Annotated in this window: 217 protein-coding genes, 1 tRNA gene and 2 pseudogenes (1 of these 220 cut by a window edge); 112 read left to right on the top strand and 108 right to left on the bottom strand. The window is 66.7% G+C overall.

Going from position 1 to position 218211, the window contains the following annotated elements:
• Both AC13D8_RS16140 and AC13D8_RS16135 read right to left on the bottom strand, forming a co-directional pair.
• Nucleotides 1–327 (bottom strand): GTP-binding protein (locus AC13D8_RS16140; RefSeq protein WP_482967763.1); only part of this gene is annotated, 327 nt, incomplete at its 3' end.
• Between the two features lie 137 nt (nucleotides 328–464).
• Entirely contained in the window at nucleotides 465–1136 is a 672-nt protein-coding gene (locus AC13D8_RS16135) for a hypothetical protein (protein WP_482969680.1), read from the bottom strand.
• Between the two features lie 131 nt (nucleotides 1137–1267).
• On the opposite strand from AC13D8_RS16135, the gene AC13D8_RS16130 reads away from it, so the two are divergent.
• Nucleotides 1268–2641, top strand: coding sequence for a cytochrome P450 (locus tag AC13D8_RS16130; RefSeq protein WP_482969679.1), 1374 nt, complete (start codon nucleotides 1268–1270; stop codon nucleotides 2639–2641).
• A 76-nt stretch (nucleotides 2642–2717) separates the two neighbouring features.
• Here the strand turns inward: AC13D8_RS16130 and AC13D8_RS16125 are convergent, their stop codons facing one another.
• On the bottom strand, nucleotides 2718–3593 hold the full coding sequence (locus AC13D8_RS16125; protein ID WP_482969678.1) for a 3-hydroxybutyryl-CoA dehydrogenase: 876 nt from the start codon (nucleotides 3591–3593) through the stop codon (nucleotides 2718–2720).
• A 161-nt stretch (nucleotides 3594–3754) separates the two neighbouring features.
• Here AC13D8_RS16125 and AC13D8_RS16120 point away from each other — a divergent pair, with 161 nt between their 5' ends.
• Nucleotides 3755–4588, top strand: a complete 834-nt coding sequence (locus AC13D8_RS16120) for a DUF6473 family protein (RefSeq protein ID WP_482969677.1) — start codon at nucleotides 3755–3757, stop codon at nucleotides 4586–4588.
• Nucleotides 4589–5114: 526 nt separating this feature from the next.
• Here the strand turns inward: AC13D8_RS16120 and AC13D8_RS16115 are convergent.
• The 5 genes from AC13D8_RS16115 to AC13D8_RS16095 all read right to left on the bottom strand — a co-directional run bounded on the left by AC13D8_RS16115 (nucleotide 5115) and on the right by AC13D8_RS16095 (nucleotide 8682).
• Nucleotides 5115–6041, bottom strand: a complete 927-nt coding sequence (locus tag AC13D8_RS16115; RefSeq protein WP_482969676.1) for an electron transfer flavoprotein subunit alpha/FixB family protein — start codon at nucleotides 6039–6041, stop codon at nucleotides 5115–5117.
• Nucleotides 6041–6799 (bottom strand): electron transfer flavoprotein subunit beta/FixA family protein, encoded by a 759-nt coding sequence (locus tag AC13D8_RS16110; protein ID WP_482969675.1) that lies wholly within the window; start codon nucleotides 6797–6799, stop codon nucleotides 6041–6043. Before AC13D8_RS16110 ends, AC13D8_RS16115 begins: the two co-directional genes overlap by 1 nt.
• Nucleotides 6800–6969: 170 nt before the next feature.
• Nucleotides 6970–7542 carry a cob(I)yrinic acid a,c-diamide adenosyltransferase gene (locus AC13D8_RS16105; protein ID WP_482969674.1) on the bottom strand — a complete coding sequence of 191 codons (573 nt, stop codon included), beginning with the start codon at nucleotides 7540–7542 and terminating at the stop codon, nucleotides 6970–6972.
• A gap of 12 nt (nucleotides 7543–7554) precedes the next feature.
• Complete coding sequence (locus tag AC13D8_RS16100; protein WP_482969673.1) at nucleotides 7555–7752, bottom strand: twin transmembrane helix small protein; 198 nt, start codon at nucleotides 7750–7752, stop codon at nucleotides 7555–7557.
• 102 nt (nucleotides 7753–7854) lie between these two features.
• Complete coding sequence (locus AC13D8_RS16095) at nucleotides 7855–8682, bottom strand: SDR family NAD(P)-dependent oxidoreductase (RefSeq protein ID WP_482969672.1); 828 nt, start codon at nucleotides 8680–8682, stop codon at nucleotides 7855–7857.
• Between the two features lie 93 nt (nucleotides 8683–8775).
• On the opposite strand from AC13D8_RS16095, the gene AC13D8_RS16090 reads away from it, so the two are divergent.
• Nucleotides 8776–11082 carry a DNA topoisomerase IV subunit A gene (locus tag AC13D8_RS16090; RefSeq protein WP_482969671.1) on the top strand — a complete coding sequence of 769 codons (2307 nt, stop codon included), beginning with the start codon at nucleotides 8776–8778 and terminating at the stop codon, nucleotides 11080–11082.
• Nucleotides 11083–11346: 264 nt separating this feature from the next.
• On the opposite strand, the gene AC13D8_RS16085 is transcribed toward AC13D8_RS16090, so the two are convergent.
• From AC13D8_RS16085 to AC13D8_RS16055, 7 genes are read right to left on the bottom strand one after another with little or no spacing between them, the layout of a single operon-like run.
• Nucleotides 11347–12279: a lysophospholipid acyltransferase family protein gene (locus AC13D8_RS16085; protein ID WP_482969670.1), complete on the bottom strand. Its 933-nt coding sequence runs from the start codon at nucleotides 12277–12279 to the stop codon at nucleotides 11347–11349.
• A 7-nt stretch (nucleotides 12280–12286) separates the two neighbouring features.
• Entirely contained in the window at nucleotides 12287–12565 is a 279-nt protein-coding gene (locus AC13D8_RS16080) for an HPr family phosphocarrier protein (RefSeq protein WP_482969669.1), read from the bottom strand.
• Nucleotides 12566–12576: 11 nt separating this feature from the next.
• Nucleotides 12577–12969: a PTS sugar transporter subunit IIA gene (locus tag AC13D8_RS16075; protein ID WP_482969668.1), complete on the bottom strand. Its 393-nt coding sequence runs from the start codon at nucleotides 12967–12969 to the stop codon at nucleotides 12577–12579.
• Nucleotides 12966–13868: an RNase adapter RapZ gene (rapZ, locus tag AC13D8_RS16070; RefSeq protein ID WP_482969667.1), complete on the bottom strand. Its 903-nt coding sequence runs from the start codon at nucleotides 13866–13868 to the stop codon at nucleotides 12966–12968. Before rapZ ends, AC13D8_RS16075 begins: the two co-directional genes overlap by 4 nt.
• A gap of 18 nt (nucleotides 13869–13886) precedes the next feature.
• The gene (locus AC13D8_RS16065; RefSeq protein WP_482969666.1) at nucleotides 13887–14348 is read right to left on the bottom strand and encodes an HPr kinase/phosphorylase; all 462 of its coding nucleotides are present in this window, start codon (nucleotides 14346–14348) and stop codon (nucleotides 13887–13889) included.
• A 6-nt stretch (nucleotides 14349–14354) separates the two neighbouring features.
• Nucleotides 14355–16067 carry an ATP-binding protein gene (locus tag AC13D8_RS16060; protein ID WP_482969665.1) on the bottom strand — a complete coding sequence of 571 codons (1713 nt, stop codon included), beginning with the start codon at nucleotides 16065–16067 and terminating at the stop codon, nucleotides 14355–14357.
• Complete coding sequence (locus AC13D8_RS16055; RefSeq protein WP_104019903.1) at nucleotides 16067–16768, bottom strand: response regulator transcription factor; 702 nt, start codon at nucleotides 16766–16768, stop codon at nucleotides 16067–16069. Before AC13D8_RS16055 ends, AC13D8_RS16060 begins: the two co-directional genes overlap by 1 nt.
• Nucleotides 16769–17137: 369 nt before the next feature.
• Here AC13D8_RS16055 and AC13D8_RS16050 point away from each other — a divergent pair, with 369 nt between their 5' ends.
• Complete coding sequence (locus AC13D8_RS16050; protein ID WP_482969664.1) at nucleotides 17138–18736, top strand: phosphoenolpyruvate carboxykinase; 1599 nt, start codon at nucleotides 17138–17140, stop codon at nucleotides 18734–18736.
• Between the two features lie 917 nt (nucleotides 18737–19653).
• Here the strand turns inward: AC13D8_RS16050 and AC13D8_RS16045 are convergent.
• A pseudogene (locus tag AC13D8_RS16045) lies at nucleotides 19654–19740 on the bottom strand (IS5/IS1182 family transposase); the annotation flags it as partial.
• A gap of 505 nt (nucleotides 19741–20245) precedes the next feature.
• On the bottom strand, nucleotides 20246–21019 hold the full coding sequence (locus AC13D8_RS16040) for a TSUP family transporter (RefSeq protein ID WP_482969663.1): 774 nt from the start codon (nucleotides 21017–21019) through the stop codon (nucleotides 20246–20248).
• A 144-nt stretch (nucleotides 21020–21163) separates the two neighbouring features.
• Between AC13D8_RS16040 and AC13D8_RS16035 the strand changes: the two genes are divergently transcribed.
• The 3 genes from AC13D8_RS16035 to pdeM all read left to right on the top strand — a co-directional run bounded on the left by AC13D8_RS16035 (nucleotide 21164) and on the right by pdeM (nucleotide 24979).
• On the top strand, nucleotides 21164–22852 hold the full coding sequence (locus AC13D8_RS16035) for an acyl-CoA dehydrogenase family protein (RefSeq protein WP_482969662.1): 1689 nt from the start codon (nucleotides 21164–21166) through the stop codon (nucleotides 22850–22852).
• A gap of 176 nt (nucleotides 22853–23028) precedes the next feature.
• Complete coding sequence (locus AC13D8_RS16030) at nucleotides 23029–24207, top strand: MFS transporter (RefSeq protein ID WP_482969661.1); 1179 nt, start codon at nucleotides 23029–23031, stop codon at nucleotides 24205–24207.
• Between the two features lie 67 nt (nucleotides 24208–24274).
• Entirely contained in the window at nucleotides 24275–24979 is a 705-nt protein-coding gene (pdeM, locus tag AC13D8_RS16025) for a ligase-associated DNA damage response endonuclease PdeM (protein ID WP_482969660.1), read from the top strand.
• On the opposite strand, the gene AC13D8_RS16020 is transcribed toward pdeM, so the two are convergent.
• Nucleotides 24924–25835, bottom strand: coding sequence for a LysR substrate-binding domain-containing protein (locus AC13D8_RS16020; RefSeq protein WP_482969659.1), 912 nt, complete (start codon nucleotides 25833–25835; stop codon nucleotides 24924–24926). The genes pdeM and AC13D8_RS16020 overlap by 56 nt on opposite strands.
• 188 nt (nucleotides 25836–26023) lie before the next feature.
• On the opposite strand from AC13D8_RS16020, the gene ugpB reads away from it, so the two are divergent.
• From ugpB to AC13D8_RS16000, 4 genes are read left to right on the top strand one after another with little or no spacing between them, the layout of a single operon-like run.
• A complete protein-coding gene (ugpB, locus tag AC13D8_RS16015) occupies nucleotides 26024–27337 on the top strand; it encodes a sn-glycerol-3-phosphate ABC transporter substrate-binding protein UgpB (protein WP_482969658.1) in 1314 nt (437 codons plus the stop codon).
• Nucleotides 27338–27379: 42 nt separating this feature from the next.
• Complete coding sequence (ugpA, locus tag AC13D8_RS16010; protein WP_129432968.1) at nucleotides 27380–28261, top strand: sn-glycerol-3-phosphate ABC transporter permease UgpA; 882 nt, start codon at nucleotides 27380–27382, stop codon at nucleotides 28259–28261.
• A 20-nt stretch (nucleotides 28262–28281) separates the two neighbouring features.
• The gene (gene ugpE / locus AC13D8_RS16005) at nucleotides 28282–29118 is read left to right on the top strand and encodes a sn-glycerol-3-phosphate ABC transporter permease UgpE (protein ID WP_482969687.1); all 837 of its coding nucleotides are present in this window, start codon (nucleotides 28282–28284) and stop codon (nucleotides 29116–29118) included.
• Between the two features lie 5 nt (nucleotides 29119–29123).
• Nucleotides 29124–30173 (top strand): ABC transporter ATP-binding protein, encoded by a 1050-nt coding sequence (locus AC13D8_RS16000; protein WP_482969657.1) that lies wholly within the window; start codon nucleotides 29124–29126, stop codon nucleotides 30171–30173.
• A 59-nt stretch (nucleotides 30174–30232) separates the two neighbouring features.
• Here the strand turns inward: AC13D8_RS16000 and AC13D8_RS15995 are convergent, their stop codons facing one another.
• The 7 genes from AC13D8_RS15995 to AC13D8_RS15965 all read right to left on the bottom strand — a co-directional run bounded on the left by AC13D8_RS15995 (nucleotide 30233) and on the right by AC13D8_RS15965 (nucleotide 36785).
• Nucleotides 30233–30628, bottom strand: a complete 396-nt coding sequence (locus tag AC13D8_RS15995; RefSeq protein WP_482969656.1) for a Na+/H+ antiporter subunit G — start codon at nucleotides 30626–30628, stop codon at nucleotides 30233–30235.
• Between the two features lie 10 nt (nucleotides 30629–30638).
• A complete protein-coding gene (locus AC13D8_RS15990; protein WP_482969655.1) occupies nucleotides 30639–30908 on the bottom strand; it encodes a K+/H+ antiporter subunit F in 270 nt (89 codons plus the stop codon).
• Entirely contained in the window at nucleotides 30905–31396 is a 492-nt protein-coding gene (locus AC13D8_RS15985) for a Na+/H+ antiporter subunit E (RefSeq protein ID WP_129432972.1), read from the bottom strand. Before AC13D8_RS15985 ends, AC13D8_RS15990 begins: the two co-directional genes overlap by 4 nt.
• Nucleotides 31397–31409: 13 nt before the next feature.
• On the bottom strand, nucleotides 31410–32918 hold the full coding sequence (locus tag AC13D8_RS15980; protein ID WP_482969654.1) for a monovalent cation/H+ antiporter subunit D: 1509 nt from the start codon (nucleotides 32916–32918) through the stop codon (nucleotides 31410–31412).
• Nucleotides 32915–33265, bottom strand: a complete 351-nt coding sequence (locus AC13D8_RS15975) for a Na+/H+ antiporter subunit C (RefSeq protein WP_482969653.1) — start codon at nucleotides 33263–33265, stop codon at nucleotides 32915–32917. Before AC13D8_RS15975 ends, AC13D8_RS15980 begins: the two co-directional genes overlap by 4 nt.
• A 1-nt stretch (nucleotide 33266) precedes the next feature.
• Complete coding sequence (locus AC13D8_RS15970) at nucleotides 33267–36149, bottom strand: monovalent cation/H+ antiporter subunit A (protein ID WP_482969652.1); 2883 nt, start codon at nucleotides 36147–36149, stop codon at nucleotides 33267–33269.
• Between the two features lie 153 nt (nucleotides 36150–36302).
• Nucleotides 36303–36785, bottom strand: a complete 483-nt coding sequence (locus AC13D8_RS15965) for an RNA pyrophosphohydrolase (RefSeq protein WP_482969651.1) — start codon at nucleotides 36783–36785, stop codon at nucleotides 36303–36305.
• A 135-nt stretch (nucleotides 36786–36920) separates the two neighbouring features.
• Between AC13D8_RS15965 and AC13D8_RS15960 the strand changes: the two genes are divergently transcribed.
• Nucleotides 36921–37769 carry a DMT family transporter gene (locus tag AC13D8_RS15960; RefSeq protein ID WP_482969650.1) on the top strand — a complete coding sequence of 283 codons (849 nt, stop codon included), beginning with the start codon at nucleotides 36921–36923 and terminating at the stop codon, nucleotides 37767–37769.
• Here the strand turns inward: AC13D8_RS15960 and AC13D8_RS15955 are convergent.
• Nucleotides 37759–38202, bottom strand: a complete 444-nt coding sequence (locus AC13D8_RS15955; RefSeq protein WP_482969649.1) for an NUDIX domain-containing protein — start codon at nucleotides 38200–38202, stop codon at nucleotides 37759–37761. The genes AC13D8_RS15960 and AC13D8_RS15955 overlap by 11 nt on opposite strands.
• 136 nt (nucleotides 38203–38338) lie before the next feature.
• Here AC13D8_RS15955 and AC13D8_RS15950 point away from each other — a divergent pair, with 136 nt between their 5' ends.
• Nucleotides 38339–38917 carry a nitroreductase family protein gene (locus AC13D8_RS15950; protein ID WP_482969648.1) on the top strand — a complete coding sequence of 193 codons (579 nt, stop codon included), beginning with the start codon at nucleotides 38339–38341 and terminating at the stop codon, nucleotides 38915–38917.
• Nucleotides 38914–39618: an EI24 domain-containing protein gene (locus tag AC13D8_RS15945; protein WP_482969647.1), complete on the top strand. Its 705-nt coding sequence runs from the start codon at nucleotides 38914–38916 to the stop codon at nucleotides 39616–39618. Before AC13D8_RS15950 ends, AC13D8_RS15945 begins: the two co-directional genes overlap by 4 nt.
• Here the strand turns inward: AC13D8_RS15945 and AC13D8_RS15940 are convergent.
• The gene (locus AC13D8_RS15940; protein ID WP_104019883.1) at nucleotides 39587–39868 is read right to left on the bottom strand and encodes a DUF1467 family protein; all 282 of its coding nucleotides are present in this window, start codon (nucleotides 39866–39868) and stop codon (nucleotides 39587–39589) included. The two genes, AC13D8_RS15945 and AC13D8_RS15940, sit on opposite strands and share 32 nt — an antisense overlap.
• On the bottom strand, nucleotides 39868–40272 hold the full coding sequence (mce, locus tag AC13D8_RS15935; RefSeq protein ID WP_129432987.1) for a methylmalonyl-CoA epimerase: 405 nt from the start codon (nucleotides 40270–40272) through the stop codon (nucleotides 39868–39870). Before mce ends, AC13D8_RS15940 begins: the two co-directional genes overlap by 1 nt.
• A 154-nt stretch (nucleotides 40273–40426) precedes the next feature.
• Here mce and AC13D8_RS15930 point away from each other — a divergent pair, with 154 nt between their 5' ends.
• A complete protein-coding gene (locus tag AC13D8_RS15930) occupies nucleotides 40427–41128 on the top strand; it encodes a response regulator (protein ID WP_482969646.1) in 702 nt (233 codons plus the stop codon).
• Nucleotides 41129–41288: 160 nt separating this feature from the next.
• Here AC13D8_RS15930 and AC13D8_RS15925 read toward each other — a convergent pair whose 3' ends face one another.
• Nucleotides 41289–42380, bottom strand: coding sequence for a Hint domain-containing protein (locus AC13D8_RS15925; protein WP_482969645.1), 1092 nt, complete (start codon nucleotides 42378–42380; stop codon nucleotides 41289–41291).
• Between the two features lies 1 nt (nucleotide 42381).
• Nucleotides 42382–43962 carry a Hint domain-containing protein gene (locus AC13D8_RS15920; protein WP_482969644.1) on the bottom strand — a complete coding sequence of 527 codons (1581 nt, stop codon included), beginning with the start codon at nucleotides 43960–43962 and terminating at the stop codon, nucleotides 42382–42384.
• Between the two features lie 287 nt (nucleotides 43963–44249).
• On the opposite strand from AC13D8_RS15920, the gene dapE reads away from it, so the two are divergent.
• Both dapE and AC13D8_RS15910 read left to right on the top strand, forming a co-directional pair.
• A complete protein-coding gene (gene dapE, locus AC13D8_RS15915; protein WP_482969643.1) occupies nucleotides 44250–45401 on the top strand; it encodes a succinyl-diaminopimelate desuccinylase in 1152 nt (383 codons plus the stop codon).
• Nucleotides 45398–46033: a TIGR04282 family arsenosugar biosynthesis glycosyltransferase gene (locus tag AC13D8_RS15910; protein ID WP_482969642.1), complete on the top strand. Its 636-nt coding sequence runs from the start codon at nucleotides 45398–45400 to the stop codon at nucleotides 46031–46033. The genes dapE and AC13D8_RS15910 overlap by 4 nt, the downstream gene beginning before the upstream one ends.
• Here the strand turns inward: AC13D8_RS15910 and AC13D8_RS15905 are convergent.
• Complete coding sequence (locus AC13D8_RS15905) at nucleotides 45966–46427, bottom strand: GAF domain-containing protein (RefSeq protein ID WP_482969641.1); 462 nt, start codon at nucleotides 46425–46427, stop codon at nucleotides 45966–45968. The two genes, AC13D8_RS15910 and AC13D8_RS15905, sit on opposite strands and share 68 nt — an antisense overlap.
• Nucleotides 46428–46543: 116 nt before the next feature.
• Here AC13D8_RS15905 and AC13D8_RS15900 point away from each other — a divergent pair, with 116 nt between their 5' ends.
• A complete protein-coding gene (locus AC13D8_RS15900; protein ID WP_482969640.1) occupies nucleotides 46544–47005 on the top strand; it encodes a GNAT family N-acetyltransferase in 462 nt (153 codons plus the stop codon).
• Here AC13D8_RS15900 and AC13D8_RS15895 read toward each other — a convergent pair.
• Nucleotides 47002–48174 carry a thiolase family protein gene (locus AC13D8_RS15895; RefSeq protein WP_482969639.1) on the bottom strand — a complete coding sequence of 391 codons (1173 nt, stop codon included), beginning with the start codon at nucleotides 48172–48174 and terminating at the stop codon, nucleotides 47002–47004. The genes AC13D8_RS15900 and AC13D8_RS15895 overlap by 4 nt on opposite strands.
• 97 nt (nucleotides 48175–48271) lie before the next feature.
• Here AC13D8_RS15895 and AC13D8_RS15890 point away from each other — a divergent pair, with 97 nt between their 5' ends.
• The 3 genes from AC13D8_RS15890 (at nucleotide 48272) to AC13D8_RS15880 (ending at nucleotide 50942) form a co-directional block, all read left to right on the top strand.
• Complete coding sequence (locus tag AC13D8_RS15890) at nucleotides 48272–48610, top strand: STAS domain-containing protein (RefSeq protein ID WP_482969638.1); 339 nt, start codon at nucleotides 48272–48274, stop codon at nucleotides 48608–48610.
• Between the two features lie 66 nt (nucleotides 48611–48676).
• Entirely contained in the window at nucleotides 48677–49123 is a 447-nt protein-coding gene (locus tag AC13D8_RS15885; protein ID WP_482969637.1) for an ATP-binding protein, read from the top strand.
• A 241-nt stretch (nucleotides 49124–49364) separates the two neighbouring features.
• Nucleotides 49365–50942 (top strand): gamma-glutamyltransferase family protein, encoded by a 1578-nt coding sequence (locus tag AC13D8_RS15880; protein WP_482969636.1) that lies wholly within the window; start codon nucleotides 49365–49367, stop codon nucleotides 50940–50942.
• 28 nt (nucleotides 50943–50970) lie between these two features.
• On the opposite strand, the gene hspQ is transcribed toward AC13D8_RS15880, so the two are convergent.
• Nucleotides 50971–51297, bottom strand: coding sequence for a heat shock protein HspQ (gene hspQ / locus AC13D8_RS15875; RefSeq protein WP_104019936.1), 327 nt, complete (start codon nucleotides 51295–51297; stop codon nucleotides 50971–50973).
• Nucleotides 51298–51482: 185 nt separating this feature from the next.
• Here hspQ and AC13D8_RS15870 point away from each other — a divergent pair, with 185 nt between their 5' ends.
• Nucleotides 51483–52079, top strand: a complete 597-nt coding sequence (locus AC13D8_RS15870) for a transglycosylase SLT domain-containing protein (RefSeq protein WP_482969635.1) — start codon at nucleotides 51483–51485, stop codon at nucleotides 52077–52079.
• 19 nt (nucleotides 52080–52098) lie between these two features.
• Here AC13D8_RS15870 and AC13D8_RS15865 read toward each other — a convergent pair whose 3' ends face one another.
• The 3 genes from AC13D8_RS15865 to AC13D8_RS15855 all read right to left on the bottom strand — a co-directional run bounded on the left by AC13D8_RS15865 (nucleotide 52099) and on the right by AC13D8_RS15855 (nucleotide 56857).
• On the bottom strand, nucleotides 52099–52704 hold the full coding sequence (locus AC13D8_RS15865) for a LolA family protein (protein ID WP_129433013.1): 606 nt from the start codon (nucleotides 52702–52704) through the stop codon (nucleotides 52099–52101).
• Nucleotides 52705–52781: 77 nt separating this feature from the next.
• Nucleotides 52782–55661: a DNA translocase FtsK gene (locus AC13D8_RS15860; protein ID WP_482969634.1), complete on the bottom strand. Its 2880-nt coding sequence runs from the start codon at nucleotides 55659–55661 to the stop codon at nucleotides 52782–52784.
• Between the two features lie 17 nt (nucleotides 55662–55678).
• Nucleotides 55679–56857 (bottom strand): aminotransferase class I/II-fold pyridoxal phosphate-dependent enzyme, encoded by a 1179-nt coding sequence (locus tag AC13D8_RS15855; protein ID WP_482969633.1) that lies wholly within the window; start codon nucleotides 56855–56857, stop codon nucleotides 55679–55681.
• 219 nt (nucleotides 56858–57076) lie between these two features.
• Here AC13D8_RS15855 and AC13D8_RS15850 point away from each other — a divergent pair, with 219 nt between their 5' ends.
• Nucleotides 57077–59131, top strand: coding sequence for a hypothetical protein (locus AC13D8_RS15850; RefSeq protein ID WP_482969632.1), 2055 nt, complete (start codon nucleotides 57077–57079; stop codon nucleotides 59129–59131).
• A 133-nt stretch (nucleotides 59132–59264) separates the two neighbouring features.
• On the opposite strand, the gene AC13D8_RS15845 is transcribed toward AC13D8_RS15850, so the two are convergent.
• From AC13D8_RS15845 to AC13D8_RS15815, 7 genes are all read right to left on the bottom strand, one after another.
• Nucleotides 59265–60578 (bottom strand): M16 family metallopeptidase, encoded by a 1314-nt coding sequence (locus AC13D8_RS15845; protein WP_482969631.1) that lies wholly within the window; start codon nucleotides 60576–60578, stop codon nucleotides 59265–59267.
• Nucleotides 60575–61900: a M16 family metallopeptidase gene (locus tag AC13D8_RS15840; protein ID WP_482969630.1), complete on the bottom strand. Its 1326-nt coding sequence runs from the start codon at nucleotides 61898–61900 to the stop codon at nucleotides 60575–60577. The genes AC13D8_RS15845 and AC13D8_RS15840 overlap by 4 nt, the downstream gene beginning before the upstream one ends.
• 69 nt (nucleotides 61901–61969) lie before the next feature.
• On the bottom strand, nucleotides 61970–62503 hold the full coding sequence (locus AC13D8_RS15835) for a DUF3035 domain-containing protein (RefSeq protein WP_241691137.1): 534 nt from the start codon (nucleotides 62501–62503) through the stop codon (nucleotides 61970–61972).
• A 56-nt stretch (nucleotides 62504–62559) separates the two neighbouring features.
• Entirely contained in the window at nucleotides 62560–63030 is a 471-nt protein-coding gene (lspA, locus tag AC13D8_RS15830; protein WP_482969629.1) for a signal peptidase II, read from the bottom strand.
• A gap of 9 nt (nucleotides 63031–63039) precedes the next feature.
• Nucleotides 63040–64629 (bottom strand): bifunctional phosphoribosylaminoimidazolecarboxamide formyltransferase/IMP cyclohydrolase, encoded by a 1590-nt coding sequence (gene purH / locus AC13D8_RS15825; protein ID WP_482969628.1) that lies wholly within the window; start codon nucleotides 64627–64629, stop codon nucleotides 63040–63042.
• 47 nt (nucleotides 64630–64676) lie between these two features.
• On the bottom strand, nucleotides 64677–66419 hold the full coding sequence (locus AC13D8_RS15820) for a heparinase II/III family protein (protein WP_482969627.1): 1743 nt from the start codon (nucleotides 66417–66419) through the stop codon (nucleotides 64677–64679).
• A gap of 174 nt (nucleotides 66420–66593) precedes the next feature.
• Nucleotides 66594–67862, bottom strand: a complete 1269-nt coding sequence (locus AC13D8_RS15815; RefSeq protein WP_482969626.1) for an RsmB/NOP family class I SAM-dependent RNA methyltransferase — start codon at nucleotides 67860–67862, stop codon at nucleotides 66594–66596.
• A gap of 68 nt (nucleotides 67863–67930) precedes the next feature.
• On the opposite strand from AC13D8_RS15815, the gene AC13D8_RS15810 reads away from it, so the two are divergent.
• Nucleotides 67931–68119 (top strand): DUF1674 domain-containing protein, encoded by a 189-nt coding sequence (locus AC13D8_RS15810; protein ID WP_482969625.1) that lies wholly within the window; start codon nucleotides 67931–67933, stop codon nucleotides 68117–68119.
• Nucleotides 68120–68131: 12 nt separating this feature from the next.
• On the opposite strand, the gene AC13D8_RS15805 is transcribed toward AC13D8_RS15810, so the two are convergent.
• Nucleotides 68132–68572 carry a GNAT family N-acetyltransferase gene (locus tag AC13D8_RS15805; RefSeq protein WP_482969624.1) on the bottom strand — a complete coding sequence of 147 codons (441 nt, stop codon included), beginning with the start codon at nucleotides 68570–68572 and terminating at the stop codon, nucleotides 68132–68134.
• Nucleotides 68573–68754: 182 nt separating this feature from the next.
• Here AC13D8_RS15805 and AC13D8_RS15800 point away from each other — a divergent pair, with 182 nt between their 5' ends.
• Nucleotides 68755–69132: a DUF4168 domain-containing protein gene (locus tag AC13D8_RS15800; RefSeq protein ID WP_482969623.1), complete on the top strand. Its 378-nt coding sequence runs from the start codon at nucleotides 68755–68757 to the stop codon at nucleotides 69130–69132.
• Nucleotides 69133–69159: 27 nt separating this feature from the next.
• On the opposite strand, the gene AC13D8_RS15795 is transcribed toward AC13D8_RS15800, so the two are convergent.
• Nucleotides 69160–71127: a methylmalonyl-CoA mutase family protein gene (locus AC13D8_RS15795; protein ID WP_482969622.1), complete on the bottom strand. Its 1968-nt coding sequence runs from the start codon at nucleotides 71125–71127 to the stop codon at nucleotides 69160–69162.
• A gap of 304 nt (nucleotides 71128–71431) precedes the next feature.
• Between AC13D8_RS15795 and AC13D8_RS15790 the strand changes: the two genes are divergently transcribed.
• Both AC13D8_RS15790 and ccrA read left to right on the top strand, forming a co-directional pair.
• Nucleotides 71432–72811: a 1-acyl-sn-glycerol-3-phosphate acyltransferase gene (locus AC13D8_RS15790; RefSeq protein ID WP_482969621.1), complete on the top strand. Its 1380-nt coding sequence runs from the start codon at nucleotides 71432–71434 to the stop codon at nucleotides 72809–72811.
• Nucleotides 72812–72950: 139 nt separating this feature from the next.
• On the top strand, nucleotides 72951–74240 hold the full coding sequence (gene ccrA, locus AC13D8_RS15785; RefSeq protein WP_482969620.1) for a crotonyl-CoA carboxylase/reductase: 1290 nt from the start codon (nucleotides 72951–72953) through the stop codon (nucleotides 74238–74240).
• 104 nt (nucleotides 74241–74344) lie between these two features.
• Here the strand turns inward: ccrA and AC13D8_RS15780 are convergent, their stop codons facing one another.
• Nucleotides 74345–75265: a manganese-dependent inorganic pyrophosphatase gene (locus AC13D8_RS15780; protein ID WP_482969619.1), complete on the bottom strand. Its 921-nt coding sequence runs from the start codon at nucleotides 75263–75265 to the stop codon at nucleotides 74345–74347.
• A 335-nt stretch (nucleotides 75266–75600) separates the two neighbouring features.
• Between AC13D8_RS15780 and AC13D8_RS15775 the strand changes: the two genes are divergently transcribed.
• Entirely contained in the window at nucleotides 75601–76341 is a 741-nt protein-coding gene (locus AC13D8_RS15775) for a DUF3800 domain-containing protein (protein WP_482969618.1), read from the top strand.
• 130 nt (nucleotides 76342–76471) lie between these two features.
• Here AC13D8_RS15775 and AC13D8_RS15770 read toward each other — a convergent pair whose 3' ends face one another.
• Nucleotides 76472–77077 carry an exopolysaccharide biosynthesis protein gene (locus AC13D8_RS15770; protein ID WP_482969617.1) on the bottom strand — a complete coding sequence of 202 codons (606 nt, stop codon included), beginning with the start codon at nucleotides 77075–77077 and terminating at the stop codon, nucleotides 76472–76474.
• Between the two features lie 219 nt (nucleotides 77078–77296).
• On the opposite strand from AC13D8_RS15770, the gene groES reads away from it, so the two are divergent.
• Together groES and groL are read left to right on the top strand one after the other, a co-directional pair.
• Entirely contained in the window at nucleotides 77297–77608 is a 312-nt protein-coding gene (gene groES / locus AC13D8_RS15765) for a co-chaperone GroES (RefSeq protein WP_129433043.1), read from the top strand.
• Between the two features lie 52 nt (nucleotides 77609–77660).
• Nucleotides 77661–79307 (top strand): chaperonin GroEL, encoded by a 1647-nt coding sequence (gene groL / locus AC13D8_RS15760; protein ID WP_482969616.1) that lies wholly within the window; start codon nucleotides 77661–77663, stop codon nucleotides 79305–79307.
• Nucleotides 79308–79416: 109 nt separating this feature from the next.
• Here groL and AC13D8_RS15755 read toward each other — a convergent pair whose 3' ends face one another.
• Nucleotides 79417–80271, bottom strand: coding sequence for an SDR family oxidoreductase (locus tag AC13D8_RS15755; protein WP_482969615.1), 855 nt, complete (start codon nucleotides 80269–80271; stop codon nucleotides 79417–79419).
• A 182-nt stretch (nucleotides 80272–80453) separates the two neighbouring features.
• On the opposite strand from AC13D8_RS15755, the gene AC13D8_RS15750 reads away from it, so the two are divergent.
• The 8 genes from AC13D8_RS15750 to AC13D8_RS15715 all read left to right on the top strand — a co-directional run bounded on the left by AC13D8_RS15750 (nucleotide 80454) and on the right by AC13D8_RS15715 (nucleotide 88458).
• On the top strand, nucleotides 80454–81803 hold the full coding sequence (locus AC13D8_RS15750) for an aminotransferase class III-fold pyridoxal phosphate-dependent enzyme (RefSeq protein WP_482969614.1): 1350 nt from the start codon (nucleotides 80454–80456) through the stop codon (nucleotides 81801–81803).
• Nucleotides 81804–81807: 4 nt separating this feature from the next.
• The gene (locus AC13D8_RS15745; protein WP_482969613.1) at nucleotides 81808–83172 is read left to right on the top strand and encodes a hypothetical protein; all 1365 of its coding nucleotides are present in this window, start codon (nucleotides 81808–81810) and stop codon (nucleotides 83170–83172) included.
• Nucleotides 83173–83267: 95 nt separating this feature from the next.
• Nucleotides 83268–84554, top strand: a complete 1287-nt coding sequence (locus AC13D8_RS15740) for an ABC transporter substrate-binding protein (RefSeq protein WP_482969612.1) — start codon at nucleotides 83268–83270, stop codon at nucleotides 84552–84554.
• A 34-nt stretch (nucleotides 84555–84588) separates the two neighbouring features.
• Nucleotides 84589–85185, top strand: coding sequence for a hypothetical protein (locus tag AC13D8_RS15735; RefSeq protein ID WP_482969686.1), 597 nt, complete (start codon nucleotides 84589–84591; stop codon nucleotides 85183–85185).
• A gap of 16 nt (nucleotides 85186–85201) precedes the next feature.
• On the top strand, nucleotides 85202–86128 hold the full coding sequence (locus AC13D8_RS15730) for a branched-chain amino acid ABC transporter permease (RefSeq protein ID WP_482969611.1): 927 nt from the start codon (nucleotides 85202–85204) through the stop codon (nucleotides 86126–86128).
• Entirely contained in the window at nucleotides 86125–87057 is a 933-nt protein-coding gene (locus tag AC13D8_RS15725; RefSeq protein ID WP_482969610.1) for a branched-chain amino acid ABC transporter permease, read from the top strand. Before AC13D8_RS15730 ends, AC13D8_RS15725 begins: the two co-directional genes overlap by 4 nt.
• Nucleotides 87054–87779, top strand: coding sequence for an ABC transporter ATP-binding protein (locus AC13D8_RS15720; RefSeq protein WP_482969609.1), 726 nt, complete (start codon nucleotides 87054–87056; stop codon nucleotides 87777–87779). The genes AC13D8_RS15725 and AC13D8_RS15720 overlap by 4 nt, the downstream gene beginning before the upstream one ends.
• Complete coding sequence (locus AC13D8_RS15715; RefSeq protein ID WP_482969608.1) at nucleotides 87763–88458, top strand: ABC transporter ATP-binding protein; 696 nt, start codon at nucleotides 87763–87765, stop codon at nucleotides 88456–88458. Before AC13D8_RS15720 ends, AC13D8_RS15715 begins: the two co-directional genes overlap by 17 nt.
• A 6-nt stretch (nucleotides 88459–88464) precedes the next feature.
• Here the strand turns inward: AC13D8_RS15715 and AC13D8_RS15710 are convergent, their stop codons facing one another.
• Together AC13D8_RS15710 and dapB are read right to left on the bottom strand one after the other, a co-directional pair.
• Entirely contained in the window at nucleotides 88465–88815 is a 351-nt protein-coding gene (locus tag AC13D8_RS15710) for a dihydrodipicolinate reductase (protein ID WP_482969607.1), read from the bottom strand.
• A 60-nt stretch (nucleotides 88816–88875) separates the two neighbouring features.
• Nucleotides 88876–89694: a 4-hydroxy-tetrahydrodipicolinate reductase gene (gene dapB, locus AC13D8_RS15705; protein WP_482969606.1), complete on the bottom strand. Its 819-nt coding sequence runs from the start codon at nucleotides 89692–89694 to the stop codon at nucleotides 88876–88878.
• A gap of 132 nt (nucleotides 89695–89826) precedes the next feature.
• Here dapB and AC13D8_RS15700 point away from each other — a divergent pair, with 132 nt between their 5' ends.
• The 4 genes from AC13D8_RS15700 (at nucleotide 89827) to AC13D8_RS15685 (ending at nucleotide 93642) form a co-directional block, all read left to right on the top strand.
• On the top strand, nucleotides 89827–90246 hold the full coding sequence (locus tag AC13D8_RS15700; RefSeq protein ID WP_104019840.1) for a protein tyrosine phosphatase family protein: 420 nt from the start codon (nucleotides 89827–89829) through the stop codon (nucleotides 90244–90246).
• Nucleotides 90243–90974 (top strand): 2-dehydro-3-deoxygalactonokinase, encoded by a 732-nt coding sequence (locus AC13D8_RS15695; RefSeq protein WP_482969605.1) that lies wholly within the window; start codon nucleotides 90243–90245, stop codon nucleotides 90972–90974. Before AC13D8_RS15700 ends, AC13D8_RS15695 begins: the two co-directional genes overlap by 4 nt.
• 90 nt (nucleotides 90975–91064) lie before the next feature.
• Complete coding sequence (locus AC13D8_RS15690; RefSeq protein ID WP_482969604.1) at nucleotides 91065–92039, top strand: calcium/sodium antiporter; 975 nt, start codon at nucleotides 91065–91067, stop codon at nucleotides 92037–92039.
• Nucleotides 92040–92127: 88 nt separating this feature from the next.
• The gene (locus AC13D8_RS15685; RefSeq protein WP_104019837.1) at nucleotides 92128–93642 is read left to right on the top strand and encodes a YifB family Mg chelatase-like AAA ATPase; all 1515 of its coding nucleotides are present in this window, start codon (nucleotides 92128–92130) and stop codon (nucleotides 93640–93642) included.
• Here the strand turns inward: AC13D8_RS15685 and AC13D8_RS15680 are convergent.
• From AC13D8_RS15680 to rsmI, 4 genes are read right to left on the bottom strand one after another with little or no spacing between them, the layout of a single operon-like run.
• Nucleotides 93629–94507, bottom strand: a complete 879-nt coding sequence (locus AC13D8_RS15680) for an alpha/beta hydrolase (protein ID WP_482969603.1) — start codon at nucleotides 94505–94507, stop codon at nucleotides 93629–93631. The two genes, AC13D8_RS15685 and AC13D8_RS15680, sit on opposite strands and share 14 nt — an antisense overlap.
• Nucleotides 94504–95439 (bottom strand): glutathione synthase, encoded by a 936-nt coding sequence (gene gshB / locus AC13D8_RS15675; RefSeq protein WP_482969602.1) that lies wholly within the window; start codon nucleotides 95437–95439, stop codon nucleotides 94504–94506. The genes AC13D8_RS15680 and gshB overlap by 4 nt, the downstream gene beginning before the upstream one ends.
• Nucleotides 95440–95499: 60 nt before the next feature.
• Complete coding sequence (locus tag AC13D8_RS15670; RefSeq protein ID WP_482969601.1) at nucleotides 95500–95934, bottom strand: YraN family protein; 435 nt, start codon at nucleotides 95932–95934, stop codon at nucleotides 95500–95502.
• 57 nt (nucleotides 95935–95991) lie between these two features.
• The gene (rsmI, locus tag AC13D8_RS15665) at nucleotides 95992–96870 is read right to left on the bottom strand and encodes a 16S rRNA (cytidine(1402)-2'-O)-methyltransferase (RefSeq protein WP_482969600.1); all 879 of its coding nucleotides are present in this window, start codon (nucleotides 96868–96870) and stop codon (nucleotides 95992–95994) included.
• 83 nt (nucleotides 96871–96953) lie between these two features.
• Between rsmI and AC13D8_RS15660 the strand changes: the two genes are divergently transcribed.
• From AC13D8_RS15660 to AC13D8_RS15645, 4 genes are all read left to right on the top strand, one after another.
• Entirely contained in the window at nucleotides 96954–98123 is a 1170-nt protein-coding gene (locus tag AC13D8_RS15660; RefSeq protein WP_482969685.1) for a penicillin-binding protein activator, read from the top strand.
• A 16-nt stretch (nucleotides 98124–98139) separates the two neighbouring features.
• Nucleotides 98140–100908 (top strand): [protein-PII] uridylyltransferase, encoded by a 2769-nt coding sequence (locus tag AC13D8_RS15655; RefSeq protein WP_482969599.1) that lies wholly within the window; start codon nucleotides 98140–98142, stop codon nucleotides 100906–100908.
• Between the two features lie 236 nt (nucleotides 100909–101144).
• Nucleotides 101145–102119, top strand: coding sequence for a DNA-processing protein DprA (locus AC13D8_RS15650; protein WP_482969598.1), 975 nt, complete (start codon nucleotides 101145–101147; stop codon nucleotides 102117–102119).
• An 8-nt stretch (nucleotides 102120–102127) separates the two neighbouring features.
• Complete coding sequence (locus AC13D8_RS15645) at nucleotides 102128–103381, top strand: HAD family hydrolase (RefSeq protein ID WP_482969597.1); 1254 nt, start codon at nucleotides 102128–102130, stop codon at nucleotides 103379–103381.
• A 175-nt stretch (nucleotides 103382–103556) separates the two neighbouring features.
• Here the strand turns inward: AC13D8_RS15645 and AC13D8_RS15640 are convergent, their stop codons facing one another.
• From AC13D8_RS15640 to AC13D8_RS15615, 6 genes and pseudogenes are all read right to left on the bottom strand, one after another.
• Nucleotides 103557–103874, bottom strand: coding sequence for a hypothetical protein (locus tag AC13D8_RS15640; RefSeq protein ID WP_104019830.1), 318 nt, complete (start codon nucleotides 103872–103874; stop codon nucleotides 103557–103559).
• Between the two features lie 215 nt (nucleotides 103875–104089).
• Nucleotides 104090–105433, bottom strand: a complete 1344-nt coding sequence (locus tag AC13D8_RS15635; protein ID WP_482969596.1) for a S41 family peptidase — start codon at nucleotides 105431–105433, stop codon at nucleotides 104090–104092.
• 3 nt (nucleotides 105434–105436) lie between these two features.
• Nucleotides 105437–106588, bottom strand: coding sequence for a murein hydrolase activator EnvC family protein (locus AC13D8_RS15630; RefSeq protein ID WP_482969595.1), 1152 nt, complete (start codon nucleotides 106586–106588; stop codon nucleotides 105437–105439).
• Entirely contained in the window at nucleotides 106585–108099 is a 1515-nt protein-coding gene (gpmI, locus tag AC13D8_RS15625; RefSeq protein WP_482969594.1) for a 2,3-bisphosphoglycerate-independent phosphoglycerate mutase, read from the bottom strand. The genes AC13D8_RS15630 and gpmI overlap by 4 nt, the downstream gene beginning before the upstream one ends.
• Nucleotides 108100–108267: 168 nt before the next feature.
• The gene (gene idi, locus AC13D8_RS15620; protein WP_482969593.1) at nucleotides 108268–108813 is read right to left on the bottom strand and encodes an isopentenyl-diphosphate Delta-isomerase; all 546 of its coding nucleotides are present in this window, start codon (nucleotides 108811–108813) and stop codon (nucleotides 108268–108270) included.
• A pseudogene (locus tag AC13D8_RS15615) lies at nucleotides 108810–109097 on the bottom strand (geranylgeranyl diphosphate reductase); the annotation flags it as partial. The pseudogene AC13D8_RS15615 and the gene idi, both read right to left, overlap by 4 nt.
• Nucleotides 109098–109271: 174 nt before the next feature.
• On the opposite strand from AC13D8_RS15615, the gene AC13D8_RS15610 reads away from it, so the two are divergent.
• Genes AC13D8_RS15610 through AC13D8_RS15590 form a run of 5 tightly spaced genes read left to right on the top strand, consistent with a single transcriptional unit; the run spans nucleotide 109272 to nucleotide 112326 of the window.
• Complete coding sequence (locus AC13D8_RS15610) at nucleotides 109272–110063, top strand: inositol monophosphatase family protein (protein WP_482969592.1); 792 nt, start codon at nucleotides 109272–109274, stop codon at nucleotides 110061–110063.
• Between the two features lie 48 nt (nucleotides 110064–110111).
• Nucleotides 110112–110717 (top strand): VOC family protein, encoded by a 606-nt coding sequence (locus tag AC13D8_RS15605; protein WP_482969591.1) that lies wholly within the window; start codon nucleotides 110112–110114, stop codon nucleotides 110715–110717.
• Entirely contained in the window at nucleotides 110714–111193 is a 480-nt protein-coding gene (locus AC13D8_RS15600; protein WP_482969590.1) for a GNAT family N-acetyltransferase, read from the top strand. Before AC13D8_RS15605 ends, AC13D8_RS15600 begins: the two co-directional genes overlap by 4 nt.
• A gap of 43 nt (nucleotides 111194–111236) precedes the next feature.
• Nucleotides 111237–111923 (top strand): TerB family tellurite resistance protein, encoded by a 687-nt coding sequence (locus AC13D8_RS15595; protein WP_482969589.1) that lies wholly within the window; start codon nucleotides 111237–111239, stop codon nucleotides 111921–111923.
• 31 nt (nucleotides 111924–111954) lie between these two features.
• Nucleotides 111955–112326 (top strand): hypothetical protein, encoded by a 372-nt coding sequence (locus AC13D8_RS15590; protein WP_482969588.1) that lies wholly within the window; start codon nucleotides 111955–111957, stop codon nucleotides 112324–112326.
• Here AC13D8_RS15590 and AC13D8_RS15585 read toward each other — a convergent pair.
• From AC13D8_RS15585 to AC13D8_RS15575, 3 genes are all read right to left on the bottom strand, one after another.
• Entirely contained in the window at nucleotides 112323–113735 is a 1413-nt protein-coding gene (locus AC13D8_RS15585) for an FAD-binding oxidoreductase (protein ID WP_482969587.1), read from the bottom strand. The genes AC13D8_RS15590 and AC13D8_RS15585 overlap by 4 nt on opposite strands.
• 78 nt (nucleotides 113736–113813) lie before the next feature.
• Complete coding sequence (locus AC13D8_RS15580) at nucleotides 113814–114287, bottom strand: CoA-binding protein (protein ID WP_482969586.1); 474 nt, start codon at nucleotides 114285–114287, stop codon at nucleotides 113814–113816.
• Between the two features lie 190 nt (nucleotides 114288–114477).
• Entirely contained in the window at nucleotides 114478–114777 is a 300-nt protein-coding gene (locus tag AC13D8_RS15575) for a hypothetical protein (protein WP_482969585.1), read from the bottom strand.
• A 118-nt stretch (nucleotides 114778–114895) separates the two neighbouring features.
• On the opposite strand from AC13D8_RS15575, the gene AC13D8_RS15570 reads away from it, so the two are divergent.
• Nucleotides 114896–115735, top strand: a complete 840-nt coding sequence (locus tag AC13D8_RS15570) for a hypothetical protein (RefSeq protein ID WP_482969584.1) — start codon at nucleotides 114896–114898, stop codon at nucleotides 115733–115735.
• On the opposite strand, the gene rlmB is transcribed toward AC13D8_RS15570, so the two are convergent.
• Nucleotides 115717–116493 carry a 23S rRNA (guanosine(2251)-2'-O)-methyltransferase RlmB gene (rlmB, locus tag AC13D8_RS15565; protein ID WP_482969583.1) on the bottom strand — a complete coding sequence of 259 codons (777 nt, stop codon included), beginning with the start codon at nucleotides 116491–116493 and terminating at the stop codon, nucleotides 115717–115719. The genes AC13D8_RS15570 and rlmB overlap by 19 nt on opposite strands.
• 113 nt (nucleotides 116494–116606) lie before the next feature.
• Between rlmB and AC13D8_RS15560 the strand changes: the two genes are divergently transcribed.
• Together AC13D8_RS15560 and AC13D8_RS15555 are read left to right on the top strand one after the other, a co-directional pair.
• Nucleotides 116607–116690, top strand: a tRNA-Tyr gene (locus AC13D8_RS15560).
• 65 nt (nucleotides 116691–116755) lie between these two features.
• Complete coding sequence (locus tag AC13D8_RS15555; protein ID WP_482969582.1) at nucleotides 116756–117760, top strand: hypothetical protein; 1005 nt, start codon at nucleotides 116756–116758, stop codon at nucleotides 117758–117760.
• Between the two features lie 116 nt (nucleotides 117761–117876).
• Here AC13D8_RS15555 and AC13D8_RS15550 read toward each other — a convergent pair whose 3' ends face one another.
• Entirely contained in the window at nucleotides 117877–118290 is a 414-nt protein-coding gene (locus tag AC13D8_RS15550) for a VOC family protein (RefSeq protein WP_482969581.1), read from the bottom strand.
• Nucleotides 118291–118374: 84 nt separating this feature from the next.
• Here AC13D8_RS15550 and AC13D8_RS15545 point away from each other — a divergent pair, with 84 nt between their 5' ends.
• The 3 genes from AC13D8_RS15545 to AC13D8_RS15535 all read left to right on the top strand — a co-directional run bounded on the left by AC13D8_RS15545 (nucleotide 118375) and on the right by AC13D8_RS15535 (nucleotide 123980).
• A complete protein-coding gene (locus AC13D8_RS15545; RefSeq protein WP_482969580.1) occupies nucleotides 118375–119655 on the top strand; it encodes an O-acetylhomoserine aminocarboxypropyltransferase/cysteine synthase family protein in 1281 nt (426 codons plus the stop codon).
• Between the two features lie 128 nt (nucleotides 119656–119783).
• Nucleotides 119784–122033, top strand: coding sequence for a hypothetical protein (locus tag AC13D8_RS15540; RefSeq protein ID WP_482969579.1), 2250 nt, complete (start codon nucleotides 119784–119786; stop codon nucleotides 122031–122033).
• 36 nt (nucleotides 122034–122069) lie between these two features.
• Nucleotides 122070–123980 carry a cation:proton antiporter domain-containing protein gene (locus tag AC13D8_RS15535; protein WP_482969578.1) on the top strand — a complete coding sequence of 637 codons (1911 nt, stop codon included), beginning with the start codon at nucleotides 122070–122072 and terminating at the stop codon, nucleotides 123978–123980.
• Nucleotides 123981–123998: 18 nt separating this feature from the next.
• On the opposite strand, the gene bfr is transcribed toward AC13D8_RS15535, so the two are convergent.
• Genes bfr through hemP form a run of 4 tightly spaced genes read right to left on the bottom strand, consistent with a single transcriptional unit; the run spans nucleotide 123999 to nucleotide 125379 of the window.
• Entirely contained in the window at nucleotides 123999–124484 is a 486-nt protein-coding gene (gene bfr / locus AC13D8_RS15530; protein WP_482969577.1) for a bacterioferritin, read from the bottom strand.
• Complete coding sequence (locus tag AC13D8_RS15525) at nucleotides 124432–124725, bottom strand: (2Fe-2S)-binding protein (protein WP_129432711.1); 294 nt, start codon at nucleotides 124723–124725, stop codon at nucleotides 124432–124434. Before AC13D8_RS15525 ends, bfr begins: the two co-directional genes overlap by 53 nt.
• A gap of 19 nt (nucleotides 124726–124744) precedes the next feature.
• Nucleotides 124745–125218: a hypothetical protein gene (locus AC13D8_RS15520; protein WP_482969576.1), complete on the bottom strand. Its 474-nt coding sequence runs from the start codon at nucleotides 125216–125218 to the stop codon at nucleotides 124745–124747.
• Nucleotides 125215–125379, bottom strand: a complete 165-nt coding sequence (hemP, locus tag AC13D8_RS15515) for a hemin uptake protein HemP (RefSeq protein ID WP_482969575.1) — start codon at nucleotides 125377–125379, stop codon at nucleotides 125215–125217. Before hemP ends, AC13D8_RS15520 begins: the two co-directional genes overlap by 4 nt.
• Before the next feature lie 216 nt (nucleotides 125380–125595).
• Between hemP and AC13D8_RS15510 the strand changes: the two genes are divergently transcribed.
• From AC13D8_RS15510 to AC13D8_RS15490, 5 genes are all read left to right on the top strand, one after another.
• Entirely contained in the window at nucleotides 125596–126012 is a 417-nt protein-coding gene (locus AC13D8_RS15510) for a DUF1178 family protein (protein WP_129432708.1), read from the top strand.
• Between the two features lie 8 nt (nucleotides 126013–126020).
• On the top strand, nucleotides 126021–126668 hold the full coding sequence (locus AC13D8_RS15505) for an SDR family NAD(P)-dependent oxidoreductase (RefSeq protein ID WP_482969574.1): 648 nt from the start codon (nucleotides 126021–126023) through the stop codon (nucleotides 126666–126668).
• Between the two features lie 116 nt (nucleotides 126669–126784).
• Nucleotides 126785–128023 carry an aspartate kinase gene (locus tag AC13D8_RS15500; RefSeq protein WP_482969573.1) on the top strand — a complete coding sequence of 413 codons (1239 nt, stop codon included), beginning with the start codon at nucleotides 126785–126787 and terminating at the stop codon, nucleotides 128021–128023.
• A 67-nt stretch (nucleotides 128024–128090) separates the two neighbouring features.
• Nucleotides 128091–130334, top strand: a complete 2244-nt coding sequence (gene ptsP / locus AC13D8_RS15495) for a phosphoenolpyruvate--protein phosphotransferase (protein WP_482969572.1) — start codon at nucleotides 128091–128093, stop codon at nucleotides 130332–130334.
• A gap of 99 nt (nucleotides 130335–130433) precedes the next feature.
• Nucleotides 130434–131408 (top strand): glutathione S-transferase family protein, encoded by a 975-nt coding sequence (locus AC13D8_RS15490; RefSeq protein WP_482969571.1) that lies wholly within the window; start codon nucleotides 130434–130436, stop codon nucleotides 131406–131408.
• Here the strand turns inward: AC13D8_RS15490 and AC13D8_RS15485 are convergent.
• Nucleotides 131365–132201 (bottom strand): alpha/beta fold hydrolase, encoded by an 837-nt coding sequence (locus tag AC13D8_RS15485; RefSeq protein WP_482969570.1) that lies wholly within the window; start codon nucleotides 132199–132201, stop codon nucleotides 131365–131367. The genes AC13D8_RS15490 and AC13D8_RS15485 overlap by 44 nt on opposite strands.
• Nucleotides 132202–132204: 3 nt before the next feature.
• Entirely contained in the window at nucleotides 132205–132804 is a 600-nt protein-coding gene (locus AC13D8_RS15480) for a DsbA family protein (protein ID WP_482969569.1), read from the bottom strand.
• Nucleotides 132805–132908: 104 nt separating this feature from the next.
• On the opposite strand from AC13D8_RS15480, the gene AC13D8_RS15475 reads away from it, so the two are divergent.
• The 6 genes from AC13D8_RS15475 to AC13D8_RS15450 all read left to right on the top strand — a co-directional run bounded on the left by AC13D8_RS15475 (nucleotide 132909) and on the right by AC13D8_RS15450 (nucleotide 139130).
• Nucleotides 132909–133937, top strand: a complete 1029-nt coding sequence (locus tag AC13D8_RS15475) for a ribose-phosphate pyrophosphokinase (protein ID WP_104019800.1) — start codon at nucleotides 132909–132911, stop codon at nucleotides 133935–133937.
• A 274-nt stretch (nucleotides 133938–134211) separates the two neighbouring features.
• On the top strand, nucleotides 134212–134778 hold the full coding sequence (locus AC13D8_RS15470) for a F0F1 ATP synthase subunit delta (protein WP_482969684.1): 567 nt from the start codon (nucleotides 134212–134214) through the stop codon (nucleotides 134776–134778).
• Nucleotides 134779–136317 carry a F0F1 ATP synthase subunit alpha gene (gene atpA, locus AC13D8_RS15465; RefSeq protein WP_482969568.1) on the top strand — a complete coding sequence of 513 codons (1539 nt, stop codon included), beginning with the start codon at nucleotides 134779–134781 and terminating at the stop codon, nucleotides 136315–136317. It abuts the gene before it with no gap.
• 15 nt (nucleotides 136318–136332) lie between these two features.
• Nucleotides 136333–137208, top strand: a complete 876-nt coding sequence (locus AC13D8_RS15460; protein WP_129432699.1) for a F0F1 ATP synthase subunit gamma — start codon at nucleotides 136333–136335, stop codon at nucleotides 137206–137208.
• Nucleotides 137209–137228: 20 nt separating this feature from the next.
• Nucleotides 137229–138653 (top strand): F0F1 ATP synthase subunit beta, encoded by a 1425-nt coding sequence (gene atpD / locus AC13D8_RS15455; RefSeq protein ID WP_129432698.1) that lies wholly within the window; start codon nucleotides 137229–137231, stop codon nucleotides 138651–138653.
• A gap of 51 nt (nucleotides 138654–138704) precedes the next feature.
• Complete coding sequence (locus AC13D8_RS15450; protein ID WP_482969567.1) at nucleotides 138705–139130, top strand: F0F1 ATP synthase subunit epsilon; 426 nt, start codon at nucleotides 138705–138707, stop codon at nucleotides 139128–139130.
• A gap of 69 nt (nucleotides 139131–139199) precedes the next feature.
• Here AC13D8_RS15450 and AC13D8_RS15445 read toward each other — a convergent pair whose 3' ends face one another.
• The 3 genes from AC13D8_RS15445 to ubiA are packed head-to-tail and all read right to left on the bottom strand — an operon-like array spanning nucleotide 139200 to nucleotide 142470.
• Nucleotides 139200–139535 (bottom strand): hypothetical protein, encoded by a 336-nt coding sequence (locus AC13D8_RS15445; protein WP_129432696.1) that lies wholly within the window; start codon nucleotides 139533–139535, stop codon nucleotides 139200–139202.
• Nucleotides 139522–141447, bottom strand: a complete 1926-nt coding sequence (locus AC13D8_RS15440) for an OmpA family protein (protein ID WP_482969566.1) — start codon at nucleotides 141445–141447, stop codon at nucleotides 139522–139524. Before AC13D8_RS15440 ends, AC13D8_RS15445 begins: the two co-directional genes overlap by 14 nt.
• A gap of 57 nt (nucleotides 141448–141504) precedes the next feature.
• Complete coding sequence (ubiA, locus tag AC13D8_RS15435) at nucleotides 141505–142470, bottom strand: 4-hydroxybenzoate octaprenyltransferase (protein WP_482969565.1); 966 nt, start codon at nucleotides 142468–142470, stop codon at nucleotides 141505–141507.
• A gap of 11 nt (nucleotides 142471–142481) precedes the next feature.
• Between ubiA and AC13D8_RS15430 the strand changes: the two genes are divergently transcribed.
• From AC13D8_RS15430 to AC13D8_RS15405, 6 genes are all read left to right on the top strand, one after another.
• On the top strand, nucleotides 142482–143210 hold the full coding sequence (locus tag AC13D8_RS15430; protein WP_482969564.1) for a 16S rRNA (uracil(1498)-N(3))-methyltransferase: 729 nt from the start codon (nucleotides 142482–142484) through the stop codon (nucleotides 143208–143210).
• Nucleotides 143207–143731, top strand: coding sequence for a hypothetical protein (locus tag AC13D8_RS15425; protein WP_482969563.1), 525 nt, complete (start codon nucleotides 143207–143209; stop codon nucleotides 143729–143731). The genes AC13D8_RS15430 and AC13D8_RS15425 overlap by 4 nt, the downstream gene beginning before the upstream one ends.
• A gap of 65 nt (nucleotides 143732–143796) precedes the next feature.
• A complete protein-coding gene (locus tag AC13D8_RS15420; RefSeq protein WP_482969562.1) occupies nucleotides 143797–145167 on the top strand; it encodes a glutamate--cysteine ligase in 1371 nt (456 codons plus the stop codon).
• Between the two features lie 200 nt (nucleotides 145168–145367).
• A complete protein-coding gene (locus tag AC13D8_RS15415; protein ID WP_482969561.1) occupies nucleotides 145368–145802 on the top strand; it encodes a universal stress protein in 435 nt (144 codons plus the stop codon).
• Between the two features lie 26 nt (nucleotides 145803–145828).
• The gene (locus AC13D8_RS15410; RefSeq protein ID WP_482969560.1) at nucleotides 145829–147385 is read left to right on the top strand and encodes an alanine/glycine:cation symporter family protein; all 1557 of its coding nucleotides are present in this window, start codon (nucleotides 145829–145831) and stop codon (nucleotides 147383–147385) included.
• 118 nt (nucleotides 147386–147503) lie between these two features.
• On the top strand, nucleotides 147504–147788 hold the full coding sequence (locus AC13D8_RS15405; RefSeq protein ID WP_482969559.1) for a sll1863 family stress response protein: 285 nt from the start codon (nucleotides 147504–147506) through the stop codon (nucleotides 147786–147788).
• A 175-nt stretch (nucleotides 147789–147963) separates the two neighbouring features.
• Here the strand turns inward: AC13D8_RS15405 and AC13D8_RS15400 are convergent, their stop codons facing one another.
• On the bottom strand, nucleotides 147964–149976 hold the full coding sequence (locus AC13D8_RS15400; RefSeq protein ID WP_482969558.1) for a hypothetical protein: 2013 nt from the start codon (nucleotides 149974–149976) through the stop codon (nucleotides 147964–147966).
• A 148-nt stretch (nucleotides 149977–150124) separates the two neighbouring features.
• On the opposite strand from AC13D8_RS15400, the gene AC13D8_RS15395 reads away from it, so the two are divergent.
• The 3 genes from AC13D8_RS15395 (at nucleotide 150125) to AC13D8_RS15385 (ending at nucleotide 153533) form a co-directional block, all read left to right on the top strand.
• Nucleotides 150125–150799: a thiamine diphosphokinase gene (locus AC13D8_RS15395; RefSeq protein WP_482969557.1), complete on the top strand. Its 675-nt coding sequence runs from the start codon at nucleotides 150125–150127 to the stop codon at nucleotides 150797–150799.
• Nucleotides 150796–152427: an MFS transporter gene (locus tag AC13D8_RS15390; protein ID WP_482969556.1), complete on the top strand. Its 1632-nt coding sequence runs from the start codon at nucleotides 150796–150798 to the stop codon at nucleotides 152425–152427. Before AC13D8_RS15395 ends, AC13D8_RS15390 begins: the two co-directional genes overlap by 4 nt.
• Nucleotides 152428–152618: 191 nt before the next feature.
• A complete protein-coding gene (locus tag AC13D8_RS15385) occupies nucleotides 152619–153533 on the top strand; it encodes a DMT family transporter (RefSeq protein WP_482969555.1) in 915 nt (304 codons plus the stop codon).
• Here the strand turns inward: AC13D8_RS15385 and AC13D8_RS15380 are convergent.
• The 3 genes from AC13D8_RS15380 to AC13D8_RS15370 form a co-directional block, all read right to left on the bottom strand.
• On the bottom strand, nucleotides 153517–154266 hold the full coding sequence (locus tag AC13D8_RS15380) for a C40 family peptidase (RefSeq protein WP_482969554.1): 750 nt from the start codon (nucleotides 154264–154266) through the stop codon (nucleotides 153517–153519). The genes AC13D8_RS15385 and AC13D8_RS15380 overlap by 17 nt on opposite strands.
• The gene (locus tag AC13D8_RS15375) at nucleotides 154263–155642 is read right to left on the bottom strand and encodes a leucyl aminopeptidase family protein (RefSeq protein ID WP_482969553.1); all 1380 of its coding nucleotides are present in this window, start codon (nucleotides 155640–155642) and stop codon (nucleotides 154263–154265) included. Before AC13D8_RS15375 ends, AC13D8_RS15380 begins: the two co-directional genes overlap by 4 nt.
• A gap of 87 nt (nucleotides 155643–155729) precedes the next feature.
• Nucleotides 155730–156110 (bottom strand): hypothetical protein, encoded by a 381-nt coding sequence (locus tag AC13D8_RS15370; RefSeq protein WP_482969552.1) that lies wholly within the window; start codon nucleotides 156108–156110, stop codon nucleotides 155730–155732.
• A 154-nt stretch (nucleotides 156111–156264) separates the two neighbouring features.
• Between AC13D8_RS15370 and AC13D8_RS15365 the strand changes: the two genes are divergently transcribed.
• Both AC13D8_RS15365 and AC13D8_RS15360 read left to right on the top strand, forming a co-directional pair.
• Nucleotides 156265–156915: a carbonic anhydrase gene (locus tag AC13D8_RS15365; protein WP_482969551.1), complete on the top strand. Its 651-nt coding sequence runs from the start codon at nucleotides 156265–156267 to the stop codon at nucleotides 156913–156915.
• 137 nt (nucleotides 156916–157052) lie between these two features.
• Nucleotides 157053–157709 (top strand): Hint domain-containing protein, encoded by a 657-nt coding sequence (locus AC13D8_RS15360; protein ID WP_482969550.1) that lies wholly within the window; start codon nucleotides 157053–157055, stop codon nucleotides 157707–157709.
• 42 nt (nucleotides 157710–157751) lie between these two features.
• Here AC13D8_RS15360 and AC13D8_RS15355 read toward each other — a convergent pair whose 3' ends face one another.
• The 10 genes from AC13D8_RS15355 to AC13D8_RS15310 form a co-directional block, all read right to left on the bottom strand.
• A complete protein-coding gene (locus AC13D8_RS15355) occupies nucleotides 157752–159947 on the bottom strand; it encodes a 3-hydroxyacyl-CoA dehydrogenase NAD-binding domain-containing protein (protein ID WP_482969549.1) in 2196 nt (731 codons plus the stop codon).
• Nucleotides 159944–160201 carry a hypothetical protein gene (locus AC13D8_RS15350; protein ID WP_482969548.1) on the bottom strand — a complete coding sequence of 86 codons (258 nt, stop codon included), beginning with the start codon at nucleotides 160199–160201 and terminating at the stop codon, nucleotides 159944–159946. The genes AC13D8_RS15355 and AC13D8_RS15350 overlap by 4 nt, the downstream gene beginning before the upstream one ends.
• Before the next feature lie 2 nt (nucleotides 160202–160203).
• Nucleotides 160204–161415, bottom strand: coding sequence for an acetyl-CoA C-acetyltransferase (locus AC13D8_RS15345; protein WP_482969547.1), 1212 nt, complete (start codon nucleotides 161413–161415; stop codon nucleotides 160204–160206).
• Between the two features lie 14 nt (nucleotides 161416–161429).
• The gene (locus AC13D8_RS15340; RefSeq protein WP_482969546.1) at nucleotides 161430–162065 is read right to left on the bottom strand and encodes a glutathione S-transferase family protein; all 636 of its coding nucleotides are present in this window, start codon (nucleotides 162063–162065) and stop codon (nucleotides 161430–161432) included.
• A gap of 268 nt (nucleotides 162066–162333) precedes the next feature.
• Complete coding sequence (locus AC13D8_RS15335; protein ID WP_482969545.1) at nucleotides 162334–163467, bottom strand: acyl-CoA dehydrogenase family protein; 1134 nt, start codon at nucleotides 163465–163467, stop codon at nucleotides 162334–162336.
• 24 nt (nucleotides 163468–163491) lie between these two features.
• Nucleotides 163492–163704, bottom strand: coding sequence for a hypothetical protein (locus tag AC13D8_RS15330; RefSeq protein ID WP_104019774.1), 213 nt, complete (start codon nucleotides 163702–163704; stop codon nucleotides 163492–163494).
• 43 nt (nucleotides 163705–163747) lie between these two features.
• Nucleotides 163748–165526 carry an acyl-CoA dehydrogenase C-terminal domain-containing protein gene (locus tag AC13D8_RS15325; protein WP_482969544.1) on the bottom strand — a complete coding sequence of 593 codons (1779 nt, stop codon included), beginning with the start codon at nucleotides 165524–165526 and terminating at the stop codon, nucleotides 163748–163750.
• A 38-nt stretch (nucleotides 165527–165564) separates the two neighbouring features.
• A complete protein-coding gene (locus tag AC13D8_RS15320) occupies nucleotides 165565–165966 on the bottom strand; it encodes a MerR family transcriptional regulator (protein WP_482969543.1) in 402 nt (133 codons plus the stop codon).
• Nucleotides 165967–166126: 160 nt separating this feature from the next.
• A complete protein-coding gene (locus tag AC13D8_RS15315) occupies nucleotides 166127–166495 on the bottom strand; it encodes a MerR family transcriptional regulator (protein ID WP_129432674.1) in 369 nt (122 codons plus the stop codon).
• Between the two features lie 63 nt (nucleotides 166496–166558).
• Nucleotides 166559–167710 (bottom strand): putative manganese transporter, encoded by a 1152-nt coding sequence (locus AC13D8_RS15310; protein WP_482969542.1) that lies wholly within the window; start codon nucleotides 167708–167710, stop codon nucleotides 166559–166561.
• Between the two features lie 122 nt (nucleotides 167711–167832).
• On the opposite strand from AC13D8_RS15310, the gene AC13D8_RS15305 reads away from it, so the two are divergent.
• The 3 genes from AC13D8_RS15305 to AC13D8_RS15295 are packed head-to-tail and all read left to right on the top strand — an operon-like array spanning nucleotide 167833 to nucleotide 170067.
• Nucleotides 167833–168249, top strand: coding sequence for a PaaI family thioesterase (locus tag AC13D8_RS15305; protein WP_482969541.1), 417 nt, complete (start codon nucleotides 167833–167835; stop codon nucleotides 168247–168249).
• Nucleotides 168249–168758, top strand: a complete 510-nt coding sequence (locus tag AC13D8_RS15300; protein ID WP_129432671.1) for a PaaI family thioesterase — start codon at nucleotides 168249–168251, stop codon at nucleotides 168756–168758. The genes AC13D8_RS15305 and AC13D8_RS15300 overlap by 1 nt, the downstream gene beginning before the upstream one ends.
• A complete protein-coding gene (locus AC13D8_RS15295) occupies nucleotides 168751–170067 on the top strand; it encodes an MATE family efflux transporter (protein WP_482969540.1) in 1317 nt (438 codons plus the stop codon). Before AC13D8_RS15300 ends, AC13D8_RS15295 begins: the two co-directional genes overlap by 8 nt.
• Before the next feature lie 117 nt (nucleotides 170068–170184).
• Here AC13D8_RS15295 and xseA read toward each other — a convergent pair whose 3' ends face one another.
• Nucleotides 170185–171672: an exodeoxyribonuclease VII large subunit gene (xseA, locus tag AC13D8_RS15290; RefSeq protein WP_482969683.1), complete on the bottom strand. Its 1488-nt coding sequence runs from the start codon at nucleotides 171670–171672 to the stop codon at nucleotides 170185–170187.
• A gap of 86 nt (nucleotides 171673–171758) precedes the next feature.
• Here xseA and purD point away from each other — a divergent pair, with 86 nt between their 5' ends.
• Together purD and AC13D8_RS15280 are read left to right on the top strand one after the other, a co-directional pair.
• Nucleotides 171759–173021, top strand: coding sequence for a phosphoribosylamine--glycine ligase (purD, locus tag AC13D8_RS15285; protein ID WP_482969539.1), 1263 nt, complete (start codon nucleotides 171759–171761; stop codon nucleotides 173019–173021).
• Between the two features lie 152 nt (nucleotides 173022–173173).
• The gene (locus AC13D8_RS15280; RefSeq protein ID WP_104019765.1) at nucleotides 173174–173353 is read left to right on the top strand and encodes a hypothetical protein; all 180 of its coding nucleotides are present in this window, start codon (nucleotides 173174–173176) and stop codon (nucleotides 173351–173353) included.
• A gap of 72 nt (nucleotides 173354–173425) precedes the next feature.
• On the opposite strand, the gene gabT is transcribed toward AC13D8_RS15280, so the two are convergent.
• Nucleotides 173426–174850, bottom strand: a complete 1425-nt coding sequence (gene gabT, locus AC13D8_RS15275; RefSeq protein ID WP_482969538.1) for a 4-aminobutyrate--2-oxoglutarate transaminase — start codon at nucleotides 174848–174850, stop codon at nucleotides 173426–173428.
• A 227-nt stretch (nucleotides 174851–175077) separates the two neighbouring features.
• Between gabT and AC13D8_RS15270 the strand changes: the two genes are divergently transcribed.
• Genes AC13D8_RS15270 through AC13D8_RS15250 form a run of 5 tightly spaced genes read left to right on the top strand, consistent with a single transcriptional unit; the run spans nucleotide 175078 to nucleotide 181906 of the window.
• Nucleotides 175078–175647: a cupin domain-containing protein gene (locus AC13D8_RS15270; RefSeq protein WP_129432734.1), complete on the top strand. Its 570-nt coding sequence runs from the start codon at nucleotides 175078–175080 to the stop codon at nucleotides 175645–175647.
• A 45-nt stretch (nucleotides 175648–175692) separates the two neighbouring features.
• A complete protein-coding gene (locus AC13D8_RS15265; protein WP_129432666.1) occupies nucleotides 175693–176661 on the top strand; it encodes a carbon-nitrogen hydrolase family protein in 969 nt (322 codons plus the stop codon).
• Nucleotides 176662–176709: 48 nt separating this feature from the next.
• Nucleotides 176710–179451, top strand: coding sequence for an aminotransferase class I/II-fold pyridoxal phosphate-dependent enzyme (locus AC13D8_RS15260; protein ID WP_482969537.1), 2742 nt, complete (start codon nucleotides 176710–176712; stop codon nucleotides 179449–179451).
• A gap of 23 nt (nucleotides 179452–179474) precedes the next feature.
• Nucleotides 179475–180923, top strand: a complete 1449-nt coding sequence (locus AC13D8_RS15255; protein ID WP_129432664.1) for a biotin carboxylase — start codon at nucleotides 179475–179477, stop codon at nucleotides 180921–180923.
• Between the two features lie 8 nt (nucleotides 180924–180931).
• Nucleotides 180932–181906, top strand: coding sequence for a C45 family autoproteolytic acyltransferase/hydrolase (locus AC13D8_RS15250; protein ID WP_129432663.1), 975 nt, complete (start codon nucleotides 180932–180934; stop codon nucleotides 181904–181906).
• A gap of 13 nt (nucleotides 181907–181919) precedes the next feature.
• Here the strand turns inward: AC13D8_RS15250 and AC13D8_RS15245 are convergent, their stop codons facing one another.
• Entirely contained in the window at nucleotides 181920–182696 is a 777-nt protein-coding gene (locus AC13D8_RS15245) for an enoyl-CoA hydratase (RefSeq protein WP_482969536.1), read from the bottom strand.
• Between the two features lie 81 nt (nucleotides 182697–182777).
• Nucleotides 182778–183629 carry a bifunctional DNA-formamidopyrimidine glycosylase/DNA-(apurinic or apyrimidinic site) lyase gene (gene mutM / locus AC13D8_RS15240; protein WP_482969535.1) on the bottom strand — a complete coding sequence of 284 codons (852 nt, stop codon included), beginning with the start codon at nucleotides 183627–183629 and terminating at the stop codon, nucleotides 182778–182780.
• A 96-nt stretch (nucleotides 183630–183725) separates the two neighbouring features.
• Here mutM and ubiE point away from each other — a divergent pair, with 96 nt between their 5' ends.
• Both ubiE and ubiB read left to right on the top strand, forming a co-directional pair.
• Nucleotides 183726–184469, top strand: a complete 744-nt coding sequence (gene ubiE / locus AC13D8_RS15235; protein WP_482969534.1) for a bifunctional demethylmenaquinone methyltransferase/2-methoxy-6-polyprenyl-1,4-benzoquinol methylase UbiE — start codon at nucleotides 183726–183728, stop codon at nucleotides 184467–184469.
• Nucleotides 184466–185998, top strand: coding sequence for a 2-polyprenylphenol 6-hydroxylase (gene ubiB / locus AC13D8_RS15230; protein ID WP_129432659.1), 1533 nt, complete (start codon nucleotides 184466–184468; stop codon nucleotides 185996–185998). Before ubiE ends, ubiB begins: the two co-directional genes overlap by 4 nt.
• Before the next feature lie 30 nt (nucleotides 185999–186028).
• Here the strand turns inward: ubiB and AC13D8_RS15225 are convergent, their stop codons facing one another.
• Both AC13D8_RS15225 and fliK read right to left on the bottom strand, forming a co-directional pair.
• Nucleotides 186029–186712 (bottom strand): flagellar hook capping FlgD N-terminal domain-containing protein, encoded by a 684-nt coding sequence (locus AC13D8_RS15225; protein WP_482969533.1) that lies wholly within the window; start codon nucleotides 186710–186712, stop codon nucleotides 186029–186031.
• Between the two features lie 12 nt (nucleotides 186713–186724).
• The gene (fliK, locus tag AC13D8_RS15220; protein WP_482969532.1) at nucleotides 186725–187288 is read right to left on the bottom strand and encodes a flagellar hook-length control protein FliK; all 564 of its coding nucleotides are present in this window, start codon (nucleotides 187286–187288) and stop codon (nucleotides 186725–186727) included.
• Between the two features lie 1547 nt (nucleotides 187289–188835).
• Here fliK and AC13D8_RS15215 point away from each other — a divergent pair.
• The 6 genes from AC13D8_RS15215 (at nucleotide 188836) to AC13D8_RS15190 (ending at nucleotide 192638) form a co-directional block, all read left to right on the top strand.
• The gene (locus AC13D8_RS15215) at nucleotides 188836–189093 is read left to right on the top strand and encodes a rod-binding protein (protein WP_482969531.1); all 258 of its coding nucleotides are present in this window, start codon (nucleotides 188836–188838) and stop codon (nucleotides 189091–189093) included.
• Nucleotides 189080–189439 (top strand): flagellar protein FlgN, encoded by a 360-nt coding sequence (locus AC13D8_RS15210; RefSeq protein ID WP_482969530.1) that lies wholly within the window; start codon nucleotides 189080–189082, stop codon nucleotides 189437–189439. Before AC13D8_RS15215 ends, AC13D8_RS15210 begins: the two co-directional genes overlap by 14 nt.
• 209 nt (nucleotides 189440–189648) lie before the next feature.
• Nucleotides 189649–190980 (top strand): flagellin N-terminal helical domain-containing protein, encoded by a 1332-nt coding sequence (locus tag AC13D8_RS15205; protein WP_482969529.1) that lies wholly within the window; start codon nucleotides 189649–189651, stop codon nucleotides 190978–190980.
• A gap of 79 nt (nucleotides 190981–191059) precedes the next feature.
• The gene (gene flaF, locus AC13D8_RS15200; protein WP_482969528.1) at nucleotides 191060–191434 is read left to right on the top strand and encodes a flagellar biosynthesis regulator FlaF; all 375 of its coding nucleotides are present in this window, start codon (nucleotides 191060–191062) and stop codon (nucleotides 191432–191434) included.
• Complete coding sequence (gene flbT / locus AC13D8_RS15195; protein ID WP_446248033.1) at nucleotides 191431–191838, top strand: flagellar biosynthesis repressor FlbT; 408 nt, start codon at nucleotides 191431–191433, stop codon at nucleotides 191836–191838. The genes flaF and flbT overlap by 4 nt, the downstream gene beginning before the upstream one ends.
• Complete coding sequence (locus AC13D8_RS15190; RefSeq protein ID WP_482969527.1) at nucleotides 191838–192638, top strand: DUF1217 domain-containing protein; 801 nt, start codon at nucleotides 191838–191840, stop codon at nucleotides 192636–192638. The genes flbT and AC13D8_RS15190 overlap by 1 nt, the downstream gene beginning before the upstream one ends.
• Before the next feature lie 312 nt (nucleotides 192639–192950).
• Here the strand turns inward: AC13D8_RS15190 and AC13D8_RS15185 are convergent, their stop codons facing one another.
• Nucleotides 192951–194333 carry a FliI/YscN family ATPase gene (locus AC13D8_RS15185; protein WP_482969526.1) on the bottom strand — a complete coding sequence of 461 codons (1383 nt, stop codon included), beginning with the start codon at nucleotides 194331–194333 and terminating at the stop codon, nucleotides 192951–192953.
• Between the two features lie 85 nt (nucleotides 194334–194418).
• On the opposite strand from AC13D8_RS15185, the gene AC13D8_RS15180 reads away from it, so the two are divergent.
• Genes AC13D8_RS15180 through AC13D8_RS15140 form a run of 9 tightly spaced genes read left to right on the top strand, consistent with a single transcriptional unit; the run spans nucleotide 194419 to nucleotide 199040 of the window.
• On the top strand, nucleotides 194419–194805 hold the full coding sequence (locus tag AC13D8_RS15180) for a FlgB family protein (RefSeq protein ID WP_482969525.1): 387 nt from the start codon (nucleotides 194419–194421) through the stop codon (nucleotides 194803–194805).
• Between the two features lie 11 nt (nucleotides 194806–194816).
• Nucleotides 194817–195218 carry a flagellar basal body rod protein FlgC gene (gene flgC / locus AC13D8_RS15175; RefSeq protein ID WP_482969524.1) on the top strand — a complete coding sequence of 134 codons (402 nt, stop codon included), beginning with the start codon at nucleotides 194817–194819 and terminating at the stop codon, nucleotides 195216–195218.
• A 36-nt stretch (nucleotides 195219–195254) separates the two neighbouring features.
• Nucleotides 195255–195554, top strand: a complete 300-nt coding sequence (fliE, locus tag AC13D8_RS15170) for a flagellar hook-basal body complex protein FliE (RefSeq protein WP_482969523.1) — start codon at nucleotides 195255–195257, stop codon at nucleotides 195552–195554.
• Between the two features lie 4 nt (nucleotides 195555–195558).
• Nucleotides 195559–195828 (top strand): flagellar biosynthetic protein FliQ, encoded by a 270-nt coding sequence (locus AC13D8_RS15165; RefSeq protein WP_104019745.1) that lies wholly within the window; start codon nucleotides 195559–195561, stop codon nucleotides 195826–195828.
• A gap of 3 nt (nucleotides 195829–195831) precedes the next feature.
• Nucleotides 195832–196545, top strand: coding sequence for a flagellar hook-basal body complex protein (locus tag AC13D8_RS15160; protein ID WP_482969522.1), 714 nt, complete (start codon nucleotides 195832–195834; stop codon nucleotides 196543–196545).
• 17 nt (nucleotides 196546–196562) lie between these two features.
• Entirely contained in the window at nucleotides 196563–197348 is a 786-nt protein-coding gene (gene flgG, locus AC13D8_RS15155; RefSeq protein ID WP_482969521.1) for a flagellar basal-body rod protein FlgG, read from the top strand.
• The gene (flgA, locus tag AC13D8_RS15150; protein WP_482969520.1) at nucleotides 197348–197764 is read left to right on the top strand and encodes a flagellar basal body P-ring formation chaperone FlgA; all 417 of its coding nucleotides are present in this window, start codon (nucleotides 197348–197350) and stop codon (nucleotides 197762–197764) included. The genes flgG and flgA overlap by 1 nt, the downstream gene beginning before the upstream one ends.
• Nucleotides 197765–197772: 8 nt before the next feature.
• Complete coding sequence (gene flgH / locus AC13D8_RS15145) at nucleotides 197773–198507, top strand: flagellar basal body L-ring protein FlgH (protein WP_482969519.1); 735 nt, start codon at nucleotides 197773–197775, stop codon at nucleotides 198505–198507.
• Between the two features lie 23 nt (nucleotides 198508–198530).
• Nucleotides 198531–199040, top strand: coding sequence for a flagellar basal body-associated protein FliL (locus tag AC13D8_RS15140; RefSeq protein WP_482969518.1), 510 nt, complete (start codon nucleotides 198531–198533; stop codon nucleotides 199038–199040).
• Here the strand turns inward: AC13D8_RS15140 and AC13D8_RS15135 are convergent.
• From AC13D8_RS15135 to AC13D8_RS15095, 9 genes are all read right to left on the bottom strand, one after another.
• Entirely contained in the window at nucleotides 199028–199483 is a 456-nt protein-coding gene (locus tag AC13D8_RS15135) for a hypothetical protein (RefSeq protein ID WP_482969517.1), read from the bottom strand. The genes AC13D8_RS15140 and AC13D8_RS15135 overlap by 13 nt on opposite strands.
• A complete protein-coding gene (locus tag AC13D8_RS15130) occupies nucleotides 199480–200568 on the bottom strand; it encodes an EscU/YscU/HrcU family type III secretion system export apparatus switch protein (RefSeq protein ID WP_482969516.1) in 1089 nt (362 codons plus the stop codon). Before AC13D8_RS15130 ends, AC13D8_RS15135 begins: the two co-directional genes overlap by 4 nt.
• Nucleotides 200568–201341 (bottom strand): flagellar biosynthetic protein FliR, encoded by a 774-nt coding sequence (locus AC13D8_RS15125; RefSeq protein WP_482969515.1) that lies wholly within the window; start codon nucleotides 201339–201341, stop codon nucleotides 200568–200570. The genes AC13D8_RS15130 and AC13D8_RS15125 overlap by 1 nt, the downstream gene beginning before the upstream one ends.
• A complete protein-coding gene (flhA, locus tag AC13D8_RS15120; RefSeq protein WP_482969514.1) occupies nucleotides 201338–203422 on the bottom strand; it encodes a flagellar biosynthesis protein FlhA in 2085 nt (694 codons plus the stop codon). Before flhA ends, AC13D8_RS15125 begins: the two co-directional genes overlap by 4 nt.
• A 177-nt stretch (nucleotides 203423–203599) precedes the next feature.
• Nucleotides 203600–205903, bottom strand: a complete 2304-nt coding sequence (locus tag AC13D8_RS15115; RefSeq protein ID WP_482969513.1) for a hypothetical protein — start codon at nucleotides 205901–205903, stop codon at nucleotides 203600–203602.
• Nucleotides 205900–206769 carry a flagellar motor stator protein MotA gene (gene motA / locus AC13D8_RS15110; RefSeq protein ID WP_482969512.1) on the bottom strand — a complete coding sequence of 290 codons (870 nt, stop codon included), beginning with the start codon at nucleotides 206767–206769 and terminating at the stop codon, nucleotides 205900–205902. The genes AC13D8_RS15115 and motA overlap by 4 nt, the downstream gene beginning before the upstream one ends.
• 72 nt (nucleotides 206770–206841) lie before the next feature.
• Entirely contained in the window at nucleotides 206842–207426 is a 585-nt protein-coding gene (locus tag AC13D8_RS15105) for a MotE family protein (protein WP_482969511.1), read from the bottom strand.
• The gene (locus tag AC13D8_RS15100) at nucleotides 207423–207809 is read right to left on the bottom strand and encodes a hypothetical protein (protein WP_482969510.1); all 387 of its coding nucleotides are present in this window, start codon (nucleotides 207807–207809) and stop codon (nucleotides 207423–207425) included. Before AC13D8_RS15100 ends, AC13D8_RS15105 begins: the two co-directional genes overlap by 4 nt.
• Before the next feature lie 12 nt (nucleotides 207810–207821).
• Nucleotides 207822–208346, bottom strand: a complete 525-nt coding sequence (locus tag AC13D8_RS15095) for a flagellar basal body-associated FliL family protein (protein WP_482969509.1) — start codon at nucleotides 208344–208346, stop codon at nucleotides 207822–207824.
• 125 nt (nucleotides 208347–208471) lie between these two features.
• On the opposite strand from AC13D8_RS15095, the gene fliF reads away from it, so the two are divergent.
• From fliF to fliP, 4 genes are read left to right on the top strand one after another with little or no spacing between them, the layout of a single operon-like run.
• Nucleotides 208472–210124 carry a flagellar basal-body MS-ring/collar protein FliF gene (gene fliF, locus AC13D8_RS15090; RefSeq protein WP_482969508.1) on the top strand — a complete coding sequence of 551 codons (1653 nt, stop codon included), beginning with the start codon at nucleotides 208472–208474 and terminating at the stop codon, nucleotides 210122–210124.
• The gene (locus AC13D8_RS15085) at nucleotides 210124–210717 is read left to right on the top strand and encodes a FliH/SctL family protein (RefSeq protein WP_482969507.1); all 594 of its coding nucleotides are present in this window, start codon (nucleotides 210124–210126) and stop codon (nucleotides 210715–210717) included. Before fliF ends, AC13D8_RS15085 begins: the two co-directional genes overlap by 1 nt.
• On the top strand, nucleotides 210714–211016 hold the full coding sequence (locus AC13D8_RS15080; RefSeq protein ID WP_482969506.1) for a FliM/FliN family flagellar motor switch protein: 303 nt from the start codon (nucleotides 210714–210716) through the stop codon (nucleotides 211014–211016). Before AC13D8_RS15085 ends, AC13D8_RS15080 begins: the two co-directional genes overlap by 4 nt.
• A complete protein-coding gene (gene fliP / locus AC13D8_RS15075) occupies nucleotides 211013–211771 on the top strand; it encodes a flagellar type III secretion system pore protein FliP (protein ID WP_482969505.1) in 759 nt (252 codons plus the stop codon). The genes AC13D8_RS15080 and fliP overlap by 4 nt, the downstream gene beginning before the upstream one ends.
• Nucleotides 211772–212115: 344 nt before the next feature.
• Here the strand turns inward: fliP and AC13D8_RS15070 are convergent, their stop codons facing one another.
• Both AC13D8_RS15070 and nth read right to left on the bottom strand, forming a co-directional pair.
• The gene (locus AC13D8_RS15070) at nucleotides 212116–213102 is read right to left on the bottom strand and encodes an adenosine kinase (RefSeq protein ID WP_482969504.1); all 987 of its coding nucleotides are present in this window, start codon (nucleotides 213100–213102) and stop codon (nucleotides 212116–212118) included.
• A complete protein-coding gene (gene nth / locus AC13D8_RS15065) occupies nucleotides 213099–213743 on the bottom strand; it encodes an endonuclease III (RefSeq protein ID WP_482969503.1) in 645 nt (214 codons plus the stop codon). Before nth ends, AC13D8_RS15070 begins: the two co-directional genes overlap by 4 nt.
• Before the next feature lie 97 nt (nucleotides 213744–213840).
• Between nth and AC13D8_RS15060 the strand changes: the two genes are divergently transcribed.
• Complete coding sequence (locus AC13D8_RS15060) at nucleotides 213841–214674, top strand: methylated-DNA--[protein]-cysteine S-methyltransferase (RefSeq protein ID WP_482969502.1); 834 nt, start codon at nucleotides 213841–213843, stop codon at nucleotides 214672–214674.
• 25 nt (nucleotides 214675–214699) lie between these two features.
• On the opposite strand, the gene AC13D8_RS15055 is transcribed toward AC13D8_RS15060, so the two are convergent.
• Nucleotides 214700–215488: a DUF6782 family putative metallopeptidase gene (locus tag AC13D8_RS15055; RefSeq protein WP_482969501.1), complete on the bottom strand. Its 789-nt coding sequence runs from the start codon at nucleotides 215486–215488 to the stop codon at nucleotides 214700–214702.
• Between the two features lie 195 nt (nucleotides 215489–215683).
• On the opposite strand from AC13D8_RS15055, the gene AC13D8_RS15050 reads away from it, so the two are divergent.
• Nucleotides 215684–216343 (top strand): YiaD family glycine zipper/OmpA-like lipoprotein, encoded by a 660-nt coding sequence (locus AC13D8_RS15050; protein WP_482969500.1) that lies wholly within the window; start codon nucleotides 215684–215686, stop codon nucleotides 216341–216343.
• 81 nt (nucleotides 216344–216424) lie between these two features.
• Here the strand turns inward: AC13D8_RS15050 and fdhF are convergent, their stop codons facing one another.
• Nucleotides 216425–218211, bottom strand: the 3' portion of a protein-coding gene (gene fdhF, locus AC13D8_RS15045) for a formate dehydrogenase subunit alpha (protein ID WP_482969499.1). Its footprint extends 988 nt past the window's final position; 1787 of the gene's 2775 nt are visible here — the last part of the coding sequence; the start codon falls outside the window, past its right edge — the gene reads right to left on this strand; the stop codon is at nucleotides 216425–216427.

Below are 218211 nucleotides of genomic sequence, written 5' to 3'. Positions count from 1 at the left end.
CGGCATCGGGCCGTCGGCCGCGTTCACAACCAGGATCGCGCCGTCCATCTGCGCCGCACCGGTGATCATGTTCTTGACGTAGTCGGCGTGGCCGGGGCAGTCGACGTGGGCGTAGTGGCGCGCGTCGGTCTCGTATTCCACATGCGCCGTCGAGATCGTGATCCCGCGCGCCTTCTCCTCCGGTGCGCCGTCGATCTGGTCATAGGCCCGGAAATCGCCAAAATACTTCGTGATCGCCGCCGTCAGCGTCGTCTTGCCGTGGTCAACGTGACCAATCGTGCCGATGTTCACGTGCGGTTTCGAACGGTCAAACTTTTCCTTCGCCATTTCTCTGGGCACCTTGTCAATTGGGGGGCCGCCGGGCCCGGTTCTTGCTCCGCGCGCCGTTTAGGGGGTTACGGGGGGAAAATCAAGCGGCCCGTGGCCGTTTTGGCACGACTGGGCAGGTCGGTGCGGCCCGGGGATCACTCGACCGCCCCCGTGGCCTCTTCGCGCACCTGCTCCGCCGTCTCTTCGCCCGTCTCTCCGGCGTCCGCGGGCTCCACGGCCGGGGCAGGGTCTGCCTCGGGGCGCCCGGACATCAGCCCGATCTTTTCCTTGGCGGGCCGCCCGTCATCCTCGAACCAGCCGAGATTGTCGTTCTGCCGGTTGAGCCAGTTCTCGATCAGCTTGGCGGCATTGCGGCTGAGGTGCTCCATCTGCACCTCCTTGCTCTGGGTGAGGCCCGATCCGATCACCGTCTTGGCCGAGACCGTCTCGACCACGGTGATCAGTTCGGGCTTTTCATTGAGCTTCTTGCCCGCCGCGTCGTCCCACACGGTGACGTTGAGGATCAGCGCCGATTTCGGCGAGGCCACCACCGGCACGCCCGGAATGGCCAGCACGTAGCCCTCCACGCTCACCCCGAGATGATAGAGCTTCGAGCCCTCATGGCGCGTGAACCGCTCGTTGATCGCCCGCGTCATCGCGTCGATCCACTCCTCCTGGCTCGCCGCGCGGGATGCCGGCCCCTTGGTCAGGTTCGGTGCCACCACGACGTTGTGGCCAAGCCGGAAATTACCCAGATAGGCGGGCTCGCTGTCGAGATCGTTGGCATTGGTGCAGGCGGCGACGGCCAGAAGGCCGAGAAGGGCCATGAAACGGCGCATATGCGGCCTCCCATTATGATAAACTCGAAGAGGCTTAACGCAGCCCGCGTCACGGCGCAACGATTTGCCGCCCGCGCCCGCCGACCCTATATCAGGTATAGCAGTCTAGGGGCCCCGCGATGACCGATGCCACCACCGATACCGCCCCGCCCCCCGCGCCCGTGCGCGTGCCGCTCGTGACCGAGCCGCTCGGGGTGCTGGGGTCGCTGCGCGCGGCGCGGGAAAACGTGCTGTCGATCATCCCGGAGATTGCCACCCGTCAACCGATGGTGTCGGGCCGCACGGGCAAGCGCTGGCACATGGTGACGGACCCGGGCGCGATTCGGCGAATGCTGTTGGAAAACCTCGACAACTATCCCAAGTCGCTGGTCACCAAGAACCTGCTGCGCCCCGCCATCGGCGACTCGCTGTTCATCGCCGAGGGGGCGCATTGGCGCTGGCAGCGGCGCACCGCCGCGCCGGTGTTCTCGCACCGCAACGTGATGAACCTCGCGCCGGTCATGTCCGCCGCCGCCGCGCGCAGCGCCGATCGCATCGCGGACGCGGGCCCGCGCGCCGTGGACGTGGCCGCCGACATGGTGCGCACCACCTTCGACGTGATCGCCGATGTCACCTTTTCCGGCGACGGCACGTTCGACGCCGACGCCGTGCATCGCGGCATCGACGCCTATATCGCCGAGGCGGGGCGCATCTCGCTGTTCGATATCCTGGGCTTTCCCGACTGGGTGCCGCGCCCCGGGCGGCTGATGGCCGGGGGCGCGGTGAAGGAGATGAAGCGCGTCGCCGACGCGGCGGTCGAGGCGCGTCGCGCGCGCGGCCCCGACGGCGTGCCAGACCTGCTCGACCTGCTGCTCGAAGGCGAGGATCCCGAGACGAAGCGCCGCATGAACACGCCGGAATTGCGCGACAACCTGCTCACCTTCATCGTCGCGGGCCACGAGACCACCGCGCTCACGCTCGGCTGGTCGCTCTACCTTTGCGCCTTCGACCAACAGGTGCAGCACCGCGCCCGCGCCGAGGCGCGCGCGGTGCTCTCGGGCGATGCGGCCACCGGCGAGGACGTGGCGCGCCTGCCCTTCATCCGCCAGATCATCGACGAGGCGCTGCGCCTCTACCCGCCCGCGGGGATGGTGTCGCGCACGGCGATGGCCCCCGATACGCTCTGCGGGCGCGAGATCAGGCCCGGCGACACGGTCATCATCCCGATCTACGCGCTGCACCGCCACCACATGCTGTGGGAGGCACCCGACACCTTCCGCCCCGACCGCTTTGCCGACCGCAAGGCGGTGCCGCGCTACGCCTACCTGCCCTTCGGCGACGGGCCGCGCATTTGCATCGGCGCGAGCTTCGCGCTGCAGGAGGCGGTAATCATCCTCGCCACGCTGCTCGCACGGTTCCGCTTCACCCCGGTGCCGGGGCGCGACCCGGACCCGGTGATGATCATCACGCTGCGCCCGCAGGGCGGCGTGTGGCTGATGGCCGAGGAGGTGTGACAGGGGGAATAGGCCGGAGCAGACCATCCGAGATTCTCCCGCGCAGAGTAAAGACGCGTGTACGCGCCCGCCGCCCTCACCGCGTCGGCACCGGCTCCTCGCCCCGGTAATCGTAGAACCCGCGCCCGGACTTGCGCCCGAGCCAGCCCGCCTCGACATACTTGGTCAGCAGCGGACAGGGCCGGTACTTGGTGTCTGCCAGCCCGTCATGCAGCACGTTCATGATCGCCAGACACGTATCCAGCCCGATGAAATCCGCCAGTTCCAGCGGCCCCATCGGGTGATTGGCCCCGAGCTTCATCGACCGGTCGATGGAGCGCACGTTGCCCACCCCCTCGTAGAGCGTATAGACCGCCTCGTTGATCATCGGCATCAGGATACGGTTGACGATGAAGGCCGGGAAATCCTCGGCGCTCGCCGCCGTCTTGCCGAGGCGGTCCACCACCGCGAGACAGGCGTCAAAGGTATCCTTGTCAGTGGCAATACCGCGGATCAGTTCCACCAATTGCATCACCGGCACCGGGTTCATGAAGTGAAACCCCATGAATTTCTCGGGCCTGTCGGTGCGGCTTGCAAGCCGCGTGATCGAGATGGACGAGGTGTTGGAGGTCAGGATCGTGTGCTCCGCCAGGTGCGGCAGCAGCGCGTCAAAGATCTTCTGCTTGATCTCCTCGCGCTCGGTCGCGGATTCGATGATGAGATCGCACGCCCCGAGCGTCTCGAGCGCCGCCTCCGGCACGATGCGGGCCAGCGCGGCCTCCATCTCGGCCTCGCTGATCTTCTCGCGGCTGACCTGCCGCTCCATGTTCTTGCGGATGGTGGCCAGCGCCTTGTCCAGCGCCTCGGCGCTGACATCGTTGAGCCGCACCTCGTAGCCCGCAAGCGCCATCACGTGGGCAATGCCGTTGCCCATCTGGCCCGCGCCCACAACGCCCACTGTCCGGATGTCCATGCACCGCCCTTTCCTCGCTTCACGCGCACAACATAGGCCCCGGCGGGGACGCGCCGCAAGGGCCGGATTCCGCTAAAATGCGCCACGAATTCGAGGTTTAGGGAAATGGAAAGGCGAATCATCGAGCCTCGCTTCCGGGTGACTGAAAACGGGTGGGACCGATGGCTTACGAACGCATGGGGCGCCAGCCCCTCGATTATCTACCGGTGCGCTACCCGGGCTCGCGGCTGGTCTTTCGCGGGCCACGGCGCGGCCTGTCAGGGGCTTACGTGGCCTGCATCGGCAGCACCGGAACCCTTGGCAGCTTCGTGGCACGGCCCTGGCCCGCCCTGCTCGAGGACGATCTGGGCACGCCTTGCGTCAATCTCGGCCTGCCCAATGCCGGGCCGGACGTGTTTGCCAATGACGCGGCGATGCAGAAAATCGCACGGGGCGCACGCGCGGTGGTGCTGCAACTGCCCTGCGCGATGAACCTCTCCAACCCGTTCTACCGGGTGCATCCGCGCCGCAACGATCGCTTCGTCGCGGCGACGGACGCGCTGCGCGTTCTCTACGCCGAGGTGGATTTCACCGAGTTCCATTTCACCCGCCACCTGATGCGCCGGCTCGCCGCGATCTCGCCCGCACGCTTCGCGCGGCTGCGCACGGCGGTGCAAGAGGCGTGGCTCGCCCGCATGTCGGGGGTGTTGCGCGGGCTCGCGCCGCCGGTGGTGCTGTTGTGGCAGGCCAACCACGCACCGGGCGACGGCGCGGGTAGCGCGGCCATCGACGCCGATCCCGCCTTCGTCAGCCGCGCCATGCTCGACGCCCTCGCCCCCCACGCCGCCGCGACGGTGCTGGCGGTGGCGTCCGGTGCGGCGCGCACGCAAGGCACGCGCGGCATGCGCTTTCCGCCGATGCAGGAGGATGTCGCCGCCGCCCTGCCCGGCCCGCTCGCGCATCGCGAGGTGGCCTTGGCCCTGCACCCCGTGCTGACCCGGCTGCTCAAGGATTAGCGGTCGCCACCCGACGCGCGAGACCCGATGGAGGCGGGGGGCCGAACACCGGGTCAATCCGCGTGAGCAAGACAGTCGGGGAACGGTTCTGAGCCGGAATGCGCACGACATCGGGCCGGGGCCATCGACCGGAATGGCCTTGAGCGGACGTTGCAGTGAGCCGCGCCATCGCATGTCCGCGGGCAGGCGATCTAACGGTTCTTCAGGGCACTTTATTTCTGCTTTCCCGAAGAACATTTAATCGGTGCGCTAGCTTAGCCAAATCGCCTGTCCGGGGGGCGGACATGCGATGGCGCGGCGGCCTTCGGCCTTGAATCCGCGCCGGGACCGGATGGTCCAACGACCGCTCAAGGCCCATCGCACCCGTCATGACGCACCCGGCCACGGTCCGCTCCGGTCCGCTCACTTGCCCCTCGGACCTCCGTCCGAGCAACCGAGGCAAGGACCACGACCCTTATGCCGGACAAAAATAAGCGGGGCCCGCGCCATCGCGCGAGCCCCGTTGTCTCGACATGCCGCCCGCGCGTCAGAGCTTCTCGACCAGCTCCGGCACGGCGGTGAAGAGATCGGCCACCAGGCCATAATCGGCGACCTGGAAAATCGGCGCTTCCTCGTCCTTGTTGATCGCGACGATGACCTTCGAATCCTTCATCCCCGCAAGGTGCTGGATCGCGCCGGAAATGCCCACCGCGACGTACAGGTCGGGGGCGACGACCTTGCCGGTCTGACCCACCTGCCAGTCGTTCGGCGCATAGCCCGAATCGACCGCCGCGCGGCTCGCACCAACGGCGGCGCCCAGCTTGTCCGCGAGGCTTTCGATCAGCGCGAAATCGTCCTTGCTGCCGACGCCACGGCCGCCCGAGACGACGACACCGGCCGAGGTCAGCTCCGGCCGGTCACTCTCGGCCACCTTGTCCTCGACCCATTCGGAAAGGCCCGGATTGTCGGTGGCCCCGATGGTCTCGACGGCGCAGGCCGCCTGCTCGCCCGCCGCGTCGAAGGTCGAGGTGCGGATCGAGACGACCTTCTTGGCGTCCTTCGACTTCACCGTCTGCACGGCGTTGCCCGCATAGATCGGGCGTTCGAACGTATCGCCATCAATGACACCAGAGACGTCCGAGATCACCATCGCGTCGAGCAATGCAGCCACCCGCGGCAGCACGTTCTTGGCATCCGTGGTGGCTGGGGCCACGACGTGATCGTAATCGCCGGCAAGCGACACGATCAGCGCCGCCGTCGGCTCGGCCAGGCGGTGCCCGAGAGAGGCATCCTCGGCGACCAGGACCTTGGCGACACCGGCGATCTTCGCCGCCGCCTCGCCCGCCGCCGCCGCGTGTGCACCGGCGCAGAGCGCGGTCACATCGCCGAGCGCTGCCACCGCCGCCACCGCCTTGGCGGTCGCGTCCAGGTTCAGCTCGCCATCGGTCACTTCTGCAAGAAGAAGAACAGCCATCACACGACCCCCGCTTCCTTGAGTTTCGCCACCAGCTCGTCCACCGAGCCCACGATCTCGCCCGCCTTGCGCGCCGGCGGCTCCTCGGTCTTGAGCACCTCCAGACGGGGGCTCGCATCGACGCCGTAATCCCCGGCAGTCTTCTCGTCGAGCGGCTTCTTCTTGGCCTTCATGATGTTGGGAAGGCTCGCATAGCGCGGCTCGTTGAGGCGCAGGTCGACGGTCACGATGGCCGGCATCGTCACCTTGATGGTCTGAAGCCCGCCATCCACCTCGCGGGTGACCAGCGCGTGATCGCCCTCGATCTCCAGCTTCGAGGCAAACGTCGCCTGCGACCAGCCCAACAGCGCCGACAGCATCTGCCCGGTGGCGTTCATGTCGTTGTCGATGGCCTGCTTGCCGCACAGGACGAGGCCGGGCTGCTCTTCCTCGACGATCTTGGCAAGGATCTTGGCCACGGCGAGCGGCTCGACATCCTGATGCACGTCATCGGCGGCAACCACGAGGATCGCGCGATCCGCGCCCATCGCAAGCGCCGTGCGCAGCGTCTCCTGCGCCTGTTTGACGCCGATGGAGACGGCGATCACCTCCTCGGCCTTGCCCGCCTCACGCAGGCGGATGGCTTCCTCGACGGCGATCTCGTCGAACGGGTTCATCGACATCTTGACATTGGCGAGATCGACACCGCTTCCATCCGCCTTGACACGGACTTTGACGTTGTAATCGATCACGCGCTTGACAGGCACGAGCACCTTCATTGGCACGGTCTCCCTTACAGTGATGAGCGGCCCCTCGCGGCCCCTCGGCTTGGCTCTCCCGCGCGGTGATACCGGCTCATGCGCGCGGGAAACAGGGTAAAATCGTCACGTTTCGGTTCGCGGACGCCACGTATTGACGGTTTGTGGCCCGCGATCCTTTCCAGAATATGTCACCGGTTCGCGCCCGGAACCCACAGCACGTCCTCCTTGCCGCCGTCATTGGCCATGCGCGCGGCCACGAAGAACCAGTCGCTCGCCCGGTTGAGATAGCGCACCGCCGCCTCGTTGACCGTTTCCAGCGCCGCCAGTTCCACCACCAGCCGCTCGGCACGCCGCGCCACGGTGCGGCACAGGTGCAGATGCGCGGCCAGCGGCGAGCCGCCCGGCAGGATAAAGCTGCGCAGCGGTTCGAGATGGCCGTTCATCGCGTCGATTTCGGCCTCGAGCCGGTCGACCTGCGCGGGCACCATCCGCAGCGGGATATACTCGGCCTCACCGTCCTTCTCCATGTCCGGGCGGCACAGGTCCGCACCCAGATCGAAGAGGTCGTTCTGAATCCGCGCCAACGCCGCGTCGGTCTCGCCCTCGGCATGGAGCCGCGCCAGCCCCAGCGTGGCGTTGAGCTCGTCCACCGTGCCATAGGCGGTGACGCGCGCCGAATGCTTGGCCACCCGAACACCGTTGCCCAGCGCGGTCTCGCCCGCGTCGCCGGTGCGTGTGTATATCTTGTTGAGCACGACCATGAATCAGCCTCCCTACCTGCGGAAATAGACGAACACGAGGATCAGCAGCACCGCCACGAATTGCGCGATCAGCCGCCAGCGCATGTACTTGTTGGCGCGCTTGGCGTTCTCCACCCCCTCCTTGCCGAAGGTCGCGATGCCGCGGATCAGGATCGCCGCCGTCACCAGGCAGCCCGCAGCCACGAGCCAGAAAAGCGGGTCGCTCAGCATGATCCCCTCCTTGCATTCGAATCGCGTCTGCCGCGCATCTAGGACGGCGCGCGGGGAAAGCGAAAGGGAAAATCCCCCGCGCCCTGTCCCGCCACGGGCCGTTCACCCCCTGCTCAGCACCCAATCAAGCGCCCGCACCGGCAATACACGGCGCAGCGCGCCCATCACGTAAGTGGGTGTCGTGACATAGTACCGCGCCTTCGGGCGCGGCGATTCGAGCGCGCGGATGAGCCGTTTCGTCACCGCGGCGGCGGGCCATTGCGGCCCCTTGCTGCTCCCCTTGTAAAGCTGGTCGAGCAGGCTCTCGCGATACTCCTCGACGCGCATCGAGTTCTCCCAGTCGATCCATTTCTCGAACTGCTTGATCGCATTCTGCCGAAACGGCGTGTCGATCGGCCCCGGGTCGATGATCACAACCTCGATCCCGGTGCCCGCAAGCTCCAGCCGCATCGCATCGCTCAGCCCCTCCAGCGCGAATTTCGTCGCCACGTAGGCCCCGCGCCATTTCATCGCGACGAGGCCCAGCACCGAAGAGCATTGCACGATACGACCATGCCCCTGCCCGCGCATCACCGGGATCACCCGCCGCGTCAGGTCGTGCCAGCCGATCAGGTTGGCCTGGAATATGGTGCGCAGCGCCTCGGTGGGGACGTCCTCGACCGGCCCGGGTATCGCATAGGCCCCGTTATTGAACAGCGCATCGAGCCGCCCGCCCGTCGCGCCCAGCACCTCCGCCAGCCCGGCCTCGATGCTCGCCTCGTCCTCGTAGTCGATCCGCGGCGCCGCGAATCCCTCCTCGCGCAGCCGCGCGCAATCGGCCTCCTTGCGGCACGCGGCAAAGACGCGCCAGCCACGCCCGCGCAAGGATCGCGCCGCGTCCAGCCCGATACCCGACGAACAGCCGGTGATGAGGATGCTCCGTTCGTTCATGCACGCCTTGTGGCCCGGCGCAGTGCACGATGCAAGCACGCGCGGCCCTGTCCCCGCTTTACGCCCGCGCACGCCGTCTGTATCACCATATCCATGACAGACCTGCTCGACGACCCCAACATGCGCCCCGAGGCCACACCCGAGCCACTGCGCCGCGCCATCGGCGAGCGGTATCTGACCTATGCGCTCTCGACCATCATGCACCGCGCGCTCCCGGATGCCCGCGACGGGCTCAAACCGGTGCATCGCCGCATCCTCTACGCCATGCGCGAACTCAGGCTCTCCAGCACCGGCGGATTCCGCAAGTCCGCCAAGATTTCCGGCGACGTGATGGGCAATTACCACCCCCACGGCGATGCCGCGATCTACGACGCGATGGCGCGGCTGGCGCAGGATTTCGCGGTGCGCTACCCGCTCGTGGACGGGCAGGGCAATTTCGGCAATATCGACGGCGACAACCCCGCCGCCTCGCGCTACACCGAGGCGCGGATGACCCCCTTTGCCGAGGCGCTGCTGGAGGGGCTGACCGAGGACGCGGTCGATTTCCGGGACAATTACGACGGCACGCTGCGCGAACCTGTGGTGCTGCCGGCGGCCTTCCCGAACCTGCTGGCCAACGGCGCCTCGGGCATCGCCGTGGGCATGGCCACCAACATCCCGCCGCACAACATCGCCGAGCTGATCGACGCCTGCCTGCACCTGATCAAGTCGCCGGATGCGCGCGACGAGACATTGCTCAACCATATCCCCGGCCCCGATTTTCCCACCGGCGGCGTGATCGTCGAGCCAGCCGAGAACATCGCGCAGGCCTATCGCACCGGGCGCGGCTCCTTCCGGCTGCGCGCCCGCTGGGAGGTCGAGGAGCTGGGCCGCGGCGGCTGGCAGATCGTCGTCACCGAAATCCCGTACCAGGTGCAGAAATCCAAGCTGATCGAGCGCATCGCCGACCTGATCCAGACCCGCAAGGTGCCGATCCTCGCCGATGTCCGCGACGAGAGCACCGATGACGTCCGCCTCATCCTCGAGCCGCGCACGCGCAATGTCGATCCGGCGGCACTGATGGGGCTGATGTTCCGCAACACCGATCTGGAACTGCGCTTCTCGCTCAACATGAACGTGCTCGTCGACGGGGTGACGCCCCGGGTCTGCTCGCTGCGCGAGGTGCTGCGCGCCTTTCTCGATTTCCGGCAGGAGGTGCTGCTGCGCCGCTCGCGCCACCGGATGGAAAAGATTGACCACCGGCTCGAGGTGCTCGAAGGGCTGATCGTCGCCTTTCTCAACCTCGACCGCGTGATCGAGATCATCCGCTACGACGACGCGCCCAAACCGGCCCTGATGCGCGAGGACTGGGGCCGGACCTTCACCCGCGCCGCCTCCGAAGCCGATTACGTGCCCCCCGCCCCGTCAAAAGAGGACGGGCTGTCGGATATCCAGGCCGAGGCGATCCTCAACATGCGCCTGCGCTCCTTGCGCCGGCTCGAGGAGATGGAGCTGCGCACCGAGCGCGACGCGCTGATGGAGGAACGTGCCGGGCTCGAGGATCTGCTCGACGACACGCGCCTGCAATGGGCCGCCATCGCCAACCAGCTCAAGGAGGTGAAAAAGACGTTCGGCAAGACCCACCCGATCGGCGCGCGCCGCACCACCTTCTCCGAGGCGGGACCGGTGGAGGAGGTGCCGATCGAGGCGATGACCCCGCGCGAGCCGATCACCGTGGTCTGTTCGCGCCGCGGCTGGATCCGCGCCATGACCGGGCATATCGACCTGAATCGCGACCTGAAATTCAAGGACGGCGACGGGCCGCGCTTCATCTTTCACGCCGAGACCACCGACCGGCTGCTCGTCTTCGGCACCAACGGGCGGTTCTACACCCTCGCAGCGGCGAGCCTGCCGGGCGGGCGCGGCATGGGAGAGCCGCTGCGCCTCATGGTCGATCTGCCCAACGAGGCCGAGATCGTCGATCTGCTGATCCACAAGCCGGGGCGCAAGCTCCTGGTCGCGTCCTCGGCGGGCGACGGATTCGTGGTGTCCGAGGACGAGGTTCTGGCCCAGACCCGGACCGGCAGGCAGGTGCTCAACCTGCGCGCCCCCGCCCGCGCGGTGGTCTGCCGGCCGGTGGCGGGCGATCACGTGGCCTGCGTGGGCGAGAACCGCAAGGTGCTGGTCTTCGCCCTCGACGAATTGCCGGAACTGGGCCGCGGCAAGGGCGTGCGGCTCCAGAAATTCAAGGACGGCGGGCTGTCGGACGCCACCACCTTCACCCTCGCCGACGGGCTGAGCTGGCGCGACCCGGCGGGCCGTACCCGCACCGAGAGCGACCTCACGGAATGGCTGGGCAAACGCGCGGGCGCGGGCCGCATGGCCCCGCGCGGCTTCCCGCGCGACAACCGGTTCACGTGAGGGGAATTCTGGCCTGTCCCTGCCATTCACATCCTGCCTCCGCGCGGAATAAAGGCGCGTTTACGCGCCTCCGCGCGATCGCCAGCCCACCCCTCGGGCTGGCGATTGGGTAACGCTGGTGCAAAGCTCTCATCTCTCTCGGATTTTGTGAGATAAAGCGCGGCAGACCAACCGCTGGATCGCCAACCCGTGGGCTGGCGCCCGCGCGGCTCATCGCCCGGATGCCGCAACGTCCCCTCCAGGCCAAACCCGGTCGCCCGACCGCTACCCCCGCCGCTCTCCCAGCGACAGCGTGTGCGCGCGCAGCCATTCCATGAAGCCGCGCGGGTCGCCTTGCAGCATCTTCATCCGTTCCGCGTCCACCGGCTTGCCCACGACCGGTTTCTGCGGCTTTCCGCAACTGCGCACCACCTCGTGCAACAAGAGCCCCTGCCGCATGGTGGGCGAGATGCAATTGGCCATCTGGTACCAGCGCGAATTGGACCCGGGAAAGTAGACCGGCACCACCTGCGCGCCCGAGCGGCGGATCATCTGCGCGGTGAACACGTTCCACTCGCGCTCGATCACCGGACCAAAGAGCGTGTCGGATGACGCCACCACGCCAGAGGGAAACACGCTGATGAGCCCCCCCTCCTTGAGATGCGACATCGCGCTCGCCCGCATCTCGACCGATTTGCGCTGCGCCTCGGGGTCGTGCGGGAACGGCACCGGGATCATGTAGGACGCCGCCACCTCGTCGATCCCCGTCAGCAGCGCGCGCGTCAGGATCTTGTAATCCGTGCGTCGCCGCCCGATCAGGTCGGCGAGGATCATGCCGTCCACCAGCCCGTGCGGATGGTTGGCCACCACCACCACCGGGCCCTCGGTGGGGATGTTGGCGATCTCCTCGTCGGGCGTAAGCAGCGGAACACCCATCGTATCGAGCGCCGCCCGCCAGAACGCCTGCCCCGAGGGCGCGCCGCTCTTCTCGAAGGCGCGGATCATGCGGATGATGCTGATCTTGCCGGTCAGCCACTCCATCCCGCGGATGATCGTGGCGGTGGCGGGGCTGTCAAAGCTGTTGGCATAGGTCAGACTGCGGCGATCGTACTTGGTTAACAGAACCTGCCCGCCGGTCTCCCCGCCGGTCTCCCCGCCGGTCTCTGGCTGCGCCTTCCTGCTCACGTCGTCCGTCCCGCTTCGCTGTGCCGGTGCCATGCGCGGCCTAGGTATCCTCGCCGAAGCGATCGGCGACCAGCGCGGCCAGCGCATCGCCCAGCGGCCCGGCATCGGCCCCCATGATCTCGACGTCAATAGTGCTTCCTTTGGCCGCTGCCAACATCAAAAGCCCCATGATGCTGTCGCCCGAGGCCGACTCGGGGCCGTGGCTCACCTCGACCTGCGCATCGAACCCCTCGACCACCTCGACGAACTTGGCGGCGGCGCGGGCGTGCAGCCCCTTTTCGTTGACGATCTCGAGTTGCCGCCGCATGCGCTCGCTCATTGCGCTTTTCCTCATTCCGTTGAAACGTTGTGGCTGTCGATGTACTTGCGCCCGGCCTCGAGCGCCGCGCGCACAGCCACCGAGACCGGGCTGTGGCGGCTCTTGGCCAGCTTGATGAGCATCGGCAGGTTGGCCCCGTAGAGAATGCGGCGGTTGTCGGGGCGGCAGGCACGCAGCGACAGGTTCGAGGGCGAGCCGCCAAAGATGTCGGTCACCACCACCACCCCGTCGCCGCTGTCCACCGCGTCCGCGGCGGCGCAAATCTCGTCCTGCTTTTCCGCGCGGTCGTGATCGCCCTCGACAGCGACGGCCACGATCCCGCTCTGCGCGCCGACCACGTGTTCGACCGCCCTGAGATACTCGCGAGCGAGCCCGCCATGTGCCACGATCACGATCCCGATCATGACCGCCCTTCCCCCGGCTCTCGCCGCTCCAGTTCCCGGTGCCTTAATGACACCGGCCAGCCTTGCTCCGCAAGCCTCGCCCGCAGCATTTCCGCCACCGCGACAGAGCGGTGCTGCCCGCCGGTACAGCCGGTGCCGATGGCGAGGTAGGCCTTGCCCTCTTCCTCGTGCGCCGGCAGCAGCAGCTCCATCAGCGCCGTCAGCCGGTCGAGAAACGGTGCCAGCCGCGGATCGTCCCTCAGATACGCCTGCACCGCCGGGTCCCGCCCGTCCGCGTCGCGCAGGCTCTGCTCCCAATGCGGGTTTTTCAGGAACCGGCAATCAAACACCATGTCGAGCCCGCGCGGCAGCCCCCGCTTGTATGAAAACGACTGCACCGAGATCGACAGCCGCTTGGCACCGCCGGGCGCGAACCAGCGTTCAAGCTCGGCGCGCAGATCGTGGGGCGACATGTCGGAGGTATCGACCACGATATCCGAACGGTCCCGCACCGGGCCGAGCAGATCGAGTTCGCGCGCGATGCCATCCTCGACGCTGCCGCCGGGCGCGAGCGGGTGGCGCCGCCGCGTCTCCGAGAAACGCCGCACGAGGATATCGGGGCGGCAATCGAGATACAGCACCTCCATCTTGCCCGGTGCCGGCACCCCGCCGCCGTCGATCACCTCGAGCAGGGCGCGGACCGAGAAGTCGCGGTTGCGCACGTCGATACCCAGCGCCAGCGGCTTGTCGAGCCGCGGCCCGGCAAAGAGCCGCGGCAGCAGCGAAAGGGGCAGGTTGTCGATAGCCTCGAAACCGATATCCTCGAGCACGTGGATCGCCGTGCTGCGGCCCGCACCCGACGGGCCGGTGACAAGGACCAGCCTGTGAGGCATGTCAGCATCGGCGACGTGAGAGGACATGATCCGAGACCTTCGTTGCTATTCCAGCACTCCATACCGGAGATAGAGCGCGATCGCCGCCGGAAAATGCGCGTGCCCCGATCCGTGAACAAGCGGCAGCGCGGTGCCGGCGATCCGCGTTTCGCGCAGCGGCGGCAGGCGTTCGGTCTCGGACCCGTCCAGGTCGACGACCAGCGCCAGCGGCCGCGGCCCCGCGGCGGGCAGCCGCAGCAGCCCTATCCCCCGCGCCTCGATCCGCCCGCGGATCGTGTCGGGCGCGTCGGCCATCACCTGATCGCCCGCGCGCCACACCCGGGTGCGGTCGTCGGCCACGAGCTCGGCCCCCAGCGCAATGAGCCGCAGCGCCAGCCCCGATTTGCCACTGCCCGCCGCCCCGCGAATGAGCACGGCCCGCCCCGCCTGCGCAACACAGCTCGCATGGACGGTCAGACCCCCGGCATCGTTTCCGGCATCGTTTCCGGCCTCTGCCGCGCGGGCCATGCCCGCTCAGACCGGCAGGCCGACGACGAACCGCGCGCCCAGCGGCTCGGATGTCGCATCGGCATGGGTGGGGCGGATGTTCTCGGCCCAGATCACGCCGTCATGCGCCTCCACGATCTGCTTCGAAATCGCCAGCCCCAGCCCCGAATTGTTGCCGAACTCGCCCTCGGGCCGCTGCGAATAGAAGCGCTGGAAAATCTTGTCCAGCGACTCCTCGGGGATGCCCGGGCCGGTATCCTCGACCACGATCAGGACGCGGTTGGCGCGGCGGCGTGCCCAGACGCGGATCGCGTCGCCCTCCTCGCAAAAGCTGATGGCGTTGGTGATGAGGTTGACAAACACCTGTGCCAGCCGCGCCTCCAGCCCGGTGACGACGACCGGCCTGCCCGGGAAATCGGTGATGAACTCGACCCCCTTCTTGCCTGCCTCCTCGCTGAGGTACTGCGCGAGGTTCTGCAAGAGCGCCACCAGGTCGAACCCTTCCTGCGTCTCCTTGACCAGCTCGGAATCGAGACGCGAGGCGTTGGAGATATCGCTCACCAGGCGGTCGAGCCGGCGCACGTCATGCTCGATCACTTCGAGCAGGCGCTCGCGCTGATCCTCGCGGCGCGCGATGCGCATGGTGCCCACCGCCGAGCGCAGGCTCGCCAGCGGGTTCTTGATCTCGTGGGCCACGTCGGCGGCGAATTGTTCGTTGCTCTCGATCCGGCTGTAGAGTGCACCGACCATGCCGCGCAGCGCGCCCGACAGCCGCCCGATCTCGTCGGGCCGCGCCGTCAGGTCGGGGATGCGGATGCGCCCGCCGCCGCTGCGCCCGCGATTGCGCTCGCTCCCGATTTCGGCCGCGGCGGCGAGATCGGCGAGCGGGTTGGAGATGGTCGAGGCCAGAACAAGGCTCAGGCCGATGGAAATGAGCGTGGCGATCAGGAACATCTGCAACACGCGTTCGCGTTCGGCCGCCGAAATGCGGGCGACGTCGCCGGAGCTGTCGACCAGCACCACCGCGCCCACCGGTGTGGAACCGCGCATCACCGGCGCGGCGGCGCGCAATATCGTATCACCGCCGACATCGATGGCGCGCACCTGCGCGCCCTCCGAGACCGCGGCATCGACCAGGTCACGCAACGCCGCGATCGCGTCCTGCGCCTCTTCCCCCGTGCCCTGCGTCGAAAAAGGCGCCGAGATGACGCCCCATATCCGTTCCAGGAAATCGGTCAGCGGCGTGGGCGGCATGTCCCCCGTGATTCCCGAGCGCGTGGGCGTTCCCGCCTGCTGCCCGAGCAAGAGCCCGGTCCTGTCAAAGAGATAGGCCTCGGTGCCCGGGCGCAGCGCGAGCCGCTCCAGCGTATCCTCGACATCTATGCCGTCGCCGGTGGCGAGGTTGACCGGTGCGGTCTGCGGCAACCGGGCGGCGACCACATCGGCGGTGAGCGCGGCGCGGTCGCGCAGGCTCTCGACGTGCTGGCGCACCAGCGTGTCCTGCGTGCTGTTGAGGTAGAGGATGCCGATGACCAGAACGTTGAGCGCGATCAGGTTGAAGGTGACGATCTTGCGCGTGAGCGCCGAGCGCCGCAGCGACAGCCAGCCGCGCCGCGCCCGCCGCTCGGTCAGCTCTGCTTCCTCCACGCGGTCGGGGGCGACGAAATCGTCCCCCAGGACGAGATCGCCATCCTTGCGCGCTCGCGGATCGCCCACGTCTATCCCCTCGGCCAGGGCCATCATTCCTCGTTGTAACGATACCCGATCCCGTAGAGCGTTTCGATGGCCGAGAATTCGGGATCGACCATCCGCAGTTTCTTGCGCAGGCGCTTGATGTGGCTGTCGATGGTGCGATCGTCCACATAGACCTGGTCGTCATAGGCCACATCCATCAGCTGATCGCGGCTCTTGACGAAGCCGGGACGCTGCGCGAGCGCCTGCAACAGCAGGAACTCGGTCACCGTGAGCGACACGTCCTGCCCCTTCCACGTCACCGCGTGGCGCAGCGGATCCATGCGCAGGTCGCCGCGCTCGATCACCTTGTTTTCCTCGCCCTCGACCAGCGCGCCGCCGGCCACCACCTCCTGCCGCCGCAAGAGCGCGCGGATGCGCTCGACCAGCAGACGCTGGGAAAACGGTTTCTTCACGTAATCATCCGCGCCCATGCGCAGGCCGAGAACCTCGTCGATCTCGTCATCCTTGGAGGTCAGGAAAATGACCGGCATCCGCGACTTCTGACGCAGCCGCTGCAACAGGTCCATCCCGTCCATGCGCGGCATCTTGATGTCGAGCACGGCCATGTCGGGCAGTTTCTTGCTGAAGGCGTCGAAGGCCTGTTGGCCATCGTTGTAGGTTTCGACCTCGAAGCCCTCGGCCTCGAGCGTCATGGCCACCGATGTCAGGATATTCCTGTCATCGTCCACAAGGGCGATCCTGGACATTGCTATTATTCCTCATACTGCTCTGAGTTTCTGAATTTTTTTCTCATTATGCGCCTTTTGCGCTCTGCGGATCAATCCAAAACTGCGAATCAGTCGCCTCGACCGCGCTCATTGGGCCGGAATTTCCTTGAGAATGGCTAAATGGACTCACCTTGCCCGCCCGCATCGCATGGTGTTTCCGCTAACGGGCGGGTGATTGCGCTAACTTGGCGCTGGTTGCGCTAACTGCCGCAAACCCGCCTGTTATTTCACGAAAGCGTCGTGTTAAGACGCGCGCAGCCGGGCACGCCGCCCGACCGACGCCGCATCTCGGCGCCCCACTTGATCTGCCGCGGGCAGACGCATTTGGTGAACAGGAGCGAAGCAGACATGACACTCGGACGGGTGAACCCGAATTTCCGGCTGGAGGATCAGGGCATCACGGGGCTGGGCACGGTCCACTACAACCTCATCGAGCCCGCACTGATCGAAGCGGCACTGAAAAACGGCGAAGGCACGCTCGGCCGCGGCGGCGCGTTCCTCGTCTCGACCGGCAAGTTCACCGGCCGCTCGCCCAAGGACAAGTTCGTCGTCCGCTCCGCCACCACCGAAGACACGATCTGGTGGGACAACAACGGCGCGATGGAGCCGGCAAAATTCGACGCGCTCTACGACGACATGCTCGCCTGGCTCGCCGGGCGCGACGTCTATGTCGAGGATCTCGTCGGCGGCGCCGACCCCGCGCTCGCCATCAACGTACGCATGGTGACCGAGCTTGCCTGGCACAGCCTGTTCAACCGCACCATGCTGCGCCGCCCCGAGCGCGACGCACTCGACAGCTTCGTCGCCGATTTCACGCTCATCAACTGCCCCGGCTTCAAGGCCGATCCGGCCCGTCACGGCTGCCGCACCGACACCGTGATCGCGATGAATTTCGACCGCAAGCTGATCCTCGTGGGCGGCACCGAATACGCCGGCGAGAACAAGAAATCCATCTTCACCCTGCTCAACTACCTGCTGCCGGAAAAGGGCGTCATGCCGATGCACTGCTCGGCCAACCACGCGCCCGACAACCCCGTCGATGCCGCCGTGTTCTTCGGCCTGTCAGGCACCGGCAAGACCACGCTCTCGGCCGATCCCGCGCGCACCCTCATCGGCGATGACGAGCATGGCTGGTCAGAGCGCGGCACCTTCAACTTCGAGGGCGGCTGCTATGCCAAGACCATCAACCTCGACCCCGATGCAGAGCCCGAGATCTACGCCACCACCTCGAAATTCGGCACCGTGGTCGAAAACATGGTGTTCGATCCCGAAACGCTGGAACTTGATTTCGCCGATGACAGCCTCACCGCCAACATGCGCTGCGCCTACCCGCTGCACTACATCTCCAACGCGTCCGAGACGGCGCTTGGCGGGCACCCCAAGAACGTCATCATGCTCACCTGCGATGCCTTCGGCGTGCTGCCGCCCATCGCGCGGCTGACGCCCGCGCAGGCGATGTATCACTTCCTGTCCGGCTTCACCGCCAAGGTCGCAGGGACCGAGCGCGGCGTGACAGAGCCGCAGCCGACCTTCTCCACCTGCTTCGGCGCGCCCTTCATGCCGCGCCGCCCCGAGGTCTACGGCAACCTGCTGCGCGAAAAGATCGGCAAGCACGGCGCCACCTGCTGGCTGGTCAACACCGGCTGGACCGGGGGCGCCTACGGCACCGGCTCGCGCATGCCGATCAAGGCCACCCGCGCGCTGCTCACCGCCGCCCTCGACGGCTCGCTGGGCGAGGTGGAGTTCCGCAAGGACGAGAGCTTCGGCTTCGAGGTTCCGGTCGAGGTGCCCGGCGTCGCCGAGGTCCTGCTCGACCCGCGCCGCACCTGGGACGATTCCGACGCCTACGACCGCCAGGCGGCCAAGCTGGTGCAGATGTTCGCCGACAACTTCGCCCAGTATGTGCCCTTCATCGACGACGACGTGAAGGCGGCGGCGATCGGGTGAGGGTGGGGGCGGGAGACCGCCCCCTCTGAACCTGCGTCCCACGTTACTCAAACGCGGGCGGCAGGTCTTCTGTAGCAAGAGGTAGGGTAGGCAGTCTTGCCCACCATGGCGGGGCAGGTCGGATTGGTGGGCAGGACTGCCCACCCTACGCTTGCTGCGGCCATCCTCAAGCGCGTCGGAGATGAAGTCGAGCGACCATCGCTGGTTCGGCTCCTGCGGGATCGAGGCGCGAGCGGACCTTGATGATGCGCACATCCATGACCTGCTCCACATTTAGGCCTCGAACCCGGTTTCGTCCGGCATGCCCATTCGGGTGGTGGACCCTTTTGCTGGGGCACAGTCGGATACAGGCCACCATGCGCTCCGCACATCTAGCCGATAATCCTGTATGGCGGGGGCCGAGGAAAACGCGGATCGCCTGAGCGGGTTTGTTGATGGTGGTGCGGCCGCCCCCAAGCTTAAGCTTATACGGCAGGCCCATTATTGATTAGGCTGACCGGAGAGACATGAGCCCAGTTCAAATACAATTTGTAGCCTTAGTTCCGCCCCGAAGAGCCACCGCCGCCACCAGCCGTTGTCTGTGTCCGATTGTAGTTGTCGTCGCCCGGCAAGCAATTGCCTGCCGCTCCCGCAGTGCTACCTTCAGGGCAACCACCGCCGCCAACTTCATTGCCGTATTTGTCGAGGACCGGTTCCGGTGTGATATACGTTGGCTCAGGCTCAGGTTGACTGCATGCCGCCACGAGCAGCCCTACGGCTGTAATACAGAAGATCCTTGAAAAGTTCATCGCAAACCCCCAGCACTTGATCGGTGTGTTCCTTACTTGGTACCATACACTCCCATAGTGCCGCTCTTTTCCTCCCCGATCAAGCTTTTCGGCTCATCTGGGCCATTGCTCGGGAGTTAGGGTCAGGACTCATAACCAATAGATGACGGCTGCTGCGAGCGCGATTGCAGAGAGGAAGACCTTCGGGCACCTGTCGTATCGGGTTGCGACGCGCCGCGAATAGGCCCTGAGCCTAGGACCAACAAGTACATGAAGAACTCTTACATCGAAGGGCATTTTTGAGTTCGCCGCCGTCATTCGCTGCGTTTGGCCTAAAAGTCTGCTTTCGAGAAACTGCCCCAACTTTGCAAACTCCGCTTCCTGCGCGTTGCTTACGTTCGTTGGAGGCGCAGCAAAAGTCCGCAATGCGTCTAACCCAACCGCAACGCCGAGCGTGTCAAGCATCCCGACGACCAACCGCAAAGAGGCCCCCCCTTCGCACCCGCAGCATCCTCACCAAAAATGACCGGCACGTCCGGCCGCCCCCCCCTCCTCCGACCGGTGCGTTCAGTCAAAGTTTACCCATGACCCATACCGCCCATCCCCCGGGCCTCTCCTGTCAAACGGACGGCACGGGGACAGGGTGCCCCGAAGGCCCCGCACCCCGCCCCAACGGGCACCGTCACGGTGCCCCTCCCGAACCGTGCGGTTCGTGCGCTGAACCGTGCGGTTCGCGCCCGCGTCAGAGCATCATCACCCCCCGCCGGATCAGGTTCAGCCCCGCCAGTAGCAGCACCCAGAGCGTCACCTTGCGAAAGGTTTCCTGGTCAAACCGGTCCTGCAAGCAGAAGCCCAGCCCGATCCCCAAGAGCGCCGGCGGCACCAGTGCCAGCGACAGCGGAACCGTCTCCGCCCGCAGCACGCCCGAGCCCACATGAGAGGCCAGCAGCAGCACCGCGCCGAGGCCATAGATCACCCCCTGCACGCGCATCTGCTCGGTCTTCTCGGTGCCGCGCGCGGTCAGCATCGCCACGGTGGGCGGCCCCCAAATACCTGATAATCCACCGAAAAGACCGGCAAGCGCGCCCATCCCCGCCTCGCCCCGCGCGCCGCCCTCGGGGACCATGCGCAGCCCCCGGCCCAGCAGCGTCGACAGAGCGTAGGCGGTGATCAGCGGCCCGATGAACAGGAACATCGCGGCGGGCGGCAAGAGCGGCACGAGTTGCGCCGCCACCACCATCACCGCGCCCCCCGCCAGCAAAAACACCCGGAACCGCGCCACCGACGCCAGCGCCGCCCCCACCCCCTGCCGCAACGCCTGCCACAAATTCGTCGCCAACGTCGGCAAGATCAACCCCGCCAACGCCAGGTCCGGCGCCATCATCGTGCTCAGCCCCGCGATCAGAACCGTCGGCATGGCGAATCCCACCACCCCCTTGACCAGCCCCGCGCAGACCGCCACGCCAAGGGCGAGGCTCCAGCCCCAGAGTGGGCCGATATCGAAAAACGCTTCCATACCCGAGTGTTAGCACAGGATTTGCGCCACGACACAAGAAATCAACACGCAACTTTAGAACAAAAACCTGCGACAATTGGCATAATAGTTGCGCTGCACCTGCATCATGGATAAAAGGCCCCGGAACAGGAAAGGATACGTTTCATGGCACATGACGGACAGGATATTGCAATGTCGGAGCCGATCCTCCTGAGCGACCTCACAGCGCTCACCCAAGCCGCACTCGCGCCCGCCGAAACCCTTCTGTCGCAAGCGCGCGAGGCTGTTCGCGCGCGGGTCACCGTGGATGGCCGCATCTCGGGCGCGGCGATGGACGCAGCACAAGGTGCGACCCACGGGCTCGCGTGGCTGGCCACCTATGTCGAATCGCTGCGCCAGATGCAGGGCTGGGCCACGCGGCTCGACGAGCAGGGACAGTTCGGAGAGGTCGAGCAACTGATCCTTCAGATCGCGTTCGGCGAGTATCTCGCCCAGATCGCCGGCGGCATCGCGATGAACCAGGGCGAGATCGCGCGCCCCGCCGAGATGGGGCTCGATGAGGCTGCGCTCGACGCATTTCGCACGCCGGAGGTGCAGACGCTGATCGCGCGCGGCAACACGCAGTCCGCGCGGCTGGCGCTCGTCGCCCTTATGCAGGAGCGCGCCGCCGAGGCCACCGTGGGCCGCACCGGGCTCGATGACGAGCTCGAGATGATCCGCGAACAGTTCCGCCGTTTCGCGGTGGAAAAGGTCGAGCCCTATGCCCATGAGTGGCACCTCAAGGACGAGCTCATCCCGATGGAGATCATCGAGGAACTGGCCGAGATGGGCGTCTTCGGCCTGACCATCCCCGAGGAATACGGCGGGCTCGGCCTCAGCAAGGCGTCAATGGTCGTGGTCTCGGAAGAGCTGAGCCGCGGTTATATCGGTGTGGGCAGCCTCGGTACCCGCTCCGAGATCGCCGCCGAGCTTATCCTGTGCGGCGGCACCGAGGAGCAGAAGAAAAAGTGGTTGCCCAAGCTCGCCAGCGGCGAGACCCTGCCGACGGCGGTATTCACCGAGCCCAATACCGGCTCGGACCTGGGCAGCCTGCGTACCCGCGCCGTGCGTGACGGGAACGGCGACTGGAAGGTCACCGGCAACAAGACCTGGATCACCCACGCCGCGCGCACCCACCTGATGACGCTACTGGCGCGCACGGTGCCCGACACCACCGATCACCGGGGCCTGTCGATGTTCCTCGCCGAAAAGGAGCCGGGCACCGACGCGTCCCCCTTCCCCACCCCCGGCATGACCGGCGGCGAGATCGCGGTGCTGGGCTATCGCGGCATGAAGGAATACGAGCTTGCGTTCGACAATTTCCATGTCAAGGGCGAGAACCTGCTGGGCGGCGAGGAAGGCAAGGGTTTCAAGCAGCTCATGGAGACCTTCGAGGCCGCCCGCATCCAGACCGCGGCGCGCGCCATCGGCGTGGCGCAATCGGCGCTCGACGTGTCGATGCGCTACGCGCAGGACCGCAAACAGTTCGGTAGGTCCCTGATCGAATTCCCCCGCGTCGCCAGCAAGCTCGCGATGATGGCGGTCGAGATCATGGTGGCGCGGCAACTGACCTATTTCTCGGCCTGGGAAAAGGACAATGGCCGCCGCTGCGACCTCGAGGCCGGGATGGCCAAGCTCCTGGGCGCCCGCGTGGCCTGGGCCGCGGCCGATAACGGGCTGCAGATCCACGGCGGCAACGGCTTTGCGCTGGAATACACGATCAGCCGCATCCTGTGCGACGCGCGCATCCTCAACATCTTCGAGGGTGCCGCGGAAATCCAGGCGCAGGTGGTGGCCCGCCGGTTGCTCGGCTGAATACCCGCCACGTCGCATCCGCCCGGCGGAGCGGTACCGCCGCCGGGCATATATGATCCTGTCGCAACGGGGTTTTGCGCGGCGCGGGACAGGCGGGCGTGTGTCAACACGTTGAAAAACCTCTGGTTAACGACGACCTTTGGCCAAAGGCCGCATTACCCCGGCAAAGGCGTGCAATGGCACCGTTCTGGAAACTCTCCGTCGCAGGCTTCGCCGCGACCGCGATCACCTATGGCCCCGCACGGATGGGGTTCGGGCTGTTCCTGTCCGAATTCCGTGCCGATTTCGCACTCTCCACGGGGATGGCGGGGCTGATTTCCAGCCTCGGATTCCTCGGCATGCTGCTGGGCCTGCTCGCGTCTTACGCGACTCTCGCGCGTGTCGGGCCGCGCGCGCCGGTGCTGCTGGGCCTCGGCCTCGCCACCGCCGGCACCGGGCTGGTGGCAGGGGCCCCGAGCCTGCCGGTCCTGATCCTCGGCATCGTTCTGGCGATGACGAGCGCGGGCTTCGCATGGTCCCCGTTCAACAGCATCGTCAACCGCCGCCTGCCCGATGACGCGCGGCCCTCGGCCCTCGCGGTCATCAGCACGGGCACCAGTCTCGGCATCGCCGCCGCAGGGGCCACCGCACTCGCCACGAACCTGACCGGCCTGCCGTGGCAGGCCGCCTGGGCCACCTTTGCCATCGCCGGTGCGATCGCGGGGCTGGGCAATATCGCGGCCCTGCGCGCGCCCGCCGACCCGCTCGGGGCAAGCAGGCCACGCCAGCCCTGGGGCACGCTGCTGCACCGAAAAGCCATGCCGCTCTACGCCATCGCCTTCTCCTTCGGCACGACCACGGCGATCTATTTCTCCTTCGCAGCCGACCGGATCGAGCAATCCGGCGGCCTGCCGCTGCTTCCGTCCGGCACATCGCCCGCGATCCTGTTCCTGTGCTTCGGGTCGGTCGGCCTGATCGGGCTGGCGACCGGGCGGATCAAGGGAGCCATCGGCCTGTCGGCCCTGCTGCGGAGCCTTCTGATGGCCTCGGCGCTGTCGTTCGGCCTCATGGCCCTGGTGCCGACGTCCTGGGCGGGCGTCGTGCTGTCCGCGGGCTTGCAGGGCGCATACGTGATGATGATGAGCGGCGTCCTGGCCTTCTGGTCGGAGCGGCTGTTTCCGCAGATGCCGGCCCGTAGCTTCACCGCCGCGCTGATCGCCGTCGCCGGGGGGAGCGTGCTCGGACCGGCAACGGCGGGGGCGATGGCCGACAGCGTCGGCACGTCCGCGATGTTCCTGGCCGCCGCCATGCTGTCGGTCACCACTATGCCGGTGATCCATCCGCATTTCGTTCAGGAGCGCCCCTCCCCCGCGTGACGGCCCGCATCGGCGGGCCGCAGCCGGCGCTCTTGCCAATCGCTGCGCTAGCGGCCAACAAAGGGGCATGGACGGCCATGCCTTCACCCTCGCGGGCGCAACCCTGATCGCGCTGCCCTCGGGCGCGCTCTACTGGGAGGCGCGCAATCTGCTTTGCGTCTCCGACCTGCACCTGGGCAAGACGCTGCGCCGGGCGCGGGCAGGCGAGCCGCCGCTGCCGCCCTACGAGACGCGCGATACCCTGACCCGGCTCGAATCCGACCTGCGTCGCACCGGGGCGGGCACGGTCATCTGCCTTGGCGACAGCTTCGACGACACCCAGGCCGCGGATGCCCTGCCCGAGGCGGAAAAGCTGTGGGTCACACGCCTGCAGGCCGGCCGCCGCTGGGTCTGGATCGAGGGCAATCACGATCCCGGCCCGGTCGATCTCGGCGGCGCGCATTTGGCCGAATTACCCAATCCCCCCCTCACCTTTCGCCACATCGCCCGACGCGGCCAAGCGGGCGAGGTATCGGGCCATTACCACCCCAAGATGCGGCTGAGCTTGCGCGGTCAATCGATCAGCCGCCCGGCTTTTCTCATCGACGGTGACCGGGTGATCCTGCCCGCCTACGGCACCTGTAACGGTGGGCTGTCCTGCGACGACCCGGCGCTCACCGGGCTGATGCGCACCGAGGCGCTCGCGGTGCTCACCGGCCCCGTGACCCACGTGCTGCCTATGCGTCGGGACGCGCCTCGAACGGGCGAAGGCTCTCGCGAAAGGCGTCCATGAATTCCAGCGTCAGGAGCGACGGCGCCCCGTGCACCGGCCGGACCAGCGCGAGCCGGTGCGGCACCTCCGGCACGAAAGGGCGGTGGACGAGGCCGCGCGCGGCATAGCCCTCGGCGTCGAGCGCGCTTACCACCGAAACACCCGCACCGCGCAGCACCAGCTCGCAGGCGGCAGTGAACTGGCGTATTTCCAGGATCGGCGTCATCGTCACCCCCGCCCCGAGAAACGCCTCCTCCAGCGCGCGAAAGAACGCGCTGTCGCGCCGGGTGTGGATCATCCGCTCCCCTGAGAGGTCGGCGGGGCCGATCTCTTCGCGTTCGGCCAGTGGGTGACCGGGCGGCAGGATGCAGACGGTGCGCACCGGCACGATCTCGGCCTCGACCGCCGGGTGCCCTTCGAATCCGTCGGTGATGCCGCAATGGAACTGTTCGCCGACGATCCATTCGAGAATGCGCTCGGGGCGGTCAGGCTCCACCGTCAGCGTGACGCCGGGCCGGTCGGCGATGAACCGCGCCAGCACATCGGGCAGGTGCGAGGTCGAAAACCCCGGCAGGCAGGCAAGTCGAAGGTGTCCGGCCTTGCGGTCGTTAAGGCTGCGGCTCAGTTCGCCGATCCGGTCGAGCGTTTCCAGCACGCGGTGGATATCGGGCAGCAGGAACCGCGCCTCCTGTGTCGGCACCAGCCGCCCGTCGCGCCGCTCCACGAGCGCCAACCCCGTCTCCGCCGCGAGATCGGCCAGCAGCCGGCTCACGGCGGGCTGCGATATGCCGAGTACCTCGGCCGCGCGGGTCATCGAGCCGGTGACGGCGACACGTTCGAGCGCTTCGAGTTGACGCAGGCGCAGGCGGGCGGACATGGGCAGCTCCGGCGGTGAAATGGCGTGAGGGTAGGATCGCAGCGGGCTTGTAACAATAATATGATATTATATTAAAGCGTATAATTGCACGGTTGTATTATGTCAATTTCCGTGTAGCGTAGAGCTTGCGTGATCGCCGCGGTCGACAGGGGATGTTTGGCCGCGCTCGTCTTATGGGAGAGGATACCATGCAGAAAACGGCATTTGGCGCGCTTCTGGCCGCCACCACCGCGCTGTCGCCGCTTGCCGCGACGGCCCAGACCGAAATCCAGTTCTGGCACGCCTTTACCGGGCGGCTGGGTGAGCTTGTGGCCGAACAGGTCGAGACCTTCAACGAGAGCCAGGGCGAATACAGCGTCAACGCCACGCACAAGGGCAATTACTCCGAGACGCTCAATGCCGGGATCGCCGCCTTCCGCGCGGGCGAGCAGCCGCATATCTTGATGGTGTTCGAGGTGGGAACAGCCACGATGATGGGGGCCGAGGGCGCGATCAAGCCGGTCTACGAGGTGATGGACGAGGCAGGCGCGGACTTCGACCCCGACGCCTACATCGGCTCGGTCAAGGGCTATTACACCACCACCGACGGGCAGATGCTGTCGCTGCCGTTCAACTCGTCCACCCCGGTCCTGTGGGTCAACCGCGATGCGCTGCAGGGTGCGGGCATCGACCCCGATACCGACCTGAGCACTTGGCAGAATGTAGACGCGGTTCTGGATCAACTGGCCGAGGCGGGGCATTCCTGCCCCCTCACCACCGCATGGCAGAGCTGGATTCACCTGGAGAACCTCTCGGCCTACCACGATGTGCCATTCGCAACGAAGGATAACGGCTTTGCCGGGCTCGACACCGAGCTTGCCTTCAACAGCCCGGTGCAGGTGCAGCATATCGCGCAGATGGGCGAATGGGCCGATGAGGGCAAGTTCATCTATGCCGGTCGCCGCAACGAGGGCGGGGCCAATTTCCGCGCCGGCGAATGCGCGCTCTTCACCGAAAGCTCGGCAGGTTATGCGGGCATCAAATCCGAGGCACAGTTCGACTTCGACGTGCGCCCGCTGCCCTATTGGGACGGCGTCGAAAGCGCGCCGCAGAACACCATCATCGGCGGGGCCTCGCTCTGGGTGATGGAAGGGCATGAGCCCGCCGAGTACAAGGCCGCCGCGGCATTTCTCAACTTCCTGTCGTCGCCCGAAATCCAGGCCAAATGGCACCAAGACACGGGCTATCTGCCGATCACCACGGCGGCGGGCGAGCTGACCCGCGAACAGGGCTTCTACCAGGAGAACCCCGGCACCGACGTGGCAGTGAAGCAAATGACCGCAAAGGCCCCCACGGCCAATTCCAAGGGCCTGCGACTCGGCTCCTTTGACCAAATCCGCGGCATTATCGACGAAGAACTCGAGGCCGTCTGGTCAGGCGACAAGGACGCGCGGGCGGCGCTGGACTCCGCGGTCGAGCGCGGCAACCAGCTCCTGCGCCGTTTCGAGCGCGCCAGCAACTAAAGATCGCGGGGGCCGGGCAACCGGCCCCCCGGGCCGCCAAGCATGGAAAAACGTGTCACCTTCAAGGGCTGGCTTCTGCCGCTCTGCCTGATCGCGCCGCAAGTGTTCATCTCTGCGGTGTTCTTCTTCTATCCCGCCGGACAGGCGGTGTGGCAATCGCTGTTCATCCCCGACCCGTTCGGCCTCTCGTCGCAATTCGTCGGCCTGGAGAATTTTGAATACCTGCTGGGCGACCCCTATTACCGCGCCTCCTTTGTCACGACCGCGATCTTCTCGACGCTGGTGACGCTCGCGGCGATGATCCCGGCGCTGTTTCTGGCGGTCATGGCCGACCGGCTGGTGAAATCGGCGAGCGTCTACCGCACACTGCTGATCTGGCCCTATGCCGTGGCCCCGGCGGTCGCAGGGGTGCTTTGGCTCTTCATGTTCAACACGCGCGTGGGTGTCATAGCATGGTATCTGGGGCAGCTGGGCTATGACTGGAATCATGTGCTCAATGAGGGCGAGGCAATGGGGCTCGTCGTCGTCGCCTCGGCCTGGGGGCGCATCAGCTACAATTTCCTGTTCTTCTTCGCAGCCCTGCAAGCGGTGCCCCGTTCGATCATCGAGGCCGCCGCCATCGACGGCGCGCGGTTCTGGCGGCGGTTCTTCACTATCGTGTTGCCACTGCTGTCGCCCACCACCTTCTTCCTGCTGGTAGTGAATATCGTCTATGCCTTCTTCGAGACTTTCGGAGTCATACACACGATCACCTCGGGTGGCCCGCAACAGGCCACGACGATCCTTGTCTACAAGGTTTTTTCCGACGGGTTCGTGGGGCAGGACCTGGGATCAAGCGCCGCACAATCGGTGATCCTGCTTATTGTGGTGGGGCTGCTCACGGTGCTGCAATTCAAATACATCGAAAAGCGGGTGCATTACTGATGGCGACCGAGATCACGGGCATGGTGGAAAAGCGCGGCATGGGCCTCTGGCTCACGCATGTGGCCATGATCGCCGGCGTCCTCGTGATCTTCTTCCCGATCTGGCTGGCCTTCGTCGCCTCCACCGTCAGCCAACCCGAGATCGTGCAGCCACCGATGCCTGTCTGGCCCGGCGACAAGTTCCTTGAGAACTACACGGCCGCGCTCTTTTCCGGTGTAAATGTGCCGGTTGCGGTGATGCTGGGCAATTCGCTGATCATGGCGGTGGGGATCGCCGTGGGCAAGATCATCATCTCGCTTCTGTCGGCATTTGCCATCGTCTATTTCCGTTTTCCGGGGCGCAACTTCTTCTTCTGGCTCATCTTCATCACGCTGATGCTGCCCGTCGAGGTGCGGATCGTACCCACCTACGAGGTGATCGCGGGGTTCGGCATGCTCAACAGTTATTCGGGCCTGATCTTTCCCCTCATCGCCTCGGCCACCGCGACGTTCCTTTTCCGGCAGTTCTTTCTCACCGTGCCGGACGAATTGGCCGAGGCCGCCCGCGTGGACGGCGCGCGCCCGATGCGGTTCTTCTGGGATATCCTCCTGCCGATGAGCCGCACCAATATCGCAGCACTCTTCGTGATCCTCTTCATCTATGGCTGGAACCAGTATCTCTGGCCGCTGCTAATCACCACCGATCCGTCGATGAACACCATCGTCATGGGCATCAAGCAGATGTTCCCGTCAGGTGACGACGTGGCCGACTGGCCGGTGATCATGGCCACCTCGATCCTCGCGATGGTCCCGCCGGTGGTGGTGGTTATCTCGATGCAGAAACTCTTTATCCGCGGCCTCGTGGACAGCGAGAAATAGGCGACATGGCAACCGTAGAACTGGACGATATCAAGAAACGCTTTGGCGCCACGGAGGTGATCAAGGGTGTGAGTGTCGATGTGGCCGATGGCGAATTCATCGTCATCGTCGGCCCCTCGGGCTGTGGCAAATCCACATTGTTGCGCATGGTCGCGGGGCTGGAAACGATCAGCGACGGAGAATTGCGCATCAATGGCACCCGCGCCAACGAGCGTGAGCCGATGGACCGTGACATCGCGATGGTGTTTCAGAACTACGCGCTCTATCCGCATATGAGCGTGGCTCAGAACATGGGCTACGGCCTTCGCATCAAGGGACTTCCCAAGGCGGAGATCGCCGCCAAGGTGCGAGACGCGGCTGAGTTGCTACAACTGACGGATCTCTTGGACCGCAAGCCCCGGCAGCTCTCGGGCGGGCAGCGGCAGCGCGTCGCCATGGGCCGCGCCATCGTGCGCGAACCCAAGGTGTTTCTGTTCGACGAGCCGCTGTCGAATCTGGACGCCAAGCTGCGGGTGCAGATGCGGCTGGAGATTCGCGAGTTGCAGGCCAAGCTGGGGATCACCGCGCTTTACGTCACCCACGATCAGGTCGAGGCGATGACCATGGCCGACCGGATGATCGTGATGAACGAGGGCCGCGCCGAGCAGATAGGCACGCCGCTCGACGTCTACGAGCGACCCGAGAGCCTCTTTGCCGCGCAGTTCATCGGCAGCCCGTCGATGAATGTCGTCGAGGCCGAGGGGCGCGAGGAAGGGTTGCACCTGGGCGACATGGTCCTACCCAACCCGACCGGTGCGCATGGCCCCGTGATGCTCGGGCTGCGCCCCGAGCACCTCTCGCCCGACCCTGGCGGCCCGATCACCATGGAGGTGTTGCTCGCCGAGCCGCTCGGGGCCAACACGCTTCTGCATGGCAAGCTCGCAAATGGCCAGAGCTTTACAGCAAGCCTCCCGGGGGTGCACCGCGCAGGCCACGGGGGCGAGACACTGCGATTGTCGATCCCGCCTGAAAACATGCATGTCTTTGACAGGGAGACGGAGCGGCGGCTGGGATGATTTTGGCCTTGAGCTACCGTTCGGTCTCTGGCCCCGGCGCGGAGAAAAGCCCGCCTCGGCTATCCCGCCGTTTCGCCCTCTGCCGCCGCCTCGATCCGTGCGCGCTCGGCGTCACTCTCGTAGCTGGCCCAGGGCCGGTCAGTAGCAGTGGGCGGCAGGTCACCGGGCTTGCGGGTAAGGTGCAGATGCGTCTTGGCCACGAAATGCCCGGTGATCGGCGCGGTCAGGAACAGGAACAGCGTGATCATCAGCTCATGAAACGAGAACTGTCCGACCACGAAATAGAAATACAGCATGGACGCGATCAGCGCTCCTCCCACCCCCAGCGTCGTGGCCTTGGTGGGTGCGTGCAACCGCATCATCGGGTCGGGCAGCTTGATGAGTCCGAAGGAACCCACCAGTCCGAAGATGCCGCTGATGACCAGACAGACCGATATCAATATCTCGACGAGCATCGCACCCTCCCTATTCGATGATGTCCCCGCGCAGCAGGAAGCGCGTGTAGGACACTGTGGAAATGAAGCCGGTCATGGCGATGATCATCGACGCCTCGAAATACATCGTCGTGCCCTCGAGGATGCCAAAGAGCGCCAGCAGCGCGATGGCGTTGATCACCATCGTGTCGAGCGCGAGGATGCGGTCACCCTTGGTGGGCGCGCGCACGACCCGATAGATATTGAGCAGCAGGGCGAGGCCGAAACAGGTGAAAGCGAAGGTCAGCGCGTATCCGATCATTCGAATATCTCCTTCAGCCGGGTCTCGTAGCGCGCCTTGATACCGTCGCGCACGGAATCGGGATCGGGCGCGTCGAGGCAATGCACCAACAGGCTGCGCCCGTCCGCCGCCACGTCGCTCGACACGGTGCCAGGCGTCATGGTGATGGTGCCCGCCAGCACTGTAATCGCCTCAGGCGAGCGCAGCTCGAGCGGAATGGAAATCCAGGCGGGATGCGTGTTGGCGTTGGACTTGAACAGGATCACATAGGCCACCTGCACATTGGCCACGCAGATATCCCAGAGCGCGATGAAGATGTACTCCACGATCCGCGGCAGGCTGCGAAGCTTGGGCCGGTTGGGCCAGTAGGGCGCGGTTACGAGCGGGATGATCAGCCCGAGGATCGCACCGAGTACGAGGTTCCCCAACGTTACCTTGTTGACCAGCATCTGCCAGACCACGATCAGCAGCAACGTCAGGAACGGATGGGGCAGGATCTTGCGCAGCATCATCTCTCCTCCCTCAGCCCTGTCCCAGAACGGCTTCGATATAGACGGCGGGCGCGTGCAACTGCGCCGCCGTCGCCTCCAGATAGCCCATCACCGGCCCCGCGAATACCGAAAGCGCCACGATCCCGGCCAGTAGTCCGAAGGCCGCGACCAGCGGCAGCGCCGGTTGCGGCGCGGGATACGCTTCCGGTTCGCTCCCGTTCACCTTCCAGAACACGACGCTGCCCGCTTGCGCAAAACCCAGCACGGCCACCAGCGAGGTAGCCAGTACCGCGCCCCAGATCAGCCAGACATCTGCCATGTGGCGGGTAGCATCCAGGATCTGCAACTTGCCGACGAAGCCCGAAAACGGCGGCAGCCCCGCCACGGCGATCGCTGCGCCGAACCACAGCGCGGCCAGCATCCCGTGCTGCGCCATCCGCGGCCCCGGCATCAGCGCCCCCGCCAGCACGCCGCGCCGCTCGCGCACCAGATCAACAACGACAAACAGGAGCGCCCCGCCCAGTGTCGAATGGATCGCGTAGTAAAGCGCCGCTGCCGTCGATTGCGGTGTGAATACCGCCACCGCGATCAACAGTGTTCCCATCGACCCGATCGAGGCAAAGGCCGCCAGCCGCCCCAGTCGCCTAGCCCCGAGAATGCCGATCATCCCCGCCGCCAGGGTGAGAAGTGCGCCATAAAGCAACACGTCGTCAATCAGGTTGGCGGTGACGTCGAGATCAGGGCCAAAAATCAGCGTGTAGAAGCGCAGGATCGCGTAGGCGCCGATCTTGGTCATGATGGCAAAGAGCGCGGCCACCGGCGCGGGCGCCTCAGCATAGGTGTTGGGGAGCCAGAAATGCAGCGGCAACAGCGCCGCCTTGATCGCGAAGACGAGGAACAGCAACATCGCACCGACCCGCAACAGCGCGCTGTCCTCGACAGGGATTTCAACCGCGCGCACCGCGAGATCGGCCATGTTGAGCGTACCAGTCACGGCATAGAGCGTGCCAAGCGCGAACAAAAACAGCGTCGAGCCCAGCAGGTTGTAGATGACGTATTGCACCCCTGCCTTGAGCCTGCGCGCGCCGCCCGCGTGGATCATCAGCCCGTAAGAGGCGATGAGCAGCACCTCGAAGAATACGAAGAGGTTGAACGCGTCGCCGGTAAGGAACGCGCCACAGATTCCCATGAGCTGAAACTGCCACAGTGCGTGGAAATTGCGCCCCCGCTGATCCCAGCCCGTCCCGATGGCGTAGAGCAGCACGACGAGAGCCAGCACCGCCGTCAGCAGCACCATCATCGCCGACAGCCGGTCGAGCACCAGCACGATCCCGAAGGGCGCTGGCCAGTCGCCCAATTCGTAGACACTGATGCCGCCCCTTGCGGCCGTCACGGCCAGCGCCAGCGCGATGGCCAGGAGCGCTACGCAACTCGCTACCGAGAACACCCGTTGCAGCGTCGGATGATGCCGCATCGCCAGTGTCAATATCGCCGCCATGATCGCCGGCAGAACCACGGGCGCGATGATCCAGTGGCTCATGCCTCGCCCTCCCGGCTCTCATCCTCGGGGGGCAGGCTCACATCGTCCGAGCGCGACGACAGGTAGGCCCCCAGCGCCAGTATCACCACCACGGCCGTCATTCCGAAGGAGATCACAATGGCGGTTAGCACCAATGCCTGCGGCAGCGGATCGGTATAGGTCTCGACACCCTTGCGCAGGATAGGCGGTGCATCGACGATAAGCCGCCCGGTCGCGAACAGGAAGAGATTGACAGCGTAGGTCAGGAGCGACAGTCCGATGATCACCGGAAAGGTCCTGAGCCGGAGCACGAGATACAGCCCCGCCGCCGTCAGGACCCCGATGGTCGTTGCCATGAGCAATTCCATATCAGCCCCCCCCGCCGCTCTCGCCGGTCTCTTCGCGTGCCGGGTCGACGTCCATCGGCAAGACGTTGACAGTCTCGCCGGTGCGCCGCGCCATGCTCGACAGGCTCTGAAGCGCGAGCATCACGGCCCCCACCACCGTGAGGAACACGCCCAGGTCGAAGGCCATCGCCGTAGCCCATTCGAATTCCTCTATGGGCGGGTAATGCAAATAGCCGTAATCCGAGGTCAGGAATGGCCGCCCGGCGAGCCACGCACCGACACCGGTCAGCGCTGCGATCAGCACACCAAGGCCGATGGTGGCGTGATACGTCACGCGCTGCCGCGCCTCCGCCCAGCCATAGCCCGAGGCCATGTATTGCATGAGAAACGCGATGGCCACGATCAGCCCGGCGATGAAGCCGCCGCCCGGCTCGTTATGCCCGCGCAGGAAGATGTAAGCCCCCACCATCAGCGCGATGGGCATCATTACGCGGGTTGCCACCACCATCATCAGCGGGTGGCGGTCGCCCGCCTGCCCCTCGGGGTTGGTGTCCGGGCCCCAGTTCGCCAGCCAGCGCCCGCCCTCGCCGCGCAGCACCGTGTCGGTCAGCGCGAAGATGATCAGCGCCGCGATGCCCAACACGATGATCTCGCCGAACGTGTCGTAGCCGCGGAAATCCACGAGGATAACGTTGACGACGTTGGTGCCACCGCCGCCCTTGTAGGAATTAGCGAGGTGAAAGGCCGAGATGCTCTCGAAGGCGAAATCACGCACAAGGATCGCATAGGTGAGCCCGGTCACGGCCACACCGCCCATCACCGCGACCGCCCCATCGCGCAGCCGCCGTGCAGGGTGGCTCTCGGCGGGGGTCTCGCGCGGTAGGAAGTTGAGCGCCAGCAACAGCAGGATAATGGTTACCACCTCTACCGAAATCTGCGTAAGCGCGAGGTCAGGGGCCGAGAAATAGACGAAACTCAGCGACACCATCAGCCCCACGATCCCCAGGAGCACCAGTGCCGTAAAGCGGGCGCGATGATAGACCACCAGCAGCGCGGTCGCCACCAGCAGGAGCACCCAGCCCACTGCCGGCACCAGCGCCACCGGCAACGGCTCGCGCGTGGGCGGTGCCATTCCGCCGGCCTGCCAGGCGAACCAGCCCAGCACCGGCACCACTATCGAGAACACGACGGCGTTGCGCATCAGGCTACCGTCGTGCACCCCGTCGGTAAGTGCCGTGCTCGCCCGCGTCACCGTACGGGTCACGGCGTCGAACATGGTCTTGGCTTCGGGGCGTGGGGTGGCGTTCCACATCCGCATAAGAGGTGCGTGCAGCGCCAGCAGCACCGCACCGCCAGCGACCGCGATCACTGACATCCAGAAGGCGGGCACCAACCCGTGCCAGTGATATATCTTGACGTGTGGGTCCGCCTGCGTAACCGCCTGAGCGCTGATCTTTACCAGATCGCCTGCGAATGTCATCGGCATGAAACCGATGAGGATCACCAGCACTGTCAGAAACGCGGGCGCGGCCCACATGCCGAAGCCGGGATCATGGGGAGGCGCCGGATAATCGTGCCGCCTGCGCCCAAGGAACACGTGCGCTATGTAGCGAAACGAGTAGGCCACCGAGAACAACGCGCCGAGCGTGGCCACCGCCCCCATCATCCACGCCGGACCAATCCAGTACGTATGGGCCACCTCCTCGAGCATCATTTCCTTGGAGAGGAACCCGTTGAGTGGTGGGATGCCCGCCATAGACAGCGCCGCCACCGTGGCGATGGTGAAGGTGATCGGCATCAGGTGCCGCAGCCCACCCAGCCGCTTGATGTCGCGGGTATGCGCCTCGTGATCGACGATCCCCGCGGTCATGAAGAGCGCGGCCTTGAAGGTCGCGTGGTTGATGATGTGGAACATCGCCACCACCGCCGCCGCCTTGGTCCCCAACCCCAAAAGCATGGTGATGAGGCCGAGATGACTGACCGTGGAGAAGGCCAGAAGCGCCTTGAGATCGTCCTTGAAGAGCGCGATCTTGGCACCGATCACCATCGTGATCAGACCTGTCGAGGCCACGATCCAGAACCATTCCGGCGTCCCCGCCAGCACCGGCCACATCCTCGCCATCAAGAACAGCCCCGCCTTCACCATCGTGGCTGAGTGCAGATAGGCCGAGACCGGCGTCGGCGCGGCCATGGCGTGCGGCAGCCAGAAGTGGAACGGGAACTGCGCCGACTTGGTGAAGCAGCCCAGCAGGATCAGGATCAGCGCGGGCAGGTACATCGGGCTCGCCTGAATGGCGTCCTTCTGCGTCAGGATTACGCTCAGGTCATAGCTTCCGACGATATTGCCGAGGATCAGCATCCCCGCGATCATCGCCAGCCCGCCAAGCCCCGTCACCACGAGCGCCATACGCGCGCCCTGCCGCCCCTCGGGCAGGTGCTTCCAGTAGCCGATGAGCAGGAAGGACGAGAGCGACGTCAGCTCCCAGAACACCAGCAAAAGCAGGATGTTGTCGCTGAGAACGATTCCCACCATCGCGCCCTGGAATAGCAGCAGGTAAGTAAAGAACTGCCCCATCGGATCCTCGCGCGACAGGTAGAACCGCGCGTAGAGGATGATGAGAAGCCCGATCCCGAGGATCATCCCGGCAAACAGGAGCCCCAGCCCGTCGAGCATGAAATTCACGTTGAGGCCGAGCGACGGCAGCCAGTCGATGCCAAAGGTCAGCACCTCGCCGCGCATCACCGATGGCACACAGAGCATGAGTAGCGTGAGCGCGAGAATGGTCGGCGCGGCGGTGAAGGCGGTGCAGGTGTTGCGCCCCGCCTGTATCATCAACCCCGGAAGCAGCGCGCCCAGAAACGGCAGCGCCGCGATGATCGGCAAGAACCCTGCGGCGCTTTCCATGGCGGCCTGCCCCCTGTCCCGTGGCCCGCTCCTCAAGCCGCACCTGATAACCGGCGCAGGTCGGACCCTCTCGCGTTAGGAAGCAAGTATAGGCATGGACCGGCACGCAACAAGCCGATTCCGACATTGCAGATTGCAGAATCGGCGCACGGTTCAGAGCCTGTCAGAGAATTCGTCGAGTACGGCGGCATAGACCGCGTGCTTGAACGGCACGATATGCGTCAGCAGGTCCTCGGGCGGCAGCCAGCGCCACTCGGAAAATTCCGGGTGTTCGGTGGCGATGTTCACATCCGCGTCCTCCCCCAGAAACCGCATGAGCAGCCATTTCTGTTCCTGCCCGCGAAAGCGCCCCTTCCAGATCCGCGGAACCAGATCGTGGGGCAGGTCATAGCGCAGCCAGTCCGCGGTCTCGGCCTCTATACACACCTTATCGGGCGTCACGCCGGCTTCCTCCCACAGCTCGCGCAGCGCCGCGTCGCGCGTCGTCTCGCCCGCGTCGATACCTCCCTGCGGCATCTGCCAAGCGGGGGAATCGTTGTCGATGCGCTGCCCGACAAAGACTTCACCCGCGCGGTTGGCGAGCATGACACCGACACAGCGGCGATACGGCAGGCGGGCAATTTCCTCGGGGGTCATGACAATCCTGTAAGGTGGCTTTGGAGCGCACAGTGCGGGGCGGCCCCGCAGAGGTCAAGACAGCCCGGCGCGCCCCCGTTGCCCGGACACCCATCCGTGACTATACGTCCGCCGCGCGGCGCGCTATGGGGAGCCATGCGCCTTTTCCTTCTGACCTCGCTCACCATGATCGCCTTCGCCGCCAATTCGGTCCTGAACCGCATGGCGCTTGCCGGCGGCAGCATTGACGCGGCAAGCTTCGGCACAATCCGGCTCATCGCAGGGGCAGTGATGCTAGGGGGGTTGGGCATCGCCCTGCGCGGCGGGCTGAGGCTTGGCGGGGCGGGGCGGGCGATCGGCGTGCTGGCGCTCCTCGTCTATATCTACGGGTTCTCCGCTGCCTATACCGCGCTCGATGCAGGGCTCGGCGCACTCATCCTGTTCGGCGTGGTGCAGATCACCATGTTCGCGGGCGGCCTCGTCGCGGGCGAGGCCACGCCGACACGCCGCTGGATCGGGGCGGCGCTGGCCTTTGCAGGCCTTATCTGGCTGCTCTGGCCCGGAGCGGGACCGCAGGTCAGCGTGCTGCACGGCCTGTCGATGGCCGCCGCGGGCGTCGGCTGGGGCCTCTACTCGCTGGCCGGACGGCGCGAACCCGATGCGCTTCAGGCCACGGCGGCCAATTTCATCCTCGCCGCGCCGCTGGGGCTTGTCGTGGGTTTCGCCCTGCCCGCGGGCGGGTCCGGCACGCATGCAGGCACCGAGGGCATAGCGCTCGCCATCCTGTCGGGGGCGGTCACGTCCGGCCTCGGCTACGCGCTGTGGTATCGCGTGTTGCCGGGGCTCGACTCGGCGGTCGCCGCGGTGGCGCAACTGACGGTGCCGGTGATCGCTGTGGCGGGTGGCATGATTTTCCTCGGAGAGAGTATGGGACTGCAAACCCTGCTCGCCAGCGCACTGGTGCTGGGCGGCGTGGCGGTTTCGGTGCTGCGGCTCAGGGGTTGACGAGGCGTTCCAAAGGATCGTAGCCCATCCCCCGTGCAAAGGCGACCCGCGCAAGGCTGTCGGGCTTGACCCGAAGCGCCGCCATCTCCTCGCGCGTGACCCAGGACCGACGGCTCACCACGCCCTCGGGGTCGCACCAGTCGTCACGGAGCGCCCCGCTGACGAGACGGCAGCGAAAGAACACCTCCACCTGGTGAAAGCCGCTCTCGGGCGCGTGGAACTCGTTGACGAGGCAAGGCGCACCCACCGCGATCACCAATCCCGTTTCCTCGTGAACCTCGCGGATCAGGTTCTCGGGCAGCGAGGCATGGGGCTCGACCCCGCCGCCGGGTGCGCACCACAGGGCGCTCGTGGCATCTCTGAAGGCGTTGACCAACAATAGCCGCCCGTCCTCGACGATCACGGCGCGCACGGCGAGGCGGGGTTCGGGCATGATACAGATACTCCGGTTGCGGGGGCCGCCGGAGACTAGCAGGCGGCGTGCGGCGCGCAAGCAAGGGGTTGACCACGCGCGCCCGGTTGTCGACATCTTGCCGGTAACCGCTGCACCCCGACCGGAGAGATAACCGATGCCCGCCCCCGATACCGCCGCTCTGGACTTCCTGCGCACCCGCCGCTCGCATCCGGCCAAGACGCTCGGCCTGCCGGCACCGGATCGCACAACCCTGCGACCGCTGCTCGAAATGGCGCTGCGCTGCCCCGACCATGGCAAGCTCGAGCCGTGGCGGCTCATCGTGCTAGAACGCGCGGCGCTTGAGCGCCTTGCCAGGCTCGTGGAGGGCTGCGGCAAGCGGCTCGGGAGGAGTACGGCCGAGATCGACAAACAGCGCGCTCAATTCGCCGACGCGCATCTCGCCGTAGCAGTGATCTTCTCGCCCAAGCCCTCCGACAAGGTGCCCGCCGTCGAACAGGGCCATTCCGCCGCCTGCGTGGCCTACGGGCTGCTGAACGCGGCGCTCGCGGCGGGCTGGGGGGCCAACTGGCTCACCGGCTGGGCCATCCACGATACTACCTTTGCCCGCGAAGCACTCGGGCTTGAGCTTGAGGAACGGATCGTCGGCTTCATCCACATCGGCACTGAAACCGCTGCCCCGCCCGAACGCCCGCGCCCCGACGCCAACGCCCTCACCACCTGGATGGACGCATGATCTTCACCGCCTTTCTCAAGACACTTGGCCAGATCGGCGACCGACGCTTCCGCCGGGTGCTGCTTCTGGGGATAGGGCTCACCCTCGCGGTGCTGATCGCCGCCTATGCCGCCGTCATATGGCTCATTCAGGGGATGGTGGGCGATACTGCCGTGCTGCCCGTGATCGGCGAGGTGACATGGCTGGGCGACCTGCTGAGCGGGGCGTCGTTGTTCCTTATGATGGTGCTGTCTGTGTTCCTGATGGTGCCGGTGGCCTCGGCGATCACCTCGATGTTTCTCGACGAGGTGGCCGCGGCGGTGGAGGACCGCCACTATCCCGGCCTGCCACCGGTGGCGGGCGCCTCTTTCAGCGAGGGGCTCAAGGACACCGTCAATTTCCTCGGGGTCATCATCCTCGCCAACACGCTGGCGCTGATCCTCTACGCGATCTTCACGCCCTTCGCGGTGTTCATCTTCTGGGGGCTCAACGGCTACTTGCTGGGGATGGAGTATTTCACCCTTGCCGCCATGCGCCGCGAAGGGCGCGTCGCCGCGATCCGCCTTCGCAAGAAAAACCGGCTGACGATCTGGGCGGCGGGGGTGCTGATGGCGATGCCGCTCTCGGTGCCGGTGGTGAATCTGCTGATCCCGATCCTCGGGGCCGCCACCTTTACCCATATCTACCACGCTATCCGGCGGAAGGCGGGCCCATCCGGTTGAACAAGTCGATATCGCGCACCGATATCATCCCCGACAGGATCACGTATGCACAAATCGCCCACAGGATCGCGGCAATGCCGGTGGTGATCCACGCCTTTTTCTTCAGGTGATGATGCTCGGGCGATCCGGCCTGCGTGCCGGGCACGATGCGGCCCAGATCGCCCTGCGTCTGGATGCGGACCGGGAGCACGACAAAGAAGGTCAGAAACCAGATCACCACGTAGAGCACGATGGCCGAGGTAATACCCATCAGACCTGCTCCAACTCGGTCAGCGTGCCGTTCATGTCCTTGGGATGCAGGAACAGCACCGGCTTGCCGTGGGCACCGATCTTCGGTTCACCATCGCCCAGCACTCGCAAACCGCTGGCCTTGAGCTGGTCGCGCGCGGCGAGGATGTCCTCGACCTCGTAGCAGACATGGTGGATGCCGCCCGCGGGATTCTTGTCGAGGAAGCCCTGGATCGGGCTGTCCTCGCCCAGCGGATAAAGAAGCTCGATCTTGGTGTTAGGCAATTCGATGAACACAACCGTCACGCCGTGATCGGGCTCGTCCTGCGGCGCGCCGACATTGGCACCCAGCGCATCGCGGTACTGCGCGCTCGCGGCCTCGAGGTCGGGCACGGCGATGGCGACATGGTTGAGACGTCCGATCATTTCCTGGCTCTCCTGTGGTCCCGGGGCTGGGGCACGTTATGGGGATGATAGGCGCGGCTGGCAAGCGGACGAGCCGCCGCAGCCGCCCATTAACCGCACGTTCACCAATGCCGGGCCATGCTTCCGGCAAACGGAGCAAGAAGGGATCACAAGCATGCGCGATCGCGACAGTCTCGCCCGCCGCCCCGCACAGGGCACCGCGCGCCCGCTTCTGGGCATGACCGTCCTCGTGGTGGAGGACAGCCGCTTCGCATCCGAGGCGCTGCGGATCATGTGCCTGCGCAGCGGCGCGCGCATCCGCCGCGCCGACAGCCTCGGTGCGGCGTGGCGCCACCTGCAGGTCTACCGCCCCTCGGTCATCCTCGTCGATGCCGGGTTGCCTGACGGGTCGGGGTTGGGTCTCGTGGCTTCGCTTGCACAGGCTAGGCCGCGGATCGGCACGATTCTGGCGATGAGCGGCACACCCGGCATGGCCGAGGCCGCGCGGGAGTCGGGGGCGGACGGGTTCCTCGCCAAGCCGCTCGACCGCCTTGATCTGTTTCAGGCCGAAATCCTGCCGCATCTACCGCCAGATCACGGCACGCCGGGGCTGCGCGCACTCGCACCTGATCGCATCGCTCCAGACCCGCTCGCCTATCGCGACGACCTCGACCAGATTCGCGACCTGCTCGGCGGCAAGCCCGACGATGCGGCGCTGGCCTATGCCGCGCAGTTCCTCTCAGGCGTCGCGCGCGACGCGGGTGACTGCACGCTCGCCCGCGCGGCCAGCGGCCTCACTGGCCCCGGCACGACCTCCTGCCTCGCCCATGTCATGCGTCTGCTTGACAGGCGACTCGCCGGACGGGCCGCGCTCTGATCAGATCATGCGCGGCTCGAGGGGGAAAAGTCGACACCAGATCAGTTGTGGTCTAACGCGAACATTCAGGTCTCGGTGCCAATGCGCGGCTAACGAGAAGGTCCGCGCCAGGCCAAATCCACACCCGTAGGAGTTCGCCTCCGACGACGTCTAACCCCCGTCACGCCGCGCGCGTCATCGCCAGCGCAGTCGCCTCGTATGACTTCAAAACCGGCCAGAGCGGGCGCGAATGCTCGGGCAGGCGCGCGCGGTTGAGCCCAGACAGAAGGCTCATCGACACGATCTCCGGCTTGCGCCGTATCCGCTCCAGGTACAGGCTTTCGGTGCGCGCGCCCGCGGCCTGGATCTCCTCGTGTTCCGGCAGCACCAGCCCGTGATAGCAGGTGAGCGGCCCCGCCTCTGCATGAACGGCAGCCGATCCGTTGACGAGGTGACAGGCCGCGACCAGCACCGCCTCCGAGCCGAAGAGATATTCCACGTCCGAGCCGCCGATCACCAGCCTCTGGTGCGGCGCAACCACGATATCGGCACGCAGACCGAAATAGGGCGCACGCAGCCGCACGGGGCGAAAACTGCCCGCTGACGGCACGCTGCGCGACAGCCGGTGCAGCACCGGCACCACCGCCCCGCCGGTGCCGCGCACGCAATCGCCACGCCGCAGCCGTCCCGCTTCGACATATCCCCCCGGGGTGCGCACAGGCACCTCGCCCACAAGCCCCGGCATCGGCCCGACCGGCTCGACCTCATCGGAGAGCGCGGCAAAGATAACTTCCGGGTCAAGATGCCGCTGCCGTGGGTCGGTGAACGCCATGCGCAGGTCGGCTAGCGGCATGGGATGCGGTGGCGGCACGGTGATGCTGCGCACCCCGATGATCCCGGGCCGTTCCAGCGACAGCCGCCCCCAACGCCCCGGGGCATCCCAGCTATAGCTGATGCGCAGGCTGTCGCTGCGGTCATCGGGCCGGAACGGCAGGATGGCGTGGCGGACGTCGCGCTCCTGCGTCTCGACAAGCGCCACGCCGCCCGATGGCAAGAGTTGCAGCGAGAAGCCACCGTTCCACGGATGCGTGCGCCCGAAGGACAAGAGCGTCTGCGGCCGCCGACCGATCGCGGGGCGTGTCTCCAGAAGCAGCGTGCCTCGCGGCAGCAGCGCGGTCGGATCGGCGGTTTGCGGCCCCTGACGCCCCGTGCCGCCGATCCCGCGGGGGGCAAATTGCCCGCCATCGCGACCGGTCAGCGCGATCCAGCCCATCTCAGGCCGCCTGCCCCGGATGCAACAGAAGTCGCGCCTCGAAGGGCCGCAGCGTGCGCCGCGCTGCCGGGCTGTAGCCCGCCCCGGTCGCCGGGTCGATCTCGGGAAAGAGCGCGCATATCTCGGCGACGATGCCGGCCTCGAAACACTGCGCCGTCTGCGGCCCCGGCAGGAAACTCTCGGTAGCGAGTCCGCCCGACCAGATCACCTGATGCCGGTCGAACATAAGGTGAACATAGGTGACCTCGCCCCCCGCGACGCGACGCACCGTTCGGTCGTTGACCAGGTCGCGCGCCGCAACCAGCACCTCGCTCTCACCAAACAAAAGCTCGGCCAGCGCATCGCGCACCAGCACCCTGTGCAGCGGCGAAAGCCACGTCTCGTCATGCCGTCCGAACGTGTCTGCGGCGATGCGGATCGGCGCGAACGCGCCCGTCGCCGCCACTGTCCGGCTGCCGGTCCAACGCAGTGGCTGCGCCCCTTGGTCGCGGGTGAGCACCAGATCGCCGGGCTGCAATTCCTCAACCGGCACATCGCCCTCTGGCGTGCGGATGCGCGTTCCGGCGACGAAGCAAGGCACCGAATCGACCGTGACAAACCCGGTATCGGACGGTCCGGTGCTGCTCTCCACCCCGTAGGTAAAGGTAAACTGCTCGGTGTCGCCATCGCCGATCGCCGTTACCGTGCCGTCGGCGTTGAGCTGGATTTGCTGCCCCGAGGACAGCGTCACCACGTCACCTGCCGCCACCGCCTGCCCATTGAGATGGGTGATCGTCAGCGTGCCGCCCGTGTCGTTGACATCATTGCCCAGCACGTCGATGACGCGGCTACCGTCGGGAAAGAGCGTGGCGCTGTCATCCTGCGCCACCAGCGCGGTCTGCACGCTGTTGGCGGCGATCAGCACGGTGGAGTCGTAGCTGCTGTCAGCAACATCGGCGATGCCGATGCGGATATCGTTCTCCACGCCCGCATTGACGGGGATGGTTAGCGAGAGGGTGAGCGTGACCCCGTCCATCTCGGTGTTGAACTGGTCGGAGACGTTGTCCTGGAAAAGGTTCCCGTTGGTACCTCCGTTAATGTTGCCCGGGTCGATATCGCCATTCCCCAGAGACAGCGGCACCAGATCGCCATTGACCCAGACCCCAAAGAAATCCTGGAACGCGCTCGATGCGAATTCGGGGTATTCCTCCGAGGCAAAGACAAACTGCATCGTCATCACGTTACCGGTGGGCACGAAGGTCACGTCGAGATAGGACGCGTCATAGGTGAACGTGCCTGCGGCGGCGTTGAAATCGCTCACGCCGTTGGGGCCGCTGGAGCTGGTCGTGGTGCTGCTCGACTCGTTGGACTGGAACGGGTTGTTGTTGGTGAAACCGCGCAAGTCGCCGGTCGAGAACATCACGCCCGTATCACCCGGCACCACGCCCGGAGAGATCGCGTTGCCATCGGTGTAGATGCCCGAAGAATCACGGTCCCCGGTGTAATTCGCGCTGAGGATCGTGACCCCGTCGCCGAAGATGGTCTCGGCCATCTCCATGTCGGAGGCCTTGCGATCAATCGGGAGTTCTACACCTGCAACCATGTCCTACCCACCTCGCTCAGGGGAGGCAGGATACGCGGCCTTGACATGTCCAGAATGCCGCAACGCATCGCCGGGATGACGCGCCGCCAGTCTGTCCGATTGGGGCCATCCTGTCCGTTTACCGGATCTCGGACCCTGTCACTGCTCGTTCTCGACCTGCCTCGGTCTTTGTTTTGTCAAGTGATAGCAAATCTTTCCCGTATTGTTAAGGTTTATCCGTTCGTCTTGCCATTTGCACCAACGCGCGATCCGCGCTAGGCGAGCGCATCGCAAACAAAGGTCCGGCCATGCCTTCGTCCCCTCTCGATCCCGCGCGCCTCACCGCCGAACTCATTCGCTGCCCCTCGGTTACGCCCGAAGAGGGCGGCGCACTGCAGATACTGGATGATATCCTGACCGGCGCGGGCTTTGCCTGCACCCGCGTGAACCGCGGCGGGGTCGCCAATCTGTTCGCCCGCTGGGGGCCACAGGGCGCGGACCGGTCGTTCGGGTTCAATGGGCACACCGACGTGGTCCCCGTGGGCGACGAGGCCGCGTGGTCGGTGCCGCCGTTCGGCGCGGTGGAAAAGGACGGGATGCTCTGGGGGCGCGGGGCGACAGACATGAAGTCCGGCGTCGCTGCCTTCGTCGCCGCGGCTGTGGATTTCGTGGCCGACACACCGCCCGACGGCGCGGTGATCCTCGCCATCACCGGCGACGAGGAGGGAGATGCCGTGGACGGCACGCGCGCCCTGCTCGACTGGATGGACGAGAATGACGAGCGCATGACCGCCTGCATCGTGGGCGAGCCTACCTGCCCCGATCGCATGGGCGAGATGATCAAGATCGGGCGGCGTGGCTCGCTTGTCGCGCGGATCACGCTCACCGGGGTGCAGGGCCATTCCGCCTATCCGCACCGGGCAAAGAACCCCCTGCCCGCCATGGCCCGGCTGATGGACCGGCTGGCCTCGCACACACTCGACGAGGGCACCGAGCATTTCGACCCCTCGACGCTGGCCGTCGTCACCATAGACACCGGCAACCCGGCCACCAACGTGATCCCGGCGCAATGCCGCGCGACCGTCAATATCCGCTTCAACGACGCCCATGACAGCGCAAGTCTCATCGCCTGGATTCAGGCGGAGATCGACCGCGTGGCGGCCGAGTTCGGCGTCACTGGCGAGAAGCAGGTAAAGGTTTCAGGCGAGTCGTTCCTCACCCCGCCCGGCCCGCTCTCGGAAATGGTGGTGCGCGCGGTCGAGGCGGAAACCGGCGTCATGCCAGTGCTGTCGACCACGGGCGGCACCTCGGATGCGCGGTTTGTAAAGGATCACTGCCCGGTGGTGGAATTCGGCCTCGTCGGTCAGACCATGCACCAGGTGGACGAGCGGGTGGAGATTGACCAGATACACCAACTCAAGGCAATCTATACACAGATTTTACGCGATTACTTTACATGACGCGACAATCCCTCGTCGTGATGGTCAAGGAGCCGCACCCGGGCCGCGTCAAGACACGGCTGGGGCGTGAGCTGGGGATGATCGCCGCCGCCTGGTGGTTCCGCCATCAGGTCGCCCGCCTGCTGCGCCGGGTGGAAGACCCGCGCTGGCGACTGGTGCTGGCGGTCAGCCCCGATGCCGAGGGGCTGGCGAGCCGCGTCTGGCCCGCTCACCTGCCCCGCGTGCCTCAGGGCAAGGGCGATCTCGGGGACCGGATGGGGCGCATCTTCCGCAGCCTGCCGCCGGGGCCGGTCTGCATCGTCGGCGCGGATATTCCCGGAATCGACCGGCCACACATCGCCCGCGCTTTTGCCGCACTCGGGGGGCATGACGCGGTGATCGGCCCTGCGCCCGATGGTGGCTACTGGCTGATCGGGCTCAAGCGGACGACGGCGGTGCCCGCCCGGCTATTCGAGGGGGTTCGATGGTCGAGCGTGCATGCCCGCGCCGATACGGTCGCAAGCTTGGGGCGTTGCCGCGTGGCGCTCGTCGATACGCTGAGCGACGTGGATGAGGCCCGCGACCTCAGCCCCGCAACCGCTCAAAGACCAGCCGCAGGATTTCCGCCAGCCCCTGCGCGTCCGCCCCGGTAAAGGCTGCGGGCCGATCGCTGTCGATATCCAGCACGGCGATGATATCCCCCGACCCGTTTCGCACCGGCAGCACGATCTCCGAACGGGTCGACGAGGCGCAGGCGATATGGCCGGGAAAGGCGTCCACGTCATCGACAAGCTGCACCTCACCGGTCCGCGCCGCCGCGCCGCAGACCCCGCGCGAGAACGGGATTTGAAGGCAGCCATGGCCGCCCTGGTAGGGCCCGATCTTGAGCGTTTCCGGCCCGGTGACGCGGTAAAAGCCCGTCCAGTCGAACCGGTCATCGGCATGGTGCAGTTCGCAGACCACGGTAGCCATGAGGGCGACGGTGTCGGTCTCGCCCTCGGTCAGGGCCGCGATGCTCTTGATGATGCTGTCGTAATCTATGGTCATTGCAGCGGTATGCCATGTCGCGCGCGGGGGCGCCAGTGACGCGGTTGCATCCCGGCCCTCTCCCGTGGCAGGCCCGCGCCCCGAGAACCGAACCGATGCCCATCCAAGGAGTGACCATGCCTCGCCTGACCCTCCAGCGCAACGTGACCCGCGATCTTGCCCCGCTAGCCCGCCTTCTGGCCGACCCCGACGACCTGACCCTCGTCAATCCGCATGCCGCTCATCCCTTCGATCCGGGCGAATGGGCGATGAAATGGGTAGGCGAGCGCGACGATGAGACCTTCTACCTGCTCGACGAGGACGGGCGCGAGGTGGGTTTCTTCGCGCTGCGCGTGGGCATCGGCCCGGAGGTGCGACACCTGACCTACGTCTTCGTCGAGGAACGGATGAGGGGCGGCACGGGCGAGGAACTGGCCCGACTCGCCGAGGAGGCGGCGCAGGCCCTTGGCGCGCTGTCGATCACGCTCAAGGTCGAGTTGGAGAACGAAGTGGCGCTCAACCTCTACCGCAAGGCAGGATACGAGGAACTGTCGCGCCGCGGCGGCATGGCCACGATGCGGCGCGATCTGGACGGTTAGGCGCGCTCGATGGCGATGGCCGTGCCCTCGCCCCCACCGATGCAGATGGCGGCGACGCCGCGCTTCAGCCCCCGCTTTTCCAGCGCATTCAGCAGCGTCACCATGATCCGCGCACCCGAAGCGCCGATCGGATGACCCAGCGCACAGGCCCCGCCGTTGACGTTTACCCGCTCGCGCGGCAGCCCCATCTCGTGCATGAACGCCATCGGCACCACGGCAAAGGCCTCGTTGACCTCCCACAGATCCACGTCCTCGACGCCCCAGCCTAACCGCTTGAGCAGCTTCTGCGCCGCCGGCACCGGCGCGGTGGTGAACCAGCCCGGCGCCTGCGCGTGGCTCGCGTGACCGAGTATGCGCGCGCGAACGTTCAAACCCCGCGACTCCGCCGACTCCGCCGAGGCAAGCACCAACGCCGCCGCTCCGTCGCTGATCGAGGAGGAATTGGCGGCCGTCACCGTGCCGCCCTCGCGGAACGCCGGCTTGAGCTGCGGGATCTTGTCGGGCCGCGCCTTGGCGGGCTGTTCGTCGGCGGAGATCACCACCTCGCCCTTTCGGGTCTTGAGCGTTACCGGAGTGATCTCGCCTTCGAAGGCGCCGGATTTCTGCGCGTCGAGCGCTCCTTGCAGCGAGCCTATGGCGTACTCGTCCTGTGCCTCGCGGGTAAACTGGAACTTTTCGGCGCAGTCCTCGGCAAAGGTCCCCATCAGGCGGCCCTTGTCATAGGCGTCCTCGAGCCCATCGAGAAACATGTGATCTACCACCTGCGCGTGCCCGATCCGCGCGCCACCGCGCATCTTGGGCAGCAGGTAAGGTGCGCAAGACATAGATTCCATGCCACCCGCGATCATGGTTTCGGCGTGACCGAGGGCGATCTGGTCAAAGGCCATCATCGCCGCCTTCATCCCCGAACCGCACATCTTGTTGAGCGTTGTGGCAGGCACCTCCTGGCCCAAGCCCCCGGCAAAGCCCGCCTGCCGCGCCGGAGCCTGCCCCTGCCCTGCCGGCAGCACGCAGCCCATGAGCACCTCGTCCACGGTCTCTATTCCGGCCCCAGCCAGAGCGGCCCGGATCGCGGTGCCTCCCAGTTCGGCGGCGGGCACCCCGTCGAAATCGCCCTGAAATCCGCCCATCGGCGTGCGCGCCGCACCGGCGATCACAACTTCACGCATTGTCACTCCTCCTTGGGAACCCCGACCCGTGCTTACCGGATGGAAAGGAATCGGGTCTAGCCTCCCGTGTAATACTACGTAGCGTACCGGAGGAACGATGGAACTGCACGAAACCTGCCATGACGGGGTCAAGACCGTCTCCGTCACGGAGGCGCGGATCGACGCCGCCGCCGCCATCCGCTTCAAGGACGCCATGCGCGCAGTTACCGCCGACGGCCCAGACCACGTCGTGCTCGATCTGTCAAACGTGGATTTCGTCGATTCCAGCGGACTCGGTGCCATCGTCGCCGCGATGAAGCAAATGGGACAGGGGCGGCGGCTCGATCTCGCAGGGATGACACCGGACGTGGCCAAGGTCTTTAGGCTGACACGGATGGACACCGTCTTTGTCATCCACGACCGCGTCGATGGCGCGACGCAGCGTGACGCGGGCTGAGCGGTGCGGTGCGGCGGGGGCGGCAGCACAATGCGCGCCCGCGCGGCACCGGGACCGAACCGGCGCATGAGCGCGGGGTTCCACATGAACGCGGTGGCCGACGAGATGTCGGTGCGCGCCCTGCTGGTCGACATGCGCGCGCGGCTCCGTGAGCACGGACTAACGGAGGCCGCGTGCAGCACGGTGGAAATCGTGCTCGCCGAAGCCCTCAACAACATCGTGGAACATGCCTATACTGGCGCGGGTGCAGGCGAGATCGGCCTGCACGCCGTGCTCGTCCCCGACAGCCTCACTTGCACGCTAAGCGATCAGGGCGCGGCGCTGCCAGCGCCGCACCTGCCCGCAGGCCGCCTGCCGGATATGGGCGCTGGCGCGGATGCGCTTCCCGAGGGTGGATTTGGCTGGTTTCTGATCCGCAGTCTGACGCGCAGCGTGCGCTACGCGCGCGAGGTCGACACCAACCGACTTACGCTGTGTTTCGATCTGCCGGAACCTGACGGCGGGTATCGCTGACGCCCCAACCCTGCGCAACTGTCGCGTGTGTCCGTCTCAATATCACCTTATTCAGACCCAACTGCCGCCGCACGCGGATCGGACAAGAACAGGGTAGCTTCATATGGCTTCCCTCGGCGTCGCGTGTCATTGCCCCCACCCAGTGCGCGGCGCCGAGGTCTTCACTCTCCCGACACGGCATTGGCATTCTTCGCGACCCATCCTAGGGTGCGTCCGAATCGCAAAATCGGGGAGGCAGACCATGCGCGACTTCCATCTTCCGGGGCGCTCGGGCACCTATGCGGCCAACGGCATGTGCGCGACCTCGCACCCGCTCGCGGCGCGCACCGCCATAGACATTCTCGAACGCGGCGGCAACGCGATGGATGCCGCCATTGCCAGCGCCGTGCTGCTGGGCATCTGCGAGCCGCAGATGACCGGGATCGGCGGCGACTGCTTTGTACTCTTCACCAACCCCGGCGAACCGCGCGTCCGCGGGCTCAACGGCTCGGGGCGCGCGCCCGCCGCCGCCTCGGCCGCCGCGCTGCGCGCCCAAGGCAACACCAGCGTGCCGCTCCATAGCCCTCATGCCGTCACCGTTCCCTGTGCCATCGACGCATTCTGCCGACTGAGCGCGGATCACGGTCGTCTCGGGCTCGACACGCTGCTCGCCCCAGCGATCCACTATGCCGAGGAGGGCGTGCCGGTCGCGCCGCGCGTGGCTTTCGACTGGCCAGTGGCGGGCAAGGCGCTTCAGGGGCACGCGATGACGCATTACATGAAAGCCGGGCAACCGCTGGCGACCGGCGATATCTTTCATGCCCCGGGTCAGGCCGAGGTGCTGCGCCGCATCGCCCGTGACGGGCGCGCCGCCTTCTACGAGGGCGAGGTGGCCGACGACATGCTCGCCGCGCTCCACGCGCTGGACGGGGTCCACACGCAAGAAGATTTCGCGGCCGCCGCCAGCGATTATTCCGACCCCGTGAGCGGTGATTACAAGGGCACGACGCTGGTCGAGCACCCGCCCAACGGGCAGGGCGCGACGGCGATCCTGTTGCTCAACATCCTGCGCCATTTCGACATCGCGGCGATGGATCCGGGTAGTGCCGAGCGCATCCATATCGAGGCCGAGGCCACCAAGCTCGCCTATGACGCGCGCAACCGGTTCATCGCCGATCCCGATCGTACCGCGCGGCTCGACCACATGCTCGCCCCCGAAACCGCCGCGCGCCTCGCCGCGCTGATCGACCCGCGCCGCGCCATGTCGGCCGCTGCACCTTTGACGGAGGCCGTGCACCGCGACACCGTCTACATCACCGTGGTTGATCGCGACCGCATGGCAGTGTCATTCATCTACTCGATCTTCCACGGCTTCGGGTCCGGCATCGCGTCGGAGAAATTCGGCATCCTGCTGCAGAATCGCGGTGCGGGCTTCTCGCTTGAGGCTGGCCACCCCAACGAGATGGCGGGCGGCAAGCGCCCGATGCACACGATCATCCCCGCCATGCTGGCCGAGAACGGGCGCGTGACCATGCCCTTCGGCGTAATGGGTGGCGGCTATCAGCCCGCGGGCCACGCGCGGCTGGTGTCCAACATGGTGGATTTCGGCATGGACGTGCAGGCCGCCATCGACGCGCCGCGCGCCTTTGCCGATCCCACCGGCCTCAAGCTCGAGCGCGGGCACGCGCCGGGCGTGGCGCAGGCGCTCGCTGATCTCGGGCACGAGGTAATCGTCCCGCGCGAGCCGTTGGGCGGAGCGCAGGCGATCCGCATCCATGACAGCGGCGTGCTCGAGGGCGGCAGCGACGCGCGAAAGGACGGCTGCGCGCTGGGATACTGAGCGATAGGGCGGATATACCGCCCGCGCCTCAATTCAGCTGGAAATGCAACGGGTAGTATCCGTCCTCGAACGGCCCGAACAGGTCGGGGATGTCGGGATGGTCCACCGGCTCGCCGGAATAGTCGGCGACGAGGTTCTGCTCGCTCACATAGGCCACGTAATAGCTCTGATCGTTCTCGGCGAGCAGGTGGTAGAAGGGTTGCTCGCGCGACGGGCGGCTATCCTCGGGGATAGCGGCATACCATTCCTCGGTATTCGAGAATTCCGGATCCACGTCAAAGATCACCCCCCGAAAGGGATGCTTCTTGTGCCGAACCACCTGTCCGAGCGCGTATTTCGCCTGAGTCTTGATCATCGCCATTGCCCTAACACAGATATTTACCGCTGCAAGCGGGCTTTGTCCAACCGTGCGCCGAAACGAGCCGGAAACAGTCTGTGGACGACCGTGCGACAGGCCTTGGGCACGGGGAATTCGGGATTCCCCCGGATGCGCAAATCGACTACATTGGCAAAAAGCTTCAAATCGAAAGCGAGAGGCAGATGAGCAGGATTTTCGGTGCGCTTCTGGCGCTCTTGGTGCTGGCGTCCTGTGGCGGCGGCTACGGCGAGGCACCGCGCAATCTCGACAATGCCTGCGCCATCCTGGGCGAGCGGCCCGAGTACGCCCGCGCCTTTCAGGCGTCCGCGCGCCGTTGGGGAATCCCCGCGCATGTGCAGATGGCAACGATCTACCAGGAGAGCAAGTTCATCAGCGACGCGCGCACGCCCTATCGCTGGACGCTCGGCGTGATTCCTCGGGGGCGGATAAGTTCCGCCTATGGATACAGCCAGGCGCTCGACGGGACGTGGGAGGAATACAAGCGCGACGCCGGGCGCTGGGGCGCACGGCGCACGGATATCTTCGATTCGGCGGATTTCATCGGCTGGTACATGGCCCAGTCCTCCGAGAAGTTAGGGATTTCGCGCGCCGACGCGCGCAGCCAGTATCTCGCCTATCACGAGGGACGCACCGGGTTTTCCCGCGGCAACCACAATTCCAAGCCGTGGCTCTTACGCGTCGCCGCCGAGGTCGACGCGAGGGCCCAGCGTTACCGCGCGCAGATGTCGGCATGCCGTGCCGGGCGCGGCCTCGTTTGAGGGCGCGGGCGGCGCGCGTTCAGGGCTGGATGCGCGGCGTATCGCTGGTGCCGGGGATGACAAATTGCTCGTCGGCCAGGCGCACGTCGCGCTTCAGGTCACCCAGGATCACTGTGGTGCTGCCGCCATTGGCATCGTTGATGACCCACTGGCGCAACTCCACCGGATCGGCGGTAAAGACGAGATCGATGCTGCCGTATTCCGGATGAGCGGGATCCTGCGCGCGCACGGTGGTGGTCACCCCGTCGCTTGCATGACCCACAACCATGCGCTCGCGCGTGAGATCGACATTGCGCGCGAGGATGATCTTGAGCGGCGTACGGTGGAGCGGGTAGCCCTGCTTCTCGTTTGAGCGTGGATCGACGATGCCCACCGTGTCGCCATCGGCTACTACCAGTGCCTCCTCTGGCGGGTCATACTCGAAGCGCACGCGCCCGGGGCGCTTGAGCAGGATGCGCCCGGTGCTGATCGAGCCATCCTCGTTCACCTGCGTGAATTGCCCTTCTGCGGTCCGCAGACCGTTGAGATAGGATGAAATCTCACCCAGCGAGAGCTTCTCCGCCGCCGCCGGCAGCGCCATCGCCGCCCAGAGGACGGGAACCATCAGGATACGCAACTGTCTCATGCCCTCCAGATAAGCGGCCCCGCGCCGGATTACACCTGCGCGGGGCGGAAATTCTGCGCGCGCTGGCGGCAGCCTGCCTATTGCGGCTCGGGCACCAACACCTCGCGCTTGCCCACGTGGTTGGCGGCGCTGACCACGCCCTCGTCTTCCATCTGCTCCACCAGCCGCGCAGCCTTGTTATAGCCAATAGCCAGCTTGCGCTGGATATACGAGGTCGAGCATTTGCGGTCGCGCGCCACGATCGCCACCGCCTGATCATAGAGCGCGTCTTCGCCGTCGGTATTGCCGCCAGTGGCAAGCCCCAGCTTGGCGTCGATGGAATCGGCCGTATCGTCATCGGGGCCCTGCAACACGCTGCCCACGTATTCCGGCGGGCCATAGGCCTTGAGGTGGCTCACGACCTCCTCCACCTCCTCGTCGCTGACAAAAGGCGCGTGACAACGGGTGATCCGCCCGCCCCCGGCCATGTAGAGCATATCGCCCATGCCCAGAAGTTGCTCGGCCCCCTGCTCGCCCAGGATGGTGCGGCTGTCGATCTTCGACGTCACCTGAAAGCTGATTCTTGTGGGAAAATTGGCCTTGATCGTGCCGGTGATCACATCGACCGAGGGGCGCTGCGTGGCCATGATGAGGTGGATTCCGCTTGCCCGCGCCATCTGCGCCAGGCGCTGGATGCAGGCCTCGATCTCCTTGCCCGCCACCATCATCAGGTCGGCCATCTCGTCGACGATCACCACGATATAGGGTATCCGCTCGGGCGCGAACTCTTCCGTCTCGAAAACCGGCTCGCCGGTCTCGTCGTCAAAGCCCGTCTGCACCGTGCGGCTGAACATCTCGCCCTTCTTCAGCGCCTCGTCCACGCGGGCGTTGTAGCCGTCGATGTTGCGCACCCCCATCTTGGACATCTTGCGATAGCGGTCCTCCATCTCGGCCACCACCCATTTGAGCGCCACCACGGCCTTCTTGGGGTCGGTGACGACGGGGCTCAGGAGGTGCGGGATACCGTCATAGACGCTCAGCTCCAGCATCTTGGGGTCGATCATGATAAGCCGGCATTCATCGGGAGTGAGCTTGTAAAGCAGGCTCAGGATCATCGTATTGATCGCCACGGACTTGCCCGAGCCGGTGGTGCCAGCAATCAGGAGGTGCGGCATCTTGGAGAGGTTGGCGACCATCGGATCGCCGCCGATATCCTTGCCAAGTGCCAGCGGCAGCTTCTGATGACCGTCGCCATAGGCGCGGCTCGACAGTATCTCGCGGAAATTGACCATCTCGCGGTTGTCATTGGGCAGTTCGATCCCGATCACCGACCGCCCCGGCACCGTCGAGACCCGCGCCGACAGCGCCGCCATCGACCGCGCGATGTCATCGGCAAGCCCGATTACCCGGCTCGCCTTGAGGCCCGGCGCGGGCTCCAATTCGTACATGGTGACCACGGGACCGGGGCGCACGCTAACGATCTCGCCCTTGACGCCGTAATCGTCGAGCACGTTCTCCAGCATCCGCGCGTTTTCCTCCAGCGCGTCGTCGCTCAGGTGATGGCGCTGCACGGTCGCCGGATCGGTCAGAAGCGACAGCGGCGGCAGTTCGCAATCCGGGGCCTCGGCGGCAAAGGGCAGCGCGGGCTGCGCCTCGGCCATAGCGCGCGCCGAGGGCTGCGGAGCCTTGCGCGGCGGGTGCTGCACCACTTTGCGCGGCTCGGGCACGGGGATGCGCGGACGCTCCGTCGAACCCGGCGTAGCGTCCATCTCGGACATACCCATCTCCGGCATGTCCGGCTCGACGAGCGTGGTTTCCTCTTCGGGCGCGGGCGGCATAGTCAGACCGGTGGCCTCGCGCGCCGTGAGCGGCGGCTCGGGCGGCAGCGGTACATGAGGTGCGCCGTTCAGGATCAGCGGGTCGGGCCCGCGACCGCGGCCCTTGGTCAGCGGCGCGACCGATTCCACCTGCACCGCCGGGTTCTTCCGCACGCGTGTACGGATCACGTCTGCGATGCGCGCGCGAATGCGGTCTTCGGGCGGGGCATCGGCCGCCTCGGCCCCGGCTTCGCGCTCTACAAGCTCTGGTTCGGGCATCGCCTCGGGCCTGCGTAACAAGCCGGGCATCCGCGCCAGTAGCCCACCGGATTTTTCCGTTGCGGCGGCGGTGGCGGTACCGTCAAGGGTTGGCTCGGCGCGGCGCACGCGGGCCGCAGCCTGAGCCTGCCCGGCTTGCGGGGCGGCCTCCACCCGATTCTCCTGCGCCTGCGCCGCGGCCTCCGCGCGGCGGGCCCGCACCGCCTGACCGGCGCCAACGAGGCCGCCGATGCCACGCGCGGCCACCGCCCGAACCCCCGCGTAGGTCAGCACCAACCCAAGCACTAGGAACCGCCCGATCCGCCGCAGCTCGCCCCCGTCAAAGCCCAGCACGAAGGCACCTGCGGCTAGTACCAGCGCGCCCAGCCCCAGCGTCGAGAGCCGCAGACCCAGCCCCGGCCCGACCGGAAGGAGGCCCAGCAGCGTACCCAGGACCGTGTCACCGAACAACCCGCCAAGGCCAAAGCTGTGATGCGCGGCCCAGGTTTCGGACGGGGCCAGCGTCGCGCAGTAGAGCGACAGAATCGCCACCCAGACCGGCGCGAAGATAAGCCGACCGGGCGCGCGCTCGCCACCCAGATGCATCACGAGCCGCGCCCCCCAGACAAGTGGCAGGATCACCAGCCCCCAGGCCCCAAGGCCGATGATCATGTAGAGCGGGGCCGCCACCGACGCCCCGGGCGCGCCTAGCAGGTTGTCCACCGGCCCGTCGGTCGCCGCCATCCAGCTCGGATCTGTGGGAGTGTAAGAATACACGGTCGCCCCGGCGACCACCGCGAAGCCCAGCAGCATGAGACCGATCAGTTCCCTACCGCGCTTGCCCAGAGCCTGCGCCACAGTGCTGTCGATAAGCGGCTCGCGCCCACGTGTCTGGTATGCCATCTCGTCCTCGTCTCCGCTCATCCGTAGAGACAGCCGCGCAGGCGGCTCAGCCCGTGCGCCATCTCGTCCTCGGGGGCCACCATCGCCACCCGCACGAATCCCTTTCCGGGGTTCACCCCGCCCGCCTCCTGCGCGAGGTAGGCCCCGGGCAGCACCCGCACCCCCGTCTCGCGCCACAGCCGCAGTGCTGCCGCCTCGCCATCCGCCACCGGCAGCCACAGGAAGAACCCGGCCTCCGGCGGGCGATAGCCGGGCACGCCCGCCATGATCTCGTCAGCGCGTGCGTATTTTCGCGCGTAAAGGCGGCGATTCTCCACCACATGCGCTTCATCCGCCCAGAGCCTGGCCGCCGCGTGCTGCAACGGCATAGGCAAGGGCGCACCGGCGTAGTTACGCAACTGCCGCATGCGACGGATGCTCTCGGGTCCCGCTGCCACGAAGCCCGAGCGCAGCCCCGGCACGTTCGACCGCTTCGACAGGCTGTGAAACGCGACGATCCGCTCGGGATCGGCCCCCATCTCTTCTGCCACCTCCAACACGCCCGGTGGCGGGCCGTCGCGGTAGATCTCGGAATAGCATTCATCGGCGAAGATGCGAAAATCGTGCTTCTCGGCCAGCCCGATCACTTGCGCCCAATACTCCCGAGAGGCCACCGCGCCATGCGGATTGGACGGCGAGCAAAGGTAGGCCACCGTCACCCGGTCGAGCACCTCCGGCGGCACCGAGGCGAAATCCGGCAGGTAGCCCGTCTCGGCGGTGGCGTTGAGAAACACCGGCTCCGCCGCCACGCTCAGCGCCGCGACCATGTAGACCTGGTAGAATGGGTTGGGCACCAGAACCGCGGGTTGCCTGCCCCGCTTCGTTTCAGGGCAGAGCGCCATCATGGCATTATACAGCCCCTCCCGCGTGCCATTGAGCGCCAGCAGCCGCGTCTCGGGATCGGCCTGCACGCCATAGCGCCGCTCCAGCCAGTCGGCGGCAGCCTCCAGCAGCGCGGGCATTCCCTCGTTCACGGGATACTGCCCGAAGCCCGCCGCATTGGCCGCGATCTCCTCTGTGATCCACTCCGGAAAGGCGTGTTTCGGCTCGCCGATGGTCATGTGCACGACCTCGCCGCCCGGCGCATGCGCGTCGAGCAGCGCCCGCAGGCGCGGGAACGCATAGGCCGGTAGGTTCGAAAACCGCTCGGGATACATCGGATGTCTGCTCTGCTGCCTCGAATGCGGGGCATTTTATCCCCATTTTCAATGAATCTACTCCAGTCAGCGGGTTCAGGTCCAGAAAAACCAATGGCTTGACAGGCGAATTGTGGCATTTGCGCACAGCCACCGCCGCACGCAGCGATGGCCAAGGCTCCTGCCGCGCCCTATAGTGCGGCGAGGCGCATGGGCACATGGCAAGGAGAGCGATCCGCCATGCACACAGGACTTCGGCTCGTCCCGGCAATTCTTGCGATGATGGTCGGGCTGTTCGTCGCGGTCGCTATGGCCCGGTCCGCGGATGCCCCCCTGCCCGGAACCGGGCTTACCGCTCCCAGCCTCGCCATGGGGCTGAACGGGATCGTCGACCGGACCACCCAGCACCCGTTCATCAACGTGATGAAGACCGCCAGCCCGTGGATCGGGCACAGCGCACAGGAACGCGGCGCCTTTTCCACGGCTGCGTTACACGCGGGCGGCTATCTCGATGAAAGGGGCTGGCCGACGGCCCTGCCCGAGGGGGCGAGGGCTCTCGAAAGCTACGTGCTGACCGATCAGCCGGAGGGCGCCACACACCTGCGAGGCCGCTACCTTCTGCGTTACGCGGGCAACGGCGTGCTGCGCGTCACCGGGCGCGCCGATAACGTTCGCTACAATTACGACACGCGCGAAATCCGCTTCGATTACACCCCCGGCGACGGCTCCGTGGTGCTGCGGCTGCGGGAAACCGATGCCAAAGACCCGCTGCGCGACATCACCATCGTCCACGAGGATCATCTCGCGCCCCACGCTGCGGGGGCGATCTTCAACCCGCTCTGGATCGACCGCATCGCTGACCTTCGCCTCCTGAGATTTACCGACTGGCAACTCACCAACGGCTCGGACCAGGTGACATGGGCGGACCGCCCGACGCCGCTAGACGCCACCTATGGCTGGCGCGGGGTGCCGGTCGAGGTGATGGTGGCGCTCGCCAACAGGATCGGGGCCGATCCGTGGGTCAACATGCCTCACGCCGCCGATGACGCCTATATGCGCGCATTCGCCACCTATATGCGCGACCATCTCAACCCGGGCCTGAAGGTGCACGTGGAATATTCCAACGAGCTGTGGAACGTGGCCTTTCCTCAGGCGATCTGGGCCCAAGAGGCGGCCACCTCGCTTTGGGGCGAGGGCGCACCCGAAGACGCCTGGATGCAATTCGCGGGGATGCGCGCGGCCCAGATGGCGGATATCTGGCGCACGGTCTTTGCCGACGCGCCGGGGCGTCTGTCGCTGGTCGCCGGCGTGCATACTGCCTGGCCGGGGTTGGAGGTGCCGATGCTCACAGCACCGCTCGCCGTGGCGGCCGGGCAGATCGACGCGCCCCCCTCGGCCAGCTTCGACGCCTACGCCGTCTCGGGCTTTTTCGGTCACGAGCTGGGGGCCGAGAACATGGCCACCACGGTCGAGAGCTGGATCACCGCCAGCCGCGCCGTGGCCCGCGCCCGCGCTGTCGAGACCGAGGCCAACCCGGAGGCGGCGGTCGCCGCGCATGGCTACGAGCTTGCCTTCGACCTCGCGGCACAGGCGCTGCGGCAGGGCTCGCTCGGCGCGCTCCTGGGCGAAATCCTCCCCTACCACGCCGACGTGGCGGCGCGTCATGATCTGCAACTGGTCATGTATGGCGGTGGCTCCCATGTGGTGGGAAACGGTGCCGTGACAGGCAACGCCCCACTCACCGACTTCTTCACCGCGTTCAACTACGCGCCGCAGATGGGCGCGCTCTACGAGGAGCTGCTCGCCGGCTGGCGCGCGGCAGGCGGGACGTTCTTCAACGCCTTCGTGGACGTGGCCGCAGCCTCGAAATGGGGAAGCTGGGGCGCGCTGCGCCATCTCAACGACGACACGCCCCGCTGGAATGTCCTCATGCGCGCCAATGCCACGCAGCCCCACTGGGACGACCCGCGCCCGCCCGGCACGTTCCTGCACGGGGCGCTGCGGCGCGCGGGCGACAAGGCGGCGCGGCTCGCGGGAACCGCCAAGGCGGATATCCTGATTGGCGGCCCAGGCGACGACATACTTATCGGACAGGACGGCGACGACCGGCTTCACGGCGGGACGGGCAAGGATCGCGCGATCCTGCCGGGGCTGCGCACGGATTACGAGATCGTGCAAGAAGGAGCGCAGGTGATCCTGCGGGGACGCGGTAACATCGTTACGATGGTTGCAATTGAAGCAGTTGAGTTCAGTGGCGCGCAAGGTCAGGTTCATGCCCTCGCTGACCTGATCTAGGGCTATGCCCCGAAGCAGTGGCGTTGGGCACAGGCTGGCCGGAAGCGATGCCTCCCGGCTGCGTTCTCGCTCGCGGATCGTCAAACGTCCTTCGACTTTCGCCTGAAAATAACGAACCGTCCCTCGCCCGGACTCAGTTCACCGTGCTTTCCACCCCTTCGGGTTGCCCGACCACGACGAAGGTCAGCCGATCGGGGTCGAGCCACTCGCGTGCCACGCGGTTAATCTCTTCAAGCGTGATCTCCTCGATCATCTCGTTGCGGTTGGCGATGTATTTGACAGGCAGCCCGTCCACCTGCATCCCCACGGCGATCGAGGCGATCTGTGCGTTGCCCTCGAAACGCAGCGGGTAGGCACCGGTGAGGTAGGTCTTGGCGTCCTCGAGTTCCTCCGCCGTCACCCCCTCGTCGCGCAGCCGCGCCCATTGGTCGCGAATCACCGCGATGGCCTCGGCCACGCGCCCGTTGGCCGAGGCGACCGAGCCCATCCAGAGATCGGCCGCGTCCTTGTTGGCGAGGTAAGAATAGACACCATAGGTCAACCCCCGCTTCTCGCGCACCTCGGTCATCAGGCGGCTCTCGAACCCGCCCCCGCCGAGGATGTGATTGAGCACATAGGCGGTGAGGAAATCAGGATGGTCACGGTCGGGGCCGCGCTGCGCGAATAGCGCAATGGATTGTGGCGTCTCGAATTCGACTACCTTGATGCCACCAGGTAGGGTCGGATCGGCCTCGCCGGGCAGCGACGCACCGGTGGCAGGCAAATCGCCCAGCAAGCGGTCGAGCAACGCGCCCAACTCTTCGGCGGATATGTCACCCACAGCGCTGATATGAACACGGTCGCGCGCGAGTGCGGCGCGGTGCGCGGTGACGATATCCTCACGGGCGAGGCTGCTCACGCTCTCGATGGTACCCTCGCCCGGGCGCCCATAGGGGTGATCGCCGTAGATCAACCGCGATGCCGCGCGCCCGGCGAGGCTGCGCGGGTTGGTCTGATCCGAGCGCAGCCCCGAAAGCACCTGCGCGCGCACCCGCTCGATGGCCTCGGGGTCGAAACGCGGGGCGATCAGGCTGTCGCGCAGCAAATCGACCGCCTCCGCGCGCCGCTCGGTCAGGAACTGTGCCGAGACGCTCACCGTGTCGTCGCCCGCGCCATAGCCGAACCGCGCCGCAAGCTCCTCGGCGGCGCGCGCGAATTCCTGCGCATCGCGCGCCCCCGCTCCTTCCTCCAGCAGCCCGGTCATCAGGTTGACCGCCCCCGCCTTGCCCTCGAGGTCCAGCGAGGTGCCGCCGCGAAACCGTATTTCCAGCGCGACAAAGGGGATCGAGTGATCCTCGACGAGCCACGCGTCGATGCCGCCTGGGCTCGTGACTTGCTCGACATCCACCGCGGCGCGCGCGGGAAGCGCCGCCAACACCATGATTGCAACAAGGGCGAACCGGATCATTGCGTCACCTCCGGGGCCATCAGGTAGCCCGTTACCGATCTCTCGCGGTCGAGCACGTTGCGCGCCGCGTCCATGATCTCCTCGTCCGTGGTCTCCTGCAGGATGTCAGGCCATGCCTGCACATCCGCCACGGTCAGCCCCTGTGTCAGCGCGCGCCCATAGCGTTGCGCCAGCGCCGTGACGTCGTCGCGCTCGTAGATTTCCTGCGCGCGCAACTGGCTCTTGATCCTCTCCAGATGCTCGGGGTCGGGGCCCGTTTCGAGGAACCCGGTCAGCACCTCGCCGAGCGCAGCCTCGGCTTCGGCCAACGTTACGCCAGGGGCGGGAACCACCACGAAATCGAGGCTCGCGTCATCGAGCGACATGCCCGAATACCACGCACCCACCTGCACGGCGATGCTCTGCTCGAATTGCAGCGCCTCGTTGAGCACCGATGTCTGTCCGTTGCCCAGAAGCGCCGCCAGAAGCGTGAGCGCCGCCGCCTCGCGCTGCGCGCCGCTGTCGCGCTCGGGCGCGAGGTAGGAGCGCGCGACGTAGGGCTGCGACACCCGCGGATCGCGCAGGATCAGCCTCCGCTCGGCAAGTTGCGGCGGCTCCTGCGGCCGGATGCGCTCGGGCAGGTCCGGGTTGGCCGGGATCGGGCCGTAATGTTTCTCTGCCAGCGCGCGCACTTCCTCGGGGTCGGCATCGCCGGCGACGATCAGGATGGCGTTGTTGGGCGCATAATATGTGCTGTAGAAATCCACCGCCGCCGCGCGGTCGAGCGCCTCCATCTCATGCCGCCAGCCAATGATCGGCGCGCCGTAGGGGTGGTTGAGATATTGCGTCGCTCCCATCCGCTCGCGAAAGAGCGCTGCGGGGCTGTTCTCGACCCGCTGGTTGCGCTCTTCGAGAATCACGTCGCGCTCGGTGGCGATGTCGTCGTCGGAGAGGCGCAGATTGGCCATGCGATCGGCCTCCATCTCCATCACGAGGCCAAGCCGGTCAGCTGCAATGCGCTGGAAATAGGCAGTGTAATCATAGCTGGTAAAGGCGTTGTCGGTGCCGCCATGGCGCGCCACTGTAGCCGAGAACTCGCCTGGCTCCAGCGTCTCGGTGCCCTTGAATAGCAAGTGTTCGAGGAAATGCGCCACCCCCGACATGCCGGGCGGCTCGTCCGCCGATCCGGCCCGATACCACACCATCTGGGTCACCGCCGGGGCACGGTGATCCTCGATCACCACCACCTCCATACCGTTATCGAGGGTAAAGTTGGTCACCGGCCCCGCCCACGCGGGGCCGAAGGGGATCACCAGAAGCAGCGCGACGATCAGACGGCGCATGACGGGCCTCCGCGTTCGAGAAACGATTGATCTCTAGATACGCCCCGCGCGCCGTGTTTCAAGCGGCGATCACTGATCCTTGGGCGCCGGCGGTGCCGCCGGGGTGCGCACGCCTCTGCGGCGCAGACGCTGCTCCTCGGCATAGGGGTCGAGCCACTGGTCTTTGTAGGCCTGGGTGTAATCGTCGGAGGGCAGTATGCGCAGGATGTTCACGTTTCCGTAGTCACGGCGTAGCTCGCGATCTTCGGCGGCGAGCGTCTGGCGGATCGCCGGATTCCGGTCGTACCGCGCGGCATGGTTCAACAGTCCGGCATTGGCCGCGGAGGGCGCCCCGGTACGCCGCGCGCCCGCGTTCCCGCCCAGCGCCGCGATCCCGTCGGCAACCGGGTCCTGATCGGTGCGGTTGCCCCCCCCCGGTACTGGCTCGGGTAGCGCGGCCACGTCCTCGGGCATTTCCAGCGGCTTGCCGGGTATGATCGAGAACTCGTCCGGCCCGTTGCCCTTGTGCCTGATCTTCCTGAGCGACACCTCGTCGTCGCGCGCGCCTCCACAGCCCGCCACGATTACGACAGCCAACAGCGTCAGAACGGTTTTCCGCGGCATCCACATAGCCACACTCCTTGCGCTTTGGGGTGGTTTACCGCATGCGTCCGCCGAGGTCACGAGGGCTTTTTCGTGCCGGGCAGCAACACAATGCCGAAGGCACCCGCGAAGATCGCCAGATCGGCCACGTTGAACGCGAACGGGTTGTCGATGCCACAGCACGACATATTGAGAAAATCCGCCACCGCGCCATATATCAACCGGTCAACGACATTGCCCAGCGCGCCACCCACCAGCACCCCCGCCGCGAACCGCTGCAGCCGCCCGGGGTGCTCGGTATGAACCCACCAAAGCACCGCCACCACGATCATCAGCGCCACGGCGATAAGCGCCCAGCGCATGACCGCACCGTGATCAGAGAGAATCCCGAAATTGATTCCCGTGTTCCACGCCATGCGCAGGTTTAGAAACGGTGGCCAAACCTCGATCCATCCCAGACTGCGCAGATCGAGCATGTGAACCACGAGGTATTTCGTGGCCTGGTCGAGCAGAAAGACCCAGAAGGCCACCCAGAAAACAGTGCGCATCGGCCCGCCTCAGTGCCGGAAATGGCGCTGACCGGTCAGCACCATCGCCAGCCCCGCTTTGTCCGCCGCCGCGATTACCTCGTCGTCGCGCATCGACCCGCCGGGATGGATGACCGCGGTGGCCCCCGCATCAGCGGCCGTCATCAGCCCGTCGGCGAAGGGAAAGAACGCGTCCGACGCCACTACGCTGCCCTCGGTCAGCGGCACGGGCAATCCCAGCGTCTCGGCCATGTCACGCGCCTTGCGCGCGGCGATCCGGCAACTGTCCACACGGCTCATCTGGCCCGCGCCGACTCCGACCGTGGCGCCATCCTTCACATAAACGATGGCGTTGGATTTCACATGCTTGGCCACCGTCCAGGCAAATAGCATGTCCGACATTTCTCGATCCGTCGGCGCGCGCTTCGTCACCACCCGCAGATCATCGGCGCTCAGGCGTCCCGCATCCTTCTCCTGCACCAGGTAGCCGCCCGAAACCTGCCTGATCATCCGCCCCGGCGCCGCCGGGTCGGCCAGCCCGCCGGTCAGCAAGAGCCGCAGGTTCTTCTTCTTGGCAAAAATACTCATTGCCGCCTCATCGGCCCCGGGTGCAATCACCACTTCGGTGAAAATCCCGGCGATCTCTTCCGCCGTTGCCGCATCAAGCGAATGATTCAGCGCGATGATACCGCCGAAGGCGGAGGTGCGGTCGCAGTCGAAGGCGCTCTTGTAGGCGTCGAGTAGCGTCGCGCCACGCGCCACGCCACAGGGATTGGCGTGTTTGATGATGGCGCAGGCGGGGCCGTCTTCAGGCGCGAACTCGCTGACCAACTCGAAGGCGGCGTCGGTGTCGTTGATGTTGTTGTAGCTCAGCTCCTTGCCCTGCACCTGCCGCGCAGTGGCCACGCCGGGGCGATCGGAGCCGTCGGTGTAGAACGCGGCACTCTGATGCGGATTCTCGCCATAGCGCAGCACCTGCGCGAGCGTCCCGGCAAAGGCGCGACGGCGCGGGGCGGGTTCGTCGATGGCCTCTGCCATCCAGGTGCTCACCGCCGCGTCATAGGCCGCTGTGCGCGCGTAGGCGCGCTGCGCCAGCTTGCGGCGGAATTCAGGGCAGGTCGCGCCGCCATGCTGATCCATGTCGCCCAGCACCTTATCGTAATCCTCGACATCCACCACCACGGTCACATGCGCATGGTTCTTGGCCGCCGCACGAATCATCGCCGGGCCGCCGATGTCTATATTCTCCACGCAGGTATCGTAGTCGGCACCCTTGGCCACGGTCTCTTCGAACGGGTAGAGATTGACTATCAGGAGGTCGATTGGCGCGATCCCGTGCGCCTCCATCGCCGCCACGTGACCCGGGTTGTCACGCAGCGCCAGCAACCCGCCATGCACCATCGGGTGGAGCGTCTTGACGCGCCCATCCATCATCTCGGGAAAGCCGGTCACCTCTGCCACGTCGCGCACCGCGAGCCCAGCTTCGCGCAGGGCGCGCGCGGTGCCACCGGTCGAGACGAGTTCCACGCCACGCTCCGCCAACGCGCGGCCAAGATCGGCAAGACCAGTCTTGTCGGAAACGGAGAGAAGGGCGCGGGTCACTGGCGCGAGATCGGTCATTGGTTGTGGGTCCTGTCAAAATGGATGCCGAACGGGAGTCCGGCGGATCACTCCTCAGCCACTGGGTCGAGCGCCTCCTCCGTGACATCGCGGATGCCGACGGGGGTTTCCTGCGCCTTGGCCAGTGACCAGCGGATACGGGTCGCATAGCCCGTCGCGCGACCCGAGAGAATGATCTGCCGTGTCGCACGCGGCTTGAGCCGCGTTTTTTCAAGATAGACGCTCGGGTTCAAGGCCAAAGCGGCCACACCATCACTCCGAAACACCCAGATTTCGCCACTGCGCAGCACCAGCGAGACTGCAGCACCGCCCATGTCGAGCGATGCCTCCACGTCCGGGTGCAGGTGAAAACGGATGTCATACGGCACGCCATGCAGGCGCGTGGCATCGAGCGCGCGGTCGAATCGCGCCTTGTGATCGTCCTCCAGTGCCAGCAGCATGTCCTCGCCCACGAGCGCCCTACCATCGCCAGACAGGTCGAGTCTGCGGACGTGCATCAGTCCGTGGCTGCGTAGATACCCGTCATGCCCGCCCTCGAAGCGCACCCCGTCGGGCGCGCGCGACATCTGCACCGGCACGTCGCGCGGCGCTTCTTCCAGCCGTCCGGGATGGCGGCGGTCGCGGCCCAGCCGGGCGCTCGACCCGCCCGCCACCACCAGCGCCGAATGTGACGGTGTCGCGCGCCCCGCGCGCCGCCACTCGGGGCCGAAACTCGCCCCAGAGCCGCAATTCACGATCAGAGGCCGCCGCCCCGAGGTGAGCTCGAATGCCAGCGTCGAGGCATGCGCCTCGTCGGCGGCGGCCCCCATCGCGGGCGGCGCAGCATCTATAATGACGCTCGTGCGCGCGCGCGCCAGCCGCGCATAACCCATCGCGCGCCCGCTCCGCGCCTGTCCCTTGACCCCGCTTGCCGCCAGCGCCGCGTCGAGCCGCCCGTCGAGGCCCTTTCCGCCGCCGTGGAACCGCGCCAGCCCGCCATCGGCATGGCGCAGCGCACGCAGGCACGGCGCGATCCGCTCCACCGCGCGCCAATGCGCGTCCGCCGCAGTGCGCCCGTTCTCGCTCAGCACCAGCGCCGCCCAGGTGAGCAGCGTGAACACCTCCAGCAACGCCTCGGGATTGCGCCCCGGAATGCCGCCCTCGTCATCGACGCAAGCCGTGCATTCGCGCGCCAGCGCCGCCCGTGCCTCGTCGGCAAGTGGCGCCATCCCCTCGAGCGACACCCCGGCAAAGACCAGCCCGGTGAGCGCCTCGAGACGCTTGAGCCCCGGCGTCGCCGCCTGCCAACGCCACGACAGGAACCGCGCCTGTCGCGCCAGCGCGCGCAGGAACGCCTCGGACTCCTCTGCCGACTGCCCGCGCATGAGGAACAGCGCGTGGCTGATCCAGCGGATGAGCCGCCGACCCGCAAGGTCCGGCGTCCACCCCGGACCGCGCCCGCGCCCGTAGCGCGCGATCCATTCCATGAGCCACGCCTGCGCCTTGGCACGCGCCGCAGCATCCCCCGCCGCCGCGAGATCGTCGAGCCAGCCGAATCCGTGCATCTCGGCGGCGAAATCAGCGTCCGGCGAGACGATATCCCAGATCATCGTGTCAGGGGCCTCCACGAGATGGCCCGCAAAGACGAAATTCCCTGCGCAAAGCTGCCGACCCCGCGCGAGGTAGCCGATGCTGCGCGGCTCGGGCTGCGACACGAAGGCGGTCACCGGCTGGCCGCGCCCCGCCCACCGCGCGGCCAGCCAGTTTCTCAGGCGCGCCCAGCGCGCGGACAGGGATTCGGAATGCGACATGTGCCTCTGCACGCTTCTTGCGGCGCTCGTGGCAGCACTATAATGGGGCTGCGTGCCCAAGTCACCGCCCGATTGTGGGTGCCCGCAGCCGCCTCTCGGTGTCCCTCGACCTTGATCCGGGGGCCTCTTGGACCAAAGATATCCAATAAGGCCGGAGGGTGATGCGGGACATGCCTACCCGCGCCGCAGGCAGGCGATGTAGAAGCCGTCCATGCCGCCGCGCTCTGGCCAGTAGTCCGGGCGCAGGCGCAGCCCACCCTCCTCGGTGATCCATCCCGGCTCGATCCCCGGCAGGTCGAGCGATGCGCGATCGACGGTCAGGTCGGTGTGTCGCGCCAGCGCCTCGTCCACTTGGCATTCCCCCTCGTCGGGCAGCAGCGAGCAGGTGCAGAAAACCAGCCGCCCGCCGGGTTTCAGGAGCGAAAGCGCGTGATCGAGCATGGCTGCCTGCATCCCGATCAACTCGCCGATCCCGGCACCGTCGCGCGCGTGGGGAAGATCAGGGTGCCGCCTTATCGTGCCGGTGGCCGAACAGGGCGCGTCCAGCAGCACCGCGTCATAGCACCCCTCATGCGTCAGCGCGTCGGCAACGACGCCCGTCGCACTCAGCCCGGTGCGCGCGAGGTTATCCGCCACCCGCTCCATTCGCCGCGCCGATATATCTAGCGCCGTCACTGCCGCGCCGCTTGTTGCCAGTTGCAGGGTCTTGCCGCCAGGCGCGGCGCACATGTCGAGTACCGTCTCGCCGGGCTGCGGGGCCAGCACCTTTGCCGCCATCGCCGCCGCGGCATCCTGCACCCACCACGCGCCCGCGTCATAGCCCGGCAACGCCGTCACCTGCCCCGCCTCCCGCAGCCGCACCGACCCCGTCGGCAGCACGTCACCGCCCAGCCGCGCGGCCCAGTCCTCCGCATCGCCATTCACCGTCAGGTCGAGCGGTGCGCCCGCCAGATGCGCGCGCTCCATCGCCGCGACCGCGCCCTTGCCCCAGGCCGCCACCAACGGCACGCGCAGCCAGCCGGGAAGGCGCGGCACGCGCAGGTCACTCCACACGCGCGGTGCTTCGTCCGCCAGCTTGCGCAGCACCGCGTTGACCATGCCTGAAAGCCGCTTGTGCCGGGCGCTCGCCCCCACGATGGCGACCGCCTCGCTCACCACCCCGTGCGCCTCGCCGCCCTGCGCCAGTTCGCTCACCGCCAGCCGCAATACATTGCGCACAGGCAAGGGCGGGGGTTTTCGGGTGTGTCGCGCGATCAGCCGGTCGGCGCGTTCCAGCCCCCGAAACGTCTCCATTGCCAGCCGCTGCGCGCGCGCCCGGTCAGCGGGTGGCAGCGCGTCGAGCGTGCCCTGCGACAGTGCCTCGGACAACAGCTGCCCCTCGACCAGCACCTGGTCGAGCAGGCGCGCGGCCGCGGCGCGGGCAGAGCAGGGGGAGGCAGGCATGGTCAAATCCTTGGCCTTTGGCAGGTGGCGCGATATATCAAGCCCGACCAGGATGGGAAAGGCCAAGCATGAGCACTGACGACAACCCCCGCGACCTGCCCCCCGCCGCCCAGCGCGCACTTGCCGAAGCCGAGGAACGCCGCCGCAAGGCCGCCGGCGATCCCAACCTGCCACCCGAACTTGGCGGGCGGCGCGAGGGGCTCGAGCCTGTGCGCTACGGCGATTGGGAGAAGATGGGCCTCGCCATCGACTTCTGAGCCCTAGTCGGTCTAACGGCTGTACTTGATGAAAGGCGTGAGCCTGCCGATCCGGTCATAAAGCTGCCGCGCCCTCGTGTTGAAATCCTGCGTCAGCCAATAGACCGAGGGGCAGTCATCCGCGTCGGCACGCGCGTAGACCGCCTCGATCAGCGCCCGTCCCACGCCGCGTCCACGCGCCTCGGGGGCGGCGAAGAGGTCCTGCAGGTAGCACACCTTCTCAATCCGCCAGTTGTGCGGATGATAAATGAAATGCACCAGCCCCACAGCGCGCCCGTCCTCCAGCGCGATCAGACCATTCTGGTCTGGATGGTCGGTCGAGGTGAGCCGCGCGAACGTCACATCATAGACAGCATCAGGCAACGTGGTCTCGTAAAAATCGAGATAGGCCCGCCAGAGCGGCACCCAGGCGGGCTTGTCGCCGGTCTCCAGGGGACGGATCGTCAGGGACATGGGGCAGCTCCTCGCGCGAGAGCGCCCATCCTGCACCGTCCGCCCGCGTCGCGGCAACGGGAAATGCCGCGACTCTCGGCATTTTTTTGCTCAATGGGTTGCCGTGCGCGACCCGAGCGTGCACGTCACGGGCAGTGTTGCCCGCGAAGGGTGACGGCAGCGATAACAGACAGGAGACGATCTTGACGTTCAGAACCCGACTTGCCAGCATTCTGGGTGCCACCGCGATTGCACTTGCCACGCCGCTTGCTGCGCAACAGACGCCACCGCCGCAGATTGCCGCAGAGGACGTGACCGAAGCGCAGGTCGTGGCCTTTGTCGATGCCATTCTCGCAGTGGAAGAGGTGCGCAAGGATTACGGCCCGCGGATCGACGCGGTCGAGGACGAGGCGCAGCAGCAGGCGCTCGCCGAGGAAGCCAACACCGCCGCCGCGGCCGCCGTGGACGGGGTCGAGAACATGGATCTCGACAGCTACGTGGCCATCGCCAATGCCGCCGGCGAGAGCGACGCGCTCAACCAGCGGATCATCGCGCGCATCACCGAGGTTCGCGAGCAGTGACCCCGACTGACCAGGCAGGGCGGCGGATTATTCCGCCGCCACCGCCCTTGGATCGGCAAGTGTGACGATGTCCATCATGATGGTGTTAAGTTCGAAATCCTTGGGCGTGTAGACCCGCGCCACCCCCATTTCGCGCAGGCGCGCGGCGTCCTCTTCGGGGATGATACCGCCGACGATCACCGGCACGTGGCCCTGGCCAGCGGCGCGCATGCGCTCCATCAGCTCTTCCATCAGCGGCATGTGGCTGCCCGATAGAATCGACAGGCCCACCACATGCGCCTCGTCCTCGATTGCTGAGGCGACGATCTGTTCGGGCGTGAGGCGAATGCCCTCGTAGCGGATGTCCATACCGCAATCGCGGGCGCGGCAGGCGATCTGCTCGGCCCCGTTCGAATGCCCGTCGAGCCCCGGCTTTCCCATGAGAAACTTCAGCCGCTTGCCCAGCCGCCCCGACACCGCGTCTACCGCCTCGCGCAGATCGTCGAGCCCCTCGGTGCGGTTCGATGGGCTGGGTGATACTCCGGTCGGCCCGCGATACTCGCCATGCACGGCACGCATCTCGGCGGCCCATTCGCCGGTGGTGACGCCCGCCTGCGCGCAGGCGATGGAGGCGGGCATGATGTTACGCCCCTCCCGCGCCACCGCGCGCAAATCGGCCAGCGCCCGCTCCGCCGCGTCCGTGTCACGCGCCGCGCGCCACGCGTCAAGCCGGGCGATCTGATCGGCCTCGACGCCCGGGTCGACGACCATGATCCCGCCATCCTCGGATTGCAGCGGCGAAGGCTCGCCTTCCTGCCACTTGTTCACGCCCACGACCACGGTCTCGCCCGCCTCGATGCGGCCCAGCCGGTCTGCGTTGCTCTCCACCAGTCGCGATTTCATGTACTCGATGGCCGACACTGCCCCGCCCATGCCGTCGATATTCGCCAGTTCGTGCCGCGCGCCGTTCTTGAGCGCCTCGACCTTGGCATCAACGGCAGGGTTGCCGTCGAACAGGTCGTCGAATTCCAGAAGGTCGGTCTCGTAAGCGAGGATCTGCTGCATCCGCATCGACCACTGCTGGTCCCACGGGCGCGGCAGGCCCAATGCCTCGTTCCAGGCGGGCAGTTGCACGGCGCGCGCGCGGGCTTTTTTCGACAGCGTCACCGCCAGCATCTCGATGAGGATGCGGTAGACGTTGTTCTCCGGCTGCTGCTCGGTCAAGCCAAGCGAATTCACCTGCACGCCATAGCGGAAGCGGCGGAACTTCGGGTCCTCGACGCCATAGCGTTCCTGCAAAATTTCGTCCCACAGATCGACGAATGCGCGCATCTTGCACATCTCGGTGACGAAGCGGATACCGGCGTTGACAAAGAAGCTGATCCGCCCGGCAAGCACCGGGAAGTCCTCTGCCGGGACGCGCGGTTTCAGCTCGTCGAGCACTGCTGTGGCCGTGGCGAGCGCGAAGGCCAGCTCCTGCTCGGGCGTCGCGCCTGCCTCTTGCAGGTGATAGGAACACACGTTCATCGGGTTCCACTTGGGGATGTGCTTGTAGCAGTACTCGGCCACGTCGCCGATCATTCGCAGCGAGGGCGCGGGCGGGCAGATATAGGTGCCACGGCTGAGATATTCCTTGATGAGGTCGTTCTGCACCGTGCCTTGCAGCTTGGTCGTGTCCACTCCTTGCCGCTCGGCCACGGCGATATAGAGCGACAAGAGCCACGGCGCGGTGGCGTTGATCGTCATCGAGGTATTCATCTGATCCAGCGGGATCCGGTCGAACAGCGTCTCCATGTCGCCAAGGTGACAGACTGGCACACCCACCTTGCCCACCTCGCCGCGCGCCAGCACATGATCGCTGTCATAGCCCGTCTGGGTAGGCAAGTCGAACGCCACCGAAAGCCCGGTCTGCCCTCGTGCGAGGTTGGACCGGTAGAGCGCGTTCGAAGCCTGCGCCGTCGAATGGCCCGCATAGGTGCGGATGAGCCACGGACGATCGGCCTGGCGATCGGACATGCCGGTCTTCTGGTCCCCTTTGGGAGCTTGCTGCGTCTGCGACATGGGCGGACCTCGGGAATTGGTTGCGCAATTTTCTTACGTTCGGGACGGGGATAAGGCAACAAACGGACGCTGTCAATTCGCTGCAACGCGGCAAGAGCGCGCAAGAGCCGCCTGCTCCGTCTCCCTCGGACTCGACGCGCGAACCTCATGGGCAAGACATCGTCCGGTCAAGCCAGATGACGACAATGGGCGCGAACGACACACACGGGGCATTTCACGGGCCATTTACCGAGGCTACGTTCCCTGCTTATCTGACCGCATGGCGCAAACGGTTGAAATGCCCCTTTGGGCGCTGATCCTGCTGGTGGCCTTTGCCGCCGTCACCTTCGCAAGCCATTTCCTGTTCCCGTCTGTCCGCTGGTTCTTTCGTCGCCGGATGGAGCGCGCGGTTGCGCGGCTCAACGCGCGGCTGGAACGGCCCATCGAGCCGTTCAAGCTCGCCCGCCGCCATGACATGATTCAGCGGCTCATCTACGACCCGGCGGTGCTGCGCGCAGTGACCGCAGAGGCGCAAGCGGAGGGCATTCCCGAAGATGTCGCTTTCGAGCGCGCCCGCCGTTACGCCCGCGAGATCGTCCCGAGTTTCAGTGCAAGCCTCTATTTCGGCTTTGCCATCCGCGCGGCGCGGGTGCTGAGCCGGACGCTCTACCGGGTGCGGCTAGGGAATTTCGACGAGAAGCTCGGCGGCATCGACCGCGAGGCGACTGTGGTCTTCGTGATGAACCACCGCTCCAACATGGACTACGTGCTGGTCACGTGGCTGGCTGCCGACCGCTCGGCCCTCAGTTATGCCGTGGGCGAATGGGCACGGGTCTGGCCGCTGTCACGGATGATCCGGGCGATGGGGGCCTATTTTATCCGGCGCCGGTCTCGCGGGGCTCTCTACCGCCGGGTGCTGGCGCGCTATGTCGGGCTGGCGACCGACGGCGGCGTGACCCAGGCGGTGTTCCCTGAGGGCGGGCTGAGCCTCACCGGCATGTTACAGCCGCCGAAGATGGGCCTGCTCAAATACCTCGTGGAAGAGCGCAGCCCAGATGCGCGCGACGTGGTTTTCGTGCCGGTGGCGCTCAATTACGACCGTGTGTTCGAGGACCGGTTGCTGGTCGCAGCCGCAGAGAAAGGCGCGCGGCGATTTCCCGCGCGCATCTCGGTGGTGGCGCGATTCGTGCTCTGGCAAGTCTGGCTCCGGCTGCGGGGCCGTTATCACCGGCACGGCTATGCCGCCGTCAGCTTCGGCGCGCCGCTGTCGCTTGCGGCTTTCGAGCGTGACGACCCCGGCGGAGGGGTCGAAAAACTGGCCGAAACTCTGATGGCACGGATCGGCGCCGAGGTGCCAGTACTGCCGGTGCCGCTCGTCGCGCGGGCGCTCATCTGCGCGGGTGGCACGCTCGACCGCGCGGCGCTCGATACGGCGGTGGCCGAAATGCTTGCGCAGGTGCCCCGGGCGATGCCTCGTCCGGAAGAGGATGACGAGGACGGCGCGGCGGCGGTGGCGCGGTTTGGCCTGCGTGCGCTGACCGACCGCGGCATCGTTTCGCAGGAGGACGACCAGGTCCAAATCGTTCCCCGAGAGCGCGCGATGGTGCGGTATTATGCGGCCTCTATCGCCCACCTCTTTCGCGAGTGCAGCGAGGATTGATACAGGTATTCTGCACTCGCAAGGTCATAAAATTACAAAAACGTAGCCTGATGCTATTGCAATATTACCTCTTCGACAGTATCCCGTGGTCAGACCGCCGCGATTCTGCATTGCGGCATCCGCGCACAGGAGACAGGTGATGGCCTTGGACACGCATACCGGTATCGCGCCCTACGAGGCGCCCGAGAAGGACCTCTACAAGATCGGCGAAATGCCCCCGCTGGGGCATGTCCCGAAGCAGATGTACGCCTGGGCCATCCGCCGCGAGCGTCACGGCGAACCGGAAACCTCATTTCAACAGGAGGTGGTCGATACCTGGGAGATCGACAGCCACGAGGTGCTGGTTCTGGTGATGGCGGCGGGCGTCAACTACAACGGTGTCTGGGCCGGGCTAGGTCAGCCAATCAGCCCGTTTGACGGCCACGGTGCCGAGTATCACATCGCGGGATCGGATGCGGCTGGCATCGTCTGGAAGGTGGGCGACAAGGTCAAGCGCTGGAAGGTCGGCGACGAGGTGGTGATCCACTGCAACCAGGACGACGGCGACGATGAGGAGTGCAACGGTGGCGATCCGATGTTCTCGCCCACGCAGCGCATCTGGGGCTACGAGACGCCGGACGGCTCATTCGCTCAGTTCGCGCGGGTGCAGGCGCAACAGCTCATGCCGCGCCCCCGTCACCTGACATGGGAGGAGAGCGCGTGCTACACGCTCACCCTTGCCACTGCGTACCGGATGCTGTTCGGCCACGCGCCGCATGATCTGAAACCCGGGCAGAACGTGCTGGTGTGGGGGGCGTCGGGGGGGCTCGGCTCCTACGCGATCCAGTTGGCCAACACGGCGGGCGCCAACGCGATCGGCGTGATCTCTGACGAGAGCAAGCGGCAGTTCGTCCTGGACCAGGGGGCCAAGGGCGTGATCAACCGCAAAGAGTTCGACTGCTGGGGTCAACTGCCCAAGGTGAACACGCCGGAATACAACGCGTGGCTCAAGGAAGCGCGGAAATTTGGTAAGGCTATCTGGGACATAACGGGCAAAGGGGTCAGTGTGGATATGGTGTTCGAGCATCCTGGCGAGGCGACCTTTCCGGTGTCGAGCTTGGTGTGCAAGAAGGGCGGCATGGTTGTGATCTGCGCAGGGACGAGCGGGTTCAACTGCACCTTCGACGTGCGCTACATGTGGATGCACCAGAAGCGCCTGCAGGGCAGCCATTTCGCCCATCTCAAGCAGGCGTCGGCGGCCAACAAGCTGATGGTTGAGCGGCGGCTAGACCCTTGTATGTCCGAGGTTTTTCCCTGGGCCGATATCCCGCGGGCGCATACCAAGATGCTGCGCAACGAGCACAAGCCGGGCAACATGGCGGTGCTGGTTCAGGCCCCGCGCACCGGGCTTCGGACGGTCGAGGACGTGATCGAGGCCGGGCGCGGCTGAGCCGCCGAACCGGACATGACAAGGCCCGCGGGAGGTGTCCACCGCGGGCCTTTTTTCATGTCGGTATCACGTCGGTATTCTGTCGGTACTCCGGCGGTGAAAATTCAGAGCGCCAGGTTGGGGATGATCTGCTTCTTGCGGCTCATCACGCCGGGCAGGACCACCACGTCGCCCGAGACGGTGGCGCCAAAGCTCTTCTCGGCGACGGTCTTGACCAGATCGTTCGGGACCAGGAGCGTCGCCTCTTCGTTGAGGATGTCCACCACGAACAGGAGCACCTGGTCGACGCCATCCTCGGCGGCGACGGTCGTCATGCTGTCCATCAGGCTCGTCTTGCGGTCGAGCACGGTGGCCGGCGCGGTCGTCTCCAGAACGCTCACGCGGAACTTCTTGCCGCCCGCCTCGTATTCCTTGGAATCCATCCGCAGCAGCTCGGCATCGGAAAAGGCCGAGACGTCGGACTTGGCCGCGAACATCTCGGCGGCGTACTCGGGGATCGAGACGCCCAGATCGGCGGCGAGGCGTTCGGCCACCGCCTTGTCGTGGTCGGTCGTGGTGGGCGAGCGGAATTCGAGCGTGTCCGAGAGGATGCAGGTCAGCGCCGCGCCCTTCATCGCCTCGGGCATCTTGGCGGCGTCATCGCCCATGAGATCGACCATGATCGTCGCGGTGCAGGCCAGCGGGCGCACCGTGATGTCGATGGGCCCTTTCGTCTCCAACCCGCCGACGAGCTTGTGGTGGTCGATGATCGCGCGCACGTCGGCGTCGTTGATCGCCTCGGGCAATTCGGCGGGGTTGTTGGTGTCCACCACGACGCAGGGCTGACCGGCCTCGACGCCGTCGATGATGCGCGGCTTGGGCAGGTTCCAGCGGTCGAGCATGAAGGCGGCCTCGGTATTGGGCTCGCCGAGGAGGACGGGCTCGGCATCGCCGCCCTGCACCTCGTTGAGATACCACGCCCACAGGATGGGCGAGCCGGTGGAATCGGTGTCGGGCGATTTGTGGCCGAAGACGAGTGTGGTCATGGGTCTGTCCTGAATGCTGCGGGTGTTTCGCGCGCCTTATAGGGATGTGGGCGAGGATTGTCACCCGGGAATGCTGCACTGCGGCGAAGATGGTGCGTTCGTTACCCTCGGGCTTAACCCGAGGGGCTCTGGAGGTGGGGGATGCTCAGGTCTGGCACGCTTGGGGGAAGGGGCAGATGGCGGGTGGGAGTCCTGAGTGAAGGTTGCGCGGCGGCTTTGATGAAGTTGACAATCGAAGCCTGATCGACTACCTACTTCTACGAGGCGCAAACTTGTGTTGCCCTCATTCCGAGGCCCGCGCGCAAGCGCGGGTTTTCGTGTTTCTGGGGTGTGCTTTGACTTACATTGCCTATTTGGATGAGTTTGGCCACATCGGCCCCTACATTAGCCGTGATGATCCCCAACACAACGATAGCCCAGTCTTCGGTCTTGCCGGGCTTGTGATTCCCGTTGAGGAAGTCCGCAACTTTGGAACTTGGTTCTATCAGCGGAAATGTGAACTACTGAAGTTCGAGATCAACCGCTCGGATATGCATCCATCCGTTTGGGAAAAGAAGGGCTCGGCACTCTACACGGTCCGGAACGTCAAGACCTATCGAGAGCTGCGCAACTTTACCAACCGGCTTTTCAATAAGATAAAAACGCTCGGCGGCTTTGCCTTCTATGTCGGCCAAGGCAAGCACGACGCCCCCGACGTCCACGATGCAAACGCCCTCTACAGGCATATTCTGCGTGAGGCGATCAAGCGCATTGACCAGCACTGTGCAGAGGATTGCACACCCTGCGATCAGTTCCTCCTCGCCCTCGACGAACACGACCAGCGGTCGGCCCTCGTTACACAAGCGGCGATCGCCATGTATGGAACCGATCAGCGACGCTGCCTCGTCGAGCCACCATTTCAATTAGAAAGCCACCGCTACCAGACCATGCAGGCCGCCGATTGGATTGCCGGCCTGACAGGTCGCCTCGGTGCCTATTGGAAGGCCCCTGACGAGTATGCTGAAAACGAGATATTCGCGACCTACTTCGCCGCGCGATTGCACCGATGCGCGGTTAGAAGCGGCATCAGAGATTGAACTTTGGTATATGCCCACCGGATTTCGCGTGATGGAGACAGCTATGTTCAGCGGAAGCAAACCTTCAAGCTAGCCGCAGCGACAGCACACTCCGTCCCGCACACCTGCCTCCCGGACCATCCCCCTTCCCTCAGCCCGCCACCGCCTGCACCGCCCCTGTCGCCAGCACCGCGCCGCCCGAGACGAGGCCGTAGCCCACAAGCACCAACAGCCCGTCGCGGACGAACATGCCGGTGGCGAAGAGAGCGATGGCCGCGGCGAGGATCGAGGTGAGGAAGGGCACGAACTCGATCAGCGGCATGAAGAACGAGACGGTGGCGCAGATCGCCAGCGCGGGGATGTTGCCGGGCTTGTCGGCGAGCCATGTCAGGCGCTCGTTTATCAGCGGGTCGATCCACGCGACCGGGCCACGCAGCGCGCGCAGGACGCGGGCGAAGCGCACGGCGTCGAGCGCGCGATCCAAGAGCACGCGCGGCAGCCAGATCCGATCGTGCCCCAGCAGCATCTGCAACGCCACCAGCCCCACCAGCGCCGACAGGATGCTCGGCACGCCGGGGATCGCCGAGGCGGGCGAGACAAGAACGAGGCTTGGCACAAGCAGCATCGGCGTGAAGGCGCGGGGCCCAAGGATTGCCAGCACGTCGCGCACCGACACCGCGCCGTCGCCAGTCTCTGCCTCGATCCGGTCGAGGAGGCGGGTCAGGTTGTCGTTCGGAGGGGCGGGGCGGATGGTCATCGGGCCTCTTTCACGGCGGATGGCGGTCGGCCGGGAAATAGCCGCTTGCGGCCGGGTTATCCAGCGTCGTGGCTTCGCGTTCTTTTTCTCGAACGAAGGAGTTGACAGGCTTCCTCGCACTCCCTACTTCTGCGCCGTTAGCACTCGAATAGAGTGAGTGCTAATGATCCCCGCCGGGGATCATTCAATAGGGAAACTTTGAGCCAAGGAGCCTCGAAGATGGCATTCAAACCGCTGCATGACCGCGTGCTCGTCCGCCGCGTGGAGAGCGAAGAAAAAACCGCCGGGGGTCTTATCATCCCCGAAACCGCCAAGGAAAAGCCGCAGCAAGGCCAGGTCGTCGCCGTTGGCGACGGTGCGCGCAAGGACAATGGCGAACTGATCGAGATGGCCGTCAAGGCCGGCGATACGGTCCTGTTCGGCAAGTGGTCCGGCACCGAGGTCACGATCGACGGCGAAGAGCTGATGATCATGAAGGAAAGCGACATCCTCGGGATCATCGACGACGACAAGGCCGCCAAGGCCGCCTGAAGGCCGCGCATCGTCTGACCCGGAAACAACGAATAAGCAGGAGTATCCGAACATGGCTGCTAAAGACGTACGATTCGATACCGACGCCCGCAACCGCATGATGCGGGGCGTCAACACCCTGGCCGACGCGGTCAAGGTGACGCTCGGCCCCAAGGGCCGCAACGTGGTGCTGGACAAGAGCTTTGGCTCGCCGCGCATCACCAAGGACGGCGTGTCTGTCGCCAAGGAAATCGAGCTTGAGGACAAGTTCGAGAACATGGGCGCGCAGATGGTCAAGGAAGTGGCCAACCGCACCAATGACGAGGCCGGCGACGGCACCACCACCGCCACCGTGCTGGCACAGGCGATCGTCCGCGAAGGCATCAAGTCCGTGTCCGCGGGCATGAACCCGATGGACCTCAAGCGCGGCATCGATCTCGCGACCAAGAAGGTCGTCGAGCACATCAAGGCGGCGGCGCGCAAGGTCGAGAATTCCGAGGAAGTCGCGCAGGTCGGCACCGTGTCTGCCAACGGCGAGAGCGAGATCGGCCAGATGATCGCAGACGCGATGCAGAAGGTCGGTAACGAGGGCGTCATCACCGTCGAGGAAGCCAAGGGCCTCGAGACCGAGACCGAAGTGGTCGAGGGGATGCAGTTCGACCGTGGCTATCTCAGCCCCTATTTCGTCACCAACTCCGACAAGATGATCGCCGAGCTTGATGACTGCCTCATCCTGCTGCACGAGAAGAAGCTGTCGAGCCTCCAGCCGATGGTGCCGCTGCTCGAGCAGGTGATCCAGTCGCAGAAACCGCTGCTCATCATCGCCGAGGACGTCGAGGGCGAGGCGCTCGCCACGCTCGTGGTCAACAAGCTGCGCGGCGGCCTCAAGATCGCGGCCGTCAAGGCGCCGGGCTTTGGAGATCGCCGCAAGGCCATGCTCCAGGACATCGCGATCCTCACGGGCGGCCAGGTGATCTCCGAGGATCTGGGCATGAAGCTCGAATCGGTGACGATGGACATGCTCGGCTCGGCCAAGACGGTGAACATCACCAAGGACGAGACCACCATCGTCGACGGTCACGGCAGCAAGGACGAGATCGAGGCGCGCGTCGCCCAGATCCGCACCCAGATCGAGGACACCACCTCGGATTATGACCGCGAGAAGCTCCAGGAGCGCGTGGCCAAGCTTGCCGGTGGTGTGGCCGTGATCCGCGTCGGCGGCATGACCGAGACCGAGGTGAAGGAGCGCAAGGACCGCGTCGATGACGCGCTCAACGCGACCCGCGCCGCGGTGCAGGAAGGTATCGTCGTCGGCGGCGGCGTGTCCCTCGTGCAGGGCGCCAAGGCGCTCGAGGGGCTGACCGGGGCCAACACCGATCAGAACGCCGGGATCATGATCGTGCGCAAGGCGCTCGAATCGCCGCTGCGCCAGATCGCCGAGAACGCGGGCGTGGACGGATCGGTTGTCGCGGGCAAGATCCGCGAGAGCGACGATCTCAAGTTCGGCTACAACGCGCAGACCGACGAATATGGCGACATGTTCAAGTTCGGCGTGATCGACCCGGCCAAGGTGGTTCGCACCGCGCTCGAGGATGCAGCCTCGATCGCTGGCCTGCTGATCACCACCGAGGCGATGGTGGCCGACAAGCCGCAGAAAGAAGGCGCCGGTGGCGGCGGCGGCGGCATGCCCGACATGGGCGGCATGGGCGGCATGATGTAAGTCAGCCCCCGGCCTTTGAAGCCAAGGGAAAGGGTCGCGCAGTGCGCGGCCCTTTTTTTGTTCGGGCCGTGGCGTGTTTGAGTATTTGAGGAAAGATGAAGGGGCGGGATCAGCCCTCTTCGGCCAGCAGCGCGCGCAGCCCGCTGCGGTAATCGGGGTGGAGGAGGCGCACGCCGAGTTCCTCCTTGATGCGCCGGTTCGAGACGCGTTTCGATTCGGCATAGAACGAACGCGCCATCGGCGTCATCTCGGCCTCGTCAAACGGGATTGCCCCGGGCACCGGCAGGCCCAGCAAGTCGGCGGCGTGGGCGATCACGTCCTCGGGCGGAGCCGGGTCGTCATCGCAAAGATTGTAGACGGCGCCAGGGCGGGGGCGGTCGATGGAGGCTTCGAGCACCTGAGCGATATCGTCGACGTGGATGCGGCTGAACACCTGCCCCGGCTTGACGATCCGCCGGGCGGTGCCTTGCCGCACCTTTTCGAACGGGCCGCGCCCGGGGCCGTAGATGCCCGCGAGGCGGAAGATGTGCAGCGGCAGGCCGGGAATGGATTGCCATTCGGCCTCTGCCGCGACGCGCCGCTGCCCGCGGGTCGTGGAAGGGGTGAGCGGGGTGGTCTCGTCCACCCAGCCGCCCTGATGGTCGCCGTAGACGCCGGTGGTCGAGAGGTAGCCCGCCCATTCCAGACCGGGCGCGGCTGCGGCGATGGCGTCGCGGTGGCGTGCCAGCACCGGATCGCCCGCCTCGGTCGGGCCTGCGGAACTGAGCAGGTGGGTGGCCTCGTCCAGCGCGCCGGCCACATCGTCGCGGTCCCACAGGAGCGGCGTGACCCCCTCGGCGCGCAGGGTCTCGGCCCTGGCCGGGTCGCGGGTGGTGCCCAAGACGCGCCAGCCCCGCGGCAAGAGCCGCCGTGCCAGCGCCCGCGCCGAATAGCCGTGACCAAAGGAGAGAAGCACCTTGCCCATGCCCGGTTCATCGCGCGGCGCGGCGGGATTGGCAAGAGGCGGCGCCCGCTTGCGCCGCGGCTGCAGCGCGCCGGGCGCGCCCCCTCGCCCGTTCGTCGGTTCCGGCGACGCGGCCTCTGGACAGCCCCCGGTGGCAGTGGCACGGTTTGATCAAACGTGTAACCCTTGCCGGAGGCAGCCCCATGAAGGACGACAATTTCCTGCGCGAGATGAATGGCCGCCACATGTGGCAGCCGATGGGCCACCCGGGCGACGCGCGAGCCAACCCGCCACGCATCATCAAGAGCGCCGAGGGCGTGCGGCTTTGGGATATCGACGGGCATTCGGTGGTCGATGCCGTGGGCGGGCTGTGGTGCGTGAACCTGGGCTATTCCAACGACGCGGTGAAGCAGGCGATCGCCGATCAGCTCTGGCAGTTGCCCTATTACTCGGGCTTTGGCGGCACCACCAACCCGGCCTCGATCGAGGCCGCCTATGCTGTGCGCGAATTCTTTGCCGATGACGGGATGGAGCGGGTGTTCTTCACCTCGGGCGGGTCGGACAGCGTCGACACGGCGCTGCGGCTGGCGCGGCAATACCACCGCCTGCGCGGAGAGCCCACGCGCACCAAGTTCCTCAGCCTCAAGAAGGGCTATCACGGCACCCATTGGGGCGGGGCGAGCGTCAACGGCAACAACCGCTTTCGTATCAATTACGAGCCGTTGCTGCCCGGCTGTTTCCACATCCCCGCGCCCTACCCCTATCGCAATCCGTTTGACGAAAGCGATCCGGCGCGGCTGACCGAGAAGATCGCCGCCGCGATGGTGGACGAGATCGAGTTCCAGGATCCATCCACCATCGCCGCCTTCATCATGGAGCCGATCCTCGGCGCGGGCGGGGTGATCGTGCCGGACGCGTCGTTCATGGGCCGCATGCGCGACATCTGCGACCGCTACGGTATCGTGATGATTTCCGACGAGGTGATCTGCGGCTTCGGGCGCACCGGCGACTGGACCGGCGCGCGGCACTGGGGTGTGCAGCCCGACATGGTGACGATGGCCAAGGGCGTGACGTCGGGCTATTTCCCGGTGGGCGGCGTGCTCGTCTCGGGCGAGGTGGCCGAGGTGTTCGAAGCAGCGGATGCGCGCGGCACGCTGTGGACCGGCTACACCTATTCCGCCCATCCGGTCGGGTCGGCGGCGGTGGTGGCGTGCCTGTCCGAGACGCTGCGTCTGGATACCAGGACCAACGCAGGCCAGCGCGGCACGCAGCTTTACGAGGGCGTGCGGCGACTGGCCGAAAAGCACGACATCATCGGCGATGTGCGCGGCGGGCACGGGCTGTTGACCGGGATCGAGATCGTGTCGGACCGCGCCGCCAAGACACCGATGGACGCCGAGACGATGCAACGCATCCACACCGCCACCTATGAGGCGGGCGCGATGGTGCGGCTGGGCGCGCACAACATCCTGATGTCGCCACCACTGGTGATCAGCGAGGCCGACATCGACGTGATCCTATCGGCGCTCGATGCCGGGTTCTCGGCGGCCTGACGCGGTGAGACATCTTCTGGCAGTGGCCGTGCTCTGGGCCGCCACGGCGCGGGCGGCGCAGGCCCATGCGACCGAGCAGGGCTTTGTGCTGCTGTTGCCCACCGATATCTACATCGCCGCCGGTGGCGCGGTGATGGTGCTGACCGTGGTGCTGCTGGCGGCGCTGCCGGGGCACGTGGCGGCGGCGGCGTTCCGGCCTGTGACGATGTGGCGCGCGCGGGGCACGGGGCTGGCCGGCCAGGCGGGTCGCGTGCTGGCGGTGCCGCTGCTCGTCTGGCTCGTCTGGCAGGGCTGGGCCGGATCGCGCGACCCGCTGGGCAATCCGCTGACGCTGGCGGTGTGGGTGGTGTTCTGGATGGCACTGGTAAGCGCGCAAGGTGTGGTCGGCAACATCTGGGCGCGGATCAACCCGTGGGCGGGCGCGGCGATGCTGCTGGCGCGGGTCCGCAGACGGGCACCGCTGCGCTATCCGCGCGCGATGGGCCACTGGCCGGGAGTGATCGGCTTTCTCGGCTTTGCCGGGTTCCTGCTGGCCGATCCCGCCCCCGCCGATCCGGCGCGGCTGGCGCTGGTGGCGGGGGGCTACGCGCTGGCGATGCTGGCCGGCGTGGTGCTGTTCGGGCGGCGCTGGCTGGTGCGCGGCGAGGCGCTGACGCTGTTGATGCGGGCCTATGCGCGGGTGGCCCCCGTGGGGCGACGGGACGGGCGGCGCGCGCTGGGCGTGCCCGGCTGGCGGATCGCGCGGGGGCCGCAGCCGGCACCGGGTCACGCCGTGCTGCTGTTGCTGTTGCTGGGCAGCGGCAGTTTCGACGGGCTCAACGAGACCTTCCTGTGGCTCGACCTGCTGGCGATCAACCCGCTGGAATTTCCCGGGCGGTCGGCGGTGATCGGTCCCAACCTCGCCGGGCTCGCGCTGGCCAATGCCGCGCTGCTCGCGGTGTTCGGCGGCGCGCTGTGGCTGGGCGCGCGGCTGGCGGGCATGCGCGAGGGGGTGGCCGCGCTGTTTTGCCGGTTTGCGCCCACGCTGCTGCCGATCGCGCTGGCCTATCACATCGCGCATTACCTGCCGTCGCTGCTGCTCGACGGGCAGTACGTGTGGGCCGGGATCGTCGAGGCGCTGCACCTCGGCCATCCCCACGTCACTGCCGGGTTCATGAGCAGCCCCGGCCCGGTGCGCGCGATCTGGCTGGTGCAGGCGGGAGCCGTGGTGGCGGGCCACGTGACGGCGCTGATGCTGGCGCATGTGATTGCGCTGCGCGCCGGGCAATCGGCGTGGCGGGCCACCCTGGGGCAGGCACCGCTGGCGCTGTTCATGGTGGGCTACACGGTGTTCGGCCTGTGGCTGTTGGCCACGCCGCGCGGTGCCTGAGGCGAAAGAGGCTGGACAGGGGGGGCGGGCTTGCGCATGTTGCGCGCGCGGTGATCCTTGCCGCAAGTGCGAAAGACCGAAGCGGAGACCCGCCCATGACCGTCAAGACCAAAGCCACCACCACGCGGCGCGGCGCAATGCGCGCGCTGACAGGCGGCATCGCCGCTGCGAGCCTGCCGATGTGGGCGCGCTATACCCATGCCCAGAGCGCGGCGCCCATCCGCATCGGGTTCCAGCAGCACCGCACCGGCATCGGCGCGGCCTATGGGCGCTGGTACGGTCGGGCGACCGAGGCGGCGGTCCAGCTCATCAACGAGGGCGGCGGCATCAACGGACGACCGGTGGAGATCGTCGCCGAGGATGACGGCACCGATCCCAAGCGCGGCGCCGAGGTGGTCGAGAAATTCGCCAATCAGCACAAGGTGGACGTGGGCTTTGGCACGCTGTTTTCCCATGTCGTCATCGGCTCTGCCCCGCGCGCGGGCGAGTTGAAGCTGCCGTATTTCGTGGTCTCGGAGGGTACGCATGTCGCCTCGGGGATGCTCAACCGATACACGCTCCAGCCCGGCATCACGGATGTGAAGAGCCAGGTGATCTCGATGGCGCCCTTCATCACCGATACGCTCGGCAAGAAGGTCACGATGATCTTTCCCGATTACGGGTTCGGCTATGATCACCGCGACGCGCTCGGCCCCGCCATCGAGGCGCAGGGTGGCGAGATACTGGAGCGGATCGCGATTCCGCCGACCGAGACCTCGTTCACCCGCTATTTCCCGCGCATCCCGCGCGACACCGAGGTGCTGTATCATGTCATGGTCGGCCCCGGCGTGCTAACCTTCGTCAAGGAGCTGGGCGAGTTCTTTGGTGGGCAGGGACCGGAGTTGTTCGGTTTCATCGACAGCCTCGAAGCGGTGGCGATCGACAGTCCCGGCCTCGAATTCCTGGAGGGCAGTCACTTCTGGGAAGGCATGTGCCGCCACGCGCAGCCCGACGACAGCGAGCACGCGGCGGCCTATCGCGCGGCGGTGGGCGTGGACGACCGCGGCGCGGCGCTGAGCGATGCGCGCGACGTGTCCACCTATGGCCACATGTTCGGCTGCTGGGAGACGCTGCACGTCATCAAGGCGGGGATGGAGGCAGCGGGATACGCTGGCCCGCAGGATCGCGCCGCGCTGATCGAGGCGGTGGAGGCGATGGAAGACATGCCCGAGAGCCTCGCCCATCCGCAGGGTGCCAAGCGTTTCAACGGGCGCACGCACCAGGTATTTGGCCACCAGAACATCAGCCGGGTCGAGGGCGGGCGGCTCATTCGCGTGCATCGCACCTCGATCGAGGATACACTCTATCCCGACATGGTGGATTACACGGCACAGCCATTCTGAGGGAGGGCCGAGCGTGACGGCGGGCATCCTGCGCATGATCGGGGCGCTGGCGCTGGTGGCCTTGGCCGCCTGCGGCGGGCCGCCACCCGCCGCCACGCCGGACGAGGTGTCGCGGCTCGCCGCCGCTATCGCCGCGCTCGGGCCGGAAGTGGACCGCGACGAGGCGCGACGTGCGGCCGAGATATCCTACGCGCACAGCCACCGCCTTGCCCTCGAATACGAGATCACCGACCCGCCGATCATCCACAATACCAAGGTCAACCTCGGCATCAAGCCGCGCGGCCTGTGCTGGCACTGGGCGCATGACATGGAAAAGCGGCTCGCGCAGGAGCGGTTTGCCACGCTCGACCTGCACCGCGCGGTGGCCAATGCCGACAACGCCTTTCGGCTGGAACACTCCACCGCCATCGTGAGCGCGAAGGGCGCAGATTATGACGACGGGATCATCCTCGATCCGTGGCGCAAGGGCGGACGGCTGACATGGATGCCGGTACGCGAGGACGACGCCTATAACTGGGAGCCGCGCAACGAGGTGGTCGCGCGCGCGCTGGAGCGCAAGCACGGGCAGATCGTGACGCTGACCGACGATCAGCGCATCCTGATGGACGGCGCGGAGTTCGTCCCGGAATGACCGTGGCGCGCCGCTGATGGAATTCGGGCCTCACCTCGTACTCGCGCTTATCGAAGGCGCGGTGACGGCGGCGGTGCTCGCGCTCACCGCATCGGGGCTGAGCCTCGTCTTCGGGGTGATGCGGGTGGTCAACATCGCGCATGGCGAGTTCTTCATGCTGGGCGCGGTGATTGCGTGGTGGATCACGCAAGGCATCGGCGGGCATCCCGGATGGGGCTTCGCCGCCGCAATGGTGGCGGCGCCGCTGATGGTGGGGGCGCTGGCGGTGGCGGCGGACCTCACGGTGCTGCGGCGACTGTCCTACGACCCCGAGCGCACCATCGTGGCCACCATCGGGCTGCTCTACATCATCCAGCAACTCACACTGATGACCTACGGCCCCGAGGCGCGACCGGTGGTCGCCCCGTTCGACGCGCGCATCGCGCTGCCCTGGCTGGAGCGGGGCGCGGAGGGTTGGCAGATCGGCTGGCCCTGGGGGCTCAGTACCACCACCTGGAAGCTGGCGGTGATCGGTGCGGCGGCGGCAATGGTGGGGGCGCTGTGGCTGTTCATGTCGCGCACGCGGGCGGGGCTCGTGCTGCGCGCCACGCAGGCCGACCGCGAGATGGCCACCGCCTTCGGCATCCCCGTCGAGCGGGTCTACGCGCTCACCTTCGGGCTGGGCGCGGGGCTGGCGGCGCTGGCCGCGGTGCTGATCGTGCCGATCCGGCAGGCACATTACCTGATGGGGGGCGATCCGCTGCTCCTGTCTTTCGTGGTGGTCATCATCGGCGGGCTTGGCAGCCTGCCCGGCACGCTGCTTGCGGCGGTGCTGATCGGGTTGTCGGACGGGATCATCTCGGTGTTCTTCTCGCCGACGCTGGCCAAGATCGTCGCCACGCTGATGGTGGCGCTGGTGCTGGTGTTCCGACCACAAGGCCTGTTCGGGACACGCGCGCCATGAGGGTGCTGGCGCTGCACCTGGGCCTGCTGGCGGTGCTGGGCGCGCTGCATTTCACCCTGCCCGCCTATCACCACGGCAATCTCGCGCGGGTGATGGTGCTGGCAAGCTATGGCATCGGCTACAACCTGCTGTTCGGCTATGCCGGACTACTGAGCCTCGGACATGCACTGTTCTTTGCCTCGGGCATGTATGGCGCGGGGCTGCTGGTACAGCATGGGGGCGCGGGCGCGGGGGCCGCGATGCTGGCCGGGACGGTGGCGGCGGCGGTGGTCGCGGTGGCGCTGGCGCTGGTGGCGTTGCGCACGCGCGGGGTGGCGTTCATGATCGTGACGCTGATGTTCGCGCAGGCGGGATACCTGACGATCCTGTATTTCGGAGACTGGACCGGCGGCGACGAGGGCTTCGTGCTGCCGCAGGCGGGGCGGATGCTACTGGGCCTCGACCTTGGCACAGCCGATGCGCGCTACCTCGCGGCGCTGGCGCTGTTCTCGGGCTGCTTGGTGGGGAGCCTCGCGCTGGCGCGCGCGCCGTTCGGGCGGGTGCTGGTGGCGATCCGCGAAAACGAGGAGCGCGCGCGGATGCTGGGCTATGACACGCAGGCGCACAAGCGCGGCGCGATGATCCTGTCGGGGGCGATCTCGGGGGCGGCGGGGGCGGCCTATGCGATCCTGTTCGGCTATGTCGGCGCAAGCTTTGCCGAGGTGCAATATTCGATCCTGCCGCTTCTGTGGGTGCTGCTGGGCGGGGCGGGCACGGTGCTGGGGCCGTTCGTCGGCGCGCTGTTCATGTTCTACCTGATCGACCTCGCCTCGGGGGTGACCACAGCCTACATGCTGATCGCCGGGGTGGCGCTGGTTCTGCTCACGCTCTACGCACCGCAGGGCCTGATGGGCGAGGTGCGGCGCAGGCTGTGGCGGGGGCTGCCATGAGCCTGCTGCGCGTGCGGGGGCTGACCCGCGATTTCGACGGGCTGAGGGCGGTGGATGGCGTCGATCTCGACATCGTCGAGGGCGAGGTGCGCGCGCTCATCGGCCCCAACGGCGCGGGCAAGACCACGCTGGTGGGCATGATCGCGGGGCGCATCGCACCAAGCGCGGGGCGGGTGACGTTCGACGGGCGCGACATCACGCATATGCCCGCGCACCGGCGGATGCGCCTCGGCATGGCCTACACGTTTCAGATCACGTCGGTCTTTGCCGGGCTGTCCGTGGTCGAGAACGTGGCGCTCGCCGCCCGGCGGCGGGCGCGGGGTGCGGCGGTCGGGTCCGCGGTGGCAGCGGCGCTCGACCGGGTCGGCCTCGGGGATCGCGGCGCCGAGATGGCGGGCGATCTGGCCTACGGGCATCAGCGACTTCTGGAGATCGCCATGGGCATCGCGCAGCGGCCGCGCCTGCTCATCCTCGACGAGCCGACGCAGGGTCTGGCCGAGGGCGAGATCGCGGGCTTCGGGCGGCTGGTGCGCGATCTGGCAGGCGAGACGACGATCCTGCTGATCGAGCACAACATGGACGTGATCATGGCGCTGGCCGGGCGGATCACCGTGATGGATGCGGGCCGGGTGCTGGCCGAGGGCACGCCGGGGGAAATCCATGCCAACCGCGCGGTGCAGGCGGCCTATCTGGGGGGCGGGGGCGATGCTGCGACTGGATGAGATCGTGGCGGGCTATGGCCGGGCGCGGGTGCTGCACGGGGTGTCGCTGTCGCTGGAGCGGGGCGAAATCCTGTGCCTCATGGGGCGCAACGGCGCGGGCAAGACCACGCTTTTACGCGCGATCATGGGGCTGGTGCCTCTGTCGGGCGGGGCGATCACGCTGGGAGATGAGCGGCTCGACCGGTTGCCCGCGCACCGGGTGCCGCGTGCGGGGCTGGGCTATGTGCCGCAGGGGCGGCGGCTCTTCGCCGGGCTGAGCGTGGCCGAGAACCTGAAGATCGGGCTGATGGCGCGCGGCGGTGACAGCGGCTTGCGCGACGAGGTGCTGGGCCTGTTCCCGCGCCTTGCCGCGCGGTTGGGTCAGCGGGCCGAGACGCTGTCGGGGGGCGAGCAGCAGATGCTCGCACTGGCGCGAGCGCTGTGCCTGCGCCCCGATGTGCTGCTCCTCGACGAGCCGACCGAGGGCCTGCAGCCTTCGATGATCGCCGCCATCCGCGAGGTGGTCGCGGCCAGGCGCGACGCGGGTGTGGCGGTGCTGCTGGTCGAACAGCGGCTCGACGCGGTGCTGCCGGTCGCCGACCGGGTCGCGTTCCTTGAAAACGGGCGCATGGGCCCGGTGGTGAGCGCGGGCGCACTGCGCGCCGACCGCTCGGTGGCCGATCGCTATCTGGGCGTGTGACCCTCGTCAGCGCAGGTAGAGATCGGCGTACCGCCCGGTTCCCTGGTCCGAGATGAAGCGCAGGGTATCGCCGCGCTGCCGCACCGCCTGGCAATTTGCCCCAAGTTCCATGCTGCCCCAGTAGAGATCGCGGCAGAAATACCCCTGCGCCCAGCGCCAAGCGCCCGACACGTCACGGCCAAAGGCGCTGCCCCGGATGCGGCCATCGGGCGTCACCTCCAGCCGGATGCCAAAGCGCGTCAGGTCGCGCCCCTCGATCAGCGACACGAATCGGTCACGCTCGGTCACCTGAGCGAATTCGGCCTGCGCCGCCATCGGTGCGACCAGCAAACCCAGCAAGACAAGAACCAAACGCATCGCTCACGACCCTCGACATTCCTGTGTCCGGTCATGATACGCGGGCGCGTGCCGCCCGGATCACTCGCGCGAAAGGCCGAGCACGTCGATCATGTCATATTCGCCGGGCTTCTTCCCCTGCCCCCAGAGCGCGGCGCGCAGCGCGCCGCGCGCGAAAATCGCGCGGTCGGTGGCGACATGGCGCAGGATGACCCGCTCGCCCGCCCCGGCAAAGATCACGTCATGCTCGCCCACGACGTCGCCGCCACGGATCGCGGCAAAGCCGATATGACCCTGCTCGCGCCGCCCGGTGATGCCGTCGCGACCGCGATCCGCCACCCGGTCCAGCATTACGCCGCGCCCCTCGGCCGCCGCCTCGCCCAGCATCAGCGCGGTACCCGAGGGCGCATCGACCTTCTGGTTGTGATGGGCCTCGACGATCTCGATATCGAACGCCTCGTCGAGGGCGGCGGCCACTTTTTTCGTCATCTGCACCAATAGATTGACCCCGAGGCTCATGTTACCCGCGCGCACGATCACCGCGTGCCGCGCCGCGGCCGTCAGGCGCTTGAGGTCGGCGTCGTCGAACCCGGTCGTGCCGATCACGTGCACAACCCGCGCCTGCGCGGTCAGCGTCGCCATCTCGACGCTCGCCGCGGGCGCGGTGAAATCAATGACCGCGTGCGCCCGTGCCACCAGCTCCAGCGGATCGTCGCTCACCGTGACGCCCATCTCGGCCTCGCCCATCGCGTGGCCGAGATCCTGCCCGATCCAGTCGTGGCCCGGCCGCTCCAGCGCGCCGATGAGCCGCGCCTTGGTGCTCTCGTCCACCACGCGGGCCAGCATCCGCCCCATCCGTCCCGATGCGCCGTTGATGACAATGCCTGGAAGTTCGCCCATGCCGCCCGCTCCTGTCCTGCGTTGGCCCCTTGCATAGCCCGCGCCCCCGCAACCGGCAAGCGGATGGCATTGATCTCGCCCTGCCCTTGCGCGCATAGTCCGCGCCACACGCCCAAGCCAGAAGGACCACCAATGGAGCCGCGCCAGATCACCGAAGACTTCTCCGTCGCGCCGCAGATCACGCCCGAGGATATCCCCGCTATCGCCGCCGCGGGGTTCCGCTCGATCATGTGCAACCGCCCCGATGACGAAGAACCGGGCCAGCCCCATGAATCCGCAGTTACCGAGGCGGCCCGCGCCGCCGGGCTCGAGACGTGCTGCGTACCGTTTTCCTCGGCCACCATGACCGAGGCCGATGTCGCGGCCTTTCGCGCGGCGCTCGACGACATGCCCAAGCCCATGCTCGCCTATTGCCGCACCGGCACGCGGTGCACGATGATGTGGAGCCTTGTCAATTACGACACGCTCGGCGCCGAGACCATCCTGCGTGCCACCTCGGCTGCGGGTTATGACATGTCGGGCCTCGTCGCGCAGCTTCAGGCCCGGCGATGAGCCCATGGCGCCTGTGCGGCCATGACGGCACCGGGGGCCGCGCGCTGGTGCTCGACGGCGCGCACATCCTCGGCGAGGCGCACGGCGCGACGGCAGAGGCGGCCCTTGCCGCGCTCGGGTCCACCTCCGGCCCCGTGTTTCGCATCGGCGACGGCGTGGCCGTGCCGCTGCCCGCCGCGCTGCTGCCCGCCACCGTGGGCAGCGGCCTGCCCGGCCTGACGCAGGAGACCCCGCCCGACTGCCTCGACGGCTGGACGCGGCTGATGCTGATCGGGCTCGCGGGCGTGCCGCCGTATCGCGACGGCATCGCCTGCGTGGCGACCCCCACGCTCGCGCATTGGGTCCACCTGAGCGCGGGCGAGGCGGTGAGTTGCCAAAGCTTCCTCACCCCCCGCCTCGCCGCCGCCCTCGGTGCCGCCGAAGAGGCCGACGCGGAGGCGCTCGCCGATACGCTGAGCCGCCCCGAGCGCCTTGCCGCACATCTGCGCGTGGCCGAGGTGCGGGGTGCGCCCGCCGCCCTCACCGGCCACCTTCTGGGGGCCGAACTGGCTGCCGCGCGGCCCTACTGGCTGGGGCAGGAAGTCAACCTTATTGGCCTCAAGGCGGCAACCGGCGCGCGGGCCGCGGCGCTCGAAGCGCAGGGCGTGCCGGTCACGCGGCACGACCCCGACGACCTGCTGGCCCCGGCTGTCGCCGCGCTTGCCGCCCGGCGCGGCGGAACCGCCTGAGCACGCCGGAAATATTCCGTCGCCGTCCATTGAACGCGCCTCGGCGCGGGGCCAGATACCGGCGGCCCCGCTCATCGAAAGGACGGCAGGATGATCGACATTTGGCTTCCCCTCGCGGGCGGACTCGCGCTGCTCATCGTCGGCGGAGACCTGCTGGTGCGGGGCGCGGTGCGCGTGGCCGAACAGCTCGGCATCTCGCCGCTGGTGATCGGCCTCACGCTGGTGGGCTTTGGCACCTCCACGCCCGAGCTGGTGACCTCGGTGCAGGCCGCGCTTTCGGGCGCGCCGGGTATCGCGTGGGGAAACATCGTCGGCTCCAACATCGCCAATATCCTGCTCATCGCCGGGGCCTCGGCGCTGCTTTTTCCCATCGCCGTCACCGAGCCCGCGCTGCGCCGCGACGCGATGGTGATGCTGGCGGTGGCCGCGATCTTTGCCGGGTTGGCGGCGTTCTCCCCGATGGGGCGCGGGATCGGCGCGGCGTTTGTGCTGGCGCTCGCCGTCTACGTGATCCTGACCATCCGGAACGACCGCGCCGCCACCGCCGGCGCGCTGCACGACAAACAGGCCGCGCTCGCCGCGCTCGACCCTGCGCTCGCGCCCCTGCCCGCGCGGCCCGGTGGCCTGCTGGTCCCGCTCCTGATCGCGCTGGGCGGGCTTGCGCTGGTGATCGGCGGCGGCGCGGCGCTGGTGCGCGGGGCGGTGGCGCTGGCGCAGACGCTTGCCATCCCCGAGACGGTGATCGGCCTGACCATCGTCGCCGTCGGCACCTCGATGCCCGAGCTCGTGACCTCGGTGATGGCCGCGATCCGGCGGCAGGGCGACGTGGCCTTTGGCAATATCGTCGGCTCCAACATCGTCAACATCCTCGGGATCGGCGGGGTGACGGCGCTCATCGCGCCGGTGCCCGTGCCCGCCGCCATCGCCGGGTTCGACGCGCCGGTGATGCTGGCGGTGACGGTTATGATGGTGATGCTCGCGGCCACCGGGCTGCGCGTCTCGCGGCGGGAAGGGGCGCTGCTTCTGACGGGCTACGTCGCCTATCTCGTGGTGCTCTGGCCCTGACCCGCGGTCCGGCGAAGCCCGGCGTTAACCATTCCTAAACGCCTGTTGCGCTAGGCGTTAACCCTGTCGTCACATTCGCGGGGAGCACATGGTCGCACGCGCCTACACCGTGGCCTTCGAAGGGGTCGAGGCGCGCCATGTCGAGGTGCAATGCGCGGTCCTGCCGGGCCTGCCGGGCTTCTCGCTCGTGGGCCTGCCCGACAAGGCGGTGTCGGAGGCGCGCGAGCGGGTGCGCGCGGCGCTCTCGGCGCTCGCCATCGCGCTGCCCTCGCGGCGCATCTCGGTCAACCTCTCGCCCGCGGACCTGCCCAAGGAGGGCAGCCATTTCGACCTGCCCATCGCGCTCGCCCTGCTTGCCGCGCTCGAGATCATCCCCTCTGACGCCGCCGAGAGCACCACCGCGCTTGGGGAATTATCGCTCGACGGTTCGCTCATCCCCGTGGTCGGCGCACTGCCCGCGGCGATGGCCGCCGCCGCCGAGGACCGGATGCTGCTCTGCCCCCGCGCCTCGGGGCCCGAAGCGGCGTGGGTGGACGCGGCGCAGGTGATCGGCGCCGCCTCGCTGGCGGAGGTGGTGCGCCACTTTACCGGCGAGCGCCCCCTCGCCCCGGCCACGCCCGGCGAGGTGACGGCCCCGCCGCCCGGGCGCGACCTGCGCGACGTCAAGGGGCAGGAACGCGCCAAGCGCGCGCTGGAAATCGCCGCCGCCGGGCGCCATCACCTGCTGATGTCCGGTCCGCCCGGTTCGGGCAAATCCATGCTCGCGGCCCGCCTGCCGGGCATCCTGCCGCCGCTCAGCGCCGCCGAGGCGCTCGAGACCTCGATGATCCACTCGGTGGCGGGCCTCATCTCGGAGGGCGGGATCAGTCGCACACGGCCCTTTCGCGAGCCGCACCACACCGCCTCGATGGCCGCCATCACCGGCGGCGGGCGCAGCGCCAAGCCGGGTGAGATCAGCCTTGCCCATAACGGCGTGCTGTTCATGGACGAGTTTCCCGAGTTTCCCCGCCCCGTGCTCGAAACCCTGCGACAGCCGCTCGAGACCGGCGAGGTGATGATCGCCCGCGCCAATGCCCATGTCAGCTACCCTTGCCGCTTCCTGCTGGTGGCCGCGGCCAACCCGTGCAAATGCGGCCACCTCACCGATCCGGCCCGTGCCTGCGCGCGCGCGCCCAATTGCGGCGAGGATTACATGGGCCGAGTCTCGGGGCCGCTGATGGACCGGTTCGACCTGCGCATCGAGGTGCCGCCGGTGGCGTTTTCCGATCTCGACCTGCCCGCCTCGGGTGCCACCTCTGCGCAGGCGGCCGAGCGGGTGGCGGCGGCGCGGGCGGTGCAACGGGCGCGCTTTGAGGGCCGGCCCGACATGCGCCTCAATGCCGATGCCGAAGGCGAGGCCCTGGAAGAGATCGCCACGCCCGACGCCGAGGGCCGCGCGCTGCTCACCCGCGTGGCCGACCGCTTCGGGCTCACCGCGCGCGGCTATCACCGGGTGCTGCGCGTGGCGCGCACCATCGCCGATCTCGACGGCGACGAGACCGTCCGCCACCCCCATGTGGCCGAGGCGGTAAGCTTTCGCATCAGCACCCTCAAAGAGCCCTGATCCAGTCCGCAAGATCGTTCAGGGTGGCCTTTGCCTCGGGTAGGACATTGTGAAACAACGGCCAGACATGCGGATGATCGGGCGCGACATGCAGCACGCTGGTCACCCCCTGCGCACGCAGCCGGGCCTGCATCCGCACCGCGTCATCGCGCAGGAATTCGGTATCGCCCACCACCATCCATACCGGTGGCGCGCCGTCGTATTGCCCCCGGAGCGGCGAAGCGCGCGGATCATCCGGGTCATGCCCCGCGAGAAACATCTCGCACATTTCCCCGATCCGGCCGGGCGCGAGCACCACGTCGCGTTCGGCATTCTCCGTGATCGACGCGCCCGAAAACGTCATGTCGGTAAGCGGCGACAGGGCAAAGACACCCTTGGGCGGCGCGATGTCCTTCGCCAGTATCTCGTGCAGGAGCGCGAAGGACAGCGCGCCCCCCGCGCTGTCGCCCCCGATGATGACCTCGTGCCCGGTCCTGAGCGCGCGGTAGACAGCCAGCGCATCCTCGATCTGCGCGGGAAAGGGGTGCTCGGGGGCAAGGCGGTAATCCGGCAGGCAGGCGCGCAGGCCTGTCAGCGCCGAGAGCCGCGCCAGCATTGCCCGATGCGTGTCCGACGAGCCGAACACATAGGCCCCGCCATGCAGGTACAGGATGACCGGTTCCTCGCGGGCATCGCGCGCCTGTGCCCATTGCACGGGCACGCCTGCGAGCGTGTCGCGACGATAGACGCGCCCCCACGGGCCGTGAAAATAGATTTTCGACTTCAGTTCGAAGGAGCGCCGCAATCGCGCGACCGGGTGCCGGGCCAGCGCTGGTTTCTCGAACCAGCGCAGGTGCCGGTTGAGCAGCGCCAGTTGCCAGCTCACCGCCGCCGCGCCTCGATCGCCTCCCAGATGAGGCCCGCCCCGTTGGTGCCATCGAAGCGTTCCAGCTCCTGCAGGCCCGTGGGCGAGGTCACGTTGATCTCGGTCAGGTAATCGCCGATCACGTCGATTCCCACGAAAACCTGCCCCTTCTCGCGCAGAAGCGGGCCGATCCGGTCACAGATCTCGCGGTCGCGCGCCGTCATCTCGACCTTCTCGGCGCGCCCGCCCACATGCATGTTCGAGCGCGTCTCGCCCACTGCCGGCACCCGGTTGATCGCGCCGATGGGCGTGCCATCCACCAGGATCACCCGCTTGTCGCCGCGGCTGACATCGGACAGGTATTTCTGCACGATCAGCGGTTCTCGCGAGAAGCCGGTGAACATCTCGTGCAGGCTCGCGAGGTTGCGGTCGGATTCTGGCAGGTGAAAGACACCCGCCCCGCCATTGCCGTAGAGCGGCTTGAGGATCACGTCGCCGTGGCGTGCACGGAAATCGCGGATTGTCCCGATATCCCGCGCGATGGCGGTGGGCGGCATCAGGTCGGGGAAATCGAGAATCAGGAGCTTCTCGGGGTAATTGCGCACCCAGAACGGATCATTGACCACCAGCGTGCCCGGCGCCAGCCGCTGCAAGAGGTGCGTGGTGGTTATGTAGAACATGTCGAACGGCGGGTCCTGCCGCAGCCAGACCACGTCGAAATCGCCCAGGTCGACGGTCTTCTCTTCGCCAAGACTGAAATGATCGCCGGCAACCCGCTGCACATGGAGCGGCCAGCCGCGCGCCGTCACCCGCCCGTCCTCGTAGGCCAGCCGCTCCGGCGTGTAGTAGAACAACTCGTGGCCGCGCTCCTGCGCCTCCAGCGCGAGCCTGAACGTGCTGTCCGCTTCGATATCGACCGGCCCAATCGGGTCCATCTGAAAGGCGACCTTCATCCCGTTCCCCGTGGTTGTGCGTCCTTTCCTTTCATGGGCCAACCCGTTCCGGGGCGCAATTCAGAAATGACCGAAGGCCGCCTCGAGCAGGTGCACGGCCCCGGTCGCGTCCACCGCCGCCACGTCGAACCGCACCGGGGCAAGCTGCCCCTCGGGCGTGAGACCGATATATTCCGACGCCGCGTGATAAATGCGCTCCATCTGCCCGTGGCGCAGCCGGTTCAGCGCCACGTCGAAACTCGCCGCGCGCTTGACCTCGCAAAAGACATAGGTGTCGGGCGCGCGCAGCACGAGGTCGATCTCGCCGCTCTCGCCCCGCCAGCGCCGGGCAAGGATTCGCACACCGCGCGCCTCGTAATGGCGCGCCACGCTCTCCTCGGCGGCCTGCCCGCTCAGCCAGGCACGCAGGCCCCGCTCTTGCCGGCGCGACAGCCCAGGCGCCGACACCGATGGTCGTGCCCCCTCGAAATCGAATGCCAGTTGCCGCGTTTCCATCCTGCGCACCCTTTCCATCCTCGTCACCTCTCGATCCCGCTCCCCGCGACCGCGCGCTCAGTCACGATCCGACCGGTCACCGGGTGCCGCCAGAACCAAGGCGCGCTGATAGACCGTGCGCCTTGGCAGCCCGAGGCGTGCCGCCACCAGATCGGCGGCATCGCGCACCGATCCCTCTTTTAATGCCTCTTCCAGCGCACTGTCTAAATCCGTTTCCTTAACATTTGACTGATCCCCGCGATCGATCACCACCACGATCTCGCCCTTGAGGGTCGTCCCGGCGCATTGGGTCGCGAGACCGGACAGCGTGTCGCGGCGTATCTCCTCGAATTTCTTGGTGATTTCCCGGCACAGCGCCGCCTGTCGCCCGCCGCCCAACACCTTGGCCGCATCCTCCAGCATCGCCGCGACGCGCCTTGGCGATTCGTAGAAAATGAGCGTCGCGGGCACGGCGGCAAGCTCCTCCAGCACCTTTCGCCGCCGCCCGGCGGTCGCGGGCAGGAAGCCGGCAAAGAGAAACCGGTCGGTGGGCAGCCCCGACAGCGTCAGCGCCGTGACCGCCGCCGAAGGCCCCGGCGCCGAGACCAGCGGATAGCCCTCGGCCACCGCCGCCCGCGCCAGGTCGAAGCCGGGATCGGCCACCATCGGCGTGCCCGCTTCGGCGGCATAGACCACCGACTGCCCGGCAGCCAGCGCCGCCAGGATGCGCGGACGCATCCGCGCGCCGTTATGGTCGTGATAGGCCCAGAGCGGACGGTCGCCCAAGCCGATGCCGTGGATCTCCATCAGCCGTCGCAGGCTGCGGGTGTCCTCGGCCACAAGCACGTCCGCCGACGCCAGCAGGTCAAGCGCACGCAAGGTGATATCGCGCGCCGTCCCGATCGGCGTGGCGATCAGGTGGAGACCCGCCGCCGGTTTGCGCGTTTCGGCAATCATCTCTGGACCCTTTTCACATGACGGCTATGATCGAGGCGACAGGTATCCTGTCGCCGGTGCCCACAACACGGAGAGAGATTGCCATGTTCGCCGTTCCTGCCGCCCTTCGCAAGCCGATCGCCCGCCTCGCGGCACTGGTGGTGCTCGTGGCTGCCGCCGCCTGCGAGCCGGTGCCGCTGACCAATACCGGCGGAGGGGTGAGCCGCGGCGGGGCGGTGGCGGTGGCGCTTCTGGTGCCGCATGGCACGGCGGACGCGCAGGTGGCCAGCCTCGCGCGCGATCTGGAAGCCGCCGCGCGGCTCGCGGTGAGCGATCTCGGGGGCGTCGAGATCGACCTGCGCGTCTACGGCACCGCCGGACAGCCCGCGCAGGCGCAGCAGGCCGCGCTCAACGCCGTCGCCGACGGCGCGCGCATCATCATCGGGCCGCTGCACGCCTCCTCGGCCAATGCCGTCGCCGTCGCCACAGCCGATCGCAACATCAACGTGCTGGCGTTCTCCAACAACCCGACCATCGCGGGCGGCAACCTGTTCGTGCTCGGCCAGACCTTCCGCACCACCGCCGACCGGCTCGCAAGCTACGCGGTCAGGCAGGGCAAGAGCCGGATCATGACGGTCCATTCCGACAACCTCGCTGGCCGCCTCGGTCGCGACGCGATCGCAAACGCGGTGCAGGCCGAGGGGGCCACGCTCGCGGGCAGTGTTTCCTACGAATTCTCGCAGGATGGCGTGGTAAACGCCGTGCCCGAGATCCGCACCGTCGCCGAAACCAACGCCGCCGACGCGATCTTTCTCACCGCCAATACCGCGGGCGCGCTGCCGCTGTTTTCGCAGATGCTGCCCGAAGCGGGGCTCGGCCCCGACCGGGTGCAGTATATCGGCCTGACGCGCTGGGACACGCCGCCGCAAACGCTGGAATTGCCGGGGGTGCAGGGCGGCTGGTTCGCGCTTCCCGACCCGGCCCGCTCGGCGCAGTTTGCCCGCCGGTTCGAGGCCGCGCAGGGCAACCCACCGCACCCGATCGCCGGACTGGCCTATGACGGCATCGCCGCGGTCGGCGCGCTGGCCAAGGCCGGGCGCGGGCTGACACGCGGCGATCTCACGCAACCGGCGGGCTTTCAGGGCGTGAACGGCGTGTTCCGGCTGTTGCCCGATGGCAGCAACGCGCGCGGCCTCGCGGTGGCGACGATAACCGACGGTACCGTCAACATCCTGTCGCCCGCTCCACAGAGCTTTGGCGGCGCTGGCTTCTGAGCCGCCCCGCCCTGGCATGACACTCCTGGATACACCCGCGCGACCCGACGACCTGATCCTGCCGCAAGAGCAGATACTCGACGCGGAGGCGCTCGCCCACGATCTCGCCGCCGCCGCCGCACACGCGGAGAACGCCGCTGACCTGCGGCGCGCCGCCGTGCCGATCCTCACCGAGGCGATGCAGGGCGGTCGCCGGGCCATCGCCGCGGCCTTTGCCACCCGCCCGTTCGACGCGCGCCCGGCCACGCGCGCATGGTGCTGGCTCACCGACAGCGTGGTGCTTGCCGCACTCGACCTGGCCACCAAGACGATGCACCCGCTCTCCAACCCCACCGAATCAGAGCGGGTCGCGGTCTGTGCCGTGGGCGGCTACGGACGCGGCGAGATGGCCCCCTTCTCGGACGTGGACCTGCTGTTTCTCACCCCCTACAAGATCACGCCCTGGGCCGAGAGCGTGATCGAATCGATGCTCTACATCCTGTGGGACCTGCGCCTCAAGGTGGGCCACGCAAGCCGCACCGTGCGCGATTGCCTGCGGCTCGGTGCGCAGGATTTCACCATCCGCACCGCGCTGCTGGAAAACCGCTTTCTCGGCGGCGACGCGGAGCTTGCCGCCCGGCTCGACAGCCGCCTGCGCGACGAGCTGTTCACCGGCACCGAGCGGGAATTCACCGAGGCCAAGCTCGCCGAACGCGACACCCGCCACGAAAAGCAGGGCGAGCGCTACATGGTCGAGCCCAACGTCAAGGAGGGCAAGGGGGGCCTTCGCGACCTGCAATCACTGTTCTGGATCGCCAAGTATATCCACCACGTGCGCGAGGTGGGCGAGCTTGTGGCGCTCGGCACCTTCACCGGCGACGAGCTTGGCACCTTCATCCGCGCCGAGAATTTCCTCTGGGCGGTGCGCTGTCACCTGCACCTGATCGCCAATCGCGCCAACGATCAACTCACCTTCGACATGCAGGTCGAGGTGGCCGAGCGCATGGGCTATACCGACCGCGGCGGGCGACGCGGCGTGGAAATCTTCATGCAGGACTATTTCCGCCACGCCACCGCCGTGGGCGACCTCACGCGTATCTTCCTCACCAAGCTCGAGGCCGCGCAGCAAAAGGCCGAGCCGCTGCTGCAACGCCTGCTCAAGCGCCGCAAGAAGCTGCGCCGTGGCTATGCGCAGGTGAACGGTCGCCTCGCCATCGCCGACGAGGTCAACTTCCTCTCCGACCCGCTGAACCTGTTGCGGCTGTTCGAGGAGGGGCTGCGCACCGGGCTGCTCATCCACCCCGAGGCGATGCTGCTGGTGACCAACCATCTCGGGTTGATCGACGAGGACTTTCGCAACGACGCGCGGGCGCAAAAGCTGTTTCTCGACCTGCTGCTGAAACACGGCAACCCCGAGCGTGCGCTGCGGCGGATGAACGAGCTTGGCGTGTTGTCGGCATTCATCCCCGAATTCGAGCCGGTCCGGGCGATGATGCAATTCAACATGTATCATCACTACACGGTGGACGAACACATCATCCAGTGTATCTCGCACCTTGCCCGGATCGAGCGGCGCGAGCTGATCGAGGAGTTACCGGTGTCGTCCTCGATCCTCAAGGAAGGGATCAATCGCCGCGTGCTCTACGTGGCGCTGCTGTTGCACGACATCGGCAAGGGACGGCCCGAGGACCACTCGATCCTCGGCGCGCGCATCACGCGCAAGGTGGCGCCACGCCTCGGGCTCAAGCCGCGCGAGGTCGATACCGCCGAATGGCTGGTGCGCCATCACCTGCTGATGTCCGACACCGCCCAGAAACGCGACATCGCCGACCCGCGCACCGTGCGCGACTTTGCCAAGGCGGTGCAGAGCCGCGAGCGGCTCGACCTGCTGTTGCTGCTCACCGTCTGCGATATTCGCGGCGTCGGCCCGGGCACGTGGAACAACTGGAAGGCATCACTGCTGCGCGCGCTCTATCGCCAGACGCGGCGCGTGCTCGAAGACGGGATGGAGGCGCTCACCCGCGAACAGCGCGGCGCGGACGCCAAGCGCAACCTTCGCGAGGCGCTGTCGGATTGGGACGCGCGCGACCTCAAGGCCGAGACCGCACGCCACTATGCCCCGTACTGGCAGGGGCTGCACGTCACCGCCCACGTGGTCTTTGCCCGGCTCCTGCGCGACCTGCATGCCGACGAGATCGCCATTGATCTCGCCATCGATGCGGACCGCGACGCCACCCGCGCCTGTTTCGCGCTGGCCGATCACCCCGGCATCTTTTCGCGGCTGGCGGGCGCGCTGGCGCTGGTGGGGGCCAACGTGGTCGATGCGCGCACGTATACATCCAAGGACGGCTTTGCCACCGCCGTGTTCTGGATACAGGATGCCGACGGCCACCCGTTCGAGGAAAGCCGCCTGCCCCGCCTGCGCCAGATGATCCAGAAGACGCTCAAGGGCGAGGTTGTCCCGCGCGACGCGATCAAGTCCCGCGACAAGCTGAGGAAACGCGAACGCGCCTTCCGCGTGCCCACGCATATCACCTTCGACAATGAAGGCTCGGAGATTTACACGATCATCGAGGTCGATACCCGCGACCGCCCCGGCCTGCTCTACGATCTCACCCGAACGCTTGCCTCCGCCAATGTCTATATCGCCTCCGCCGTGATCGCGACCTATGGCGAACAGGTGGTGGATACCTTCTACGTCAAGGACATGTTCGGCCTGAAATTCCACACCGAGAGCAAGCGCGTGGCGCTGGAGAAAAAACTCCGCACCGCCATCGACGAGGGGGTGGAGCGGGCGCGGGAGTGACGGGGGGTGGTGTCGGCTTTGCGCAGGGAGCGGGGGTGCAAAGTCAGTGCCGACGTGCGTGATGTAGCGTCGGGCCAGGTCCAAAGCGGTCACTCGCAAGGTTTTGGCCATGCTGCAGTGCGGCCCGCCGGAGCGGGCATCGATGAAGCGCGAAGCATGCAAGTGCCAAACTGTTTGATCCTAGCCTACCATTCGGATTACCTGTAAGTCGACAACGCAAGTTTTGGACGGTTTCTTTGGAAGTTTCGGTAGACCATTTTGATGCGGAGCGCGTTGCGTTTCTTGCCCTCAGCGCCATCAAGGGCGTTGGTTTCGAAACTCTGAGACGAATTTCTGCATCGGAGAAGTCCTTTCAAAGTGTGATTGAACTTGAGGATGCTGACGAAGTGCGCAACCTGCTGGGACGGTCAGAACTGCAGGAAAACGGCGATGGCGCTCAGGCTTGGCGGGAAACTCGCGCACGGGCACTGGATAATGCGAAGCGCAGGTCTCAGGAATTAGCTCTGTCTAACGTTTCGATTGTCTTTCAGGGCGACAAAGATTTTCCACCGCAACTAAACGATCTGAGTAACACCCCACGGTGGCTTTTCGTTCAGGGGCAAACCAGCGTTCTGTCGCGACGTTCAATTTCAGTAGTTGGGTCACGGAAGGCGTCTGAGGACGGTGTGTGGCTTACCCGATATGTCGGGCATTGGTTAGCAGAGTTCGGTGTTCCAACAGTAAGTGGCTTAGCCGATGGGATTGACCAAGTAATTCATTCCGCGAGCATCGACGCTGGCGTTCCAACGGTTGCGTTTTTGGGAACCGGAATTTTTACCGAGTATCCAAAAGATTCAGATAGGCTGAGGCGCACAATTTTAGACAGTGGCGGAGCAATCGCGACCGAGTACTTGATCAAGGAAGGATACAGCGCCGCAAACTTCGTGCGCCGAAACAGACTGCAAGCAGCATTGAGTAAGCTACTTATTCCTACAGATTGGGCTGTAAAAAGTGGAACAGCGCACACGGTGCGATATGCGCATGAACTCTCACGCCCGATTGCTTTCCTGAGAACACCGGCGCAACCCGACCTCGACTGGGTGCCGCGCGAATACCTACCAAATAATGGCTTTTTTACCATTCCCTCAGATCAAGACAGCTTTGTCGATTTTGTGCTTAGGCATTTGAACTCTGATCCAAGACCAATGACCGCTCAGCTCAAGCTATTGTAAGGACGGGTATGCACACTTTACGTGGCGCGATTTTTTCCCTTAGTAACGTTTTAGCCAGAGAAGGCAAAGCGGATCAAGCTAAGGCGTTGGAAACAGTTAAGCTTATAAAATATCTGATCTCCGTTGGTGTGCAGCCCGTTTTGGTTAGCAACTCAACGTGGACAATGGTGGGTAGCAAAGAGCCATTCAATGATTACTTTTCCCGGCTGGTAGGCCAACAACTTCCCTACTATCAAGGTGGCAAAGACATGGCGTACAAACAGTATGCTGCCGCTATGCAGCATGTGTTGGGAGATCAAGGTTGGGCATCTCAGGAAGTCGTCTACATCGGTAACACTCAGGATGACATTCAAGCGGCATCGAATGGTGGCTTACTATTCTTGAACGCAAAATGGCATGAGGAGAACAGCCCGTTCGGCTTCGAGTTCAACTCGCCAAAAGATATTGCGAAATTCGTCGATTGCTGCTGTTTGACACCCCAGGGTTGGTTTTGGAGCATCGAGCAAGATAACTTGCGAGTCTACACTATTGCTCCGCTGGGGGAATACTCCAAAGCTTACCCGCAAGCTGCAACTTACTCTACAGACGCAAAGAGCGCCGTAAAATTTGGTGTGGGAGATTTACGGTTTTGGGGCCTTCTGATGGCTGCGAGAATGCACCTTTCCGGCATTGGGGCAGAAGCATCGTATGTCGCCCCATACCCCGGCCACAAAACTACATCTGAAAAGGCTGAACTCTTGCAAGCAGTACGCATTGCCTCAGGTTCATTGCGGGCCCGGTATTTGGAAGACTACATTGTAAGGCACCAAGACGCACCGAAGTCGCAGACTCTTCGGAACAACGGCGAGCAACCCTCAGCCCACAATCAACTTGCTACGATCCACCTCAGAACCGACCCACTCAAAACTGGCGAGGTCGGTGGGCGTTACAAGAACCGTCCAAACGTCAAAGGCAAGACCTTGCTGGTGGTGGACGACATTTGCACGAAGGGTCATTCACTCGAAACGGCCAGAGCGTTTGCCGAGGCGGCGGGTGCCAATGTCATCTGTCTGTGCTGGCTCAAAACACCGGGTCCAAACGACTATCACGAGATCGTCAAACTCACCCCAAGCATCAAACGACCCTATTCCACATACGCGCCAGCAAGCCTAGAAGTGGCCGTTCATTCAAATTCCGGCAACGTCATCAATCACAATGCAGCGACGGAGGTTGCTGACGCCTTCACGCGCTTCAATGGATGGGACTGGCCTAAAGGTTTGTGAAGGTTCGCGGGGCGAAAATCTGCTATGCTTGTGGGTTCTTTCAGCCGAGGTGAGAGCAGCGAAGGTCCGCATCCCGCCCATGCTCGCTGAGGACAGTAGGCGGTGCCGCTCTCGCTGTCACGTCCGCTCCAGGACTGAAACCCGCCCCTCGCCCCACACATTCTCACCCCCCACCTCACCTTCCCAACACACCCCGCTCGAACGCCGCCCGCCGCTCCGCCTCGGCCTGACGGGCCACGGCGGCGCGGCGGCGGGCGTGGGTGTCGAGGTTCTGCATCGCGCGCCATTCGGTGTAGAGCGCGCTCTCGTGGTCCAGCGTCCAGAGCGCGCGGGCCTCGGTCACCGTGACCAGCCCCGCCACCGGCCGCCCGCGCCGCGTCACCAGCCGCTGCGCGCCGCTCAGGCGCACCGCCTCGACCGTGGCCCCGACCGACCGGCGCAATTCCTCGATGGTGATCTCGGGCACCGGGGGAAAGAGCGGCGTCTCTGACATGGCGGGCCTTTGGTGTCGGGGTTACGGGGCGCGCGCAGCCTCGCCCGGCCGGATGACCAAACCCTTACCCCCGCGCGCGGCGCCGGGCACGACAAGGGGCGCGAACCGTGCGGTTCACGCCCCGAACCGGTCGGTTGCGCCGCGGGCGCGGGGCGCGCGCAAACCCATGCGCGGCGCGTCCTCCCCCACCCGCCGCAGCGGCCGGGGTGGCCGGATCACTCCGACTGGTTCCCCCCCATGACCGACAATCCCCTCAGGATATCAACGGCATAGGCCAACTGGTAATCCTCCTCGCGCAGGCGGGCGACCTCATCGGCGCGCTGGCGCTCTTCCTCGATCTGCTTGAGCTCGTCCTCGGACAGGCTGTCATTGTTGAGCCGCCCCCGCAGATCAGCCTCCGACCGGCTGGGGCGTTTGCTCTGCGCCTCGTCGTCCTCGGCCTCGGCGCGGCGCGCGGGCTGCGCGACCACGATGTCGGGGCTGACACCCAGCGCCTGGATCGAGCGGCCCGAGGGCGTGTAGTAGCGCGAGGTGGTCAGCCGCATCGCCCCACCGCCCCTGAGCGGCATCACCGTCTGCACGGATCCCTTGCCGAAGCTCTTGGTGCCGACGACGATCGCGCGGCGATGGTCCTGTAGCGCGCCGGCCACGATTTCCGACGCCGAGGCCGATCCGCCATTGATCAGCACGACGATCGGCTTTCCCTGTGCCAGATCGCCGGGCGTGGCGTTGAATCGCTCGCCGTCCTGAACGTTGCGCCCGCGGGTCGAGACGATCTCTCCCTTGGCAAGGAAGGCGTCGGAGACCTTGATCGCCTGCGTCAGCAACCCGCCGGGATTGTTGCGCAGGTCGAGCACGATGCCGCTCACTTGCTCCATGCCGCCCAGCGCCTCGACCTGCTCTTTCAGACCGCTTTCGAGATTGGGATAGGTGTTGTCGTTGAAGGTGGTGACCCGCACCACCACCGCGTCCCGTTCGGTCCGCACGCGCACCGCCGTGAGCTCGATCGTGTCACGGATGATCGACACGTCGAACGGCTCTGGCTCTCCCTCGCGCACCACGGTGATAACGATTTCGCTGCCCACCGGGCCGCGCATCAGGTCGACCGCCTCGTTGAGCGTCAGGCCCAGAACGCTCTCGCCATCGACATGGGTGATGAAATCACCCGCCTCGATCCCGGCCTGGTAGGCGGGGGTGCCATCCATCGGCGAGACCACCTTGACGAACCCGTCCTCCTGCGTGACCTCGATCCCCAGCCCGCCGAACTCGCCGCGCGTCTGCACCTGCATGTTCTCGGCGTCATCGGGCGAGAGATAGCTGGAATGCGGGTCGAGCGAGGTGAGCATCCCGTTGATCGCCGCCTCGATCAGCTCGCTGGTATCGACATCCTCGACGTATTGCGCGCGCACCCGTTCGAAAATGTCACCGAAGAGATCGAGCTGCTCATAGACGCTGCTCCTCCCGTCGTTCTCCTGCGCGAGAAGGGGAGCCGCTACCTGCGTCGTCATCAAGGCACCGGAGAGGAGCCCCACGGTCGTGGCCATCAGGATTTTCTTCATGTCTCAACCTTCCTTGTCGGTCGCGAACCACGTCAGCGGGTCCACCGGTGAATTGTCTTGCCGCACCTCGATATAGAGCGTCTGGCCGCGTCCAGCACCCCCCTTGCCCCCGTCGGAACCTTCGGCCGCGGCAAGCAGGTCGCTGCCATCGCCGGTGCCGCCCATCAGGCCCACGGGGCTGCCGCCGGGCAGCACCTCGCCGATGCGACCGTATACGGTGTCGAGCCCGGCGAATACCAGCAGCACCCCGGCCTGCGGTTCCAGAATGATCACATTTCCGTAGTCGAGCAAGGGGCCGCGGTAGCGCAGCGTCGCCGGGACCGGCGTGGTGACCAGCGCGCGTGGCCGCGTGGCGACAACGACGCCCGGGCGCACGACCCCGGCGGCGTCGGCCTCGCCCGAACGGTGCAGGATCACCCCCTCCACCGGCAGCGGCAGGGTGCCCTTGCGCGATCCGATCTCCGGCAGGCTGCCCGCCACCTCGTCCACGGCGATGTCGCTCAACCCGCTGGCAAAGCCCTCCAGCGTCTCGGTCGATGCGAGGAGCAGCGCCGTCTTGACCGGGTCCTCGGTGAACCGGCGAGGCAGGTCGGTGCGCGCGGCGATGGCCTTGCTGAGGTGCACGCGCGCCTCCTGCACACCACGCAGCCCGTCCTCGAGCGTGGTCGTAGCGCTTTGCTGAAGCGCGCGCAGCACGGCGATATCCTGCACCTTGCCGCGCAGATCAAGCGCCTTGGCATCGAGCGCCGGGGCCACCTCCGACAGGATCATCCCCGCCCGCGCGGTGCCCACCGGCCCCGATGGATGCAGCATCAGTACCGGCACCGGCGCGTGGCCCATCGTCTGCAACACGCCCAGAAGCCGTGCGACCTCGTCCTCGCGGGTGCGCAGTTCGGCGATCAGCGCCGCCTCGCGCTGCGCGGCACGGCGCGCGCCAGCGCGCATCGCCGCGAGCCCCTCCTCGTAGGCACGGATCACCCCGGTGAGCGCCTTGACCCGGTTGCGCGCGCCCTCGGCGGCGGCGAGCGCCTCGGCCGCCTCATCGAGCGCCGCTGCCGCGGCGCGTGCGTCGGCGGAAAGGTCCGCGCCCTCCTGCGCCCCGAGCGGCCGCGCCAGCAGCATCAGAAGCAGTAGGCAGGCCGCGCGTATCCTCATGCCAGAAGGTTCTCGCCAGTCATCTCGCCGGGTTGCGGCAGCCCCATGAGCGCCAGCACCGTGGGCGCGAGATCGGCGAGCCGGCCGCCATCGCGCAACCGCGCGCCCGCCGGCCCGCCGACGAGGATCACCGGCACCGGGTTGAGCGTGTGCGCGGTGTGAGGCCCGCCGGTCGCGGGATCGACCATCACCTCGCAATTGCCGTGATCGGCGGTGACGATCATCGCGCCGCCCGCCGCCTCCAGCGCCTCGAGCACGCGGCCAAGCCCGTGATCCACCGCCTCACAGGCCGCCATCGCCGCCTTCAGGTCGCCGGTATGGCCGACCATGTCGGGGTTGGCATAATTGACCACGATAAGGTCATAGCCCTCGCCGATCGCCCCTACCAGATGGTCGGTCACCTCGGCAGCCGACATCTCGGGTTGTTGGTCATACGTGGCCACCTTGGGCGAGGGCGCCATGTAGCGATCCTCGCCACGCTCGGGATCCTCGCGACCACCGTTGAGGAAAAAGGTGACATGGGGGTATTTCTCGGTCTCGGCGATGTGAAACTGCCGCAGCCCCGCCCGACTCACCCATTCGGCCAGCGTGTTGACGATCACCCGCGGCGGAAACACCGTGTCAAACCACGCGTTATGCGCCTCGGAATACTCTACCATGCCCAGACGCGCCGCCCAGTCGGGCACAACCTCGCGGTCGAAGGCGCTGAAACCGGGATCGGCCAGCGCCTGCAATATCTCGCGCGCCCGGTCGGCCCGGAAATTCAGACAAAACAGGCCGTCGCCCGCCGCGACCCCGGCATAATCGCCGATCACCGTGGCGGTGATGAATTCATCGGTTTCCGAGCGCGCATAGGCATTGGTAACCGCCATGCGCGCGTCCGACGCGCGCAGCCCCTTGGCGGCGGTGATCGCCTCATACGCCTCCTGCACCCGGTCCCAGCGGTTGTCGCGGTCCATCGCGAAATAGCGCCCGGTGACGGTGGCAATGCGCACGCCCTCGGGCAGCATGTCGGACAGGTTGGCCAGATGGGTGCGCGCCGATTTCGGAGACACGTCGCGCCCATCGGTCATCGCGTGCAGCACCACCGGCACGCCCGCCTCGGCGATCGCCCGCGCGGCAGCGGCGATATGGGCAATATGCCCATGTACGCCCCCGTCCGACACGAGGCCCAGCAGGTGCGCCGTGCCGCCAGTGTCCTTAAGCCGGTCGATGAACCGGCCCAGGGCCTCGTTGGCGGCAAAGCTGCCATCCTCTATGGCGAGGTCGATCTGCCCGAGATCCATCGCCACCACCCGGCCCGCGCCGATATTGGTGTGACCGACCTCGGAGTTGCCCATCTGCCCACGGGGCAGCCCCACATCGGGGCCATGCGTGATCAGCGTCGCGTTGGGGCATTCGGCCATCAGCCGGTCGATGTTGGGGGTGTCTGCCAGGTGCGGCGCGTTGGCCTCGGGCCGGTCGCTCAGGCCCCAGCCATCGAGAATGCACAGGACGACAGGTTTGGGCATGGTCTCTCCGGGTGTGGTCCTGCCCGCCTTCTAGGCCGATGCCCCCGGACCCGCAACCCTCGCTGCGCGGGCTCAGCCGTGGACCAGGGTGTCGGAGACGCAGGCTCGCACCCCCTCCGCGCAGCTGGCGGCGTGCGTCAATAGGTTGCGGAAATCGACATCATCAAGTCAGGCCGGAAATCCCCGCAGTTTCTCTGGCCCAGCGAAGATCTGCGCCGCGTGCTCTTCCAGGTAGATGCGCAGCCACGGCGTGAAATCGGCGGGTGCGTTGCGGATGCGCGTGGCGAGCGCGGCGCGCGTTATCCAGTCCACCGCCATCACCTCTTCGGGGTTGGGCACCGGTTCCACCCGGCGCGCGACCCGTGCGAGAAAAACATCGACAAGCTCATGCTCGATCAGCCCGCCGCCCACATCCGCGCGGTATTCCACCTGACCGCGCGGCGTGAGCGGCAGGCCGCGCAGGCCCAGTTCCTCGTCGAGTCGGCGATGCGCGCAGGCCAGCGGCGCCTCGCCCCAGCGCGGGTGCGTGCAGCAGGTATTCGCCCACAGACCCGGCGTGTGATACTTGCCCAGCGCCCGGCGCTGGATGAGCACCGCGTCGCCGCACAGCACGAAGACCGACACCGCCTTGTGCCGCAGCCCGCGCCTGTGCGCCTCCAGCTTCTCGACGGCCACCAGATCGCCATCGACCCATGTCGGGATCATCTCGGTCATTTGCGCGCGGGCGAAGCGAGCCCGGTCTTCACATGCGCCAGCGGGCGGGCGCGCACGAGTTTCTTGTTCATGTCGGCCTCGAAGGTCAGCCTCTGCTCGTCGATATCGTGGCGCAGCGAAACAAACCGCTCCCGCCGATCATCCGACCGATAATAGGCATTCTGCATCGAGGCAAGGCAGGCACTCGCCGTCATGGCGGCCACGCGACCGCCGACCGTCGCATAATGGATGCCCTCGCCGGAACTCGGGGTCACCACGCGCGCGAATTTGCCATGCGGAAGCACCCGGCGGTAGAAATCGCGCGGGGCGATCCTCGCCGAACCGGGGCAACCATACACGGGCGACGGGGTCCGGGGCTGATCGGTCCCTTCGTGGCAGAGAGGTGACCGGGCAGAGGCCCCTTGCCCGCGCCCGCCACCCGGCGTATAGCCCCGGCCTGATCCCGAAGGAGCCCGATCATGCAAGGCAGCGCCAATCTCAACGTCATGCTCAAGGCCGCGCGCAAGGCCGGGCGCGGGCTGATCAAGGATTTCGGCGAGGTCGAGAACCTGCAGGTCTCGATGAAGGGCGCGGGCGATTTCGTGAGTCGCGCCGATCTCGCCGCCGAGAAGACCATCAAGGCCGAGCTGATGGGCGCGCGGCCCAACTATGGCTGGCTCGCCGAGGAGGGCGGCGGTGAGGATGGCAAGGATCCGACCCGCCGCTGGATCGTCGATCCGCTGGACGGCACCACCAATTTCCTCCACGGGCTGCCGCATTTCGCCGTCTCCATCGCGCTCGAGCACAAGGGCGAGGTAGTGTCCGGGGTGATCTATGACCCGGTCAAGGACGAGGCGTTCTTTGCCGAAAAGGGCACCGGCGCATGGATGAACGACAAGCGGCTGCGCGTGTCGGGGCGCACCAAGATGATCGAGGCGATCTTTGCCACCGGGCTGCCCTTCGGCGGACGCGCCGACTTGCCCGAGACGCTGCACGATCTCGCCCGGCTCCTGCCCGCCTGCGCGGGTGTGCGGCGCTGGGGCGCTGCCGCGCTCGACATGGCCTATGTCGCCGCCGGGCGCTATGACGGATTCTGGGAGCGGGGGCTCAACCCGTGGGATCTCGCCGCCGGGGTCATCATCCTGCGCGAGGCAGGCGGGCTGGTGGAGCCGCTGACCAAGGGCGGCGACATCCTTGGCGATGGCGAAATCATTGCCGCCAACGAGGCAATTTTTGACAAGTTCGCCAAGGTGATCCGCGACCGCGCGTGACAACCCGCGCGTGTCATGCCACAAAACGGCAACAACGCGGAGAGGGGCATGGAACTCGATCACCTTGCGGTGGCGGGCGAGACGCTGGAAGAGGCCGCCGCCCATGTCGAGGCGGCGCTCGGACTGCCGATTCAGCCCGGCGGCACGCACCCGAGATTCGGCACGCATAACCGGCTTTTGGGACTGGGGCCCGGAGTCTATCTCGAAGCGATCGCAATCGACCCGGACGCCCCCGCGCCAGAGCGCCCGCGCTGGTTCGATCTCGACCGGCTAAACGGGCCGCCGCACCTGCGCAACTGGATCGCCCGCGTGGACGATCTCGATGCGGCGCTCGCGCGGCATCCGGGCGCCGGCACGCCCCTCGATCTCGCACGCGGAGACCTGCGCTGGCGCATGGCCGTGCCCGACGATGGCGTGCTGCCCTACGACAACCGCTTCCCGGCGCTCATTAAGTGGCAGGCGGGCGGACATCCCGCCGACCGGCTGCCGGATGCGGGCGCACGGCTCAAGCGTCTCGTCGTGACGCATCCCGAGGCGGTGGCGCTGCGCGCCGCGCTCGCCAACCTCGCCGATCCGCATATCGTGTTCGAGCCCGGGCCGCCCGCCCTGCGTGCCGAGATCGACACCCCGTCTGGCACGCGCGTGCTGACATGATCCTGCGGCGCGCCACCGAAGCGGATATTCCCGCGATCCTCGCGATTTGGAACCCGCTCATCCGAGATACCTCCGTCACCTTCACCACCGAAGAAAAGACGCAAGAGGGCCTCGCCGCCGAGATCGCCGCGCGCGGCGACGCCTTTGTCGTGGCCGAGGACGCAGGCCGGGTGCTGGGCTTTGCCGGGTTCGGCGCGTTCCGCGCCGGTCCCGGCTATCGCCACACCGCCGAGCATACCGTCATCCTTGCCACCGACGCGCGCGGGCGCGGCACGGGCAGGGCGCTGATGGCTCGGCTCGAGGAGGTGGCGCGTGCGCGCGGCATCCACACGCTCATCGGTGCGGTGAGCGGCGAGAACGCGGGCGCCATCGCGTTTCACGAGGCCATCGGATTCACGCGCGCGGGCGTCCTGCCAGAGGCCGGGCACAAGTTCGGCCGCTGGATGGACCTCGTGCTATTCCACAAGCATCCGTGACGCTGTGCCTGACAGGCGCGCCGTTCCGGGATAGGATTGACCCATGTCGATATGGACCCGCATATCCGAGGCGCTTCAGGCGCTGGCCAAGGGCGAAAGTCTTGCGACCGTGTTCGATCGGCTGCGCAGCCCGCCCGAGCGCAGCGTCGCCTTTACCATCGCGGTGATCGCGCTCTCGGCCAAGATGGCCAAGGCCGACGGGCTGGTCACACGTGACGAGGTGACGGCGTTTCGCGATGTCTTTCACATCCCCCCGGAGGAGGAGAAGAACGCCGCGCGCATCTTCAACCTCGCCCGCCAGGACGTGGCGGGATACGAGGAATACGCGGCACGCATCGGGCGCATGTTCGCGGATGCGCCCGATACGCTCTGCGACTTGATGGAGGGGCTTCTCCATATCGCTATGGCCGATGGGGTCTATCACCCGAAGGAGGACGCCTTTCTCGGTCGCGTGGCCGAGATATTCGGGATCGAGGAGCGCCGCTTTCGCGCGCTGCGCGCGCGCTTCGTCCCGGACGAGCGGCCCGATCCATGGTCCGTTCTGGGGGTGAGCGCCGACATGCCGCTATCGGATATTCGCGCCGCGTGGCGCAAGCAGGTGCTCGACTGCCACCCCGACCGGCTCAAGGCACGCGGCGTGCCCGAAGAGGCGGTGCGCCTCGCCGAAAGGCGGCTCAGGGACATCAACAATGCCTGGGAAGAAATCAGCTCCATGCGGGCGCCCTCTTAAAACCGTCACGGCCCTCACCTATGTTACAGCCATGAGACACACCGCCCTGATCCTCGCCCTGCCCGTCGCGCTGCTCATCGGCGTGAGCCCGGCCCTTGCGCAGGAGGAGGAAGAGGATGGCCTCTCACTCATGGAGGAAGGCGCGCAGCTTTTCTGGGACGGGCTGCGGCGCGAGATGGGGCCCGCGCTGGAAAGCTTGCGCGACCGCGCCGACGAGATGGAGCCCGCCCTGCGCGATTTCGCCGAGCGGATGGGTCCCGCATTGGCAGACCTGCTGGAAAAGATCGACGACCTGAGCGCCTATCACCCGCCCGAGATGCTGCCCAACGGCGACATCATCCTGCGCCGCAAGACGCCGCAGGAAATGCGCGACGCCCCGGTTGACGGCGAGATCGAGATCTAGCCACGCAGAACCGCGCCCGGGTTCATGATTCCCGCGGGATCGAGCGCCGCCTTGATGGCGCGCATCGCATCCAGCTTCACCGGATCGCCATAGCGTTCGAGGTCATCGACCTTGAGCCGCCCGATCCCGTGCTCGGCGCTGACAGAGCCGTCCATCTCGTGCACGAGGTCATGAACCGCGCGCTTGATCGCGTCGCGCTCGGGCAGATGATCGGCGCAGCTGCGCCCGGGCATAGGAAACACGTTGTAATGCAGATTGCCATCGCCAAGGTGGCCGAAGCAGTTGACGCGGAAATCACCGATCCGGGCAATCTCTCCGGCGCCTTTCGCGATGAAATCCGGGATCGCCGACAGCGGCAGCGAAATGTCGTGCGAGCTGACCGAACCGATGCGGCGGTTGGCCTCGGGGATCTGCTCGCGCACCTCCCAGAATTCGTGCCGCTGCGCCTGCGATTGCGCGATCATGCCGTCGCTCACCAGCCCCGCCTCGAAGCCTTCGGCGAACAGCGCCTCCAGCGCCGCCGCGGGATCGAGGCCGCGCGCCAGCCCCACATCGACGAGCACGCACCATTCCGGCGGTACGGCGAAGGGCTGCCGGATATCCGGCAGCGCCTCGGCGAGGAAATCAAGGCCCTGCCGGTGCATGATCTCGAAGGCGCTGATTCCCTCGCCCATGTGATCGCGCGCCAGCGCCAGCAGATCGAGCGCCGCGCGCGGCCCCGCCACCGCCATGAGCGCGGTGCCCTCTCCCGCCGGGCGCGGCGCGAGCTTCAGCGCGGCGGCGGTGATGACCCCCAGCGTACCCTCCGAACCGATGAGCAGATTGCGCAAGTCATAGCCGGTGTTGTCCTTGCGCAAGCGTTTCAGCCCGTGCCAGACGCGCCCGTCGGGCAGCACCGCCTCCAACCCCAGGCACAGGTCGCGCGCATTGCCGTATCTCAGCACGTTGACCCCGCCCGCGTTGGTCCCCAACAGCCCACCGATACGCGCCGAGCCCTTGGCCGCGATGGAAAGCGGAAAGAGCCGGTTCGCCGCCTCTGCCGCCGCGTGGATGTCCTGCAGGATCGCCCCCGCCTCGACGATCATCACGTTCTCGTCCGGCCAGAGCCCGCGCACCGCGCGCATCCGCTCGAGACTGAGGATCACCGGCACCGGGCCGTCCACTGCTACCTGCCCGCCAACAAGGCCCGTGCCGCCGCCATAGGGCACCACCGGCACCCCCGCCTCGGCACAGGCGCGCACCACATGCGCCACGCCCTCCACATCGCCCGGGGCCACGACCACGCCCCGCCCCTGCCAGCGCCCGCGCGGTTCCTCGAAATAGCGCGGCTCGGCCTCGCGAAAGGCCACGTCAGGCAGCACCGTGCGCAGGCCGTCTATGAAACCAGGTGTGGCGGAACTGAGCGTCATGCCCCCTAGCTATCACAGCCGTCAGACAAGGCCAGCCGCTCCCCGTTTCATCTTGCTATAAATATCCAAGTATCCTGCTCACAACCGTGAGGAAATCACGCCAGTGTTGAAGCCACCCATTCGCAGCTCGCCGAAGAGACGCTGATATTCGATCTTGGGGCAATGGTTCATCACCACGTCCACGCCGCGCGCACGGGCCATCTCTGCCGCCTGCGGGTGCTCCACCCCGATCTGCATCCAGATCGTCCGAAGGTCTGGAAAGGTCTCCAGCGCCTCTTCCACGATGGGCGGCACATGTTCGGAGCGGCGAAAGATATCGACCATGTCCACCCTGCCCTCGATGTCGGACAGCGACGCCACCACCGTCTGGCCAAAGAGCATCCGCCCCGCGTGGCCGGGATTGACCGGGATCACCTCGAATTTCTTGAGACTCAGGTAGCGGGCCACATAATAGGACGGGCGCACCGGGTTCATCGACACGCCTACCATTGCCACACGGCGGGTGCGGGTCAGAATCTCGCGCAGGTGGGAATCAGTGTAGGTTTCGCTCATGGCGGTCATAAATCACGAAGCGGGCCGAGAAAAAAGCGCCCAAGATAAAGCTTGGGCGCCAGTCGCGGAACGAGGGACAGTGATATGAGACGGCGGTGTTCCGTCTCGCCGCCTCTGGAATATAGATAGGTCCGGTTTCCATGATATAAAGGGTTTGTAATACGCCCGTGACCAAACGTGACAGGGGACATCAATCGAACACGTCCTCGACCACGTCCCATATCTCCTCGAAGATGCGCCGCCCGATACCCTTGCGGCGATTGCGTTTGCGCGGCGGGTGCGCCGCCCGCAGCCTGTCGTCGTAGTCTTGCCGTGGCAGTGTCATGGGCCGACCCTTGGGGCGCGGGCGATCTGACTTCGACGTTGGCATCGCCTTCATGTCATGGAGCGGCGCGCCACAGCTTGAACAGGCCAGCTCGTGGCGCGCCCGGTCGAGCACGAGGGCCGCACGCGTGCCGCAGTAATTGCATGTGGCGATCTTGTGGCCCATGACGCTCCATATCGGTCAAATCCGCGCATTTTCCAAGCCCTCCCCGGCGCGAAATCGTCGCTTGCGGCGCGGGTGCGTGGTATCGTCGCGGCGTGCAGACCCTAAGGAACGACACCGGATGACCGATCAGCCCGCCCCCGCCGAGCCCGCGCCCCGCGACCTGCCCTTCACGGTGGACCTCAGCCGCATCCACCTTGCCGTGGGCTGGATCGCCTTTGGCCTGCCGCTCTCGCTCATCGCGGTTTCGCAGCTGCCGACGGTCTGCTTTCACGACTCGATCAGCCATTTCTATTTCAGCCCGGTGGGTGGCGATATCCTCGTCGGCGCGCTGAGCTTCATCGGATTGCTGCTCGTGGGCCTCTACTCCTTCGACGCGGTCGGGTGCGCGGGCGCACGTCGCTGGACGTGGAAGGACATCCTCGCAATCCGCGTGGCCGGTATCGCGGCGCTCTTGGTCGCCTTCGTGCCCACGGCGGGTACGGGCTGCGCCCGCGCGGAGGCCGAAGGCGCGCGCGCCTTCCTCACCGGCACGAACGGGCCCTCCTTCGATTTCTGGGCCGTGCTTCTGGGGCGGGAGGAAGCCACCGGCCTTCCGCTCGATACGGTGCATTACAGCGCGGCGGGGGTGATGTTTCTCATCCTCGCCTACGTGGTGCTGCGCGTCTTTACCCGCGTGAATTCCGAGGCCGCCGAACGGGACGGCAACCGCAAGGGCCTGCGCAACGCCTGTTACCGGGTGCTGGGCCGGGTGATCCTCGGGGTGGTCGCCGTGCTCGGGATCAAGATGGCGGTCGGGGCCGTGGCACCGGATTTCCTCGGCTTCTGGAACCGGCTCAACCTCACCTTCGTGCTGGAGGCGGCGGGGCTTTTCGCATTCGGGCTGGCGTGGATGATCAAGGGGCGGGTGCTTCCGGTGTTCGAGGATGCCGCGGCACGGGCTCAGCCGCGCGCGGCGTAAAGCGCGACGGCGGCGGCGTTCGAGACGTTGAGCGAGCCGAAACCGCCCGCCGCGTCGATACGCACGAGCGCGTCCACCGTCTCGCGCGTGCGCGGGCGCAGACCCGGCCCCTCGGCCCCCAGGACAAGCGCCACGGGCCGGTCACGCCGTCCTTCGAGGGCCGTCTCGACGGTCTCGTCCGCCTCGCCCGCGAGGCCAAGCACGAGATAGCCCATGCCCTGCAGCTCAGTGATCGCGTCGGCAAGGTTGCGCACACGCAGGTAGGGCTGACGCTCCAGCGCACCGCTGGCAGATTTCGCGAGCGCGCCGGTCTCGGGGGCCGAATGGTGGCGCGGGGCGATCACCGCGCGTGCACCGAACACCTCTGCCGAGCGCAGGATCGCGCCGACGTTGTGCGGATCGGTCACCCGGTCGAGCAGCACCAGCCGCGGCGCACCAGGGCCGTCGCGCAACGCGAGATCGGCCAGCTTTCCCCAGTCGAGCGGCTTCACCTCCAGCGCCGCGCCCTGGTGCACCGATCCGGGATCGAGCGGCGCGGTGAACTTGCGCGGATCGGCCATCTCGGGCTCTATCCCGCTCATGGCGATGGCCTCGGACAGCTTGTCGGCGGCATTGCGCGTGACCACGAGGCGCAGCTTCTCGCGGCGGGGATTTTCCAGCGCGTCGCGCACGGCGTGCAGCCCGAAGAGCCACACCGTCCCGGCGGCCTCGGCCCGCCGCGCCTGCTCTTTCTCGATCACCCAGCGGGGTTTCTTCATCGACCGCGCGCCCCCTCTCGTCCAAGGTTCCGTCCTTGCACCGCCGCGACAGGGCGCGCAAGCGATTTTCCGGTTGACGGGCCGCGGCGCCAATTCTAAGACGCCCGGCACGTGGGCGACAGGCCGCAAGGTGTGGCAGGGGACTGTAACTCCCTCGCGGAGACGCACGCTAGGTTCGATTCCTAGGTCGCCCACCACTTTCCCCCTTTCTGAGCCCGCCCCCCGGCGACTATAGTTCCGTAAGAAACGCAGGGGCATGGGCATGGCGCAACCGACCGAGGCGGGGACCGGTTTCAACATCGTGGTCGTCGGGCAGGGCGGGCGGCTGCAATACGAGGCGCTGATCTTCGCCGCCTCGCTGCGCGCGATGTCGCCGGGCTTCACCGGGCGGCTCTTGGTGGCCGAGCCGCAGCCCGGCGCGCTTTGGCGCAACGATCCGCGTATCGCCGGGGAGGAAACCCACGCCCGGCTGGCAGAACTGGACGCCGAGATCGTGCCCTTCGCATCGCACCATTTCGGACAACCCTACCCCTATGGCAACAAGATCGAGGCGCTGTTCGCGCTGCCCGAGGGCGAGCCCTTCGTGTTCTTCGACACCGACACGCTGGTAACGGGTGAATTGACGGATGTGCCGTTCGATTTCGACCGCCCCTCCGCCTCGCTGCGCCGCACCGGCACATGGCCCGAGCCGGACCTCTACGGCCCCGGCTACACCGCGATCTGGAAATCGCTCTACGACAAGTTCGGGCTGGATTTCGAAGGCTCGCTCGATCTGAGCCAGCCCGACGAGTACTGGAAGCGATATCTATATTTCAACGCGGGCTTCTTCTACTACCGCTGTCCGCGTGTCTTTGGTGAGCGGTTCCTCGAATATGCGCTTGCCATCCGCGACGACCCGCCGCCGGAACTCGTGTGCCAGTCGCTCGATCCCTGGCTCGACCAGGTCGCGCTGCCGCTGGTTATCCACGCCCTTGGTGGCGGGCGCGACACGCTGCCAGTGGGTCTGCTCGATGGCGTGGTGACCTGCCATTACCGCACCCTGCCCCTGCTCTACGCGCGTGAGAGCGACCGGGTGATCGCCGTGCTCGAAGAGGTGACCTCCCCGAACAAGATCAAGAAGGTGCTCAAGGAATACGACGCCATAAAACGCATGATCTACCAGGGGCGTGGGCAGAAGGTGCGCGCGCTCTTTGACCAGGACAACCTGCCGCGCCGCGAACAGGCGATCCGCAACGCGATCAAGCGCAACGGATTCTGGATGCGCTGATCCCGCAGCGATGCGCGAACCGGAAGCGCGGGAACGGGGTATTTTTACCAAGAAGAAACCACGGCCGGCTTCTTCTTGGCCCAAATACCCAACCACATCGGAGGCCGCACCCCGGTTCAGGTGTCGAACACCGCCCCCATATCGGCGAAGCCCTTGACCTCGATCGGGTTGCCAGACGGGTCGCGGAAGAACATCGTCCATTGCTCGCCTGGCTCACCCTTGAACCGCACCGAGGGCGGGATCACGAAATCGACCTCTGCCGCCTCCAGTCGCCCGGCCAGCGCGCGCCAGTCGTCGAGCGGCAGCACCACGCCGAAATGCGGCATAGGCACCATGTGATCGCCCACCTTGCCGGTAGGGGCGGTGGCCAGCGGTTCACCGACGTGTAGCGACAACTGGTGCCCAAAGAAGTCGAAATCCACCCATGTTTCTGTCGAGCGCCCCTCGACGCCACCCAACACGCCGCCGTAGAATTCGCGCGCTGCGTCAAGATCGGTGACATTGATTGCCAGATGAAACGGGTGTGCCATATTGGGCCTCCTCATGCCTGTTGCGGGGCACCTTTCAATGCCGTAACCCGGTTTTCAAGTATTTCCGAAGGGAGGAGCCCCGAGATGACCTATGGTTTCGACACGTTGCAGATTCATGCGGGCGCACGCCCCGACCCGGCGACCGGCGCCCGTCAGGTGCCAATCTACCAGACGACCGCCTACGTGTTCCGCGATGCCGAGCACGCGGCGGCGCTCTTCAACCTGCAGGAAGTGGGATACATCTACTCGCGCCTGACCAACCCCACCGTGGCCGCCCTGCAGGAACGTGTCGCCACGCTCGAGGGCGGCGCGGGCGCGGTGTGCTGCTCGTCGGGGCACGCGGCGCAGATCATGGCGCTTTTCCCGCTGATGGGGCCGGGGTTCAACGTGGTGGTCTCAACCCGGCTCTATGGCGGGTCGATCACGCAGTTCAGCCAGACGATCAGGCGCTTCGGCTGGGAGGCGAAATTCGTCGACATCGACGACGCCGACGCCATCCGCGCAGCCATCGACGACAACACGCGCGCGATATTCTGCGAGTCGATCGCCAACCCGGGCGGGCACATCGCCGATCTCGATGCCGTGGCGGGACTCGCGGACGAGGCGGGGCTGCCGCTCATCGTCGATAACACGTCCGCCACCCCCTACCTGTGCCGCCCCATCGAGCACGGCGCGACGCTGGTGGTGCATTCGATGACCAAGTTCCTCACCGGCAACGGCACGGTGACCGGCGGGTGCGTGGTGGATTCGGGCAATTTCGACTGGTCGGCCTCGGGCAAGTTCCCCTCGCTGAGCGAGCCCGAACCCGCCTATCACGGGCTCAAGTTCCACGAGACCTTCGGGCCGCTTGCGTTCACCTTTCACGGCATCGCCGTGGGGCTGCGCGACCTCGGCATGACCCTCAACCCGCAGGCGGCACATTACACGCTTCTCGGGATCGAAACGCTCAGCCTGCGGATGCAGCGCCATTGCGAGAACGCCGAGAAGGTCGCGGGCTGGCTCGAGAGTCACCCGGCGGTCGAAAGTGTGACCTATGCCGGGCTGCCCTCGTCGCCCTGGCACGACCGTGTGGCGCGGATCTGCCCCAAGGGGGCGGGCGGGCTGTTCACCGTGGCGCTCAAGGGCGGCTACGACGCCTGCGTGCGGCTGGTGGACAGCCTCGATCTGTTCAGCCATGTCGCCAATCTTGGCGACACGCGCAGTCTCGTGATCCATTCCGCCTCGACCACGCACCGGCAGTTGACCGAGGAACAGCAGGTCGCGGCGGGGGCCGCGCCGAACGTGGTGCGGATTTCCATCGGGATCGAGGATGCCGACGACCTGGTCGCCGATCTCGATCAGGCGCTTGCGCGCGCCTCCGGCTGACGGGGGCGACGCGGCCGCGCGGGGGTATGCGCGCGGTTCCGCCGGTTGACCACCGCGCGCCACCGCGTCAGGCTCGAAGACGCTCTTGAGACTCCCGGTGGTGGCGTGCGCGTGGTAAGACGAACCCGATGAAACCAAATTTCGCCCTCGACCTGACGTTCGACGGAATTGCGCTCCTGCATCGCGCGGGAGAGGCGGGGTGGCACGTCGTCGGCGAGGTGGCGCTCGACTCGCCATCGCTGAGCGACGATCTCGCGGCGCTGCGCAAGAAGGCGAACACGCTCGATCCCGCGGGAATGCGCACCAAGCTCGTCATTCCAGACGAGCAAATCCGCTATCTCGACATTCCCGAGGCCTCTGCACCCCACGGCGATCACGATGCGGCGGCGGCCGACGCGCTGGACGGGGCCACACCCTACGCACTGGACGATCTCGCCTACGACTGGACCGTGAGCGGCAAGCGGCTCTACATCGCCGCCGTCGCACGAGAGACGCTGGAAGAAGCGGAAAGTTTCGCCATCGAGCACGGTTTGAACCCGATCTGCTTCGTGGCCGACCCCGACCAGAATATCTACGAGGGCGAGCCATTCTTCGGCATGACCGAGAAAGCCGAGGCCTCTGGCCCTGTCGAGCGTGATACCGGCCCGCTGAAACGTCTCGGCGCGCTTCCGGTGGTCGAGACGGATGAGGCCGTTGCCGACGAACCGGTGCCGGAGACCTTTTCCTTTTCAAGCGTGCGCGCCGAACGCGGCATGCCCCCCAAGACCGCGCCGCGGCTTGAGGGGGTGGCGCGCATTACGCCAATCCCCCTGCCCGACGCGGACGCGCGTGCCATCAGCGGGGCTGCGCATGCCAGTCTAGTGCCGCGCGACGACGCCCCCACGCTCGGCCCCGCGACCGACAGGACCACGACCCCGAAGCCGCGGCACAAGGCACCGAAGGCCGATACCGGCCCGACCGATACCACCGGAGCGCCAGGCCCTGACCCGGCCGCGACAAAGGCCGGCGCAGCGTCACTGACACAAGCCGACGAGGCCGAACGGCTGACCATATTCGGCGCACGTAGCACGGCAGATGCGCGCCGAAAAAAGCCGGGTTTCCTGGGACTCATGCTCACGGCAGCCTTGCTGATCGCCCTGATCGGCGTGGCGACATGGGCCGCGATCTTTCCCGAGTCGGGGTTGGGCAAGCTGCTGCGCGGGGGCGAGCCGCAGGTCGCGGTGACGCCCGACATCCCCGAACTGGAGAGCACCGGCTCGCAGCCATCGGCAGACACAGCGGAAACGGAACCTGCAGATACCGGTCCCGACGCGCCTGAGCCGGCACCGGTGCCCCGTGAGCCCGACGTCGCCACCCTGTCCGCCCCCGAAGACCCCGCCACAGACAAGGACGACGAGACCGGACCCGCCGAGATTCCCGGCGCGGAGGGTGCGGCAGGCGGCTGGACGGCACCGCGCACCCCCGAGGAGGCCCGGGCCCGCTATGCCGCCACGGGCATCTGGCCCTCGGCACCAGAGGCACCGGACGAGCCGAGAACCGGGAGCCTTGACACCTTTTACCAGACCTCGATCGACAAACAGGTGAACCTCGGTGACGCCGTCGCGCTACCACAAGCGCGCGCGCTCGCAGCCGATCTCGTGCCGCCGCGACCCGCTCTGCCGCCGCCGCCGGGCAGGACATTCGAACTCGACGCGCGCGGCCTCGTGCGCGCAACGCCGGAGGGGGCGCTCACGCCCGAGGGCGTTCGCGTCGTTGCCGGCCCGCCCCCTGTTCTCCCTCCGGAAACGCCGCCGCGCGCCGTGCCCCTTCCCGGGCTCACCCCGACGGACGAGGCGGCAGAGGCGCGCGAGAACCTGTCGGGTATCCGCCCGCGGCTGCGGCCCGAAACGCTGGTCGAAGAGCACGAGCGCGGTGCCCTTGGCGGGCGCTCGCGGACCGAGCTGGCGACGCTGCGCCCACGAACCCGCCCGGCAGAGACAATCGCGCGTGCCGACGCGGAAGCGGTGGCGGCGGCGGTGGCCGAGGCAACCGACGAGACCGTGACCGAATCGCTCAAGCCACGGCTGCGGCCCAAGACGATTGCGCGCGAAGCGACGCCACGCCGTACCGCCGCGGCGGGACCGACCATCCCGACCTCCGCCTCGATCGCTCAGCGCGCGACCGTGCGCAATGCAATCAATCTGCGACAGGTAAACCTCATCGGCGTCTACGGTACGCCATCGAACCGGCGCGCCCTTGTCCGCCTGTCGAACGGGCGATACCGCAAGGTGCAGGTCGGTGACCGGATCGACGGCGGTCGGGTCCTGGCCATCGGCGATACGGAGCTGCGCTACAGCAAGAGCGGCCGCAGCGTGGTGCTGCGGATGCCCCGGGGCTAAGGGGCCAAAGGGCGCACACAAAACGAGGGCCGGGCGATGGAAGGGGTTCTGTTTCAGGCAACGATACTCCTGGTGGCGATGGTCGTCGCCGTGCCGCTGGCGGCGCAGCTCGGCTTCGGCTCGGTGCTGGGATACCTCGCTGCCGGGATCGCGATCGGTCCGGTCCTCGGGCTGGTCGGCGGGTATGAGACCGCCGAGTTGCAGCACATGGCCGAATTCGGCGTGGTCCTGATGCTGTTCCTTATCGGGCTCGAGCTGGAGCCGCGCGCGCTATGGGATATGCGCCACCGGCTTCTGGGGCTTGGGGGGCTTCAGATCGGGCTGACCACCGCCGCGATCATGCTCGGCGGCCTCTGGCTAGGGCAGGTGTGGACGGTGGCGCTGGCCGTCGGCTTGGCGCTGGCGCTGTCCTCGACAGCAATCGTGTTGCAGACCCTCAACGAGAAGGGATTGATGCAGACCGGCGGCGGGCGCTCGGCCTTTTCGGTGCTGCTGACGCAGGACATAGCGGTGATCCCGATACTGGCCCTGCTGCCGCTGCTGGCACTGCCGCGCACGATGGACATGGTCTTTGCCGCCGCGCGTGAGCGCGCGGAAAATGCACACACGGTCACCGAGGCGGCCCCACACGAGGCGGCGCAGAACTTCATCGCCAGCCTGCCGGGCTGGGCGGCGACGCTGGTGACGGTGGCAGCGGTGGCGGCGATCATCCTGGCCGGTGTCTACCTCACGCGACCAGTCTTTCGCTTCATCCACACCGCGCGGCTACGCGAGATGTACACGGCGCTCGCGCTGCTGATCGTGGTGGGAATCTCGTTCCTGATGATGCTCGTGGGCCTGTCGCCCGCGCTTGGCGCATTCCTCGCGGGCGTCGTGCTGGCCAACAGCGAGTTTCGCCACGAACTGGAAAGCGACCTTGCGCCGTTCAAGGGGCTGCTGCTGGGCCTGTTCTTCATAACCGTCGGAGCGGGGATGGATTTCAGCGTGCTGCAGGGCGCGCCCTTCCTCGTGCTGGGGCTCGCGGGCGGGCTGATCCTGACCAAGGGGGCGATCCTCTACGTGCTTGGCCGGGCCTTCGCGCTGCGCGGACGCGATCTGTGGCTGTTCACCCTGTCGCTGGCGCAGGCCGGCGAATTCGGCTTCGTGCTGGTCGCGTTCTCGAATCAACAAAACGTGCTGCCGCGCGGCATGGGGGAGATCCTGCTGCTGGTGATCGCCCTGACCATGCTCATCACGCCGCTGCTGTTCCTGCTCTTCGACAGGATGTCATGGCACATGGCGACCGCTGCCGCGACACCCGAGGCCGACGAGATCGACCGCACCGGGCAGGTCATCATCGCCGGGATCGGGCGGTTCGGACAGGTCGTCAACCGGCTGGTGCGGTCGAGCGGTTTCGACACGGTGGTGCTCGACAACGACCTGATGGCGATCCAGAGGATGCGCCGCTTTGGCGTCAAGGGCTTCTTCGGCGATCCGACGCGGCCCGACCTGCTACACGCGGCGGGCATCGGCGAGGCACGCGTTCTCGTCGCCGCGCTCGATGACCCAGATGCCTGCGTGCGGCTCGTTTCATTCGCCCGGCGCGAGCGGCCCGACCTGCACATCGTGGCGCGGGCGCGCGACCGCACCCATGTTTTCCGCCTCTATAAGGCGGGGGCCAACGACATCGTGCGCGAGGTCTTTGACGGATCGCTGCGGGCCGGTCGATACGTGCTGGAGAATGTCGGGCTGACGGAATTCGAGGCGGCAGAAGCAGAGAAGCTGTTTTACCAGCACGACCGGCAGTCAGTGCGCGAACTGGCCGCGCTGTGGGATCCGGACGTGCCGACGTTCGAGAATGCTGCCTACATCGCGCGGGCAAGAGAACTCGAGGCGGATTTGCAGACGATGCTGCTCACCCAGCTCGAGGAAAGCTCCGCCGCACCACATGAGCGCGGCGAAGACTGAGGCGCGGCTCTGGGCCGATCACTCGGCGCTGTCGGCGGGACTGGCGTTGAGCAGGCCGTAGCGCTCGGCTCCGAGGCTGTCGAACAGGTCGATCTGCGTTTCGAGAAAGTCGATATGGCCCTCCTCATCCGCGATCAACTCTTCGAACAGGTTCTTGGAGACATAGTCGCCCACGCTCTCGCAATGATTGCGGGCCTCGATATAGAGCGTGCGGGCCTCGTTCTCCGCCGCGAGATCGGCGTCGAGCGTCTCTCGCAGGGTCTGGCCGATGCGCAGCGGGTCGAGCTTTTGCAGGTTGGGGTGACCGCCGAGAAAGATGATCCGCTCGATCAGCTTGTCGGCGTGGTGCATCTCCTCGATGCTCTCCTCGCGGGATTTTGCCGCGATCTTTCCGTATCCCCAATCCTCTTGCAAGCGATAGTGCAGCCAGTACTGGCTGACGGCGGTCAGTTCACTCCTGAGCGCCTTGTTGAGATAGTCGATTACCTTCTGGTCGCCTTTCATGGAGGTCTCCCTGTGTGGGTGCGCGCCGCAGGGCGCGCAGGTGCATGGGGACAGCGAGCGTAGACTGCTCGCTCATGGTGTCAATGAAAAGCGGCAGACATCCACCGCAATCGGCGCGCTTGCCCAGCGCGCGATAGACCTTGCCCGGAGTGATGACCGTCTCGGGATCGGAGGCGCGCATCCAGTCGACGGCGCGCCGGATATCGGTATCGGTGATGGCCATGCAGTGGCAGACGATCATCGTGCGGCAGTCCTTTTTCTCAGTGTAGAGTGGTCCCTGCGGGGCGGGCGGCTGCGAACGCCGCAGCATCTCGCAGCGTGGCGCGGTAGAGATGCAGACCGAAGCGCTGCGCCGCGTCTGTCAAGCCGGTGATGGCCGGTCCATCGACCATCAGGCTCGCGAGCAGGAGCGCCTCCTCGCGCTCGCCCAGCGCCGCCTCGCGAACAAAGCGGGCGAATGTCGCCTCGTCCGCGCCCACACAGGGGCATTCCGGCGCATGGCAGGCAAGCGGACGCCGCCGCGCGGCACCGAGGATGCCGGCAAGATCGCACATTGCCGCCATGGCGGCTGCCGCCTGCCCCTCGGTCATTTGCGCGCGCAGGGTGACGAGCGCCGCCCCCGCGCCGCCGCGGTTCCAGCCACGCAGGGCCCCGATGACAAGTGCTGCAAGCGGCTCCATACCCTGCATGGCCGCCACGGGCAGTTCGCCGGAGAGGTCGCGAGCATGTTTCATTTCGTCAGGATCAGTTTGCCCGCGCGGGTGATGCGCAGGGTGTAGGTTTGTCCGTCGAGGACGATATAGGCGGTATTGCCGCCCTCGGTAAGGTCGCGGGCGTCGTGGCAGGCGGCCTCTGCCAAGAGGCTGTGGCCGGCTCCGATCTGGGCACGGATCATGTCAAGGTCTCCATTCGCTCGGGCGGCGGGGCGCGCGTTGCGCGGTCCCGCTCTCGGGTGCAAGATGCCGGGCTGACCGTGGTGGATTGGCTTGGCACTCACAAGCTGAGTGAAATAGTCAGAAATGTCAATTCCGATTCTTTTTATCATATTTCTGGCGCTTGATCTTCTCGCCCACCGGGATAACTATAGCGCAGAAAAACGGGCGTGCGGGGCATGATAAAATTCACTCTGAAATGTGAGCAGGGGCACCGCTTCGACAGTTGGTTCCAGTCCGCGTCGGCCTTTGACCGGCTGTGCGAGACCGGCATGGTGGCGTGCGCGGTCTGCGGATCCGCACGGGTCGAGAAGGCGCTGATGACACCGCAGGTTCAGGGAGGGCGCGACGATCGGTCGCTCGCGGCTCAGCCGGGCAGCGCCGAACAGGCGATCGCCGCCCTGCGCCGCAAGGTCGAGGCCAATGCGGATTATGTGGGGCCGCAATTCGCACAAGAGGCGCGCGACATGCATGACGGGCACCTGCCCGAGCGCGCCATCTATGGCGAGGCACGGCCCGAGGAGGCAAGGCGCCTGATCGAGGATGGTATCCCGGTCGCCCCCCTGCCGTTTTCCCCGCGCCGCAAAACGAACTGAGGGTGCCCATGCATGTCGTCATCACGGGCGCGTCACGCGGCATCGGCGCGGAACTCGCGAAACGCTACCGGGCGGACGGGCACACGGTCACCGGCACGTCGCGCCGGGGTGGCGGCGGCCTCGTCGCGCTCGACGTGACCCGGGCGGAGGACTTTGAAGACCTCGCCGCGCATCTCGGCGGGCGTGCGGTCGATCTGGTGGTGTGCAACGCGGGCATCTATCCCGACAAGGGGCAAGCACTCGACACGGGCTATCCTGCCTCGATGTGGGCGGAAACCTTTGCCACCAACGTCACCGGTGTGTTCCTGACCGTGCAGGCGCTGCTGACCAACCTGCGCGCGGCGCAAGGCGCGCGCATCGCCATCATCTCCAGCCAGATGGCAAGCCACACGCGTGCGCCGGGCGGCAGCTATATCTACCGCGCTTCCAAGGCGGCGGCGCTCAATCTCGGGCGCAACCTCGCCACCGACCTCGCTCCGGAGGGTATCGCCGTAGGCATCTATCACCCGGGCTGGGTACGCACCGACATGGGCGGCGACGTGGCGGATATCTCGGTGGACGAGGCCGCCGAGGGGCTGATCGCGCGGTTCGATGCGCTCGACAAGGCCTCTACCGGCTGTTTCCAGACGTGGGACGGGCGCGATTACCCTTATTGACCGGGTGGGGCCGGAATCCTACCCAGGCACGCCCCTCGCCCGCGACACCTGCCCCCTTGCGCCCACATCTGCCCGCGCGTAAACCGCGCGCGAGTTTTCGCTTCAGGTCTCGCGCCATGCCCGTTCTCGTGATGAAATTCGGCGGCACGTCCGTCGCCAATATCGACCGCATCCGCCGGGCCGCCAAGCGCGTGGGCGTCGAGGTGGCCAAGGGCTATGACGTGATCGTCATCGTCTCGGCCATGTCGGGCAAGACCAACGAGCTTGTGGGCTGGGTTGGCGAGATCTCGCCGCTCTACGACGCGCGCGAATATGATGCCGTGGTTAGTTCGGGCGAGAACGTGACCGCCGGGCTGATGGCACTCACCTTGCAGGAGATGGATATCCCGGCGAGAAGCTGGCAGGGCTGGCAGGTGCCGCTGAAGACGAACGCCGCGCACTCCGCCGCGCGGATCGAGGACATTCCGCCCGACAACATCACCGCAAAGTTCGCCGAGGGCATGCGTGTCGCCGTGGTCGCGGGCTTCCAGGGGATCAGCCCCGAGGGCCGCATCACCACGCTGGGTCGCGGCGGCTCGGACACCACGGCCGTTGCCTTCGCCGCGGCCTTCGGTGCAGAGCGCTGCGATATCTACACCGACGTGGACGGGGTCTACACTACCGATCCGCGCATCAGCGCCAAGGCGCGCAAGCTCGACCGGATCGCGTTTGAGGAGATGCTGGAATTGGCCTCGCTCGGGGCCAAGGTGCTTCAAACCCGTTCCGTCGAGCTCGCGATGCGCTACAATGTCAAGCTGCGGGTGCTGTCGAGTTTCGAAGAACAAAGCGACGAGGCAGGCACGCTTGTCTGTGCCGAGGAGGAAATCATGGAATCCAATATTGTCAGCGGCATCGCCTATTCCCGCGAGGAAGCGAAGATGACCCTCGTATCGGTCGCCGACCGCCCCGGCATCGCAGCGGCGATCTTCGGCCCGCTGGCCGAGGCCGGCGTGAACGTCGACATGATCATCCAGAACATCGCCGAAGAAGGCCGCACCGACATGACCTTTTCCTGCCCCACCGATCAGGTGCGGCGCGCGGAAAAGGCGCTCAACGCGGCCAAGGAAGCGGGCGAGATCAACTATCACGACCTGATCGCCGATACCGACGTGGCCAAGGTTTCTGCCGTGGGCATCGGGATGCGCAGCCAGTCCGGCGTGGCGGCCAAGATGTTCCAGACGCTTTGTGACGAAGGAATCAACATCAAGGTCATTGCAACCTCAGAGATCAAGATTTCCGTTCTGATCGACCGGAAATATATGGAACTCGCGGTTCAGGCCCTGCATGATGCGTTTGATCTCGATAAGGTGGCCTGACGCCGGACCCGACGCCAAAGCGCGGCAGGACGGTCGCCTCTGAACCGGCCCCGGGGGGCAAGGCGTGATGAGCGTGACGTTGAAGACCGACAGCCGCCAGATGCTCGGGCGCCTGCGCTCGATCATGGCCGAGGAGGGCGGCGGGCAAACGCGGCTCGATCGCATCACCCGGCTCATCGCCGAGGAGATGCGCGCCGAGGTCTGCTCGATCTACCTGTTCCGCGACGTGGACACGCTCGAACTGTGCGCCACCGAGGGGCTCAAGGCCGAATCCGTCCACCAGACCCGGCTGCGGCTGGGCGAGGGCCTTGTCGGGCGAGTGGCGCGGTCGGGCAACGTCATCAACACCGATGACGCGCCCTCGGCCCCCGGCTTTCGCTACATGCCCGAGACCGGCGAGGAGGCGTATTCCTCCTTCGTCGGCGTGCCCATCCAGCGGCTGGGCGAGAAGCTCGGCGTGCTGGTGACACAGTCGAAGCAGGCGAGGCGATTCTCCGAAGACGAGATCTACGCGCTCGAAGTAGTCGCGATGGTGCTCGCCGAGATGGCCGAACTCGGGGCCTTCGTGGGCGAGGGCGCGGCGATGACCGCGCTGCACAGCCGGCCGGTGATGTTCCGCGGCGCGAGCGCTCAGGAGGGCGCGGCACGAGGCCATGTCTGGCTGCACGAGCCGCGCGTGGTGGTGACCAACCCGATCGCCGAGGACCCCGCCCGCGAGATGGAGCGCCTGCACGAGGCCGTCGAGACGCTGCGTGTGGGCGTCGACCGGATGCTCGATTCGGCGCAAGGCGGCGACAAGGAACAGCTCGATGTGCTCGAAGCCTATCGGATGTTCGCCAACTCCAAGGGCTGGATGCGCCGGATGGAGGCCAATATAGACAGCGGCCTGTCTGCGGAAGCGGCGGTGGAAAAGGAGCAATCCGCCGCGCGCGCGCGCATGACGCAGGTCAACGACGCCTACCTGCGCGAGCGGTTGCACGACCTCGACGACCTCAGTAACCGCCTGCTGCGCATCCTCACCGGACAGGGCCACGAGACCGGGGCCGAAATCCCCGCCGACCCGATCCTCGTTGCGCGCAATATCGGCCCCGCGGAGTTGCTCGATTACGGGCGCAGCCTGCGCGGCATCGTGCTGGAGGAAGGCGCGGTCGGCTCGCATGCCGCGATCGTGGCGCGCGCGCTTGCAATCCCGCTGGTCATCCATGCCGGACGAGTCACCACCGAGGCGCTCAACGGCGATTCGATCCTCGTGGACGGCGATCAGGGCATCGTGCACCTGCGACCCGACGATGCGGTGACGGCCGCGTTTCGCGACAAGATGGCAATGCAGGCCAAGGCGCAGGAGCGCTATGCCTCGATTCGTGAGAAACCGGCCGACACGCTGTGCGGTACGCATATCACGCTCAAGATGAACGCGGGGCTCATGGCCGACCTGCCCAGCCTCGAAGGCTCGGGCGCCGAGGGCGTCGGTCTGTTCCGCACGGAATTGCAGTTCCTCATCCGCAGCCACATGCCCAAGCGCGCCGAGCTGAGTGCGCTCTATGGCCGCGTTATGGACGCCGCCAAAGGCCGCCGCGTGGTGTTTCGCACACTCGACATCGGCTCGGACAAGGTGCTGCCCTACATGAAGGCCACGGACGAGCCCAACCCGGCGATGGGCTGGCGCGCGGTGCGCGTAGCGCTGGAAAAACCGGGCGTGATGAGGATGCAGCTTCAGGCGCTCATTCGCGGCGCGCAGGGGCGGCCGTTGTCGGTGATGTTTCCATTCGTGGCGCAGCACGACGAGTTCCGCGCCGCCCGCGCCGAGATGGACAAGGCGCTGGAGCGCGAGCGCATCCTCGGCCATCCGCTGCCGAGCGAGATCGAGGTGGGGGCCATGCTCGAGACCCCCTCGATCGCCTTCGCGCCGGACGCGTTCTATAACGAGGTGGATTTTCTCTCGGTCGGCGGCAACGATCTCAAGCAGTTCTTCTTTGCCGCCGACCGCGAGAACGAGCGGGTACGCCGCCGTTACGACACGCTCGACATGAGCTATCTAAACTTCCTCGAGGGCATCGTCTATCGCTGTGCCACGCTGGGCACGCGGCTGAGTTTCTGCGGCGAGGATGCCGGGCGCCCGATCGAGGCGGCCTGCCTGACGGCCCTGGGGTTTCGGACGCTGTCGATGCGGCCCGCGTCCATCGGCCCGGTCAAGAGCCTGCTGCGGCGGACCAACCTGAACGAATTGCGCGACATCCTGCACGAGGAACGCAGCCGTGGCTCGGATAATCTGCGCCCCGCGGCAACCGCCTACCTGCGCTCCAAGCTCTGACATCAGGTCGCCTGTGCGCCCCCGCACGTCGCCTGCGCGGCCCCGGGGCTACTGCACCCCGGGCATCGGTCCTACCTTGCAATCAAAGGAGGGCCGAGCATGGGACAACTGGTCAACGGTGTGTGGGAAGACACATGGTACGACACCGCCGCGCATGGCGGCAAATTCGTGCGCTCCACGGCGAAATTCCGCAACTGGATCACGTCGGACGGCGCACCGGGGCCTTCGGGCGAGGGCGGCTTCAAGGCCGAGAGTGGCCGCTATCACCTATACGTCGCGTATGCCTGCCCCTGGGCGCATCGCACCCTGATCTTTCGTGCGCTGAAGGGGATCGGGGATCATATCGGCTTCTCTGTCGTGCATCCCGACATGCTCTCGGATGGCTGGGAATTCCGCACCGACTATCCCGGGGCCACCGGCGACCGGCTCTATGGGCTGCCATACGCCCGCGACATCTATCTCAAGGCCGATCCCGGCATCTCGGGTCGCGTGACGGTGCCAATCCTTTGGGATCGGGAGCGCGAGACCATCGTGTCGAACGAAAGCTCCGAGATCATCCGCATGTTCAACTCGGCATTTGACGGGATCACCGGCAATACCGACGACTACTGGCCTGAAGATCTCCGCGATGCCATCGAGCCGATCAACGCGCGCATCTACGACACCGTCAACAACGGTGTCTACAAATCCGGCTTTGCCACCACGCAAGAGGCCTACGAGGCGGCCGTCTATCCGCTCTTCGACAGTCTCGACTGGCTGGAGGAGCGCCTGTCGGAAAACCGCTACCTGATGGGTGACCGGCTGACCGAGGCGGACTGGCGGCTCTTTACCACGCTGATCCGGTTCGACCCGGTCTATCACCTGCATTTCAAATGCAACCGAAAGCGCATCATCGATTACCCCAACCTCTGGGGCTACGTGCGCGAACTCTACCAATGGCCCGGCGTGCGCGAGACGGTGAATTTCGACCATATCGTGCGCCATTACCACTACAGCCACGAGACGGTGAACCCGCACCGGATCATCCCGATCAACCCGGTTCTGGATTACGACGCGCCACACGAGCGGGGCTGAGAAAGACACGGATCGCGTCGGACACCGCGCGCGGATGGGTGATCGGCCCCATGTGCCCGGCCCCACCGATGCGCGCGCGCATCGCCTCTGGCAGGCGCGCGGCGAGGCCGTCATTGATCGCGGTGATGATCACAGGAGAGCGCACGCCCTCCATCAGCAGCACCGGGGCCTCGATTCGCGTCAGCGCGCCCGATGCCAGCATCCCGCCAGCATCTTCGTACAGCGCCGCGTCGGCTGCCGCTATGAGCGGCATCTGCGCGGCCATGCGGTCGCGGATCGCCGGGGGCAATGCGTCAAGGCCCTCGCCGCCACCCCAGACCGAGAGGAACCCGTGGGCCGCAGCCGCCATGTCGTCTGCCTCCATCCCCGCCCGGAACGCGGCCATCTCCGCCTCGTGACCCGCGCGCAAATCGGGCCGGTCGGCCAGCGCAACGGCAAAGAACACCGGCTCATAAAGGCTCAGCGAGCGCACAAGATGCGGGTACTCGACCGCCAGTCGCAACGCCACCGTCGCGCCGAAGGAATGGCCGATGATATCGGCGGGACCATCGAGGAAAGCGGCGGCGATGGCGGTGCTCGCAGCCTGTATCTCGCCCGCCCCGTCCCACGGCGCGCTCAGCCCGTGGCCGGGCAGGTCGAAGGCGGTGATCGTCAGCAGGTCGGACAGGTCACGTCCAAGAGCGACCCAGCTACCTGCATGGCCGAGCGAGCAGTGGATGGCGAGGCCCGGGCGCGCGCCCTGTCCCATCATCTGCCAATGCGTCGCGCGCCCCGCGCGCAGGTCGCGGGGCATGGGTCAGAGTCGACCGTCGAGATGCATGTCGAGATCCTCCAGCCGGTCCTGTCCCCAGAACATCTGGCCGCTATCCACCACGTAGAAAGGCGAGCCGAATACCCCCGCCTCGACCGCCTCCTCGAGATTGGCGGCATAGGTCTCGGCGCCGCTCAGAAGCCCGCTATCGGCGAGCGCCGGGTCAAAGCCCGCCCGCTCGAGGCAGTCGCGCACCACCGCGTCCTCGGCGATGTCGCGCTCCTCGGCCCAGCACGCGCGCAGCACGCTTTGCACCAGCGCCCCGGTATCGCCGCCGCCCGCGTTCTGCGCGGCGATGATCGCGTAGGACGACGGCGCCGGGTTGGTCGGCCAATGCGCGGGCTTGAGGTTCAGGGCCATGCCGCGCTTTGTGGCCTGTCGGGCCAGTTCCTGCGCGCGGTAGACATTGCGCGAGGGGTGGCGCTCGGCTGGCGGCGTGCCTCCGGTACGCGCGAACAGCGCCATGATGTCGAGCGGCTTGTAGGTCACATCCGCCCCGTGGCGCGCGGCGATCCGTTCAAGCCCATCCCCGGCGAGATAGGCAAAAGGCGACAGGGTGGAGAAATAATAGTCGATATGGGTCATTTCGGCACTCTCCGTTGCGGCACAGGTTTGCGCGACGGTAGGGCCATGCTAAGCGAGGCGCAACATCACGAATCTGTCATAGAGACAATCCCGGGAACATCGCCATGCCTGCCAATACCGAACCGAAGCTGATTTCGGGCAATGCCAACATGCCCTTGTCCAAGGCCATCGCACGCCGCATGTCCATGCATCGCGGCAAGACCGTCGGGCTGGTGGACGCGCGGGTAGAGCGGTTCAACGATCAGGAGGTGTTCGTCGAGGTCTTCGAGAACGTGCGCGGCGAAGACATGTTCATCATCCAGCCCACGTCGAAGCCCGCCAACGACAACCTGATGGAGTTGCTCATCATGGCAGACACGCTGCGCCGGTCCTCGGCACGGCGGATCACGGCGGTCATTCCCTATTTCGGCTATGCGAGACAGGACCGCCGCACCAAGGCGCGCACACCCATCTCGGCGAAGCTGGTGGCCAACATGATTGTTGGTGCAGGCATCGAGCGGGTGCTGACGATGGATCTGCACGCCGCGCAGATACAGGGCTTCTTCGACATCCCGGTGGACAATCTCTACGCCTCACCGGTCTTCGCGCTCGATATCAAGGCACAATTCACTGACGCGCTGGACGATGTGATGATCGTCTCACCCGACGTGGGCGGGGTGGCGCGGGCGCGTGAGCTGGCCAAGCGGATCAACGCGCCCCTCTCTATCGTGGACAAGCGCCGGGAAAAGGCGGGTGAGGTTGCCGAGATGACGGTCATCGGCGACGTGACCGACAAGATCTGCATCATCATCGATGACATGTGCGACACGGCCGGCACCATGTGCAAGGCCGCCGAGATTCTGCTGGAGAACGGCGCGCGCGAGGTCCATGCCTATACCACCCACGGTGTCATGTCCGGACCCGCGGTGGAGCGGATCACCAATTCCAAGCTCAAGTCGATGGTCATCACCGACACGATCCAGCCCACCGAGGCTGTGGCCGCCACTCCCAATATCCGTATCGTACCCACTGCGCCCATCTTCGCACAGGCGATCCTGAACATCTGGAACGGCACGAGCGTGTCATCGCTGTTCGAGGCATCGTCGCTGGAGCCGATCTACGAGGGGCTGCTGGTCCGGGATCCGGGGCGATAGACGGGGAATCTCGGGCTGTTTGGCTGGGTAAAACAGTGCGGAAAACGGTCTTTTTTGCATAGGGTGGGGTGTGCATTCGGTCGCAGCGGGTTCAAGTCCTTGAAAGGAAGCGGTATTCTACAGTATACAATCGTTTCGAAGCCGCTTGCCCGACAGCAAAGCCTCTGCTACACCCCAGCCGAATTTCGGTGTTTCGCAAGTCTCATCGTATGACAACGCCCCCGGTCGCGACCTTGCGTCAAGCGGGTTCAACCGGGGCCAGATTATCGGAAGGGTGGACGTGTCCGAACCAGCTTCGATTTCATCCGGCATCGCCGCGCGCTATGCCACCGCCATCTTCGAGCTCGCGAAGGCGGCCAAGTCGCTCGCCGCGCTCGAGGCCAATCTCGATGATCTCTCCGCAGCACTCGATGCCAGCGCGGATTTGCGCGCGCTCGTCGGCTCGCCGGTGTTGAGCCGTGCCGAGCAAGGGGCAGGCATCGTCGCGGTCGCAGACAAGATGGGGCTCGTCCCGGAACTGAAAAACGGGCTCGGCCTGATGGCGGCCAAGCGCAGGCTTTTCGTGCTGCCGCAGCTCATAGCCCAGCTTGGCGAGATGATCGCCGAAGACAAGGGCGAGGTGAAGGCCGAAGTGACCAGCGCGAAGGCGCTGAGCAAGGCTCAGTCCGACAATCTCGCGAAAACGCTCAAGGCGCGCATCGGGCGCGATGTGAAACTGAAAACGACCGTCGATGAAAGCCTCATCGGCGGTCTTGTCGTAAAAGTGGGCTCGAAGATGATCGACACCTCGATCCGCTCGCGGCTCGATTCCCTCCAGAATGCAATGAAAGAGGTCGGATAAATGGGTATCCAAGCATCAGAGATTTCTGCGATCCTGAAGGACCAGATCAAGAATTTCGGCGAGGAGGCCGAGGTCGCCGAGATCGGTCGGGTGCTGTCCGTGGGTGACGGGATCGCACGCGTGCACGGACTGGACAACGTGCAGGCCGGCGAGCTGGTGGAGTTTCCGGGCGGCGTGATGGGCATGGCCCTCAACCTCGAGAGCGACAACGTGGGTGTCGTGATCTTCGGCTCGGACCGCGACATCAAGGAAGGCGACACCGTCAAGCGCACCAAGTCCATCGTGGACGTGCCGATCGGTGACGGGCTTCTGGGCCGGGTCGTCGATGGCCTCGGCAACCCGCTCGATGGCAAGGGTCCGATCAAGTCCGACACGCGCGGCCTCGCCGACGTCAAGGCGCCGGGCATCATCCCCCGCAAATCGGTGCACGAGCCGATGGCCACGGGCCTCAAGTCGGTGGACGCGATGATCCCGATCGGTCGCGGCCAGCGCGAGCTCATCATCGGCGACCGCCAGACCGGCAAAACCGCCGTGGCGCTCGACACGATCCTGAACCAGAAATCCTACAACGAAGCCGCGGGCGACGACGAGGGCAAGAAGCTCTACTGCGTCTATGTCGCCGTCGGCCAGAAGCGCTCGACCGTGGCGCAGCTCGTGAAGAAGCTCGAGGAAAGCGGCGCGATCGAGTATTCGATCGTCGTAGCCGCCACCGCGTCCGACCCCGCACCGATGCAGTTCCTCGCGCCCTACTCCGCCACCGCGATGGCCGAGCATTTCCGCGACAACGGGCGTCACGCGCTCATCATCTACGATGACCTGTCGAAACAGGCGGTGGCCTATCGCCAGATGTCGCTGCTTCTGCGTCGCCCGCCGGGGCGCGAGGCCTATCCGGGCGACGTGTTCTACCTCCACTCTCGCCTGCTGGAACGTTCGGCCAAGCTCAACGAGGAAAACGGTTCGGGCTCGCTCACCGCTCTGCCGATCATCGAGACGCAGGCCGGCGACATCTCGGCCTTTATCCCGACCAACGTGATCTCGATCACCGACGGCCAGATTTTCCTCGAGACGGACCTGTTTTACCAGGGTATCCGCCCGGCCGTGAACACCGGCCTTTCGGTCAGCCGCGTTGGCGGCTCGGCACAGACCAACGCGATGAAATCGGTCGCGGGGCCGGTCAAGCTCGAGCTTGCGCAGTATCGCGAGATGGCGGCCTTCGCGCAGTTCGGATCGGACCTCGACGCCGCCACGCAACAGCTGCTCAACCGCGGTGCGCGCCTGACCGAACTGATGAAGCAGGCGCAGTATTCACCGCTCTCCAACGCCGAGATCGTGTGCGTCATCTACGCCGGCACCAAAGGCTATCTCGACAAGATGCCCGTGGGCGATGTGGGCCGGTTCGAGCAGGGGCTGCTCAAGCACCTGCGCGGCAAGCATCAGGACCTCCTGGACTACATCACCAAGGAGGATCCCAAGATCAAGGGTGAGGCCGAGGACAAGATCAAGGCTGCGCTGGACGAATACGCCGCCGACTTCGCTTAAGGGGGAGATAAGGCAATGCCGAATCTCAAGGACCTGAAAAACAGGATCGCGTCGGTCAAATCGACCCGCAAGATCACCAAGGCCATGCAGATGGTTGCCGCGGCGAAGCTTCGCCGCGCGCAGGAGGCCGCGGAAATGTCGCGGCCCTACACCGAGCGGTTCAACGCGGTGATGGCCAAGCTGGCCGCATCCGTGGGTGACGCCGAGAATGCGCCGCCCCTGCTCAGGGGCACCGGCGACGACAAGGTGCACCTGCTGGTGGTGATGACCGCCGAACGTGGGCTGTGCGGCGGCTTCAACGCCAACATCGCCAAGCTCGCCAAGGCCGATGCCGCCGACCTGCTGGCGCAGGGCAAGACGGTAAAGATCATCACCGTTGGCAAGAAGGGCCGCGACGCGATGAAGCGCGACTACGGTCAGTACTTCGTCGATCATGTCGACATGACCGAGGTAAAGCGCGTGGGCTATGCCGATGCACAGACCGTCGCGGCCAACGTGCTCAGCCGTTTCGACGCGGGCGAGTTCGACGTGGCCAAGATCTTCTACTCGCAGTTCCAGAATGTGGTCACCCAGATCCCGACCAAACAGCAGATCGTTCCCGTCGATACCGGAGACGCGGAGGATGTCGATACCGGCACCTTCTACGACTTCGAACCCGACGAGAACGCGATCCTCACAGAGCTTCTGCCGCGCGCCGTCGCCACGCAGATCTTCAGCGCGCTGCTTGAAAACGGGGCCTCGGAACAGGGGGCACGGATGTCGGCGATGGACAACGCGACCCGCAACGCGGGCGAGATGATCGACAAGTTGACCATCGAGTACAACCGCTCGCGCCAGGCCGTGATCACCAACGAGCTGATTGAAATCATTTCCGGCGCGGAAGCGCTGTAAAGACAAACCGGAGACGAAACATGGCAAACGCAAAAGGCAAAGTGACTCAGGTCATCGGTGCCGTGGTGGACGTTCAGTTCGGCGACCACCTGCCCGCGATCCTGAACGCGCTGGAAACCGACAACCACGGCAAGAAGCTGATCCTGGAGGTTGCGCAACACCTCGGCGAGAATACCGTGCGCACCATCGCGATGGACGCGACCGAGGGTCTTGTGCGCGGGCAGGAGGTGACGGACAGCGGTTCGCCGATCTCGGTGCCGGTGGGCAATGCCACGCTGGGCCGCATCATCAACGTGGTTGGCGAGCCGGTGGACGAACAGGGCCCGGTCAACGCCGACGAGACCCGCGCCATCCACCAACCCGCACCGGAATTCGACGAACAGTCGACCGAGAGCGAAATCCTCGAGACCGGCATCAAGGTGGTGGACCTGCTCGCTCCCTACGCCAAGGGCGGCAAGATCGGCCTGTTCGGCGGCGCCGGCGTGGGCAAGACGGTTCTCATCATGGAACTGATCAACAACATTGCCAAGGTGCACTCGGGCTACTCGGTGTTCGCCGGTGTCGGCGAGCGGACACGCGAGGGCAACGACCTCTACCACGAGATGATCGAATCCAACGTCATCAAGCCCGACAACCTCGAGGAAAGCCAGGTGGCCCTCGTCTACGGCCAGATGAACGAGCCGCCGGGGGCCCGCGCCCGTGTCGCGCTGACCGGCCTGACGCTGGCCGAGCAGTTCCGCGATCAGTCGGGCACCGACGTTCTGTTCTTCGTCGACAACATCTTCCGCTTCACGCAGGCGGGTTCCGAGGTGTCGGCGCTTCTGGGCCGCATCCCCTCGGCCGTGGGCTACCAGCCGACGCTGGCCACCGACATGGGCCAGATGCAGGAACGCATCACCTCGACAAAGCAGGGCTCGATCACGTCCATTCAGGCCGTCTACGTGCCTGCGGACGACCTTACTGACCCGGCCCCGGCGACGACCTTCGCCCACCTCGACGCCACCACGGTGCTGTCGCGTGCGATTTCCGAGCTCGGCATCTACCCCGCCGTGGACCCGCTCGACTCCAACTCGCGCCTGATGGACCCGCAGATCGTGGGCGAGGAGCACTACCAGGTCGCGCGCGACGTGCAGGGCATCCTGCAGCGCTACAAGGCGCTTCAGGACATCATCGCCATCCTCGGGATGGACGAGCTCAGCGAAGAGGACAAGCTGACCGTGGCCCGCGCCCGCAAGCTCCAGCGCTTCCTGTCGCAGCCCTTCGACGTGGCCAAGGTGTTCACCGGCTCCGACGGCATCCAGGTGCCGCTTGAAGAGACGATCAAATCGTTCAAGGCCGTGGTCGCGGGCGAATACGACCACCTGCCGGAGGGGGCCTTCTACATGGTGGGCGGTATCGACGACGTGGTTGCCAAGGCAGAGAAGATGGCCGCAGCCGCTGCCTAAGCGCCGCGCGGCGGGCCATCGGCCCGCCATCTGCCACAAGAGGAGGCCGATATGGCTGAGACAGTGCAATTCGATCTCGTGAGCCCCGAGCGTCTTCTCGCTTCGGTGGAGGCGCGCGAGGTGCTGATTCCCGGTGCCGAGGGCGACATGACGGCCCTGCCCGATCACGCACCGCTCATCACGACGCTGCGCCCCGGCATCGTCCGGGTATCGGGAGCCGATGGCGACAAGGAATACGTCGTCACCGGCGGTTTCGCCGAAATCAACGGCCAGAGCATCTCGGTCCTGGCCGAGCGTGCCTTGCCGCGCGCGGACGTGACGAAAGAAGACTTCCAGTCGATGGTGGACGAAGCGACCGAGCGCCTCAACCGCGTGAAGGAACAGAACGCCGACGAGCATGGTCTTATCGACGATGCCACCAAGCTTCTGCACGACATGGTGGCCGTGGGCGATCACATCGGCATGTCGCCCAACTGAGATTGGACAGGTTCACAGCGAAAAAGGGCTGCCACGTGCGGCCCTTTTTTCTTGTCCGGCCTTACCGTCTTACTCGGCGGCCTGCCGGGTGATCTTTTCCAGATGGACGCGCAACTGCTCGGCCTCGTAGCGGGCCTCGCGCAGCCCCTCCATCGTAGCCGAGAGTTCGGCCTCGGTCTGGCTGAGCTGATTGGTCAGTTCGGCTTCGCGCTGTTGCAGGTAGGTGATCGCCTGGTCGCGCGTTTCCTCGGCCTCGTGCAATTCCTGCGCGAGACGCTCGAGTTCGCCCACCTCAGAGGGCTGCACCCGCACGAAACGGTGTATCAGCCAGTTGGCGAACCAGCCTACGCAGAATGCCACGAAGAGCACGATCGCGGTCGCGATGATGAATTCAGTTCTGTTCATCGGCGGTGCTGTCCTGACCGGCCTCTTCTTTCCGTTCCTCCTTGTCCCCCGTATCCTCGGCGCTTTCAAGGCCCGTTTGCTCCTCGGGGGCGGGATCGGGCCGGATCAGGCGAAATTCGATGCGGCGGTTGGTTTCGCGGCCCTCCTCGGTGTCGTTGTCGGCGATTGGCCTGCTCTCGCCATAGCCCTTCGCCTCAAGCCCGGAGGTAAGCACCCTGCGCAGGCGCAATTCGTCGAGCACCGCGCGCGCCCGCTCAAGGCTCAGCCGGGCGTTCATCTCCTCGCGACCCTGGCTGTCGGTATGGCCCGCCACCTCCATGCGGATCTCGCCGCATTCCTTGAGGATCTCGGCGATCTCGTCGAGAATCGTGGCTCCCGTTCCGTCGATCCGCGCCGATCCCGGCTCGAACCCTATCTTGCGGTCATCCTGCACCGCAGCGATGCGCGCCTCGCACTCCTCGGGCGTGGGCAGCGCGGCCACGGCGTCGAGCTGCTCGACATAGGTCACGTCAAGATCGAACGGCTCGCTGCTGCCCAGCCTGTCGACCAGGAGCTGCGCTATGACGGTGCCTGCTTCCTTGCGCCCCGACTTGCCGCGCACCATGGCGGAATCAGGCGTCACCGTCACCGCACCGCTGTTGAGATGCGAGAGTGCCTCGATGGCGAGTAGCACGCGCGTCGGCCAGTCCTTCGGAAGCCCCTCGGCCACACGCGCGGTCACATGCACCGCATCCGCGGCAAAACGCGCCTGAGCCAGGCTCGTCGCGGTGTCGCGCATCCGCGCGCTGCCGATGCGCCCACGCAACAGCACCTGCCCCTCGGGCGACAGCGTCGCGATGAACTCCTGCACCACCGGCGCGCTCTTCTCGTCAGGTGGGGGCGGCAGCGTGGCATCGAGCGCGAAAACCTCCGGCAACGCCCCTTCGAGCGTGCCAACCACGTCGTCGAACAGCGCCTGATCGGTGCCCGGCTGTGCCAGCAGGGAGATATCTGCATCGGTGAGCGTGACGCTGCCCGCTCCGAGACGCGCCAGCGCGTCGATCGCCTGTTCGACAGCGCGCGCCCAGTGCGGCGACGGCACGCCCATGCCGACAACGCATTCCGCGCGCCCCTCCTGCCCCGCACGCGCGGCGGCGCGCAGGATGTGCTCTCGCGCCTCCTCGGTATCGGCTGAACAGGCGTCAAAGCGCGCACCACGTTCGTCGATGACAAAGCGCAGCGTGAACGGCGTGATCACCGGGCGCGGCGCGGAAATATCCAGAGCGAGGCGCACATCCTCGGGGCTGCGCCGCGCCAGATCGGTCTCGATGCGTCGCTTTTCCTCGGCGCTGTCGACCATGGCCGTGACTGAAACGCGCTCGGCGGTCACCGATATCTTGCTGCGTGGCAGGCTGCCGAGCGCGTGCAACGCGTGGCGCAACGCGGGCTGCCAGCTCTCAGGCGCCGGGTAATCGGCAGCATCGAGCAGGTCGGCGACCGGCGCCCCGTCCGTCGCCTGCGCGATATCCTCGAGAAGTTCTTGTCGGTCAAGCGCGGCGGGCACCAGCCCGATGAGCGAAATGCCCCGTTCGTTGCGCAGTATCTCGATGGCGAATTGCGGCGGCGCGAGCGGCTCGGCCTCTTCCACCACGGTCTGGTCGATCACCCTTGTAGCATCGACCACCTGGCCTGCGACAGACAGCGCGGCAAAGCGCGCGGCTTCGTCCGGCGCGGTCCCGGCGAGGAACACCTGCAACCCGTCAGTGCCCACCTCGGCCCAGACCATGCCTTGCGCGTCGAGCGCATCGCGCACCGCGCGGCGCGAGCCGTCCTCGATGGCACTCACCGCAAAGCCGGCGGCCAGCATGGACAGCGCGGCGGCCCCTGCAAAGGCTCCGCCGATGGAAAAGATAGTGGACAGGCGCCAGGACATGCGACCTCGTGTCGTTGCACTCGCCTGTGTTCTAGGCACCGCAAGCCCGGAGCGCAATCACGCCAGCAGCGCGACGGCGAAAAACGGCAAAGGCAGCAGCCCCGCATTGCGATTCGAGCGGAAAAGCGCCAACAGCCGCGCGTTGTCATCGAGCCGCAGCCGCCGCAACTGCCCGAAGAGGTGCCAGCCCATCGCCCAGACCCCGCACAAGGCCACGACCAGCGCCACGGGCCGCCCTGCAGGCGCGGCAAGAATCACCGCCACCATCATCAGGAGCACGCAGGCCACGAGAAACCGCCGCAACCAGCGCGGCGAGTCGTCGCCAAATAGCCGCGCAGTGGATTTCACCCCTATCAGCGCGTCATCCTCGGCGTCCTGATGGGCATAGATCGTGTCGTAGAAAAGCGTCCACGCGATCCCCGCGAGGTAGAGCACCACCGCCGGTGCCTCGAGCCGCCCGGAATGCGCCGTCCACGCAAGAAGCGCACCCCAGTTGAAGGCGAGCCCGAGGAAGATTTGCGGCCACCAGGTGAACCGCTTGGCAAAGGGATAGACCGCCACCGGCAGGAGGGCGAGAACCCCGAGCGCGATGGCCGCCGCGTTGAACGTGAGCAGGATGGCGAACGCCACGAGGGACTGCGCGCACATCCACGCCAGCGCGCCGCGCACCCCCACCTGCCCCGAGGGGATGGGCCGCGAGGCGGTGCGCGTCACCGACCCGTCGATGTCTCGGTCGGTGATGTCGTTCCAGGTGCAGCCCGCCCCGCGCATCAGAAACGCGCCAATGGCGCAGCCCGCGAAAATCCACGCGTCAAACCAGCCCGCGCGCCCGTCGGCCAGCATCGCCAGCACCAGCCCCCACCAGCACGGCAGCAGCAACAGCCAGGTACCGATCGGTCGATCTGCGCGGCTGAGCCGCAGGTAGGGGCGCGCGGCGGCAGGGGCATAGCGATCCACCCAATTGCCCCGATAGGCATCGGCCACGGTGCCTTCGGCCTCTGGTGTCCGGTTTGCTGCGCTCATATGCTAACCCCATGAGTGGATCGCGGATCAGGCTGTATGTAGAGCACCCGCTGGGGGAAGGGCAAACCCTGTCTCTCGACCGCGCGCAGGCGCATTACCTCTTTTCGGTGATGCGGCTCGGCCCGGACGACGGCGTTGCCGTGTTCAACGGGCGCGATGGCGAATGGCGGGCCACCGTCACCGAGGCCGGCAAGCGCGGCGGCACGCTCGCCTGCGAGACGCAGACCGCGCCGCAGCGCGACCCGCCGGACCTGTGGCTGCTGTTCGCGCCGATCAAGAAGGCACGAACCGATTTCATCGTGGAAAAGGCCGCCGAGATGGGGGCCGCGCGCATCCTGCCGGTGCAGACCGATTTCACCAATTCCGAGCGTGTCCGGCAGGACCGGTTGCAGGCGCACGCCGTCGAAGCCGCCGAGCAATGCGGCGGCACCTATGTTCCCGAGGTGACTGGCCTGCACAGGCTCGATTCACTGCTCGCGGATTGGCCCGCGAACCGCCGCCTGATGTTCTGCGACGAGGCGCTTGCAGGCGGTGCCTGCGCCCTGCCCCGTGACGGGCGAGGGCAGCCATGGGCCGTGCTGATCGGCCCTGAAGGCGGCTTTTCCGACGCCGAGCGCGCCCGCCTCTCAGCCCTGCCCTTTGCCCACCCGGTGGCCCTGGGGCCGCGCATCCTGCGCGCGGATACCGCCGCCGTCGCGGCGCTCACGCTATGGCAGACGACCTGCGGGGACTGGACATGAGCCTTATCCGCCCGCAGGCGCGCGCCGCGCTCTGGCGCTGGCGCGAGGTGCTGGCGGGGACGGGGGCCGGCATTCTGGGGCTTTGGTGGGTGCTGGGCGGCACCGGGATCGTGCAGGCGCTGGGCTGGGTGCTTATCGCGGTGGCGGTGGCGCTGGGGCTCGCCGGGGTGCAGCGCGCGCGCTTTCGCACCGGGGCGGGCGGGCCCGGCGTGGTGGTGATCGACGAGGGGCTCATAGCCTATCTCGGACCGCAGACCGGCGGCGCGGTCGCGCTGTCGGAAATGACCGCGCTCGTGCTGGATGCAAACGGGACGCGCCGCTGGCTGCTGTCGCAGCCCGGCCAGCCCGATCTCGCGATCCCGCTCGATGCCGAGGGGGCGGACGCGTTGTTCGACGCTTTCGCCACGCTGCCGGGGCTGCGCAGCGGACAGGTCGTGGCGGCGATGCGCCGTCCCGCGCCCGGCCAGCACCTTCTGTGGGAACGAGCAGGCCGGGGGGCTAAGCGACCAAGGCTGCATTGACACCCGCGCCGAATGCCGCCAACTCTGACCCCCTAACCGAAGCACACCGCGCAGGAGGCCCGCGCATGTCCATTCCCCAATCCGGCGGCGGGCCGATCGAGCACCACGCGCAACTGGCAGAATATCTCGAAAGCGGCTGCAAGCCACACGACGATTGGCGTATCGGCACCGAGCACGAGAAGTTTGGCTATTGCCGCGACACCCTGCGCCCCCTGCCCTACGAGGGCCGCCGCTCGATCCTCGCCGTGCTGGAAGGGCTGCGCGACGGGCACGGCTGGGCCCCGGTCGAGGAGGCCGGCAAGCTCATCGGGCTGGAAAAGGATGGCGCCAACGTGAGCCTGGAACCGGGCGGACAACTGGAACTGTCCGGCGCGCCGCTCGAAAACATCCACCAGACCTGTGACGAGGTGAACGAGCACTTGGCGGATGTAAAAGACATTGCCGACAAGGTGGGCGTTGGCTTTATCGGGCTGGGGGCCGCGCCGATCTGGCGGCACGAGGAGATGCCGGTCATGCCCAAGGGGCGCTACCGGCTGATGACCGATTACATGGACCGCGTCGGCACGATGGGTAAAACCATGATGTATCGCACCTGCACCGTGCAGGTGAATCTCGATTTCGGCTCCGAGGCGGACATGGTGCAAAAGTTCCGCGTGGCCCTCGCCCTGCAACCAGTCGCCACCGCGCTCTTTGCCAATTCGCCGTTTTTCGAGGGCAAGCCCAACGGCCACAAGTCGTGGCGGGCCCGCGTCTGGCGCGATCTCGACCCGGACCGGACGGGCATGCTGCCATTTGTCTTCGACGACGGGTTCGGGTTTGAGGCCTATGCCGATTACGCGCTCGATGTGCCGATGTATTTTGTCTATCGCGACGGCGTCTATCACGACGCGCTGGGCCAATCCTTTCGCGATTTCCTGCGCGGGGAACTGCCCGCCCTGCCCGGCGAGAAACCCACGATGTCCGATTGGGCCGATCACCTCACCACAATTTTCCCCGAGGCGCGGATCAAGCAATTCATGGAGATGCGCGGCGCCGATGGCGGCCCGTGGCGCAGGCTCTGCGCGCTCCCGGCCTTCTGGGTGGGTCTGATGTATGACCAGGGTGCGCTCGACGCGGCCTGGGACCTGTGCAAATCCTGGACCGCCGAGACCCGTGAGGCGCTGCGCGTGGCCGCGAGCGTCGATGGGCTTCAGGCGCGGGCCGGCGACATCGCGATGCACGACCTCGCGCGCGAGGTGCTCGACATCGCCGAGGCGGGGCTGCGCGCGCGCGGGCGCGCCGGCGGCGGTGGGATGATCCCCGACGAGACGCATTTCCTCGGCACGCTGCGCGAGAGCGTGGAGACTGGCAAGACCCCTGCCGACGAGTTGCTCGAGCGCTACCACGGTGACTGGCAAGGCGACCTGAGTCGCATCTACGCCGATTACAGCTACTGAACGTCGCGCGACAGCACGCCGCAGGCATCAGTTCTCAAAAAATCGAATTTCCTTTCATCTGGCGCGCGAACCGGCCGGATTCAAGCGCGTTCGGACTGATAACCGGTCGATTTCGGGACAATCGTGACGCGGGGTTCTGCTAATTTCAACTACCGGGTCACATACGAGTCCGGATGACGCAACTACGAGGGAGTCTACAGATGTCCGATAAATTCGTCGTCGGCTACGACGGCAGTGTCGCGGCGCGACGCGCATTGGAGTTCGCGGTCGCGCGGGCAAAGGCGCAGGGCGGTGCGATCGTCCTGGCGCATGTGCTCGAATGGTCGCCATATTCGTTTCTCACACCTTCCGAGCTCGAGGAGCGGCACATGCGCCGCCGCGAGGAAATGGAGCGCGCCGAAGAGGCGGTGCTCGGGCCGGTCGTCGCGGAATTGACCGACAGCGGTGTTTCGGTGGAAACGGTGATCCGCTACGGCAACATCGCCGAGATGCTCGGCAAGATCGCCACCGAGACGGGGGCGGTGCAGATCATCGTTGGGCGCGAGGGTTCCTCGGCGCTCGAGGCACGCATCTTTGGCTCGGTCGCGGGAACGCTGGTGCAGACCGCACCGGTGCCCTGCACCATCGTGCCGTGATCGGATCAACAACAGGGATCAAAATTATGAACAAGAACATATTCTCCGCGGCGCTGGCCGCGGCGGGGCTGGCGCTCGTGGGCGCACCGGCCTTTGCACAGCAACAGGCGATATCGCTCGACGACAAGGTGAACCAGATTTTTGCCGACTCGACCGGCTGGTTCGTCGGCCTCATCTTCTCGAATTTCCCCGGCACCTCGTTTCCGTGGATCGTGATGTGGCTGGTGGTGGGTGCCACCGTTTTCACGCTCTATTTCGGCTTTGTTCAGTTCCGCGCCGTCGGCCATGCCATCTCGTTGGTAAAGGGCGACTATTCCGATCCCGACGACGCGGGTGAGGTGAGCCACTTCCAGGCGCTCGCCACGGCGCTCTCGGGGACCGTGGGCCTCGGCAACATCGCCGGTGTCGCGGTGGCGGTCAGCATCGGCGGACCGGGGGCCACCTTCTGGATGATCCTCGCGGGCCTGATGGGCATGGCGTCGAAATTCACCGAATGTACGCTCGGGGTGAAATACCGCAACGAATATCCCGACGGGCGCGTCTCGGGCGGCCCGATGTACTACCTCTCCAAGGGGTTTGCAGAACACGGCCTGCCGGGTGGCAAGATCCTCGCGGTGCTGTTCTCGATCTTCTGCATCCTCGGCGCGCTGGGCGGCGGCAACATGTTCCAGGCCAACCAGGCGCACCAGCAGATCACCGGCGTGGTCGGGCAGTATCCCGGCTGGATCACCGGGCTGGTCTTTGCCGGGCTCGTGTTCGCGGTAATCGTCGGCGGGATCAAATCCATCGCCCGCGTGACCGAAAAGGTGGTGCCGTTCATGGGCATCCTCTATGTCGGCACCGCGCTCGTCATCATCGCGATGAACTATCACCTGATCGGCTGGGCCTTCGGCCAGATCTTCGCCGGCGCCTTCACCGGGCTCGGTGTCGCGGGCGGCATGGTCGGTGCACTGATCCAGGGCTTCAAACGGGCGGCGTTCTCGAACGAGGCGGGCGTCGGCTCGGCGGCCATCGCCCACTCGGCTGTCAAGACCAAGGAGCCGATCACCGAAGGGCTGGTCTCGCTCCTGGAGCCGTTCATCGACACCGTCGTGATCTGTACCATGACGGCGTTGGTCATCATCATCACCCAGCAGCTTGTCACCGACCCGCAGACCGGCCTCTACCTGCTCAACGAGGCGGGCAACGGCGTGCAGACCGTTGGCGGCACCTCGGGCGTTGGCCTCACCTCGGCGGCCTTCGGCAGCGCCATCGGCTGGTTCCCCTACGTGCTGGCACTGGCGGTGGTGCTCTTTGCCTTCTCGACGATGATCACCTGGTCCTATTACGGCCTCAAGGCCTGGACCTACCTGTTCGGCGAGGGCGACACCAAGGAACTGGTGTTCAAGGTGATCTTCTGCGTCTTCGTGGTGATCGGGGCGGCGGCACAGCTTGGCCCGGTGATCGACTTCTCCGACGCGGCGATCTTTGCGATGGCGGTGGTCAACATCATCGGCCTCTACTTCCTGATGCCGATCGTCAAGCGCGAGCTCGACAGCTACATGTCGCGGCTGCGCTCGGGCGAAATCAAGAAGTTCATCTGACAGCGCGTCGCGTGACACGCGCCGTGGGGCCGCCGGGGAAACCGGCGGCCCCTTTCATATTCGTCAAAGCTGCATACGTATCGCGTATGATGAGCAACCAGACCAAGGAGAGTGCATCATGGAGAAAGACACATACGAGAAAAAACTGCAGGCACAGCTCGACCAGTGGCAGGCCGAGATCGAGAAGTTGCAGGCGCAGGCCCGAGAGGCAACAGCCGACATGCAGGGCAAGTATCAGGAGCAGATCCGCGAGCTGCGCGAGAAGCGAGACGAGATGGAGACCCAGTACCGGAAAATCCACGCCGCCGGCGCCGATGCTTGGCAGGACTTCAAGACCGGTGCCGACAAGGCTTGGGACGACATGGCGACGGCCATGAAATCGGCATGGAGCCGGTTCGGCTAGGGTATCCTGCCCGCGCGCGGGCCAGGCTCTCATCCGGCTGAACGCGCGAGACAAAGGGGGCCGGGCGCAGGAACACGGACGGTCAAGGCACACGCGCTCTGCGATGTCGAACCAAGCACACGCGTGGCCCACCCGCCAGGACGGCGGGGGTTCCGGCGTCGCCGCTCCACTGTACTCAGCCGGCTCGAAGCCGCGCCGCCGCGCGGAACTCGGTCTCCTCGGTCACGGCAAACCGCCCGCCCGAGAGCTTTTGCAGTTTGCCTTCGCGCAAGAGCTGCCCGAATGAGCGCAGCCCGTCTTCGCGCGAAAAACCCTCTTCGTCGATCTCGCGCAGCTTGCCCATCAACATCGGCCGCGAGAACTGGCTGCGGCCTTCGACATCGGCGAGATAGGCGGCCGCAGCCTCGAGCAGGTCGGGCAGATCGGTCGCGCCCAATTCCTCGGCAAAGGTGGAAAAGCCCTTGTCCTGCGCCTCGACCACCTCGGACCGCGCCGCGGCGGCCACCCGACGCGGACGCACCGGGGTGCGCGCCGTATCCACGCGCTGTTCGGCCACCAGCTTGAGCGGCGCCGGGCGCGGCTCTTCGGGGCGGGTGCCGCGCGGGGCATCGGGGGCAGGCATCGCCCGACGCGGTCGAACGGCAGCGTCGAGATCGCCGCGATAGGGCGAGGCGTCCACCTTCTTCTCCAGGTCCGCACCCGCGGCCTTCTCGGCGCGGGTGGCGGCGAGCGCGGCGCGCAGGTGCTGGATCGTGTTGCGTCGCCGCATCGAGCCGGGATCAGCCATATGGCTGTCGGTCTCGTCGAAAATCCGCGACACCTCGGTCCGTTTCCCGCCCTTCGCCTGCGCAGGTTCGGCATCGGGCGTGGGGTCGTCCCTGGCGACGTTCGGTTCGTCCCAGGTCTCCACCTCATCCTCCGCCTCGATCTCCTCGCCAAGCTCTGCATCCAGGCTCGCGAGTTCGCGTTGCAGTTCTGCCTCGTCCTCGGGGCTGAGCGCGTCAGCCTCGTCGCCGAAGATGTTGACCGTGTCCTCGCCTGCCTCGTCCGGCGAGTCTAGAAGCCCGCCCTCGCGTGCGGTCTCGACATCGGCGCGGCTTACCTTGAACACCCGCGCACCGCGCCGGTCATCGGCGTCAGGCGGGGCCGCATCACCGGTCTCGTCGGTGTCCGTCTCCGGTTCAGTCGCAGCCCCGGCCTGCGCATCCACCGGCGTGGCATCTGCGAGGAGCGCGGCAAGCGTGTCCTCGAACAGGCTGTCCATATCCCGCGCCACCGCCGTCTCGGGCGCCGGTGTTTCTGCTGCGGATGCGTCGCGTTCATCCCGGGGATCTGCATCCTCGTTCGCCTCAGGCGGTGCGGTCGCGGTCTCCTGTCCGGTGGGGGCCGTGGCGTCGTCGTTCTCATCCACCTCGTCCCATGCAATCGGCCCTGACGCGGCGGTGTCCGCAAAGTCCTGGGCATGTTCGTCCTCGTCATAGGTGTTCGACGCGCCAACCACCGAGCGGATGAGGTCGAGCCGCGCGCTTAGATCATCGGTCCCGGTGGCAGGCGGGGCTACACCCGCATCATCCGCCTGCTGCACCAGCGGCTTCGCGGTCTCTTCCCGATTTGTCTCGGGTGCCGGAAACTCGTCTTCGCGCTCGAGACCTTCGGGCTGCAGCGCGTCAAGCGTCACGGCGTCCTTTTCCGGGCCCTCCGTCTCGGTTTCGGCCTCGGATTCGAGTGTGTCCGTCGTGTCGGCTGCAAGGTCTTCTTCGGGTGTGGGCTGCTCCTCTGCCGCGGTCTCCATCTCAGGTGCAATTTCTTCCTCGGCAGCGCTATTCTCATCAGGAGAGGAGTCCTCCCCGGACACAGCCCCCGGCTCGGGAGCGGTCTCCGCTCCGGGTGCAGCGCTCAGCGCGTCGGCGAGCGCCTTGCCCACGGTCGCGTTGTCCTGCGCACGCAGGACAATCCGGCCCTCATGTTCATGCGCCTCGACCCGGCGCGCAATCTCACGCTCGGCGATACGCGCCAGCATGTCGGCATCGGGTGTCGGGGGCTCGGCCCCGAAATAGCGGTCATCGGCGGCAAGATCCCGGAAATACTCGGCAATCGCCTTCATCGTCTCGAACGACTCGTCAAACCCTTCCAGCGTGCACGAAAACGTGCCGTAGGAAACCGTCAGGATCTTACTGGAACCAACCATGTCAAATGCTCACTTTGCTTGTCTGCAAAGACAGTGTTTACCATACCCTCCGCGACCAAAGCGGCCCGATTCTTCGATCTTTACTGTATCATTTCGTGGCCCGATTGTGTCATCGCAGGTATTAACGCAACGATAATGGCGACGGGAAATGATTGTTCGCGAAAAGGAGGCAATCACACTGATCGGCGGTGCGCGTGTGGCGCGCTCCGATCTTGATGCCGCCCTGAGTCTCGCGCCCGTGGTGGTGGCCGCCGATGGTGGTGCGGATAAAGCGCTTGAGGCCGGGCTTATGCCACGCGCGGTGATCGGCGATTTCGACAGCATCAGCGCCGCCACCCGCGCCCGCCTGCCCGATGACATCCTGCATCCGCTGCACGATCAGGATAGCACCGATTTTGACAAATGTCTCAAGCACATCGACGCGCCGCTGATCCTGGGGTTGGGTTTCACCGGCGACCGGCTCGACCACCAGATGGCCGCGTGCAACTCGCTGGTGCGCCACGCCGGGCGGCGCTGCGTGCTGCTGGGCGCGCATGACCTCATGTTTCTCTGCCCACCGGTACTGGATCTGCCGCTCGAACCGGGTCGCCGCGTGTCGCTATTCCCGATGGGCGCGGTGGAAGGAGCGTCCGACGGGCTGGAATGGCCGATCGGCGGGATCAACTTCGCGCCCGACGGACGCGTAGGCACCTCGAACCGCACGGTTGGGCCGTTGAACCTGTCGGTTACCGCACCCAAGATGCTGGTCATGCTGCCGGGCAATATGCTGGAGACCGTGGCACATGCCCTGATGTCCGCCACCGCGACCTGGGAACCGGCATGAGCACGACACTGCGCAAAGGCTGGTTCAACGCGGTGGTAATCGACCTGGCGCGGCAGATGCGATGGACCTTTTTGCCGCCGCTCATGGTTTATTTCGCCGCCGGGTTCTCGGGGCTGACGGCAATCGTCGGCACCTTCTTCGTCAAGGAATATCTCGACCTGTCGGCCGCCTACCTTGCAGGGCTCGCCTTCTGGGCGGGGCTTCCCTGGGCGCTCAAGATGCCGCTGGGACACCTCGTGGACATCATTTGGCGGTGGAAATGGCTGCTGGTCTATGTCGGCGCGGGTCTGGTCGGGCTGTCGGTGCTCATCATGTACCTCCTGCTCACGCAGACCGAGATGATGACCGCAATCATGCCGATGGCAGCGTGGTATATCGCCTCCTACATGCTCGCGCCCTCGGGCCTCGTGATCCAGGACGTTGTGGCCGACGCCATGTCGGTCGAGGCGGTGCCGCGCATCGACCCCGACGGTCGTGAGATTGGGGTGGAAGAGTCGCGCGCCCTGCACACCACGATGCAGACGCTGGGCCGCTTTGCCCTGATCCTCGGGACGGTGGCGGTGGCGGCGCTCAATATCACCATGTTCTCGGGGATCGAGGCGATGGACGCCGAGGGCAAGCGTCAGGTCTACGCCACGATCTACCTCAGTGCGCTGGCGATCCCGCTGGTCTCGGTCTCGGGCGTGGTGCTGGCGGGGATGCAGAAATGGCGCGCGCGCCGGGGGTTGCTCCGGGGCGGGCTGAGCCCGGCAGAGGCCGATACGCTGTTCGAGCGACCGGGAGAGGATACAAAACCCAACCCGTGGTATTTCATCGGCGGCGCGGGGTTCGTCGCGGTCTCGCTCACCGTCGGGCTAAGCGAGATCGCCTACGGGCAGGAGATCATCTTCGCCGGATCGCTGACGATCGTGCTTCTGCTGATGCGCCAGCTTGTCGCCGTGCTACCGGTCGCGCAGGCGCGCACGCTGATCGGCACGGCCCTCATCGTCTTCATCTTCCGAGCCACCCCGCGGCCCGGTGACGGCTATACCTGGTTCTCCATCGACGAACTGGGGTTCGATCAGCAATTCCTCTCTATCCTGTCGCTCATTACCTCGATGCTGACGCTGGTGGGTATGGTGATCCTGCGCCCGCTCATGGCCAACAATTCAATTGTCTGGATCGTGGTGGCGCTGACAGTCGCAGGGGGCGTCCTGTCGCTGCCGAATATCGGGCTCTATTACGGCGTGCAGGAGGTGACAGCGGCGCTGACCGGCGGCGTCGTCGATGCGCGTTTCATCGCCATCCTCGACACAGCGATCGAATCGCCGCTGGGCCAGATCGCGATGATCCCGATGCTCGCCTGGATCGCGCGCAACGCGCCCGACGATCTCAAGGCCACGTTCTTCGCAGTGATGGCGTCCTTCACAAATCTCGCGCTCTCTGCCGGGTCGCTGCTGACCAAGTATCTCAACCAGGTCTTTGTCGTCACCCGTGAGGTGACCGACCCCGAGACCGGCGCCGTTACCACGCCCGCCGACTACAGCCAGCTTGGCCTTCTGCTCATCGTCGTGACCGCGATAACCGTGGCGGCCCCGTTGCTGGCCGTGGCTCTGGTACAGCGCTCGCGGCTCAGAAGCGTGGATTGAGCGGGAAACGCATAGTGTTGTGGGCCGGCAATCAGACTGAAGCGGCCCCTTGAGCACCCTGTGGGTAGCCGCGCAATGATGCCAGGCCGATGCGTCCATCCAGAGGTCGAACCTGTCCCCAACCGCCCGTGCGCCCTTCGCTTTGACAACCAGACGATTTTCGTGAAGGTGGGCACTCCGGGGGAGGGTGCATGATGGACAACGCGGGCCGGATGTCGCTGGGCATCCTTCTGATGATCGGGTTCTGCGTTCTGGCTCCGCTCCAGGACAGTTTTGCCAAGCTCATCGGCGGGGCGGTCGCCGTGGGGCTGGTGGCGGCCACGCGATTCCTGTTCCAGGCGGGTCTGCTCCTGCCCGTGGCAATGGCCTTCGGTTGGCTGCATCGACCCGGGCGACGCGAGATCGGGCTCCACCTTCTCCGCGGCGCGCTCTTGCTGGTGGCCACGGCCTTTTTCTTCACCGCGCTGCGCTTCATGCCGATTGCCGATGCGATTGCCATCTTCTTCGTCGAGCCGTTCATCCTGACGCTGCTGGGCGGCCTGCTTCTGGGCGAGCCCATCGGCCCGCGCCGCTACATCGCCTGCGGCGTGGGGTTCGCGGGCGCGCTGCTCATCATCCAGCCGTCTTTTCAGGAGGTGGGGGCGGTGGCGTTCCTGCCGCTGGTGACGGCGCTTTGTTTCGCCTTCTACATGATCCTGACGCGGCAGATGGCCACGCGGATGCACCCGATCACGCTTCAGGTCTATACCGGGCTCGCGGCGCTGGCGCTGGCCGCGCCGCTTCTTTGGGTCTTCAAGGGCAGCGGCTTTGATCCGCTCGATGCAAGCTGGCCGGCGCCCGACATGCTGCGCCTGCTGGTGGCGCTGGGTGTGGTGGCAACGCTGAGCCACGTCTGCCTGAGCTTCGCGCTGTCGCTGGCACCCGCCTCGCTGCTGGCACCGTTGCAATACCTGGAAATCGTCAGCGCCACGGTGTTGGGTTTCTACATCTTCGGCGATCTGCCTGACGGGCTAAGCGTGGCGGGGATCGTGCTTATCGTGGCCTCGGGACTGTTCGTGTTCCTACGCGAGCGTCACCTGGAGCGGCGGCCTACCCCGCAGCCCTGAGACGTTTACGTGCGGTCACCGGGCCGTCGCCTTGTGCCTCGATGCGGGCGATGGCGTCGGGCAGCGGCTCGTAGGCCACCGCCATGTGATGGGCGTTGGCGTGGATCAACGTGTCAGGGTCCACGACCCAGGCAACATGGCCGCGCCAGAACAGCAGGTCGCCGCGTTGCAGAGGGGCGTTCTCGGACAGCGGGTGTCCGAGCGCGGCCTCCTGCTCGGCACTGTCGCCGGGACAAGGCAGGGCGCAGGCGAGGCAAGCCACCTGCACCAGCCCCGAGCAATCGATGCCGAGGGCGGAATTACCACCCCAGAGATAGGGTGTGCCCAAGAGCCGCTCGGCCACCGCGACGGGATCGGTCTCGGGCACGTCCAGCGGGGCGAGATGCGCGCGCGGGGCGAACCCGTGTGGCGTCTTGGCAAAGCGGTCCGTCTCGCCGCGCACTTCCAGCCGCGCGCCCAGGCTGAGCATCGCACGCTCGCGGCTTTTGAAATCCGGGGCGGGGTAGAGATGGGTGGCGCGCGCGCAGACCCAGTGCGTCATCCGCCCTCCGGTCAGGGCAGCGTCCGGCACGAAACCGGGATAGCCGTCGCGCTGCGCCGTGACCTCGGCCCAGCCATCGCGGTGCCCCCGCACAGTGACCGCCTCGCCCATCAAAAGCTGCCGGTCACGCGGACCGTTCGGCGCGCGGCACAGATCGACCAGCGGCCAGCCGATGAGGCGCGTCTCGCTCATAGCCCCAGCACCTCGGGCAGCGCCTCGAGCAGTGCGCGCGCGCCCATGCCGACGCCGCCCTTGGGCCGGGCGGGCGCGGGCTTGGGCTGCCATGCGTAGATGTCGAAATGGGTGTAGGGCAGGCCGCCCGCGAAGCGGCGCAGGAACAGCGCGGCGGTGATCGAGCCCGCCATACCGCCCGAAGGTGCGTTGTCGAGATCGGCAATCCCCGGCTCGATCATCGCCTCGTAGGGGGCGTGGAAGGGCATGCGCCAGACCGGGTCGGCAACCTTTTCCGCTGCCCTATCGAGCGCGGCAGCAAGCCGCGAATCGTCGGTGTAGTAGGGCGCGAGATCAGGGCCGACGGCCACTCGCGCCGCGCCGGTGAGCGTGGCCATCGAGACCATCAGGTCGGGGGCCTCCTCGGCCCCAAGCGCCAGCGCATCGGCGAGCACCAGCCGCCCTTCGGCATCGGTGTTGTTCACCTCCACGGTCAGGCCATTGCGCGCGGTCAGGATGTCGCCGGGGCGAAAGGCCGTGGCGCTGACGGCATTTTCCACTGCGGGGATCAGAACGCGCAGCCGCAGGGGCAGGCCAAGCGTCATGATCATTTGCGCGACCCCCAGCACCGTAGCCGCGCCGCCCATGTCTTTCTTCATCAGCCCCATGCTGCTACCGGGCTTGAGGTTGAGCCCGCCGGTGTCGAAGCACACGCCCTTGCCGACGAGGGTAAGCGCGGGCCCCGCGTCGCCCCAGCGCATGTCGATGAGGCGGGGGGCCTGTGCTGCGGCGCGCCCGACCGCGTGGATCATCGGGAAGTTTTGCGCGATCAGGTCGCCGCCGCAGACCACCTTGACGCGGGCACCAAAGCGGGCCGCAAGATCGGTGCAGGCGGTCTCGAGCGCATCGGGGCCCATGTCGGCGGCGGGGGTGTTAACGAGGTCGCGGGTCAGCGCCTCGCCGGCGGCGATCACCTCGAGCCGGGCGGCATCCACGCCCTCGGGGGCGACGAGGCGCGCTTTCGCGGAACCCTGCTCGCGGTAGCGGTCGAAGGCGTAATGCGACAACAGCCAGCCGAGCGCCTCGACCTCCTCCGCCTCTTGCGGCAGGCCCTCGATGCGGTAAGTGCCCTCGGGCAGCGCGGTCGCGGCGGCGGCGAGGTGAAAGCGCCCTCGCGCGCGGGCGGCCTCAGTGCCGTAGCCCGCCACCGCGAGAGCGATGCCGCCCGCGCCGTCGGGAACCGGTGCCGCCTGGCCAAGCGCGGCAGTGAACCCGGTGGCGCGCAGCCAGTGTGCAGTTGCCTCGGGCTGTGCCGCGAGCCATGTCTCTAGCGCGTCCTCGGTGATGACATGCAGCGGGATGGCGGGCGTGCCGGGATCGGCAAAGGTAAGGGGCATCGGCGGTCTCCGGGACAGGGGTTCTGCCGCAGCCTAGCGGGGATTGCGCCGCCTGCAAGCCCCGCCGCGACGGTCGCGTGCGCAACCTCAGAACGCCCCGTCCTGCATGTGCCATATCTCGCAAAGTGACTGTTCGGCGATGCGCAACAGGCGGGCGAATGTTGCACCAAGAGCAGTGCCGTCGCCCGCGTCGATGCAGACAGTCACATCGCGGGCCACCCGCGCCATCAGCGGCATGCCTACCTCCTCGGCCATGCCGACGAGACCGCGGCAACCCTTGCGCATCTCGGCGAAGCGCGCGGCACGAAAGTCTCGCTCGGCGCGCGCAAGCCGCGCAGCGATCTCTTCCAGAGCGCGGCAGACCACGTCCTCTGCCCCGCGTGTGCCAAGTTGCATGTAAAGCGCCTCGAGACGGTCAGCGTCGAGGCGCACCCGTTCTGCCGGTTGCAAGGCCGTCACCTGTTCCACTGTCTCACCCGATCATCGATTTACCGCGCCCCCACGGACCGATGCAGGATGCGACGCAACGGTTCTCAAATGGTTTCCGGGCGGAACAATTCTCTCTCGAATTCCGTGAAAATACCGTTTAATCGGGGCAGGCCCCGCCGCTCTGGAGACGATCATGGATCATGTGCGCCCCCTGCCGTCCTACCTGGTGCAGCGCTATCACGGTTGGCGCGCCACGGGCTATGCCGAGAACCAGGCCTGGTACCGTCACCTTGCCGAGCAAGGGCAGCACCCGCGCGCGATGGTGATCTCGTGCTGCGACAGCCGCGTCCACGTCACCTCGATCTTCGGTGCCGATCAGGGCGAGTTCTTCATCCATCGCAACATCGCCAATCTCGTTCCGCCCTACGAGACAGATGGCGGACAGCACGGCACCTCGGCGGCGGTGGAATTCGCGGTCACCGCGCTGAAGGTGGCGCATATCCTCGTGATCGGCCATTCCGCCTGCGGCGGTGCCAAGGGGTGCCAGAAGATGTGCTCTGGCCAAGCGCCCGAACTCGAGCAGAAGACCAGCTTTGTAGGGCGTTGGCTGGAAATCCTGCGACCGGGCTATGAGCGCGTTAAGGACGTGGACGACGAGGCGGCACAGCTCGACGCGCTGGAGCGACAGACGGTTGTGGTGTCGCTCGAGAACCTGATGAGCTTTCCCTTCGTGTCCGAGCGGGTGGCGACGGGCGCGCTGTCGCTGCACGGGTTGTGGCACGATATCGGCTCGGGCACACTTGAGCAGTATGACGCGGTCCGGGGCAGCTTCGCGCGGCTGTGACGGGCCGCCGGCGGTGGTACAGACCCGCTATTGCGCCAGGCATGCCATGCGCGGCGTAGGAATTTCTTGTTTTCCGACAGTAGAACGTGTATAATTCGTGCTATGGGGGAATATCAAGCGGTCGAGAGGGTCGCATCGTGTTCCCGTTTTCCCGTCATGTTTGCACTCGACGACTGACCGAGACCGGATGCGCGCGCTGCGGGGCCTCCGGCCTTGTCGAGGGCACGACGCTCCGCGTGCGCGGCGGCTGGCGGCGGGCGGAGCAGATCGACCGTCACGATCACCTGCACGTGTTCCCAAAAGGGCGGATGAAGCCCGACGAGCTGAACCGCGACCGTATCTGGCTGGACCCCGTCGATTGCCCCTCGGTGGTCCGACCCCTCGAGGTGCCGCCGCACGCGCTCGGCAATCGCGAAGCGTTCCTGCTGCAACAGGACATGCGGGTGCTAATGCGCGACCCCGAGCTGCGCCAGCACCTGGGGACAGGCCATGTCACGATTCGGGCCGGCGACCTGGCGGGGTTTCGCGGTATTGCCCTGACGGACCCGCCCCGCGGCGCGCACCTGTTCCGCCCGGTCTTTCGCTCCGAGCAGTTCGTACTGGCCGCCGGAGGGGCGTGGCTCCTTTGTCCGCCGCCGACGCAGACAGCGAGCCTGCTGACCGGGGATGACGGCCTGCAGTCAGTGATCGGCGGGCGCATGATCCGCCATCTCGACGCCGAAGAAGCCGACGCGTTCCTCGCCGCGCAGGAAAGCCGCGACCGCGATACGGCGCGCGTTTCTGCGCGCCGCTGACCCTGCGCCGCACCCGATAGGCACGGCGCCGGGCCATGTGGCTCAGGCCGCCTGTGCCTCTTGCCCGAAGCGAGCGTAGAAGCCCTGCCCCTTGTCGGCCATCTCGCGCAACAGCGCGGGCGTGGTGAAGCGGGGGCCGAATCTGGCGGTCAGTTGGTCGCAGCGCTCGGCCGCATAGGGCGTGCCAATGATGTCGAGCCAAGAGAAGGGTCCGCCCGACCACGGGGCGAAGCCCCAGGCAAGGATCGCGCCCACGTCACCCTCGCGGATATCCTCGAGTACGCCATCCTCGAACGCGCGCACCGCCTCGAGCACCTGCGCGAACATCAGGCGGTGCTGCACCTCGATGAGATCAGGCTGTTCCCCGGCGCGGGGGTATTTCTCGACGAGGCCTGGCCAATAGCCCTGCCGCTTACCCTTCTCGTCATAGTCGAAGAAGCCGGCATTGGCCTTGCGGCCAAGCCGTCCCTCGCCCTCCATCCAGAAGATCACCTCGTCCACGGCCTCGTCGGGATAGTCGTCACCCATCGCCGCCCTGGTCGCCCGTGCGATCTTTGCGCCGAGGTCGATCGAGGTCTCGTCGACCAGTTGCAGTGGCCCGACCGGAAAGCCCAACTGCCGCGCCGCGTTATCGATGAGCGCGGGTGCCACGCCCTCGGCCACCATGCGGATACCCTCGTTGATGTAAGGGATGATACAGCGGTTGCAGTAGAAGAACCGCGCGTCGTTGACCACGATGGGCGTCTTGCGGATCTGCCGGACGTAGTCGAGCGCCTTGGCGACGGCGCGCGGGCCGGTTTTCTGGCCCTTGATGATCTCGACGAGATACATCTTTTCCACCGGCGAGAAGAAGTGGATGCCGATGAAATCCTCTGGCCGGTCGCTGGCCTGCGCCAGATCGGTGATTGGCAGGGTCGAGGTGTTGGTCGCGAAGATACAGTCCTCACCCACCTCGGCCAGCGCCTTCTTCGTCGCCTCGGCCTTGACGGTAGGGTCCTCGAACACCGCCTCGATGATCAGGTCGCAGCCCTTGAGCGCGGAATACTCGGTGGTGGCGGTGATGAGATCGAGCGCGGCCTGCTTCTTCTCCTCGGTCGCCTTGCCGCGCTTGATACCCTTGTCCATGTAATCGGCGGTATAGGATTTGCCGCGGTCTGCGGCCTCTTGTTTCTGGTCAATGAGGACAACCTGCATCCCGGCCATGGCCGAGACAAGCGCGATGCCTGCGCCCATCATGCCGGCCCCCATAACGCCGACCTTCTTCACCTTTTGATCCGGCACGTCGGGACGGTTGGCGCCCTTCTCCAGCGCCTCCTTGTTGATGAAGAGCGAGCGGATCATGGCGCTGGAACTCGGGTCCATCAACACATGGGTGAACCAGCGCGCCTCGATCTTGAGCGCGGTATCAAACGGCACAAGCGCGCCTTCGTAGACGGCAGACAGGAGCGCCTTGGCCGCCGGGAACGCGCCTTGGGTCTTGCCGTTGACCATCGCGGAGGCGCCCACGAAGGTCATGAATCCCGCCGGGTGATAGGGCGCGCCGCCGGGCATCTTGTAGCCCTTCTCGTCCCACGGCTTGACGATAGAGGGGTTCGACAGCACCCATTCGCGGGCCTTGTCGAGCAGCTCGTCGGCGGGCACGACCTCGTCCACCACTCCGGCGGACTTGGCTTTCTTGGGGTCATTCAGCTTGCCTTCGAGAAGGAGCGGCGAAGCGGCCATAGCGCCCATCTTGCGTGCGAGCCGCGTGGTGCCACCGGCACCGGGGAAGATGCCGACCATGATCTCGGGCAGGCCGATCTTGGCCGATCCGTTGTCAGCGGTAAAGATGCGGTGGCAGGCGAGCGGAATTTCCAGCCCGATGCCGAGCGCAGTGCCGGGAAGTGCGGCGGCAATGGGCTTGCCGCCCTTGTTCTTGTCATCCATGCCCGCGCGCTCGATCTTGCGCAGGATCGAATGCATGTTCATCAGCCCGTCGAACAGGCCCTTTGCCGGATCGTCACCCGCCATTTCCTTCATCCGGGCGATGACGTTGAGATCCATGCCCCCGGCAAAACTCCCCTCCTTGCCAGAGGTGATGACGATGCCCTTGACGGACGTATCGGCGAGCGCGTCGTCGATGAGGGACTCAAGCTGCGGCCAAGCCTCCATCGTCATGACGTTCATGGATTTTCCGGGCACGTCCCAAGTGATGATCGCGACGCCGTCGGCGTGCTTTTCCATGGTGAAATCGGTCATTTTGGCACCTCGATGATTTTAACATTGGTGGGAGAGATCATATTCCACTGACCGCTTTCTTGGCCTTTCATACGTGGATGTAGGCCTGCCCTTATTGCGGTGATCGCTTCATCCAGTGTCGTTTTTCGAATCACGTTTTCGGCATGGTGTTTCTTGTCTCCAAGCTTCGGGTCGCCGAATTCGAAATCGCCCGATGCACCGCGATCCATGACGTATATTTCGCCGTTGTCTCGTAGTCGGATTGCCGCCTTCATGGTCAAACCCTCTCGATGATCGTGGCGGCACCCATGCCCGACGCGACGCAGAGCGTGGCGAGCCCGGTGCCCTTGCCGGTGCGCTCCAGCTCATCCAGAAGCGCGCCGATGATGATCGCGCCGGTAGCACCCAGCGGATGGCCCATGGCGATGGCCCCGCCATTGACGTTCACCTTCGACTGATCGACGTCGAATGCCTGCATGAAGCGCAATACGACGGCGGAAAACGCCTCGTTCACCTCGAACAGGTCGATATCCGAGATCGCCATGCCGCTGTCTTTCAGCGCCTTCTCCGTCGCCGGGACCGGGCCGGTCAGCATGATGGTCGGATCGGTGCCGATCTTGGTGGTCTGGCGGATGCGGGCGCGGGGTGTCAGACCCCATTTCTCGCCAAATGCCTTGCTGCCTACGAGCACACCTGCCGAACCATCGACAATGCCGGACGAATTGCCTGCGTGGTGGATATGCTCGATCCGTTCCAGATGAGGGTATTTCAGCTTGGCCACGGCATCAAAACCCGGCATCACCTCGCCCATCTCCTTGAAGCTGGGCTTGAGCCCGCCGAGCGACTGCATGTCGGTGCCGGGGCGCATGTGCTCGTCATGGTCGAGGATCGACAGGCCGTTCTGGTCCCTGATCTCGATGATCGACCGGTCGAAGCGCCGGTCGTCCCACGCCTCGGCTGCGCGGCGTTGCGATTCCACGGCGAGCGCGTCGGCATCGTCGCGCGAGAAGCCGTATTCGGTGGCGATGATGTCGGCCGAAATGCCCTGCGGCACGAAATAGGTCTTCATGGCGATGCTCGGATCAACGGCGATAGCCGCCCCATCGCTGCCCATGGCGACCCGGCCCATCATCTCGACCCCGCCCGCTATGTAGCCGTCACCGGCGCCTGCGCGCACCTGGTTGGCGGCGAGGTTCACGGCCTCCATGCCGCTCGCACAGAAGCGGTTGATCGACAGACCAGGGATGCGCTCATCCAAATCAGAGGCCAGCACGGCGGTGCGCGCCAGACAGCCACCCTGCTCCATAACCTGCGTGGCATTGCCCCAGATCACGTCCTCGACGGCGTGGCCGTCAAGGCCGTTGCGCTCTTTCAGCGCGTTGAGCACATGCGCCGAGAGGCGGGCGCTCGTCACCTCGTGCAGGGCGCCATCCTTGCGCCCCTTGCCGCGGGGTGAGCGCACGGCATCGTAGATATAGGCGTCTGTCATCTCCGTCTCCTTTGTCAGGCGCGGTCAGCGGGGCTGCCGGGCATCAGGTCATAGGGGTGTTTCCAACCCGGCAGGCCCTCTATATTCGAGAGCCACCGGTCGATTTCGGGCCAGTCCTCGCGATCAAAGCCGAAAGGTTCCGGGTAGAAGAGGTAGCCGCAGCAGCTCAGATCGGCATTGGTGGGTGCCGCGCCCACGATCCAGTCGCGGCCACTCAGATGCGCGTCGAGGGCGCTATAGGCCGCCTTGAGCCGGCCCTGCATGAAGCCGATCACCTCTTGGGGGCGCCTCTCTTCGGGCAGGAAGTTCATGAGGAACCGCGTCATCCCCGCCTGCGAGCTGAGCTTGTGATTGTCCCAGAACATCCAGCGCATCACCTCGCGCGCCTCCTGCGGCGTCGCGCCGCCGAATTTGCCAGTCTTTTCCGTTATGTACATCTGTATAACGCCCGATTGCGTCAAGGTGGTGTCCCCGTCAACCAGCACCGGCACCTCGCCCATCACGTTGATTTCACGGAAATCCTCGCCGCGCGTCTCGCCGCCAAAGAAATCGACGAAGACCGGTTCCCAGTTGAGGCCGGAAAGCTCCAGCGCCAGCGCCGCCTTGTAGGCGTTGCCGCTCTCGCCGAAGCAGTGGAGTTTGATGGTCATGGCGTGGCTCCCTGTGGGGGTGTTGGACTTGGATATTTTTCGCAAGATGAAGTTTGGAGTTGTTCATCATTGATTAGCGTTGATGCGGCTTGATGGTCTCGCGTTACAGGATGGGAAGCCGATGGACGTGCAAGGTGAAGCCCTGTCGCAGCGCCTGATGCCAATTGGCCCGCGCGCGCGACAGGGTGGACCTCTGCCCTTTCATCTTGCCCCAAATATCCCCGCCGGAGGCATCCGCCCCCGGCCATATGCACCGCGGCCCAGACCATCACAGCGCCCTCGCGATCAGGTCCTTCATGATCTCGTTTGTACCGCCATAGATGCGCTGCACGCGGGCATCGGCCCACATCTCGGCGATGTCGTATTCCTGCATATAGCCATAGCCGCCATGCAGTTGTAGGCACTCGTCAAGCACTTCACCCTGCGCATCCGTCAGCCAGTATTTCGCCATCGCGGCCTTTTTCACGCTCAACTCCCCGCGCAGGTGCTCGGCAATGCATTCATCCATGAAGGCGCGGCACACGGCGGTTTTCGTCTGGCATTCGGCCAGTTTGAAGCGGGTGTTCTGGAATTGCAGGATCGGGCCGCCGAAGGCCTGGCGCTCCTTGCAATATGAAATCGTACGCTCCACTGCGCCTTCCATCGCACCTTGCGCGCCGCAGGCGATGATCAGGCGTTCCTGCGGCAGTTGCTCCATCATCTGGTAGAAGCCGCGCCCCTCTTCCTGCCCGAGGACGTTCTCGGGCGGTATTTCCACGTTGTCGAAGAACAACTCGGATGTGTCGCCCGCGTGCAACCCCACCTTTTCGAGGTTGCGCCCCCGCGCGAAACCTGTGGCGCCTTCGGTCTCGACCACGACAAGCGAGATGCCCTTTGCGCCCTCCTTCGGGTCGGTCTTGGCCGCAACGATGATCAGGTCGGCGTGCTGGCCATTGGTGATGAAGGTCTTTTGTCCCGAAAGGCGGTAAGCGTTGCCGTCGCGCACGGCGCGGGTCTTGATACCTTGCACATCCGATCCGGCGGCGGGCTCGGTCATGGCGAGGGCACCGACCATCTCGCCCGAGACCATTTTCGGCAGCCATGTCTTCTTCTGCTCCTCGGAGCCGTAGGCGAGGATGTAATGCGCGACGATGCCGGAATGGATCGGGTTGCCCCAACTTGCGAGGTTGGCGCGGCTCTGTTCGAGGCAGATCGCCGCCTCATGCCCAAAATCGCCGCCCGCGCCGCCGTATTCCTCGGGGATCGAGGGGCAGAGCAGGCCCAGCTCACCCGCCTGCTGCCAGGTCTCGCGATCCATGATCCCCGCCTTGCGCCAGCGCTCGTAATGCGGGCGCCATTCATCATTGATGAATTTCGCCGTCATCTCGCCGAGCATCCGGTGCTCGTCCGTCATCCATGTCATCGCCGGGCCTCCCTTCCCCTGGCGTCAGCGTTTGCGCGCCTCAAGCTCCGAATTGAATATGCGCAGCCGGTGCGCGAACGTGTCCTCGTCGATCACGCTGTCGAAATTCTCGAAGAGGAAGGACAGCGCTTCGCCCTCGTCCAGCCCCGCCTCGGCCGCGAATTTTCGTAACCGGCGATAGCCGTCCTCGGTCATCGCCGCGTTGAAGCGGCGGGTGAGGCGAAAGCGTTTCGGCATCTGTCCCTCCTCCCTGTAGGGTGGGTGCCACCCCACCCCGTTGTCAGAACGCCTCGGCGTCAAGCTCCATCACCGGCTCCGCACCGCTCTCGATGCGCGCCAGGTGCAGCGCGGTCGCGGGCAGGCGGCGCTTCATGTAGAAGCGGCCCATGGCCAGCTTGGTGCGGTAGAACGCCTCATCGGACGCACCAGCATCCAGTGCCGCATGCGCCGCCTTGGCCATTCGCGCCCACATCAGCCCGAGGCAGACATGGCCAAAAAGGTGCATGAAATCATATGATCCGGCCAGCGCCGCGTTGGGGTTCTTCACGCCGTTTTGCATGAAGAACATCGCCGAAGCCTGAAGGTCCTTTGACGCCGCCTTGAGCGGGTCGAGGAACTCCTTTTTCAGAGCCTCGTCGCCCTCGTTCTCCTTGAGGAACCCCTTGACCATGTCAAAGAAGGCCATGACGTGCTTGCCGCTATCGGAGGTCAGCTTGCGCCCGACCAAGTCGAGCGCCTGCACGCCATTGGCCCCCTCGTAGATCATTGCGATGCGGGCGTCGCGGGTGAATTGCGACATGCCCCATTCCTCGATATAGCCGTGCCCGCCATAGACCTGCTGTGCCAGCACGGTCATGTCGTAGCCCTCGTCGGTCAGGAACCCCTTGATGACGGGCGTCATCAGAGAAATGAGCCCCTCGGCAGCCTCGTCCTCGCCGCGATGCGAGCGGTCGATGAGTTCCGCGCCCCAGAGCATGAAGGCGCGCGCGCCCTCGATGAAGCTCTTCTGGTCCATCAGCGAGCGGCGGATATCAGGATGCACGATCAGCGGGTCGGCGGGCCCATCGGGATTTTCCGCGCCGGTCACCGCACGGCCCTGAAGACGGTCCTTGGCATAGGCGAGCGCGTTCTGGTAGGCGACCTCTGCCTGCGCGAGCCCCTGCATGCCGACACCGATGCGGGCCTCGTTCATCATGGTGAACATGGCGCGCATGCCCTTGTGTTTCTCGCCCAGCAAATAGCCCGTCGCGCCGTCATAGTTCATCACGCAGGTGGAATTGCCGTGAATCCCCATCTTTTCCTCGATCTTGCCGCAGGAAACGCCGTTGCGGTCGCCGAGGCTGCCATCCTCGTTCACGAGGAACTTGGGCACGATGAAGAGCGACACGCCCTTGATCCCCTCGGGCCCGCCGGGGATCTTGGCCAGCACCAGGTGGATGATGTTGTCGGCCATGTCATGCTCGCCCGACGAGATGAAGATCTTCTGCCCCGTCACCTTGTAGCTGCCATCTTCCTGCGGTTCGGCCTTGGTGCGCATCATGCCCAGATCGGTGCCGCAATGCGGCTCGGTCAGGTTCATCGTGCCGGTCCAGTCGCAACTGGCCATTTTCGGCAGGTAGGTGGTCTTTTGCTGGTCCGAGCCATGCGCGAGGATCGCCGAGGCCGCGCCGTGGGTGAGGCCGTGATACATGGTGAAGGCCTGGTTGGCGGCCGAAAACATCTCGCCCACCGCCGTTCCGAGGATATAGGGCATGTTCTGCCCGCCATATTCCTCGGGCAGGTCGAGCGCGGGCCAGCCGCCCTCGCGCACCTGGTCGAAGGCCGCCTTGAAGCCCTTGGGCGTCCGCACGACGCCGTTTTCCAGCACGCATCCCTCGGCATCACCGACCGGGTTTAGCGGCGCGAGCACCTCGGAGGAAATCTTGCCCGCCTCTTCCAGCACCGCGCTGGTGAAGTCGGGCTCAAGCTCGGCATAACCCGGAATGTCCTGCTGCGACACGTTCAGCACGTCATGCAGGATGAACTGCATGTCGCGGGTGGGTGCGGTGTAGCTTGGCATCTGGTTGTCTCTCCCAAGAAGTAATGGCCGGGCCGGTGTTACTCGGCGGCGTCGCGGTTGTCCTTTAGCGAGGCAAGCATCCGCTCGCCCCATGTCATCTGTTCGCGCAGCTCGGCGATTGCGGTGTCGAGCTCGGCGCGCTGGCGTTCCATGTCGGCAAGCCGCTCGCGCGCGACCTCGTAGGCGGCGGCGATCTGCGTGTATTGCTGATCGCCCCGGTCGTAGAGATCGAGCAACTGGCGCATATCCTCGAGGCTGAAGCCAAAGCGCTTGCCCCGCAGGATGAGCTTGAGCCGGGCACGGTCGCGCCGGGTAAAGAACCGCCGCTGGCCCTGCCGGACAGGCGACAGCAGCTCCTTGGATTCGTAGAATCGCAGGGTGCGAGGCGTTACGTCGAACGCGTCGCACATCTGCCGGATTGTCATTACGTCATCGGTCATGGCGGGCCTCTTGCGCATCGTCTGCCGACAATCTGCGCCTCTGGCCCCACCGTTACAACAGGCGTGCCGCTTTACGTAACTGCTACGTCACGTCACTTTTGGGTTGACGTAAGATCAAGCAAGGTCAATCGCGCAGCCAGGTAATTTTCTTAGCCACGCATTACCCGAGGCTGGCCGCGGTCTCGTCGCGCAGCGCCGTGAGTTCGTCCATCGCCTCGTCGATCTGGCGGCGCTGTTCCGCCAGCTCGGCAAGCTGGCGGTCGGCCAGCTCGATCCACTGGCGCATCTGAGGCTCGGTGCCTTCCTTTTCGTAGATGAGCAGCCATTGCCGGATTTCCTCGAGCGCAAAGCCGAATTTCCGGCCGCGCAGGATCAGCGTCATGCGCGCGCATTCGCGCGGCCCATACCAGCGCGCGCGCCCCTCGCGCTCGGGCTGCAACAGCTCGATATACTCGTAATAGCGCAGGGTGCGCGGCGTCACGTCGAACTTCGCGCACATTTCCTTGAAGGACAGCCGCGTCTCCGCCATGTGGTCGCTCCCCCGTTCCAGGCCCCGAGCTTATGCCTGTCACGCGCGGCGTCAATGCCGTCGTCAGTTGAGAAAGCCCGGCGCCAAGAAGAAAAAGCCATAGGCTACGATAAGCGCCGGCACCGCGGAATAGGCCGTCGCCAGAACCGCCGCGCGCGGGTCGATCGCGATGGCCGGGAACAGCGCGTCTCCGTCGTTGGAGATGGCGTTGCCCATGAGCGCAGAGAACGGGATCAGCCCGTTGATGTAGAGCGTCGTCACCAACACCTGCGGCCCGCAACCGGGCACAAATCCGATGAGCACACCGATCAGCGGCAAGAGCGGCGCGACCGTGGCAAACATGGTCTCGAGGTCGAGCCCGCCAAAGGCGGCGAGGTATTCATAGGCCAGGTAGGCACCGATCACCCAGACAGAGATGAACGAGGTTTCCTCTGCCATGCGCGTGACCGGCGCGTCGCCGCTGTTGGTCATGGCCGTCAGCGACGAGGTGGCCCAAATGGCAAGGCCGACGGCGGTGCCGGTAAGCCCCACGGTCGCGACCATGCGGTCGCCGAAGACGGCACCGATCTCGGCCCCGGTGAGTTGCGTGACGCCCATGACCAGCCCTGGCACCGCGACCGCCAGGAACGCCAGATCGCGGCGCCGAAGCCGTCCGATGAGGGGGACGAGATCGCCGGTTTCCGCGCGGCGCGCGGTGATCGGGGCGAGCCGCAGCCCATCGATGAGCCAGCCCGACACGATCCCCACTGCAAAGGATAGCGGCAGGACCACCGCGGCGACCTCGGGCCGCGTCGCGATCAGCAGGAAGGCCGCGTCGCCCATCGTCGCGGTCAGGGTCGCGACCACCGCGCCGAAAGTCACATGCCCGGAACTGTAGGCGGCAACCACGACGACCGCCCCACCGCAGCCCGGCGTCGCCCCCATCAGCGCGGCCAGCGGCACCTGCGCCCCGCGCGCCGTACTCAGCACCGTACCGATGTTGAACCGAAAGATCCGCTCGGACCCGTAGAACAGCAGCAGGGTCGCGGCGACGAAGGCCGAGACCTGCACATAGGCGTCTACCATCATCTCGCGCGTGACCGTGCCGAACGCGCCCGGCATCAGCGCGAACGCCAGAAGCATCAGCGCCACGAGCAGTCGCCCCGGACGCAGCGGCTGTCCGAACCGGGGCGTGGTGGTAGTGGTGGCGCCGCAGGCGGTGCTGTCCATGCTCATCCCGGGACCCTTTTGTTGCGAATAATTATCAATTGCGGAAATAGGGGGTTGAAGCGGCCCCGTCAAGATCGAATAACGTGGCCCACGGTCCGATGCGGCCTGCACCACCGCGGAGAGTCGAGATGAGCGATACCAATCCGGTCCGCGACTTCATGGAGGCCCTGCCGCACGCGCGCGCGCTGGGCATGCGCCTGATCACGATGGGCCGGGGCACGGCGCGGATCGAGATGGATTACGACGTGCGCCTCGTCGGCGACCCGGAGACGGGGGTGATTCATGGCGGCGCGGTCTCGGCGCTGATGGACACCTGCTGTGGGGCGGCGGCGATGAGTCATCCTGCCTCGCCCGGCGGCACTGCCACCATTGATCTGCGCATCGACTACATGCGCCCTGCCGTGCCGGGGCAGGCGATCCGCGCCGAGGCGGAATGCTATCACGTCACCCGCTCCGTGGCCTTCGTGCGCGCCCGCGCGATGGATGACGACGCGGACCGCCCCGTGGCCACCGCCACAGGCACCTTTACCGTGGAGGGCGCGTGATGGCGCGGCCCCAACCCGAACCGGTGCAGGTGGTCAAGCAGCGCCGCGACGCCGCGCTCAAGGCGCTGGTGGACGGCGTGCCTTATATCCGCTTCCTCGGCGTCGAATTCGAACGGCGCGGGGACGAACTGACCGCGGTCATGCCGTTCGACGAAAAGCTCATCGGCAACCCGCTCCTGCCCGCCCTGCATGGCGGGGCGACGGCGGCGTTTCTCGAGATCACGGCAATCATCGGGCTGAGCTGGTCGATGCTGTGGGAAGAGATAGAGAGCGGCGCGGTCGACCCCGAGACGCTGGCCGGTGGCCGCCTGCCGCGCCTGCCCAAGACAATAGATTTCACCGTCGACTACCTGCGTTCGGGGCTGCCGCGCGATGCCTATGCGCGCGCGCAGGTCAACCGCTCGGGGCGGCGCTATGCCAGTGTCCGAGTAGAGGCGTGGCAGGACAATCGTTCTCGCCCCATCGCGCAGGCGACGGGCCATTTCCTGATGCCGCGCCGCGATGACTGAGACCGCCTGCGCGGTCACCCATGCCCGCGTCCTGAAAATCGCCATTCCTATCGTGATCTCCAACGCCACGGTGCCGATCCTCGGCGCGGTAGATACCGGCGTGGTGGGGCAATTGGGCGAGGCGGCACCGATTGGGGCAGTTGGCCTCGGCGCCGTGATCCTGACCGCGATCTACTGGGTGTTCGGGTTTCTCAGGATGGGCACCACGGGCCTGACCAGCCAGGCGCGCGGCGCGGGACAGGCGGGCGAGGTCGCGGCGCTCTTGACGCGCGCACTGATGATCGGGCTGGCGGCGGGCACCGCGGTGATCGCGTTGCAGGGGCCGCTCTTTGCGGCCGCGTTCCTCGTCGCGCCTGCGAGTGACGAGGTAGAGGGGCTGGCGCACTCCTATATGGCAATCCGCGTCTGGTCGGCGCCTGCGATGATCGCGATCTTCGGCATGACCGGCTGGCTCATCGCGCAGGAACGCACCCGCGCGGTGCTGGCCGTTCAGGTGCTGATGAACGGCGTCAACGTGGGCCTAGACGTCTGGTTCGTGCTGGGGCTCAACTGGGGGGTCGAGGGCGTAGCGCGCGCCACGGTGATCGCCGAATGGGGCGGGCTCGCGCTGGGCCTGTGGTTCTGCCGCGATGCCTTTGGCGTGCCTGCCTGGCGCGATTGGCCGCGCGTGTTCGATCCCGCGCGGCTGCGGGTGATGGCGGCGGTCAACGGCGATATCCTGCTGCGCTCGCTGATGTTGCAGGCGATCTTCGTGTCGTTCCTGTTTCTCGGCGCGGGGTTCGGCGACGTGACGCTGGCGGCCAACCAGGTGTTGATGCAGTTTCTCAACGTAACCGCGCATGCGCTCGACGGCTTTGCCTTCGCTGCCGAGGCCATCGTCGGGCAGGCCTTTGGGGCGCGCAACCTCGGGGGGCTGCGGCGGGGCGCGGTGCTGGCGAGCCTCTGGGCCCTGCTGTTTTGTGTCGGTATTGCGTCGGTATATGCGCTGTTCGGCGGCGCGGTAATCGACCTGATGACCACCGCGCCCGGGGTGCGCGTCGAGGCGCGGGTGTTCCTGCCCTACGCGGTGGCCGCGCCGTTGCTGGGGCTCGCGCCCTTCATGCTAGACGGGGTGTTCATCGGCGCGACACGCACCGGGGACATGCGCAACATGATGGCGCTGAGCCTCGCACTCTATGTGCTGGCCGTGGCCGTTCTGGTGCCAGCCTTCGGCAATCACGGGCTGTGGGCGGCGTTGCTTTTCAGCTTCGTTGCACGCGGGGTCACGCTTTGGCAGCGCTACCCGGCGCTGGAGCGGGGTATGGGGTAGAGCTGGACCGGGTCGGACGGCGAATGGCTCGCCGCCACCTTCATAAGACCACCAGACCCATAGACAGATGGGCAGGTCACGCTCAAGACATGCCTCCGGCATGCCCGATGCGGGCGGTCAGAACAGGCTCCCCTGCCCTTTCGGCGACGCCTTGGGCTTGGACGGCTTGCGTGGCGCGGGCGCGTCGCCCACGTCCAGCTTGCCATCGGCGAACTCGATCTCCAGCGCCCGCGCCTCGGCCGCCGCGACCCGCGTCGTTACCAGCGCGCCGTCGCCGCGCACCACCGCGTAGCCGCGCGCCAGGGTCGCGCGATAGCCCAACGTCTCGCGCAGCCGGTCGAGCGCGCCAAGCCGGTCGCGGCGCGCGGCCATCTCGCGCCTGCCCGCTTCGGCGAGGCGCTGCGACAGCCGATCGAGATCGCGCCGTTTCTGCCCGGTCTCGCGCTCCAACGCGCCGGTGTTGAGCCGCGCCGCGGTGTTCGCCAGCCGCCGCCGCTCGCTCGCCACCGCGCGGCGCAGGAGGGACGGGCGCAGCGCCCCCGCCCCTTCGGACAGGCGCACCCGGCGCATCTGCACCGACGCGATGAGCGCCGCGGGCAGCCGCTCGCCCCAGGTATCGAGCCGCTGCCGCGCCCCCTCGATCAGCGTTTCGGGCCGGGGCAGCGCGCGCGCGAGGTCGCGCAGCCGCTGTTCGCGCAGCCCGACCGTCTGCCCCTGCGCATGCACAAGCCGCGCGCCCTGCCCCTCCAGCCAGGCCAGCAGGTCGCGCCGCACCGGCACGGCGAGTTCCGCCGCTGCCGTGGGCGTCGGCGCGCGCTTGTCGGAGGCGTAGTCGATGAGCGTGGTATCTGTCTCATGCCCGACGGCGGAAATCAGCGGGATCGCGCTCTCGGCCGCCGCGCGCACCACATCCTCGTCGTTGAAGCCCCACAGGTCCTCGACCGACCCGCCACCGCGCGCCACGATGATGAGGTCGGGCCGGGGCAGCGCCCCACCGGGTCCGAGCGCGTTGAAGCCGCGGATCGCGCGCGCCACCTCGGGCGCGCAGCGCTCTCCCTGCACGGCGACGGGCCAGATCAGCACCTTGCGCGGAAACCGTTCGCGCAGGCGGTGCAGGATGTCGCGGATCACCGCGCCCGAGGGCGAAGTGACCACGCCGATGACGTCCGGCAGGTAGGGAAGCGCCCGCTTGCGCCCCGCGTCGAACAGCCCCTCGGCGGCGAGCGCTTTCTTGCGCTTCTCCAGCATCGCCATCAGCGCACCCGCGCCTGCGGGCACCATCTCCTCGATCACCATCTGGTAGCGCGACTGCCCGCCGAAGGTGGTCAGCCTCCCGGTCGCCACCACCTCCATCCCCTCCTCGGGCTGCACGCCGAGGCGCGCGGCCACCCCTTTCCAGATCACGCCCGACAGCACCGAACGGTCGTCCTTGAGATCGAGATAGATATGCCCCGAGCGTGGGCGCGCGATGCGGCCCAACTCGCCGCGCACGCGGACGCGGCTGAATTCGCCTTCGATCACCCGCTTGATCGCGCCCGATATCTCGGACACGGACAGTTCCGGCAGGTTGCCGCGCGGGCCGTCATCCTCGACGAGATCGGACATGGCCATCGCCTCTTTCTTGCGCATCTTGTGTCTGGCTGCGCCCCACCCTAGAACGCGGATCACGCGAGGCCAAGGAGGTGCGGGCGATGAACATCCTCATTCTGGGCGGCGGCGGGCGCGAGCACGCGCTGGCATGGGCGGCGCTGCAGAATCCCAAATGCGACCGGCTGATCGTCGCACCGGGCAATGCCGGGATCGCGCAGATCGCCGAATGCGCGGCGCTCGACATCCTCGACGGTGGCGCAGTCGCGGGGTTCTGCGAGTCAGAGGCGGTGGATTTCGTCATCGTCGGCCCCGAGGCACCGCTTGCGGCGGGCGTGGCCGACAGGCTGCGCGAGGCGGGGATCGCCGTCTTCGGCCCCTCGCAAGAGGCCGCCCGGCTCGAGGCGTCCAAGAGCTTTACCAAGGCGATATGCGACGCGGCGGGCGCGCCGACCGCCGCCTACGCCCATTTCACCGAGGCCGAACCCGCCCGCGCCTACGTGCGCGCACAGGGCGCGCCGATCGTGGTCAAGGCGGATGGCCTTGCCGCCGGCAAGGGCGTGATCGTGGCCGAAACGCAGGCAGAGGCGCTCGCGGCGGTGGACGAGATGTTCGGCGGCGCCTTTGGTGACGCGGGGGCCGAGGTGGTGATCGAGGAATTCATGACCGGCGAGGAGGCGAGTTTCTTCGTGCTCTGCGACGGCGAGACGGCACTGCCCATCGGCACCGCGCAGGACCACAAGCGCGTCGGCGAGGGCGACACCGGCCCTAACACCGGCGGCATGGGGGCCTATTCCCCTGCCCCGGTCATGACCGACGCGGTCACGCGGCGCGCATTGGACGAGATCGTACGCCCGGTTCTGGCCGAGATGGCGCGGCGCGGCACGCCCTATAGCGGCGTGTTGTTCGTGGGGCTGATGATCGAGGCGGGCGCGCCCCGGCTGGTGGAATTCAACGTGCGTTTCGGCGACCCGGAATGCCAGGCGCTGATGATGCGGCTCGGGGGGCAGGCGCTCGACCTGATGCAGGCCACAGCGGAGGGGCGGCTGGCGGATTGCACGGTCAACTGGGCCGAGGACCATGCCATGACGGTGGTGATGGCCGCGCGCGGATATCCGGGCGACTACGACAAGGGCAGCGTCATCGGGGGGCTGGAGGACTGTCCCGAGGACAGCTTTCACCAGGTGTTTCACGCCGGGACGGCGCGAGCGGGCGGGCAATTCGTGGCGAGCGGGGGTCGCGTGCTCGCGGCGACGGCGCGCGGGGCAAGCCTGCGCGAGGCGGCAGAACGCACCTACGCGCTGGTGGACAGGATCGACTGGCCCGAGGGTTTCTGCCGCCGCGATATCGGCTGGCGGGCACTTTAGACCCAAGGCGCGGCCCCCGTGCCCCCGCGTGATGGGGCGGCGGGTTTGACTGGCCCCGAGAATTCCGCGCCCGCGCCACAATCGCGCGCGATTGTTGCCATGTCGGAGGGATATCGCTGGATCATCGAGAAACCGTATCAGGGACGGAAACGATGAGACTTGAGAGCACCAACGACATCCACGCCTTTGTCATGGACGAACGCGCCAAGGCCGTGTCCGAGCGCGAATGGCGCCACCGGCTGCGCGGCTATGGCTATGCCATCCGTGACGATGCCGAGGGGGCCTATGTCACCTCGATCCTGCGCGGCGGCGCGCTCTGCCGGCTGAACTGAGGCCCGCGCGGGGTGGAGAGACCGGGGGCGCTGCCCCCGGACCCCCCGGAGTATTTCGGCCAGGAAGAAGCCTCAGGCCACGTGGCTCTCGGCGGCGATGGCGTCGGCGAGCGCGGCTTCGAAGAGGTCGAGCCCTTCCTCGATCAGCGCGTCCGATGCGGTGAGCGGCACCATGATGCGCACCGCATTGCCATGCATGCCGCAACCGAGCAGGATCAGCCCCCGCCCGAGCGCGTGGGCGATCACCGATTTCGCCAGCGCCGCGTTGGGCTGTGCCGTGTCGAAATCGGTCACGAACTCCACCGCCAGCATCGCGCCGAGGCCGCGGATGTCCCACATCCGGTAAGGTGCCGTGCGCGCACCGATTTCCGACAGGCGGGTGCGGAAGGTCTCGCCCATCGCGGTGGCGCGGGCAAGCAGGCCCTCGCCCTCGAGCGCGTCGATGGCGGCGAGTGCGGCGGCGCAGGCCACCGGGTTGCCACCATAGGTGCCGCCGAGCCCGCCGGGCGCGACCGAATCCATCACCTCGGCGCGGCCGATCACCCCGGCCAGCGGATACCCACCCGCCATCGACTTGGCGACGGTGATGAGGTCCGGCACAACGCCGGAATGCTCGATGGCAAACCATGCCCCGGTGCGGCCAAACCCGGCCTGGATCTCGTCGGCGATGAGCAGGATGCCGTGGCGGTCGCAGATCGCACGCAGGGCGCGCAGCATCTCGAAGGGCACGGGGATGTAGCCACCCTCGCCCAGCACCGGCTCGATGATGATGGCGGCCACGCGGTCGGGCTGGGCGTCGGTGAGGAACAGCGTCTCGAGCGCGCGGAGCGCATCGTCCAGGGTGACACCGGTGCGCGCGTCGGGCATCGGCGCGCGGAAGATGTCCGCCGGGAAAGGGCCTGCGTCCTTCTTGTAGGGGGTGACCTTGCCGGTCAGGCCAAGGGTGAGGAGGGTACGGCCGTGATAGCTGCCGTTGAAGGCGATCACGCCGGGGCGACCGGTGGCAGTGCGGGCGATCTTGACCGCGTTCTCCACCGCCTCTGCGCCGGTGGTGACGAGCAGCGTCTTCTTGGGCGCGTCGCCGGGGGCAAGCGCGTTGAGCCGTTCGGCAAGCGCGACATAGGGCTCGTAGGGAACAACCTGGAAGGAGGTGTGGGTAAAGCGGTCCTCCTGCGCCTTGGCGGCGGCGATGACGGCGGGGTGACGGTGGCCGGTGTTGAGCACTGCGATGCCGCCGGCGAAGTCGATGTAGCGGCGGCCCTCGACATCCCACATCTCGGCATTCTCGGCACGGTCAGCAAAGATCGGTGCGGCAGAGGCGACGCCGCGGGCGACGGCGGCCTCGCGGCGGGCGAGCAGCGCGGCGTTGCTGGGCGTGGCGGGCGCGGTGGCGGGTGCTTCGGGCACCTTGGGCGCGGCGGATGCCTGCTTCGCGGCAGCGGGCTTGCGATTGGCCGGTTTGCGCTTGGGCTTCGGCTTGGCGGTCGTGGTCACCATGATCTGATCCGTTTCCTTGGGGCTGGGGCATGATGGGGTTATCATGCGGGCAAATGCGATTGATATTCTATTCACTATTTTAGAATATTGTCAATATTGCCTAGATACGAGGCACACCCGTCGTCCTTTGTGACTGTAATGCAATTGACATATTGTGTATTTCATCGAAACTACGTTCAGTAAATTGAACACATCGAACGCAACACACGGGCAGGCAGGCCATGACATTGGACATCGGAACCCGGCTCAGGGCCGTGCGCGAGGCACGGGGATTGTCGCAGCGCGAGCTTGCCAGCCGCGCGGGGCTGACCAACGGCACCATCTCGATGATCGAGCAGAACAAGACCAGCCCGTCGGTCGCGTCGCTCAAGAGCCTTCTGGATGCGCTGCCGATGCCGCTGTCGGATTTCTTTGCCGATGTCGAGGAGCGGTCGGCGCCGAAATATTTCTACGCGCCCGACGAGTTCACCGAACTGTCGCCACAGGAGGCGGGATTCGGCGACGGCGCGGCGCGAGTGTCGCTGCGCCAACTCGGCAATGCCAGCAGCCACACGATCCAGATGCTGCACGAGGTCTATCCGCCGGGCGCCGATACCGGGCCGGAGATGCTGCGCCACGCGGGCGAGGAGGCGGGCGTGGTGATCGCGGGCATCGTCGAAGTCACGGTGGCCGACCAGGTGCGGGTGCTCAACCCCGGCGACGGCTATCTCTTCGACAGCAATCTGCCCCACCGGTTCCGAAATATCGGCGCGGGCGATTGCGTGATCGTCAGCGCCTGCACGCCGCCGACTTTCTAGCTGAAATCCCTCGACAAAAGAAACAAAACGGAGCAGGCTACCCCCATGACACCTTTCGCGATCGCTGGCGTGCAGATGCATGTCGCAGCCTTGCACTCGAACGTGGACGCGATGCTCCACCGGCTCGACGTCCTGATGGCAAGGTTTCCCTGGACGCAGATGGTCGTTTTCAGCGAGCTGGCACCGTTCGGGCCGCTCGACCGCTTTGCACAACCGTTTCCCAACGACACGCTGGCCACATTCCAGGAGGCAGCGCGACGCCATGGCGTGTGGCTGTTGCCGGGCTCGATGTTCGAGAAGCGCGAGGACGGGCGCATCTTCAACACGGCGGTGGTGATCGACCCCGAGGGCGAGATCGTGGCGCGTTATTCCAAGATGTTTCCGTTCCGGCCCTACGAGGCGGGGATCGCAGCAGGCACCGAGTTCTGCGTGTTCGACGTGCCCGAGGTGGGCCGCTTCGGAGTGTCGATCTGCTATGATATCTGGTTTCCCGAGACCACCCGGCAGCTTACCAGCCAGGGGGTGGAGGTGCTGCTCAACCCGGTGCTGACCGGCACCACCGACCGCGATGCGGAGCTGGCCATCGCGCGGGCCACGGCGGCGCAGTTCCAGTGCTATGTCTTTGCCATCAACGGGCTGGCGGCTGGCGGTGTCGGGCGGTCGATCGTGGTCGACCCGTCGGCGATGGTGCTGCACCAGAGCCAGGGACAGGAGGACCTGTTCCCGGTGGAGGTCGACCTCGATCTCGTGCGCCGCCAGCGCGAGACCGGGCTGCGCGGGCTGGGCCAGGTGCTCAAGAGCTTTCGCGACCGCGAGGTCGATTTCCCTGTCTATGACCGCACGAGCGGCGCCGATGCCTATCTGCACACGCTGGGTCCGCTGAAAATCCCGACGCGAGGGGATACTGCGGGGCTGACGTCGCGCGACCCGCGGCAGGCGCTGGGGCATGCCGAGCCCTCTGGGGAGATCGCGGAAAATTTCTACGCGTTCAAGGGGATGACCGGCACCGACTAATCAATGACGACGGCACAAAGCCGCGGCGCAGCACGGGAGGGCAGCGCGATGAACACGCAGACGAAGGTATCCGCGCTTCCATCGGTGGTGGATTATTACAGCGCGGCACAGCTGCGCGCCGACCGCTGGAGCGCACTGCGCGAGGCGAGCGAGGCGCTCTGGCGGCAGGGGGCAGAGGGCGCGCGGGGCAAGGAGGCGCTGGCGCTGGTGCGCAACCTGCTTGATGCGCTGGGCCCCATCGAAAGCTATTTCGCCTTTCCCGGCGCGGCATCCTTCGAGCATCTGCGCAAGCTGCTCGAACAGCGCAGCCTCGAGGACCTGAGCCAGGCGATTCGGCGGGTGGCGCGCGCGCTTACCTCCGGTGCCTACCGCCGCCGCCACATCCCGCTGATCGCCGAGGACGGCGATGACGAGTTCGAGGACGAGACCACGCTCGCCCCCGAGGCGCGGGCGCTGGGGCGGCCCTATTTCGAAGTGCTGATCGTCGATCAGGTGAACGAGCATCAGGGCCGGTTCCTGCGGCAGAACCTGCAACGGATGCGCCGCGACGAGGATTCCTTCATCTACGAGACGGTGATCGTGCCGTCGATCGAGGACGCGCTGATCGCGATCCTGCTCAACCCCAATATCCAGGCAGTGATCGTGCGGCCGGGGCTTGCGCTCAAATCGGTGAACGCGCTCGACATCCTCAAGCGCTATCTCAACCGCGTGGGCGACGAGGACGTGGACGCGCTGCGCCCGTCGGACTACGGCCCCGAGACGTGCCGCCTCATCGCCAAGCTGCGGCCCGAGCTTGACGCCTATCTCGTCACCGACCGCTCCGCCGAGGATATCGCCGGGCTCGATCTGGGCCTGTGTCGGCGAGTGTTCTACAATCAGGAAGATTTCCTGGAGCTGCATCTCAACATCCTGCGCGGCGTCAACCGACGCTACAAGACGCCGTTCTTTACCGCGCTCAAGGAATATTCCAAGCAGCCCACCGGCGTGTTTCACGCCATGCCGATCAGCCGCGGCAAGTCGATCTCGCGGTCGCACTGGATCCAGGACATGGGAGCGTTCTACGGACCCAACATTTTCCTGGCCGAGACGTCGGCCACCTCGGGCGGGCTCGACAGCCTGCTGGAGCCACGCGGCCCGATCAAGGAGGCGCAGGAGGCCGCCGCGCGCGCGTTTGGCTCGAAACAGACCTTCTTTGCCACCAACGGCACCTCGACCTGCAACAAGATCGTGGTGCAGGCACTGGTGCGGCCCGGCGACATCGTGCTGGTGGACCGCGATTGCCACAAATCGCACCATTACGGCATGGTGCTCGCGGGGGCGCATGTCGTCTACATGGAGAGCTATCCGCTGCACGAATACTCGATGTATGGCGCGGTGCCGATGTCCGAAATCAAGCGCAAGCTGCTGGAATTGCGCGCGGCGGGCAAGCTCGACAAGGTGCGGATGGTCTTGCTCACCAACTGCACCTTCGACGGGATCGTCTACAACGTGCAGCAGGTGATGGAAGAATGCCTCGCCATCAAGCGCGACCTCGTGTTCCTGTGGGACGAGGCGTGGTTCGCCTTTGCCCGGTTCGAGCCGACCTATCGGCAGCGCACGGCAATGCACGCGGCCGGGGTGCTGCGGCAGTCGTTGCGCACGGAGGACCATGCGCAGGCCTATGCCGCGCAGCAAAAGACGCTGAAGGACGCGCCCGACGAGACCTGGCTGGAGACGCGGCTGGTTGCGCCGCCGGATGCGCGGGTGCGGGTCTATGCCACGCAATCCACACACAAGACGCTGACCGCGCTGCGGCAGGGTTCGATGATCCATGTCAACGATCAGGGCTTCAAGGGCGAGGTCGAGGAAGCCTTTCACGAGGCCTACATGACTCATACCTCGACCAGCCCCAATTACCAGATCATCGCCTCGCTCGACGTCGGCCGCAGGCAAGTCGAGCTTGAAGGGTTCGACTTCGTGCAGCGGCAGGTGGAAAGCGCGATGGCGATCCGCCGGGCAGTGGCCGATCACCCGCTCTTGTCGAAATATTTCCGGGTGCTGGCGGCGGGCGACATGATCCCCGAAAAATACCGCGAGAGCGGCGTGACGAGCTATTACGACAGCCAGCAGGGGTGGACGGATATCTGGGAATGCTGGGCGAGCGACGAATTCGTGCTCGACCCGACGCGGGTGACGCTTCTGGTGGGAAACACGGGATGGGACGGCGACACGTTCAAGACCAAGATCCTGATGGACAAGTACGGCATCCAGATCAACAAGACCTCGCGCAACACCGTGCTGTTCATGACCAATATCGGCACGACCCGGTCCTCGGTGGCCTACCTCATCGAGGTGTTGGTGGAAATCGCCAAGGACCTTGACGACCTGCTCGACGACGCCTCGAAGATGGAGCGCATCAGCTTTGACAAGCGGGTGGCGAACCTCGTGGAGAACGTGCCGCCGCTGCCGGATTTCAGCCGCTTTCACGAGGCATTCCGCCGCGACGGGGCGACACCCGAGGGCAATGTGCGCAGCGCCTTCTTTCTCGCCTATGACGAGGACAATTGCGATTATGTCGATCCCGACGACGCGCTGATGGCGCGGCTGGAGGCGGGCGAGGAACTGGTTTCGGCCTCGTTCATCATCCCCTACCCGCCCGGCTTTCCGATCCTCGTGCCCGGGCAGGTCATCAGCGCCGAGATCATGAAATTCATGCGCGCGCTCGATGTCAGCGAAATCCACGGCTTCCGGCCCGACCTGGGCCTGCGCATCTTTACCCCGAAGGCCCTCAAAGGCGTTCGCAAGACATGATCCACCAAGGGAGGTGACACGACATGCCAAAGAAGGTCCTCAAGAACATCTCGGAAATCCGCCGGTATTTCCATACCAACAAGGACCCGATCTATTTCGTCTCGGCCACGAATTTCAACCTGCTCGGGCTCGACGAATGGGTAAAGAATTTCATGTATATCTGTTACATGGACTGTTTCGACGGACGCCATCCCAACGTGTTCGTGCCCGACGAGATGCCGCATGACGAGTTTCAGTCGATCGAGGACATCAACAACTACCTGCTTCAGCACAAGGATGTGGTGGACCTCGTCAAGCGGCGCGGCGGCAAGCCGAAATTCGTGTTCCTGATGTTCGACGAAACAACCGAGAGGTTGGTCAAGGAGCTGGGTGGCGAGCTCTGGTTTCCCAAGGCCAAGCTGCGCACGCGCTGCGACAACAAGATCGAGACGGTGCGCATCGGCGACAAGGCCGGCGTGCCGTCGGTGCCCAATACGCTGAGCGTGGTCAAGAGCTACAAGCACCTGCGCGAAGTCTGCGACAAGGCAGGGCTGGGGCACGACCTGGTGCTGCAATCGGCGTTCGGGGATTCGGGGCACACCACGTTCTTCATCAAGTCCGAGGCCGATTTCCGCAAGCACGAGCACGAGATCGTCGGCGAGGGCGAGATCAAGATCATGAAGCGGATCGACTGCCGTGGCTCGGCGATCGAGGCCTGCGCCACCAAGGAGGGCACCATCGTCGGCCCGCTGATGACCGAGCTGGTGGGCTTCAAGGAGTTGACGCCCTACCGCGGCGGCTGGTGCGGCAACGAGATATTCTCGACCGCGTTCCCGCCCAAGGCGCGGCAGAAGGCACGCGAATTGACATTCCAGTTCGGCGAGCAGCTTCGCAAGGAGGGGTACCGCGGGTATTTCGAACTCGATTTCCTGATCGACAAGAAGACCGGCGAGCTGTGGCTGGGCGAATTGAACCCGCGCATCACCGGCGCGAGCTCGATGACCAACCACGCCGCCTTTGCCCATGCCGATGCGCCGCTGTTCCTGTTCCACCTGCTGGAGTTTTCCAAGAAGCCCTTCGACCTCGACGTCGAGGAACTCAACGCGCGCTGGGCCGATCCCGACATGATCGACAGCTGGTCGCAGATGGTCATCAAGCACACCGATGACAGCGTCGATATCGTCACCGATGCGCCGCAATCGGGCATCTACAAGATGCTCGTGGACGGACGGGTGGTGTTCGACCGGTTCGACTATCACCGCCGCGCGGTGGGCGAGAACGAGGCGTTCTTCCTGCGCATCCTCAAGCCGGGCGATTACCGCTACGAGGGGGCCGACCTTGGCATCCTTGTGACGCGCGGTCGGTCGATGACCAACGGGTTCCGCCTTACCGAGCGTTCCAACAAGTGGATACACGGGATCAAGAGCGCGTTCTCGGCCCGCCCGCTGCCCTCGGCACAGGCGCTGGAGGACCCGGGCTTCAAGATCATGTAGGGTAGCGCATGGCTCTCGTCTTCCGTGCCTTGCGCGAGGAGCAGCCCGGTCCGAAACTGGCCGGGCTGTTTCGCGAATTCTGGCCCGCCTATCACAAGTGGTGGGCGAGCGAGGGGTATGTTGCGCGCCCCACCTACATGGAATGCCGCCGCGCCATCGCCACGCACATGCCCGAGATGCTGGCGCTTTTCGACACGCTGGCCGACGTCGCGGGCGGCGGCGACAGCGCGGCGCGGTTTCTCAGCTTCTACTGCCCGCCGAAATACCTCTCGGGGTGCAGCCAGGCGATCTGGCAGGGCGACGAGCCGCTGATGGTGCGCAATTACGATTACAGTTCGCGGGCCTTCGACGCGGTGGTGCTGCATACCGGCTGGAACGGGCGACGGGTGATGGGCATGGCAGACGGTCTGTGGGGGCTGCTCGACGGGGTAAACGACGCGGGGCTCGCGGTGTCGCTCACCTTCGGCGGGCGGCGCGAGGTGGGCGAAGGCTTCGGCGTGCCGCTGATCCTGCGCTACGTACTCCAGACCTGCGAGACGGCGGCGGAGGCATGCGCCACGCTTGCGCGCGTGCCCTGCCACATGAGCTACAACGTCACCGTTCTCGACCGCGCGCGCGAGTTCGCTACAATCTACCTGACACCGGACCGCGAGGCCATCGTCACCGGCGCGCCGGTGGCAACCAACCATCAGGAGCGGGTGGAATGGGCGCAGCACGCGCGCTTTACCGCCACGGTGGAGCGCGAGCGGTTCCTGTTGTCGCGGCTGACGCTGCACCCCGACCGACAGGACCGCTTCATCGACGCATTCCTGCGCCCACCGCTCTATTCCACGGCGTTCGGGGCGGGGTTTGGCACCCTCTACACCGCCGCCTACCGCCCGCGCGCCGGGCGGATGGAGCTTCTGTGGCCCGACCTGCGCTGGCTATTCACGCTGGATGGGTTCGAGGAAGGCGCGCGGCACATCTACGTGCCCGAGGGCTGAACCGCCTGCCCGATCACTTGTCGCGGAACTGTGCCTCGCGCTTCTCGGCGAAGGCGGCCATGCCCTCTTTCTGGTCGTCGGTGGCAAAGAGCGAGTGGAACACGCGCCGCTCGAACAACAACCCCTCGCGCAGCGTCGTCTCGAAGGAGCGGTTGACCGCCTCCTTGGCCGCCATCACGGAAATCCGCGATTTCTCGGCGATCTTCTGCGCCGCCGACATCGCCTCTTCCATCAGCTTCTTGGCGGGCACGATGCGGCTCACGAGGCCTGCGCGCTCGGCCTCATCGGCATCCATGAAACGTCCGGTCAGGTTCATGTCCATCGCCTTGGCCTTGCCGATGGCGCGGGTCAGGCGCTGCGTGCCGCCAAGCCCGGCGATGACGCCGAGATTGATCTCGGGCTGGCCGAATTTCGCGGTGTCCGAGCAGATGATGAAATCGCACATCATCGCCAGTTCGCAGCCACCGCCCAGCGCATAGCCCGACACGGCGGCGATGATCGGCTTGCGGACGCGCATGATGGCGTCGCTGTCGGCGGTGAAGAGATCCTCGGTAAACACGTCCACGAAGCCCTTGCCGCTCATCATCTTGATGTCGGCCCCGGCGGCAAACGCCTTTTCCGAGCCGGTGAGCACGATGCAGCGCACCTTGTCGTTGGTCTGTGCCTCGGTGAGCGCGCGAGCCAGTTCCGACATGAGCTGATCGTTGAGCGCGTTGAGCGCGTCGGGGCGGTTCAGCTTGATGAGGGCGACGTGGTCTTCCACTTCGACGATGATCGTCTCATAGGCCATGAAGTCTGCTTTCGGTGGTTTCGGAAGGGTCGACTGGTCTGGTCAAACCGAGTCATTACCATTCTGGCGCGCCCGATCAACCTATCTTTGGCAGCGGGGGCAGTAGAAGCTCGACCGTGCGGATTGCACGATACGGGCGATTTGCGCGTCGCAGCCGGGGCCGTGACAGGGCGCGCCCTCGCGCCCGTAGACGTCAAAGGCGTGCTGGAAATAACCCAGTTCGCCATCGGCTTGCCGGTAGTCGCGCAGCGACGAGCCCCCCGCCGCGATGGCGTCGCGGAGCACGTCGCGGATCGCGGGGACAAGCCGGGCGATGCGGCGGGGCCCGAGGTTGCCTGCCAGTCGCCGTGGCGAGATGCGGGCGCGATAAAGCGCCTCGCAGGCGTAGATATTTCCCAGTCCCGCGACGATTCGCTGGTCGAGCAGCGCCGCCTTGACGGGCGTGCGGCGCCCGGTGAGCGCAGCGGCGAGATGCGTCTCGTGAAAGGCATTGCCCAGGGGCTCGGGCCCCAGCCGCGCCAGCAGCGGGTGCGCCTCTGCAACCGCGGTCGCCATCAGGTCCATCGCGCCAAAGCGGCGCGGGTCGTTGAAGGTGATACGCGCTCGGTTCTCCATGTCGAGCACGACATGGTCGTGCTTTTCCGGGGCAGGATGGTCATGCACGAAGCGGCCCAGCGTATCGCCCGAGACAAGCATCCGCCCCGACATGCCGAGGTGCACGAGCAGCGTCTCGCCCGTGGAGAGATCGGCCAGCAGGTATTTCGACCGCCGCCGCAGCGCCAGCACGCGGGCGCCGGTGAGACGCGCGCTCATGTCCGGTGGAAATGGCCAGCGCAGGTCGGGGCGGTTGACGCGCGCACGCGCGATCACGTCTCCTTCCATCACGGGCGCAAGGCCGCGTCGAACGGTTTCGACCTCGGGCAGTTCGGGCATCGGGCACCTCGGCGCGTGAAAGGGGCGCATTGTCACCCCCGGTGAGCGCCCTATAAGAAGGGCGAGGGACACAAACGGCAAGAGCCGGGGCAGGCGATGAGCGAGAAAACCACGCATTTCGGATACCAGGAGGTGCCCGAATCAGAGAAGGCGGGGCGCGTGCGCGGGGTCTTTGGCTCGGTGGCGTCGAAATACGACGTGATGAACGACGCCATGTCCTTCGGGATTCACCGGGTCTGGAAGGACGCGATGATGGACTGGCTCGCGCCGCGGCCAGGTCAGCGGCTGCTGGACGTGGCGGGGGGCACCGGCGACATTTCGTTCCGGTTTCTCAAGCGCGCGGGGCAAGGCCATGCCACCGTGCTCGACCTGACCGAAGAGATGCTGGTGGAAGGGCGCAGGCGCGCCGAGGCGGAGGCGCTGGCCCAGAGCCTCGACTGGGTGGTGGGCGACGCAATGGCGCTGCCCTTCGACGACAACAGTTTCGACGTCTACACGATCAGCTTCGGCATCCGCAACGTGACCCGCCCCGAGGACGCGCTTGCCGAGGCGTTTCGCGTGCTGCGCCCCGGCGGGCGGCTCATGGTGCTGGAATTCAGCCAGATCCCCAACGAGCTGATGCAAAAGGTCTATGACCTCTATTCCTTCAACATCATCCCGCGGCTGGGGCAGGCGATCGCGAATGATCGCGACAGCTATCAATACCTGGTGGAATCGATCCGCCGCTTTCCCGACCAGGAAACATTCCTCGGCATGGTGCGCGACGCGGGCTTCGGCAACGCGAAGTACCGTAATCTGAGCATGGGTATCGCCTGCCTGCATTCGGGTTGGAAGATTTGAGGGGGCCGCACAATATCCTGCGGCTCATCCGCACCGGCGCAACGCTCGAGCGCACCGGCGCGATGGGCCTCATCATGGAGGCGTTCGAGGCACCGCCGCTGGTGCGTGCGACGATGCGCACGCTCGCCTGGCCGTTTCAGTGGCTGGGCTACCCGGGCGACGCCACGATGCCGCCTGCGGTGCGCGCGCTCACGGCGCTGGGGCCCGCCTATATCAAGTTCGGCCAAATCCTCAGCACGCGACCCGATCTCGTGGGCGAGGAACTGGCGGCACAGCTACGCGTGCTGCAGGACAAGCTGCCGCCCTTTTCCCTCGACACCGCCAAGGCCAGTATCGCCGCCGAGTTGGGCCGTCCGGTAGACGAGATGTTCGACGATTTCAGCCCGCCGGTGGCCGCGGCCTCGATCGCCCAGGTGCACAAGGCGCGGCTGCGCGAAGACGGCGAGACCGTGGCCATCAAGGTGCTGCGCCCGGGGATCGAGCGGGCGTTTCGCCGCGATATCGACGCCTTCTATTTCGCCGCCCGCATGGTCGAGGTGCTGGCCCCGGGCGCGCGGCGGCTGCGGCCTACGGATGTGATCGCGCATTTCGACGGCGTTGTGACGGCCGAACTCGACCTGCGGCTCGAGGCGGCCTCGGCCTCGGAATTCGCGGCCAATACCGGCGCGGACGAGGGGTTTCGGCTGCCTGACGTGCGCTGGCACCTGTCCTCGCGCCGGGTGATGACGATGGAATGGGCCGATGGTGTGCCGTTGGGCGACAATGCCGCGCTCGACGCGGCTGGGCACGACCGCGTGGCGCTGGCGGCGCGGGTGCTGCAGCTTTTTCTCAGCCATGCGCTGCGCGACGGGTATTTTCATGCCGATATGCACCAGGGCAACCTCAAGGTGGCCGCGAATGGCGATATCCTCGCCTATGATTTCGGGATCATGGGCCATATCGACGAATATACCCGCCGCGTCTATGCCGAGATCCTCTACGGCTTCATCAAGCGCGATTACCGCCGGGTGGCCGAGGTGCATTTCGAGGCCGGTTACGTGCCGCGCGATCAGGACGTGGATGCCTTTGCCCGCGCGCTGCGCGCGGTGGGCGAGCCGATTTTCGGCATGGACGCGAGCCGCATCTCGATGGGCAGCCTGCTGAGCTATCTCTTCGAAGTGACCGAGCGGTTCGGCATGGAGACACGCACCGAGCTGATCCTGTTGCAACGCACGATGGTGGTGGTCGAAGGCGTGGCACGCTCGCTCGATCCGCAGATCAACATCTGGCAGGTCGCGCGGCCCGTGGTGGAGGATTACATCCGCGGCGAGATGGGCCCGCGTGCGGCTCTGCGCGACCTGGGGCGCACAGCCATGGTGCTGTCGCGCTACGGCCCGCGCCTGCCCGGCCTCGTCGAGGCGGCACTGATCCGGCAGGCAGCCCCGGAGACAACCACGCCGCCGCGCCGCTGGCCAGGACGGCTTTTGTGGGGCGCGGCGGGCATCGCGCTGGGCGCAGGAGCCGCGCTGCTGGGGATGGCGCTGTTCTAGGGCTCCGGGTGCGGTCGCGCGGTGCGCGGATCAAACTGGCGGCGGACGCAGGCCGATCACCTCATCGGGGGTAACGCTCTGCCCGTTATCCAGCACGAGCCGCACCTCGCCGTCGTCGAGCCGCGCCTCGGCAACGCGGCTGCGCATGTGCACGTCGTGGCTTGCGACCGTCTCGCCCGCGATGAGCGACAGCACCGAGAGCGTATAGCTGCCCTCCGGCAGCGGCTGACCTTGCTGATCGCGCGCTTCCCACAGTAGCGGGCCGCTCTCGGCGGGCAGCGCGGACCGTGCCACCACGGCCCCTTGCGCATTGGTGACGACCAGTTCGGCGGTGTCGGCGCTCGGATCGACGGCCACCTCGACCTCCACCGGATCGCCGGTGAACTGCACCGCCGCGCGCACCTCGGCCTCGAGCCCGATCCAGCCCGGAAACTGCGCCATGCCGAGCGTCGCCATCTGTGAGCCGAGGCCGGTCAGCAACTCGTTCGTCTGCACTTGTTGCTCGACCGAGGAGAAGGTGGCGAGCTGCACCGCGAAATCGGCAGAATCGACGGGGTTGAGGGGATCCTGGTTCTGCAATTGCGTGGTCAGCATCCGCAGGAACGTCTCGAAATCCGAACTGAGCGCGCTGTTGCCTCCGGTCTCGGCCCCGTCCGCGGTGGAAGGCGCCACGGGCGCAGCGGGAGCGGGGGCGATGCCTGTCAAAGGTTCCATGATCTGTCCTTTCTAGAGCCTGATATCGAGCCGGTCTCCCAGCATGAGCAGCGCCGCTTGCGAGGGCCGCGCGGTGTCGGGCGGCGGGGCTGCAAGCGTGGGAGCGGGCGCAAGGTCGGGCGCACCGGGATCGGCATCTGCGCTCGGCCCGCCCTGTGCAAAATCGAACTGCGCGCCCTCGTATCCGATCTCGAGGAATTCGCGTGCCAGCAGGTCGATGTTGCGGCGCATGAGATCGAGCGTCTCGGGACGGTCGGCGGTGATCGTCACGCTGAGTCCGCCCTCGGAGGGATGCAGGCGCAGGCGCACGCGGCCAAGCTCCTCGGGGCTGAGGCTGAGCTCGATCGTGCCGCGCCCGGCGCCGACCGCACCCGCCGCCGCATGAGCGATCCGAAGCGCGATCTGCCGGGGGATATCTTGCGCCGCAGCACCCTGTGGCGCTGGCGGCGAAAGAGAGGGGGCCTGCGGCGCCGAGACATCTTGGTCGGACGCGGCGAGGGTCGGATCGGCGTGGCCCGCAAGGTCCGCCGCGATCCGCATCGCGGCGGCGAAGGCCGTGGAGGCATCGGCCTGCACCGGCGCACCAAGCGGCGGCGGGGCGACGGCGACGACCGGGAGTGCGGGCGCGGCGCGTGGCCCGGAAGCGCGTGGCGCGTCAAAGCGCCCTTTCGGGGCGGAAGATGCGGCCGGTGGCGCCGATCTCTTGCCCTCGGCAGGGATGATCGGGGCTGGTGCGGGGGCTAATGATGGGAGTGGTGGTGCCTCGGGATGCGGCGTCGCGGCCCCGGGCTGCACCGCGACGGCAGCCTGCGGCACAGATGCGGCGGGCGCGGGGGACGCGCGCCCAGCCGTTGCCGGTGGCGCGGCCAGCGACTTCCGCGGCTGGGCGGGGAAATCAGGACCATCACCTCCTGCATGTTGTGACTGGCCTCCCCCGTCGGAAACGGCCGGGACACGCGGAGCGGACACCGCGATCTGCCGTGCCTCTTGCGCCCCGCCTCGCCCCGGCAGGGCAGCGTACCCGGCCTTCGTGGCGCGCGTCGTGGACCCGACACCCTCTTCGCCCGATCCGGGCATGCGGGCCGGGGACTGCGACAGTGTGGCCCGGGCCTGTGCCGTAACGGCAACCGCAGCCTGTGCAGCGGCCCCCCGGTTTGGCGTAGCGACGAGGGCCGGTCGCGACGCATCGGGCGCGTCGGCAGCGAGGGGCGGCCGGGGCCGCGCGGACGTGACGGATGCATCGGGTGTGTCCGGCGTTTCGGGCGCGCCGGGCGCGGTGTCACCGGCCTCCATCGGTGCGGCACGCCCATCAGGAACGGCCGTGACGCGCGGAGAAGCTGTTGCAACGGATCGCACGTCCGGTGCCCCCCCTTGCCCAGGCCGGGCGACGAGGCCGCTGTCCTGCGGTCGTTCACCTGATTCCGCGCCCTCCCCGCCCTGTTCGGGCAAACGGGCCGGTGCCTGCATGGCGGTAGTGGTGGACGGGGGCGCCTGCGCGTGGTGCGATGCAGGCGTTGGCGTCGCGATGTGGCGCGCCGTGGCGTCCGCCGACGTTGCGTCATGCGGCGGCACGGTCCCGACCCGCTGCGCCGCGTCAACCTGTGGCATCACCCCGAATGACGGCATCGCGTCGCTATCGCCGGGGGCAGCCACGATCGCGGTCTCCGCGTCATCGGCCCCATCCGCACCCTGACTGTTACCCGGCACTGCGGCAGTCACGCGCCTCATCCCCGACGTGGCGGGCCCCGGCGCGGCGGCGCCCGCCGCGGCAAAGGGCCCGTCACCCCCGGTCGCCATGTCGGGCACGGACGCATCCGGCGCGTCCGATCCGTCGGCCCCACCCGCGCCCATGACCGCAGCAAAGGCACGGCCCGCACCGGGAGGAGCCGTTGCGGCACCGGGCCGCGCCACGACGCCGGCCGTCGCCGGTACCGGCCCGGACGATCCACCGCTGAACCCTGTGAAAGTCATCATGCGCCTTTACCCCGTCCGATATCCGTTCCGCATTGGAACCTCGCAGAATTCGGTTACCGGTTCTTTACGGCTTTGCGGTTTGATGGGGTGAAATTCCAACAATTCGAGGTAATGCCATGCTCTCCGCTTCATCGTTTTCGACCCCCCACATGGACACCGCCCCGCCCGGCCCGGACACCGCCCGGCGCGCCGCCGCCGAGGCGCTCGAGGCCAGCTTTCTGGCGGAAATGCTCAAGGCCACCGGCCTTGGCGAGCAAAAGAACAACTTCAGCGGAAGCACGGGCGAGAGCCAGTTCGCATCGTTTCACCGCGAGGCTGTCGCGCGTGAGATCGTGAACAAGGGCGGGATCGGCCTTGCTGACATGATCGAAGCAGCCATTAAGGAGACGGCCCATGACCGCGCCTGATCCCGACGACCTTCACACCCGGCTCGATTCGTTGCTCGCACGCGAACGCGCAGCACTCTTGTCGGGCGATTTGCACGCGCTGGCCGCGCTGGCCCGGGAAAAGGAGGCGCTTGTAGAAGAGCTCGGGCGCCTTGACCCCGGGGCGCTTGAGGCCCTGCGGCACCTCGGCGATACGGCGCGGCGCAACCAGGTTCTGCTCGACGGCACGCTTCAGGGCATCCGCCTCGCGGCGGGGCGGCTCTCGGCCTATCGCCGCCTGCGCGGCACGATGGAGACCTACGACCCCCAGGGCCGCAAGACGACCATCGCGGGCATCCTGTCGCACAAGGTCGAACGCCGGGCATGACCGGATTTGTCTCAAATGCGCGCGAAATCACCGGGGACGATTAGCACTCCATTAGCAACTGCGGGGCAAATCTGGACGGGCACTCGCGATGAGATGGCGCGGCCGGACCCGGAGGTGGGCGGCCGCAAACGTCAGAATGACGCGCCCGGCCACCCGCAATGGCGGCCTTTCAACCGGCGCAAACGCGTCGCAGTCATGAGGAAAATACCATGTCCAGTATCCTGACCAACAACAGCGCGATGGTCGCGCTCCAGACCCTGCAATCGGTGAATTCCAGCCTCGCCCGGACGCAGGATGTGATCTCGACCGGCAAGGAGGTGGCGACTGCCAAGGACAACGCCGCCGTGTTCGCCATCTCCAAGGTGATGGAATCGGATGTCAGCGGGTTCAGGGCCATCTCCGACAGCCTCTCGCTGGGTGAATCCACCGTCGCGGTCGGACGGCAGGCCGCTGAAACCGTCACCGATCTTCTGACCAAGGTCAAAGGCCAGATCGTCGCCGCGCAAGAGCAGAATGTCGACCGCTCCAAGATCCAGATCGATATCGACGAGTTGACCAAGCAGATCGGCTCGGTCGTGGGCGCGGCGCAGTTCAACGGGCTGAACCTCGTCGATGGGAGCAGTACGGACGCCATCAACATCCTCGCGTCTCTGGATCGCGATGCCTCGGGCAACGTGTCGGCCAGCCAGATCGAGGTCGCGCGGCAGAACCTGTCGGTGACCACACCCGTCACGGCGCAGGCCTTCGGGACCACTGACCTGGCGGATACGGCTGCGGCCTCGGCCCTGATCGACAGTGCCGGCTCGACGACCGTCTTTAACGATACCGCCACCATCGACGGCGGGACGTCAAACGCCTCGATCGCCAACAACACGAGCGAGGTCATCACCATCGGTCAGGTGGCCGCGGGCGACAGCTTTCAGATCGACCTCGGCAACGTCCCGGTGAACGTGGCCGGAGGCGGCACCGCGACCGGGCAACGCACCTTCCAGTTCGTGGCCAGTGCAACCGATGGCACGGCGGATGTTGCCAGCAACCTGGCCAACCAGATCAATACCTTCTTCGAGGCCGCAACCGATTCCTCGCTGAAGCTCTCGGCCACGGTGAGCAACAACCAGATCACGATCACCAACGGGGATACGGGTACGAGCAACGCCAACCTCGATATCGGCCTGCGCGCGCAGACCGGCGGCACGCCGGGCTCGTCGGCGGCAAGCGGCGGGCTTGGCGCGTTGCAGAACGTGGACGTCACCACCGATGCCGGGGCCACCGGCGCGCTCAACACGATCGAGAGCCTGATCCAGAAGTCGGTCGACGCCGCCGCGGCCTTCGGCTCGGCAGAAGGGCGAATTGCCACGCAATCCGAGTTCGTCGGCAAGCTGACCGATTCGCTCACCTCGGGAATCGGCTCGCTCGTCGATGCCGATCTCGAGGAAGCATCGGCGCGGCTGCAGGCGCTGCAGGTGCAGCAGCAGCTCGCCACGCAATCGCTCTCGATCGCCAACCAGGCACCGCAGGCGATCCTGTCGCTGTTCCGGTAACACTGTAGGGGCGCCCGCCCGGCGCCCCTGACCCGATGCTCGACCCCCATCCCGCACCGTCCCCACGAAAGGACAAGACGTGAACAAGACCCTGCAGGCACAAACCGCCTATGGCGCGGAGGCCGGTGCCGTCCACACACCGCGCGCCACCGAGTACCGCACGTTCGCGCGCATCACGCACCGCCTCAAATCCGCCGTCGCGATCGGCAAGGACATGCCGGCCCTCGCCGCGGCGATCCACGACAACCGGCGGCTCTGGACGATTCTCGTCGCCGACGTCGCGGACCCGGCCAACGCGCTCCCGCCTGCCCTGCGGGCGCGCCTCGTCTATCTTGGCGAATTCACCCGGGTCCATAGCGGCAAGGTCCTGCGCGAAGGCGCGTCGCCCGACCCGCTGATCGAGGTGAACATCGCGGTGATGCGCGGACTGGCCGGCACGGACGGTGCGACATGAGCGGTTTGGTTCTCAAGCTCGGCCCGCGGGAGCGTGTGCTCGTCAACGGCGCGGTGATCGAGAACGGCGACCGCAGGGCGCGCCTGTCGATCGTGACCCCGGACGCACGCATCCTGCGTCTGCGCGACGCCATCCACCCGACCGAGGCGACGACGCCAGTGCGGCGCGCCTGCTATGCCGCGCAGCTCGTGCTGTCCGGAGATGCCACGCCGGAAGACATGCACCACCAGCTCTTGCACCGCATTGAGGAGCTCAGCCAGGTACTGCGCGACCCCGACAGCCGCGCCCTGCTCGCGCAGGCCGGGTCGGCGCTCTTCGAAGCCGAGCACTATCGCTGCCTCAAGGCGCTGCGCGCGCTCCTGCCGCGCGAGGACCGCTTGCTCGCACACCGCAAGAGCGCCTGATGTTCACGCCGGTCGTTCCCCTGGGCGGCCTGCCGGGCTGGACGCTACTGAGCCGCACGATCGAGCGGCAAACAACGCTGTTCAACGCAGGCCCCGCCCTGCAGCGCGACACCGATCATTTCCTGCAATCCGTCGCCGGGACGGAGAGCGCCGACGATCTCGTCTCGGACCGGCGCCTGCTGCGGGTCGCGCTTGGGGCGTTCGGCCTGCAAGACGACATCGACAGCCGCGCCTTCGTCCGGGCGATCATCGAGCAGGGGACGGGATCGCGGAAGGCGCTGGCCAACCGGTTGGCGGATGATCGCTACCGCGCCTTCGCGGACGCATTCGGCTTTCTCTCCGGCGACCGGAGCGGGCCGCCGCCACCCGGCTTCGCCGAGCGCATCGTCGATCAGTTCCGCCGGCGGGAGTTCGAGGCCGCGGTGGGTGAGCAAGACGGCGCGTTACGCCTTGCACTCAATGCCGACCGCGAGCTGGCCGCACTCGCGGCAGAAGACGGCTCCGACAACGCGCTGTGGTTTCGCATCCTCGGGACACCGCCGCTGCGCCAGACCTTCGAGGTTGCGCTCGGCCTGCCACAGAGCTTCGCCCAGCTCGATCTCGACCGGCAACTCGTCGAGCTGCGATCCGTCGCGTCCCGGCGACTCGATATCGGCTCGCCGAGGGACCTCACCGATGACACCCTGCGCGAGGGGCTCATCCGGCAATTCCTTCTTCGCGACCAGATTGCGGGCTTCGCCGCCAGTTCCTCGCAAACAATCGCGCTGACGCTGCTGCAATCGGCCCCACGCCTGTTCTGACGCCCGGGCGCGCCAGCCCCACCGGGGGTCGAGTACCATCACCCTCCGTGCGCGCCCTGATCGAAACCCGCGCCGCAGCCCGCGGCCCGCCGAGTAACGGGCCGGGAGTTTGCAGTGCGGCGCGGGACCAGGGGGCGGATTGCGGCGCACGCAAGGCACAGCACGGAGTGCGGGGCGCGCGGGGTACAGCACAGGCACGGCGCGGGGCGCGCGCGGCAAGGGTAGCGGCAAGGGTACAGGACACACACGGCGCCGAGTACGCCGAGGGGTGCGCGGGCATGGCGCAGAATGCTCGCGGTGCGGGGCCGCGGCTCAGGGCCCCTCAACCGCACCGGGCCGCGCCACCCGGCCCGCGCCCTGCCCGCCACCCGGCTCGCCCGCGCGCCGCAGGATGACCGAAAGCCGCGCGAAGCTGTTGGCTATATCGCCCGGCTCGGTCGCGGCGAGAAATGCGTCGAGTTCGGGCCAGACGCGGATTGCCTGGTCGAGGCCCGGGTCACTGCCCTCGGCATAGAGCCCGGCGCGCAGCATCGTCTCGGACCGCGCGTGGCAGCCCAGCAGGCTGCGCGCCCGCGCGATCATCGCGTTCTCCTCCTCGCTCGCCGCGCGCGGCAGGCTGCGGGACACCGAGCGCAGCGCATCGATCGCCGGATAGCGCCCGCGCTCGGCGATCTCGCGGTCGAGCACGACGTGCCCGTCGAGCACCCCGCGCAGGATGTCGGCCACCGGCTCGTCCATGTCCGATCCGGCGACCAGCACGGTGAAGAGCGCGGTGATATCGCCCGCCTCCCCTGCCCCGGGCCCGGCCCGCTCGCACAGCGACATGATGGCGTGCGAGGTCGAGGGCGGGAAGCCGCGCAGCGCGGGCATCTCGCCCGCCGCCGTGGCCACCTCTCGATGCGCCTCGGCAAAGCGGGTGATCGAATCGGCCAGCAGCAGTACCTGCCGCCCGGTTTCGCGGAAATGCTCGGCCACGGCCATTGCCGTCCAGGCGCAGCGCCGACGCACCAGCGGCGAGCGATCCGAGGTGGCCGCGACAATCACAGCGCGCCGCATCCCCTCGGGCCCCAGCACCTCGCGCACGAATTCGCCCAGTTCGCGCCCGCGCTCGCCGATCAGTGCCACGACCACCACGTCGGCCTGCATGTGCCGCCCGAGATGACCGAGCAGCATCGACTTGCCAACGCCCGAGCCCGCGAACAAGCCGATCCGCTGCCCACGCACGACGGGCAGCAGCGTGTTGAACACCGCCATTCCGGTTTCGAGCCGGGGCCCGAGCGGACGGCGCGTGGCGGGATCGGGCGGCGCCGCGCGCAACGGTCGCAGGCGCGGGCCACGCAGGAGCGGGCGACCGTCGAGCGGGGCGCCGAACGGGTCGATCACCCGCCCGATCCAGTTGTCCGAGGGCGCGATACCGGGCGCACCAAGCAGCCGCACCCGATCACCCAGCGCCACGCCTTCGGCGGCGGCGTCGGGCAGCACGAGGATCGCGGCAGCGTCGAGCTGCAGCACCTCGCCGGTGAGCGTATCGCCGCCGCGCGAAGCCACGCGCACCCGGTCACCAAGCCGCGCCGCCCCCGATAGCCCGCTCACGCGCAGCACACCGCCCTGCACCGCGACCACGCGGCCCACCGCATGCGCCACGCTGAGCGCGGAAATCTCGGCTTGCATCCCTGCGATCCCGGTCTGGCTCATCCGTTCGCTCTCCTCATCTCTCGGGAACCATTTCTAAACGAATCAGGGTTAAGCCTTGATTGAAGCCAAGCGAGGGAGAAGCCCGATGCTCGAAGAAATCGACCTGTTTCGCCTGTCACATGCGATGGCCCGCCATGCCGGTGCCCGGCAGGCGGTGGTGGCGCGGAACATGGCCCATGCCGACACGCCCGGTTACGGCGCGCGCGATATCGCGCCCTTCGCCGCCTATCTCGAGGGTGATGCGCGCTTTGCCCCCCGCGCCACGCGCCCGGGCCACCTCAACGGCACCCTCACCGGCCCCGGCTTCGAGCCTCGGATCGACCGGGACGCGGTGCGCGACCCTAACGGTAATTCCGTGGCGCTCGAGACCGAGATGCTGCGCGGCGTCGAGGTCAAGCGTCAGCACGACCGCGCCCTCGCGATCTATCGATCCGGGCTCAGCGTGCTGCGCGCCGCCATCGGTCGCAACTAGGAGGGCGAGAGATGAGCGAGTTTTCCAACGCGCTGTCGCTTTCTTCAAGCGGGCTCCGGGCACAGGCGCAAAGGCTGCGCCACGTTGCCGAGAACATCGCCAATGCCGACACGCCCGGTTACCGGCGCAAGACCGTCGCGTTCGAGTCCGCTCGCGGCGATCCCGACGCGGGAACGGCCCCAGGCGGCGTGACGGCCGGCGCCGTCCGGCTCGATCAGGGCCCGCTGCGCCAGGTCTACGATCCCGCGCATCCGCTCGCCGACGAGACCGGCCACTACAACAGCTCCAACGTGAACCTGATGATCGAGATGGCCGACGCGCGCGAGGCGCAGCGCAGCTACGAGGCCAATCTCAAGATGTTCGACCAGGCGCGGCAGATGTCGTCGGGCCTGATGGACCTGCTGCGCCGGTGACCAGCCGCCGCCGACCATGACCAGAGGAGATCCAGAATGGATATCACCGCACTCACAGCCACGCAGGGCTATGCCGACCTGCGCCGCGCCACGCAGCCCGGGCCCACCGAAGAAGCCGTCGGCGAGGCCACCCCGCCGGCGGCGGCGCTCGCACGCGATTTCGCCGCCACACTGCGCGAGGGCGAAGACACCGCCATCGCTGCCATGACCGGCGAGGCCGACCCGCATTCGCTGGTGCAGGCGCTGGTGCAAACCGAACTCGCGGTAGAGACCGCCGTGACGGTCCGCGACCGCGTGGTGGAGGCCTACCAGGAAATCCTGCGGATGCCGGTCTGAGCCGATGGGGGACGAAATCCTCTTCTACGACACGCTGCGCGAGGGGCTCTGGGTCTCGGTGATCGTGTCGCTGCCGATCCTCGCGGTGGCGCTGCTCGCGGGGCTGCTCGTGGGGTTGTTCCAGGCCCTGACCTCGATCCAGGAACTGACGCTCACATTCGTGCCCAAGCTTGGCGCGATCGTCGTCACCTTCTGGCTCAGCATGGGCTTCATGACACAGACGCTCGTGACCTTTTTCCAGGACCGGCTCGTGCCGCTCATCATCGGAGGCTGAAACATGGAAGCCGCAGGATATGCCACGCTCACCCGCCAGTCCGGGCTGATGCGCGAAATGCAGATCGTGGCAAACAACATCGCCAATGCCGCGACCACCGGCTACCGCGCCGAGGGACTGGTGTTCTCGGAATTCGTGCGCCGCACCGGGGATGGACCCTCGCTGTCAATGGCGCGCGGCAACATCCCCGTCACGTCGCGCGCGCAGGGCCCGCTCGCCCAGACCGGCGGGCCGTTCGATTTCGCAATCGAGGGCGAGGGGTTCTTTCTCGTCGAGACGCCTGCGGGCGAGCGGCTGACTCGCGCCGGGGCGTTCTCGCTGTCGGCCAACGGCGATCTCGTGACCTCCGACGGATTTCGCGTGCTCGACGCCGGCGGCGCGCCGGTTTTCGTTCCACCCGACATCCGCACACCGGGGCTTGCCGCCGACGGCACGCTGAGCGGCAACGGGAAACCGCTCGCGCAGCTCGGGCTGTTCCGTCCGACAGGCGATGCCGCGCTCTCCCGCGCGGGCGGCAACCTCTACGAGGCTCCCGCCGGGGTCGAGCCGATGCTCGAAGGCCGTATCGTGCAGGGCTTTCTCGAGGGCTCCAATGTCGAACCGATGACGCAGATCGCGCGGCTCATCGAGGTCCAGCGCGCCTACGAGATGGGCCAGAGCTTTCTCGAGACCGAAAACCAGCGCGTGAGAGACGCGCTCGACACCTTCACCCGCTGACCCAAGGGAGCCACGACATGCGAATTCTCAAGATCGCCGCGACCGGCATGGCCGCCCAGCAGATGCGCGTGGAGACGATATCAAACAACCTCGCGAACATGTCCACCACCGGCTACAACGCGCGCCGCGCCGAATTCGCCGACCTGCACTACCAGCAGGTGTCCCGCGCAGGCACGATCAGCGCCGCCGACGGCTCGGTGCTGCCCACCGGGGTGCAGCTTGGGCTCGGCGTGCGCCCCTCGGCGATCTCGGTCCACCTGTCACAGGGCTCGCTGCGCGAGACCAATGGCGATCTCGACGTGGCCATCGACGGTGCCGGGTTTCTCGAGGTGACGCTGCCCTCGGGCCAGGCCGCCTATACCCGCGACGGCGGGCTCCAGCGGTCCGCCGACGGGCTGATCGTCACCTCCGACGGCTTCCCGGTGGCACCCGAGATCGCCATCCCCGATGACGCGCGCAGCCTGTCAATCAATCCCGAGGGCGAGGTCTTCGTGTTCTTTGACGAAGCTGCGGCGGCCCAGCCCATCGGTCAACTCAATCTCGTGGGCTTCGCCAATGCCAAGGGGCTCGAGGCGATCGGCGGCAACCTGTTCCAGGAGACCGAGGCGTCGGGACCGCCCAATGTCAGCACGGCCGGGCAGGACGGGCTGGGCACGCTCCGCCACGGCTATCTCGAGGACAGCTCGGTCGATCCCGTGCGCGAGATCACCAAGCTGATCGAGGCGCAACGCGGCTACGAGCTCAACGCCAAGGTCATCACCGCCGCCGACCAGATGCTCGCGGCAACGACGCAGGTGCGGTGATGCGCACGGCGCTCGCGATCCTCGCCCTCATCGCCGCGCTGCCGGCGCGGGCCGACCGAGTCGAGCCGGTGCGCGTGATCCGCCCGCAGGAAATCATCGCGCCCGAGGACGTGATCTTGCGCGCGGGTCCGCCTGCCGGGGGCGTGGCGCTCGACCAGGTGATCGGGCGCGAAGCGCGCGTAGCACTCTACCCGGGCCGCCCGATCCGGGTGGGCGATATCGCCGTGCCCGCGGTGATCGAGCGCAACCAGGTGGTGCCGCTCGCCTATGTCCGCGGCGGGTTGCGGATCGAGACCGAGGGACGCGCGCTCGCGCGCGCCGGGCCTGGAGAATACGTGCGCGTGATGAACCTCTCGTCGCGCGCCACCGTTACCGGGCGCGTCACCGCGTCGGGCCGGATCGAAGTGTCACGATAGGTGAGAGCATGACCCCGCCACCGATTTCGCACGTTCTCGTCTTTGTGCTGGCTCTCGCGGGCTGCGCCCGGATCGACCATATCGGCAGACCGCCGGGCCTCACGCCGACCAAGAATGCCGGCGAACAGCTCGCCATGCTCAATCCCGGCCTGCCGATGGAAGCGAGGAACGGCGCGCCCTTGCGGGAGGCATCATTGTGGAGCGGCGGGCGAAGATCGCTTCTGGGCGATCGGCGCGCGGCGCGGCGCGGCGACATCCTCACCGTGGTGATCGAGATCGACGAGGAGGCGGAGATATCGAACGCCACCGCGCGCCGCCGCACCGCGGAGGAGAACCTGTCGGTGCCCGACCTCTTTGGCATCCCGCAGCGCATCGACAAAGACTTGCCCGAGGGCGCCAGCCTCGAGCGGGCCGTCGGGATCAACTCGTCGGGCAGCTCCGGGGGGGACGGCTCGGTAAGCCGCAGCGAAGAGCTTACCCTGAGGGTCGCGGCGACGGTGACCGATGTGCTGCCCAATGGTGTCCTGCGGATCAGTGGCTCGCAGGAGGTGCGGGTGAATTTCGAGCTGCGCGAACTGCTCGTGAGCGGGTTCGTACGTCCCGAGGACATTTCCCGGCAAAACGAGATCACCCATGACAAGATCGCCGCCGCGCGCGTCTCCTATGGCGGGCGGGGCCAGATAACCGATGTCCAGCAGCCGCGCATCGGCCAGCAGGTGCTGGACGCGATCCTGCCGTTCTGAGCATCGGCCACGGAGGACGAGAGATGATCCGCATGCTTTTACCCGTGCTGCTGGCGATCGTCGGCACCGGTGCGGGCGTCGGCGCGGGGATGATGCTCGCGCCCATCCCGAACGGTGAGGCCACGCAAGCGGCGCCGGATACGACCGCCGCGGCCGCGGCGCAGCCGCGCGTGGACGGCACCGCAGCCCCGCCCGACCAAGAGACCGGTCCGCATGACTTTGTCGCGCTTAACAACCAGTTTGTCGTACCGATCCTGGAGAGCGAGCGGATCACGGCGATGGTGGTGCTGTCGCTCAGCGTCGAGGTGACCGAAGGAGATGCCCAGGCCGTCTACGAACACGAGCCGAAGCTGCGCGATGGGTTTCTGCAGGTGCTCTTCGACCACGCCAACCGGGGCGGGTTCGACGGGGAATTCACTAACGCCAGCACTATGGACGTGCTGCGCCGGATGTTGGCCGAGGTGGCGCGCGATCTGCTCGGCCCGGCGGCGAAGGGCGTTCTCATCACCGAGATCGCGCGTCAGGACACCTGACCCGCCCCGTCTCCGGGCCACGCCCGCATCCGCGCCATCGCCCCCAGATCGCCAAGCAGCCCTGCCTGTCGCCGCTCCTGCCGGTCGCGCGCCTCCGCCTGCGCCCGCGCGCGCAGCGCGCACGCCGCCTCAAGCCTGCCGAAGGCGCGGCGCTGCGCAGGCATGGCCTGTTCCTTGCGCGCCAGCACGCGCGCGAGCTCGTCGCGGATCGTCGCCCGGTGCCGTGACAGCCATCCCTGCCAGGCGATGTCGGCCCCGATCTCGCGCACCCCGCGCAGCGCCTCCTGTGGCAGGACACGCGCGGCCCGGGCCTGCGCGTCAAGCCGCTCGATCGCCGCCCGCAACCGGCCCTCCTCGTCGCGCAACGCGCGCAGCCGCGCCGCCTCGCGCTGATAGAGCGCCTCTGTCAGGTCGCACAGCGCGGCGTGGCTGTCGCGCGTCATCCGAAATGCCGCGCCTTGCGGCGCATGCTGTCGGCAAAGCGGATCGCCGCGGCAACCGCGCGGTAGTGGCGCGAATCGATCTCCTCGCCGATCTCGGTCTCGGCATGGAGCGCACGGGCCACCGGCGGATCGTGGTGCACCGGCACGCCGTTTGCGCGAGCCAGTTCGCGGATGCGCAGCGCCAGGTGATCGACCCCCTTGGCCACGCAGACCGGCGCCGATCCCGGCGCCCGGCTCCAGCGCAACGCCACGGCGTAATGGGTGGGATTAACGATCACGACGTCGGCCTTGGGCACGCCCTCCATCATCCGGCCAGAGACGATCTCCATGCCTTTCTGGCGACGCTGTTGCTTCATGTGGGGGTCGCCCTCGTGATCCTTGTGCTCGTCGCGGACCTCCTTGTGGGACATCCGCTGGCGCCGGGCATGATCAAAACGTTGCCAGAAGAAATCCACCGCGCCGATCAGCAGCGCGAGCATCACCACCACGGTGAGAAACTCGGTCGACATGCGCGCCATCAACGCCCCGATCTGGCCCGCCTCGGCGTGGAGGGATGCGGCCATGCGCGGCATCTGACCGCCGAGATAGACTCCGAGCAGGAGACAGAAAGCCAGTAGCTTCACGGCACTCTTGGCAAACTCGAAGAGCCCGCTCGGCCCGAACTTGTTCTTCGCATTCTCCACCGGGTTGAGCCGCGAGAGCTTGGGCTCGAGCCGCGCGGTGGCGAAGACGAGGCTGCGCTGCGCCACCACCGACAGGAACGCCACCGCGCCCGGCAAGAGAAAGAACACCAAAAGCGCCACGCCCACCCCCAGCAGGAGCCCGCCAAGCGCGGCCATGCCCGGCCCGCCGGAGAACACCAGCGGCGCAATACGGTCCGGTTGCCCCACGAGGCGCATCATGAGCGACCCGGCCTCGTCCACCGCACCTGCCCCGGCCGCGACCGCCGCGAGCAGAAACCCTGCGTAGGATCCGGCAGTGTTGAGATCGGCAGAGCGCGCAAACTCGCCCTTCTCACGCGCCTTCTCGAGCTTGTGCTGCGTGGCCTCGTGGGTCTTGTCGCTGTCGTCCTGCGGCTCGGCCATCATCCGCCCCCGACCGGATCGGCGAGGAACCCGCCCAGCCCCGCCGCCCAGATGCCGAGCATCGCCGGGGCAAGCAGGAACAGCAGCACCAGCCCCGCCGCCGTGATCGCGGGCGCCCCCACGAAGACGACCATGAGCTGCGGCATGGCGCGGTTGATGACGCCAAGCGTCAGGTTGTAGAGCATCGAGGCGATCACGAAGGGTGCCGCCAGCGTGAAGGCGAGGCCGAAGGCATGGGCCACCCGACCGGTGCCCCACCCCGCCACCCCGGCAGCCCCGGGAAGCTGGGCCGGCGGAAACAGCCGGTAGCTCTCGATCACGAACTCGGCGAGGCGCAGGTGCAGGCCAAGGATCATCGCCAGCGCCAGCGCCCCGGCCACCAGCAAATGCCCGATGGCGGGCATCGGCGTGATGCTCGCACCGCCCAGGATCTGCGCCAGCGAGGTCGATTGCGCCGCGATCGAACCGGCGGTCTGCAAGGCCAGCACGAACAGGCGGATGCCGATGCCGAGCATGAGGCCGATCGCGGTCTCGGTCAGGATGAGGGGGGTGAGATCGGGCCGGGACCCGAGCAACTCGCCAAGCCCGGGGGCGAGCGCGGGGGTCGCGATGGCCGTCATCCCGAGCGCAAGGCCCAGCTTGATGCGCACCGGCACCGTGCGCTCTCCAAAGCCGGGAAAGAGCGCGATCATCGGCGCCACGCGCAAGAACACGAGCGCATGAAGCCAGAGCACGTCCTGCGACAGCCGGATCAGCGCCTCGAGCCCGGTCATGCCGCCACCACGCCCACCAGCGCCGGTTGCGACTCGACACCGATCTCCTCGAACGAGAGGACCGGCGCGCGCACCTGCTTGGCCGCGAGCGCCATCCGCAAAAAACGCCGCCGCTGCGTCGAGGTGATTACCGCCGGGGTGATTCCCCGCTCCATCGCGGTGTTGACCTCCGTCGCGATACCGCCGGTGAGTGCGTTGAACAGCTCGGGTGGCAAGGCCACGTCGGGCCGCCCGCGCTCGGCCTCGACCTGGTGGGACAGGAACCGCTCCTCCCATTCCGGCGCGAGCTGGATAAGCGGCAGCGTGCCATCTGGGCGCGTGAGTTCGGCCACGATCTGGAAACCGAGCCGCTGGCGCACGTGTTCACACAGCGCCTCGGGGCCCGCGCCGCCCTGCCGTCCCTCGGCCGCCGCCTCGATGATGAGCGGCAGGTTGCGGATCGAAACCTGCTCGGCCAGCAGCAGCCGCAGCACACCGTGCAACAGGTCCGGCGCGATGCGGTCCGGGATCATCTCCTCGAGCAGTTTGCGATTGGCGTCGGCGCGGTCGCGATCGGCAAGGTTGACCATCTCGTCGAGCAAGCGGCGCATCGCCTTCATAGTCAACAGGCGGCTGAGATTGCGGCGGATGATCTCCAAGAGATGCGTAGCCAGCACCTCGCCGGGAGACACCACCGTCGCGCCGCCAAGCACCGCGCGGTCACGCGCCACCGCCGTTATCCAGCGCGCGGGCGCATGGTAGACCGGTTCGCGTACCGTCTCGCCCGGCGGCAGGTCTGGCTGCCCATCTGGATCGAGCGCAAGAAAGTGATCCGCGCGCAGCCCGGCGCGGGCCTGCTCGACTCCCTGGATGCGGATCGCATATGTCCCGGCCTCGAGCGCGGGCTCGTCGGTGAGCCGGATCTCTGGCAAGATCAGGCCGTAGCGCGTCGCGATGTGACGGCGCATGTTGGCGATGCGCGCGTCGAGCCCCTCGCCGGGGTCGAGCACCATATTGATGAGATCCGGCGCGAATTCCACGTGGATGTCATCGAGTTCCAGGATATCGCCCATCGACGGCTCGGGGACGGACATGGCAGCACCCGTGTCCTCTGGCTCTGCCTCCGCGTCCCGCGCGGCGCGCGCGCCGAGCACGGCGACGGCGGCGAGCGCGAGCGCGCCGAGGATGAATGGCAGGAAGGGCAGGCCCGGCACCAGCGCGAAGAGCCCCATCAGCACCGCCACAGTCACCAGAGCCGACGGATGGCGCAGGATCTGGCTGGTCATCGCGGTATCGGTCGCCCCGAGCGTGCCGCCCCGCGCCAGCAGGAGCGCCGAGGCGATGGATATGATCACCGCCGGGATCTGCGTCACGAGCCCATCGCCGACCGTCAGGATGGCATAGGTTTCGAACGCCTCTCCCAGCCGCATGTCATGGACCAGCGTGCCCATGGCGAGCCCCATCACGAGGTTGAGCAGGGTGATGAGCAGCCCGGCGACGGCATCGCCCTTGACGAATTTTGACGCCCCGTCGAGCGAGCCGAAGAAGGTCGTTTCCTGCTGTTCGCGCGCGCGCTGTTCGCGCGCCGCTTCGTGCGAGATGGCACCGGCCGACAGGTCGCTGTCGATCGCCAGCTGCTTGCCCGGCATCGCGTCGAGCGCGAAGCGCGCGCCCACCTCGGCCATGCGCGCGGCGCCCTTGGTGATGACGAGGAAGTTGACGATCAGCAGCACGCCGAACACGACGAGTCCGAGGAAAATGCTGCCGCCCATGACGAAATCGGCGAACCCCTCGATAACGTGGCCTGCGGCTCCGGTGCCGCTGTGACCCTCACCGATGATGAGCTTGGTCGAGGAAATGTTGAGCGACAGGCGCAGCATCAGCGACGCCAGGAGGATCGTCGGAAAGGACGAGAAGTCGAGCGGGCGCTCGATGAACAGCGTGACGGTGAAGATCAGGATTGCCAGCGCGAAGGAGGCCGCCAGACCGATATCGAGCACCCATGACGGCACCGGCAGGATCATCATGACGATGATCGCCATCAGCGCCAGCGCCAGCAGCACCGTAGGCTGAAAGAGCTGCGCGCGGGTCAGGCGCGGCATCGCCGGTCCCCCAGGGATCCGAGGAGACCGGCCCGGGGCAGGTGCTGCGCCGCGGCGACGGGCGAAGGTAGCTGGCTGCGGGGCACGTTTTCTCCCTTGGTTGAGCCGAACGGCGGTGGTGTCGTGCTGCAAGCCTGCGCCATCATGGTTGAGATTCGGTTAGCTGCGGCGCGAGTATTACCGCGTGGCAGCCTTCGCCGGGGTCGCGGCGAGCAGCCGCTTCATCGCGCCGCGCAGCGCCGTGCTGCGCTCCAGCAGCGCACGACGCGATGTCAGTCCCGCATCACCGCCCGCCGCCGGGGCGGCAGCGTCGCGCGCGAGCAGTTCCCCCAACTCCCGGAGCGGGGCATTCTCCGCATCCGCCATCACCTCGGCGCGACCGAGGCGCAGCGCGGCACGGTCCGCACGACGGGTAGCCTCATGGGCGGCATAGAGCCGCCGGGCACCTGCATGATCGCCCCGCGCGGCGAGCGCGTCGGCGCGCAGCAGGTCGGCTTCATTGCCGTCGAGACCGAGAAGCTCCCTAAGCGCCGTGGCCGGACGCTCCTGCGCCAGCGCGATCCGCGCGAGCAACAATTGGTGCGCCTCGCCCGCTTCACCTGGCTCCGTGGCCTGCGCCGGGGCGAGATGGCGCACCGCCTGCGCCGGGAATCCCAGCGAGAGCAGCCGCTGCGCAACGCCCAGCGCGACGCCTCCATCCAGCCCCCCCGGAGACACGACACCGTCCGTCATCATGGCGCGCAGAAAGGTGACATCGTCGGCACCGCGCAACAGGTAGGCCACAAGGACCGACGCAACCTGTGCCGCCTCCGCTTCCTCCAGCGTCGGTCGCATCCGCTCGAATTCCGTCATCGACTCGTCGAAGGCGCCCGAAGCCGCGAGCGCCGATAGGTAGGCCCGCGCAAGCCGCCCCCCCAGCGGCGTGCCACGAGTCTCGAAGGCGAGCGCGCCGGCCAGTTGCGCGTCGTCGAACGCCACCGGGGCCTGGCGGGCAAGCGCACGTTCGATTGTCTCGGCCAGCGCCATCACGGTCTGTTCAACGTTGGTGCCGGCAACCTCGCGCAACGCCTGCTCCGCCGCGGCGTCATCGCCCCTCTGTCCGGCGAGCGCAGCACGCGCGAGCCCGGTCTCGGCATCCGAAAACGCATCGCCCCCGCGCAGGTGCCCGAGAAGCGCGTCGGCGGTATCGCGGTGACCGGCGGCTACCAGCCGCCGGACAAGCGTCGGCCCGAGCGCGCGCCTTAGCCCCTCGGGCAGCGCGACGAAGGATCGCCGGAGCGCGCGGTGGTCAAACACGTTCTCCTCGGGCAATTCCGGCATCGCGAGGATCGCCCAGAGCACGCCCGGCTCACCGCAGCCGAGCGCACCGGCGAGCGCGGCCCCCGCGGGAAGCGACGCACCATCGACCAGCCGCGCAAGCTCGCGTGCAAGAGCGATCTCCGGCTCGCCGGAATCGAGCCACCCGAGAACCTGCCGCGCCTCGGCCCCGAAACCGTGGTGAATGTACAGGCGCGCGAGGCGCAGGGCATCGGCCTCACGAATGGTGTCGAATTCCCCGAAGAGCGCGCCGTTGAGACGACCGACCTCGAACGCAAAAGGGTGGTTGCCGCCCCAGGACACGACATCGAGATGCGGTGCCGGCGGGCACGCATCCACCGAGAGACCCGCGCGCGCGGGGCGGGAGATGTCACGGTCCATACTGGTCGTCACGCGCAAACCGGGCACGTCCGGGCGGCCCGCCTGCGTGGTGCGCCCGTCCCCGATGGCGGGGGCTGACGGGTTCGCGCTGTCCGGGGGCGCGGGGGACTGGGCGGGCGGTGTCGCGAGGCGCGGCCGCTGGCCGGGTTCCGCGGTGACGAGCCCCTGGCTCGCGGCCCGGCCAAGCTGACGCCCGAGCTTGGCGCGCACGGCGTCGAGCCCGTCACCGGGCACGGCGGCCCCGATTTCCGGCAGGGCCGATAGCCGCGGACCGACGCGTTCGTCTAGTCGCGCGGCCAGCGCGGCGCCGGCGGCGGACGGGGTCCGGACCGCGTCGCCGTCCCGAGGGACGGGCGCCGACAGCGGCAGCGGACGTGGATGGGCGGGCGACGCGCGCACGTCGGAGAGCGCGTCGAAGATATCGATCACGAGCATGGCGCCCGCGTGCCAGAACGACTCGATCCGGCAGGCACAGGCAAAGGCAAGATCGAGCCGCCCGCCCCCTGCCGAAGACGAGATTGCGCGCAGCCGCTGCCGCCCGATCCGGTCAAAAACCGCACCGAGCTCGAAGTGCAGCGCAGCACCGTCGAAAATCACAGAGGCCCCGTTCTCGCGGGTGACAACATGCCAGGGCCTGCGCCCGGGCATGTCGAGCACGAGGCGGTCGAACCCGTCATGCGCACCGGAGCGCACTGCAACCGTCTGCGCGGCTGCGGGCGCTCCGGCGGCCAGCCACAGGGCACACCATGCCGCGAGCACCAAAGCGGTTCGCGCGCGGATCATGCGGCCTCCTGCCGGGTGGCCTTGAGCGCCTCCTCGAGATCGCCGAATCCCGGGCGGTTGTGCGACGGGGTGTTCTGTCGCCCCACCTCGATGCAGATACTGGCCGCGTGGTTATGGAGATTGGCCACGAGCACTTCGCGGATGAGCTTGTAGAAATGGGCATCCTCCTCGGTCACGTCGCGCAGACGGCTGGCAAAGGGACCGACGAAGCCGTAGGCGAGGAACACGCCCAGAAAGGTGCCGACAAGCGCCCCGCCGATCATCTTGCCGAGGATCTCGGGCGGCTGGTCGATCGAGGCCATCGTCTTGATGACCCCCAGCACGGCGGCGACGATACCCAGCGCCGGAAGTCCGTCGGCCATCGTCTGCAACGCGTGGCTGGGGTGCATCGCATGCTGCTGCTGCGCCTCCATCCGCTTGTCGAGAACCTCCTCCACCTGGTGGGGATCGTCATAGTTCATCGAGGCCGAACGCAGCGTGTCGCCGATGAGCGCGACCGCCTCGGAATCGGCGAGAATGCGGGGATACCTGGTGAATATGGCCGAGTCGGACGGAGATTCGATATGCTCCTCGACAGCGACCGGGTTCTGCCGCGCGAGCCGGATCAGGGTGAAGAGCAGGCACAGCAGATCACGGTAATCCCCCGGTTTCCAGCGCGGGCCCTTGAACACGCGCCCGAGGCTCTTGAACGTATGCTTGATGGTGGCGATGTCGTTGCTGATGAGAAAGGCACCGATCGCCGCGCCGCCGATCATCGTCATCTCGAACGGCGCGGCATGGAGGATAATGCCGAGCTTGCCCCCGGCGACGAGATACCCGCCAAAGACCATCACCACCACCACCAGGATGCCAAGGATACCGATCATCGCCTTCTCCGTATCAAACGTCTGGCCCGCATCCTGTCACCGTCGGGTTAAGAAAGCCTGACCCGGCGCCGGTCATTCGCGCGCGGCATTGCGCCCGGCAAGCACCACGCTGAGCCGGTGCGCGGCCTCGGGCGACAGCCCGGCCATGATCGCCGCCGCCGCCTCGGGACGCATCCGGGCGAGAAAGCCGGCGGCGAATCCCGCATCCATCCGCTCGAAGAGCGCAGCAGCCTGCTTGGGTTTCATGGTCTCGTAGACCCGCGTGAGCCGCGCGATATCATCCTCCGCGGCGGTCTCGGCGATGGCGAGCGTGCGGCGCAGCGAATCCTCTGCCGCCGCGAGCTCGTTGAGCTTGCGCGCGATCTCCGAATCGACCAGCGCCAGCGCCTCGCGCCGGTCGGCAAGCGCCGCCTCGTCCTCGGCAACTTGCGCTTCGCGCGTCGTCATCTCGTCGAGCAATCGTTGCAGATCCGCGGGTGTCCGGCATTGGGCCGGCGCCGCTGCGGGGGCCTCCGCGGTCGCATCGGTGCGCGCCATCGCGTGACCGACCCCGTCCCCGAGCCGTACCAGCGCCGAGACCAACAGCAGCGCGGCGATCGCCGTCAGCGTCCCGCGTGCGCGCATCCGGCTCCGGCCCCGGCCCCGCGCGCGGCTCATGCCGCGCCCCCGTCACCCGGCGACGCGTTGCGGCGAAACACCGGGGCAGCACCGTTCTCTTTGGCCTGCGGTGGCGCGGGGCGCGGCGTGGCCTGCGGCTCTGGCAGGTCGTGCATCGACGCAATCAAAAGCTCCAGCCGCTTGGCCACCGTCTCGGCCCGATCGGTGAGCGCCGCGAGCGAGCGGGTCTCGCCACCGGCGGCGTTTTGCGCGTCGCGCAGCGTGCGCGTGAGGTCATCGACCTGCGCCGACAGCACGGCGACCGCGCCCCCCACCCCGGTCTCAAGATCGTTGAAGCGGCTGAGCCTGCGGGCGAGCACGTGGCAATAAAGCCCCGCCCCGAGAGCCCCCGCCACCAACAGGATATCGGCAATGAGGTCCATTTCCCCCTCCCTTCAGTTGAGCACGAATTCCATCACCAGCAGGTCGTTGACCCGCGGGGCCCCGACCACGGCCTGCACCCGCCGCAGCATCTGCGCGCGCAGCCGCGGCAACGCGGCGCTTTCCTCGAGATCGGCGATACGCAGCGCCCGCAGATAGGTGTTGAGCACATCGACGATGCGCGGCATGACGCGCGTTACCTCCGCCGCCTCCTCAGTGGGCACCTCGAGCTCGGCGCGAAAGCGCAGGTGACGACTGCGGCCACCATCGGCGAAGGAAATCACCAGCGGCTCGATCGGGACGTAGATGAGATCGCCGAAATCGACGACCGCCTCCGCTGGGCTCGCGGTCTCTTCGCCCCCACCCGCAGCCGCATTCTGCTGTCCGTTCGTGACCGGGCCGAAGGGCAACAGCCCGGCCCATGCGGCATAGAACCCGCCTCCGCCCCCGACCAACGCCAGCACCAGCCCGATAATCAGCGGTAGCCGCGACGGCGCGGCGCGGTCTGCGGCTTCCCCTGTCTCCTCGGCTTCTGCCATGACGCGGTCCTCATTTCTGCGAGCAAAGGGACCATAACCCGGCAGGGACTAACCGAATGTTAAGCCTGATGCAGGAAGGATGACCCCACAGACCGGCAGAAGGCCGATCATGAGGAGGCATCACCGTGCAGCAGATTCTCGGCCTGTGGAACGCGCTCGATACGCGGCGGCGCGTGATCGTGGCGGTGGCGACGCTGGGCATGTTCGCCGCCGTTCTGGGGCTCGCGCGACTCGCCGCAACCCCGGCGATGAGCCTGCTCTACGCCGGGCTCGATGCCCCCGCGGCGGGCGAGGTGATCGCCGCGCTTGAGCGGCGCGGCGTCGGACACGAGGTGCACGGCGACGCGATCTTCGTGCCCGCGCCCGAGCGCGACGGGCTGCGCATGATGCTGGCCGGAGAGGGGCTGCCCGCCAGCTCCACCAAGGGCTACGAGCTTCTTGACGGGCTGTCGGGCTTCGGCACCACGTCGCAGATGTTCGACGCCGCCTACTGGCGCGCCAAGGAAGGAGAGCTTGCGCGCACCATCCTCGCGCATCCGGCGATTTCCGCGGCGCGCGTGCATCTCGCCTCGACCGGAACCAACCCGTTCCAGCGTGATATCCGCCACTCCGCCTCGGTGTCGGTCACGACCGGCGGACAGGGGCTCACGCCCCGGCACGCACGCGCGCTGCAATTCCTCGTGGCCTCCGCCGTGGCCGGGCTCGCGCCCGAGGATGTCGCCATCATCGATAGCGAAGGCGGGCTGATCAGTGCCGCAGAGGACTCTCCCGCCACCACCTCCGACGCGCGCGCCGAGGCGCTGCGCCTGCGCGCCCTGCGCCTGCTCGAGGCGCGCGTCGGCCCGGGCAGCGCGGTGGTCGAGGTGACGCTCGAGACCGAGACGCGCAGCGAATCGGTCCACGAGCGCCGCTTCGACCCCGAGAACCGCGTGGCGATCAGCACCGACACCGAGGAAAGCAGCGACACCGCCTCGGGCGAGGGCGGGGGCGGCGTGACCGTCGCTTCGAACCTGCCCGAGGGCGATGCTGGCGGCGACGCGCGCTCCACCAGCAATCGCGAGGAAACGCGCGAGCGGGTGAACTACGAGGTCTCGACCATCGAACGCGAGGTGGTGACCGCCCCCGGCGCGATCCGGCGGATAAGCGTGGCGGTGCTCGTCAACGCGCTGCCCGGCACCGGAGCAGAGGGCGCACCGGCCACCCAACCCCGCCCCGAGGAAGAGCTCGTTGCGCTGCGCGAACTGGTCGCCTCCGCGGTCGGGCTCGACCCCGAGCGCGGCGACGTGCTGACGCTCCGGGCGCTGCCATTCGAGGCGGTCGCCCCGGCGGGGACACTGGCCGCGCCAGGGCTGCTGGACCGGCTGACCATCGACGCCATGTCGCTGGCGCAGGTGCTCGTGCTCGCCCTCGTGGCGCTGGTGCTCGGTCTCTTCGTGCTGCGCCCTGTGCTGATGCGCCCTGCCCCCGCCTCGGGGAGGCTCGGCGCGCCGGGTCTCCTGACGGGCGGGGCCGCGGAGGAAGACCCCGACGCGCCCGCGCCCCTGACCGGCGAGATTGACGACGGCGAGTTCGACGTCAGCGGCCTGTCGCTTGTCTCCGGCCAGAGCGGCGCGGGCAATGACACCGGCACCGCCTCGACCTTCGCTCCCGCGCTGGGCAAGGCCGGGCCGCGGCCCGAGGATCCGGTGGCGCGGCTGCGCGCGCTGATTGGCGAGCGGCAGGAGGAAACCGTCGAAATCCTGCGCACATGGCTCGAGGGCGAGGAGGAAAGAACCTGATGTCCATCGCTCATCTGCTCGAGAATTTCGACGGCGCGCAACCAGGCAGGCAGGTGACCATCTCGGATGTCTCGCTCGAAGAAGAGCGGCTGGCCGCCTTCGAGACCGGCTACCAGGCCGGGTGGGACGACTCCGTGAAGGCGCGGACCGAGGATGACCGCCGCATCACCGCCGATCTCGCGCAAAACCTCCAGGACCTCAGCTTTACCTACGCTGAGGCCCACGGCGCGGTGATGCAGGCGCTGCGACCCCTGCTTACGCAGATGACCACGACGGTGCTGCCCCGGCTCGCACAGGAGAGCCTCGGCCCACGCCTCACCGAGATGCTGCACGACCTCGCACGCGACCAGGGCCGCCTCGACATCGGGATCGCCATCTCCCCGGACGATGCGCCGCGTATCACGCATCTGCTCGAGTCCGATCCCGCCATCGACGCCACGCTTGTCGAGGACGACACCCTCGGCCCGGGGCAGGTCTCCTTGCGCTTCGGCGAGGCCGAGCACGAGATCGACCTTGCCGAGGTGCTCGCGGGCATCGACGCCGCGATCCACGGTTTCTTCGACCAGACCCAGCAAGGAAAGGCCACCGCATGACCAACGATCCAGCCGACCTCAAACCCGGAACCGGCCTGGACATGTCCAACCCGTTCTCCGCCGTTCCGATCGAGATCACCGTCTCCGTCGGCAAGGCGCGACCCGCGATCCGCGAGCTGCTCTCGCTGGGGCGTGACGCGGTGCTGCCCCTCGATCGACGCGTCGATGACGCCGTCGAGCTCTATATCGGCGAGCGGCTGATCGCGCGCGGACAGCTAGAGGAGATCGAAGGCGAGGACGACGGACAACTCGCCGTGCGCCTCACCGAGGTGGCCAACCTGCGCGACGGGCTGGGATGACGCCGCCACCCGCCGCCCGCGCCGTCCCGGCACGGGCATTGGCGCTCACCCTCGCGCTGACGCTCCTCGCCGCTGCCCCTGCGCAGGCGCAGGACATCTCGATCTCGCTCGGCGAGGGCGGTTCGCTCTCGGGCCGGGCGATCCAGCTCATCGCGCTCATCACCGTGCTGAGCCTCGCACCCGGGCTGGCGATCATGATCACCTCGTTCCCGTTCATCATCACCGTGCTGTCGATCCTGCGGCAGGGGATCGGGCTGCAACAATCGCCGCCCAACATGCTGCTGGTGAGCCTCGCCCTGTTTCTCACCTGGTTCGTGATGGAGCCCACCTTCACCGCCGCATGGGAGACCGGGATCGCGCCGCTCGTGGCAGAGGAAATCCCGCTCGAAGAGGCGCTGCCGCGCGCCATCGCGCCGTTTCGCGGCTTCATGGCCGCGCGGCTCGACGCCACCACCTTCGAGGCGATGGCGGCGCTGCGCCCGGACGCGAGCAGCATCCAGACCGGTCCCGACGCCCCCCTCTCTGTCCTCGTCCCCAGCTTCATGCTCTCGGAAATCGCCCGTGCCTTCCAGATCGGCTTCCTGATCTTCCTGCCGTTCCTGATCATCGACCTCGTGATCGCCGCGGTGCTGATGTCGATGGGCATGATGATGGTGCCCCCCGCCCTCGTCTCGCTGCCGTTCAAGCTCGCCTTCTTCGTCATCGCCGACGGCTGGTCGCTGATCGCCGCAAGCCTCGTGCGCGGCTACATGTGAGCGCGCGTGGCCTGCCGCACGGGGATGAGTCAACGCTCCCCGCACGCTCCTGGCCGCCGCCGGGCAAGAGCCCAAAGGCGCAAGGGGCGCCGCCCCTCTTGGCCTGCGGCCAATTCACCCCGGGGTATTTGAACCAAGAAGAAGCAAGGTTTCGTTAACCTGGGGATGCGAGGATGAGAGCGCGGTACAGGCTGGGGAGCCGATGACCGCCCAAGGAGAAGCCGCGCCCGTCCCCGGCGCGCATCGGCAATGGTCCGACCGATGCCGGGGGCGGGCGCGCATTGCTGTTTCTTCTTGGCTAAAATACCCAAGATCCGACCTCCGCCGGGGGCGCACCCCGTCGCTCAGATCAGTCCCTCGGCGGCAAACAGCGTCCTGACATCGGCCTCGGGTCGCGCGCCGTAATGGCCGATCACCTCCGCCGCCGCGACGCAGCCCATGCGCCCGGCCACGTCCAGCGGTTGCCCGGTGGCGAGGCCGTAGAGAAACCCGGCAGCGAATTGATCGCCCGCGCCGGTCGTATCCACCGGCTCGACGCGACGCACCGGCACCGTGACCGTCTCCTCGCCCTCGACCAGCACCACGTCATGGCCCGAGCGGGTGCAGACGATGAGGCCGCTCTCGCCCGCCGCCTGTTCCAGCGCCGCACCCAGGTCATCGGTCTCGTAGAGCGCGCGCCACTCGTGCTCGTTGCCGATCACGAAATCCAGTTCGCGCAGCAGCCCGCGAAAATCGTTGCGGTGGCGGTCCACGCAGAACGGGTCCGACAGCGTGATGCCCGCGCGACCGCCGCCCGCCCGCGCCGCCCGCGCGGCGCGCTCGAACGCCGCCTTGCCCTTGGGCTTGTCGAAGAGATAGCCCTCCAGGAACAATAGCCCCGCCTGCCCCGCCACCGCCTCCGGCACGTCGTCCTCGTCCAGTTCGGTCGAGATGCCGAGATAGGTGTTCATCGACCGCTCACCATCGGACGTCACGAAGATCATCGAGCGCGAGGTGGGAAGATCGCCGTCGCCGCGCGGGGCGTTGACGAAATCGGTGCCCACGTCGGCCATCGCATCGGCATAGAACCGGCCCAGCGCATCGTCGCTCACCCGTCCGATGAACCCGGTCGAGAGGCCCAGCGCCCCCAGCCCCGCGATCGTGTTGGCGACCGACCCACCCGGCATTTGCTGCCGGTCGGTCATGTTCTCGTAGAGAAACTCGGCGCGTTCGGTCTCGATCAACTGCATTACGCCCTTGTCGATACCCATCCGGGAAAGAAAGGCGTCGTCGCATTGGCTGATCACGTCCACCACGGCGTTGCCGATGCCGACGGCCTGATACTTGGTCATAGGGTCTTGTCCTCGAATAAACAGAGATCACGGATGAGACAGGTGCCACAGGCGGGCTTGCGGGCCTTGCAGACATAGCGCCCGTGCAGGATCAGCCAGTGATGCGCGTGGCGTTGGAAATCCACCGGCACGTTGTCCTCAATGGCGCGCTCGACCGCGTCGACGTTCTTGCCCGGGCAGATGCCGCTGCGGTTGCCGACGCGGAAGATATGCGTATCCACCGCCTGCGCCGGGTAGCCCCACCACATGTTGAGCACCACGTTGGCGGTCTTGCGCCCCACGCCGGGCAGCGATTGCAGCGCGGCGCGGCTGTTGGGCACCTCGCCGCCATACTCGTCCACGAGAATGCGGCTGAGCTTCATCACGTTCTTCGCCTTGTTGCGGTAGAGCCCGATTGTCCTGATATGCGCGATCAGGCCCTCCTCGCCCAGGTCCAGCATCTTTTGCGGCGTGTCAGCCACCTGGAAGAGATCGCGGGTGGCCTTGTTCACACCGGCATCCGTGGCCTGTGCCGAGAGGGCAACCGCGACGACGAGCGTATAGGCATTGACATGCGCCAACTCGCCCCTTGGCTCTGGCTCGGCGGCCTGAAAGCGGGTGAATATCTCGCGGATCGTGTGGTAATCGAGCTGGCGCGCCATGGCAGCTTAATGCCGGGATTTCGCGGGATGCGCAACATTCGGGTCGCGGTGCGCGCGTGTGCCGCTTATCTTGTGGCAAAGCTGTCAGGAAATGCCGATGACCGATCTCGACCAGAGCTATCACTACAACGTCATTCGCCGCGCCATAGATCTGATCGACGCGACGGACTCGGACCTCCCGCTCGACGATCTCGCGGGCGAGATGGGCATGAGCCCCGCGCATTTCCAGCGGCTCTTCTCGGCATGGGTCGGCGTCTCGCCCAAGCGCTACCGGCAATACCTCGCGCTTGGCCACGCGCGGACGCTGCTGGCCGAGCGCTTCACCACGCTGGAGGCGGCGCAAGTGGCAGGGTTGTCGGGATCGGGGCGGTTGCATGACCTGTTCCTGCGCTGGGAGGCGATGAGCCCCGGCGAATTCGCCCGCCGCGGGGCGGGGCTCAACATCCGCTACGGCTGGTTCGACAGCCCCTTCGGCGAGGCGCTGGCGATGGGCACGGATCGTGGGCTGTGCGGGTTGGCCTTTGCCAGCGAGATAGGACGCGAGGCGGCCATGACAGACCTGCGCGCGCGCTGGCCGGAGGCCGACTATGCCGAGGACCCTGCCGCCATCGCGCCCTGGGTCAAGGCGGGTTTTGCCGGGCGGGGCGAGGCCAGGCTGCACATGATCGGCCCGCCCTTCGGGATCAAGGTGTGGGAGGCGCTGCTCAATATCCCCTCGGGCCATGTCACGACCTATTCCGAGATCGCCCGTGCCATCGGCCATCCGCGCGCCGTACGCGCCGTGGGCACCGCCGTGGGCCGCAACCCGGTGAGCCTGCTCATCCCCTGCCACCGCGCACTGCGCAAGTCGGGGGGACTGGGCGGCTATCACTGGGGCCTGCCGGTCAAACGCGCGATGCTCGCGCGGGAAAGCGCGCAGGCCGAGGGATAGATCGGAAACGGAACACCCGACGCGGCTATCTCTCCAGCGCGCCCTCAGCCTCGAAGCAAGGATATGTGCTGCCATCGGGCAAGAGGCAGAGCCGCGGCAGAAAATCCGCTGGCAAGGACTGATAAGAGGGAAGCGCATGCGCCCGGTCGCTTCGTTCAAGATAGTCGCTGCACGCCGCGACGTAATATTTCTCCCGCCGGATGTCCAAGGCATACCATTGATCAAAGGCCGCCGCCGCTGCGGCAGGGACATTGCCTGTCGCGGTCATTCTCTCAGCAAACCGCACGGCGATATCCGCCGTCATCGGCCATGTCTCGAGCGCGCGCCACATCTGCAGATCTCCGCCGGATCGCAGCTTCCAAGCAACCATCAGGCTGACGACATTGGCATCCGCCTCCATGGCGAAGACCCCACGCGCATATTCCTTCATGGCCAGATTGTCGGACGGGCAGATGCCGCCGGAAAACTGGTAAAGGTGGCGAATCTCGTGCACGAGCATCGCGAGTGTCAGCCCCGCCCCCATACCGGAGGCGAACACGATGCGGTTCGTTTCCGGCTCGTAATAGGCTCTCGCCTCGATCAGGTCGTCCGACAGGCAGATCGCAGGCCGACGGCTGTCCAAAACCTCGAGAAGCGAGGGGAAATCCCGCAATGCGGCGCGCAACGCCGCCACCTCTTTCACCAGCCGCCGCTGATCTGACGTCGCGGCGCTATGGTACGGCGCAGCAAGACAGCTCGGCGGAGCAGCCGCGAATGCGGGCGGGACCGATCCAAGGATCAGCAGGAGAATCGCAGACAGGAGCACCCGTTTCATCAATTCAGGATTGCCGCACAGCCCGCAAAACTCAATGCGCGACTGTCGCGTCCGCACCGGAACCATGCCAGGGGCCGGCGGGGCGCGCGGCTTGCTGCCGATTCCGTCCGATTATGCATTCGGAGCGGATGCGTTATTGCATATCATCACCTCAGACCCGATGTATCGTGCACAACAACCAATGAGGCATTCATCATGATCCGGACACGCACTCCGATCCTTCTTCTTTCCGGCACGGCACTGCTACTGGTCACGGCTTGCACCGATCCGGGCTATGTGGCCGGCCAGGACCCCAACCAGAAGACCAAGCAGGGCGCGATCCTGGGCGGCATCCTCGGCGCGGGCACCGGCGCCATCGTCAGCGACGACAAGGGCAAGGGAGCCGTGATCGGCGGAATCCTCGGTGCCGCGGGCGGCGCGGCCATTGGCAACGCGCTCGATAAGCAGGAAGCCGAGCTGCGCCAGCAACTCGATGACGACGTGCGCATCGTCAATACCGGCGACCGGCTTATCCTGACCATGCCGCAGGACATCCTCTTTGACGTCGACAGCGCCAGGGTGACGCCGGTCTTGCGCGACGATCTGTTCAAGGTGGCCAACAGCCTGCAGCGGTATCCCGACACCACGGTTCAGGTGGTGGGCCATACCGACAGCGACGGCGCGGCCAGCTACAACCAGGCCCTGTCGGAGCGCCGCGCCGATGCGGTGGCCGACGTGCTTCGGCAGGGGGGCGTGTCCTACGGGCGGGTCCGCGCCTATGGCCGCGGCGAGTCTCAGCCAGTGGCGTCGAACCTCACCTCCGAGGGCAAGCGACAGAACCGCCGGGTGGAAATCGTGATCCTGCCAAACGCCTGAGCGGGCGCTGCCCCGACGCAAAGCAAATGGATATTTTTGGCAAGATGAAGCGGGGGCGGTCCATCGGGCCGCCCCTGTCGCTTATTCCGCCGCGACCTCGGCCGGCTCGACGCGCACCGCCGAGTACTTGAACTCGGGGATCTTGCCATACGGGTCAAGCGCCGGATTGGTCAGGATGTTGGCCGCCGCCTCGACATAGGCGAAGGGCAAAAACACCATGTCCGGCGCGATCGCGCGATCCGCCCGCGCCATGATCCGGATCGAGCCGCGCTTGGTGGTCAGTTGCACCATGCCGCCCGGCTCCACCCCCATCTTGCGCAGGGTCGAGGGATGCATCGAGCAGTTGGCCTCGGGCTCCACCGCGTCGAGCACGCTGGCACGCCGGGTCATCGAGCCGGTGTGCCAGTGCTCCAACTGTCGGCCCGTGGTCAGCACCATCGGGTAATCGGCGTCCGGCACGTCATCGGGCGGGATGATCGAGGCGGGGGTAAAGCGCGCCCGCCCCTCGGGCCGCGGGAAGCCGTCGCCGAACACCACCGCCTCGCCCGGGCCATCGGGCGTCTTGCACGGGTAGGTGACGGCGTTCTCGCGTTCCAGCCGCTCCCAGGTGATATTGTCGAGCGAGCGCATGTTAATCTTCATCTCGGCAAACACGTCCGCCGGGCTGTCATACTGCCAGCCAAGCCCCATCCGGTTGGCCAGCGCCATCGTGATCGCCCAATCCTCGCGCGCCTCGCCCGGGGGGCGGACCGCGAGGCGGCCCATCTGCACCTGCCGGTTGGTGTTGGTCACGGTGCCGGACTTCTCGTAGAAGGCGGAGGCGGGCAGGATCACGTCGGCATAGTTCGCCGTTTCGGTGATGAAGATGTCCTGCACCACCAGATGCTCGAGCTTGGCGAGCGCGTCGCGGGCGTGCTCCACGTCCGGGTCGGACATCGCCGGGTTCTCGCCCAGGATATACATGCCCTTGATCGCGTCCGCGTGCACCGCGTCCATGATCTCTGTGACCGTCAGGCCCTTTTCGGCGCTGAAATCGCCCGACTCCCAAACCTCGGTAAAGGCCCGGCGCACGCCGTCATCGGTCACTGTCTGGTAATCGGGCAGGAACATCGGCACGAGCCCCGCATCCGACGCGCCCTGCACGTTGTTCTGGCCCCGCAGCGGGTGCAGCCCGGTGCCGGGTCGACCGACATGACCACACATCAGCGCGAGGCTGATCAGACAACGCGAATTGTCGGTGCCGTGGATATGCTGCGAAATCCCCATGCCCCAGAAGATCATGCCGGCCTTGGCCCCGGCAAACTCGCGCGCCACGGCGCGCAGCGTCTCGGCGGGAATGCCGCAAATGGCCTCCATCTTCTCGGGCGGGAACTGCGCCAGATGCGCCTTCTCGGCCTCCCAATTCTCGGTGAAGGCCTCGATATATTGCTGGTCGTAGAGCCCCTCCTCGACGATCACGTGGCAGATCGCGTTGAGCATCGAGACATCCGCGCCCGGCTTGAACTGTAGCATATGCGTGGCAAACCGGCGCAGCCCCACGCCGCGCGGGTCCATCACGATGAGCTTGCCGCCGCGCTTGGTGAACTGCTTGAAATAGGTGGCGGCGACCGGGTGGTTCTCGATCGGGTTGGCACCGATGACGATGGCCACGTCGGCATTCTCGATCTCGTTGAAGGTTGCCGTGACGGCCCCCGATCCGACGTTCTCGATCAGCGCCGAGACCGAAGAGGCATGGCACAGCCGCGTGCAGTGATCCACGTTGTTGTGACCAAAGCCCTGGCGGATGAATTTCTGGAAGAGATACGCCTCTTCATTGGTGCACTTGGCACTGCCAAAGCCGGCGATGCTCGCCCCGCCATGCGTATCCT

The sequence above is a fragment of the Roseovarius sp. B-10 genome (assembly GCF_056859295.1).
This window is presented reverse-complemented; position numbering and strand designations above follow the sequence as displayed.

Coding starts and splice junctions, on each gene's coding strand:
- AC13D8_RS15755 (WP_482969615.1), bottom strand. CDS start 80,271: ATGGGCAAGGTGCTTCTCTCCTTTGGTCACGGCTATTCGGCGCGGGCG.
- AC13D8_RS15385 (WP_482969555.1), top strand. CDS start 152,619: ATGATGGACAACGCGGGCCGGATGTCGCTGGGCATCCTTCTGATGATC.
- AC13D8_RS15740 (WP_482969612.1), top strand. CDS start 83,268: ATGACCGTCAAGACCAAAGCCACCACCACGCGGCGCGGCGCAATGCGC.
- AC13D8_RS15305 (WP_482969541.1), top strand. CDS start 167,833: ATGAGCGATACCAATCCGGTCCGCGACTTCATGGAGGCCCTGCCGCAC.
- AC13D8_RS15100 (WP_482969510.1), bottom strand. CDS start 207,809: ATGGACCTCATTGCCGATATCCTGTTGGTGGCGGGGGCTCTCGGGGCG.
- flhA (WP_482969514.1), bottom strand. CDS start 203,422: ATGCCGCGCCTGACCCGCGCGCAGCTCTTTCAGCCTACGGTGCTGCTG.
- groL (WP_482969616.1), top strand. CDS start 77,661: ATGGCTGCTAAAGACGTACGATTCGATACCGACGCCCGCAACCGCATG.
- AC13D8_RS15630 (WP_482969595.1), bottom strand. CDS start 106,588: ATGAGGATACGCGCGGCCTGCCTACTGCTTCTGATGCTGCTGGCGCGG.
- AC13D8_RS15430 (WP_482969564.1), top strand. CDS start 142,482: ATGAGTGGATCGCGGATCAGGCTGTATGTAGAGCACCCGCTGGGGGAA.
- AC13D8_RS15970 (WP_482969652.1), bottom strand. CDS start 36,149: ATGGAAAGCGCCGCAGGGTTCTTGCCGATCATCGCGGCGCTGCCGTTT.
- AC13D8_RS15570 (WP_482969584.1), top strand. CDS start 114,896: ATGACCGATCAGCCCGCCCCCGCCGAGCCCGCGCCCCGCGACCTGCCC.
- AC13D8_RS15965 (WP_482969651.1), bottom strand. CDS start 36,785: ATGACCCCCGAGGAAATTGCCCGCCTGCCGTATCGCCGCTGTGTCGGT.
- dapE (WP_482969643.1), top strand. CDS start 44,250: ATGCCTTCGTCCCCTCTCGATCCCGCGCGCCTCACCGCCGAACTCATT.
- AC13D8_RS15425 (WP_482969563.1), top strand. CDS start 143,207: ATGAGCCTTATCCGCCCGCAGGCGCGCGCCGCGCTCTGGCGCTGGCGC.
- hemP (WP_482969575.1), bottom strand. CDS start 125,379: ATGATCCGTGCCCAGATCGGAGCCGGCCACAGCCTCTTGGCAGAGGCC.
- AC13D8_RS15580 (WP_482969586.1), bottom strand. CDS start 114,287: ATGAGCGAAACCTACACTGATTCCCACCTGCGCGAGATTCTGACCCGC.
- dapB (WP_482969606.1), bottom strand. CDS start 89,694: ATGGGCGAACTTCCAGGCATTGTCATCAACGGCGCATCGGGACGGATG.
- nth (WP_482969503.1), bottom strand. CDS start 213,743: ATGGCGCGCCAGCTCGATTACCACACGATCCGCGAGATATTCACCCGC.
- AC13D8_RS15995 (WP_482969656.1), bottom strand. CDS start 30,628: ATGCTCGTCGAGATATTGATATCGGTCTGTCTGGTCATCAGCGGCATC.
- xseA (WP_482969683.1), bottom strand. CDS start 171,672: ATGTCCGATCTCGTCGAGGATGACGGCCCGCGCGGCAACCTGCCGGAA.
- AC13D8_RS15535 (WP_482969578.1), top strand. CDS start 122,070: ATGGAAGGGGTTCTGTTTCAGGCAACGATACTCCTGGTGGCGATGGTC.
- ugpE (WP_482969687.1), top strand. CDS start 28,282: ATGGTGGAAAAGCGCGGCATGGGCCTCTGGCTCACGCATGTGGCCATG.
- AC13D8_RS15870 (WP_482969635.1), top strand. CDS start 51,483: ATGAGCAGGATTTTCGGTGCGCTTCTGGCGCTCTTGGTGCTGGCGTCC.
- AC13D8_RS15400 (WP_482969558.1), bottom strand. CDS start 149,976: ATGGTTGGTTCCAGTAAGATCCTGACGGTTTCCTACGGCACGTTTTCG.
- AC13D8_RS15300 (WP_129432671.1), top strand. CDS start 168,249: ATGGCGCGGCCCCAACCCGAACCGGTGCAGGTGGTCAAGCAGCGCCGC.
- AC13D8_RS15295 (WP_482969540.1), top strand. CDS start 168,751: ATGACTGAGACCGCCTGCGCGGTCACCCATGCCCGCGTCCTGAAAATC.
- AC13D8_RS15725 (WP_482969610.1), top strand. CDS start 86,125: ATGAGGGTGCTGGCGCTGCACCTGGGCCTGCTGGCGGTGCTGGGCGCG.
- AC13D8_RS15910 (WP_482969642.1), top strand. CDS start 45,398: ATGACGCGACAATCCCTCGTCGTGATGGTCAAGGAGCCGCACCCGGGC.
- AC13D8_RS15115 (WP_482969513.1), bottom strand. CDS start 205,903: ATGATCCGCGCGCGAACCGCTTTGGTGCTCGCGGCATGGTGTGCCCTG.
- AC13D8_RS15655 (WP_482969599.1), top strand. CDS start 98,140: ATGACACTCCTGGATACACCCGCGCGACCCGACGACCTGATCCTGCCG.
- AC13D8_RS15135 (WP_482969517.1), bottom strand. CDS start 199,483: ATGACGCGCGACAGCCACGCCGCGCTGTGCGACCTGACAGAGGCGCTC.
- AC13D8_RS15960 (WP_482969650.1), top strand. CDS start 36,921: ATGCGCCTTTTCCTTCTGACCTCGCTCACCATGATCGCCTTCGCCGCC.
- AC13D8_RS15790 (WP_482969621.1), top strand. CDS start 71,432: ATGGCGCAAACGGTTGAAATGCCCCTTTGGGCGCTGATCCTGCTGGTG.
- pdeM (WP_482969660.1), top strand. CDS start 24,275: ATGGACGGCCATGCCTTCACCCTCGCGGGCGCAACCCTGATCGCGCTG.
- AC13D8_RS15555 (WP_482969582.1), top strand. CDS start 116,756: ATGGCGCAACCGACCGAGGCGGGGACCGGTTTCAACATCGTGGTCGTC.
- AC13D8_RS16130 (WP_482969679.1), top strand. CDS start 1,268: ATGACCGATGCCACCACCGATACCGCCCCGCCCCCCGCGCCCGTGCGC.
- rsmI (WP_482969600.1), bottom strand. CDS start 96,870: ATGATTGCCGAAACGCGCAAACCGGCGGCGGGTCTCCACCTGATCGCC.
- AC13D8_RS15260 (WP_482969537.1), top strand. CDS start 176,710: ATGAACACGCAGACGAAGGTATCCGCGCTTCCATCGGTGGTGGATTAT.
- ccrA (WP_482969620.1), top strand. CDS start 72,951: ATGGCCTTGGACACGCATACCGGTATCGCGCCCTACGAGGCGCCCGAG.
- AC13D8_RS15820 (WP_482969627.1), bottom strand. CDS start 66,419: ATGTCGCATTCCGAATCCCTGTCCGCGCGCTGGGCGCGCCTGAGAAAC.
- AC13D8_RS15500 (WP_482969573.1), top strand. CDS start 126,785: ATGCCCGTTCTCGTGATGAAATTCGGCGGCACGTCCGTCGCCAATATC.
- AC13D8_RS16110 (WP_482969675.1), bottom strand. CDS start 6,799: ATGAAGGTGCTCGTGCCTGTCAAGCGCGTGATCGATTACAACGTCAAA.
- AC13D8_RS16115 (WP_482969676.1), bottom strand. CDS start 6,041: ATGGCTGTTCTTCTTCTTGCAGAAGTGACCGATGGCGAGCTGAACCTG.
- AC13D8_RS15080 (WP_482969506.1), top strand. CDS start 210,714: ATGACCAACGATCCAGCCGACCTCAAACCCGGAACCGGCCTGGACATG.
- AC13D8_RS15450 (WP_482969567.1), top strand. CDS start 138,705: ATGGCTGAGACAGTGCAATTCGATCTCGTGAGCCCCGAGCGTCTTCTC.
- bfr (WP_482969577.1), bottom strand. CDS start 124,484: ATGAAAGGCGACCAGAAGGTAATCGACTATCTCAACAAGGCGCTCAGG.
- atpD (WP_129432698.1), top strand. CDS start 137,229: ATGGCAAACGCAAAAGGCAAAGTGACTCAGGTCATCGGTGCCGTGGTG.
- AC13D8_RS16065 (WP_482969666.1), bottom strand. CDS start 14,348: ATGGCCCGCGCGGCAGAGGCCGGAAACGATGCCGGAAACGATGCCGGG.
- AC13D8_RS15505 (WP_482969574.1), top strand. CDS start 126,021: ATGCATGTCGTCATCACGGGCGCGTCACGCGGCATCGGCGCGGAACTC.
- AC13D8_RS15250 (WP_129432663.1), top strand. CDS start 180,932: ATGGCTCTCGTCTTCCGTGCCTTGCGCGAGGAGCAGCCCGGTCCGAAA.
- AC13D8_RS16050 (WP_482969664.1), top strand. CDS start 17,138: ATGACACTCGGACGGGTGAACCCGAATTTCCGGCTGGAGGATCAGGGC.
- AC13D8_RS15215 (WP_482969531.1), top strand. CDS start 188,836: ATGGACACCGCCCCGCCCGGCCCGGACACCGCCCGGCGCGCCGCCGCC.
- rlmB (WP_482969583.1), bottom strand. CDS start 116,493: ATGAAGAAACCCCGCTGGGTGATCGAGAAAGAGCAGGCGCGGCGGGCC.
- AC13D8_RS15480 (WP_482969569.1), bottom strand. CDS start 132,804: ATGACCCATATCGACTATTATTTCTCCACCCTGTCGCCTTTTGCCTAT.
- AC13D8_RS15835 (WP_241691137.1), bottom strand. CDS start 62,503: ATGCCGCGGAAAACCGTTCTGACGCTGTTGGCTGTCGTAATCGTGGCG.
- AC13D8_RS15605 (WP_482969591.1), top strand. CDS start 110,112: ATGGAACTCGATCACCTTGCGGTGGCGGGCGAGACGCTGGAAGAGGCC.
- AC13D8_RS15520 (WP_482969576.1), bottom strand. CDS start 125,218: ATGAAACATGCTCGCGACCTCTCCGGCGAACTGCCCGTGGCGGCCATG.
- AC13D8_RS15325 (WP_482969544.1), bottom strand. CDS start 165,526: ATGCCAAGCTACACCGCACCCACCCGCGACATGCAGTTCATCCTGCAT.
- AC13D8_RS16135 (WP_482969680.1), bottom strand. CDS start 1,136: ATGGCCCTTCTCGGCCTTCTGGCCGTCGCCGCCTGCACCAATGCCAAC.
- AC13D8_RS15795 (WP_482969622.1), bottom strand. CDS start 71,127: ATGTCCGATCGCCAGGCCGATCGTCCGTGGCTCATCCGCACCTATGCG.
- AC13D8_RS15975 (WP_482969653.1), bottom strand. CDS start 33,265: ATGGAATTGCTCATGGCAACGACCATCGGGGTCCTGACGGCGGCGGGG.
- gpmI (WP_482969594.1), bottom strand. CDS start 108,099: ATGCCCAAACCTGTCGTCCTGTGCATTCTCGATGGCTGGGGCCTGAGC.
- AC13D8_RS16030 (WP_482969661.1), top strand. CDS start 23,029: ATGGCACCGTTCTGGAAACTCTCCGTCGCAGGCTTCGCCGCGACCGCG.
- flbT (WP_446248033.1), top strand. CDS start 191,431: ATGAGCGGTTTGGTTCTCAAGCTCGGCCCGCGGGAGCGTGTGCTCGTC.
- AC13D8_RS15210 (WP_482969530.1), top strand. CDS start 189,080: ATGACCGCGCCTGATCCCGACGACCTTCACACCCGGCTCGATTCGTTG.
- flgA (WP_482969520.1), top strand. CDS start 197,348: ATGCGCACGGCGCTCGCGATCCTCGCCCTCATCGCCGCGCTGCCGGCG.
- AC13D8_RS15525 (WP_129432711.1), bottom strand. CDS start 124,725: ATGATCGTCTGCCACTGCATGGCCATCACCGATACCGATATCCGGCGC.
- AC13D8_RS15055 (WP_482969501.1), bottom strand. CDS start 215,488: ATGAAACGGGTGCTCCTGTCTGCGATTCTCCTGCTGATCCTTGGATCG.
- AC13D8_RS15550 (WP_482969581.1), bottom strand. CDS start 118,290: ATGGCACACCCGTTTCATCTGGCAATCAATGTCACCGATCTTGACGCA.
- AC13D8_RS15685 (WP_104019837.1), top strand. CDS start 92,128: ATGGTCGCACGCGCCTACACCGTGGCCTTCGAAGGGGTCGAGGCGCGC.
- AC13D8_RS15610 (WP_482969592.1), top strand. CDS start 109,272: ATGCAAGGCAGCGCCAATCTCAACGTCATGCTCAAGGCCGCGCGCAAG.
- AC13D8_RS15205 (WP_482969529.1), top strand. CDS start 189,649: ATGTCCAGTATCCTGACCAACAACAGCGCGATGGTCGCGCTCCAGACC.
- ugpA (WP_129432968.1), top strand. CDS start 27,380: ATGGAAAAACGTGTCACCTTCAAGGGCTGGCTTCTGCCGCTCTGCCTG.
- AC13D8_RS15645 (WP_482969597.1), top strand. CDS start 102,128: ATGCACACTTTACGTGGCGCGATTTTTTCCCTTAGTAACGTTTTAGCC.
- AC13D8_RS15140 (WP_482969518.1), top strand. CDS start 198,531: ATGATCCGCATGCTTTTACCCGTGCTGCTGGCGATCGTCGGCACCGGT.
- AC13D8_RS15730 (WP_482969611.1), top strand. CDS start 85,202: ATGGAATTCGGGCCTCACCTCGTACTCGCGCTTATCGAAGGCGCGGTG.
- AC13D8_RS15900 (WP_482969640.1), top strand. CDS start 46,544: ATGCCTCGCCTGACCCTCCAGCGCAACGTGACCCGCGATCTTGCCCCG.
- AC13D8_RS15545 (WP_482969580.1), top strand. CDS start 118,375: ATGACCTATGGTTTCGACACGTTGCAGATTCATGCGGGCGCACGCCCC.
- AC13D8_RS15845 (WP_482969631.1), bottom strand. CDS start 60,578: ATGATCCGGTTCGCCCTTGTTGCAATCATGGTGTTGGCGGCGCTTCCC.
- AC13D8_RS15865 (WP_129433013.1), bottom strand. CDS start 52,704: ATGAGACAGTTGCGTATCCTGATGGTTCCCGTCCTCTGGGCGGCGATG.
- AC13D8_RS15945 (WP_482969647.1), top strand. CDS start 38,914: ATGATCTTCACCGCCTTTCTCAAGACACTTGGCCAGATCGGCGACCGA.
- AC13D8_RS16020 (WP_482969659.1), bottom strand. CDS start 25,835: ATGTCCGCCCGCCTGCGCCTGCGTCAACTCGAAGCGCTCGAACGTGTC.
- AC13D8_RS15695 (WP_482969605.1), top strand. CDS start 90,243: ATGAGCCCATGGCGCCTGTGCGGCCATGACGGCACCGGGGGCCGCGCG.
- AC13D8_RS15920 (WP_482969644.1), bottom strand. CDS start 43,962: ATGGTTGCAGGTGTAGAACTCCCGATTGATCGCAAGGCCTCCGACATG.
- AC13D8_RS15440 (WP_482969566.1), bottom strand. CDS start 141,447: ATGTCCTGGCGCCTGTCCACTATCTTTTCCATCGGCGGAGCCTTTGCA.
- rapZ (WP_482969667.1), bottom strand. CDS start 13,868: ATGTCCTCTCACGTCGCCGATGCTGACATGCCTCACAGGCTGGTCCTT.
- flgG (WP_482969521.1), top strand. CDS start 196,563: ATGCGAATTCTCAAGATCGCCGCGACCGGCATGGCCGCCCAGCAGATG.
- AC13D8_RS15410 (WP_482969560.1), top strand. CDS start 145,829: ATGAACAAGAACATATTCTCCGCGGCGCTGGCCGCGGCGGGGCTGGCG.
- AC13D8_RS16000 (WP_482969657.1), top strand. CDS start 29,124: ATGGCAACCGTAGAACTGGACGATATCAAGAAACGCTTTGGCGCCACG.
- atpA (WP_482969568.1), top strand. CDS start 134,779: ATGGGTATCCAAGCATCAGAGATTTCTGCGATCCTGAAGGACCAGATC.
- AC13D8_RS15180 (WP_482969525.1), top strand. CDS start 194,419: ATGCTCGAAGAAATCGACCTGTTTCGCCTGTCACATGCGATGGCCCGC.
- idi (WP_482969593.1), bottom strand. CDS start 108,813: ATGACCGAGATGATCCCGACATGGGTCGATGGCGATCTGGTGGCCGTC.
- AC13D8_RS16105 (WP_482969674.1), bottom strand. CDS start 7,542: ATGGTCGTGCTCAACAAGATATACACACGCACCGGCGACGCGGGCGAG.
- AC13D8_RS15460 (WP_129432699.1), top strand. CDS start 136,333: ATGCCGAATCTCAAGGACCTGAAAAACAGGATCGCGTCGGTCAAATCG.
- AC13D8_RS15980 (WP_482969654.1), bottom strand. CDS start 32,918: ATGAGCCACTGGATCATCGCGCCCGTGGTTCTGCCGGCGATCATGGCG.
- AC13D8_RS15095 (WP_482969509.1), bottom strand. CDS start 208,346: ATGGCAGAAGCCGAGGAGACAGGGGAAGCCGCAGACCGCGCCGCGCCG.
- AC13D8_RS15185 (WP_482969526.1), bottom strand. CDS start 194,333: ATGAGCCAGACCGGGATCGCAGGGATGCAAGCCGAGATTTCCGCGCTC.
- AC13D8_RS15130 (WP_482969516.1), bottom strand. CDS start 200,568: ATGGCCGAGCCGCAGGACGACAGCGACAAGACCCACGAGGCCACGCAG.
- AC13D8_RS15415 (WP_482969561.1), top strand. CDS start 145,368: ATGTCCGATAAATTCGTCGTCGGCTACGACGGCAGTGTCGCGGCGCGA.
- ptsP (WP_482969572.1), top strand. CDS start 128,091: ATGAGCGTGACGTTGAAGACCGACAGCCGCCAGATGCTCGGGCGCCTG.
- AC13D8_RS16040 (WP_482969663.1), bottom strand. CDS start 21,019: ATGGAAGCGTTTTTCGATATCGGCCCACTCTGGGGCTGGAGCCTCGCC.
- AC13D8_RS15485 (WP_482969570.1), bottom strand. CDS start 132,201: ATGCCCCGCGACCTGCGCGCGGGGCGCGCGACGCATTGGCAGATGATG.
- AC13D8_RS16055 (WP_104019903.1), bottom strand. CDS start 16,768: ATGTCCAGGATCGCCCTTGTGGACGATGACAGGAATATCCTGACATCG.
- AC13D8_RS15540 (WP_482969579.1), top strand. CDS start 119,784: ATGAAACCAAATTTCGCCCTCGACCTGACGTTCGACGGAATTGCGCTC.
- AC13D8_RS15815 (WP_482969626.1), bottom strand. CDS start 67,862: ATGCCTGCCTCCCCCTGCTCTGCCCGCGCCGCGGCCGCGCGCCTGCTC.
- AC13D8_RS15160 (WP_482969522.1), top strand. CDS start 195,832: ATGGAAGCCGCAGGATATGCCACGCTCACCCGCCAGTCCGGGCTGATG.
- AC13D8_RS15330 (WP_104019774.1), bottom strand. CDS start 163,704: ATGCCGAAACGCTTTCGCCTCACCCGCCGCTTCAACGCGGCGATGACC.
- fliP (WP_482969505.1), top strand. CDS start 211,013: ATGACGCCGCCACCCGCCGCCCGCGCCGTCCCGGCACGGGCATTGGCG.
- AC13D8_RS15805 (WP_482969624.1), bottom strand. CDS start 68,572: ATGTCCCTGACGATCCGTCCCCTGGAGACCGGCGACAAGCCCGCCTGG.
- purH (WP_482969628.1), bottom strand. CDS start 64,629: ATGACCGATCTCGCGCCAGTGACCCGCGCCCTTCTCTCCGTTTCCGAC.
- AC13D8_RS15405 (WP_482969559.1), top strand. CDS start 147,504: ATGGAGAAAGACACATACGAGAAAAAACTGCAGGCACAGCTCGACCAG.
- ubiA (WP_482969565.1), bottom strand. CDS start 142,470: ATGAGCGCAGCAAACCGGACACCAGAGGCCGAAGGCACCGTGGCCGAT.
- mutM (WP_482969535.1), bottom strand. CDS start 183,629: ATGCCCGAACTGCCCGAGGTCGAAACCGTTCGACGCGGCCTTGCGCCC.
- AC13D8_RS15595 (WP_482969589.1), top strand. CDS start 111,237: ATGTCGATATGGACCCGCATATCCGAGGCGCTTCAGGCGCTGGCCAAG.
- AC13D8_RS15690 (WP_482969604.1), top strand. CDS start 91,065: ATGATCGACATTTGGCTTCCCCTCGCGGGCGGACTCGCGCTGCTCATC.
- AC13D8_RS15320 (WP_482969543.1), bottom strand. CDS start 165,966: ATGACCGATGACGTAATGACAATCCGGCAGATGTGCGACGCGTTCGAC.
- AC13D8_RS15950 (WP_482969648.1), top strand. CDS start 38,339: ATGCCCGCCCCCGATACCGCCGCTCTGGACTTCCTGCGCACCCGCCGC.
- AC13D8_RS15365 (WP_482969551.1), top strand. CDS start 156,265: ATGGATCATGTGCGCCCCCTGCCGTCCTACCTGGTGCAGCGCTATCAC.
- AC13D8_RS15355 (WP_482969549.1), bottom strand. CDS start 159,947: ATGACCGATTTCACCATGGAAAAGCACGCCGACGGCGTCGCGATCATC.
- AC13D8_RS15905 (WP_482969641.1), bottom strand. CDS start 46,427: ATGACCATAGATTACGACAGCATCATCAAGAGCATCGCGGCCCTGACC.
- AC13D8_RS16120 (WP_482969677.1), top strand. CDS start 3,755: ATGGCTTACGAACGCATGGGGCGCCAGCCCCTCGATTATCTACCGGTG.
- AC13D8_RS15660 (WP_482969685.1), top strand. CDS start 96,954: ATGTTCGCCGTTCCTGCCGCCCTTCGCAAGCCGATCGCCCGCCTCGCG.
- AC13D8_RS15575 (WP_482969585.1), bottom strand. CDS start 114,777: ATGGGCCACAAGATCGCCACATGCAATTACTGCGGCACGCGTGCGGCC.
- AC13D8_RS15885 (WP_482969637.1), top strand. CDS start 48,677: ATGAGCGCGGGGTTCCACATGAACGCGGTGGCCGACGAGATGTCGGTG.
- AC13D8_RS15715 (WP_482969608.1), top strand. CDS start 87,763: ATGCTGCGACTGGATGAGATCGTGGCGGGCTATGGCCGGGCGCGGGTG.
- AC13D8_RS15585 (WP_482969587.1), bottom strand. CDS start 113,735: ATGACGCTCAGTTCCGCCACACCTGGTTTCATAGACGGCCTGCGCACG.
- AC13D8_RS15860 (WP_482969634.1), bottom strand. CDS start 55,661: ATGGCATACCAGACACGTGGGCGCGAGCCGCTTATCGACAGCACTGTG.
- AC13D8_RS15890 (WP_482969638.1), top strand. CDS start 48,272: ATGGAACTGCACGAAACCTGCCATGACGGGGTCAAGACCGTCTCCGTC.
- AC13D8_RS15265 (WP_129432666.1), top strand. CDS start 175,693: ATGACACCTTTCGCGATCGCTGGCGTGCAGATGCATGTCGCAGCCTTG.
- AC13D8_RS15990 (WP_482969655.1), bottom strand. CDS start 30,908: ATGATCGGATACGCGCTGACCTTCGCTTTCACCTGTTTCGGCCTCGCC.
- AC13D8_RS15105 (WP_482969511.1), bottom strand. CDS start 207,426: ATGAGCCGCGCGCGGGGCCGGGGCCGGAGCCGGATGCGCGCACGCGGG.
- AC13D8_RS15925 (WP_482969645.1), bottom strand. CDS start 42,380: ATGGGCTGGATCGCGCTGACCGGTCGCGATGGCGGGCAATTTGCCCCC.
- AC13D8_RS15955 (WP_482969649.1), bottom strand. CDS start 38,202: ATGCCCGAACCCCGCCTCGCCGTGCGCGCCGTGATCGTCGAGGACGGG.
- AC13D8_RS15720 (WP_482969609.1), top strand. CDS start 87,054: ATGAGCCTGCTGCGCGTGCGGGGGCTGACCCGCGATTTCGACGGGCTG.
- AC13D8_RS15315 (WP_129432674.1), bottom strand. CDS start 166,495: ATGGCGGAGACGCGGCTGTCCTTCAAGGAAATGTGCGCGAAGTTCGAC.
- AC13D8_RS15245 (WP_482969536.1), bottom strand. CDS start 182,696: ATGGCCTATGAGACGATCATCGTCGAAGTGGAAGACCACGTCGCCCTC.
- AC13D8_RS15735 (WP_482969686.1), top strand. CDS start 84,589: ATGATCGGGGCGCTGGCGCTGGTGGCCTTGGCCGCCTGCGGCGGGCCG.
- gabT (WP_482969538.1), bottom strand. CDS start 174,850: ATGGTGACCACGACCGCCAAGCCGAAGCCCAAGCGCAAACCGGCCAAT.
- AC13D8_RS15985 (WP_129432972.1), bottom strand. CDS start 31,396: ATGCTGCGCAAGATCCTGCCCCATCCGTTCCTGACGTTGCTGCTGATC.
- purD (WP_482969539.1), top strand. CDS start 171,759: ATGAACATCCTCATTCTGGGCGGCGGCGGGCGCGAGCACGCGCTGGCA.
- AC13D8_RS16080 (WP_482969669.1), bottom strand. CDS start 12,565: ATGAGCGAGCGCATGCGGCGGCAACTCGAGATCGTCAACGAAAAGGGG.
- AC13D8_RS15670 (WP_482969601.1), bottom strand. CDS start 95,934: ATGGAAACGCGGCAACTGGCATTCGATTTCGAGGGGGCACGACCATCG.
- AC13D8_RS16085 (WP_482969670.1), bottom strand. CDS start 12,279: ATGGCACCGGCACAGCGAAGCGGGACGGACGACGTGAGCAGGAAGGCG.
- AC13D8_RS15165 (WP_104019745.1), top strand. CDS start 195,559: ATGGGGGACGAAATCCTCTTCTACGACACGCTGCGCGAGGGGCTCTGG.
- AC13D8_RS15600 (WP_482969590.1), top strand. CDS start 110,714: ATGATCCTGCGGCGCGCCACCGAAGCGGATATTCCCGCGATCCTCGCG.
- flgC (WP_482969524.1), top strand. CDS start 194,817: ATGAGCGAGTTTTCCAACGCGCTGTCGCTTTCTTCAAGCGGGCTCCGG.
- AC13D8_RS15510 (WP_129432708.1), top strand. CDS start 125,596: ATGATAAAATTCACTCTGAAATGTGAGCAGGGGCACCGCTTCGACAGT.
- AC13D8_RS15255 (WP_129432664.1), top strand. CDS start 179,475: ATGCCAAAGAAGGTCCTCAAGAACATCTCGGAAATCCGCCGGTATTTC.
- mce (WP_129432987.1), bottom strand. CDS start 40,272: ATGATCGGACGTCTCAACCATGTCGCCATCGCCGTGCCCGACCTCGAG.
- AC13D8_RS16060 (WP_482969665.1), bottom strand. CDS start 16,067: ATGGCCCTGGCCGAGGGGATAGACGTGGGCGATCCGCGAGCGCGCAAG.
- lspA (WP_482969629.1), bottom strand. CDS start 63,030: ATGCGCACTGTTTTCTGGGTGGCCTTCTGGGTCTTTCTGCTCGACCAG.
- AC13D8_RS15310 (WP_482969542.1), bottom strand. CDS start 167,710: ATGAGCATGGACAGCACCGCCTGCGGCGCCACCACTACCACCACGCCC.
- AC13D8_RS15490 (WP_482969571.1), top strand. CDS start 130,434: ATGGGACAACTGGTCAACGGTGTGTGGGAAGACACATGGTACGACACC.
- AC13D8_RS16125 (WP_482969678.1), bottom strand. CDS start 3,593: ATGGACATCCGGACAGTGGGCGTTGTGGGCGCGGGCCAGATGGGCAAC.
- AC13D8_RS16090 (WP_482969671.1), top strand. CDS start 8,776: ATGACAGACCTGCTCGACGACCCCAACATGCGCCCCGAGGCCACACCC.
- AC13D8_RS15390 (WP_482969556.1), top strand. CDS start 150,796: ATGAGCACGACACTGCGCAAAGGCTGGTTCAACGCGGTGGTAATCGAC.
- AC13D8_RS15085 (WP_482969507.1), top strand. CDS start 210,124: ATGTCCATCGCTCATCTGCTCGAGAATTTCGACGGCGCGCAACCAGGC.
- AC13D8_RS15635 (WP_482969596.1), bottom strand. CDS start 105,433: ATGAAGAAAATCCTGATGGCCACGACCGTGGGGCTCCTCTCCGGTGCC.
- AC13D8_RS15340 (WP_482969546.1), bottom strand. CDS start 162,065: ATGACCATCAAACTCCACTGCTTCGGCGAGAGCGGCAACGCCTACAAG.
- AC13D8_RS15395 (WP_482969557.1), top strand. CDS start 150,125: ATGATTGTTCGCGAAAAGGAGGCAATCACACTGATCGGCGGTGCGCGT.
- AC13D8_RS15810 (WP_482969625.1), top strand. CDS start 67,931: ATGAGCACTGACGACAACCCCCGCGACCTGCCCCCCGCCGCCCAGCGC.
- AC13D8_RS15335 (WP_482969545.1), bottom strand. CDS start 163,467: ATGACATGGATGACGGACGAGCACCGGATGCTCGGCGAGATGACGGCG.
- motA (WP_482969512.1), bottom strand. CDS start 206,769: ATGATCGGTATCCTTGGCATCCTGGTGGTGGTGGTGATGGTCTTTGGC.
- AC13D8_RS15700 (WP_104019840.1), top strand. CDS start 89,827: ATGGAGCCGCGCCAGATCACCGAAGACTTCTCCGTCGCGCCGCAGATC.
- AC13D8_RS15895 (WP_482969639.1), bottom strand. CDS start 48,174: ATGCGTGAAGTTGTGATCGCCGGTGCGGCGCGCACGCCGATGGGCGGA.
- gshB (WP_482969602.1), bottom strand. CDS start 95,439: ATGAAGGTCGCCTTTCAGATGGACCCGATTGGGCCGGTCGATATCGAA.
- AC13D8_RS15880 (WP_482969636.1), top strand. CDS start 49,365: ATGCGCGACTTCCATCTTCCGGGGCGCTCGGGCACCTATGCGGCCAAC.
- AC13D8_RS15710 (WP_482969607.1), bottom strand. CDS start 88,815: ATGCGTTTGGTTCTTGTCTTGCTGGGTTTGCTGGTCGCACCGATGGCG.
- AC13D8_RS15050 (WP_482969500.1), top strand. CDS start 215,684: ATGATCCGGACACGCACTCCGATCCTTCTTCTTTCCGGCACGGCACTG.
- AC13D8_RS15375 (WP_482969553.1), bottom strand. CDS start 155,642: ATGCCCCTTACCTTTGCCGATCCCGGCACGCCCGCCATCCCGCTGCAT.
- AC13D8_RS16095 (WP_482969672.1), bottom strand. CDS start 8,682: ATGAACGAACGGAGCATCCTCATCACCGGCTGTTCGTCGGGTATCGGG.
- AC13D8_RS15475 (WP_104019800.1), top strand. CDS start 132,909: ATGCCTGCCAATACCGAACCGAAGCTGATTTCGGGCAATGCCAACATG.
- AC13D8_RS15850 (WP_482969632.1), top strand. CDS start 57,077: ATGCACACAGGACTTCGGCTCGTCCCGGCAATTCTTGCGATGATGGTC.
- AC13D8_RS15380 (WP_482969554.1), bottom strand. CDS start 154,266: ATGAGCGAGACGCGCCTCATCGGCTGGCCGCTGGTCGATCTGTGCCGC.
- AC13D8_RS15640 (WP_104019830.1), bottom strand. CDS start 103,874: ATGTCAGAGACGCCGCTCTTTCCCCCGGTGCCCGAGATCACCATCGAG.
- AC13D8_RS16100 (WP_482969673.1), bottom strand. CDS start 7,752: ATGCTGAGCGACCCGCTTTTCTGGCTCGTGGCTGCGGGCTGCCTGGTG.
- fliE (WP_482969523.1), top strand. CDS start 195,255: ATGGATATCACCGCACTCACAGCCACGCAGGGCTATGCCGACCTGCGC.
- AC13D8_RS15590 (WP_482969588.1), top strand. CDS start 111,955: ATGAGACACACCGCCCTGATCCTCGCCCTGCCCGTCGCGCTGCTCATC.
- AC13D8_RS16075 (WP_482969668.1), bottom strand. CDS start 12,969: ATGATCGGGATCGTGATCGTGGCACATGGCGGGCTCGCTCGCGAGTAT.
- AC13D8_RS15855 (WP_482969633.1), bottom strand. CDS start 56,857: ATGTATCCCGAGCGGTTTTCGAACCTACCGGCCTATGCGTTCCCGCGC.
- AC13D8_RS15345 (WP_482969547.1), bottom strand. CDS start 161,415: ATGACAGACGCCTATATCTACGATGCCGTGCGCTCACCCCGCGGCAAG.
- groES (WP_129433043.1), top strand. CDS start 77,297: ATGGCATTCAAACCGCTGCATGACCGCGTGCTCGTCCGCCGCGTGGAG.
- AC13D8_RS15770 (WP_482969617.1), bottom strand. CDS start 77,077: ATGACCATCCGCCCCGCCCCTCCGAACGACAACCTGACCCGCCTCCTC.
- AC13D8_RS16035 (WP_482969662.1), top strand. CDS start 21,164: ATGGCACATGACGGACAGGATATTGCAATGTCGGAGCCGATCCTCCTG.
- AC13D8_RS15190 (WP_482969527.1), top strand. CDS start 191,838: ATGTTCACGCCGGTCGTTCCCCTGGGCGGCCTGCCGGGCTGGACGCTA.
- ugpB (WP_482969658.1), top strand. CDS start 26,024: ATGCAGAAAACGGCATTTGGCGCGCTTCTGGCCGCCACCACCGCGCTG.
- AC13D8_RS15280 (WP_104019765.1), top strand. CDS start 173,174: ATGAGACTTGAGAGCACCAACGACATCCACGCCTTTGTCATGGACGAA.
- AC13D8_RS15840 (WP_482969630.1), bottom strand. CDS start 61,900: ATGCGCCGTCTGATCGTCGCGCTGCTTCTGGTGATCCCCTTCGGCCCC.
- flgH (WP_482969519.1), top strand. CDS start 197,773: ATGACCCCGCCACCGATTTCGCACGTTCTCGTCTTTGTGCTGGCTCTC.
- AC13D8_RS15445 (WP_129432696.1), bottom strand. CDS start 139,535: ATGAACAGAACTGAATTCATCATCGCGACCGCGATCGTGCTCTTCGTG.
- AC13D8_RS15420 (WP_482969562.1), top strand. CDS start 143,797: ATGTCCATTCCCCAATCCGGCGGCGGGCCGATCGAGCACCACGCGCAA.
- AC13D8_RS15060 (WP_482969502.1), top strand. CDS start 213,841: ATGACCGATCTCGACCAGAGCTATCACTACAACGTCATTCGCCGCGCC.
- hspQ (WP_104019936.1), bottom strand. CDS start 51,297: ATGATCAAGACTCAGGCGAAATACGCGCTCGGACAGGTGGTTCGGCAC.
- AC13D8_RS15070 (WP_482969504.1), bottom strand. CDS start 213,102: ATGACCAAGTATCAGGCCGTCGGCATCGGCAACGCCGTGGTGGACGTG.
- AC13D8_RS15780 (WP_482969619.1), bottom strand. CDS start 75,265: ATGACCACACTCGTCTTCGGCCACAAATCGCCCGACACCGATTCCACC.
- AC13D8_RS15940 (WP_104019883.1), bottom strand. CDS start 39,868: ATGGGTATTACCTCGGCCATCGTGCTCTACGTGGTGATCTGGTTTCTG.
- AC13D8_RS15750 (WP_482969614.1), top strand. CDS start 80,454: ATGAAGGACGACAATTTCCTGCGCGAGATGAATGGCCGCCACATGTGG.
- ubiE (WP_482969534.1), top strand. CDS start 183,726: ATGAGCGAGAAAACCACGCATTTCGGATACCAGGAGGTGCCCGAATCA.
- AC13D8_RS15225 (WP_482969533.1), bottom strand. CDS start 186,712: ATGGAACCTTTGACAGGCATCGCCCCCGCTCCCGCTGCGCCCGTGGCG.
- AC13D8_RS15125 (WP_482969515.1), bottom strand. CDS start 201,341: ATGACCGGGCTCGAGGCGCTGATCCGGCTGTCGCAGGACGTGCTCTGG.
- AC13D8_RS15930 (WP_482969646.1), top strand. CDS start 40,427: ATGCGCGATCGCGACAGTCTCGCCCGCCGCCCCGCACAGGGCACCGCG.
- AC13D8_RS15350 (WP_482969548.1), bottom strand. CDS start 160,201: ATGAAGGCGGCAATCCGACTACGAGACAACGGCGAAATATACGTCATG.